General features: G+C 59.8%; 203 protein-coding genes and 32 pseudogenes (2 of these 235 running past the window's edge). 131 read left to right on the top strand and 104 right to left on the bottom strand.

The genetic code is table 11. The annotated features are described in order from the left end of the window. The 4 genes from HF916_RS07890 to hpnI form a co-directional block, all read left to right on the top strand. Positions 1–920, top strand: partial view of a DUF2254 domain-containing protein gene (locus HF916_RS07890; protein ID WP_168788405.1) — the 3' portion only. It extends 394 nt beyond the left edge of the window; 920 of the gene's 1,314 nt are visible here — the last part of the coding sequence; its start codon lies off the left edge, out of view; the stop codon is at positions 918–920. 17 nt (positions 921–937) lie between these two features. After that, positions 938–1,615 (top strand): carbonic anhydrase, encoded by a 678-nt coding sequence (locus tag HF916_RS07885; RefSeq protein WP_168788404.1) that lies wholly within the window; start codon positions 938–940, stop codon positions 1,613–1,615. A 526-nt stretch (positions 1,616–2,141) separates the two neighbouring features. Beyond that, positions 2,142–2,573 carry a hypothetical protein gene (locus tag HF916_RS07880; protein WP_206001712.1) on the top strand — a complete coding sequence of 144 codons (432 nt, stop codon included), beginning with the start codon at positions 2,142–2,144 and terminating at the stop codon, positions 2,571–2,573. Between the two features lie 26 nt (positions 2,574–2,599). Continuing rightward, positions 2,600–3,742, top strand: coding sequence for a bacteriohopanetetrol glucosamine biosynthesis glycosyltransferase HpnI (gene hpnI, locus HF916_RS07875; RefSeq protein WP_206001814.1), 1,143 nt, complete (start codon positions 2,600–2,602; stop codon positions 3,740–3,742). A 310-nt stretch (positions 3,743–4,052) separates the two neighbouring features. On the opposite strand, the gene HF916_RS07870 is transcribed toward hpnI, so the two are convergent. Continuing rightward, entirely contained in the window at positions 4,053–4,808 is a 756-nt protein-coding gene (locus tag HF916_RS07870) for an IS110 family transposase (protein WP_240975183.1), read from the bottom strand. 300 nt (positions 4,809–5,108) lie between these two features. Here HF916_RS07870 and HF916_RS07865 point away from each other — a divergent pair, with 300 nt between their 5' ends. Both HF916_RS07865 and HF916_RS51990 read left to right on the top strand, forming a co-directional pair. Then, the gene (locus tag HF916_RS07865) at positions 5,109–5,372 is read left to right on the top strand and encodes a hypothetical protein (RefSeq protein ID WP_168788401.1); all 264 of its coding nucleotides are present in this window, start codon (positions 5,109–5,111) and stop codon (positions 5,370–5,372) included. Positions 5,373–5,879: 507 nt separating this feature from the next. Next, positions 5,880–6,035: pseudogene (locus HF916_RS51990) on the top strand (ISKra4-like element ISBusp5 family transposase); the annotation flags it as partial. Between the two features lie 124 nt (positions 6,036–6,159). Here HF916_RS51990 and HF916_RS07860 read toward each other — a convergent pair. After that, entirely contained in the window at positions 6,160–6,927 is a 768-nt protein-coding gene (locus HF916_RS07860; protein WP_168788400.1) for a hypothetical protein, read from the bottom strand. A gap of 573 nt (positions 6,928–7,500) precedes the next feature. Between HF916_RS07860 and HF916_RS07855 the strand changes: the two genes are divergently transcribed. The 3 genes and pseudogenes from HF916_RS07855 to HF916_RS07845 all read left to right on the top strand — a co-directional run. After that, positions 7,501–8,454 (top strand): IS5 family transposase, encoded by a 954-nt coding sequence (locus tag HF916_RS07855; RefSeq protein WP_168788399.1) that lies wholly within the window; start codon positions 7,501–7,503, stop codon positions 8,452–8,454. Between the two features lie 119 nt (positions 8,455–8,573). Beyond that, entirely contained in the window at positions 8,574–8,867 is a 294-nt protein-coding gene (locus tag HF916_RS07850) for a tyrosine-type recombinase/integrase (protein ID WP_168788398.1), read from the top strand. Between the two features lie 212 nt (positions 8,868–9,079). Beyond that, a pseudogene (locus tag HF916_RS07845) lies at positions 9,080–9,472 on the top strand (DDE-type integrase/transposase/recombinase); the annotation flags it as partial. Positions 9,473–9,593: 121 nt separating this feature from the next. On the opposite strand, the gene HF916_RS07840 reads toward HF916_RS07845, so the two are convergent. Further along, the gene (locus HF916_RS07840) at positions 9,594–9,935 is read right to left on the bottom strand and encodes a hypothetical protein (protein WP_168788397.1); all 342 of its coding nucleotides are present in this window, start codon (positions 9,933–9,935) and stop codon (positions 9,594–9,596) included. Between the two features lie 626 nt (positions 9,936–10,561). Here HF916_RS07840 and hpnJ point away from each other — a divergent pair. Next, positions 10,562–11,983, top strand: a complete 1,422-nt coding sequence (gene hpnJ, locus HF916_RS07835) for a hopanoid biosynthesis associated radical SAM protein HpnJ (protein ID WP_168788396.1) — start codon at positions 10,562–10,564, stop codon at positions 11,981–11,983. Positions 11,984–12,267: 284 nt separating this feature from the next. Here hpnJ and HF916_RS50695 read toward each other — a convergent pair. The 3 genes and pseudogenes from HF916_RS50695 to HF916_RS07825 form a co-directional block, all read right to left on the bottom strand. Further along, a pseudogene (locus HF916_RS50695) lies at positions 12,268–12,450 on the bottom strand (IS6 family transposase); the annotation flags it as partial. A 367-nt stretch (positions 12,451–12,817) separates the two neighbouring features. Beyond that, positions 12,818–14,113: an IS701 family transposase gene (locus tag HF916_RS07830; protein WP_168787740.1), complete on the bottom strand. Its 1,296-nt coding sequence runs from the start codon at positions 14,111–14,113 to the stop codon at positions 12,818–12,820. A gap of 81 nt (positions 14,114–14,194) precedes the next feature. Beyond that, positions 14,195–15,006, bottom strand: a protein-coding gene (locus HF916_RS07825; protein ID WP_168787739.1) for an IS5 family transposase whose coding sequence is annotated in 2 segments (ribosomal slippage) — positions 14,195–14,667 and positions 14,667–15,006 — 813 coding nt in all. Because the reading frame shifts where the segments join, the coding sequence is not laid out codon by codon here. A gap of 150 nt (positions 15,007–15,156) precedes the next feature. Here HF916_RS07825 and HF916_RS07820 point away from each other — a divergent pair. Further along, entirely contained in the window at positions 15,157–16,290 is a 1,134-nt protein-coding gene (locus HF916_RS07820) for an IS701 family transposase (protein WP_168787557.1), read from the top strand. 495 nt (positions 16,291–16,785) lie between these two features. On the opposite strand, the gene tnpC (HF916_RS07815) is transcribed toward HF916_RS07820, so the two are convergent. From tnpC (HF916_RS07815) to tnpA (HF916_RS07805), 3 genes are read right to left on the bottom strand one after another with little or no spacing between them, the layout of a single operon-like run. After that, the gene (gene tnpC, locus HF916_RS07815) at positions 16,786–18,372 is read right to left on the bottom strand and encodes an IS66 family transposase (RefSeq protein WP_168788395.1); all 1,587 of its coding nucleotides are present in this window, start codon (positions 18,370–18,372) and stop codon (positions 16,786–16,788) included. A gap of 30 nt (positions 18,373–18,402) precedes the next feature. Further along, a complete protein-coding gene (gene tnpB / locus HF916_RS07810) occupies positions 18,403–18,693 on the bottom strand; it encodes an IS66 family insertion sequence element accessory protein TnpB (RefSeq protein WP_168788394.1) in 291 nt (96 codons plus the stop codon). Between the two features lie 5 nt (positions 18,694–18,698). Next, positions 18,699–19,139 carry an IS66-like element accessory protein TnpA gene (gene tnpA / locus HF916_RS07805; RefSeq protein WP_168788393.1) on the bottom strand — a complete coding sequence of 147 codons (441 nt, stop codon included), beginning with the start codon at positions 19,137–19,139 and terminating at the stop codon, positions 18,699–18,701. 112 nt (positions 19,140–19,251) lie between these two features. Here tnpA (HF916_RS07805) and HF916_RS51985 point away from each other — a divergent pair. The 3 genes and pseudogenes from HF916_RS51985 to HF916_RS07795 all read left to right on the top strand — a co-directional run. Beyond that, positions 19,252–19,392: pseudogene (locus HF916_RS51985) on the top strand (hypothetical protein); the annotation flags it as partial. 115 nt (positions 19,393–19,507) lie between these two features. After that, a complete protein-coding gene (locus HF916_RS07800; protein ID WP_168788392.1) occupies positions 19,508–20,353 on the top strand; it encodes a PAS domain-containing protein in 846 nt (281 codons plus the stop codon). Then, on the top strand, positions 20,311–20,910 hold the full coding sequence (locus tag HF916_RS07795) for a response regulator transcription factor (protein WP_240975182.1): 600 nt from the start codon (positions 20,311–20,313) through the stop codon (positions 20,908–20,910). The genes HF916_RS07800 and HF916_RS07795 overlap by 43 nt, the downstream gene beginning before the upstream one ends. Positions 20,911–21,002: 92 nt before the next feature. Here HF916_RS07795 and HF916_RS07790 read toward each other — a convergent pair. The 4 genes and pseudogenes from HF916_RS07790 to HF916_RS07775 form a co-directional block, all read right to left on the bottom strand. After that, positions 21,003–21,194, bottom strand: a pseudogene (locus HF916_RS07790) (IS6 family transposase); the annotation flags it as partial. A 74-nt stretch (positions 21,195–21,268) separates the two neighbouring features. Next, positions 21,269–21,742 (bottom strand): hypothetical protein, encoded by a 474-nt coding sequence (locus HF916_RS07785; protein ID WP_168788391.1) that lies wholly within the window; start codon positions 21,740–21,742, stop codon positions 21,269–21,271. A 515-nt stretch (positions 21,743–22,257) separates the two neighbouring features. Further along, positions 22,258–23,310 (bottom strand): alpha/beta fold hydrolase, encoded by a 1,053-nt coding sequence (locus tag HF916_RS07780; RefSeq protein WP_168788390.1) that lies wholly within the window; start codon positions 23,308–23,310, stop codon positions 22,258–22,260. A gap of 102 nt (positions 23,311–23,412) precedes the next feature. Then, a complete protein-coding gene (locus HF916_RS07775; protein WP_168788389.1) occupies positions 23,413–24,720 on the bottom strand; it encodes an epoxide hydrolase in 1,308 nt (435 codons plus the stop codon). 203 nt (positions 24,721–24,923) lie between these two features. On the opposite strand from HF916_RS07775, the gene HF916_RS07770 reads away from it, so the two are divergent. Beyond that, positions 24,924–25,874: a GlxA family transcriptional regulator gene (locus tag HF916_RS07770; protein ID WP_168788388.1), complete on the top strand. Its 951-nt coding sequence runs from the start codon at positions 24,924–24,926 to the stop codon at positions 25,872–25,874. Positions 25,875–26,103: 229 nt separating this feature from the next. On the opposite strand, the gene HF916_RS07765 is transcribed toward HF916_RS07770, so the two are convergent. The 3 genes from HF916_RS07765 to HF916_RS07755 form a co-directional block, all read right to left on the bottom strand. Further along, complete coding sequence (locus HF916_RS07765) at positions 26,104–26,532, bottom strand: nuclear transport factor 2 family protein (RefSeq protein WP_168788387.1); 429 nt, start codon at positions 26,530–26,532, stop codon at positions 26,104–26,106. A gap of 133 nt (positions 26,533–26,665) precedes the next feature. After that, positions 26,666–27,208, bottom strand: a complete 543-nt coding sequence (locus tag HF916_RS07760) for a MarR family winged helix-turn-helix transcriptional regulator (RefSeq protein ID WP_240975181.1) — start codon at positions 27,206–27,208, stop codon at positions 26,666–26,668. Further along, entirely contained in the window at positions 27,195–28,013 is an 819-nt protein-coding gene (locus HF916_RS07755; RefSeq protein ID WP_240975421.1) for an alpha/beta fold hydrolase, read from the bottom strand. The genes HF916_RS07760 and HF916_RS07755 overlap by 14 nt, the downstream gene beginning before the upstream one ends. Positions 28,014–28,118: 105 nt before the next feature. On the opposite strand from HF916_RS07755, the gene HF916_RS07750 reads away from it, so the two are divergent. The 6 genes and pseudogenes from HF916_RS07750 to HF916_RS50685 all read left to right on the top strand — a co-directional run. Further along, positions 28,119–29,042: an alpha/beta hydrolase gene (locus HF916_RS07750; protein ID WP_168788385.1), complete on the top strand. Its 924-nt coding sequence runs from the start codon at positions 28,119–28,121 to the stop codon at positions 29,040–29,042. Positions 29,043–29,085: 43 nt separating this feature from the next. Next, positions 29,086–29,487 carry a tautomerase family protein gene (locus HF916_RS07745; protein ID WP_168788384.1) on the top strand — a complete coding sequence of 134 codons (402 nt, stop codon included), beginning with the start codon at positions 29,086–29,088 and terminating at the stop codon, positions 29,485–29,487. Between the two features lie 322 nt (positions 29,488–29,809). Beyond that, entirely contained in the window at positions 29,810–30,442 is a 633-nt protein-coding gene (locus HF916_RS49850; RefSeq protein ID WP_206001711.1) for a hypothetical protein, read from the top strand. Then, positions 30,439–30,564, top strand: a pseudogene (locus HF916_RS07735) (NAD(P)(+) transhydrogenase (Re/Si-specific) subunit alpha); the annotation flags it as partial. The gene HF916_RS49850 and the pseudogene HF916_RS07735, both read left to right, overlap by 4 nt. An 80-nt stretch (positions 30,565–30,644) precedes the next feature. Further along, a pseudogene (locus HF916_RS07730) lies at positions 30,645–31,286 on the top strand (IS110 family transposase); the annotation flags it as partial. 50 nt (positions 31,287–31,336) lie between these two features. Then, a pseudogene (locus tag HF916_RS50685) lies at positions 31,337–31,465 on the top strand (EamA/RhaT family transporter); the annotation flags it as partial. 81 nt (positions 31,466–31,546) lie between these two features. Here HF916_RS50685 and HF916_RS07725 read toward each other — a convergent pair. After that, a complete protein-coding gene (locus HF916_RS07725; protein WP_168788383.1) occupies positions 31,547–32,488 on the bottom strand; it encodes a GlxA family transcriptional regulator in 942 nt (313 codons plus the stop codon). 188 nt (positions 32,489–32,676) lie between these two features. Here HF916_RS07725 and HF916_RS07720 point away from each other — a divergent pair, with 188 nt between their 5' ends. From HF916_RS07720 to HF916_RS07710, 3 genes and pseudogenes are all read left to right on the top strand, one after another. Further along, entirely contained in the window at positions 32,677–33,474 is a 798-nt protein-coding gene (locus tag HF916_RS07720) for an SDR family NAD(P)-dependent oxidoreductase (protein WP_168788382.1), read from the top strand. 266 nt (positions 33,475–33,740) lie between these two features. Beyond that, positions 33,741–34,529 carry an alpha/beta fold hydrolase gene (locus HF916_RS07715; protein WP_168788381.1) on the top strand — a complete coding sequence of 263 codons (789 nt, stop codon included), beginning with the start codon at positions 33,741–33,743 and terminating at the stop codon, positions 34,527–34,529. Between the two features lie 216 nt (positions 34,530–34,745). Next, positions 34,746–35,036: pseudogene (locus HF916_RS07710) on the top strand (efflux transporter periplasmic adaptor subunit); the annotation flags it as partial. On the opposite strand, the gene HF916_RS07705 reads toward HF916_RS07710, so the two are convergent. The 3 genes and pseudogenes from HF916_RS07705 to HF916_RS07695 all read right to left on the bottom strand — a co-directional run bounded on the left by HF916_RS07705 (position 34,996) and on the right by HF916_RS07695 (position 38,400). Beyond that, positions 34,996–35,856 carry a hypothetical protein gene (locus HF916_RS07705; RefSeq protein WP_240975180.1) on the bottom strand — a complete coding sequence of 287 codons (861 nt, stop codon included), beginning with the start codon at positions 35,854–35,856 and terminating at the stop codon, positions 34,996–34,998. The pseudogene HF916_RS07710 and the gene HF916_RS07705 sit on opposite strands and share 41 nt — an antisense overlap. Before the next feature lie 279 nt (positions 35,857–36,135). Continuing rightward, positions 36,136–36,785, bottom strand: a pseudogene (locus tag HF916_RS07700) (protein kinase domain-containing protein); the annotation flags it as partial. Between the two features lie 670 nt (positions 36,786–37,455). Then, on the bottom strand, positions 37,456–38,400 hold the full coding sequence (locus tag HF916_RS07695) for a LysR family transcriptional regulator (protein WP_168788380.1): 945 nt from the start codon (positions 38,398–38,400) through the stop codon (positions 37,456–37,458). Between the two features lie 138 nt (positions 38,401–38,538). Here HF916_RS07695 and HF916_RS07690 point away from each other — a divergent pair, with 138 nt between their 5' ends. The 4 genes from HF916_RS07690 to HF916_RS07675 all read left to right on the top strand — a co-directional run bounded on the left by HF916_RS07690 (position 38,539) and on the right by HF916_RS07675 (position 41,860). Further along, positions 38,539–39,303, top strand: a complete 765-nt coding sequence (locus tag HF916_RS07690) for an SDR family oxidoreductase (RefSeq protein WP_168788379.1) — start codon at positions 38,539–38,541, stop codon at positions 39,301–39,303. A 76-nt stretch (positions 39,304–39,379) separates the two neighbouring features. After that, positions 39,380–40,171, top strand: a complete 792-nt coding sequence (locus tag HF916_RS07685; protein ID WP_168788378.1) for an SDR family NAD(P)-dependent oxidoreductase — start codon at positions 39,380–39,382, stop codon at positions 40,169–40,171. A 1,030-nt stretch (positions 40,172–41,201) separates the two neighbouring features. Then, positions 41,202–41,498, top strand: a complete 297-nt coding sequence (locus HF916_RS07680) for a type II toxin-antitoxin system Phd/YefM family antitoxin (protein WP_168788377.1) — start codon at positions 41,202–41,204, stop codon at positions 41,496–41,498. Beyond that, positions 41,495–41,860, top strand: a complete 366-nt coding sequence (locus tag HF916_RS07675; protein WP_168788376.1) for a type II toxin-antitoxin system RelE/ParE family toxin — start codon at positions 41,495–41,497, stop codon at positions 41,858–41,860. The genes HF916_RS07680 and HF916_RS07675 overlap by 4 nt, the downstream gene beginning before the upstream one ends. Positions 41,861–42,017: 157 nt before the next feature. Here the strand turns inward: HF916_RS07675 and HF916_RS50675 are convergent. After that, positions 42,018–42,471: pseudogene (locus HF916_RS50675) on the bottom strand (IS6 family transposase). Between the two features lie 324 nt (positions 42,472–42,795). Between HF916_RS50675 and HF916_RS07665 the strand changes: the two are divergent. Next, a pseudogene (locus HF916_RS07665) lies at positions 42,796–43,361 on the top strand (IS6 family transposase); the annotation flags it as partial. Between the two features lie 130 nt (positions 43,362–43,491). Here the strand turns inward: HF916_RS07665 and HF916_RS07660 are convergent. From HF916_RS07660 to HF916_RS07650, 3 genes are all read right to left on the bottom strand, one after another. After that, entirely contained in the window at positions 43,492–44,472 is a 981-nt protein-coding gene (locus HF916_RS07660) for an NAD(P)H-dependent flavin oxidoreductase (RefSeq protein WP_168788375.1), read from the bottom strand. Between the two features lie 530 nt (positions 44,473–45,002). Further along, positions 45,003–45,725 carry an IS6 family transposase gene (locus HF916_RS07655; protein ID WP_168788374.1) on the bottom strand — a complete coding sequence of 241 codons (723 nt, stop codon included), beginning with the start codon at positions 45,723–45,725 and terminating at the stop codon, positions 45,003–45,005. Between the two features lie 62 nt (positions 45,726–45,787). Next, a complete protein-coding gene (locus HF916_RS07650) occupies positions 45,788–46,084 on the bottom strand; it encodes a hypothetical protein (RefSeq protein WP_168788373.1) in 297 nt (98 codons plus the stop codon). Between the two features lie 180 nt (positions 46,085–46,264). On the opposite strand from HF916_RS07650, the gene HF916_RS07645 reads away from it, so the two are divergent. The 13 genes from HF916_RS07645 to HF916_RS07585 all read left to right on the top strand — a co-directional run bounded on the left by HF916_RS07645 (position 46,265) and on the right by HF916_RS07585 (position 58,426). Further along, positions 46,265–46,441, top strand: a complete 177-nt coding sequence (locus tag HF916_RS07645; RefSeq protein WP_168788372.1) for a Flp family type IVb pilin — start codon at positions 46,265–46,267, stop codon at positions 46,439–46,441. Positions 46,442–46,447: 6 nt separating this feature from the next. Continuing rightward, complete coding sequence (locus HF916_RS07640; protein WP_240975179.1) at positions 46,448–47,029, top strand: A24 family peptidase; 582 nt, start codon at positions 46,448–46,450, stop codon at positions 47,027–47,029. 56 nt (positions 47,030–47,085) lie between these two features. Further along, positions 47,086–47,988, top strand: a complete 903-nt coding sequence (gene cpaB / locus HF916_RS07635) for a Flp pilus assembly protein CpaB (protein WP_240975178.1) — start codon at positions 47,086–47,088, stop codon at positions 47,986–47,988. An 88-nt stretch (positions 47,989–48,076) separates the two neighbouring features. Beyond that, positions 48,077–49,546 carry a type II and III secretion system protein family protein gene (locus tag HF916_RS07630; protein ID WP_168788370.1) on the top strand — a complete coding sequence of 490 codons (1,470 nt, stop codon included), beginning with the start codon at positions 48,077–48,079 and terminating at the stop codon, positions 49,544–49,546. A gap of 22 nt (positions 49,547–49,568) precedes the next feature. Then, the gene (locus HF916_RS07625; protein WP_168788369.1) at positions 49,569–49,943 is read left to right on the top strand and encodes a CpaD family pilus assembly lipoprotein; all 375 of its coding nucleotides are present in this window, start codon (positions 49,569–49,571) and stop codon (positions 49,941–49,943) included. 27 nt (positions 49,944–49,970) lie between these two features. Next, positions 49,971–51,191, top strand: a complete 1,221-nt coding sequence (locus tag HF916_RS07620; RefSeq protein ID WP_168788368.1) for an AAA family ATPase — start codon at positions 49,971–49,973, stop codon at positions 51,189–51,191. After that, a complete protein-coding gene (locus tag HF916_RS07615; protein WP_168788367.1) occupies positions 51,191–52,582 on the top strand; it encodes a CpaF family protein in 1,392 nt (463 codons plus the stop codon). The genes HF916_RS07620 and HF916_RS07615 overlap by 1 nt, the downstream gene beginning before the upstream one ends. After that, a complete protein-coding gene (locus HF916_RS07610; RefSeq protein ID WP_168788366.1) occupies positions 52,579–53,553 on the top strand; it encodes a type II secretion system F family protein in 975 nt (324 codons plus the stop codon). Before HF916_RS07615 ends, HF916_RS07610 begins: the two co-directional genes overlap by 4 nt. After that, entirely contained in the window at positions 53,550–54,512 is a 963-nt protein-coding gene (locus HF916_RS07605; RefSeq protein ID WP_168788365.1) for a type II secretion system F family protein, read from the top strand. The genes HF916_RS07610 and HF916_RS07605 overlap by 4 nt, the downstream gene beginning before the upstream one ends. Positions 54,513–54,700: 188 nt before the next feature. Then, positions 54,701–55,420, top strand: coding sequence for a tetratricopeptide repeat protein (locus HF916_RS07600; protein ID WP_240975177.1), 720 nt, complete (start codon positions 54,701–54,703; stop codon positions 55,418–55,420). A 5-nt stretch (positions 55,421–55,425) separates the two neighbouring features. Further along, the gene (locus HF916_RS07595; protein ID WP_431311366.1) at positions 55,426–55,911 is read left to right on the top strand and encodes a TadE/TadG family type IV pilus assembly protein; all 486 of its coding nucleotides are present in this window, start codon (positions 55,426–55,428) and stop codon (positions 55,909–55,911) included. Positions 55,912–55,997: 86 nt separating this feature from the next. Beyond that, a complete protein-coding gene (locus tag HF916_RS07590; RefSeq protein WP_240975175.1) occupies positions 55,998–56,603 on the top strand; it encodes a TadE/TadG family type IV pilus assembly protein in 606 nt (201 codons plus the stop codon). Beyond that, complete coding sequence (locus HF916_RS07585; RefSeq protein ID WP_240975173.1) at positions 56,600–58,426, top strand: TadE/TadG family type IV pilus assembly protein; 1,827 nt, start codon at positions 56,600–56,602, stop codon at positions 58,424–58,426. The genes HF916_RS07590 and HF916_RS07585 overlap by 4 nt, the downstream gene beginning before the upstream one ends. An 84-nt stretch (positions 58,427–58,510) precedes the next feature. Here HF916_RS07585 and HF916_RS07580 read toward each other — a convergent pair whose 3' ends face one another. After that, positions 58,511–59,488 carry a phosphatase PAP2 family protein gene (locus tag HF916_RS07580; protein ID WP_168788361.1) on the bottom strand — a complete coding sequence of 326 codons (978 nt, stop codon included), beginning with the start codon at positions 59,486–59,488 and terminating at the stop codon, positions 58,511–58,513. 120 nt (positions 59,489–59,608) lie between these two features. Then, complete coding sequence (locus tag HF916_RS07575) at positions 59,609–60,322, bottom strand: methyltransferase family protein (RefSeq protein WP_168788360.1); 714 nt, start codon at positions 60,320–60,322, stop codon at positions 59,609–59,611. 456 nt (positions 60,323–60,778) lie between these two features. Between HF916_RS07575 and HF916_RS07570 the strand changes: the two genes are divergently transcribed. The 5 genes from HF916_RS07570 to HF916_RS07550 are packed head-to-tail and all read left to right on the top strand — an operon-like array spanning position 60,779 to position 63,380. Continuing rightward, the gene (locus HF916_RS07570) at positions 60,779–61,774 is read left to right on the top strand and encodes a phosphatase PAP2 family protein (RefSeq protein WP_168788359.1); all 996 of its coding nucleotides are present in this window, start codon (positions 60,779–60,781) and stop codon (positions 61,772–61,774) included. Between the two features lie 42 nt (positions 61,775–61,816). Continuing rightward, positions 61,817–62,464: an IS6 family transposase gene (locus HF916_RS07565; RefSeq protein WP_431311365.1), complete on the top strand. Its 648-nt coding sequence runs from the start codon at positions 61,817–61,819 to the stop codon at positions 62,462–62,464. A gap of 26 nt (positions 62,465–62,490) precedes the next feature. After that, entirely contained in the window at positions 62,491–62,820 is a 330-nt protein-coding gene (locus HF916_RS07560; RefSeq protein ID WP_168788358.1) for a hypothetical protein, read from the top strand. Then, a complete protein-coding gene (locus tag HF916_RS07555) occupies positions 62,768–63,118 on the top strand; it encodes an H-NS family nucleoid-associated regulatory protein (protein ID WP_168788357.1) in 351 nt (116 codons plus the stop codon). Before HF916_RS07560 ends, HF916_RS07555 begins: the two co-directional genes overlap by 53 nt. A gap of 25 nt (positions 63,119–63,143) precedes the next feature. After that, positions 63,144–63,380: a hypothetical protein gene (locus HF916_RS07550; RefSeq protein ID WP_168788356.1), complete on the top strand. Its 237-nt coding sequence runs from the start codon at positions 63,144–63,146 to the stop codon at positions 63,378–63,380. A 304-nt stretch (positions 63,381–63,684) separates the two neighbouring features. On the opposite strand, the gene HF916_RS07545 is transcribed toward HF916_RS07550, so the two are convergent. Continuing rightward, a complete protein-coding gene (locus HF916_RS07545) occupies positions 63,685–63,969 on the bottom strand; it encodes a hypothetical protein (RefSeq protein ID WP_168788355.1) in 285 nt (94 codons plus the stop codon). A 591-nt stretch (positions 63,970–64,560) separates the two neighbouring features. On the opposite strand from HF916_RS07545, the gene HF916_RS07540 reads away from it, so the two are divergent. The 6 genes and pseudogenes from HF916_RS07540 to HF916_RS07520 form a co-directional block, all read left to right on the top strand. After that, positions 64,561–65,322 carry a hypothetical protein gene (locus HF916_RS07540; RefSeq protein WP_168788354.1) on the top strand — a complete coding sequence of 254 codons (762 nt, stop codon included), beginning with the start codon at positions 64,561–64,563 and terminating at the stop codon, positions 65,320–65,322. A gap of 187 nt (positions 65,323–65,509) precedes the next feature. After that, positions 65,510–65,905, top strand: a pseudogene (locus tag HF916_RS07535) (IS6 family transposase); the annotation flags it as partial. Between the two features lie 12 nt (positions 65,906–65,917). Further along, positions 65,918–66,085, top strand: a complete 168-nt coding sequence (locus tag HF916_RS49845) for a plasmid stability protein (RefSeq protein WP_206001813.1) — start codon at positions 65,918–65,920, stop codon at positions 66,083–66,085. Further along, positions 66,082–66,351, top strand: a complete 270-nt coding sequence (locus HF916_RS07530) for a PIN domain-containing protein (RefSeq protein WP_346777698.1) — start codon at positions 66,082–66,084, stop codon at positions 66,349–66,351. Before HF916_RS49845 ends, HF916_RS07530 begins: the two co-directional genes overlap by 4 nt. A gap of 840 nt (positions 66,352–67,191) precedes the next feature. After that, positions 67,192–68,142, top strand: a complete 951-nt coding sequence (locus tag HF916_RS07525) for a reverse transcriptase domain-containing protein (protein ID WP_240975172.1) — start codon at positions 67,192–67,194, stop codon at positions 68,140–68,142. Positions 68,143–68,363: 221 nt separating this feature from the next. After that, positions 68,364–68,796 (top strand): annotated as a pseudogene (locus tag HF916_RS07520) (transposase); the annotation flags it as partial. 241 nt (positions 68,797–69,037) lie between these two features. On the opposite strand, the gene HF916_RS07515 reads toward HF916_RS07520, so the two are convergent. Next, positions 69,038–70,363, bottom strand: a complete 1,326-nt coding sequence (locus HF916_RS07515) for an MFS transporter (RefSeq protein WP_168788353.1) — start codon at positions 70,361–70,363, stop codon at positions 69,038–69,040. A 158-nt stretch (positions 70,364–70,521) separates the two neighbouring features. After that, entirely contained in the window at positions 70,522–71,481 is a 960-nt protein-coding gene (locus HF916_RS07510) for an MBL fold metallo-hydrolase (protein ID WP_168788352.1), read from the bottom strand. A 167-nt stretch (positions 71,482–71,648) separates the two neighbouring features. On the opposite strand from HF916_RS07510, the pseudogene HF916_RS07505 reads away from it, so the two are divergent. Together HF916_RS07505 and HF916_RS07500 are read left to right on the top strand one after the other, a co-directional pair. Continuing rightward, positions 71,649–72,438 (top strand): annotated as a pseudogene (locus HF916_RS07505) (IclR family transcriptional regulator); the annotation flags it as partial. A gap of 60 nt (positions 72,439–72,498) precedes the next feature. Next, positions 72,499–73,353, top strand: a complete 855-nt coding sequence (locus HF916_RS07500) for an IclR family transcriptional regulator (RefSeq protein ID WP_168788350.1) — start codon at positions 72,499–72,501, stop codon at positions 73,351–73,353. Between the two features lie 43 nt (positions 73,354–73,396). Here HF916_RS07500 and maiA read toward each other — a convergent pair whose 3' ends face one another. The 5 genes from maiA to HF916_RS07475 are packed head-to-tail and all read right to left on the bottom strand — an operon-like array spanning position 73,397 to position 78,673. Then, the gene (maiA, locus tag HF916_RS07495; RefSeq protein ID WP_168788349.1) at positions 73,397–74,080 is read right to left on the bottom strand and encodes a maleylacetoacetate isomerase; all 684 of its coding nucleotides are present in this window, start codon (positions 74,078–74,080) and stop codon (positions 73,397–73,399) included. After that, positions 74,077–75,384, bottom strand: coding sequence for a fumarylacetoacetase (fahA, locus tag HF916_RS07490; protein WP_206001710.1), 1,308 nt, complete (start codon positions 75,382–75,384; stop codon positions 74,077–74,079). Before fahA ends, maiA begins: the two co-directional genes overlap by 4 nt. Continuing rightward, positions 75,381–76,715, bottom strand: coding sequence for a homogentisate 1,2-dioxygenase (gene hmgA / locus HF916_RS07485; protein ID WP_168788348.1), 1,335 nt, complete (start codon positions 76,713–76,715; stop codon positions 75,381–75,383). Before hmgA ends, fahA begins: the two co-directional genes overlap by 4 nt. Positions 76,716–76,745: 30 nt before the next feature. Beyond that, positions 76,746–76,976, bottom strand: coding sequence for a DUF2783 domain-containing protein (locus tag HF916_RS07480; RefSeq protein WP_168788347.1), 231 nt, complete (start codon positions 76,974–76,976; stop codon positions 76,746–76,748). 5 nt (positions 76,977–76,981) lie between these two features. Then, a complete protein-coding gene (locus HF916_RS07475; RefSeq protein ID WP_168788346.1) occupies positions 76,982–78,673 on the bottom strand; it encodes an FAD-dependent oxidoreductase in 1,692 nt (563 codons plus the stop codon). Positions 78,674–79,520: 847 nt separating this feature from the next. Between HF916_RS07475 and HF916_RS07470 the strand changes: the two genes are divergently transcribed. The 3 genes and pseudogenes from HF916_RS07470 to HF916_RS07460 all read left to right on the top strand — a co-directional run bounded on the left by HF916_RS07470 (position 79,521) and on the right by HF916_RS07460 (position 84,400). Continuing rightward, a complete protein-coding gene (locus HF916_RS07470; protein ID WP_168788345.1) occupies positions 79,521–82,382 on the top strand; it encodes an MFS transporter in 2,862 nt (953 codons plus the stop codon). Between the two features lie 63 nt (positions 82,383–82,445). Continuing rightward, complete coding sequence (locus HF916_RS07465) at positions 82,446–83,450, top strand: ABC transporter substrate-binding protein (protein ID WP_168788344.1); 1,005 nt, start codon at positions 82,446–82,448, stop codon at positions 83,448–83,450. A 219-nt stretch (positions 83,451–83,669) separates the two neighbouring features. Further along, positions 83,670–84,400 (top strand): annotated as a pseudogene (locus tag HF916_RS07460) (IS6 family transposase). Positions 84,401–84,457: 57 nt separating this feature from the next. Here HF916_RS07460 and HF916_RS07455 read toward each other — a convergent pair. Then, positions 84,458–84,595, bottom strand: a pseudogene (locus HF916_RS07455) (IS6 family transposase); the annotation flags it as partial. Between the two features lie 285 nt (positions 84,596–84,880). Here HF916_RS07455 and HF916_RS07450 point away from each other — a divergent pair. Continuing rightward, a complete protein-coding gene (locus tag HF916_RS07450; RefSeq protein WP_206001709.1) occupies positions 84,881–85,894 on the top strand; it encodes an IS110 family transposase in 1,014 nt (337 codons plus the stop codon). A gap of 477 nt (positions 85,895–86,371) precedes the next feature. Here the strand turns inward: HF916_RS07450 and HF916_RS07445 are convergent, their stop codons facing one another. Continuing rightward, complete coding sequence (locus tag HF916_RS07445; RefSeq protein ID WP_168788343.1) at positions 86,372–87,391, bottom strand: IS110 family transposase; 1,020 nt, start codon at positions 87,389–87,391, stop codon at positions 86,372–86,374. Between the two features lie 124 nt (positions 87,392–87,515). Continuing rightward, positions 87,516–87,656, bottom strand: a pseudogene (locus HF916_RS07440) (IS6 family transposase); the annotation flags it as partial. Between the two features lie 67 nt (positions 87,657–87,723). Here HF916_RS07440 and HF916_RS51695 point away from each other — a divergent pair. Further along, positions 87,724–87,792, top strand: a pseudogene (locus tag HF916_RS51695) (HU family DNA-binding protein); the annotation flags it as partial. A gap of 33 nt (positions 87,793–87,825) precedes the next feature. Here the strand turns inward: HF916_RS51695 and HF916_RS07430 are convergent. Further along, a complete protein-coding gene (locus tag HF916_RS07430; RefSeq protein WP_168788342.1) occupies positions 87,826–88,209 on the bottom strand; it encodes a hypothetical protein in 384 nt (127 codons plus the stop codon). 199 nt (positions 88,210–88,408) lie between these two features. Between HF916_RS07430 and HF916_RS07425 the strand changes: the two genes are divergently transcribed. Beyond that, a complete protein-coding gene (locus tag HF916_RS07425; RefSeq protein WP_168788341.1) occupies positions 88,409–88,993 on the top strand; it encodes a BPSL1445 family SYLF domain-containing lipoprotein in 585 nt (194 codons plus the stop codon). A gap of 865 nt (positions 88,994–89,858) precedes the next feature. Here the strand turns inward: HF916_RS07425 and HF916_RS07415 are convergent. Both HF916_RS07415 and HF916_RS07410 read right to left on the bottom strand, forming a co-directional pair. Then, complete coding sequence (locus HF916_RS07415; protein ID WP_168788339.1) at positions 89,859–89,996, bottom strand: hypothetical protein; 138 nt, start codon at positions 89,994–89,996, stop codon at positions 89,859–89,861. A gap of 336 nt (positions 89,997–90,332) precedes the next feature. Continuing rightward, positions 90,333–90,521 (bottom strand): hypothetical protein, encoded by a 189-nt coding sequence (locus HF916_RS07410; protein WP_168788338.1) that lies wholly within the window; start codon positions 90,519–90,521, stop codon positions 90,333–90,335. Positions 90,522–90,626: 105 nt separating this feature from the next. On the opposite strand from HF916_RS07410, the gene HF916_RS07405 reads away from it, so the two are divergent. The 5 genes from HF916_RS07405 (at position 90,627) to HF916_RS07385 (ending at position 95,921) form a co-directional block, all read left to right on the top strand. Further along, a complete protein-coding gene (locus HF916_RS07405) occupies positions 90,627–91,730 on the top strand; it encodes an AI-2E family transporter (protein ID WP_168788337.1) in 1,104 nt (367 codons plus the stop codon). Between the two features lie 30 nt (positions 91,731–91,760). After that, a complete protein-coding gene (locus HF916_RS07400) occupies positions 91,761–93,299 on the top strand; it encodes an efflux transporter outer membrane subunit (protein ID WP_206001812.1) in 1,539 nt (512 codons plus the stop codon). Beyond that, positions 93,296–94,423, top strand: coding sequence for an HlyD family secretion protein (locus HF916_RS07395; protein ID WP_168788335.1), 1,128 nt, complete (start codon positions 93,296–93,298; stop codon positions 94,421–94,423). Before HF916_RS07400 ends, HF916_RS07395 begins: the two co-directional genes overlap by 4 nt. 8 nt (positions 94,424–94,431) lie before the next feature. After that, positions 94,432–95,445, top strand: a complete 1,014-nt coding sequence (locus HF916_RS07390; protein WP_168788334.1) for a DUF2955 domain-containing protein — start codon at positions 94,432–94,434, stop codon at positions 95,443–95,445. Positions 95,446–95,540: 95 nt separating this feature from the next. Beyond that, a complete protein-coding gene (locus HF916_RS07385) occupies positions 95,541–95,921 on the top strand; it encodes a potassium channel family protein (protein WP_168788333.1) in 381 nt (126 codons plus the stop codon). A 201-nt stretch (positions 95,922–96,122) separates the two neighbouring features. On the opposite strand, the pseudogene HF916_RS51980 reads toward HF916_RS07385, so the two are convergent. The 4 genes and pseudogenes from HF916_RS51980 to HF916_RS50665 all read right to left on the bottom strand — a co-directional run. Beyond that, positions 96,123–96,418 (bottom strand): annotated as a pseudogene (locus HF916_RS51980) (DDE-type integrase/transposase/recombinase); the annotation flags it as partial. Between the two features lie 285 nt (positions 96,419–96,703). After that, positions 96,704–96,913 carry a hypothetical protein gene (locus HF916_RS07375; RefSeq protein ID WP_168788332.1) on the bottom strand — a complete coding sequence of 70 codons (210 nt, stop codon included), beginning with the start codon at positions 96,911–96,913 and terminating at the stop codon, positions 96,704–96,706. Positions 96,914–96,947: 34 nt separating this feature from the next. Next, on the bottom strand, positions 96,948–97,112 hold the full coding sequence (locus tag HF916_RS07370; RefSeq protein WP_168788331.1) for a hypothetical protein: 165 nt from the start codon (positions 97,110–97,112) through the stop codon (positions 96,948–96,950). Positions 97,113–97,442: 330 nt separating this feature from the next. Continuing rightward, positions 97,443–97,694 (bottom strand): annotated as a pseudogene (locus HF916_RS50665) (cytochrome c biogenesis protein DipZ); the annotation flags it as partial. Here HF916_RS50665 and HF916_RS50660 point away from each other — a divergent pair. Continuing rightward, a pseudogene (locus HF916_RS50660) lies at positions 97,680–97,919 on the top strand (sugar ABC transporter ATP-binding protein); the annotation flags it as partial. The pseudogenes HF916_RS50665 and HF916_RS50660 sit on opposite strands and share 15 nt — an antisense overlap. A 187-nt stretch (positions 97,920–98,106) precedes the next feature. Here the strand turns inward: HF916_RS50660 and HF916_RS07360 are convergent. From HF916_RS07360 to HF916_RS07350, 3 genes are all read right to left on the bottom strand, one after another. After that, positions 98,107–98,667, bottom strand: a complete 561-nt coding sequence (locus HF916_RS07360) for an RBBP9/YdeN family alpha/beta hydrolase (protein ID WP_168788330.1) — start codon at positions 98,665–98,667, stop codon at positions 98,107–98,109. Positions 98,668–98,882: 215 nt separating this feature from the next. After that, a complete protein-coding gene (locus HF916_RS07355) occupies positions 98,883–99,863 on the bottom strand; it encodes a quinone oxidoreductase family protein (RefSeq protein ID WP_168788329.1) in 981 nt (326 codons plus the stop codon). Positions 99,864–99,954: 91 nt separating this feature from the next. Continuing rightward, positions 99,955–101,013, bottom strand: a complete 1,059-nt coding sequence (locus HF916_RS07350; protein WP_168788328.1) for a 3-keto-5-aminohexanoate cleavage protein — start codon at positions 101,011–101,013, stop codon at positions 99,955–99,957. A gap of 1,124 nt (positions 101,014–102,137) precedes the next feature. On the opposite strand from HF916_RS07350, the gene HF916_RS07345 reads away from it, so the two are divergent. The 8 genes from HF916_RS07345 to HF916_RS07310 all read left to right on the top strand — a co-directional run bounded on the left by HF916_RS07345 (position 102,138) and on the right by HF916_RS07310 (position 110,183). Next, positions 102,138–103,259: a porin gene (locus tag HF916_RS07345; RefSeq protein WP_168788327.1), complete on the top strand. Its 1,122-nt coding sequence runs from the start codon at positions 102,138–102,140 to the stop codon at positions 103,257–103,259. Between the two features lie 28 nt (positions 103,260–103,287). Beyond that, positions 103,288–103,668: a BON domain-containing protein gene (locus tag HF916_RS07340; protein WP_168788326.1), complete on the top strand. Its 381-nt coding sequence runs from the start codon at positions 103,288–103,290 to the stop codon at positions 103,666–103,668. A 42-nt stretch (positions 103,669–103,710) separates the two neighbouring features. Continuing rightward, positions 103,711–104,250, top strand: a complete 540-nt coding sequence (locus tag HF916_RS07335) for a hypothetical protein (RefSeq protein WP_206001824.1) — start codon at positions 103,711–103,713, stop codon at positions 104,248–104,250. Then, positions 104,240–104,527, top strand: a complete 288-nt coding sequence (locus HF916_RS07330) for a hypothetical protein (RefSeq protein WP_240975171.1) — start codon at positions 104,240–104,242, stop codon at positions 104,525–104,527. The genes HF916_RS07335 and HF916_RS07330 overlap by 11 nt, the downstream gene beginning before the upstream one ends. Positions 104,528–104,876: 349 nt before the next feature. Further along, on the top strand, positions 104,877–105,722 hold the full coding sequence (locus tag HF916_RS07325; protein WP_431311364.1) for a TauD/TfdA dioxygenase family protein: 846 nt from the start codon (positions 104,877–104,879) through the stop codon (positions 105,720–105,722). Between the two features lie 136 nt (positions 105,723–105,858). Continuing rightward, positions 105,859–106,719: a GntR family transcriptional regulator gene (locus tag HF916_RS07320; RefSeq protein WP_168788324.1), complete on the top strand. Its 861-nt coding sequence runs from the start codon at positions 105,859–105,861 to the stop codon at positions 106,717–106,719. 943 nt (positions 106,720–107,662) lie between these two features. Continuing rightward, on the top strand, positions 107,663–108,841 hold the full coding sequence (locus HF916_RS07315; protein WP_431311393.1) for an MFS transporter: 1,179 nt from the start codon (positions 107,663–107,665) through the stop codon (positions 108,839–108,841). Between the two features lie 133 nt (positions 108,842–108,974). Next, the gene (locus tag HF916_RS07310) at positions 108,975–110,183 is read left to right on the top strand and encodes a CaiB/BaiF CoA transferase family protein (RefSeq protein ID WP_168788323.1); all 1,209 of its coding nucleotides are present in this window, start codon (positions 108,975–108,977) and stop codon (positions 110,181–110,183) included. A 116-nt stretch (positions 110,184–110,299) separates the two neighbouring features. On the opposite strand, the gene HF916_RS51975 is transcribed toward HF916_RS07310, so the two are convergent. Continuing rightward, positions 110,300–110,812, bottom strand: a complete 513-nt coding sequence (locus HF916_RS51975; RefSeq protein WP_431311363.1) for a hypothetical protein — start codon at positions 110,810–110,812, stop codon at positions 110,300–110,302. Positions 110,813–110,845: 33 nt separating this feature from the next. Then, positions 110,846–111,886 (bottom strand): alpha/beta fold hydrolase, encoded by a 1,041-nt coding sequence (locus HF916_RS51970; protein WP_431311362.1) that lies wholly within the window; start codon positions 111,884–111,886, stop codon positions 110,846–110,848. Between the two features lie 256 nt (positions 111,887–112,142). Here HF916_RS51970 and HF916_RS07300 point away from each other — a divergent pair, with 256 nt between their 5' ends. Next, positions 112,143–113,177: an IS630 family transposase gene (locus HF916_RS07300; RefSeq protein WP_206001810.1), complete on the top strand. Its 1,035-nt coding sequence runs from the start codon at positions 112,143–112,145 to the stop codon at positions 113,175–113,177. A gap of 212 nt (positions 113,178–113,389) precedes the next feature. On the opposite strand, the gene lhgO is transcribed toward HF916_RS07300, so the two are convergent. Together lhgO and glaH are read right to left on the bottom strand one after the other, a co-directional pair. Then, the gene (lhgO, locus tag HF916_RS07295) at positions 113,390–114,670 is read right to left on the bottom strand and encodes an L-2-hydroxyglutarate oxidase (protein ID WP_168788321.1); all 1,281 of its coding nucleotides are present in this window, start codon (positions 114,668–114,670) and stop codon (positions 113,390–113,392) included. Continuing rightward, positions 114,667–115,602: a glutarate dioxygenase GlaH gene (glaH, locus tag HF916_RS07290; protein ID WP_240975169.1), complete on the bottom strand. Its 936-nt coding sequence runs from the start codon at positions 115,600–115,602 to the stop codon at positions 114,667–114,669. Before glaH ends, lhgO begins: the two co-directional genes overlap by 4 nt. A 99-nt stretch (positions 115,603–115,701) precedes the next feature. On the opposite strand from glaH, the gene HF916_RS07285 reads away from it, so the two are divergent. Next, on the top strand, positions 115,702–116,631 hold the full coding sequence (locus tag HF916_RS07285) for a LysR substrate-binding domain-containing protein (protein ID WP_168788320.1): 930 nt from the start codon (positions 115,702–115,704) through the stop codon (positions 116,629–116,631). On the opposite strand, the gene HF916_RS07280 is transcribed toward HF916_RS07285, so the two are convergent. Further along, complete coding sequence (locus tag HF916_RS07280) at positions 116,628–117,662, bottom strand: AraC family transcriptional regulator (protein ID WP_168789049.1); 1,035 nt, start codon at positions 117,660–117,662, stop codon at positions 116,628–116,630. The two genes, HF916_RS07285 and HF916_RS07280, sit on opposite strands and share 4 nt — an antisense overlap. Positions 117,663–117,840: 178 nt before the next feature. Here HF916_RS07280 and HF916_RS07275 point away from each other — a divergent pair, with 178 nt between their 5' ends. From HF916_RS07275 to HF916_RS07265, 3 genes are all read left to right on the top strand, one after another. Then, on the top strand, positions 117,841–119,187 hold the full coding sequence (locus HF916_RS07275) for an MFS transporter (protein ID WP_168788319.1): 1,347 nt from the start codon (positions 117,841–117,843) through the stop codon (positions 119,185–119,187). Positions 119,188–119,342: 155 nt separating this feature from the next. After that, complete coding sequence (locus tag HF916_RS07270) at positions 119,343–120,401, top strand: 3-keto-5-aminohexanoate cleavage protein (RefSeq protein ID WP_168788318.1); 1,059 nt, start codon at positions 119,343–119,345, stop codon at positions 120,399–120,401. A gap of 453 nt (positions 120,402–120,854) precedes the next feature. Beyond that, positions 120,855–122,081: a M24 family metallopeptidase gene (locus tag HF916_RS07265; protein WP_168788317.1), complete on the top strand. Its 1,227-nt coding sequence runs from the start codon at positions 120,855–120,857 to the stop codon at positions 122,079–122,081. Between the two features lie 128 nt (positions 122,082–122,209). On the opposite strand, the gene HF916_RS07260 is transcribed toward HF916_RS07265, so the two are convergent. Further along, on the bottom strand, positions 122,210–122,470 hold the full coding sequence (locus HF916_RS07260; RefSeq protein ID WP_168788316.1) for a DUF4148 domain-containing protein: 261 nt from the start codon (positions 122,468–122,470) through the stop codon (positions 122,210–122,212). A gap of 1,138 nt (positions 122,471–123,608) precedes the next feature. Here HF916_RS07260 and HF916_RS07255 point away from each other — a divergent pair. After that, positions 123,609–124,214 (top strand): annotated as a pseudogene (locus tag HF916_RS07255) (IS21 family transposase); the annotation flags it as partial. Between the two features lie 121 nt (positions 124,215–124,335). Here the strand turns inward: HF916_RS07255 and HF916_RS07250 are convergent. From HF916_RS07250 to HF916_RS07240, 3 genes are read right to left on the bottom strand one after another with little or no spacing between them, the layout of a single operon-like run. After that, a complete protein-coding gene (locus tag HF916_RS07250; RefSeq protein ID WP_168788315.1) occupies positions 124,336–125,340 on the bottom strand; it encodes a tyrosine-type recombinase/integrase in 1,005 nt (334 codons plus the stop codon). Further along, positions 125,327–126,712: a tyrosine-type recombinase/integrase gene (locus HF916_RS07245; protein ID WP_168788314.1), complete on the bottom strand. Its 1,386-nt coding sequence runs from the start codon at positions 126,710–126,712 to the stop codon at positions 125,327–125,329. Before HF916_RS07245 ends, HF916_RS07250 begins: the two co-directional genes overlap by 14 nt. Beyond that, entirely contained in the window at positions 126,709–127,965 is a 1,257-nt protein-coding gene (locus tag HF916_RS07240) for a site-specific integrase (RefSeq protein ID WP_168788313.1), read from the bottom strand. Before HF916_RS07240 ends, HF916_RS07245 begins: the two co-directional genes overlap by 4 nt. A 131-nt stretch (positions 127,966–128,096) precedes the next feature. Between HF916_RS07240 and HF916_RS07235 the strand changes: the two are divergent. From HF916_RS07235 to HF916_RS07225, 3 genes and pseudogenes are all read left to right on the top strand, one after another. Beyond that, positions 128,097–129,020, top strand: a pseudogene (locus HF916_RS07235) (Mu transposase domain-containing protein); the annotation flags it as partial. A 10-nt stretch (positions 129,021–129,030) separates the two neighbouring features. Beyond that, the gene (istB, locus tag HF916_RS07230) at positions 129,031–129,822 is read left to right on the top strand and encodes an IS21-like element helper ATPase IstB (protein WP_168788312.1); all 792 of its coding nucleotides are present in this window, start codon (positions 129,031–129,033) and stop codon (positions 129,820–129,822) included. 7 nt (positions 129,823–129,829) lie between these two features. Further along, complete coding sequence (locus tag HF916_RS07225) at positions 129,830–130,099, top strand: hypothetical protein (protein WP_240975168.1); 270 nt, start codon at positions 129,830–129,832, stop codon at positions 130,097–130,099. 37 nt (positions 130,100–130,136) lie between these two features. On the opposite strand, the gene HF916_RS07220 is transcribed toward HF916_RS07225, so the two are convergent. Beyond that, positions 130,137–131,159: an IS30 family transposase gene (locus HF916_RS07220; protein WP_168787491.1), complete on the bottom strand. Its 1,023-nt coding sequence runs from the start codon at positions 131,157–131,159 to the stop codon at positions 130,137–130,139. Positions 131,160–131,502: 343 nt separating this feature from the next. Between HF916_RS07220 and tnpA (HF916_RS07215) the strand changes: the two genes are divergently transcribed. The 4 genes and pseudogenes from tnpA (HF916_RS07215) to HF916_RS50650 all read left to right on the top strand — a co-directional run bounded on the left by tnpA (HF916_RS07215) (position 131,503) and on the right by HF916_RS50650 (position 133,846). Continuing rightward, complete coding sequence (gene tnpA, locus HF916_RS07215) at positions 131,503–131,916, top strand: IS66 family insertion sequence element accessory protein TnpA (protein WP_168788311.1); 414 nt, start codon at positions 131,503–131,505, stop codon at positions 131,914–131,916. After that, positions 131,910–132,257, top strand: a complete 348-nt coding sequence (tnpB, locus tag HF916_RS07210; RefSeq protein ID WP_206001708.1) for an IS66 family insertion sequence element accessory protein TnpB — start codon at positions 131,910–131,912, stop codon at positions 132,255–132,257. Before tnpA (HF916_RS07215) ends, tnpB (HF916_RS07210) begins: the two co-directional genes overlap by 7 nt. A 65-nt stretch (positions 132,258–132,322) precedes the next feature. Continuing rightward, positions 132,323–133,732 (top strand): annotated as a pseudogene (gene tnpC / locus HF916_RS50655) (IS66 family transposase); the annotation flags it as partial. After that, positions 133,718–133,846: a transposase domain-containing protein gene (locus tag HF916_RS50650; protein WP_240975419.1), complete on the top strand. Its 129-nt coding sequence runs from the start codon at positions 133,718–133,720 to the stop codon at positions 133,844–133,846. The pseudogene tnpC (HF916_RS50655) and the gene HF916_RS50650, both read left to right, overlap by 15 nt. Before the next feature lie 503 nt (positions 133,847–134,349). Here the strand turns inward: HF916_RS50650 and HF916_RS07195 are convergent. The 4 genes from HF916_RS07195 to HF916_RS07180 all read right to left on the bottom strand — a co-directional run bounded on the left by HF916_RS07195 (position 134,350) and on the right by HF916_RS07180 (position 138,717). Beyond that, a complete protein-coding gene (locus tag HF916_RS07195; protein WP_168788309.1) occupies positions 134,350–134,952 on the bottom strand; it encodes a DUF4365 domain-containing protein in 603 nt (200 codons plus the stop codon). 162 nt (positions 134,953–135,114) lie between these two features. Further along, a complete protein-coding gene (locus HF916_RS07190; RefSeq protein WP_168789045.1) occupies positions 135,115–135,663 on the bottom strand; it encodes an LLM class flavin-dependent oxidoreductase in 549 nt (182 codons plus the stop codon). 56 nt (positions 135,664–135,719) lie between these two features. After that, positions 135,720–137,582: a hypothetical protein gene (locus HF916_RS07185; RefSeq protein ID WP_168788308.1), complete on the bottom strand. Its 1,863-nt coding sequence runs from the start codon at positions 137,580–137,582 to the stop codon at positions 135,720–135,722. Positions 137,583–137,784: 202 nt separating this feature from the next. Then, positions 137,785–138,717 (bottom strand): hypothetical protein, encoded by a 933-nt coding sequence (locus HF916_RS07180; protein WP_168788307.1) that lies wholly within the window; start codon positions 138,715–138,717, stop codon positions 137,785–137,787. 366 nt (positions 138,718–139,083) lie between these two features. On the opposite strand from HF916_RS07180, the gene HF916_RS07175 reads away from it, so the two are divergent. Further along, complete coding sequence (locus HF916_RS07175) at positions 139,084–139,251, top strand: hypothetical protein (protein WP_168788306.1); 168 nt, start codon at positions 139,084–139,086, stop codon at positions 139,249–139,251. After that, positions 139,232–139,606, top strand: a complete 375-nt coding sequence (locus HF916_RS07170; RefSeq protein WP_240975167.1) for a recombinase family protein — start codon at positions 139,232–139,234, stop codon at positions 139,604–139,606. The genes HF916_RS07175 and HF916_RS07170 overlap by 20 nt, the downstream gene beginning before the upstream one ends. Positions 139,607–139,611: 5 nt before the next feature. On the opposite strand, the gene HF916_RS07165 is transcribed toward HF916_RS07170, so the two are convergent. From HF916_RS07165 to HF916_RS07155, 3 genes are all read right to left on the bottom strand, one after another. Further along, entirely contained in the window at positions 139,612–141,447 is a 1,836-nt protein-coding gene (locus tag HF916_RS07165; protein WP_240975166.1) for a recombinase family protein, read from the bottom strand. A gap of 178 nt (positions 141,448–141,625) precedes the next feature. Next, a complete protein-coding gene (locus HF916_RS07160; protein ID WP_168787361.1) occupies positions 141,626–142,603 on the bottom strand; it encodes an IS5 family transposase in 978 nt (325 codons plus the stop codon). 40 nt (positions 142,604–142,643) lie between these two features. Beyond that, the gene (locus HF916_RS07155) at positions 142,644–142,844 is read right to left on the bottom strand and encodes a hypothetical protein (protein ID WP_206001707.1); all 201 of its coding nucleotides are present in this window, start codon (positions 142,842–142,844) and stop codon (positions 142,644–142,646) included. Between the two features lie 427 nt (positions 142,845–143,271). Here HF916_RS07155 and HF916_RS07150 point away from each other — a divergent pair, with 427 nt between their 5' ends. The 6 genes from HF916_RS07150 (at position 143,272) to HF916_RS07125 (ending at position 153,390) form a co-directional block, all read left to right on the top strand. Next, a complete protein-coding gene (locus tag HF916_RS07150) occupies positions 143,272–144,933 on the top strand; it encodes a recombinase family protein (protein WP_240975165.1) in 1,662 nt (553 codons plus the stop codon). Between the two features lie 574 nt (positions 144,934–145,507). Then, positions 145,508–146,143: a hypothetical protein gene (locus HF916_RS07145; protein ID WP_168788304.1), complete on the top strand. Its 636-nt coding sequence runs from the start codon at positions 145,508–145,510 to the stop codon at positions 146,141–146,143. Further along, positions 146,140–148,125, top strand: a complete 1,986-nt coding sequence (locus HF916_RS07140; protein ID WP_168788303.1) for a transposase family protein — start codon at positions 146,140–146,142, stop codon at positions 148,123–148,125. The genes HF916_RS07145 and HF916_RS07140 overlap by 4 nt, the downstream gene beginning before the upstream one ends. Positions 148,126–148,156: 31 nt before the next feature. After that, positions 148,157–149,134: an ATP-binding protein gene (locus HF916_RS07135; protein ID WP_168788302.1), complete on the top strand. Its 978-nt coding sequence runs from the start codon at positions 148,157–148,159 to the stop codon at positions 149,132–149,134. A 1,258-nt stretch (positions 149,135–150,392) separates the two neighbouring features. Beyond that, positions 150,393–151,409 (top strand): hypothetical protein, encoded by a 1,017-nt coding sequence (locus HF916_RS07130; protein ID WP_168788301.1) that lies wholly within the window; start codon positions 150,393–150,395, stop codon positions 151,407–151,409. Positions 151,410–151,548: 139 nt separating this feature from the next. Continuing rightward, on the top strand, positions 151,549–153,390 hold the full coding sequence (locus HF916_RS07125) for a hypothetical protein (protein WP_168788300.1): 1,842 nt from the start codon (positions 151,549–151,551) through the stop codon (positions 153,388–153,390). A gap of 49 nt (positions 153,391–153,439) precedes the next feature. Here HF916_RS07125 and HF916_RS07120 read toward each other — a convergent pair whose 3' ends face one another. The 3 genes from HF916_RS07120 to HF916_RS07110 all read right to left on the bottom strand — a co-directional run bounded on the left by HF916_RS07120 (position 153,440) and on the right by HF916_RS07110 (position 159,213). Beyond that, complete coding sequence (locus HF916_RS07120) at positions 153,440–154,198, bottom strand: hypothetical protein (protein WP_206001706.1); 759 nt, start codon at positions 154,196–154,198, stop codon at positions 153,440–153,442. A 120-nt stretch (positions 154,199–154,318) separates the two neighbouring features. After that, positions 154,319–157,834: a hypothetical protein gene (locus tag HF916_RS07115; RefSeq protein WP_168788299.1), complete on the bottom strand. Its 3,516-nt coding sequence runs from the start codon at positions 157,832–157,834 to the stop codon at positions 154,319–154,321. A 2-nt stretch (positions 157,835–157,836) separates the two neighbouring features. Next, positions 157,837–159,213 (bottom strand): toll/interleukin-1 receptor domain-containing protein, encoded by a 1,377-nt coding sequence (locus tag HF916_RS07110; protein ID WP_168788298.1) that lies wholly within the window; start codon positions 159,211–159,213, stop codon positions 157,837–157,839. A 278-nt stretch (positions 159,214–159,491) separates the two neighbouring features. Between HF916_RS07110 and HF916_RS07105 the strand changes: the two genes are divergently transcribed. Next, positions 159,492–162,506 (top strand): choice-of-anchor D domain-containing protein, encoded by a 3,015-nt coding sequence (locus tag HF916_RS07105; RefSeq protein ID WP_206001705.1) that lies wholly within the window; start codon positions 159,492–159,494, stop codon positions 162,504–162,506. Positions 162,507–162,869: 363 nt separating this feature from the next. Further along, positions 162,870–163,847 carry an IS5 family transposase gene (locus tag HF916_RS07100; RefSeq protein WP_168787361.1) on the top strand — a complete coding sequence of 326 codons (978 nt, stop codon included), beginning with the start codon at positions 162,870–162,872 and terminating at the stop codon, positions 163,845–163,847. Positions 163,848–164,214: 367 nt separating this feature from the next. Here HF916_RS07100 and HF916_RS07095 read toward each other — a convergent pair. The 7 genes and pseudogenes from HF916_RS07095 to HF916_RS50640 all read right to left on the bottom strand — a co-directional run. Continuing rightward, a pseudogene (locus HF916_RS07095) lies at positions 164,215–164,313 on the bottom strand (IS6 family transposase); the annotation flags it as partial. Between the two features lie 140 nt (positions 164,314–164,453). Then, on the bottom strand, positions 164,454–164,843 hold the full coding sequence (locus HF916_RS07090; RefSeq protein ID WP_168788296.1) for a hypothetical protein: 390 nt from the start codon (positions 164,841–164,843) through the stop codon (positions 164,454–164,456). A 7-nt stretch (positions 164,844–164,850) separates the two neighbouring features. Beyond that, positions 164,851–165,834 (bottom strand): tetratricopeptide repeat-containing protein, encoded by a 984-nt coding sequence (locus HF916_RS07085; protein ID WP_168788295.1) that lies wholly within the window; start codon positions 165,832–165,834, stop codon positions 164,851–164,853. Positions 165,835–165,841: 7 nt separating this feature from the next. Further along, positions 165,842–166,075: a hypothetical protein gene (locus HF916_RS07080; protein WP_168788294.1), complete on the bottom strand. Its 234-nt coding sequence runs from the start codon at positions 166,073–166,075 to the stop codon at positions 165,842–165,844. A 54-nt stretch (positions 166,076–166,129) separates the two neighbouring features. After that, on the bottom strand, positions 166,130–166,426 hold the full coding sequence (locus tag HF916_RS07075) for a hypothetical protein (protein WP_168788293.1): 297 nt from the start codon (positions 166,424–166,426) through the stop codon (positions 166,130–166,132). A 50-nt stretch (positions 166,427–166,476) separates the two neighbouring features. Further along, a complete protein-coding gene (locus tag HF916_RS50645; RefSeq protein ID WP_240975164.1) occupies positions 166,477–167,619 on the bottom strand; it encodes a CHAT domain-containing protein in 1,143 nt (380 codons plus the stop codon). Beyond that, positions 167,616–168,077, bottom strand: coding sequence for a hypothetical protein (locus HF916_RS50640; RefSeq protein ID WP_346777697.1), 462 nt, complete (start codon positions 168,075–168,077; stop codon positions 167,616–167,618). Before HF916_RS50640 ends, HF916_RS50645 begins: the two co-directional genes overlap by 4 nt. A gap of 5 nt (positions 168,078–168,082) precedes the next feature. Here HF916_RS50640 and HF916_RS50635 point away from each other — a divergent pair, with 5 nt between their 5' ends. Further along, the gene (locus HF916_RS50635; RefSeq protein ID WP_240975162.1) at positions 168,083–168,445 is read left to right on the top strand and encodes a hypothetical protein; all 363 of its coding nucleotides are present in this window, start codon (positions 168,083–168,085) and stop codon (positions 168,443–168,445) included. 49 nt (positions 168,446–168,494) lie between these two features. Here HF916_RS50635 and HF916_RS07065 read toward each other — a convergent pair whose 3' ends face one another. Then, the gene (locus HF916_RS07065) at positions 168,495–170,447 is read right to left on the bottom strand and encodes a metallophosphoesterase family protein (protein WP_240975160.1); all 1,953 of its coding nucleotides are present in this window, start codon (positions 170,445–170,447) and stop codon (positions 168,495–168,497) included. A gap of 400 nt (positions 170,448–170,847) precedes the next feature. Here HF916_RS07065 and HF916_RS07060 point away from each other — a divergent pair, with 400 nt between their 5' ends. From HF916_RS07060 to HF916_RS07035, 6 genes are read left to right on the top strand one after another with little or no spacing between them, the layout of a single operon-like run. Continuing rightward, on the top strand, positions 170,848–171,867 hold the full coding sequence (locus HF916_RS07060) for an alpha/beta hydrolase (RefSeq protein WP_168788292.1): 1,020 nt from the start codon (positions 170,848–170,850) through the stop codon (positions 171,865–171,867). Between the two features lie 26 nt (positions 171,868–171,893). After that, the gene (locus HF916_RS07055) at positions 171,894–172,778 is read left to right on the top strand and encodes an acetoacetate decarboxylase family protein (protein ID WP_168788291.1); all 885 of its coding nucleotides are present in this window, start codon (positions 171,894–171,896) and stop codon (positions 172,776–172,778) included. After that, the gene (locus HF916_RS07050) at positions 172,775–173,266 is read left to right on the top strand and encodes a DUF1772 domain-containing protein (protein ID WP_168788290.1); all 492 of its coding nucleotides are present in this window, start codon (positions 172,775–172,777) and stop codon (positions 173,264–173,266) included. The genes HF916_RS07055 and HF916_RS07050 overlap by 4 nt, the downstream gene beginning before the upstream one ends. After that, entirely contained in the window at positions 173,263–173,646 is a 384-nt protein-coding gene (locus HF916_RS07045) for a hypothetical protein (protein ID WP_206001704.1), read from the top strand. Before HF916_RS07050 ends, HF916_RS07045 begins: the two co-directional genes overlap by 4 nt. A 3-nt stretch (positions 173,647–173,649) precedes the next feature. Further along, on the top strand, positions 173,650–174,054 hold the full coding sequence (locus HF916_RS07040) for a DUF4345 domain-containing protein (protein ID WP_168788288.1): 405 nt from the start codon (positions 173,650–173,652) through the stop codon (positions 174,052–174,054). After that, positions 174,051–175,583, top strand: coding sequence for a patatin-like phospholipase family protein (locus HF916_RS07035; RefSeq protein ID WP_168788287.1), 1,533 nt, complete (start codon positions 174,051–174,053; stop codon positions 175,581–175,583). The genes HF916_RS07040 and HF916_RS07035 overlap by 4 nt, the downstream gene beginning before the upstream one ends. Positions 175,584–175,695: 112 nt before the next feature. Here HF916_RS07035 and HF916_RS07030 read toward each other — a convergent pair whose 3' ends face one another. Next, positions 175,696–176,430: an IS6 family transposase gene (locus tag HF916_RS07030; protein ID WP_168788286.1), complete on the bottom strand. Its 735-nt coding sequence runs from the start codon at positions 176,428–176,430 to the stop codon at positions 175,696–175,698. Between the two features lie 37 nt (positions 176,431–176,467). On the opposite strand from HF916_RS07030, the pseudogene HF916_RS49840 reads away from it, so the two are divergent. From HF916_RS49840 to HF916_RS07020, 3 genes and pseudogenes are all read left to right on the top strand, one after another. Further along, a pseudogene (locus HF916_RS49840) lies at positions 176,468–176,608 on the top strand (IS6 family transposase); the annotation flags it as partial. Between the two features lie 331 nt (positions 176,609–176,939). Then, positions 176,940–177,146 (top strand): type II toxin-antitoxin system HigB family toxin, encoded by a 207-nt coding sequence (locus HF916_RS07025; RefSeq protein WP_240975159.1) that lies wholly within the window; start codon positions 176,940–176,942, stop codon positions 177,144–177,146. Next, complete coding sequence (locus tag HF916_RS07020; protein WP_168788284.1) at positions 177,146–177,571, top strand: helix-turn-helix domain-containing protein; 426 nt, start codon at positions 177,146–177,148, stop codon at positions 177,569–177,571. The genes HF916_RS07025 and HF916_RS07020 overlap by 1 nt, the downstream gene beginning before the upstream one ends. Positions 177,572–177,820: 249 nt before the next feature. On the opposite strand, the gene HF916_RS07015 is transcribed toward HF916_RS07020, so the two are convergent. The 6 genes from HF916_RS07015 to HF916_RS06990 all read right to left on the bottom strand — a co-directional run bounded on the left by HF916_RS07015 (position 177,821) and on the right by HF916_RS06990 (position 186,790). Further along, entirely contained in the window at positions 177,821–179,524 is a 1,704-nt protein-coding gene (locus HF916_RS07015) for a recombinase family protein (RefSeq protein WP_168788283.1), read from the bottom strand. Positions 179,525–180,216: 692 nt separating this feature from the next. Further along, complete coding sequence (locus tag HF916_RS07010) at positions 180,217–180,399, bottom strand: DUF2934 domain-containing protein (RefSeq protein ID WP_168788282.1); 183 nt, start codon at positions 180,397–180,399, stop codon at positions 180,217–180,219. A 927-nt stretch (positions 180,400–181,326) separates the two neighbouring features. Beyond that, the gene (locus HF916_RS07005; RefSeq protein ID WP_168787386.1) at positions 181,327–182,358 is read right to left on the bottom strand and encodes an IS110 family transposase; all 1,032 of its coding nucleotides are present in this window, start codon (positions 182,356–182,358) and stop codon (positions 181,327–181,329) included. Between the two features lie 182 nt (positions 182,359–182,540). Then, positions 182,541–183,923, bottom strand: coding sequence for an IS4 family transposase (locus HF916_RS07000; protein ID WP_168787387.1), 1,383 nt, complete (start codon positions 183,921–183,923; stop codon positions 182,541–182,543). An 84-nt stretch (positions 183,924–184,007) separates the two neighbouring features. Next, entirely contained in the window at positions 184,008–185,252 is a 1,245-nt protein-coding gene (locus HF916_RS06995; RefSeq protein ID WP_168788281.1) for an RNA-guided endonuclease InsQ/TnpB family protein, read from the bottom strand. Between the two features lie 155 nt (positions 185,253–185,407). Beyond that, on the bottom strand, positions 185,408–186,790 hold the full coding sequence (locus tag HF916_RS06990) for an IS4 family transposase (protein WP_168788280.1): 1,383 nt from the start codon (positions 186,788–186,790) through the stop codon (positions 185,408–185,410). A gap of 208 nt (positions 186,791–186,998) precedes the next feature. Between HF916_RS06990 and HF916_RS51690 the strand changes: the two genes are divergently transcribed. Then, a complete protein-coding gene (locus HF916_RS51690; protein WP_346777696.1) occupies positions 186,999–187,730 on the top strand; it encodes a DUF1488 family protein in 732 nt (243 codons plus the stop codon). 537 nt (positions 187,731–188,267) lie between these two features. Here the strand turns inward: HF916_RS51690 and HF916_RS06980 are convergent. After that, positions 188,268–189,353, bottom strand: coding sequence for an IS630 family transposase (locus HF916_RS06980; RefSeq protein WP_168787465.1), 1,086 nt, complete (start codon positions 189,351–189,353; stop codon positions 188,268–188,270). A 233-nt stretch (positions 189,354–189,586) separates the two neighbouring features. Continuing rightward, positions 189,587–190,030, bottom strand: a pseudogene (locus tag HF916_RS06975) (IS6 family transposase); the annotation flags it as partial. A 387-nt stretch (positions 190,031–190,417) separates the two neighbouring features. Between HF916_RS06975 and HF916_RS06970 the strand changes: the two are divergent. From HF916_RS06970 to HF916_RS06955, 4 genes and pseudogenes are all read left to right on the top strand, one after another. Continuing rightward, positions 190,418–190,678 (top strand): annotated as a pseudogene (locus HF916_RS06970) (transposase); the annotation flags it as partial. Between the two features lie 626 nt (positions 190,679–191,304). Continuing rightward, a complete protein-coding gene (locus tag HF916_RS06965) occupies positions 191,305–192,381 on the top strand; it encodes a porin (protein ID WP_168788279.1) in 1,077 nt (358 codons plus the stop codon). A 392-nt stretch (positions 192,382–192,773) separates the two neighbouring features. Further along, positions 192,774–193,064, top strand: a pseudogene (locus tag HF916_RS06960) (IS5/IS1182 family transposase); the annotation flags it as partial. A gap of 298 nt (positions 193,065–193,362) precedes the next feature. Then, positions 193,363–194,781, top strand: coding sequence for a spinster family MFS transporter (locus HF916_RS06955; protein ID WP_240975158.1), 1,419 nt, complete (start codon positions 193,363–193,365; stop codon positions 194,779–194,781). A gap of 182 nt (positions 194,782–194,963) precedes the next feature. Here HF916_RS06955 and HF916_RS06950 read toward each other — a convergent pair whose 3' ends face one another. From HF916_RS06950 to HF916_RS06930, 6 genes are all read right to left on the bottom strand, one after another. Next, the gene (locus HF916_RS06950) at positions 194,964–195,116 is read right to left on the bottom strand and encodes a hypothetical protein (RefSeq protein ID WP_168787330.1); all 153 of its coding nucleotides are present in this window, start codon (positions 195,114–195,116) and stop codon (positions 194,964–194,966) included. 317 nt (positions 195,117–195,433) lie between these two features. Then, entirely contained in the window at positions 195,434–195,802 is a 369-nt protein-coding gene (locus HF916_RS06945; protein WP_168788278.1) for a hypothetical protein, read from the bottom strand. Continuing rightward, a complete protein-coding gene (locus HF916_RS50620; protein WP_240975157.1) occupies positions 195,741–196,367 on the bottom strand; it encodes an RNA-guided endonuclease InsQ/TnpB family protein in 627 nt (208 codons plus the stop codon). The genes HF916_RS06945 and HF916_RS50620 overlap by 62 nt, the downstream gene beginning before the upstream one ends. Positions 196,368–196,490: 123 nt before the next feature. Continuing rightward, positions 196,491–196,760 carry a hypothetical protein gene (locus tag HF916_RS50615; protein WP_240975156.1) on the bottom strand — a complete coding sequence of 90 codons (270 nt, stop codon included), beginning with the start codon at positions 196,758–196,760 and terminating at the stop codon, positions 196,491–196,493. Positions 196,761–196,992: 232 nt separating this feature from the next. Further along, positions 196,993–197,262, bottom strand: coding sequence for a hypothetical protein (locus HF916_RS06935; protein ID WP_168788277.1), 270 nt, complete (start codon positions 197,260–197,262; stop codon positions 196,993–196,995). A gap of 208 nt (positions 197,263–197,470) precedes the next feature. Next, a complete protein-coding gene (locus tag HF916_RS06930; RefSeq protein WP_277352277.1) occupies positions 197,471–198,334 on the bottom strand; it encodes an IS1634 family transposase in 864 nt (287 codons plus the stop codon). A 617-nt stretch (positions 198,335–198,951) separates the two neighbouring features. On the opposite strand from HF916_RS06930, the gene HF916_RS06925 reads away from it, so the two are divergent. Together HF916_RS06925 and HF916_RS06920 are read left to right on the top strand one after the other, a co-directional pair. Continuing rightward, a complete protein-coding gene (locus HF916_RS06925; protein ID WP_168788275.1) occupies positions 198,952–199,143 on the top strand; it encodes a hypothetical protein in 192 nt (63 codons plus the stop codon). Continuing rightward, positions 199,136–199,537, top strand: coding sequence for a recombinase family protein (locus HF916_RS06920; protein ID WP_240975153.1), 402 nt, complete (start codon positions 199,136–199,138; stop codon positions 199,535–199,537). Before HF916_RS06925 ends, HF916_RS06920 begins: the two co-directional genes overlap by 8 nt. A 320-nt stretch (positions 199,538–199,857) precedes the next feature. On the opposite strand, the gene HF916_RS06915 is transcribed toward HF916_RS06920, so the two are convergent. Next, positions 199,858–200,127 carry a hypothetical protein gene (locus HF916_RS06915; protein ID WP_168788274.1) on the bottom strand — a complete coding sequence of 90 codons (270 nt, stop codon included), beginning with the start codon at positions 200,125–200,127 and terminating at the stop codon, positions 199,858–199,860. 212 nt (positions 200,128–200,339) lie between these two features. Between HF916_RS06915 and istA the strand changes: the two genes are divergently transcribed. From istA to HF916_RS06860, 12 genes are all read left to right on the top strand, one after another. Next, on the top strand, positions 200,340–201,329 hold the full coding sequence (gene istA, locus HF916_RS06910; RefSeq protein ID WP_168788273.1) for an IS21 family transposase: 990 nt from the start codon (positions 200,340–200,342) through the stop codon (positions 201,327–201,329). Between the two features lie 68 nt (positions 201,330–201,397). Then, positions 201,398–202,855 (top strand): site-specific integrase, encoded by a 1,458-nt coding sequence (locus tag HF916_RS06905; RefSeq protein WP_168788272.1) that lies wholly within the window; start codon positions 201,398–201,400, stop codon positions 202,853–202,855. Further along, a complete protein-coding gene (locus HF916_RS06900) occupies positions 202,852–204,732 on the top strand; it encodes an integrase (RefSeq protein WP_168788271.1) in 1,881 nt (626 codons plus the stop codon). The genes HF916_RS06905 and HF916_RS06900 overlap by 4 nt, the downstream gene beginning before the upstream one ends. Then, positions 204,729–205,331, top strand: a complete 603-nt coding sequence (locus tag HF916_RS50610) for a hypothetical protein (RefSeq protein ID WP_240975152.1) — start codon at positions 204,729–204,731, stop codon at positions 205,329–205,331. Before HF916_RS06900 ends, HF916_RS50610 begins: the two co-directional genes overlap by 4 nt. Beyond that, positions 205,267–206,610 (top strand): integrase, encoded by a 1,344-nt coding sequence (locus tag HF916_RS06895; protein ID WP_240975151.1) that lies wholly within the window; start codon positions 205,267–205,269, stop codon positions 206,608–206,610. Before HF916_RS50610 ends, HF916_RS06895 begins: the two co-directional genes overlap by 65 nt. Before the next feature lie 8 nt (positions 206,611–206,618). Further along, positions 206,619–206,969, top strand: coding sequence for a hypothetical protein (locus tag HF916_RS06890; protein WP_240975150.1), 351 nt, complete (start codon positions 206,619–206,621; stop codon positions 206,967–206,969). 310 nt (positions 206,970–207,279) lie between these two features. After that, entirely contained in the window at positions 207,280–207,891 is a 612-nt protein-coding gene (locus HF916_RS06885; protein WP_240975149.1) for a Mu transposase domain-containing protein, read from the top strand. Further along, complete coding sequence (gene istB, locus HF916_RS06880) at positions 207,878–208,642, top strand: IS21-like element helper ATPase IstB (protein ID WP_168788269.1); 765 nt, start codon at positions 207,878–207,880, stop codon at positions 208,640–208,642. The genes HF916_RS06885 and istB (HF916_RS06880) overlap by 14 nt, the downstream gene beginning before the upstream one ends. Beyond that, on the top strand, positions 208,639–208,857 hold the full coding sequence (locus HF916_RS06875) for a hypothetical protein (protein ID WP_168788268.1): 219 nt from the start codon (positions 208,639–208,641) through the stop codon (positions 208,855–208,857). The genes istB (HF916_RS06880) and HF916_RS06875 overlap by 4 nt, the downstream gene beginning before the upstream one ends. A gap of 272 nt (positions 208,858–209,129) precedes the next feature. Continuing rightward, positions 209,130–210,029 (top strand): recombinase family protein, encoded by a 900-nt coding sequence (locus tag HF916_RS06870; protein ID WP_168788267.1) that lies wholly within the window; start codon positions 209,130–209,132, stop codon positions 210,027–210,029. Positions 210,030–210,192: 163 nt separating this feature from the next. Then, positions 210,193–210,636 (top strand): helix-turn-helix domain-containing protein, encoded by a 444-nt coding sequence (locus HF916_RS06865; protein WP_206001703.1) that lies wholly within the window; start codon positions 210,193–210,195, stop codon positions 210,634–210,636. A 343-nt stretch (positions 210,637–210,979) separates the two neighbouring features. Then, positions 210,980–211,315, top strand: a complete 336-nt coding sequence (locus HF916_RS06860) for a DUF4148 domain-containing protein (protein WP_168788266.1) — start codon at positions 210,980–210,982, stop codon at positions 211,313–211,315. Positions 211,316–211,401: 86 nt separating this feature from the next. Here the strand turns inward: HF916_RS06860 and HF916_RS51965 are convergent. Continuing rightward, positions 211,402–211,479: pseudogene (locus HF916_RS51965) on the bottom strand (IS6 family transposase); the annotation flags it as partial. Between the two features lie 531 nt (positions 211,480–212,010). On the opposite strand from HF916_RS51965, the gene HF916_RS50605 reads away from it, so the two are divergent. Next, a complete protein-coding gene (locus HF916_RS50605; protein ID WP_240975148.1) occupies positions 212,011–212,451 on the top strand; it encodes a hypothetical protein in 441 nt (146 codons plus the stop codon). A gap of 594 nt (positions 212,452–213,045) precedes the next feature. Next, positions 213,046–213,297: a hypothetical protein gene (locus HF916_RS06850; protein WP_168788265.1), complete on the top strand. Its 252-nt coding sequence runs from the start codon at positions 213,046–213,048 to the stop codon at positions 213,295–213,297. 460 nt (positions 213,298–213,757) lie between these two features. Here the strand turns inward: HF916_RS06850 and HF916_RS06845 are convergent. From HF916_RS06845 to hpaH, 7 genes and pseudogenes are all read right to left on the bottom strand, one after another. Next, a pseudogene (locus HF916_RS06845) lies at positions 213,758–214,338 on the bottom strand (IS30 family transposase); the annotation flags it as partial. Positions 214,339–214,378: 40 nt separating this feature from the next. Then, positions 214,379–214,630 (bottom strand): helix-turn-helix domain-containing protein, encoded by a 252-nt coding sequence (locus tag HF916_RS51960; RefSeq protein WP_431311361.1) that lies wholly within the window; start codon positions 214,628–214,630, stop codon positions 214,379–214,381. Positions 214,631–214,777: 147 nt separating this feature from the next. Beyond that, positions 214,778–215,344, bottom strand: a complete 567-nt coding sequence (locus HF916_RS06840) for a hypothetical protein (protein WP_168788264.1) — start codon at positions 215,342–215,344, stop codon at positions 214,778–214,780. A gap of 231 nt (positions 215,345–215,575) precedes the next feature. Further along, the gene (locus HF916_RS06835) at positions 215,576–216,847 is read right to left on the bottom strand and encodes an acyl-CoA dehydrogenase (RefSeq protein WP_168788263.1); all 1,272 of its coding nucleotides are present in this window, start codon (positions 216,845–216,847) and stop codon (positions 215,576–215,578) included. A 64-nt stretch (positions 216,848–216,911) separates the two neighbouring features. Beyond that, positions 216,912–217,763 (bottom strand): HpcH/HpaI aldolase family protein, encoded by an 852-nt coding sequence (locus HF916_RS06830; protein WP_168788262.1) that lies wholly within the window; start codon positions 217,761–217,763, stop codon positions 216,912–216,914. A gap of 5 nt (positions 217,764–217,768) precedes the next feature. Continuing rightward, positions 217,769–218,632, bottom strand: coding sequence for an alpha/beta fold hydrolase (locus tag HF916_RS06825; RefSeq protein WP_168788261.1), 864 nt, complete (start codon positions 218,630–218,632; stop codon positions 217,769–217,771). A 102-nt stretch (positions 218,633–218,734) separates the two neighbouring features. Next, positions 218,735–219,535 (bottom strand): 2-oxo-hept-4-ene-1,7-dioate hydratase, encoded by an 801-nt coding sequence (gene hpaH / locus HF916_RS06820; RefSeq protein ID WP_168788260.1) that lies wholly within the window; start codon positions 219,533–219,535, stop codon positions 218,735–218,737. Between the two features lie 355 nt (positions 219,536–219,890). Between hpaH and HF916_RS06815 the strand changes: the two genes are divergently transcribed. Continuing rightward, the gene (locus HF916_RS06815) at positions 219,891–221,264 is read left to right on the top strand and encodes an MmgE/PrpD family protein (RefSeq protein WP_168788259.1); all 1,374 of its coding nucleotides are present in this window, start codon (positions 219,891–219,893) and stop codon (positions 221,262–221,264) included. Positions 221,265–221,412: 148 nt separating this feature from the next. Here the strand turns inward: HF916_RS06815 and HF916_RS06810 are convergent, their stop codons facing one another. The 4 genes from HF916_RS06810 to HF916_RS06795 all read right to left on the bottom strand — a co-directional run bounded on the left by HF916_RS06810 (position 221,413) and on the right by HF916_RS06795 (position 224,580). After that, a complete protein-coding gene (locus tag HF916_RS06810; protein WP_168788258.1) occupies positions 221,413–222,252 on the bottom strand; it encodes an alpha/beta fold hydrolase in 840 nt (279 codons plus the stop codon). A gap of 105 nt (positions 222,253–222,357) precedes the next feature. After that, complete coding sequence (locus HF916_RS06805) at positions 222,358–222,912, bottom strand: VOC family protein (RefSeq protein ID WP_168788257.1); 555 nt, start codon at positions 222,910–222,912, stop codon at positions 222,358–222,360. Between the two features lie 104 nt (positions 222,913–223,016). Next, complete coding sequence (locus HF916_RS06800) at positions 223,017–223,559, bottom strand: VOC family protein (protein WP_168788256.1); 543 nt, start codon at positions 223,557–223,559, stop codon at positions 223,017–223,019. A 55-nt stretch (positions 223,560–223,614) separates the two neighbouring features. After that, complete coding sequence (locus HF916_RS06795; RefSeq protein WP_168788255.1) at positions 223,615–224,580, bottom strand: flavin reductase family protein; 966 nt, start codon at positions 224,578–224,580, stop codon at positions 223,615–223,617. Between the two features lie 394 nt (positions 224,581–224,974). On the opposite strand from HF916_RS06795, the gene HF916_RS06790 reads away from it, so the two are divergent. Next, positions 224,975–225,790, top strand: coding sequence for an IclR family transcriptional regulator domain-containing protein (locus HF916_RS06790; protein WP_168788254.1), 816 nt, complete (start codon positions 224,975–224,977; stop codon positions 225,788–225,790). Between the two features lie 770 nt (positions 225,791–226,560). Here HF916_RS06790 and HF916_RS06785 read toward each other — a convergent pair. Beyond that, a protein-coding gene (locus HF916_RS06785) for a LysR family transcriptional regulator (RefSeq protein ID WP_168789041.1) crosses the window boundary here: on the bottom strand, positions 226,561–227,107 show its 3' portion. It continues 365 nt past the right edge of the window; only the last 547 of its 912 coding nucleotides appear in the window; its start codon lies beyond the right edge, outside the window — the gene reads right to left on this strand; the stop codon is at positions 226,561–226,563.

Genomic DNA, 227,107 nt, shown 5'->3' with positions numbered 1-227,107 from the left:
GGGAAAATGAGGTACACCAGCTTCAGGTGTTCATTGCGGCGCTATTTGGGTTCGCTTCGGTCGTCGCTTTCCTTTTCCTGATCGATTACGCCGCGAAATTTCTGCGTCCCGTAAGCCTTGTGGCTCGCGTTGGGGAGCAAGGGATCGCGGTCATCGAGAGCGTTTATCCAGCCCCGACTACGGACGTAGCGACTCCCGCGAAACGTGACAAAGAGCGAGACGCACTTGACCACATTGTTCGTCACCACGGCAAATCCGGCATCGTTTTGGCCGTAAATCTGGAAATGCTGGAGGCTAGGGCAAGGCGTGCTGACGTAGTCATCGAATTCGTGCCACAAGTCGGTGATTTCGTCGCGGTGGATGAACCCTTGTTCTATTTGTATGGGAACTCTGGCGCAATCGACGACAGCAGGCTGCGCGCGCTTGTTGCTTTCGGAACGGAACGCACGATGGAGCAGGACCCTATGTTCGCGTTTCGCATCTTGGTGGATATCGCGCTGAAAGCGCTGTCGGCAGCGATCAATGATCCCACCACAGCGGTGCTTGCGATCGATCAGTTGCACCGGCTATTGCGCGTGGTGGGCAAGCGGTCTTTGCATATCGAAGAGATAGTGGATGGGTCGGGACGGGTGCGTGTGATCTTGCGGACGCCCAATTGGGAAGACTTCGTGCACATTAGTTTCCGCGAGATACGACAGTGCGGCGCGGGCAGCATTCAAATCGCGCGGCGTCTGCGCGCGGCGATAGAGAACCTCATCCAGAGGCTGCCGGAGCATCGTCATGACGCGTTGCGCGTCGAGCTGATGCTGCTCGATCGCGCGATCGCATTGAAGCATCCGTTCCCGGAGGATCTGGCGTTGGCACGCATCCCTGACTCGCAAGGGCTTGGAGGTTCGGCAGCCTCGCCGGCGAACAACTAGCCTTTCGGAGGCGAGCCGTGCGCAAACTCATAATGGGCATCGTCGAATTCCGCGAGAAAATGCTGCCGCAATACGCGAAGCAGTTCAGCAAACTCGCGCTCTCGCAAGCGCCTGATGCGCTCTTCATCACGTGCGCGGACAGCCGGGTTGTACCTGATCTGCTTGCCTCGACTCATCCGGGCGATCTGTTCACGATGCGCAACGTCGGCAACCTGATACCGCCAGCGACCGCAGAGGGAGTTTCTACTGGGGACCTCTCCGAGGCGAGCGCGATCGAGTACGCTGTGCTGGTGTTGAAAGTCGCGAATATTGTTGTGTGCGGGCATTCCGAGTGCGGTGCGATGAAAGCCGTGTCTACACGCAACGCCAAGCTGAAAACGCCGAACCTCGATAAATGGCTGTGCCACGCCAACAACGCAGCGTTTCGCCTCGAACACGAAGGTCCACTCGATGACAGGCTGAAACCGCACGATCAATTGTCGCAACTCAACGTACTTGTGCAGCTCGAGCATCTCATGACTTACCCGATTGTGCGCCAGCAGGTCACTGCCGGGGCGCTGGTGCTGAGCGGTTGGTGGTTCGACATCGCGACTGGCGACATGTATGCCTACCTGCGCACGAGCCGCTCATTCGAAGTCATCGACCGCGCGATGGCTGATCGGATCATTGAGCGCCTTGCCGCACGGGCACGGTGAATGGGTTTTGTCGCAGTACGGTTCGCGGAGTAAAGTCGAATCGATATGCAAAGTATTGCTTACGTTGCCAGTTCGTAGAATCGATCGGCGGCGGACGGATGATAACTCCGAGCACGCTTCATCTGTCCTTTGCCGATCATGTGTATCTGTATGAACGCGTCCCGTTTGCGCGAGTTTTCGTGTGCTCTGACAGACAGGGTGGGCCGCAGATCTATGTTCGTACATGGATTCCCGCCTATGAGCAAGATCGGTTCGCATTTTGAGGGTCACGACTGCGTCCGTACATTCGGCTTCTGATGTGCTTACTGCCGCACGAGCCATCATGGAAATCTGCGCGCTTGCTTCTCATCGGCCTTGTGGCTTCGTACCGGAGCCGTCGGATATATCAGGATCTGCAAGCGCCGGTCCGAACGGTTCGCCGTGCTTGCCGCTTATTGCGCAATCGCGAAAGAGATGAAACAGATACTCGATCGCACTAACGGTGCTTACGGGAGGCTTCATGAAAACTTCATTCTTGCAGGCGGCGTTGTACGACGTTTTCGAGAAATCTTTCGATCCTGCGTTTGCTCTCATTGAGAGGACCGAGGATCTATGTGCAGTGGAGCTTGATGCCCAGCCTGCGTCAGTCGCCACCGGTGCGCAGGCGCTTTCCGCGCCGCGCCGTGTCCGGGCGCGACGCTCTGCAACCAGGCGGTCCAGGAGCAACTGGCGCAACGAGAGCAAGCTGTTCAACAACCTCTCCATCGCGGAAGGAGCGCACCTCGAGGCGATCGGCATTGCGCATCCGTCGCACTACGAGATACACCGCCATATCGAAGCCTTCTCTATGTGCGTTTATTTCAGGACTTCGAACATCTGGGAGGCCGCGTGCGGAAAGCGCACGAGCAGGGGAACGATGAGGCGGTGCCTACGCGAGGGCGTCGAGTTCTTCCGCTTCCTGCCCGGCCACGCAGCGTGAGCGCCGTGCGTCTTTTGATCGCGGCCATGGCGATGGCGTGCGGCGCGGGGACGATATTCGGAATCGCCTATACGATCGTCGCGGCCTTGCTGATCAGACGTTTTTTCCGGCGCTCGGCGTGCGTGCCGAGCAGCTATCCGCCAGTCACCATCGTCAAACCGTTGTACGGCGACGAGCGGGGACTGCTCGCCAATCTTTCGAGCTTTTGCCACCAGGACTATCCCGGCCCCGTGCAGTTTCTGTTCGGCGTGAACGACCCGGCGGATCCGGCGCTACTCACGGTCGATGCCCTGCGGCGCCTGCATCCCGAAGCACACGTGACCGTGGTCGCCGATGCGCGGCTGTATGGGCCGAACCGCAAGATCAGCAACATCCTGAACATGATGCCGCTAGCGCGATACGACGTGCTGGTGTTTGCTGACAGCGACGTGAGCGTCGCACCGGACTGTCTGGGCAAGGTCATCGGCGAGTTGCAGAAGCCGGGCGTCGGACTCGTCACGTGCATTTATTGCGGCAAACCCGAACCGGGTTTCTGGCCGCGTCTTTCGGCGAAAGCCACCAACTACCAGTTCCTTCCCGGCGTGGTAATCGCCCTCGAACTGGGCCTTGCGCGGCCATGCTTTGGGCAGACCATCGCGATGCGACGCACTACGCTCGAAAAGATCGGCGGCTTTGAGCAATTCGTCAGGCATCTGGCCGAGGATCATGCGATCGGTGAGGCGGTGCGGCTCGCTGGCGAGAAGGTGTCGATTCCGCCCCTCACGGTCGCGCATGCCTGCGTTGAAAGCAGTGCGCGCCAGTTGGTCGCGCACGAGCTGCGTTGGAGCCGCACGATCCGCAGTGTCGATCCGCTCGGGTATCTAGGGTCGGTGCTCGTTCACCCGCTCGCATTCGCACTGCTTGCCGTGATGTTGTCCGGCGCCGCCGCGTGGTCGTGGCAACTCGTCCTCGCGACAATGGCCGCAAGGCTCGCGCTTGGGCTGTCGTCGGACCGCGTTTTGCGCCAGGCACATCGCGACCTATGGCTGTTGCCGCTGTGGGATATCGTTTCCTTTGCGATATTCGTCGCGAGTTTCTGGTCGTCGCGTGTGACGTGGCGCGGTTTCCGTTTTGAAGTCGACAGTGACGGCCTGTTGTCGTCCGTTCAGGACGAACGGGTAATCGATTGATGAAGCAAAAGCGATTCGCGCGCACGAGTCGGGCTACGCGGGAGCCGGGTTGCTTCGAAGTCCCGGCATCGCTGCTGCGGCGCATGCTCACTCGCCAGCTCCGCTGGCGGCACAAGAAGCGTCATCGGCGAGTCCCGATGACCATGCAACATGTCGCAAGCGCGCTTCAACCGGTTTGCGGCACCCGATTCGCAGGCCAGCCGTGGCCTGCGATCGCGTTGACGTCAAGGCACGTTGTTACCACTATTGAATCAAATCGCTTGTGCAACCGTTGAGAGGTGATGCTCAGCCACAATGCCCTAGCGGGTTTTCACACGCATGGTTTGTATTCCTGCCCTCGAGCCAGCAACACCCAGATCGCACGGGCAATCTTGTTGGCAAGTGCAACGACGGTGATATTCGTTCCGCGCCGGCTCTGTAGATCGAGAATCCATCTGGAGAGTTCATCGGTATGTTTTCCGGTCTGTTGAACAACAGCTCTCGCGCCGTGAACCAGCAGCATGCGTAAGTATCCGTTTCCTCGCTTGGTGATGCCAAACAGGCGTTGTCGCCCACCAGATGAGTGTTGTCGAGGCATACGACCGAGCCAGGCAGCGAACTGTCGTCCGTTATTCAACTCTGTAGCGTTTCCCGCAGCTGCCACGACTGCAGTCGCTATCATCGGACCTACACCTCTAACTTTTCCAGGTCGTTGGCACAGCGCCGAACTGTTATGCGTTCGCCGGATAAGCTCGTCATACCTCTCTATCTGAACGGCCAGGAACTTCAGGCGCTCGTACAGATCGGTCATCATTGCTCTGGACAGCCCAGTCAGCTCGTTGCGTTGGTCATCGACTATCGCCGGTAGCTGGGTTCTGAGTTTCAGCGGTGTTTGCGCAACCGCGATGCCATGTTCGGTCAGCAGCCCGCGACGGATCGTTTCGTACGTGACCACGACACCACGTTCGAGCAACGACTCCTCAATGTCGCGCAGGCTCAGGCTGAACCTGAAATACCAGCGAAGCGCGCAGCTGATGACAGCGGCGGGGAAGCGGTGACCGTGATGAAGCGATTTCGTTTTCTTCATCGCTTCATTCTACCGCCGCCTCTCCATCAACCTGACAGAGCCTCGGGAACGCATTGTTAAGAATCGCCATACGCGCACTCCGGTGAGGGTCGGGGCGAATCCGCTGCGACACGGCGACGGTAGCTCGATTTACCCCACCCGATGCCCGGGATGAGAGCAGCGTGGACGACTACTTCTCTGTCGACGCCGTCCCCTGTCGGACAGCGATCTGCTTTAGCCGACGCCGCTTCGATCCGGTTGTGGTAAAACAGCGCGCGAATGCGCCGGTCTGCGGCGCACGAATCCAATCAGGAGGAGAGGTTGAGAAGCAAGTCAGGGAACAGCTTGCAGGTCATCGCGGTGCGCGTCGAGCTGGCAATCGAACAGCGATTGAGACTGCTGGCGGAAACCACAGGGCGCAGCCAGTCGTTTTTTCTCAAACAGTTGATCGAGAAGGGCATCGACGCGATGGAAGACACCTGGCTGCCGCAGGAGGTGGTTGCCAGGGTCCGCTGCGGAGATCTGCCCGCACAGCGGCGTGGCACAACCTTGGATCTGTTCGGGGATTCGATTTTCGATCGGTGAGCAAGGGCGCACAACGGATGCGCAATTATTGATGCTTTGACGGGCAGCGAGACGGCGCAACTCGCCGACTTCGTTAAGATTAATTGAACTGTCGCCTTTAGTCCCGAAACGCAGGGTCTGAAAGCTCCGATTTCAGACCCTTCGTGCCGGGACATTGTGTTGGTTAGCTGTTTGTAAAAGTCAGGAATGGGACTGCGGTGCGGGCCGAGGCGATTTGTGGTCTCGGGCGGGACGGCTGCTGCGTGCCAGCCAACCCGGCTACACAAAGCGAGCTACTGCGCCGGCGCGACTAGGTGGATTTGGCGTTGCCGGACTCACGTGGCTCTCAGGATAGAAGCGGCCAACTCCCCGGCTTGCGAAGATCTATGCTGGCAGGACAGGCCGATGCCACGCGCCGGTCGAGATATGAAAAGTCAGTCGGTACATCGTAACCATCTAGGTCCACCTTCGCAGCAGGCGCTGCGAACTTTGCACGTGCAAAGTTCGTCAAGGGTGTCATGGCCAGGTCAAGCGATTGCACCGCTTGCATATGGGCGCCTCACGCCGGCTGGCTCTGTCGTCGAATTGTGGGACCTATTTGTGCGTTTCCGAGGTTGGGTATGGACGGGTGAAACCGGTCGTTGGCAGGTGGCGGTGAACAGCTTCGGTTGCAAAATCGGCCATTGCGAGCAGGTGAGTCGCCAGTCCTGCACCTTCGATGGCTCCGTTACGGGTGTGACCGCACCGGTCACTTCCGGACCTGGTCAGATCACGAGTGCCCCTAGACGGGCCCTTGCGTCCGGCACGTTCACTGCGGCTTTAGGGACCGTTCCAGAATAAGGAGATTCTGCGGCGCGACCTTGATCACCCCGACACGAGGGCTGTCAACATCGGCGATCAATGCGAACGAGATCGATACCACTAGCGGCCAGACAACCAGTATTCCTCCTTTTCCGCCAGGCGTGCGCTTGCCATATCCGACCAACACATTGCAGAGTATCGCGACCACGAACATCAACACCCATGCGCCTAGCGGGATACGGTTGCGCCAGGCCGCCTCCGTATAGCCATCAGAGTTCAACACGTCATTCATGCCGGATACGACGAGCGCAGCAATCGGCGTCGGTTGTGCCAGGACAGGCGCTCGCACGGCAGACCACAGGTCTGTCTGAAGCCGGGCCGTGTCGAGGCTGATTGTCTCCAGTCGATTGGCATCGCGGACCGTATAGAACAGCACGCGCTGATTCGTGTAGCGGATTAGCAGCGCACGGACTTTTTCACCATCGGCGGCAGGCAATAAATCGGCGCGAGAGTACTCCGTCCCGATTGCGTTGGCCTCTTCTTCCTCGTACGCCTTGCGCTGGTCATAGCGGCTAACGGCCATTGAGAAGCTGAAACCGATGATCAAACCGAGAAGCGTTAACGTGGCCGCTTGAACCACCGCAAAATCGTCCCGCGCTTCGTCGCTGATCTTGCCGCGTCGTGTGGAGAATCTCGCTCCGAGAAATGCAGACAACCAGAGCAGAAGCAGCGAAAAGACAAGAACAATGACGGGGTGGTCTACGATGACATTCATGAGTTCTCCATAGCTCGACGGTGGACACAATGATGCCATATCGAAAGAGGCAAATCGGCTGCCGGAGGGTCACGACCGTGAACAGCGCATGCCGGCAAGGCCCATCAATAGGCAAGTGCGGGGGCAGTCGAACGAAAAAAGCCGATCCCGTAGGGGATCGGCTTGGAAAAGTCCCGGTCTTTCCGAGGGGAAGGCCGTCAGAACCTACGAGAGCGAACGGGTGTACTCTAGGTAAATCAGAAGGAACCAACTGTTTCGGCTCTTGGACCACTGGTTAACGACTGCGTCGCGGCTTGCTGAAGGGCCGTCAATTCGACGAGTGATCGGAAGCATCGCCTGCGAGTTACCTGAAGCCCGCCACGCAGAATCGGATGGCGTCCGTCTCCGGTCAACCCACTGCGACCCTTCGGTTTTGTCCGCAACGGACCGTCAGCCTCGGATTAAAAAGATGACTCATGGCAAATTCGGAATGTCCGTGTCTGTTTCGTGTTAAGGAATGTCTGCAAAAGTCCTGGCATTGCGCCGTTGCCAAGCTATCCTGGAAACAGAGCGAATTAGGTGAGGAGCGACGTGATGACGCAGCTTGGTCTTGGTCTGGATCTGTCAACGAAGCGGACGCGCAAGCGGGAATTTCTCGATGAGATGCGACGTGTTGTGCCTTGGTTGAAACTGATTGCGCTGATCGAGCCGCACTATCCCTCGGGCAAAACTGGTCGGCCGCCGTTCCCGATTGCAACGATGCTGCAGATTCATTTCATGCAGCAATGGTTCGGTCTTTCGGACCCTGCTATGGAAGAGGCACTCTATGACGTGCCGCTTTATCGCGAGTTCGCGGGTCTCGACGGCGGGATGGTTCGCTTGCCCGATGAAAGCACGATTCTTCGGTTCCGCCATCTGCTGGAGACGCACGGACTGGCGGTGCAAATGCTGGCGCTGGTCAATGAAATCCTGACGGAGAAAGGCCTGATGCTTAAGGCTGGTTCAGCAGTCGACGCCACCTTGATTGCTGCGCCCAGTTCGACAAAGAATGGCTCCGGCACGCGCGATCCAGAAATGCAATCCACGCAGAAAGGTGGCAACTGGTACTTCGGGATGAAAATGCATGTCGGCGTGGATGCCGACTCGGGCCTCGTCCATACAGTCATTGGAACGGCGGCCAATGTTCACGACATCACCGTCGCCCAGGCGTTGCTGCATGGCGAAGAAACGGATGTGTACGCGGACGCCGGTTACCAGGGTATCGAAAAGCGTTGTGAGACTGACGCGGTTCGGTGGCATGTTGCAATGCGACCAGCAAAGCGCAGGAAATTGGATCTGAGTGATTCGTTGGACGCGATCTACGATCAGATCGAACGCCTGAAGGCGGGTATTCGGGCCAAGGTCGAACACCCGTTTCGCATCCTCAAGCGGCAGTTTGGTTACATGAAGACCCGCTATCGTGGTTTGACAAAGAACACCGCCCAGATCACCACCCTGTTTGCTTTGGGCAATCTATGGATGGCGCGTAGAGCTTTCCGCAAAGCTTGAAACACCGGGCCGATGAAGGCCACATGTCTGGTCGGAGCGCTTGGGCGCGCAGAAAACCCCCTGACATCCACTCACCAACAAAGATTTGAACCCCGAGGCTGCGCTCGATAGGAAGAGTAATGCTTCAAAAGCGGGTTATGCAGACCTTCCTTAACTACTACCTGATATCCTTGACGCGGTCTCCGCAATTGTTTCACGACACGGATAGATCGATTGTGCGCCACGCGCTCGATCGCGCCCAGGTCGACGCTCCGCACCGCGGCTCTCACCAGTTCCGGCATGCCCTGGCTGTTCGCATGCTACACCTCGGCGCGTCGCTGCCTGAGATCGGACGAGTGCTTCGTCATCGTAGCCCGCAGTCCATCAGCCATTATGCGAAGGTCGATCTCTGCAAACTCCGAACGTTAGCGTAGAGCGAAGCAAATCTGTCACTACCGGGCATAGCGCTGGCGTGGAAACCGCGTGTGAACGGCGGTCAGAATCCGATAGCAGATGGCGGCATCGATCAGGAACGGGAAACGCGTCTGACCTTCAGAACTGCTTCGTGATGGCTGGTCCGGGTAACGATGTGCGGTCCCGAGTGCGTCGGCAGGAGTCCGAAGGGCGAGTGCAGAGGCACCCGGCGCGGCGCGACAATGCCGCAGCCAAACGGTTCTTCAAGCGCGTGCTGCGCTCGAGCCCGGTGCCGCGAAAGATCGTCGCCGTCCAACTGCGAAGTTATCCGGCCGCAAACGCGGACATTCCAGAGTCGGTGAACGTGAAGCATGTGGTCGTCAAAGCGGCGGCCTGAATAAGCAACCGGGCGGAGAACAGCCATCAGCCGACACGCGAACGCGAGCGTCGTATGCGCGGCTTTCGCGACCCGAAACGCACACAGAAATTTCTTTCCTGCTTCGGGCCGATCCGGCAACATTTCGCGCTTAAGCGCCATCTGCTGTGCGCTTCGTTCTATCGCAAACAACTCGCGGAAAGGTCCGTCGCATGGCGCGAATTCACGGAACTCGCCCAAAATCCGTCGACTGATTTCTCAACCACCGTCACACCTCCAGCGTTTTGTCCCACCAACGGCAAGTTACAACGCCGTCTGGAGACAGAAAGAAGAAACGCCTTGACGCGCGGACGCTCGTCGAAGAGCGCGTTTACGGGTCCAACTCCAGCGTTACGCCGGCGCATCGAATCACGTGCAGGTAAGCGACCGTATCCCCGACGGCGGCGGCGGCCTGCTCCGCAAGCATCCACATGTGCGAAGACTTTTCGGCGCGCGCCATCATCGTCTCGAGCGCGTCCGAATCTGCGAACCCGTGAGTTGCCGCTGCCGCGAGTACGGCATCGAGAACGCGTCGGGCCGCAACTCGGGCAGCGATCGGCGCCAGTGGAGCGCGATATGTAAGAAAGCCTGCCATCAGCAAAAATTCGGTCGGGCTGATGTGCTCGCCATTACCAAGAGGAACACCGTCTGTATTGACTCGATCTTGCATCATGGTTCGTCTCCCGCTTTGAAGCAGCAAGCGCTGTGAACGCGCGAATCCGTGCCGCTATTGCCGCTGGCCGTTCCGTAGAGGATTGGACGACGGCCCGGTGCTGCACGCAGCACAGGACGCCGCTTGGTGTCTGGGGTGATGCCGCAGGCGGCGCAGAGATAGTCTAGTACAGGATGAATCGCCAATGCCGGCAAACGCGGCTACGATCGCCACAGCGTTGCCTTTTAAGTGTGTGTTTCGCTAAGCTGGGCATCGACACCGGGTTTATACGAGCTTCCACCTTCAACGTAATCGCGCTGTGACGACCGACAGGTTAAAAGGTCAATTTTTTGCCATGCCGACACCCCAAGTCGTAGTATTCTTGATCGCCTCCTGCTCCCCAGCGATAGCCGCTGCCTCACTACTTCGCGTCAACTGTCGTGCGGCTCCGAAAATATGATGGTGCGGCGAATCCCTGCACGCCAGTTCCCCCGGGGCCCACAGGAGACGACGACGTCCAAAGCAACTATCCAGTCATTGTCATCTTTTTGAAGGCTTCGAGACACTTCGCGAACATCGCCGATGCCTGGCGAGTCCGTGCGGGTGACTGATCCCGGCCACGCGGACTATTCTCTTCGAGGACATTCATGAAAACGCTGTTTCTGCAGGCACCTTCATATGAAGGCTTCGATGGCGGAGCGGGCTCACGGTTCCAAACGAAGCGCGAGATTCGATCGTTCTGGTATCCAACGTGGCTAGTCCAGCCCGCTGCGCTGATTGAAGATAGCCGCGTCGTGGATGCTCCCGCCGATGGCCTGTCGCTGGATACGACACTCGATATTGCTCAGAAATACGAATTGGTCATCATTCACACAAGTTCTCCATCGTTCCAGAGTGATGTGCAATTCGCGGAGCACTTAAAGCGGCGCAGGCCCCCAATCCTCATCGGGATGATCGGGGCAAAAGTCGCCGTCGATCCTCAGGGCTCACTGGCCGCGAGCGGCGCACTCGACTTCGTGTGCCGTGAAGAATTCGACTTCACTTGTCGCGAGATTGCACAGGGCCTCCCGTTCGCATCGATTCTCGGTCTGAGCTATCGCCTGCCCGACGGCGGGATCATGCACAACGACGCCCGGCCGATTCTCGAAGACATGGACCAGTTACCGTTCGTCTCGCCGATCTATAAGCGCGACCTAACGCCGGAGAACTACTTCAGTGGCTATCTCAAGCATCCGTATCTGTCGCTCTACACGGGGCGAGGCTGCAAATCCAGGTGCACCTTTTGCCTCTGGCCGCATACGGTCGGGGGGCATCGCTACCGCACGCGTTCGGTCGAGAACGTCCTCGCAGAAGTGAAATGGATTAGGGACAACATGCCCGAAATCAGGGAGATCATGTTCGACGACGATACCTTTACGGATCTCAGACCGAGAGCCGAGGAGATCGCTCGTGGTCTTGGCAAGTTAGCCGTGACGTGGTCGTGCAACGCAAAGGCGAACGTGCCCTATTCAACCCTCAAGGTAATGAAAGAAAATGGGCTGCGGCTCTTGCTCGTCGGGTACGAATCCGGCGACGACCAGATTCTCGTGAACGTCAAAAAGGGGCTGCGGACCGATATGGCTCGCCGGTTCAGTGACGATTGCCGCAAGCTCGGCATCAAGATCCACGGCACGTTCATTCTCGGGCTTCCCGGCGAGACGCACGAAACGATCCAGAAGACGATCGAATACGCGAAAGAGATCAATCCCCACACGATTCAGGTGTCACTCGCTGCGCCCTATCCGGGAACCGTCCTTCATAAGCAAGCGGTCGAGAACGGATGGTTGAATGAAGGGAAGGTCATCGCCCTCATCAATTCGACAGGCACCCAAGCTTCCACTATCGGCTATCCGCACCTGTCGCGCGAAGAGATCTACCTTGGCGTTGAGGAGTTCTACAAACGCTTTTATTTCAGACCAACAAAGATCTGGGAAATCGTCCGCGAGATGCTGGTGAGTTGGGAGATGATGAAACGGCGCCTGCAGGAAGGCGTAGAGTTTTTCAGATATCTCCATGCGCGCAGGGCATGAGGCGCCGATGCACGGCGACAAGCGACGCCTCAACATTGTTCCGGCGGGCGACCTGCATCAGAGGATCAGGAGCGGAGCAGGGGGTGACGGGACGAAGGCTGTAGGAGCGGCCGCGATAGTCATCGGATTGACTGACTCGAAACCAGATTCATTCAACTGACGGCGCTCCACGTCGTCTCGACATTGGACCAACGTACTATTGTCGCGCTGGAAAAACAGGTGCAATTTTGGTTCTGTCGCGGTAAGGCGGTTGACTCGTGCAAAGGCAATATGATAGGGATAGCTTACGTCACCAACGAGTAGAACTGGCAAGCTGCAGATGGCTTGATTTTGCCAGTGTGTTTCATCTGCCCTTTGACGATCATCTGCATGAACTCGATGCCACCCAGAATGATGCCTGCACAACAAAACGTCTTGAAGCCACGCATAGGTCGAGTGCGGCGCTTGTTGGCACAGTGGTTCTGGTCAGGTAGCTGTAGCGGCCCGATTACATCGGCCAGGAACCACATTAAGCGAGAACGTCACAGCGGCACGCCGGCGGCCAGCAGACGGTCATGCAACTGCTGCGTCCGTTCGGGTGTCGCCGACCGTATCCCCACAGTCTCGGCCTATCCGTGACGAACCCGGCTCCTGATCAGGGGCTTTGAACGGCTTGAGCGGAGTGCGGGGAAAACTCGCACGCTCCGTTCTTGGGGGGCGGCGGCGCAGCAATCCGTTGCTGCTACCCGACTAATTTTACTGTGTCACAAGATATTTGATGAAGAGCAGAACGGACATCGTCGAAGGCGTTGGGCGATGTAGGCTGCGAGCCGCCAGCGCAAGCTGGCAATCGAATCAGCCACATGTCGTTGGGCGCGCTGGGGAGCCCCGTGGCACATAATCGTCGGGTAAGGTAAAGAGGCTGCCGATGGCGAAGTTTTTTTTACCAGCGCCCTGAATCAGGCGCTGTGCAACCAGAAAACCGTAGGCCGCGATGCAAAGCGACGCATGATGGTGAAACCCACGCCAACTGCGGCCTTCGAAATGGCCCAGACCGAACTCCTGCTTCAGATCCTGGTAGTCGCGCTCGATACGCCAGCGCATCTTCGCGACACTGACCAGACGTTCGAGGGACGTCACTTCCGGAAGTGTTGCGAGCCAATATTTAGCCGGTTCAGGGTCGCCCTGAGGCCATTCAATCAGGAGCCATTGCTCATCGCGCTGTGTAGCGCGCCAATAGTCACGGTGCGATGTCCGTACACGTACAGCGGCAAATCTGGAACTCAGGATGGTGCGGGTTCCTTCGCGCCAGTTGATCATGCGGTAGGAAGAAGCATCAAGACCACGCGCAAGCGCTTTGACTGATACTGGCTCGTGACCGGGCGCACGGCGCAGCAGTTTGCGCGGCCGTCCAGGCTGCCCGATGGGCGGCTCAACACTCAGAGGTGCCGTGCCGGGAGCCCAGACGCGGGCGCTGGACTGAATGCCCACTGCGTAAGTTAATCCCAGTTCGCTGATGGCGTCACGGAAGACACTGTCGTTCCCGTAACCGGCGTCTGCCAGCACAATACCGTCAGGCGCGCCGCTTTCGCGCGCTTCACGCAGTTGTGTTGCCGCCATTTGCGGCTTGGTCGAAAACGCGATTTCATCAGGCACGCCAGCGCGCTGACATCGTGCCGGATCTTCGCTCCATTCATGGGGCAAATAGAGTTGGTATGCGACGGGCAAACTGGCGTCCTCCGTGGCGACCGACAAGCTCACTGCGACCTGACAGTTGTCCTGCTTTCCTAACTGCCCGCAGTATTGCCGTGCGACGCCTACCGAATGTTTGCCCTGTTTCGGAAAGCCGGTGTCGTCAATGATCCAGAACAGTCCGTTGGCCGGATTCATGTGTGGCAATACCCAACGCCTGACCTGCTCAAGCAAAGCAGCGTCTGACCATTCCGACTTCGAAACAAAGTGATGTAAGGACTGGTGGCGCGCGCTGACACGTTCGGGTTCAAGGTGAGCGGCCAGCGGCTCAACACTCTTACGCCGCAGCGGCAACATCAAGCCTTGGCAGTACCCCACCAGCCCTGCATTGCGATCGCTGTGTCCGAGCGCTTCACAGAGATGTTCCAGGTACTCATCGAACGACGATTTCGCGTCCATTGTTTCCTCATGCCAAATCTGAAGAAGGTTCTATAATGGCATAAATTTATGACACAGTAAAACTAAGAAGCTGTTGCGAAATTAGTTAAACATTGGCTTGAGTCGCGTCCAGCAAATCAAGGCACAAGCCAGAGACAGGAAGGCTTCATGGACATGGGCATAGCGTTCGTAGCGAATCTTCAGGCGTCGGAACGAGTGAAGCCAGGCAATCGAGCGCTCGACTGGCCAACGCGTTTTACCCAGGCCACTGCCATGGGGCGAGCCAATCTTTGCGAGTACCGGCGTGATGCCGCGTTCTCTCAAACGCTGCCGGTGCGGTTCCGAGCTGTAGCCCCGGTCGCCCTGAACGATTTGCGGTTTATGCAGTGGACGTCCCCGCTTGCCGCGAATGTGTGGAATGGCATCGACGAGTGCATCAAGCTGGGTGACGTCGTGACGGTTCGCCCCGGTCAGGATGACCGCGAGCGGGAGGCCTTTCGCGTCGACGATGAGGTGGTGTTTGCTGCCGAGCTTGCGCCGGTCCGTTGGATTCGGGCCGGTTTTTTTCCCGCCAGCATCGCACGAATCGACGAGCTGTCCACAAGCACTCGTGACAGGTCGATTTCGCCACGACGACGCAGTTCGGCCAGCAACGCTTCGTGGATGCGTTGCCAGACTCCTGCTTCTTGCCATGCCACGAGCCGTCGCCAGCAGGCGGTGCCCGAACCGCATCCCATCTCTTGCGGTAGCAGGTTCCACGCAATGCCCGAGCGCAACACGAATACGATGCCGGTTAGAACGGCTCGGTCCGGTGTCGGTTTTCGACCGGCATATTGGCGATTGCGCGGTGCTCGCGCGGGTAGCAGCGGTTCGATGAGTGACCACAATTCGTCGTCTATCAGTTCTTTAGGCATCGCTTCCTGTCAGGCAAAACAAGACAGAAAGTTAACACCAAGTCGGAAAAGTTAACAGCCCCAAAACTTAATTTCGCAACAGCTTCTAATACTACAGCCGTAGATTTTTTACTATACTAACAATATTTAGTACTACTACATGAGAAAGCGATGCATTCGACGGCGATAGCGTGGGAGCGTGAACTGGAGGCGCTACATCAGCGGCTCGGAGAACTGTTCAGGCGACCCGAGCCCCGACATCGGTCTCTCGCTTACCTGAAGGGCCTGCTGGGCACAGTCGAGCGCAAGAACGGCTGGCAACTCGCCGAATGGATCGGCGAAGCAACGCCTGATGGCGTGCAGCACCTGCTCGAGCGGGCGCAATGGGATGCGGATGGCGCGCGCGATGTGCTCCGGGAGTACGTCGTTGAACAACTGGGCGAGCGCGACGCGGTGCTGGTTGTGGACGAGACCGGCTTCGTCAAGAAGGGGCAGCACTCGGCCGGTGTGCAACGCCAGTACAGTGGCACCGCAGGCCGTATCGAGAACAGCCAGATCGGCGTGTTCCTCTGCTATGCCGGTCGCGGCGGCAGCGCGTTTATCGACCGCGAACTGTATGTGCCCAAGGCGTGGACCGATGACCGTGTGCGCTGCGAGGCAGCGGGCATTCCCAAGGCGGTGGAGTTTGCAACGAAGCCGCAGCTCGCGCGCAGCATGCTTGAGCGGGCGCTGGACGCAGGTGTGCCGTGCGGCTGGGTCACGGGTGATGAAGTCTACGGCGGCGACCGTCACCTGCGGCTGTGGCTCGAGTCGCGCGGCCAGTCTTTCGTACTGGCCGTCGCGAAGAACGAACCCCTGTGGTGGCAGGGTCCCGACTACGTACGGTCCGACCGGATCGCCGAAGCCTTGCCGGCACGGGCATGGCGACGCCTGTCAGCAGGTGCCGGCGCCAAAGGCGAGCGCCTGTATGACTGGGCGTTGACTCCGCTGTGGCGTCTGCAGATCACCACAGAAGAGCGCCGCTTCGGGCATTACCTGCTGGTGCGGCGCAGCCTGGACGAGCAACGCGAGCATGCGTATTACGTCGTATACGCCCCGCGCAGCAAAGCCACACGGCAAACCCTGGTCAACGTCGCGGGCCGCAGGTGGGAAATCGAAACCGGCTTCGAGGCAACCAAAGGCGAATGCGGGCTCGATCAATACGAGGTACGCCAATGGCAGGGCTGGTACCGTCACATCACGCTGGCGCTGCTGGCCCATGCCGCGCTCGTCACCCTGCGGGTGCGCGCCAAAAAAAACACCTGAAGATTCGGTGCCGCTCAGTGTGCAGGAGATCCGCCGGCTACTGTGCCGCCTCCTATGGCGCGGAGCTCACTCCATCGAGTACGTCCTGGCCTGGTCGGCATGGCGGCGCAGGCACCAGTACCGCGCCCAGCAGTGTCACTACCGGCGCCGCGGCTGCGTACCTCCTGCTTTGTTTTATCTACGGCTGTAGTACTAAGGCCAACATGGCCGATCCGTGCGCGCTTGGTGACCGGAATCCGCCCTCGGCAACGCAGCCACGCAACCAGACGAGCCCGGGCCTCAGTTGCTGCGGATCACGCCAGTACAGGCCAAAGATAGTGGAGCGCCAGATACGACAGCAGGCCGCCCAGGAGAAGTTTTAGCGCCTTCTGCGGGACATGGCGCTGACAGGCGGCGCCTGCGTACATACCGTAAGCGTCGCGTGAGGGCCGTTGAGAATTCTCTGGACAAGCGTCGAAGAACGCGGCAGGCGCATCGTGCCGCTGCCAGAAGGGATCAAAGCGAGGCAGGTGTAGATGGGCGGAGATGCTTTGCGACGTTCCAGGGCAATAGTTCGTCGATGCGATTGGCCTGGTGATCCGCAATGTGCGTGAGCACGAATTCCAGGTAGGCGCGTGGATTGATGTTGTTCAATTTGCACGAGCCGATCAGGCTATACATTGCGGCGGCTCGCTCACCACCGCTGTCGGAGCCCGCGAACATAAAATTGCGCCGTCCAAGGGCCACACAGCGCAAGGCATTTTCGGCGAGCACGTTGCTGATCTCGACGCGGCCGTCGTCACAGAACAGCGTGAGTCCATCCCAGCGATTCAGAGCGTAGTTAATCGCTTCGACCAATGGAGCCTTCGGCCAAAGCGTCGCTCGTTTCTCCCTCATCGACATCTCGAGGACCCCGAGCAACGGGTTGCTCTTTTCTTGCCTGACGCGTCGCCGCTCGTCGGGTGGTTTGCCGCGGATAGCAGCCTCGATTTCGTAGAGATCGCCGATCATGTCGAGCCATTGCTTCGTGGTTCCCGACGGGGCTGTCTCATGGACGTTGAAGACGTATCGGCGCGCGTGATCCCAGCAAGATGCCAGGCGAACCTTGCCGCTTTCGGTCAGCTCGTTGAAGCCGGCATAGCCGTCCGCCTGAAGGACGCCTTCGAATCCGGCAAGATGGGTCTGGGGGTGGATGCCTTTGCGGTCCGGCGAGTACGCGAACCAGACAGCAGCGGGTTCGCTCGAACCAGAGCGTCGATCATCGCGCACGTAGACCCACAACCGGCCCGTTTTGGTTTTCTTGTTGCCGGGCGCGAGCACCGGGATCGGCGTGTCGTCCGCGTGGAGCTTCGCAGCCGACATCGTGTAACGACGCAGCGCTTCAGTCAGCAACCGGCAGAGTTCTTCGCATTGCCCGACCCAGCGCGCCATGGTGGCCCGATCGAGACGGACGCCGTCGCGCGCCGCGATCTCGGATTGCCGATACAGCGGTGTATGGTTCGCATATTTCGAAACGATGATCTCGGCCAGCAAGCTCGGATGCGCGATGCTGCGCTCGATTGGCAGCCCCGGCATGGGACGTTGCCCTATATGGCCGCAACTGGAGCAGATCCGTTTGCGGCGGATCGTGCGGATGACCTTGAACATTGCTGTGACGCGCGCGAGTTGTTCGGATACATCCTCGCCGAGCAAGTCCATGGCGTTGTCGCATTTTGGGCAGATGGAGTCGGGCTCGAGCACGCGTTCTTCGCGTGGCAGATGGGGCGGCAGGGCTTCCTTTGCGGATGCCGCAGACGCGCCTGAACTTGATGCACGAGCGCGCGCACGGCGAACATCGGCAACGCCGCTGCCCGCTGCCAGATCCTCAAGTTGGGTTTCGAGCCGATCGATCTGTCGGTCTACCTGCTCGGATTTACGACCGAAGTGCATGCGCCTGAGCTTGTCGATCTGTGCCTTCAGGCGCTCAAGTTCCTGGTCCCGCTCAACAATCTCCCGGTCGCGTTCGGCGATCTCCTGGCGCATCTTTGCCATCGATGCCTGCTGCTCGAGCACCAGGGCGTGGAGCTCGGCAACGGTTTGCGGAAGCGGCGCATGGTCAGGCATGCGCTGCAGTTTACGAGCCTTCGATGCGGTTTACAACATCGACAATGCGGCCGTACGACGGGGTTGTCGCCAATCGATGCCTTCCAGCAACATCGACAGCTGCGCAGACGTCAGATAGATCTTGCCTCCATCAGCCTGTGGCCAGACAAACCGTCCGCGCGAAAGCCGCTTCGCGAGAAGCCATAGTCCGTCATCGGTTGCCCACAGAATTTTTACGAGATCTCCGCGACGCCCTCGAAAAATGAACACGTCGCCGCCGAGCGGATTCTCTTCGAGTGCCGTTTGCACCTTCGCGGCAAGAGCCGGAAAGCCGCTACGCATGTCGGTTACGCCCGCCGCGATCCACACGCGCGTACCCGTTGGCAGGCCGATGACGATCGCACACTCTTGAGCACCGTACGCAGCGTTTCGGCGTCAACTGCGCCATCGACCTTGACCACCGCCCGGCCAATTCGAACTTCAATCGTGCCGATGGTCCTGGTTGGCTTCACCGTCTCCGGTTCGACCGAAGATGTAGGCGTGATGGCGACCGGCACGTCGCTCACGACCATCACCGGAACAAGCTCGGTCGTCTCGGCAGCTTGCTCCGCACGGTAACGCCGCCGCCACTTGAACAACATGTTCGCGTTGATGCCATGTTCCCGGGCGAGTTTCGAAACCGAGACGCCTGGTTCACATGCAGCCGCGGCCAGGCGACGTCGAAACTCTGGGCTATGGTTCGGGCTGCCTTTACGTGTTCCCGACGCTGGCTTCTCTTCTGATCCCAAAATGGTTCCCGCTACTCAAAATGGTGGGAACCACTTTGGCGTCTCCGATTGCACAGATCAAGACGGCCGCGCCGCGACGCTTACTTCAAGGCTGAGGTGATCAGTATCGGATATAGCATCAGAGACCCGCTGGTCGCGGGAATGGCGCGAGCAGAGCCTGGCAAATGGGCGACGGGCTTGCTGGGCGGCGCCGATCCTGTCACGTGCCCAGGAAGCGTTGGGCAGTTTCGCCCTTTATTCGCCAACACCCGGAAATCCCACCCAGTTCCAACGTGATCTGATGGCTGAGTTCGCGCACATCGTGAGCGTGGCGATGGAACGCGCAAAAATCGATCTGGCCTTGCAGAAGCGAGGAAAGCTTTCGCGCGATGGTGGAAGCGACACCCGAATGCGTGAAGGTCATCACACGAGACGGTACGCTGCTGCGTGTCAACTCGGCAGGAAGCAATCTGGCGGGAGCGCCGGGTCCAGCCGCGCTCGTCGGGAAATGCTTCTACGATTTCGTCGCCGTCGAACATCGCGACCAGTACGTGGAATTCAATCAGAATATCTGTTCGGGCAAGACGGGTTTTCTGGAATTCGACGTTATCACGTTGCACGGTGAGCGGCGCCACATGGAAACGCACGCAACGCCGTTGCAGGGCAGCGACGGATCGATCGTGCAATTGGGGGTGACGCGCGACATCACGGCACGCAAGCAGGCCGCAGAGCAGTTATGGAAAAGCGCAGCGTTGATGGCCAAAGTCGAGCAACTCAGTTTGAGCGGAAGCTTTTGCTGGCGTCCGTCGAGCGGCGGGATCACCTGTTCGGAGCAACTCAATCGAATCTATGGGATCGAGCCTGGGGTGCGGATAACGATGGATATCGTCACGGCGCGAGTTCACCCGGGCGACAGTCATATCGTCGATAACGCGCTGGAGCAGGCGCGCGATGGCAAGGATCTGGAGTGCGATTGCCGCCTTCTCCTGCCCGATGGCACGGTTAAATACGTGCGCATGCAGGCGCATGCGACGTTTGGTTCACAAGCCCAACCGGACTACATTGGCGCGGTGCAGGATGTGACTGAGCGTAGGCAGTCCGAGGAGGCGCTGTATGGATTGCGCGCAGAACTGGCCCACGGAAGCCGCGTCAACGGCTTGGGTGCGCTGTCTGCGTCGACGACGACGTTTCGGTGTGTGAATCGCTGCAAGCCATCATTCACTACGCTGGTTTAACGGCGGAAACGTATGCTTCCGCGCGGGACTTTCTCAGGCGCCCTCGGGCGACGGTTCCGAATTGCCTGGTGCTGGACGTCCAACTGCCGGATATTGGCGGTCTTGAGTTGCAGAGCCACATCGCATCCCAGCGCAAGGAAATGCCGATCATTTTCATCACAGGCTATGGGGACGTACCGATGACGGTGCAAGCCATGAAGGCTGGAGCGATTGAATTTTTCACCAAACCATTCGATGACGAGATCCTGCTCGGCGCCATCCGGTCGGCCATCGAGCGCGGCCGTGTGGCATTGAGCGACGCGGCGAGGATGAAGGTGCTGGAGGGTCGTTACGCCTCACTCAGTCGGCGCGAACGCGAGGTCATGACGCTGGTGGTGTCGGGCCTGCTGAATAAGCAGGTGGGCATTGAGTTGGGCATCAGCGAAATCACGGTGAAGGCGCACCGCGGACAGGTGATGCGAAAGATGAGCGCACTGACGCTCGCCGACCTGATAAACATGGCGCAGAAGCTTCAACTGGGCCGTGCGCCCGGTATAGCGCTGGAAATAGCTGCATGAAGGCGCAGCGATTCGTACGCACTGATCGCCGGGCCACTTCAAACGCCCCAAACTCAACCTGGCTCCTAAGATCCCATAAGCGCAGTGACGAACTCCGGCGTAAAGCGCTTCACCCAACGCATAATCGTAGTGTGCACCAGCGACAAACCGCGCTCGGCCATCATATCGACCAGATCGCGCAGGCTGAGCGTGTAGCGAAGGTACCAGCGCACGCACAGAATGATGATCTCTCGATCAAAATGGCGTCCGCCGAACAACTCCTCCAGACTCTTCAGCTTGATCATCGCCGTACATCAGTTCGTTTCGTTCCGACAACTTTAACCGATTCGCCGATCCCATTTGCACATCAGAGCCAAGATTATCTGGAACACACGCATTCCCCTTTCGGCGCGCCGTTTCGGGCTTCGATAGCCTTGATGCTGTTTGCTAATGCCGTTTCGAGAACCCGCTTGCCGATGGTTCCGAGCACAAACCCGAGCGCCCGTCCCCTGATGTTCTTTCCTTCGCGGACCACGGTCGCGTCCAGCATGGTCGTCCCATCGGCCAGTCGCGTAAAGGTGTAGGTGTGACCCGACCGGCCTCCCCATACGTTGGAGTCAGTCGTCTTCATGACGACGCAATCAGAGTCAGACCAATCGTAATACAGACGTTCCCAGATACCGCCCGAGCCCTCTGTGACGTCGGCCCTGGAGCGGCCACGCTGATGAACGACGAGGTATTCGTCGGCGCTATTGCCAAAGAGCGTCGAGCGACCAGGCCCAAAGTCCGTAAGGCCGGCGATAAACTGCTCGGGCGTCAAAATGGTCTTGTAGCGAAAGTGGATCGTTGACATGATGAGTTTGGTCGTCTGGGTGATTAAACAGCGAGCCGATGTGTTCGGCGTATCTACGGGTATAACTGTCGAAGCCACGTGGGCGGGAGTCGAGGTGTCGTGGGCTCGCTGGCGTCTAACGACCTCAGCGAGCCCGCGTGAATCCGGGCGGCGCTAATGGTCGCTGGCACGGCGATGCTAACGGCGACCAGAACGGAGGCAGTCCCAAGCTTAGGTATCCTTGCAGGTCCAGCACCATCACGGCTAGCGGAAATGTCAAACACACCACACTTGCGGTCATCGCCCAGAAGATGCGCTGTGCCCCTGAGCTGCAAAGTGAAGTCCGAAAATTGCGCCAATCACCGCCTGAAACCACGGTCCCTGTGTCGTCGCGATGATATGTACCCGCGTAGACGGCAGACGCAGTTAAAATCGCTGGCGGCCCGTGCGGGACAGATTCAGTGAAATGACTGCCATTACCGCTGCTGATCGCAAAATCGCATGGGTTTTGCTCTTGCGACTCGGCACGTGAACACCTAATAGCTTGCAACTTCGATCACTGCGTCCGCAAAGGCTTTGGGGGCTTCCTGCGGCAGATTGTGACCGACCCCACCCGCGATGTTGCGGTGCAGATATTTACCGACGAATTTCTTCGCATAGCTTTCAGGTTCCGGATGGGGCGCGCCGTTCGCGTCGCCTTCGAGGGTGATCGTGGGCACGGTAATGACCGGCGCGGCGGCGAGACGCGCTTCCAGCGGGTCGTATTGCGGCTCTCCGTGCGCGAGATTCAACCGCCAGCGGTAGTTGTCGATCACGATCGCAACGTGATCGGGGTTCTGGAAGGCGCTTGCGGATCGGTCGAATGTCGCATCGTCGAAGTCCCATTTGGGTGACGCAAGTTGCCAGATAAGCTTCGCGAAGTCATGGCGCTTCGCTTCATAGCCCTGCCTGCCGCGCTCCGTCGCGAAATAGAACTGATACCACCATGCGAGCTCCGCTTTCGGCGACAGGGGCGCCTTGCTGGCCGCCTGGCTGCCGATCAGATAGCCGCTCACCGAGACCAATGCCTTGCAGCGCTCCGGCCACAACGCTGCGACGACGTTGGCCGTGCGCGCGCCCCAGTCGAAACCTCCGATAGTCGCACTCGGAATCGTCAGTGCATCCATCAGCGCGATGGTGTCGGCGGCGAGCACCGATTGCTGGCCATTGCGGACCGTATCGCTGGATAGAAACCGCGTTGTCCCATAGCCGCGCAGGTGAGGAATGATCACGCGATATCCCGCCGACGCCAGCCTTGGCGCGACATCGACAAAGCTGTGGATGTCGTAAGGCCAGCCATGGAGCAGGATCACGACGGGGCCGCTAGCTGGTCCGGCTTCGGCATAACCGACGTTTAGCACGCCGGCCTTGATCTGTTTGATTGCACCAAACGATCCATTCGAGGTCGCCGGGTTCCGGCTCAAAGCAGGTCCGCCGGATTGACCAGACTGCGCACGCGCCAGCCCGCTCAACCCAAGTTCCATTGCGCCTGCGCTGACAGCTGCAGCGCCGAGAATGCGTCGACGACGGGCGTTGATCTCATTCGACACCAGTTACTCTCCTGATAATTGAAGCATCTGCATGAGGCCGGATGGAACGGCAATAGCGACAACCTGCCGTCCCGCGAGACGAAATGGAAATCATCTCGTCTGTCAACGCAAAGTCTTGAAGGCAGCCCTGATCTCTTCCGAGAAGAGTTGCGGTTGTTCCCAAGCCGCAAAGTGCCCGCCCTTGTTCACTTCGTTGAAGTAGATCAGCTTGTGATAGCTGCGTTCGGTCCAGCTACGCGGCGCCTGGTAAATCTCGCCGGGGAACACTGTCACCGCCGCGGGAATCGAGATGTCGACGGCGTTGAAGTTGTTTGCATTGTTTTCCCAGTAGAGTTGCGCGGCGGATGTCGAAGTGTTGGTCAGCCAGTACAGCGTGATGTCGTCGAGCATCTCGTCCTTTGTGAGCGAGCGTTCGGGATCGCCCCCGCTGTAGGTCCAATCGGCAAATTTGTCGTACATCCACGCGGCCTGCCCAACGGGTGAATCCGCCAGTGCATAGCCCACCGTTTGCGGCCGGGTGACCATCATCGAGGCGTAGCCGCCGCCGCGCGTATAGAGATTGTCGAGCGACCTGTACGCGGCCTTTTCCTTGTCGGAGAGTCCTGCTGGCGGCGGATCGCCTGCTTTCAGCGCCTTCGCGATGTCGGGCGGCACGGTCGCCGGCATATTCACGTGAATGCCCAGCAGGCCGGGCGGCTTCTGCGCTGCCATCTTGTCGGCAATCACCGCGCCCCAGTCGCCGCCTTGCGCGACATAGTGCTGGTAACCGAGTCGCCTCATCAGTTCGTCCCACGCTCGTGCGATGTGGTCCGGCGTCCATCCCGTTTCCTTGGGCTTGCCGGAGAAACCGTAGCCGGGCATCGACGGCAACACGAGGTCGAACGAATCTTCCGCCCGGCCGCCGTATGCCACGGGATCGGTGAGCGGTCCGATCACTTTCAGTTCCTCGAACACCGAACCCGGCCAGCCGTGCGTCATCAAAAGCGGCAGCGCGTCCGGATTGCGCGAGCGCACCCAGATGAAATGGATATCGACTCCATCGATCGTCGTCACGTATTGCGGTAAGGCATTGAGTTTTGCCTCCGCCTTGCGCCAGTCGTAACGCGTGCCCCAGTACTGAACCAGTTGCTTGAGCTTGTCGCGTTGCGCGCCTTGCGAGCGGTCGTTCACGGTTTCCATGTCGGGCCAGCGGGTCGCCGCGATGCGCTTACGCAGATCGGCAAGCTGGGCATCTGTGAAATGGGCGTGGAATGGGCGAATCGCCGTGTCGCCGGTCGATGCGGAGGCGTCCGGAGCGTTGGCGGCGAGCACGGGCCCGACAAAAGCAGCTGCGGTGAAAAGGGCCAGGCCGAACACAGGCGCCTTGAATGCGCGAAATGAAAGTGGTCGTGTCGATGATGCTGAAAACATAGTTCCGTATGCCTAATTAAAGTACAGCGATCAATTGGATAGCGGCAGGTGTCGCGAGATCATGTCGCAACGGTTGCACCACGCGCGCAGCGCATCTGCGTTACGCCATTCGTGTTGCTTGCTGTTATTTATACGGTCAATTGTCGGTGTCTCAAAGGACGTTTAAACTACGTTTTCGGGACGGTCTTGATTCGGGAGGCGCCTTGCCGACAGTCGCATTCGTGATGTTCGACGGCTTTTATTCGATGGCGCTCGCCGCGCAACCGGTGTTCGAGTTCACGAACGTGGAGCTCGGGGAATCGTACTATCAGACACTCAACGTTTCGGATGGGGGCGGACCGGTGCGAGCTTCTAGCGGTCTGACAGTCTTGACGGAGCCGATCGGCGATCGCATATTCGACACGGTCGTTTTTGTCGGAGGTAATCCGGCCGCTACTGAGCCGCCGGCAGGTGTACTTGCCTACGTGCGACGCAGCGCCGCGACGGCGCGACGTACCGCTTCGATATGCACGGGTGCGTTCGTGCTCGCGGAGGCCGGGTTGCTCGATGGGCGCCGCGCAACTACGCATTGGCACTATGCCCACGATTTGCGTACGCGCTATCCGTCAGTCACCGTGGACGACGATCGGATCTTTATTGTGGATGGGCCCGTCTGGACATCGGCCGGCATGACGGCGGGCATCGATCTTGCACTCGCGTTGGTGGAGAAAGATCTTGGCGCGAAGGTTGCGCGCGCGGTTGCGCGGAACCTCGTTGTCTATCATTGGCGCTCGGGCGGGCAATCGCAGCACTCGGCACTGCTTGAACTCGAGCCGAAATCGGACCGCATACAGTCCGCCCTAACATACGCGAAGCAGAAACTTGCGGAGCCGCTTTCGGTCGAGCAATTGGCTGACGTCGCGCGGTTGAGTCCGCGTCAGTTTAGCCGCGCGTTCCGCGCGGAAACTGGACAGTCGCCGGCAAAAGCCGTTGAGCGCCTACGGCTTGAAGCAGCGCGCCTGATGCTGGAGGAAAGCCGACACACGATCGACCATATCGCCGGTGTGACCGGGTTCTCCGATCCGCGGCGAATGCGCGAGGCGTTCGTGCGGATCTTCGGGCAACCGCCGCAAGCGTTTCGTCGCAACGCGAGGGTCGTTACAGGCGGGACCTGAAGGCGTCAGCTGCTCGCATCGGATTAAACGGCCGCCTGATCGGCTATAGCGTCGGGCCGTCCTCGATGGTGCCACGAGGCATCCATACTTTCGAGATTTCGCATACGTCTCTCCATGGACGCGTCGCCGGTTCGATGCGCGGCACGCGCGACCGGTCCGGACGGAATCTCCGGGCCGCCGCCGGACTTCGACTAATCAACGCATAACCCGCCGCGGCCACGAAACGGACTTACCCGACGATCAATTTCGGGTAGCGCTTTGGCGCCCTGTCTTCCAGAATATCGCGTCCTCGCGCGGTATCGGCGTAGAGGCGTCCGTGAACGATCCGGCCATCTCGGATCTTGAACAAAAACAGATGTTCGTTCTCCATCAAATAACCGTTGAGCGCTTTTGCCCGCGTAATGACAGGAACGATGATGTAATCGTCCGCTTCAAGCACCGCTCTGGCGTCGTAAGTGAAGGATTCCCACTTTTGATAAACGTGCTGCCAGAATGCAAGAAATTCCTGTTTTCCCTCATAGATTCCGCCATAGGGCAATGAGTCTGAGAACTCGAAGACGACATCGTCGTCAAGTAATTCAATGAGGTCGGTTTTGTCGTTGCGCTCGAATCCGGTGAACGCTTTCCGGCATGCCTCGACAATATGGGGGTGCTTCATAGGTGTCTCCTTTTTCCATTCAAGGTGATGTAAGTCATATATGCATGTGCACATGAAGCGGCGGTGCGTCGATGTCTGATGCGCTGCCGAATAGGCGGCATGCGCCGCCAACTCCTATTCGCTTGGCGGACATCTAGTCTTTAGATGTAGCGACTTCGCCGTCAGACCAAGGTCTGAATCCGGTGTTCAGCACATTACGCAAGGAGTTGCGCAACGCGACTGCACGCTTCTCGCCGTACTGGCGTTCAAATTCTTGCTGGACCGCTTGCCAGAACGGAAGCGCCGTGCGATAGCGCACAACGCCTTCGTTTGTGATCGTGACCATCTTCACGCGGCGATCCTGTCCAGGGACCATGTCGACTAGCCCGTCCCGCTCGAGCGGTTTCAGGTTCGAAGAAAGCGTCGTGCGATCCATCGCCATGGCGGCGGCCACGTCGCCCATCGTGAGCGGTCCATCTTTGGCGAGCTTGTGGAGAATCGAGAACTGCGTGGCGCGCAGATCCGCTGGGGCGAGAGCCTGGTCATAGGCCGCTGTCAGATACCTCGACGCCTTGCGTGCGGCAAGACAATTGCAACGCCCATCGATCTCTTCCAACAGTTCTTTTTGGATTGCCATGTCGTATTTGCTAAGTTTTCGTCGAACTCGAGAATATACGCCTCGATCAGCGGCTTTCATCGGAGGCACTGACGCGATCTCGCGGTGACGCGCGCACGGTGTTAGCCGGCTTGAGGGGCGCCAACCCGAGATGCCGCGCGATGAGTCGCGCCGTTTGCGCAGGTTGCTCAAGATGCGGCCAGTGACCGGAGTGAGCGACGATGCGAAGACTCGCGGCTGGGAAGCGCTCGCGGCATTCGTCGGCGATCTGCTCGATCGGGATCACAGGGTCGCCTTGGGCGCCGATAACCATGGTCGGGCCACGGAACGCGCACGGTTCATTGCCACGCGGATCGCCGAGCGTGAAGGCGTCGTAATACTGGCGAACGGTGGCCTTGTTCATCAATACGTGGGGCGCCGTCAACGAATTAAGTTGATCGCCGTTCAGATGGGTCGAGAATGAAACGCGAATCTCGCGTTGGACGGCGGGAAGGTCGCCGCTCTCTCGCAGCAGATCGCGCACTTCAACCGGCAACATGTTTCCGCGCAAAGGTGTAGGCGTGATCAGCGTCAACGAAGCGACTTGCGCGGCGCGCTCACTGGCGACGAGCTCCGCGATCTGCGCGCCCATGCTGTGTCCGACCAGCGCCACCCGCGACAGCCGCATGTCGTCGAAGACTTGCACGATATCTACGACCGCTTGCATCAGAGTGCATGCGTCGTCTTCATTGCGACGATGCCCTGCGCCGCGAAGATCTCGCGCGATCACAGGTACCGAAGAGGGCGCAAGTACCTCGATCAGGTCGTTCCAGACCGTGTGATTGTCGAGGAACCCATGAATGAAGATGAGCGCGTCGTACTGCGGCTGATCCGCATCATTCGTCATATTGCATACAGTTGTCATGGTCGTCTCCTCGACAAAGGTGCTTGTCAAACATTGGTCCAAGTCATAATATGCGCATATCAACGTATTGTAAAGAAGGAGTGCAGCATGGTCAGCAGGACTGAAGTAGAGTTCGCGGGAGAAGGCGGCGTCACATTGCGTGGCTGGCTGTTTGCGCCCGCCACGACGGAGCATTGCGCAGCGATATCGATGTGCCACGGATTCGCCGCTGTCAAGGAACATGGCCTTGAACGTTTCGCGACTGCTTTTGCGGATGCCGGCTTTTTTGTCCTCGTTCACGACCATCGAAATTTTGGATCCAGCGACGGCACACCGCGCCAGGACATCGATCCGTGGGCGCAGATCGCCGATTGGCGCAGAGCCATCAGCTATCTAGAGAGCAGGCCTGAAGTGGACCCCCCGCGCATCGGCATCTGGGGCAGCAGTTTCAGCGGCGGACACGCACTGGTGCTGGCCGCAACGGACCGTCGGGTCAAATGCGTCGTTTCGCAGGTTCCAACCATCAGTGGCTTCGAGCAGGTTCGCCGCCGCGTCGCGCCCGACGTGATGCCCGCCTATCTTGCCACCTTGACAGAGGATCTGCGTGAGCAGCATCGCGGTCACGCGCCGCGCGTTCAGGCCGTCGTCAGCGCAGACGCGGGCGTGCCTGCCGCCTATCGGGCGCCTGAAGCGATCGCCTTCTATTCGCAGCCGCTGGCCGGTGCATCGTGGGAAAACCGTGTCACGCTGCGGTCGTCGTTTGCCGCGAGCATGTACGAGCCAGGCGTATGGATAGGCCGCATTTCGCCGACGCCGCTTCTGATGGTCATTGCGAACGACGATCGCGTCACCATGACCGATCTCGAACTCGAAGCTTTCGAGCGCGCGCTCGAACCCAAACGGCTCGTGTTGATGCCGGGCAATCACTTCGATCCGTACGACGCGGCATTCGATCTATCGAGCGGCGCTGCCGTGGACTGGTTCACGCTGCATCTGGGCGGTGGCGATGCGGCCGGGCGCAAACAGATTTGACGGGCAGGCCTTACTGCAAATTTTAAGTAAATGGAGAACATACATGCCGGTATTTCACGCACACATTCCCAAAGGGCGCTTCACGCGCGAACAGAAGATCGCGATGGGTAACGCACTCAACATGTCGCTGGTTGAAGCGCTGGGCATTCCCAAAGGAGACCGTTTCATCATGATCAGCGAGCACGGTGACGATGAACTGTTCATCGATCCCACGTTCATGGAGATGGAACGAACAAGAAATGCAATGATCGTGACGGTTATGCTAGGCGCGCATCGACCCGCATCCGACAAAACAGCGTTGATGGCGGCCATCACGCGTCTGCTGGAGCAGGACGTCGGCGTGTCGCCCGACGACGTCTTTATCGCGCTCGCGCCAGTGCCGAACGAGAATTTCTCGTTCGGTCGTGGCGTCGCGCAATTGGCCGATGTCGCGCCAAGGTGGTAGTCGGCGCTGACGCGCCTCGGGCCTTCACGCGGGCTTCCCGGGAACGGGCGGGTCTCCGGCGCGGGGGGCGGCGCAGTAACGATGTCAGTGATTGGGCCGTGCCCATCGCGCGTCGGCGCGAACCGCGATGTTCGGCACATGCTCATGCGATTGAGGCGCTTTGTTCGCCTCAAGGCAAGCCTCTCGTCGATGCGTCGGAACTGGCGGCATCGAGCTGATGCGCGAATGGTTGCCGCGGGCGCCGGAGGACAGAAATAATCTCGAAGCAGCTAATCAATGGCACGCGGCGTCGCGCCTATGTTCGGTCGGCTTGCAGGCGCGTGTGCTGATGGGCGCGAGCCATGCGAACGGGCATGTGCTGGGTGGGACATCGCCCGTCGCGGCCGAGGACGTCGCTCGCGTGGTTGCTGAGTTGCTGGCGGACCCGCAGCCCCATGTCGGCAAGACGTATCACTTGACGGACCGCGCTCGGAAAACGTGCATTTCTACGCGCTCGAACACGCGAAAGGCGTTGGGGCGTCTCATCACGTATCAGGACATACCCGTGGAGCCGTGGCGCGAGAAGTTGCTTGAACGCGGCTTGCCGCCGCATGTTGTCAACCATCTGTCGACGATGGCCGATCTGCATCGGGCCGGACGTTACGACAGGAGGTCCGACGATGTCCTTGAACTAACGGGACAGGGCGCGCTCAGTGTGCAGGATTTCGTGAGAAAGAATGCGGCGGCTCTTACAACGTCAAAGCCGAATCCTGAACGAATCGTTCCGCACGCAATGCTCCTCGGCTGGCTCAAGCGCCGTGCACGACGTCGAATCATCCGTAGCAGCGATCGCATGCACTTGTGCCCTGCGCGGCGAGCTGACATCGGCGCGTCGCGCAGCGATGGATCGTTCGGAACTGAACGCTCTGTGCATCGTTGTTCGTCTCCTTTCATCAGAGAATACATCGACAAATGAAAATCGGAATACCAATTGAGACGCGTGCGTATAAGTCGCGTGTCGCCGCTACGCCCGAGATTGTGAGAAAACTCACCGCGCAAGGTCATCAAATGCTGGTGCAACGCGGCTCTGCCGCGAACGCGAGTTACGCTGAGAAGACCTATGTCGCGGCATGCGCAGAGCTAATCGATGCACCGGCGGCATACAGCGCAGGATTTCCGCGTGTGCGAGCGAAGAACCGGTTCTGGTCGCCTATCTGCCCGGTCTGGCGATGCGTCGCATCGCCGATCTGCATGCGGGCGAAACCAAGACCGACGCCCACGGTGAGGCGATCATCTCTGAGCGGGCCGCTATGCCGCACACGCAGCGCTCGCTTCGACTGGCCGACGAGCCGTTCGCGGAACTCACGATGTTGTGCGGTTTCGACGACGATGTTGCTGCACTGATAACGCAGATCAGCAGCCCCATTCGCGGCCTGCTCACTCAGATTAATCCTGCACCGGATCGGATTCTGGGGCCGTCCCTCGACCATCCGCTCGTACCCGATCTGCTTGAGCGGCATCCCTCGGCCGCCGAGCTTGCCGCCAGCGAAAAAACACTCGCCTAACGCCTCACTAACTTGCACCTCGCGTGGGCAAAAGCTTTGCTGCCGAAATTGTTGAAGCGCTCTGCGAGCAGGCTGTGGTCGTACCCGGTACTTAGTCAGCAACCATCGTCACCGCGTCTAGCCCAGCAACTCGCATCTTTGCGCAAGCGAGGCGACGAGGTCACCAGCGAAGTTGAACGACTGGAGCATGCGCACCCTCTTTGGCCGGTCCTGACCAGCATGCCGGGAGTCCGCGTCAGGACCGCCGCAAGCATTGCCCTGATCCGCCTAGCGGTCGTCAAGTGGCCCGCGCATGAGATAACGGTTCGTTCTCCATACCCGTTTATCTCTTGGGCGCCGTGTTTCTGCATGAGCATGCTTGTCTGTGGATGCTCGAAGGCTGCGCCATCGTCCTGGACAGTACGGCGCTCGCCGCCGGTGTCGTCAAGCGCGTTCTGACTTTTTCGCTCTCGCGCACAAAGCCTCCTGCGGTGCCCCCCAACAAGAAAAAACCCCAGTTCGAGGGGCTCGCCTCGCTAGGCAGCTTGCAGCCTGGCAACCCGGCGGATGGTTTGCGGGGGTTGGCCCAGCGTTCTGACGAACGCTCTGCGCATCCTTTCGGTGTCGCCGAAACCGGTCTCCCGGGCGATCACTGTAAGCGAGAGTTCCCCGGCGTCGACGAGGCTTCGGGCGGCATCGACGCGTAGCTTCTCCACCGCCTGCGCAGGGGACTGTCCGGTCTCAATCCTGAAGATTCGGCTCAGTTGTCTTGGGCTCACGTGCGCGACGTCAGCAATGACTTCCACCGAAAGATCTTGGTGAAGGTTGGCCCTGGCGAAAGAAAGCGCCTTCTGTATGCGGTCTGACCTGGGCTGAAGCTCCAGCAGCGCTGAGAACTGGGACTGGCCACTGGTACGCCGGTGGTACACCACCAGCTTCTTCGCCACGGCCTTGGCCACTTCCTCTCCGTGGTCTTCCTCGACCATGGCCAATGCCAGGTCGATGCACGCGGTCATGCCAGCCGAGGTCCACACTCCGCCGTCGTTCGTGAAGATCCGGTCTGGCAGAACCTTCACGGCCGGGTGTTGCCGTTGAAGCTCCTGAGCCGCGGACCAGTGGGTAGTTGCGCGGCGGCCATCGAGGACGCCAGCTTCCGCGAGAATGAAAGCACCGGTGCAGATGCTGCCCACTCGCCTGCAAGCCCGCTCGGCGCGCTGCAGGAACGACCTCATTTTCGGTGTGGAAGTTGGGGCCTTGATAGAGCCGAGGACGAGCAGCGTATCGAACGCCGCATTCCGGAACTTGCGCGAATCCACCGTCGCGCCCGAGTAGCTTGGAACCGGCCCCCCGGCTTCAGACAGCTGGACTTGCCGGTAGGACTCATACCCTAGTTCCTTGTTCGCCAACTCGAACGCGGCAATGACGGCAAGGTCGAGGATCTCGAACCCCGGGAACATCAACAAGGCTACGGTCTTCATATGATGTCCCAAAATGCAGTTGTCGGCGATTCGAGCCAATCGTAGTCCCGCTGCGGAAATAATGCAATTCTTGGACGTATGCTCAGGTGCCGATGTCCCAAAACGCTGGAATTTTGTCTTTTAGGTCATCGCCCAAAGCTTCATCATGGGCGTACCGAAAGAGTGTTTGTCTTGCAAGGAGATTTCACATGACTCAGAAGCAGTCCAAGGGCACGGCCGTTGTTACCGGTGCATCATCCGGTATCGGCGCCGTGTATGCCGATCGCCTGGCCAAACGCGGATACGACATGGTGCTCGTTGCTCGCAACGAGCACCGCTTGCAGGCACTGGCGACTCGTCTTCGCGCAGACACAGGGTGTGCAGTGCGGGTCGCGAAGGCAGACCTCACCGACAAATCCGACCTCGCCCGGATAGAGGCGCTGCTGAAGGACGACGCGACGATCTCCCTCCTCGTGAACAACGCCGGGTTCGGCTCGGTGACGCCGCTACTGGCCAGCGACGTCGACACGATGAAGTCGATGATCGACCTCAACGTGACGGCGCCGACGCGCCTGGCCTATGCGGCCGTTCCCGCCATGGTCAAACGCGGCGGCGGCACCGTGATCAATATCTCCTCGGTCGTCGCCATCGGCCCGGAGGTCCTCAACGGCGTCTACGGCGCGAGCAAGGCATTTGTCCTTGCCTTGACCCAGTCGATGCAGCACGAACTCGCCGACAAAGGCATCCGCGTGCAGGCTGTGCTGCCTGGTGCAACCGATACCGAAGGTTGGGATATCGCGGGAATGCCTAAGGGGCAGCGTCCGCCGAGCTGGATCATGCCGGCGGAAGACATGGTCGACGCCGCTCTGGCCGGCTTCGACGCCGGTGAAGTGGTGACTATCCCCCCACTCCAGGACGGTGATGACTGGACACGCTACGAGGCCGGCCGCAATGAACTCAGGCAGCGCTTTGCGCATTCCAGGCCCGGTCCGCGCTACCTCACCTGACGGTGCCCGTCTTGGCGCCCCTCCAGTGACCCGGCTCTCGCCGGCGTTTCGAGATGGCGGTGAAACAGGCGGAGGAGAGGGCCTTCGCCTTCCTCCCTCCGAACCCGTGCGAATGCAGTACAGGCGTCGACGTGCCGAGCCTTAAGGGCAGAAAACCAGGCGGCTTCGCGTTCAGTAGCGCACGTGCCGATCAATTGACTGATGCCGTTCCGCGCGGGCTGCCTGCGATGCCAACTTTCCATTACACACATTGAGAAGATTCCCCCATGAATCGTCTGTTCAAGAGATATCTGACATCCGTGCTCCTGCTTGGTAGCGTGTTCTCGCTGCACGCGGCCGATGCTGCCGCGCCACAGGACCTGAAAGGAACGAATGTCGTCCTTGTGCATGGCGCGTTCGCTGATGGATCAAGCTGGGATAAGGTGATCCCGCTTCTAGAGGCACGTGGTCTTCACGTGCTGTCGGTTCAGAATCCGCTCAGCTCGCTGGCGGATGATACGGCGGCGACGAGGCGAGCAATAGAACAGCAAACTGGCCCCGTCGTTCTCGTAGGCCATTCGTGGGGCGGCTTCGTCATCACGCAGGCTGGCGACGATGCCAAAGTCAAGGCGCTTGTGTATGTCGCCGCTCTCGTGCCAGACAGCGGCGCATCGGTCAACGACATGATGAAAGGCCAGCCCGCCCCGGCTTGGGCAGGGGAACTGAGGAAAGACTCCGCCAACTTCCTGACGTTGTCCACCGACGCGGTGGTCAATGACTTTGCCCAGGATCTGCCGCCGGCGCAAGCGCGTATTCTCGCTACGACGCAAGGACCGTGGTTCGCGGGCTGTCTGGACGACAAGGTGAGTGTCGCTGCGTGGCACACGAAGCCGTCCTGGTTTGTGGTCGCCAACCAGGATCGCATGATCGATCCGCGCGCAGAGGAAGCAATGGCAAGGGCGATCGGCGCAACGACGATTCATGTTGATTCGAGTCACGTCGCCATGCTGAGTCACCCGAAGGCGGTTGCGGACGCGATTATCGCGGCGGCAAGCAAGGTGGTTGTGTCGAAATAAGCAACGTGAGGCGGACGAGACCGATTCGCCGCTCGCCTGCAACTCCCGTCAACACTTCAGGAATCCTTGACCTGCAGCAGGGCATGTTCGAAAGGGCAAACGGACATGCCGCTCAATTCGCAGGTGTGTATGCATATGCACATATTGGCCGGGCGACGCAATGCATTGCTCCCCGCCTACCGGCAATTGAATTTTCGCTACTTGTACAGATTGGCTATGGAAGTGAACTGGATCAAATTAAGAATGGCTGGCACTGTGACGGGAATGCTGGTTCTGGCCGCATGCGGGCCAAAGCCGCCGGAACAGCCGTCGAAACCGCCTGAGGTGGGCGTCATTACAGTGTCGCCGCAGGCCGTGTCGACGACAACCGAACTGCCGGGCCGCACGAATGCTTTTCTGGTTGCGCAGGTTCGTGCACGCGTGGACGGTATTGTCCTGCGCCGCGGATTTACCGAAGGCGACGATGTCAAGGAGGGGCAACGGCTCTACAAGATCGATCCGGCGCCAACCAGGGCAGTGCGGGAAACGCGCTTTTGAACGTCACGCCGGCGTTGGTCAGGCACGCATCGCAGGTGGTCCAGTTGGACACAATGACGAGCGCCAGCAACAGCCATGAAAGCGCGTTGCCCGCGGTGAACAGGTCGTTCACTCTGATGCCTGACGCCGCGATCAGCCCGCCGAGAAGGAGGAACGGAAGATTCGCCAGCAGGAAGCCGAATGCGGTCGCCTGTACCGCTTCGTTTCCCGTGCGGCAAAACCGCACGATATCGCCCGTCATCGTGCCGCTTACGACGAACGTGCCGAAGGCGATGCACACGCCCGTGCCGAACGGTAACGTTCCGCCGATCGGACCGTCCAGCAGCACGGCCCATTTGGGCACGAGCTGGTGCGCAAAGACGATCGCGGCAAATATGATCATCGCGGGAATCGTGATCGCAGTCATGTTGAAGCCATGGCTGATGCGGACGATGACCGGCATCGCGAAGAGCGCGCCGATGACGAAGATGGCGAGTGTCAAATCGCTCTGCAGATGCAGTACGCTGGCCAGAATCGATGCGGTCAATGCAACGTGAAAGGCGAACCAGCCTGTGACGAGCGACCCGAGCATCGCGCCCGGAATGACGGCGCCCCAGCGGCCGAAAACACCCTCGAGTACGAGTTGCGAACTCAAGCCCCAGCGGCCAGCCGCGAAACCGATCGCTGCCGAATAGATGAAGAGGATCCAGTTGCCAAGGGTCGCGGCAAACAGTGCGTCAACGGTGCCTAGCGAGGCCTGAAAGTAACTGCCGACAATGATGGACGCGAACGCCGATGAGAACCCGACCACGCAAACGCGGGGAAGATCAGCCCGCGCCGTCGCGGTAGCGGGATTGGCCTGGTTCTGCTGCCGTCGTTTGTTTCGCGAAGGAAATTCATGATTGCCGGTCAAGCTGGGATAGCCGGGAGCGATCTACGTTGCAGATAGTCTCACGGAGTTGAAGCGCCGGTCTGTCAAATCGCGCTCCGGCCGCGCCGCGCTACAACCTCGCAGAGGTTCGTGCCGGATGCTGTTGTTGTTCGGGAATTTTACTAGCGTGTTCGACGTGTTCTCTATTTCTGCTAATGCGGCCGTCCATGGCAGCACGCTCGTCAGCATCCGGTTGAGCGTGACGCTGATTGCATAGAGATCGCTGCACGAATCGTTCGAGCGACTCATCCGGCCAGTCGGCACAGGCGCCGTGTACGCGCCTGTGCCGGCGATAGTCTCGGGCAGCCCGGGTGCCTGTCGCTCACACGGTAGCCGCGAGGCGAGGCCGAATCCCGTGAGCCGCACTTGTCCGTCGGGACAGTTGACCAGGATATGGGTGGGCTTGAGATCCTTATGGACGAGACAACGCTGGTGGAGTTTGCCAAGAGCACAGCGATGCCGATGACGAGCCGCAGAAAATGTTCGATTTCCATGGGTGCGGCAAGCAGCCGCGCGAGCGGCTCGCCGCCGGGGTCCATGAGCACCTGCAGGGTCCGGCCGCATTCGCGGAGCAGCTCCAACGGCCGCACCGCCCACGCGCCATTGAGCTCGTCCTTCAGGCCGAACTCGTGAGCGAGACGATCGAGGCTGGTGGGTAGTGGATGTTCGGCGGCGGGCTGCGCAAGCAGAACGTCATGGCCGCCGCCGTCGCAAGGGCGTTGCCCTCGACAGAAGACGCGTTCGCCATCGTCCCACAAGATCTGTGGGTCTGCTATCCATCGGCGCCGGAACCTTATGTAGCCAATCATCTAGGGCACGCTGTCATCAGACTGCTGCCCGTTATTGAGTTGGACGCTAGATTCGTCCGCACGATCCGGGCTGGTACGCAGGTGAACGCGATTGACACCACACCATCTCCGCGATCCCCAATCGCCGCAAAAGCAGGCATTTTTTTAGGATACACATCGCCAACCGCAGTGCCATCGGAGTGGCCGGAAAGAGGGCGAGATCGGCGTTCACGCTACGCTGACTTGCGCTGGTATGGGGACGGGCGGCACAGAAGCGAACAAAATACTCGCGGGAAGTCTGATGAAAAGGCACGCGACCCGTTGAGGCACGAATGACTGCTGTGCCCAAGACACCCGCCGTTTATATTGAGGCGTCCACCTGCCGAATCGGGTCGGCTACGGTCCGATGCGTGATTCGCGGCCCGCGAGTTCAGACGTGCGGGACATCGGGCAGGGTTCGGGCCAGTTTCGCACGTCGACGGCCCCTATTGCATAGACGTTCGAACGTCACCGGCACCGCGGCAACGGACCTTCGCGAGGATTCTATGTCTGGAGGGTGATTGGCCTGTCCAGGCACTCGCGGATCGAAGGCAAAGGCAAGCGGGACCGGTCCTCTTGATATCCGCGTCCCAAAGCACGGACGGATTAGTCAAGCGTCCGAATCTGTTGGGCGCACGTTCTGACCGCGCCTTCAACCCGTTCCTGGCGCGACATCGATTCTACTTGCATCATTCCGATCCCACGGAGGCACACCGCCGAAGGCATCGACCAGGAAATCGATCATCACCCGTACTCTGGCACTCAGGTGTCGACGGCTCGGGTACAGCGCGAGTATGTCGATGTCAGGCAGACGATACTCGGGCAACACGTGAACGAGCTTGCCCACGCTTAGATCGTTGCCGATCAGGAAAGTGGGTTGCCAGATCACGCCTTGCCCGGCAAGCGCGGCTGCGCGAGCCGTATCGCCGTTATTGGTATGCATGTGACAGTCGACCTTCACCGGGTGAGGCTTGCCGCGAGCGTCGGTCAATTGCCAGTCGTCGCCGGTGGCCGCATACGTGTACCCGATACAGCGATGCTCGACCAACTCGGCTGGGGTTGTCGGAAATCCGAAGCGAGCCAGATAGGCCGGCGACGCGCACAGAATGTTTTGCGATGTCGCCAGCTTGCGGGCTGCATGGCTAGTCGAACCGGCGCGTGAAATGCGAATGGCGAGATCGTAGCCTTCATCGACGATATCGACGACGCGGTCGATCAGTCCAACGTCGAGTTCGATTCCAGGGTATTTCCGCATGAACTCCGGCCATAGCGGCGCCAGATACAAAACGCCAAAGCTCACGGGGGCATTGATGCGCAGCCGTCCGCGCGGTTCGACCGATGCGGATGACACCAGACCCTCAGTCTCGACGACATCGTCGAGGATGGACTTGCAACGGGCGTAAAGCGTCTCGCCACCCTCGGTAAGAGAAAGCGTGCGCGACGTGCGATTCAGCAAGCGCGTGCCCAGATGCGCCTCCAGTTCATTGACATAGCGCGTGACATTGGCGGGCGACGTGCCGAGCGCATCCGCGGCGCGCGTAAAGCCCCCCCGGCTCACGACCGTCACGAAAACCTCGAAGGCGCGCAGGCGATCCATCGATACCTCAAATCATTCACAAAAGCTGAACGATAGGACCACGTTTTATGCCTTTTTACAATCGGAACTGAAGCCTATATTGCTTCCACGGGCCAACGCACAGGGCACTGGCCGACGAAGTGCATCAGGAGATAGACAATGCAACGCTTGACAGGAAAAGTCGCCATCGTGACGGGTGCCAGTGCAGGAATTGGCCGTGCTACTGCAAAGCTGTTCGCGAAGGAAGGCGCCAAGGTGGTCATTGCGGCGCGCCGCGCGGCGGAACTCGAAACGCTCGTTGCGGAGATCGTCCGCGAAGGCGGCGAAGCCGCATACCTGGCGGGCGACGTGCAATCGGAGGATTTCGCGAAGGCGCTGGTCGAGTTCACTGTGAGCCGCTTCGGCCGGTTGGACATCGCCTATAACAACGCCGGTACGCTGGGCGAGATGGGCCCGAGCACCGGGATTTCCGAAGCAGGCTGGAACGCCGCGCTGGCGACCAATCTGACGAGTGCCTTCCTGGGCGCGAAACACCAGATTCCCGAAATGCTGAAGCTAGGCGGTGGATCGATTATCTTCACGTCGACGTTCGTCGGTTACTCGTTCGCCTTTCCGGGCACGGCGGCCTATGCGGCAAGCAAGGCCGGGTTGATCGGCTTGACGCAGGCACTCGCCGCCGAGTACGGCGCGCAAGGCGTGCGCGTGAACGCGGTGTTGCCGGGCGCCGTCGACACGGAGATGTATCGCGGCATGAACGACACCAACGAATCGCAGGCGTTCGTAACGGGCCTGCATGCGCTCAAGCGCGTAGCAAAGCCGGAAGAACTTGCCCGGTCGGTGCTGTATCTCGCTTCGGACGATTCGTCATTCGTTACCGGTACGGCTTCACTGGTCGATGGTGGCGCGTCCATTACGCGGACGTGACCCCCTCCCCGGCGGCAGCCGACGTGCAAGTGCCGATGCCGCCCGTCCTACTTTATCCACGCAAAGGAAATGACTCATGGATCTGAATCTGAAAGGCAAACTCGCACTGGTAAGCGGCAGCACCGCTGGCATTGGCTTCGCTATCGCCAGTACTCTGGCGCAGGAGGGCGCTCGTGTGATCGTGAATGGCCGCTCTCAGTCATCAGTGGATGACGTAGTCGCGCAACTGAAAGCGGACACGGGCAGCGATGTACAGGGTTTTGCGGGCGATCTCAGTACAGCCGCGGCGGCCGACGAACTCGCAAGACGCTATCCAGACGTGGAAATCCTGATCAACAATCTGGGTATCTTCGAGCCCAAGCCGTTTGAGGAGATTCCCGACGCGGACTGGTTGCGTTTCTTCGACGTCAACGTCTTGAGTGGCGTACGCCTCGCTCGTCTGTTTCTGCCCGCGATGAGGCGTGCCAACTGGGGGCGCATCATTTTCATTTCGAGCGAAAGCGGGGTGCAGATTCCAGCCGAAATGATTCACTACGGGATGACAAAAACCGCGCAGCTTGCGGTCTCGCGTGGGCTCGCTGAAGCCGTTGCCGGCACGGGCATTACAGTCAATAGCGTGCTGCCGGGGCCGACGAAATCGCGCGGTGTGGGCGAGTTCGTGGAGGCCCTTGCAAGCGCGGACGGCAAGTCGTTTGAAGTATTCGAAAAGGAGTTCTTCGAGAAGGTCCGTCCCACATCGCTCATCAAGCGCTTTAGTTCGCCGCAGGAAATTGCGTCCCTCGTGGCCTACATTGCCAGTCCACTTTCGTCGGCAACGACGGGAGCAGCATTGCGGGCCGATGGGGGAGTGATAAAGAGCGCGTTCTAGCCTCACGCCGGCGCTGCGCCGGCGTCTCCCCTACTTTTCCTGCTCAATATTCCGACGCGATCGGCCGGGACTTCTCTTTTTTTGCGCTGTTGACGATCAGGCGTGGGTCCAGAGGGTCCATCGGCGTTTTTGGGGTAAATATTCCCATCAGGGTGCTTGCTGGCAATTACCACCCGTCAACGGGTACGGGAAACGCCGACATTTTGCCGACCGATGTCGCCGTATGAATGACCGTTGTACTCTGATGCGCCGCCTTGGCCGCGGCGCCGGCTTGATCGGCAAAAGTGGGCCGCTAGTGGTCCAACAAGCGTGGGCCAGCTGTCGGGCTACCCATGATGATGCCGTTCCAGCGCATCAAACTATCGGGGGACAGGCGGTCATTTAGAACCCCAACCTGCCGTTTGGGACGGAAACTCTGCTGAAAGCGGCTACCTCACTGCTGCAAACCCCACTTTCATGGCCCCATCGCGCATGCCACTTCTTTCGGCGCATCCGATTCTGGACGTGCCGCCGGTGTTCGATGGGATCGCGGGCCACCTTACGTCGATGACGCGCCGCGTTGCAGAATAGACACGAGGCTAGATGTTACTTTGCCTACACGAGCCGCCGTTGATTCGTGCCATCAGATGCTCACAGGTGCACTGGAGCCCTTTTACTTGACGGTGCGAAACTCCGTCGTATGAGGCCAAAACCTCTATACCATTGCTGTCGTTCCAGACGGGGCAGTGGCAGTAATAGCAACGGCCTGCCTGACGAACAAGGTGTTACCCAAAGTGCTGAACGCAGGGCGAAACAAGCGCATCTCTCTCGCCAACCTGCTGGAGGAGTAGATCGACTAGCGCGCCAATTGGCCAACCGCCGCCCGGGAACTCCTCTGACAGGGCTAGATAACCGCTGTCCGCGACCTGCGGGTGTGTCGACTGGATATGCGAGTGCGAAAACCGGTGGGACACCTACGTCATTGAACAGCTTGACGAACCAGCGTAAAGTTTGTACGCTTTTATTAACAAATTCGTTAAAGTAGGATGCTATGTCAATCCGCACTCAGGATGTGGTACCAATTAGCGAAGCTCGCTCCCGCCTGACGGAACTGGCCGAGGACGTCGTTGCGGGGGCGGAGAAAGTGTTGACCAAAAACGGTTCCGCCTACGTTGCGCTCGTGGACGCACGCAAGCTTGATTATTATCACGCTCTCGAGGCAGAACACGGCCGACTGGTCATGCTGGATGACGCCGAGAAGGCTCTCGCGGATGCCGTATCCGGGCGAGTCAAGCCGTTATCCGAACTGCGTGACTCAATGCAACGCCGCACTGCGACCAGGAAATGATCCGCGTTGAGTTTGCTGAAACCTTCGAAGAACGGCTGGAGGCAATCGAGGAATTCCTGTTGGCGCAGGACGTTAGCTCAGCAGCAACCAGGCGGGATGATCTGCTAGTTGAGATTTATCGATTCGGTGACCTTGTCGGCCTGCATCCAAAAATTGGCCGACCTGCTGGCGCACTCCAGGCGTCATCTGTCGAAGGTCAAGTAAGGCTGGAACGGGTGCTAAAGCTGGCAATCGAAGCGGGCCTGGCCGAAATGCGCGAGTACGTTCTTCGCTCCCATCTCATTCTGTATGCTCATTCGGATGCGCGCGTTCTATTGCTGTCAATTCGCCATCAGCGGGAGTTGGGATATGCACCGGAGTAGCTCGACGATTGTCGAATTCGGCCCACGTAGACCGCGTCTTGCGGATTGACGCCGGTCTGGTCGTCCTCGCCGCCGTGTACGACCGACTTCAGTAGTTCGATCGGGTTGTGTCGCGATAAGGAGGGCAAGGCGAAAAAGCACCCTATGATAAGGATTACTACATCATCAGAGAATAGAACTGATCGGCAGCTGTTCGCGTTACGCCGTCGACCTCCATCTGACCTTTGCTAATCATGTGCATCGTCTCAATACCTGACAGGATGATGCGGGCACACCGGAAATCCTTGAATCCCATCATGGGCCTGGTCCGACGTTTGATCGCCGGATGATCTTGCTCGACGATGTTGTTCAGATACTTGGCCTGCCGGACCTTGATGGGCGTTTCCCGCTCAGCGTTGATGGCCTGCAGGGCGGCCAGATTAGCCCCGCTCTTGTCCACGGTCACGATCTCAGGCGCGCCGTTTTCGATCGATAGCGTTCTCGAAATAGCGCCGCGTGGCAGCCTTGTCGCGATGCGCACGCAACAGAAAATCGACCGTATTACCGGCCTTGTCCACTGCGCGATACAAGTGCTTCCACTGGCCGCGCACCTCGACGTAGGTTTCATCCATCCTCCAGCTCTTGCCGACCGGACGTTTGTGCCGGCGAAAGCTTTCTCGAACAACGGTACGAGCTTGATGACCCAGCGATGCACGCTCGAGTGGTCAACCTCAAAGCCGCGCCAGGCCATTATCTCTTCGAGATTGCGAAGCCTTAGCGAGTGGGCCACGTACTACCGCACACACAGCAGGATCACGTCCACCGGATAGTGCAGTCGCTTCAACACTTTCGCGATCCCTAGCGGCAAAGTCTTGCGTGGCGTCTTGCCCGTAGTGGCCATCGTGGTCGTCTCAAATTCGGATGCCGAATTTTACATGACGCCTTAGCGCGACAGAGCCCACACCACGATCATGCGTTGGGTAAAGCGCTTTACGCCGGAGTTCGTCAAGCGCTGGAATCGGTTCGGTATACCTGCAGGCCGGGCCTGGCGTGTTGACGAGACCTATCTGAAGATCCGTGGCAAGTGGTCCTATCTCTACCGGGCGGTCGATCGGGCCGGTCAGACAGTGGACTTCTTGTTCAGAACGAAGCGCGATGTCACCGCGGCCAAAGCCTTTTTCAGCAGGGCCATCAAACATCAAGGCCAGCCACCAGAGACGATCACGCTTTATGGGTATGCCGCCTCGCACCGGGCCGTGCGGGAAATGATCGCAGACGCTGTGGTGCCCGAGGGAACGCATGTGCGCTCGTCAAAGTATCTGAACAATGTGATCGAGCAGGACCATCGAAGCATCAAGTCCAGAACGAACGTGATGCTCGGATTCAAACGGTTCAGGTGTGCCGCGATCACGATTTCAGGCATCGAGTTGATGCACCGCGTTCGCAAGGGCAGTTCGACCTCTGCGCTCTCGAACTCAAGGATATCGCTGCACCGGCCCTCTGGAATGCCGTCCTGTATTGACTAATAAGGCACCCTTATTTATAGAAAACGTCTCGGCCCCGCCAGATATTTGCACCAGAGTCCCTTCCTTTACCCTGATCCTTGCAACAATTCCGCGCATTGTCTCTTTCCTTGTTGGTATCACCAATGTTCATGCCTGCGACAGCATCCCGTGAAGCCTCTTCGCAACAATCTCTTCGGCCTGGTGCATGATTCGTTCGACCAGCTCGCCGACCTTGGGGATGTCATGAATGAGTCCGGCAACCATGCCGCACGACCACGCGCCGGCGTCCAGGTCGCCGTCCTTCATAACACGCGGATAGACGCCACCTACCTCGTCCGCGATGTCCGAGAAGGCGATATCGGCGCCGAGCCGCCGTTCCTTTTCGAGCAGGCGCTCGACCCCAGCGTTGTTCAGTACGCGTTCGGTATTGCGTAGCCGGCGCATTACGAGCCGCGTATCCAGTTCCGTTGCCGCGACGATGGCCTGCTTGACCTTCTGGTAGACCGGCGCTTCGTGGGTCGCCACGAAACGCGTGCCCATGTTGATACCGCCCGCGCCCATGGCAAGTGCCGCCACAAGCGAGCGACCATCGGCCATGCCACCCGAGGCAACGAACGGTACCCTGAGCTCGTCCGCGGCACGGGGCAGCAGGATGAAGTTGGGGACATCGTCCTCGCCAGGATGGCCCCCGCATTCAAAGCCGTCCACGCTGACCGCATCGCAGCCGATGCTCTCGGCCTTCAGTGCATGCCGCACCGATGTGCATTTGTGAATCACCTTGATGTCGCCTTCCTGCAGCAGGGGCAGCCACTTCTGCGGATTGTTCCCAGCGGTCTCGACGATTTTCACGCCGCCATCGATGATCGCGCGCACGTAGCCGGGGTAATCCGGCGGATTGCGTGCCGGAAGGAACGTCAGATTGACGCCGAACGGCTTGTCGGTCATGTCCCGGCACCGCCGGATCTCGCCCGCCAGCGCCTCCGGGCTGGGCTGTGTCAGCGCCGTAATGATGCCCAGGCCGCCCGCATTGGACACCGCTGCAGCCAGTTCCGCGAATCCTACGTAGTGCATGCCGCCTTGGATGATGGGATGCTCGATGCCGAACAATTCCGTGATCTGCGTCTTCATTGCGAATCTCTCTTGAATGGATGGATAGTGGTACGCTCGGATACCCGTCAGAACTGGGCCGGCAATGCCATCAAGCCGCGCCCGTTTCCACGCGCTGCCGAAGGACCGAAACCAGTGGCAATTCACGTGTGACGGAGGCAGTGACGCCCGTTTGAGCCTGTCCGGACAAAGCGGTGCAGTCAGAACGCCTTGCTTTACCGGTCGCGCGGCATATGGCAGGGCCGTCTGGAGGCCCCGCGAGGTCGGGGTTGCACGTGATGCGCACACTTTCGTTGATCTATTTACGTGATCTTGCCGGCCCGTTTCCGGATCCTGTGTCGGATTGGATAGCGTCAAGCAGAATGTCGGGTTTACCGACAAACATCTTGGCCGGTCGGTCGAGATGTTTGTCGAGGGCACCGGGAAGCTGGCAGCGCTGCATCTGACAGAGCGATCAGGTCGACCATTGCGGAAACCCGGGGGAACGCGCTAAAAGCGGCACTGTCGCAATAAGGACGGAGGGGCGAGCGCAGTGCAGCGGGCGCGATCGTTTATGAGACGAGGGAATAGAATTGCCGTGCGGCGGACGCGCCGGTCCCTCTGGCGAATTTCATTTGCCCCTTGCGGATCATATGCATCACCTCAATGCCGCCCAGAATGATGCGTGCACAACGAAAATCCTTGAAGCCGAGCATGGGTCGGGTTCGGCGTTTGATGGCCCGGTGGTCCTGCTCGATGCGGTTGTTCAGATACTTGACCTGACGGACGCGGATAGGTGTTTCGCGTGCGGCGTTGATCGCCTGGATGGCGGCCAGATTTGCACCGCTCTTATCCATGTTGACCGTCTGCGGGGCGCCGTTCTGGCCAATCGCTTTCTCGAAGAAGCGGCGCGCTGCAGGCTTGTCGCGATGGGCGCGCAGCAGGAAGTCGATAGGGTTGCCGGCCTTGTCCACGGCGCGGTAGAGATACTTCCACTGACCCCTGATCTTGAGGTAGGTCTCATCCATCCGCCAGCTTTTGCCGACTGGCCTTTTGTGTTTGCGAAACATTTTCTCGAGCAATGGCACCAGCTTGATCACCCAGCGGTGCACGGTTGAATGATCGACTGAAATACCGCGCTCAGCCATCATTTCCTCGAGATCACGCAGACTCAGCGAGTAGGCCACGTACCATCTCACGCAGACCAATATCACTTCGAGCGGATAATGAAGTCGCTTCAGAACTTTGGCTATGTCCGAGGCCAGTGCCTTTCGCGGAGTCTGCGTCTTCTTCATCGTGTCATTCGGGGAATTTCGTCTGCTCCGGATTTTACCCCTTCGGCTTATCGCGACACCCATTAGTCGGGCTTACGCTCGAAGCTCGACAAGACAAAATCGTCGGCTCCGTCTTGAAACGCAGATATCAGCACCGGTCTGCCGGCCGCCGAAGGCAGCACTACTTCCGAATCTTGAATTTCGCACCAGGATAAACGCTTGCCCGGTCCGGTTTCCGAACAGAAGTGCCGCAGGTTCTTCAGTGGGATATCCCGGGCAGGATGGTCCTCGCAAACGTTAAACCAATCAGATTTACTCTCCCGAGCGATTTGCAAAGTTTCCCGAAATATCGTCGGGCGAGAAAAATAGTCGTTAGACATCGCTAAAGTTTTTTTCGGCACCGCCGTTAGAGTGCTTACCGGCCGTCCCGGCTCGAAGTGCGAAGCAACGGTTTATCGCCCTTTCACTTTATTTGGGCGAGAAGGGCATGGGATGCGGCTGGCCACACCCGGTTCCTGACCTTCCCGGGCGAGTCCTTCCATCTGTTTTCGGGGAATTAAATGAGCAAACTTCTTAAAGCATTCGTTCGTGACGAGCGTGGCGTCAGCGCAATGGAATACGCCATTCTGGCCGGCATCATTGTCGTCGCACTGACGGCGGTCAGTGCGACCTTCAGTACCAGCGTGAGCAGCATGTTCACTAACCTGTTCACCAAGATCACGGCGGCAGCTGGCTGATCGATCGTGCCTGAGGTCTGGGCCCTCGTGGTTTGGACCTCCGTTTGGTCTATCCCGTTTTCTGATACCGCGCCCATCGTGCACCTACTGTCTCTCGCCATCCGTCTCATTGTACTGTGCGCGCTGCTCTGGCTCGCAGTTGTCGACATTCGTTCGCGACGCCTGCCGACCAGGGTCGTGCTGGCGATCGGTGCGCTGTTTTTCGTGGACGCGGCAACCCTTCGCCTGACCATCGACCAGGTGATCGTTCATCTGGGGTTGGCATTGGGCGTCTTCCTTGTCTGTGCTGCGCTGTTCGGGGCAAAGATGCTCGGCGGAGGCGACGCGAAGCTTGCCTCGGTCATTTTCCTGTGGGTCGGCCTGAGTCTCGCGTTGCCGGCCTTGACGCTGATTTCAGTAATCGGGACGGTGGTGTCCCTGATCAGTCTTGCCACGCGAAACATGAATTCGGACCAGCGTTCGCGGCCGTTGCGGGTACTGGCGATGTTTTCGGGAGCGCGCGGCGTCCCTTACGGCGTAGCACTTGCGTTTGGCGGCGGTCTGGCGATTGTGCTGCCCGCCGTGCTGCCCCTGATTCTGAAGCGATAGGACGTCGCCCCATGTCAAATGTCATTAAATTCGCCGTGCTCATCGTCGGGGCACTCATGATCGCGCTGATCGTGCGCGTGGTCATCATGAGCGGTTCGCATCAGTCGAAGCCGGTCGTGGATACGCAGAAGGTGCTCGTCAGCGCAGCCGACCTGCCGCAAGGCCTGCTGCTGCGCGACGAGGATCTCGCCTGGAAGGCCGTGCCGGTCGCGGATGTGCCGCTTGGCGCTATCGTCTCCGGTGCACCGGACGCCCCGGAACTGAAGGGTGCGTTGCTGCGCCATGCGGCGGCAAGTGGCACCGTTCTCGTGGCTGAAGATGTGATCCTGCCGAGCGCCCCCGGTTTTCTCGCGGCGACGCTCAAACCTGAAATGCGCGCCGTGTCGGTGGCCGTCGACGACGTGTCCGGTAACGCCGGCCTGATCCAGCCGGGCGACTACGTCGACCTGCTGCTGACACAGCAGATGGATCGCCGCACCGATTTACCTGACCTTGCGGTGTCGAGCGAAACCGTCGTCGAGCACGTCCGGGTACTGGCGGTTGGGTCGGAAATCAAGCGACCGAAAACTGGCGACGCCCCAGACGCAGTCGGCAACCGCGCCCGCACCGTCACGCTGGAAGTGACGCCGCGGACGGGGGAGGTCGTTTCCGTCGCCGCGCGGCTCGGCAACCTGTCTCTCGCGCTGCGCAGTTTCGCGACGGCTTCGCGCGACCCCGCTGTGTCGATGCCGGCTTCCTCGGCGCAGCCTGCACCGGTTTGGGCCGGCGACATCTCGCGCGCCGTGCGCGATCTGCCGCGATCGCGCGCGGTCCAGGTCGCCGCCGCTGCACCCGCACCCGTCGCGCTGCGGCCGGTCGCGATCTATAGAGGTTCGGAGAAGGCCGACGCGACGGCGAGTGTGGCCGCGGGAGGCGACAGCGCGTCACCACCGCTGCCTTCCATCCCCGCGTCGCGCTGATGCCGTTCAAACCGCTGGACCAAGTCCATTCGCCAGGATAGAGAGACGTCAGATGCCGTTCAGTCCGATTTGCAAAGCAACATGGGTGATGGCTTACGCGGTATTGTGCGCGGGACCGGCACTCGCGGCTCCCCCGCATGCGGTCACGGCGGACGCCGCCTCCGCCCATGCGGCACGCGCCGCTTCGTCGCGTGCCGCAGTAGCCCGGGCTGTCGCCGTGGCGCCGGCTGGCATGCCGGACTACGCGTCGGGGCCCCTGAACATCAGCGCAGGTAAAGGCACCTTGGTACGTCTGAACGAAGACGCCACCTCGGTCTTTGTCGCCGACCCGACGGTCGCGGACGTTCACGTCCCGTCGCCGAAGGCCGTGTTCGTGCTGGGCAAGAAGACCGGTACGACGACGCTCTACGTGCTGGGCGCGAACAACAAGACGCTGGTGCAGCGCACGGTCGTCGTCGGACGCGACATGGAGGGTCTACGCAGCATGATCGCGGCGCGCTTTCCAGGCATGAACGTGCAGATGAGCACGGGCCAGGGCTCGTTGCAGCTTTCCGGTAGGGCGGCCAACCCCGCCGACGCCGACGCCGTTGTCCAGGCCGTCACGCCCTATCTGGCGGACAAGGAAGTCCTGATCAACCGCATGACGATCGACCGCCCGCTGCAGGTCCAGTTGCGCGTGCGCATCACGGAGGTGGACCGAAATGTCACGCAGCAGCTCGGGATCAACTGGCAGGCGATGGGCAGTGCGGTCGGCAATTTCTACGGCGGCATCTTTAGCGGGCGTCCGATCTACAACCTGAACCAGCCGATCGTCGGACCCACGGGCCAGACGACCTTTCCGGTGAACCTCCCGTCGAACAACGCGTTTTCGCTGTTCGGCGCGTTCAAGACCAACAACGTCAATATCCAGGCGCTTGTCGATGCGTTGAACCAGGAAGGCCTGCTGACCGTTCTCGCGGAGCCGAATCTCGTCGCGTTGTCTGGGCAGACGGCCAGCTTTCTCGCGGGTGGTGAATTCCCCATTCCGGTGTCGCAGACCAATGGTGCGATCTCCGTCGAATTCAAGCAGTTCGGTGTGAAGCTCGATTTCACGCCGACCGTGCTGAACGATCACCGCATCAGTCTGAAGGTACGTCCGGAGGTGAGCCAGATCGACACATCGGTGAGCGTGACGACTGGGGGCATCACGGTTCCGGGGCTGAGTGTGCGCCGCGCGGATACGACCGTCGAGCTGGGGAGCGGCCAGAGCTTCGCAATCGGCGGCCTGTTGCAGAGCAATACTACCGACATCATTTCGCAGATTCCGGGTATGGGTTCCATTCCGATCCTGGGCAAGCTGTTTTCGTCGACGAACTACCAGAACAACAAGACGGAGCTGGTGATCATGGTGACGCCGTATCTGGTCGAGCCGACCGATCCGTCGAAACTTCGCACGCCGCTCGAATCGCTTGTGTCGCCCAGCAGCGACATCGAATACAGCTACAGGCGTCAGGCCGGCGACGGACCTTCTGCGTCTGACCAACCGCGTCTGGTCGGCGCGGCCGGATACGTCTATTGAGCCGCTTATCGAGTCCGACATCATGAAAACCGTCCGTCTTCTCACGCTTTTTCTCGCCTGCGCTGGTGCGGCCAGTGTCAGCGGATGCTTCAAGCCGCCGCGCAGCATGCCGGATCAGTCGACGATAGGCTTCGACGGCCGTTTCGCCTTGCCGCCCGATTGCGCGAGCCTCTCACGTCCTTCGGTGTTGACGGACGCGGGCTGGCATCGCCCGAGCATGGAATGGGGGTGTGCGACCTACTCCAATCTTGCGGCACAGATCGCGAATCCGCAGGACCTCGTCAAGCCGCAGCCGCTCGGTCCAGCCGACGCCGCTGTCGCGGCGAGCGCGGTGCGTCGCTACGAAACCGGCCATGTGATCCCGCTCGACACTGCCACGTCGCGCGATTCCAAGTGATGCGAGCAACACTCACGGACGAACACCATGAGCACGACTGAGTTCAACTTCACGAAGAGCAACACGGGAATCCGGGTCGCGGACTTCATTGCGTTTGTCAATGACCGCAAAACAGAGCAGGTACTCAAGGCCTTCGTGCTCGACCAGGCGATGCCGCATACGCACGTAGGGATTGGCAGCGTCGAGGACGCAATCGCCTATCTGTCGAAAATCGAGCGCTCGCCGCAATTCCTGCTGATCGACCTGAACGACTCGGTGATGCCGCTCTCGGACCTCGGCCGGCTGGCGGAGGTGTGCGAGCCATCGGTTCAGGTCGTTGCGCTCGGCGAGCGCAACGACGTCGGGCTGTTCCGCAGCCTGCTGAAAATCGGTGTGCGCGACTATCTGGTCAAGCCGCTCACAGTCGAATTGCTCAAGCGGACCGTAAACGTTGCCGAGGGAAAAGTCAGCCCCGTGATGCTGGCGCGTGCCGGCAAAACAATTGCCTTCGCGGGATCGCGCGGCGGGGTGGGCACGACCACGATCGCGCTCAACGTGGCCCGCCATCTGGCGGAAGAGACGCACCGTCGGGTCGCTTACGTCGATCTGAACCTGTACGGTGGCGCGGCGAACAGCATGCTCGGCATCCAGAGCAATAACGGCCTGACAGATGTGCTGCAGAACGTGCATCGCCTGGATCCGCAGTACGTTGAGCGCACGCTCGTTGCGAAAGGTGCGCGGCTCTTCATGCTGTCCGCTGAGCTCGACTACGGAAGCGCCCAGCCTTTCGCGGGCGGCGCGCTCGGGCGCGTGCTCGAACTGCTGTGTGACAGCTTCCACTATGTGATTCTCGACGTCGGCAATCTGGCTGATCCCCTTGCAGGAGACGCGTTCGATTTTGCGTCGCGCGTCTATCTGGTCGCCGACCGCTCAGTGCACGCGACCCGCGAGACGATACGCCTGCTGCGCTTTATCGAGGACCGCGACAACAACCCGCCCACCTCTCTGCTGCTGAACAACGCGAACGCTGCGAGCGCCGGCAAGGTCCAGGCAGCCGACTTTACGTCGGCCGTCGGACGCGCCGCGTTATATGAGATTCCGTTCGAAGCCAAGGCGATCTCGATTGCCGAGAATCTCGGCGAGGCACCGAATGAAAAGACACCGAACGGCTTCAATCAGAACATCACGCGAATCGGACACGATCTGACCGGGCAGCCTTCGACGGCTGAACGTACCTTCTTCCAGAAGCTCAGACTCAGGAGAAGCTGATGTTCGGGCAAAAACACGCGCGTATGCCTGACGCGACTGACGATTTTGCAGCCGCGGAAGCGGTCGCGGTACTGGACGGGACTGCGGCATCCGCCGCGGCGCGCGTTAATACTTCGGAAGGCAACGAGACGCTGGTCCGCTCGGAACTGTTCAAGACTATCCGGACCGGCGTATTCACCTTGATGAACGCGTCTGCTGCAGTAGGCAGGACGCGCGAGCAAATGAAGCCCGGTGTTGAAAAGCTTGTGCTGGAAATTGCCGAGCGCGAGCATCTGAACATCACGATTTCCGAGCAGGGGCAGATCGTCGGCGAACTGCTGAACGACATGTTCGGCCTGGGGCCGATTGAACCATTGCTCGCCGATGAAACCATTACCGACGTGCTCGTCAACGGACCGGATCAGGTCTACGTGGAACGCCACGGCCGACTCGAACTCACGCCCTACAAGTTTCGCGACAACGCGCACGTGGTCAACGTGGCGCAGCGGATTGCGGCAGGGGTCGGCCGGCGCGTCGACGAAAGCAGCCCGATGGTGGACGCGCGTCTGGCTGACGGCAGCCGGGTCAACGTCGTGCTGCCGCCGCTCGCGATCCATGGCGCGACCATCTCGATCCGGAAGTTTTCGAAGCGCAATATCACGCTTCACCGGATGGCGCAGCAGGGTAACATGTCGCAGCAAATGGCGAACCTGCTCAAGCTCGCGAGCACCTGCCGTCTCAACATCATCGTTTCGGGCGGTACGGGCTCCGGCAAGACTACGCTGCTCAACGCGTTGTCGCACTTCATCGGGCTCGGTGAGCGTACCATCACCATCGAGGATGCGGCCGAACTTCAGCTCGTGCAGCCGCACGTCGTGAGCCTCGAGACGCGGCCCGAGAATGCCGAAGGGCTCGGCGGCGTTGCGCAGCGCGATCTCGTGCGTAATGCGCTGCGGATGCGCCCCGACCGGATTATCCTCGGCGAAACGCGCGGCCCGGAAGCCTTCGACGTTTTGCAGGCGATGAACACGGGCCACGATGGCTCGATGACCACGATCCACGCGAACACCCCTCGTGACGGCATTACGCGGCTCGAGAGCATGGTGATGATGGCGAACGGGAATCTGCCGCTTCTGTCCATTCGCCGGCAGATCGCGAGCGCGGTGCACCTGATCGTGCAGATAGAGCGGATGCGTGACGGCATGCGCCGAGTGACGCGGATCACCGAACTCGTCGGCATGGAAGGCGACGTCATCATTACCCAGGATCTGTTCACGTTTCGCTACGATGCGACTGCCTATAGCGAGGAGGTCAAGGGCGCTTACGAGTCGGCGCTGGTGCGGCCGGCGTTCTCTGCGCGCGCGGCGTATTACGGGCTCGAGGACGCGTTGCTGGAGGCGATGAGGCCATGAACAGGGTCGACCTCCTGACTGTGTGCGCCTTCATCCTTGTACTCATGCTCGGCGTGATGTGGCTGACTGTGCAGGACATGCGCAAAAAGCAGCCGCACGCGAGGATCAAGGCGCGGATGGAGGATACGTTCGCTGCACATAGCGTCCGAACCAGGGACGTCAGGGCACACGACACGGACCTGTTCACGGTCAGTAAAAGAGAAAACGTGTTCAGCCGCTGGTATGGTCCGAAGGTGGCACGCCTTCGCACCGTCGCCGGGAAAAATGGCATTCGCATCGTGTTCGCGGCAGCGGTGGCTGGCGAACTGCTCGCCCTGCTGATGACGCGCCTCATGCCACTGCCCGACTTCGCCAAGCCGCTGCTCGTTCTCGGCTTACCTGCGTTCGCGGTAGTCCGCTCGTATGGTTTTCTGGTCCAGCGCTTTCGCCGGCGCTTTCTCGATGGCTTTCCGGACGTGATCGACCTGATCGTGCGCGCGGTGCGCGCGGGCGTCCCAGTGACGCAGGTAATCGGTACTGTGTCGAGCGAATGTGCCGAGCCGATACGGCACGAGTTCAAATTGATGAGCGATTCGCTCCAGGTGGGTCTCGATCTGGAAGAGGTGTTGGCGGTCGCGGTCAGGCGCATCGAAATCGCAGACTTCTCGTTCTTCTGCGTCTGTTTGCTGCTGCAGCGGGAAACCGGCGGTCAGCTCGGTGAGACGCTCGAGGGTCTGGCCACGATCGTCCGGACCCGGCGCGAGATCCGTCAGAAAACGAAAGCTCTGACCGGCGAAGCCCGCATCACGACCAAGATCATGGCTTCCATTCCGGCGGTCATCATGCTGTCCATGTACGTTCTGAATCGAAATTACCTCTTTATTCTGTTCGACACACATCCCGGACAGAAACTGCTGTCGTTCGGCGCGACCTCCATGGTGTTCGGGCTGCTGGTGATCGGCAAGATGTCTAAACTGGATACGTCGCGATGAACCAGGCCAACTTCGAAACATTGATCAACCTGCTGATGCTGCTGGCGCTGTTCGCCGCGCTCGCGATCTGGTGGGCGACAAAGCATGGCGGCCGGCGTGGGCGGATCGCCGAGCGCGCCCGGCAGGCGGCGCTCACCCAGCGAGTCGACAGCATGGCGGTAGAGGAAGTCGAGGAGGGGAGCGCGTTTCGTCAGCGCCTCGTGCGTCGCCTGACAATCATCGGCGACCGCCTTCCGCTTTTCGATGCGAAATATCGCCTGAAGCTGCAGAAGGAAATGCTGCGGAGCGGCTATCGCAGCCGGGCCGCCGTATCGATCATGCTCGCGGTCAAATTCGCTACCGGCCTGATCTGTGCCGCGCTGACGGTCATGCTGGGCTCGCACATTCCGGTCATTGGCGCGTATCCGGCCATTCGCGGCGCGATGATGCTCTTCGTGTTCATCACCGGGATGATCATTCCCGAATACATCATGGCGTTTCGTGCATCGCGACGTCGCAAGGCGATGGCGGGGTGCCTGCCCGACGCGCTCGACCTGCTCGTGATCTGCACGAACGCCGGCAACAGTCTCGGCGTGAGCATCCGGCGCGTAGCCGACGAACTCGCGACGATCTGTCCGCCGCTCGCAAGCGAATTTGCCTTAACCGCCGACGAACTGAAACTTTCCGGCGACAGCACGCGTGCGCTGCACGGGTTGGCCGAGCGCATCAACCTGCCGTCGATCCGCGCGCTGATTGCCACGCTGACCCAATCCATGCGTTACGGCACGCCAATCACGCAGGCACTGCGTACGCTGTCGCGCACGGAGCGTCTCGCGCACATTGTGTCGCTGGAAGAGAAGGCCGCCAAGCTCGCCCCGAAGATGGTCGTACCGATGATGCTGTTCATTCTTCCCGCAGTCGTCGCGATCGCGGCTGGCCCGGCCGTTATTCAACTGATGGACGCTATTGCCAAGCAATGAAAATCGCTCAATTCACCTTCGCACGACGCACACTCTTCGCTCGGGGAGCAAAGCTCCTGCGCATTGCCCGGCACACTGGGCTGGTGGCCTGCGGCATATCACTGCTGGCGGCAACCGCTGCCTGTACCACGACGACCCAGCGCGTCTCCGAGACGCGGCCCGTCACGCGGAACTCGACGCCGAGCAGCATGAGCGAGCTTCGTATCGCGGATACCGCGCTCGACTCGGGCAACCTCGAACTGGCGACGACGCTTTACGACAAGATCGTGAAGGCCGATCCGCGTTCGGTCGAGGGCTTGACCGGGCTCGGCAATACACTTTACGCGGTGGGCGACTTCACGCGGGCCGGGGTCTACTACGACCACGCGAGCCAGATCGATCCGGCGGCGACCGCGCCGCTGATCGGCATTGCGCGTGTGGCCATTCACCAGCGCCGCTTTGACACCGCAATCGCCACCTATCACCGCGTGCTCGTGGTGACACCCAACGATCCGATGGCGTTGGCGGGCCTCGGCGCGGCGTTCGATCTCGAGGGCGATCATCTGGGCGCGCAGGCCGTGCTGCGCGACGCGTTGGAAAGGAATCCCGGCGATCCGATGCTGAGCGTGAACCTCGGATTGTCGCTCATCTTGAGCGGTAATCCGCGCGAAGGTGCGAACGTGCTGCTCGACGTTACGCGTTATCCGGCCGCGCCCCCGCAGGCGCGTCAGGATCTCGCGCTGGCGTACGGTTTGCTCGGCAATACGGAAGCGGCAGCGGAAATCCTCGGACGCGATCTGCCTAAAGCGTCGGTGCAGGACAATTTGCGCTTCTACGAGATCCAGCGCGAGCGTCTCGAGCCGCGGCGGGGGACGGCAAAAGTCGTGGCCGTGCCAAGCGCTTCCGTGCAGGCCGCGAGCCTCCGATGAGGGCAGTGGCCTGGCTGCGGCGTCGCGGGGTGGTCGGCCCGCTTTCTGACGACGGCGGGGTGTCGGCAATCGAGTTCGCGCTTCTGTCGCCGGTGGTGTTCTTCCTCATTATGGGCACTCTTGAACTCGCACTCGACATGATCGTGGATGCATCGGTGCAGATCGCGGCGGAGTCCGCATCGCGCGTTGGGCTAACCACGACTAATCCGGCCACCGGCACGCGTTCAGATCAGGCACAAAGCATCGTGATGAACACGCTCGGAGGCTGGCAAAAAATCGGCGGCACGGTGACGATCAACACGCTGAACTATGGCACTTACAACAATGTCGGTACGTCGGGCTATCAGGCGAACATGGGCGGCTTTGGTGATGTTGTCTCTTATCAGATCACCGTCACGTTGCCGACCGGCTTCACGGGCTTACCCAAGTATTTCGGCGTCCCTTTACCGCTGACGTTCCAACGCAACTACCTTGTGCAGAACGAAAAATGAAAGGCACGCTACAGACAGTACCATCGGCTACACGCTCCACCTGGCGAAGACGATTGCGCGCCCTTCTGCGATCCGATCGCGGCAGCGTGACAATCGAGTTCGTGATTATCGTTCCGCTGATGCTGCTGGCGATGCTCGGTTTCAGCGAGATATACATGTACATGCGAGCAGTGAGTCTCGTCGAGCATACCGCCTTCACACTTGCTGATTCGCTGGGACAGATGAGCTCCGTTATCAACGACCCCACCACGAGTTCTTCGAACAGCCTCGGCTCGATCTGGAGCGCCGCGACCCTGATCGCCGCGCCAAACAATTTGCAAGCGAGGGGGGGCGTGTACATCACGTCTATCTGCGACCAGACGACAGGCTGCAACGCAGCCAACCCGGCCAATCCGCCCGTCCAGCCTAACCCGCCGACGATGGCCGCGGGCACGCCGCTGAAGTTCTGGCAGCAGAGCGCGCCATGGACATTGTCGGGTATGAAGTCGCAGGAAACCGGCGGCAACCTCTTGCCGGCGACGTGGCCGTTCCGTAACGGCGATTCCGCGATCGTGGTGGAGGTGTTCTATTCATACACTCCCTTCTCGATGACCATGCCGTTCTGGACGAACGCGCCGGGCACACAGACCATCTATGAGCGTGTCTATGTGCGCCCGCGTATGGGAACGCCGCTCCCGCTGGTGGCGTCATGATTACCGATCCTGTCGCGGCAAGAACAGCTGGCAGGTCCACCCGTCGCGTGGTTCCGGCACAGCCTCGATCTCTCTCCACGCTGCTCAAGGGCGATGAGGGGGCCATCACAGTCATGTTTGCGATGTGCGCGACCCTGATGATCGGCGCGATGTGCACTGCCATCGACACGATTCACTACCAGATGACGCAGACTCGGGTTCAGATGGCGCTCGACGTTGCCACGCTGTCCTCAGGTGTCAACCTCGCGCACTACAACTCGACCACTGGAAACAATCTCACGCAATGGCAGGCGGACGCACGCGCTTACTACAACGCGAATATGCCGTCGGGCTACATGGACTTCACCATGCCTGACGCCAAGTTCTCGGCGACAGTCAGCGGCGTGCCTTCCACCGGCCAGACCATCCAGCTCTCGGCGACAGGCTCGGCTCCGCTGCTGGCGCCGGTCATCTTCGGTACGGGCACGTCGAGCAGTGGTTCGGGTTCCGGTTCTGGTTCGCCTGGAGCATCGCCCGATACAGTGACCATCACCGCCAGCAACACGGGACTGCGCCTGCCGCAGAGTCAGCTCGAACTGGTGCTGGTGCTCGACAACACGGGCTCGATGTCAGACTACGCGAGCAGCGACACGACGCAGGGTACGAAGATCCAGGGGCTGCGGACTGCGGCCACCAGCTTGGTGAACGACATCTTGGGCGTGCAGAACAACAATTCCTACATCGGGCTCGTGCCCTTCACCACTATGGTGAACGTCGGCGGATCGCTGCTTCCGGGCGGCAGCTGGATGACGCCGAACTTCACTTACAACCCCACCAATGTCTCGATGACGGCCAAATCAGGCGTGACCGGGTCGGGTTGGGGCGGTTGCGCTGTCGAGCCGCGCGATGCAGGGCTTAATCTGTATCCGAAAGCCTATGCGCCGAAGAACGTACCCGGGTTCACGCCGTTCTTCTACAACGTTCCAAACAATGGTTTTCAGGTTACGACCTACAAAAGTACGAGTGGCGGCCGCAACAATTGCGTGGTGTCGAGTTCCACTAAAGTAACCGGCGTTCCGCTGACCTTGCAGTCCAACGGTTCGACAACGACCTGCAGCATCGGAACCGGGGTGGGGATCGCTGCGGCCTGGGGCCAGCCGAGCACGACTAACCCCAGCATGAAGACGTACGATCAGAACGGCAACATTAACGGGAACGGCAGTCCCTGCTCTATCGCGCCGGTGAAATTCCTCACCAAGGATGCGAACTCGCTGACTACCGCTATCGGCAACATGAAGGCAGCGGGCTCGACGATCATTCCGACTGGTTTGCTGTGGGGCTGGCGTATGCTGTCGTCGGACTGGTCGAACAATGTGTCGAATGGCAATGGCTGGGTATCGTCCGACGGCACCTTGCCCCATCCGGAAACCACCCAGGGATTGCAGCGGGTCGCGATTGTCCTGACCGATGGCGAAAACGATCCGGGCAGTGCGAACGGCATGATGCCGCCGCCATCGTTCAATGGCTTGTCGGGCGTTGGGAGCAGCGCGTTGCAGGCACCGACCGTGACGCGGTCGGACGGCTCCTCACTCGTCAATGGTTCGACGACATCGGTCACCGACATCAATGCGTTCCAGCTTGGTGTCTGTACCGCGATGAAGAATAGCGGAATCATTATCTACGCGATCACATTCGGAAGCGATGCAGCGAGCCCCGTGGCGCAGCAGGCGATGCAGAGCTGCGCGTCGCCGGGTAACTACTATCACGCGCCGACCAACGCGACGCTCGACGCGATCTTTCAGCAGATTGCCGGCAACCTCGGCGTGCTTCGATTGACCCAGTGAGGGAGGAAGGCAAGTGCGTCGATCGGCACCAAGGATTTGCGTGAGAAAGGGTTAGGACGTCGACACGTGCAACGAAGACGTCTTCTACGACTCCTTGAGGGCATCGACCGATGAATCGTGAATGCGCAGACGCTTTACAAGCATGATCGTCGTCACAGCAAGCAATACGCCCGCGACAACATCGATCAGGTAGTGCCCGCCGTGCGTTGGTGTTGAAGCGATCATGACAGCGTTAAGAATTGCCGCAACGTACGCGACCACGGGAACGCGGCGAAGCGCATAGGCAAACAGAATAGCCATTGCGGTATGCATTGAAGGCATTGAAACTAATCCTTGTTGATCGCCCAGATCGAAGACACGAAGGGTACCGTTCCGAATGGGAAAGAAGGTGGAGACCGTCGACGACGTACCAGGGTCAGCGATGTGAAAGTGCAAAAACGCACTTGCTGCCGGCAATAGCGTCGCGACGACAAGGCAAATTAATGTAGCCAGCATGAACCGCATCACATGGTTTGCAAGCTCCAGCCTGGCGCCACTCAGGCCGAGTACCAATGGAACCGCGATGGTCTGCGCGAGGCCACTGCCGTACGCCAGATTCAGGGTGAAAAAGAGTGTGGGGTGCTGTCGAACCCAGTGATACCAGGCTACCCAATCGAACCCGATCGCTTCGTCGATTCTGGTGAGTTGTGGGTCGATCAACGGGTAGGCTGCCGCAACGGACAGGTGGCTCAATATGCTGGCCGCCATGCAGAACGCGGCAAGCGCGATCATCCACCGAGCGGTGTTTGCCAGATCGAGCTGGCGGCGCGCCCACCTGGTCTCCCTATCCCGGACTGATCTGGTTCTGACATTGACCCAGACGATGACCAGTACGATCGCCAAAAACCCTGACAGATCGCGTGATGCGCGCCCAGGCACAACGCTACAATCCAGCCAATACAGTCCTGCAAGATCGGCGGCAATGACTAGTGCGATTACGATCCACGTGACAAGGTATGGCGAGCTGTTCCAACGACAGTTTGGGGAACGGCCAAGGATGGCGGAGCTTTGCGAAGCGCTCATGTGTTAGCGTGGTTTGCGCTGAAGGCGTACCTTACCCCAGTCGCAGCATGGTGAGGGTCAATCACGAGGTTCATTTTGGACCGTCAGGTGCTCTGAAGACAAAGTGCCTCTGGCAGACGTTTAGAACACGCCGACGATCAACCGATACCGCACGCGGCTCATGTATTCACGGTAGCTACTGTCCTTCGAAAGCACGCGTTCTTCCCGAACGACTCGACAGACCTGCACGCCGAGGTGTACCGCAAGCACAGCGGCGTTCTGAATCCCGAAGTTCGGAAGCAGAAATCCGAGATCCCTGATGACATACCCGAAATAGATCGGGTGGCGCACGATACGATATGGGCCGCCCACGACAACGCCTCGATTCGCGGGCAGAAAGCCGAATGAGCGTCGCAGCGTGAGTTTTGCGCAAATCTGGATGAGGATGCCGGTGATTTGCAATGCGACGGCTACCGCCTCCGGGATGAGGTGGTAGCCGGGATCGATTCGAAAGGCGAGGTAGTAGAACGTCCCGAACACTGTCATTGCCACGCTGAGCGGAGCCCAGTCCCGCTCGCGAGCAATGCGGGTAGACACGACCAGGCCGATGTCCAGCAATGCGGTGACTACTAGAAGTAACAACGTGATCCGCGCAGGGTTCTTCATGAACTGGAAGAGTGCGGAAGCAAGAAACGATAAAAGCGCCGTCACGCTAAAGACACGCAAAGCAATCTCAATTCCTAGTTGTCTGCGCGTCAGGCGCACGCGGGGTGGCGAAGGAGGTACAGGCGCTGGGCCATCGAAGCTGATCGAGACAGCAGGCACGCCTGCTGTCCCTAGGATTTCTGGTTTCATGTTAGGTCGCCTTGACGGTGCATGTCGGTGTTAGGAATGGCCGTCGCCAGGCGCACAAGGCTAGTGCTTAAGAATCCATTCCTGAACGGCATTTATTGCCGGTCCGATCCTTTTTTGCAGTTGATTTCGGTGTTCAGACGTTTTAACGGCTGACAGCACATTTTCTTTAGCTCTGTGCGGTGACTGCTTCGAGGATGCTGTCAAAATTTCGCCGATTCGCAAAACGGCGTGTACTCGCGAACGACGACTGCCAAAAATCAAATGATGCGTTGCGCACGTACGGAAGTTCGCCGCGGAATCTGGAGCGCCAGAAGCGGCGACTCGGCGCTTCGGCGGTGAAGCTCTAAAGTTTGAGTCATCTGCGCCGTTACAGGGTGTATGCCGGCTCCGCACCTTATCGCTCGGTCGTCAAGGCGAAAGGAAATCCATAAGCCGAATTTTTCCGGAGTCGAGTGTATGCCTCAATACAAGAATATCGGTGTGCGCTTCGTACAGCCGCGGCCGTCCATGATGACTCGCTATCTATGCGGGTGGCTAATCGCCGGCGGTATTATTCTTGTCGATGCGATTTGGCTCTGCGTCGCTGATTACACCGTGCAAATGGATGGCATCGTTGCTGCTTGCAAAGGTGTTGGAATCTTAGCTTGTATTGCTGTGATATTGCGAATACTACGGGCGATTCCGCGCTATGGGTCGACAACGGTTAAGTTTCGGTATGCGGAAACTTCAGACATCGCCGCCTGGTGCGCTTTACTTGTGTGCTTTGTGTCGTCGATGTGCGTCCTGTCTTACCTTTGTGTATCAGTCAACGCGCCGCTCGTGGAAAGGAATTTGGTTCGCTTCGATCTCGCAGTCGGCTTCGATTGGGTCGCCGCGTATCAATGGGTGCAGACTCACCCCCATGTTCTGCGAGTCCTGGCACTTGCCTATGATAGTGGGCGGTGGCAACTGCTCACTATCCCCTTCATTCTCGGGTTATCCGGAAGACGCGAAGCGTTATCAGATTTTTTCTTCCTCCTGGCACTTGCGAGCATCTTGCTTCTTGTTTCGTCGACGCCTTTCCCGGCAGCGAGTGCTTTTGTATATTTCAATATTGGCGACCCCAACGTGGTGGCCACCGTGTCGGATTTCGCGCCATTGCGGAACGGAACATTGCGAGCGATCGACCTGGCTAACTCACAAGGTCTCGTCTCGATGCCGTCCTTTCATGCTGCGCTGGCTGTTCTATTCACGTACTCACTTCGCCGCATGCCCTGGTTTTTCGGCTTCGCCGCTGCTCTCAATTTGACGATGATTATTTCTACGCCGACGCAAGGAGGGCATTACTTAGCCGACGTCGTCGGGGGATTGCTCCTCGCTGCTTTAACTATTCAGATGTTGAGAACGGGCTACCGCCGCCGAACTGCCAGCGCCTCTGCCGTTGCAGCTATCGAAAGGGTTCTGCCGCACTAACGCGATCCGGTAGAATCTGTCGTGCCGAAATGCATTGTGTGCATGAGGGCAAAGACGAAGACGCCAGGTAAGGCGCTGTCTGCAGGCATTGGCAACGTTCTGAGGCGGCCGCACCTTCCACTGGACGTGATTCTGTTGTATGTTCGCTGGTATGTTGCGTACTCGCTGAGTCTGCGCAACCTCGAGGAAATGATGGCCGAGCGTGTTATGGCGGTCGAACATTCGAGCGGGCGTCGCTGGGTCATCAATCTCCCGCTGGTGCTTGACAAGGTATTTCGCCGACACAAACGGCCAGTGGGCAGGACCTGGCGTGTGGCCGAGACCTACATCAAGGTCAAAGTCCAGTGGAAGTTCCTCCACCATGCAGTCGACAAGGCTGGTAGCACGGTAGTTTTCCCGCTGCGAGCCCATCCTGACAAGGCGTTGCTCGCCGCAATTTCGAAAAAAGCCATTGAGCAGAGCGGTGAGCCTGGAACGACTATCGTAGACAAGAGCGCTGCCAATCTGGCGGCGCTCGAAGCACTGAGTGCGGGGCGATCGACACCGATCAAGGTTCGGCAGAACAAGTATCTGAATAAAATCGTCGAGCAAGACCACCGTGCCATCAAGCGAATCGTCAGGCCGGTGATGGGTTCAAAAAAATGCGTCGACCAAACGGTTGCCTCGCAATTCTATTCGCCGCCAATATAAGCATACCTAATCATACTGCGACTTGCTTGCGCCGCTTTCCTTATCGCGACACAACCATCTCGCTCGCCTATCGGTACTTACCGCGACAAAAGCCCTTCGTTGCACTGGAAGATCTCCGCTTGCGCCTCAAAGACGAAAAGGAACGTGCCGGCATCATCGTGTCGGCGGAGCCTGCACAACGCGAACAACATGGGTTGGTGACACGCATGGCCCTTGGCTTACGAAATGAGGGCGGCGAATACCGCTCGTTGCTGACTGGAATTCTAGTCAAGTTGCATTTCACCAACCTAGTAGAGACGCATAATGAATGGAACGAGCATCGAATCAAAACTGGCAAAGCTCACGAAACGGATTGATGAGGAACACGCGCGTTTCATCGCCGCCACAAAGGTCTCCGTTACTGGCGTGCCCGCTGAATATGGCTTGACGCGCGATGACCTGACCGCTATCAAGCTCATTAAGCAATTGGCAAAGACCATGGAAAAGCAAGACGCTAATCTTGTGAAGACCGCGAAGAAAACAACGCGCAAAGGCGTTCGCAGTGGCCCGCAACCGGCGAAGTATCGCGACTTCGAAAGCGGAGCTACTTGGTCGGGGCTGGCGCGCGTGCCCGCACGGATTGCGGGCGGAGGACCGCACAGCGTTCCTGATTAATGGTGCCGAGTAAAAGAGCGGCGTAATGGACGAAGACAAAATCACGTTTGCGCCCGCGCATCGCTGGCGCTTTATTGACTTCCTGTTAGCCGAGTACGGAACGATCAACCTCAGCGCGATCTGCCCTTTCTTTGCGCTGTCGATGCCGCAAGCGTCGCACGACTTCGCGAAGTATCAACAGATTGCGTCGCATAACACGGAATACGACAAGACGTCGAAAACGTACGGGCGCACGCGTGAACTTGGGAGGGCTTTCCCATAATGCGCTGGTTCAGTGTGACGGAAAAGACGCCGCGAGCCACCGCAGGGCATAGCTTTTCGCGCTATGTCGTCGTATGGATCGTGTGCGATAACGGCATCGAATTTTGGCAGGCCGATCAATACGATACGACGAGCGGAACATGGGTCAAGGACCACGGCGAGGGTCGGCGTGTCACGCATTGGACTGAAGGCCCGAAACGTCCGCGCGAATACGACAAGACTTATGTCATGGTGGATGGCGGCCTTGCGATACGCTGCGCCAACTGCCACACGACCTCGTATAACCGGAATGATGTACTGAACCGCTATTGCGGAAACTGCAAAAATTCGGCATAAAGTATCATCCGATCGAAGTCACGAATCCGGATGCGCAGCATCTGGAAATGCGCAAGTTTGTGCAGCGTGCACGCGACAATGGAGCGCGCTGCTGATTGGTCGGCGCTGTGTCGCGATATGCTACTGGCTGCGGGTTTTTCCGCCACCCGGATTTGTCTGGGAGCCTTTGTGGGCATGCCTTCGCCAGAATCGGGCGAATTCGCTAGAATCTGGTTCCTTTGGCGGTCGATATGGCGCGAGGCCAGCAGCGGCAAGTGATCCCAGTGAAATTGAGCGATGCTCAGTTTGAAGAATTGGCTTGCCCCATCTCACGCATGGGTGCCGCGGTCCGGCGCCGAAGCCGCCCCTGCGCACGTCTTCAACTACATCCTGAAAGTGTTTTATCTGGGCTGCGAGTGGAAGGAACTGGTCACGCGGTTAATAGACCTTCGAACGACCGGTATTCCGCGTGTATCGGACCTCGACGAACAATCGGACCGTGGCCTCGCGACAGTGGGCGATACTTAGTGACCGTATCACGTCGATAGCGGGTCGGACGCGCCCGCTGGTCCATCGACTTTGCCTCTCGCATTAGAGCGGGCAAGAGACGAGCGATGCGCGCGTCTTCGTTTTCTTCGCGCGCCGACGCTCATTCGATCGTCAGCGACCCGGCGTTCAAGGCCGTAGGTCAATCGTCTGGATGAAAGACGTTCATCGAGCATGTCGCACAAACGTTCCGCCGGACGAGCCATGCCTCGTTTTTCCGCACTAAAGTTTTCCGGCAATGTTCCGTTATCTGATTGTCGGCTCGCCGTAAAAGGACGGCGACCTGTGCTCACTCTGCAGACCGGGAAAACAAAAACCTCATGAAACTGCTCTCGAAGCTCATGCTGCTGACCCTGCCCGTACTCGCCGCCTGCGGTGGCGATGGCAAGACCTGCACGACCGACCTCGGCAATCTAAGCAAGTCGTGCGTCGCCAACCCCTCGTACGCATTGCCCGAAGGACTTTGGTACGGCTCGGTGAATTCGGGGCAGTCGCTCGCAGCGCAAACCATCATCCTCGAATCAGGACAGTATTACAGCATCTACACGCAGGACGGCTCGTTCGTCTGGTTGATCGAGGGCATCATGACGGCGACCAACGGCGCGTTCAGCGATTCGACGACGGTCGGCTTCCATTCTTTGGGCGCGATTCGCGCCGGAACGCTGTCCGGCACCTTCACAACCAGAAGTGCGCTCACCGCGACGACCAGCCTCTTCGTCAGTCCCGATACGACAGCCACGAGTTTCAACGGCAGCTACAACGCCACGTACGACACGCCGATCGCACTCAGCGACGTCGCGCGCACGTGGAACAGCGGCTCGGGCGTCACGCCGATCTCGACGATCACGTTCGCCGCGGACGGCACGGCAAAGGGCACGCAGAGCGCCTGCACGTTTACCGGCAGCTTCAGGCCACGCTCGACCGGCAAGCATCTGCTCGACGGCACGCTGAACTTCGCGGGCTCTTTGTGTTTTCTCAACAACGTGTCGATGCCCGTCGAAGCAACCGTCGTGAACGGCCAGCTCACTGTTGTCGGTGTGACGCCGCAACGGGACCGGGCGTTCTATTTGTCGGCTCAGTAAAAGGCCGGTTCTATTGAGCGATGATTGGCGGAATGTCTGCATTACGCAATTTCGTGGGTTTCGTCATCCGTGTTGCGCCTGCTGATACGCGAGGTCTTCCGTACAGCGGGCGACGCACGTGATAGGCCTTCCTGCGGCATTGTCACGTTGTTGGCACGTTGAGGGAGATGCGGCGACAATCTCGCGTATGAAACGAACCACATTGCTGCGGCGCGCGCCGGCCACCGACACCATTTCCAATGCCGGCTATCGGTTTCCGCCTGATGTGATCAGCTACGCGGTGTGGCTGTACTACCGTTTTCCGCTGAGCTTGCGCAAGGTAGAGGAACTGCTGGCCGCACACGGCATCGAACTTACCTACGAGACGGTGCGGCGCTGGGCGGTGAAGTTCGGTCTGGGCATTGCCCGGCGTATCCGCTCCACCGCCCTATCTCGGGGCGACAAATGGCACCTTGATGAAGTGGTTGTCACGATCAACGGCAGGAAGCACTGGCTTTGGCGGCCAGTGGACTAGCATGGCGCGGTGCTCGATGTGCTGGTGCAAAGCCGGCGCGACCGGCACGTGGCCAGGCGCTTGATTCGCAACGGTCGTTCCATGGAAGAGGAAGCCCGCGATATTCTGCGCAGTGCGCTGGCAGTCGAACCGCCGCAGGGCGACACGCTCGTCGAATCGATCCGTCGACGTATCGTATCGTTCGGGGGCGTGGAGCTCGATCTGCCCGCATGTGAGGCGATTCGTGACCCGGACGGTTTTAGCGCATGATCGTTCTTGATACCAACGTTCTGTCTGAACTGTTGCGGCCCGCCCCGGACGAACGGGTGGTCGCCTGGGTTGGCCGCCAGTCCCGCGCCGCGTTATTTACGACTGCCCTGACGCGCGGCGAGATACTTTACGGCGTGCGACTTCTGCCGGTTGGGCGCGGCGCGACGGTCTCGCCCAGGCGGTTCGCGCAATGTTTGACGCGGACTTCGCCGGGCGTGTTCTCAGCTTCGATCGGGATGCTGCAGATGCCTACGCTGAGATCGTGAGCGAGCGCCGGCTTGCATGATCCCCGTCAGCCAGATCGACGCAATGATTGCTTCGATCGCACGCTCGCGCGAAGCGTCAGTCGCCACTCGCAATATCAGGGACTTCGCGGAATGCGGTGTGGAGTCGATTGATCCATGGATGTGAGCAAGCGGCGTCAAGATGTCGAACACCTTTTTCAGAACTGGCCGGGGAGAACTCACCAGGTGTGGTCGAGCACAGCCTTCATGGAAGGCAGTCCGTGCGAACGAACGAGCCCGGCGTTTGTTACGGTGCAAATTGACATAATTAAAGATCACTTTTTCAGTAGCTGGTTAGCCCAATTTCGGAAGACCGAGGCGGGCAGGTGACGGCCGATGTTGTTGAAAAAGTCGCTTCGTGATTTTTTCCGTTCGCTCGCGCAAAAATCGACCTCTCAGATCGCCCTGCAAGCCGCTCGCGACCATCGGTCAAGGGTATGAAGACCCCTGAAAACTTCGCAAGAGAGACCAACGGCGACTTTTTCAACAGCATCGGCCAAGAACGGTCCTTCGCACTCTGTTGACAAACGTCTGCTGACGAGGGACGAGCGGCCATTTTGCAAAGCGACGACGACCGATGATTCGACAGACGGGCCATACGCCCGACGGGCTTAACCGAACGCACCCTTTACCCAGCCCACAAACACTGCCGCCCTTAGCAGTCAAACCGCGAGCCTAGAAAACCTGCCTCTTGATGCTCATGTTCTGGAGAAGCAGCTCGCCGTGGATACCTGAAGGAGCAAGCGCCGGCGAAACCGGCGGGTCCTGCAGATGTCCGCGAGGTGCTGGCTATTGGATAAGCCAGGTGATACGACATCCCCCATGAAAATTCCGTCAATTGTTTCCACTGGGACCGATCCGCGGACTATATTCAACACGTATCGTCCCAAGCGTACCGCGCATGAAGCGGTGCATCGGGTGGCGACGGCGATTGTTCAGTGCAAGACCCGCGTCATAGACCTTGATTTGCGCGCCTACTTTGACACAGTTCGGCATCATCTACTGCATGAAAAAGTGGCGCGTCGGATCAAGGACGACGACGTGATGCATCTGCTGAAGCTGATGCTGGCGGCGTCGGGCAAACAAGGCGTTCCGCAAGGCGGGGTGATTTCGCCGCTGCTCAGCAACATCTATCTCACCGAGGTAGACCGCATGCTGGAGCGGGCGAAAGAAGCCACGCGTAACGGGAAGTACACCTACGTCGAGTATGTCCGATTCGCTGACGATCTGGTCGTGCTGATCGATGCCCATCTGCGCCATGGTTGGTTGCTGGGGGCGGTGATCCGGCGACTTCGGGAAGAGTTTACCAATCTGCAGGTCGAGGTCAATGAAGAGAAGAGCCGCACCGTTAATCTAGACCGCGCAGAGAGCTTCGGCTTCCTGGGATTCGACTTCCGTCGACTCCGCAGCGTACAGAGGCAGGTGTGGCGGGCGCACTATACGCCAAAGCTGAAGAAGCGCACGGCGTTATTGCGCAAGCGCAAAGAGGTGTTCCGGCGATACCAGTCGCAGCCGGTAGATCGGGTGGTAGAGCTGATCAATCCGGTGTTACGCGGTTGGGTGAATTACTTCGCTGTTGGACATTCCAGCGAGTGCTTCAGCTTCATCAAAGACTGGGTAGAAAAGAAGATCAGGCGCCATATGGGGCGTTCCCGGAATCGGCGGGGCTTCGGCTGGAAGCGGTGGAGTAGGCGCTGGCTGTATGAGGAACTGAAGCTGTTCAATGGCTATCGTGTTCGTCGTGCTGCCGCACCGAAAGCGCGCCCAGCCTGATAGGTCGCATAAATCTTGGCATGAAGCACACAGGAGAGCGTAGTGCCGGAAATCGGCCCGCTGCGTTCGACGTGGCGGGAGCTGGAAACGTGACTACGGTTGCCGGATTGCGGGCCATCGCGAAAGCGAGGGAATCACCACCGGCGCCTACCGGTGCGCGCGCCAGTTCTCGACCCTACCTTAGGGGGCGGTGGCGCAGCAATGCGCTACCGCTACCCGACATTGGTGTCGATGCCGAGTCGGGCCTGGTGCATAGGGTGGTCGGTACCGCCGCGAATGTCTCGGACGTGTCGCAAGCTCGTGCCTGAGCAGGTGTTTGGCGACGCCGGCTACACGGGCGTGGATAAGCGCGACGAGATGCAAGGCAAGTTGGTGAAATGGCAGGTCACTGCCAAGCGCGGGAAGATCAAGGCGATGCAAGAGGGGCCGTTGAAGGAACTGCTGGTCGAACTCGAACGGACCAAGGCGCAGATTCGCGCTCGGGTCGAGCATCCGTTCCACGTCATCAAGAATCTGTTTCGTCATTGCAAGGTTCGCTACAAAGGCTTGGTCAAGAACACCGCGCAGCTGTTCAGCCTGTTCGGTCTGGCGAACCTGGTGATCGCGAGGAATCGGTTGCGGCCGGCTCATGCTCATGGGGGAAATCCGTCGTGAGTGCGAAAAAGCCGAGAAGTGAGGCCCGCCTTCAAGCCAAACTCACTTCAATGGCCATCCATTGCCTTCTTTATGCCGAGCGTTGCGGGTCGTTTTGCTCGCAACACCGGCGATGAACCATTAATCAGCGTTCCTTAGCAAAATTTGCGAACTTCAACAACAAGCTCGCAAAACAGATATCGACAAAGGTGAAAGTCGTCCGCGGCGTCATTGCAGGCGATGCCTGAATGCGACTGAGCGCCTAAGCCTTCACCGCCTCGGCCTTGATACCGACCATCAACGCCAGCCCGCTCAACAGCAGTAAGCCTGCGAGAAGGTAGACTGCGAGATCCATGCTGCCCGTACTCGTGCGAATCTGGCCGATCACCCACGGACTGACGATGCCGCTTGTAATCCCAATGCTGCTGATAAACGCAATGCCGGATGCTGCGGCCTTGCCGGAAAGATAGCTCGTTGGCACGGACCAGAAGATTGGCAGTGCGGCGAAGATCAATACGGCGGCAAGCGAGAGAATCGCCAGCATCGCGGGAAAGCTGTGCAGATGCAGCGTCAGTGCCGCCAGCGCCAGCCCGCCGCCGAACGTGCAAAACGCAAAGTGCTTGCGTCGCTCACCCGTGCGGTCCGAACGACGCGCAATCAACATCAGACCGATCGCGCCAATCGCATTCGGCACGACGGTATAGAGACTCACCGACACGACATCCTTGATGCCGAAATCGCGGATCATCAGCGGCATCCAGAAGTTCAGCGTGAGTGACGCGCAGGTCAGCGAAAAGTAGATGAACGCGAACAGATAGACGCGCGGATTGAGCAGCGCTGCCGCGAAACTGCGACCATCGTGCTTGCCGTCCTTCGCCTGGCCTTGCGCGCAGAGGGCAACGAGCCGGTCCTTCTCTACGTGCGTGAGCCAGCTCGCATTGTGCGGCTTGTCGACCAGGTAACGCCACGTGAGAAACGCGAGAATCACGGCGGGCGCGCCTTCGATTGCGAACATCCATTGCCAGCCGAACAGACCCATCACGCCGCTCATATCGCGCATGATCCAGCCGGAAAACAGGCCGCCCAGCACGCCCGCTACCGCAACGCCCGCAAAGAACACGGACATCACCGCCGCGCGACGATTAGCCGGAAACCAGTACGTCAGATACAGCACGATGCCGGGGAAGAAGCCCGCCTCGAACACGCCGAGCATGAATCGCAAGACGTAAAAATGCACGGGCTTCGATACGAACATCATGCACATCGACGCGATGCCCCATAGCAGCATGATTCGCATGAAGGTCTTGCGCGCGCCGTATCGGGCGAGCAGGATGTTGCTCGGCACTTCACACAGCACATAGCCGATATAGAACACGGCCGCGCCGAGGCCATACATTGCATCGCTGAAGCCGAGGTCGTGCTTCATCTGCAGTTGCGCAAAACCGATATTGATGCGGTCCAGAAAGGACACGACATAACAGAGAAACAGAAACGGGATGATGCGCCACGCCACCTTCTGAAACATCAGGTGATCGTCAGCGACAGGCGCGACTTGCCGAATGGCGTCGCCATTGAGGGAATTTTGCATGTCTCGCTCCATATGCGTTGCGCGCCTGACTGGAGACGGGCAAGCCCAAGGCGTCTGTGCGCCTTCATGTTTTGAACGGTGAGAGGAAAGACCGGACGGCCTTTCCAGGTGTGCTTCGTGCGATCAGTGCGCAGTGGATGCCGCGCTCTGTTCCGCGATTAGTCCTGCAACGCGGCCCACATTTCCTTGTCGCGTTGCGCGGTCCAGATACGCGGATGCGTGATACCGCTCGCTTCGTCGTAAGCGCGCGAAACGTCGAACGGCAGGCAATGTTCGTAGATGAACACCTGGCCGAACTTCGGGTCCATCGTATTGCGCGTGAGCGCCATGGCGCCCTTCAGATCGAGCTTGTCCTTGTAGGCGTCGCGGCCGGCTTGCAGCAGAGTCGTCACGAAGTCTTTCGTGTAGTCGAGGCCCTTGTTCACGTCAGCCGGGTTCAGCAGCGCGGGGCCACGTCCCGGCACGAGCTTATCCGCATTCAGCGCGCGCAGTGCTTCGAGCGTCGCGGGCCATTGTTCGAGTTGCGCGTCGCCGCAATAGCAGGCCGCGTCGTATTCGACCAGATCGCCGGAGAACAGCACTTTCTGCGACGGCAACCAGACGACCGTATCGCCCTTCGTGTGGCCCGAGCCGAGATGCGCAATGCGCACTTCCAGCTTGCCGAGAAATAGCGTCATTTCCTTTTCGAACACGAGAGTCGGCCACGTTAGACCGGGGACAGTTTCGACGCCGGCGAAAAGACGCGGAAAGCGCTCGATTTCCGATTTCATATCGGCTTCGCCGCGCTCGACAATCATTTCATAGGTGCCGCGGCTCGCGATCACCTGTTGTGCGCCTTCGTTGAAATACGCCGACGCGCCGAGCACGCGAACCGCGTGATAGTGCGACAGCACGACGTATTTGATCGGCTTGTCGGTGACGCTGCGGATCTTCGCGATCAGGTCTTGCGCCATCGCAGGCGTGGCAGTCGTATCGACAATCAGCACGCCGTCGTCGCCAATGATGACGCCCGAATTCGGGTCGCCTTCCGCCGTGTACGCATACGCGTTTTCGGACAGTTGGGTCCACGTGATTTTCTTGACTTCCAGGTCGGCCTGGGATGCAAAAGCCTTTGCCATATCTGTCTCCGTTATACGACTCGATGGGGATGAGTCATGGTCGTCGCTATGCAAAAGTTTGTCAATAGCAAAATAGCTTGTCTATAATTAACTTAGGGTAAACTCCATCAGTTGGGCGAAGGGGCTCAATCGGATAACATCTATTCCTTCCATCGCGAGGCTCCGAATTGGTCAAATCCGCTACGGGCGAAGGTCCGGGTCATACGACGGCTGACGCGTCGGTCGAGAAAAAGCAACGGGGTATTCAAAGCGTCGAGGTGGGCGGACGTCTACTCGAAGCGCTGGCGCGCAATCGCGTGCCGCTCGGCCTCACCGAACTGGCGGGCGAGGCACACCTGTCTTCCGCGCAGGCCCACACGTATCTGGTGAGCCTGACGCGTCTTGGCCTCGTCAAGCGCGACGCGCTGACGGGCAATTACGAGCCGGGCCCGCTGTCGTTGCGTCTCGGGCTCATGCATATCGAACAGCAACCGGTGTACCGGATCGCCACGCCCTATGCGGCAACGCTGGCCGAGCAAATCGGCTTTAGCGTGGCGATCTGCGTGGCGGGCGCGCAAGGGCCGACCATCGTGCGATATGAGCGCGGTGGTTTTCCGCTGCACGTGAATCTGCATATCGGTACGGTGATGTCGCTCGAGGCCACGTCCACGGGCCGCGTCTTCTGTGCCTTCTACGCGCACGACCAGATCGGCCAGATGGCGCGGAGTCAGGCGCTCGCGCCCGGTGCATCGTCGCCGGACGGCAGCGCGGCCAAGACGCCGAAAGTTGATGCGCAATGGTTCAAACGCTTCGATGCCATCCGCGCGCGCGGGATCGAGCGGGGCATCGACGCGCCGAGTCCGGGCATTAGCAGCCTGAGCGTGCCGGTGTTCGATGCGCGAAAGCGGATGCAGCTTGCGTTGACGGCAATCGGTTCTTCGGGATCGATCGACGTCGGCTGGGATGGCGACGTCGCCCGTCAGTTACTCGAAACCTCCCGGCAAGTCACCGAAGCGCTCATCAGCTTGAATTGAAACCATGCAGACCGACACTCCGGACACGTCCGACTTCAGCGTGACCCAAACCAGCGATCCGAAAGCGCAGCGCGGCATCAGCGCGCTCGACAGCACGGGCGAACTGTTGCTTGCGCTAGTTTGCGCAGGACGCCCGCTGTCGCTGCGCGATCTGGCCGCCGCCGCCGATATGCCCGCCGCCAAGGCGTTCCCGCACCTCGTGAGTTTGCTCAAGGTGGGGCTGCTCAGTCGCGACGACGCGGGCTATTTCAATTCGGGGCCGCTCAGCATGGAGTTGGGTCTGATCGCATTGCAGCGGATGTCGCCGATACGCGACGCCGAACCCGAAATCGTCGCCTTGGCCGCCGAGTCGGGGATGAGCGTCGCGGTCGCGATTCTCGGGCCGCTTGGGCCGACCGTGATCCGCTTTGAAGAGTCCGCGCGACCACAGCACGTCAGCTTGCGGCTGGGAACGGTGATGTCGCTGGTGAATACGGCGATCGGGCGGATGTTTGCTGCATACCTATCTGACGATGTGCTAATTGGCCTGCTGGCGCAGGAATCGATCCGGCTGGCGGGTGCGAATCCGGCCGACGTGGTCGTGTCTGCGAAAAAAGCCGTGCCGTCGTTGGCTCAAACTTATCAGGCACGGCGCACGAAGATCATGAAAGACAGCATCGACAATGCACTCGATGCGCCGGTGCCGGGTATCGGTACGCTGGCTGCGCCCGTATTTGATCACACCGGCAGCATTAGCCTTGTGGTCGCGTTGATCGGGCCGTCGGGCAGCTTCGATCACAGTCTCGACGGCGCGATCGCGCGAAAACTGCTCGCGGCGACGCGCCGGCTGTCGTGGCGCTTTGGTTGGATCGGCGACTGACTTTATTACTGACTGCGCCGCTCACCCCTGTGCTCGGTGCGGGTCAAGCGGAGCGGGGCGGCAGCTCCGCATCGGGCTGCACGGACGGCTCGGCCGCTGTGAAAGCGGGAAGGGCCATTGCGTGATCGGCGAGCCTGACAATCGCCGGATAGGCGTCGAGCGACACGTTGAAGCGTCGCGCGTTCCAGACCTGCGGAACGAGGCAGAGGTCGGCGAGCGTCGGCGTATCGCCGAAGATGAGTGTGCCGACACGCGGATCGACTGACAGCCGCTTCTCAAGCGACGTAAAGCCAAGATCGATCCAGTGTCGGTACCACGCGGTCTTCTCCTCGTCCGTGATACCGAGCGTGCTGGTCAGGTACTTCAGCACGCGCAGGTTATTCACTGGATGAATGTCGCACGCCACCTGCAATGCCACGGAGCGCACATACGCGCGATCCAGCGCCGAGCGAGGCAACAGTGGCGGCTCCGGATAAACCTCGTCCAGATAGTCGATGATCGCAAGCGACTGCGTGAGCACTTGGGTCTCATCGCCAACGTTGTGCGTCAGCGACGGCACGAGCCCATCGGGATTGATCACCCGATACGCGGGCCTCAACTGCTCGCCTCCGTCGCGCACGAGATGGACCGGCGCCTGATCGAACGGAATCGCTTTCAACGCCAGCGCAATCCGCACCCGATACGACGCCGAGCTACGAAAGTAGCCATGCAGCGTGGGATCGCTCATGCAAGCTCCGGTGCGGGCAGGATCTTGCCTGAGCATGTGCCGAAGCCGACGCGATAGCCGTCGCCCTGACACCATCCGCGTATCGCCACTTCGTCGCCGTCCTGAAGGAACGCGCGCGCGTTGCCGGAAGGCAGCGCGAGCGGGCGCTGGCCGTTCCACGTCGATTCGAGCAGCGAGCCGCATGAATCCGGCGTCGGGCCGCTGATCGTCCCCGAGCCCATCAGGTCGCCGACCCGCACGTTGCAACCGGACGCGGTGTGATGCGCGAGTTGCTGCGCCATCGTCCAGTACATGTACTTGAAGTTGGTCCGCGCAATCGTAGATGTCTCGCGTTCGCCCGCGCCGAGCAGATCGACCTCGAGCCGGATATCGAAGCCGTGCTGACCGGTATGGCGCAGATACGGCAGGGGCTGCGGCGACTGTTCGGGCTGCGCGCAGCGAAACGGGTCGAGCGCATCGAGCGTCACGATCCACGGCGAGATCGTTGTGGCGAAGCCTTTCGAATTGAACGGACCGAGCGGCACGTATTCCCACTGCTGGATGTCGCGCGCGCTCCAGTCATTGAGCAGCACCATGCCGAAGATATGCGCTTCGGCCTCTTCACACGCAACCGGCTCGCCGAGGGTCGTATTCGTGCCGACGATAAAACCGGTCTCGAGCTCGATATCGAGCTTGCGGCACGCGCTGTAATTCGGGCGATCGCTGTCGGGCGTCTTGATCTGGCCATTGGGTCGCCTGACCGGGGTTTCGCTGACGATCACCGACGACGCGCGGCCGTTATAACCGATCGGGATTTCGAGCCAGTTAGGCAGGAGGGCGTTCTTCGGGTCGCGGAACATCGAGCCGACGTTGGTTGCGTGTTCCCTGGACGAATAGAAATCCGTATAGCCCGGAATCTCGACGGGCAGATGCATCCTGGCATCAGCTTGCGCGACCAGCGCCTTCTCGCGCAGTGAAGTGTCGTCGCGCAACGAGGCAGTATTTGCGTCGAGCAGCGTCGACAGTTGCGCGCGCACTGCACGCCACTGCTCCTGTCCGAGCGCGATAAAGCGGTTTAGCGACGCACACGCGAACACGTCACGGCTTTGCGTCAGCAAACCGTTATCCGCGAGCACAGCGAGATCGACGATGCAATCGCCGATCGCGACACCGACGCGTGGCGTCGGATTGCCGCTGTCGCTGAACACGCCGAACGGCAAGTTCTGGATCGGAAAGTCGCTGGCTGCATCGTTCGCAGCTTCGACCCAGCTTTTACGGCGCGGATCATTGGACGCTTGCCGCGTCATCGGAGTGGGGTGCGTCATGCTTGTTTCTCCGCCGTGAAGTTTTTCCGCAGACCTTGCCAGCATTCGAAATACTCGGCCTGCAATTGCGAGGTTTCCAGTGCGAACGCGGTCGGGCGAATCACGCGCGGCGTCTCGAACATGAACGCGAGCGTGTTGTCCACCTTATGCGGTTTCGTCGTGTCCGATGCCGATGCTTTCCGGAACGTTTCCGCATCCGGACCATGCCCAGACATGCAGTTATGCAGACTCGCGCCACCCGGCACGAAGCCTTCTTCCTTTGCGTCGTACGCGCCGTGTACGAGTCCCATGAACTCGCTCGCGACGTTACGGTGGAACCAGGGCGGACGGAACGTATCTTCGGCCGCCAGCCAGCGCGGCGGGAAGATCACGAAGTCGAGCGAATGAACGCCCTCCGTATCGCTCGGGGATTGCAGCACGAGGAAGATGGACGGATCGGGATGGTCGAAGCTGATCGAGCCGATCGTGTTGAAGTGCCGCAGGTCGTATTTGTACGGTGCGTAATTACCGTGCCATGCAACGACGTCGAGCGGCGAGTGACCAATATTCGCGCGCCACAGATGACCGTCGAACTTCGCGACCAGTTCGAAGTCGCCTTCGCGGTCTTCGAAAGCTGCCTTCGGCGTCAGGAAGTCGCGCGGATTCGCAAGGCCGTTGGAGCCAATCGGGCCCAAGTCCGGCAGTGCGAGTAACGCGCCGAAGTTTTCGCAGACGTAGCCGCGCGCCTCGCCGTCCGGCAGCGCAACCGAAAAACGCACGCCACGCGGAATCACGGCAATCTCGAACGGCTCGACATCCACCACGCCGAGTTCGGTCGAAATCGTCAGGCGACCTTGCTGCGGCACGATCAGGAATTCGCCGTCGGCGGAATAGAAGAAGCGGTCACGCATCGATGCAGTGGCCGCGTACAGATGGATCGCGCAGCCGCTCATCGACGCCACCGATCCATTGCCCGCCATTGTCACCAGCGAATCGACGAAGTCCACCGGTCCATTCGGCATTGGCAGCGGGTCCCAGCGCAACTGGTTGGGCGGGGTCGTCGGCACGGTCGAAAAGTCGCCAACCAGGCGATCGTTCGAGAGACGTGTGAAAGGCTTGTGAACGGCGGCCGGACGAATCCGGTAGAGCCACGAACGACGATTATGCGCACGCGGCGCGGTGAACGCGGTGCCGGACAACTGCTCGGCGTAAAGCCCTCTCGCGACCTGCTGAGGCGAGTTGCGGCCAACGGGCAGCACGCCTGGCAACGCTTCGGTGGCGAACTCGTTGCCAAAGCCGGACTGGTATCGGTTGTCTGAGGCCCGTGTCAGTCCATCTGTGTTTTCCGGCATCTGTTTCTCCGTGGAACTGGAAATGGTGGATCAATGCGGCTGTTGCGGCGCGGCGTCGTTATCGTCCGCGACGCCTGCGCGGGCAATGGCGAGCGCTTCGGCCAGCACGGCAACATCACCGATGTGGTTGGTGAGCAACAGCACCAGCTTCGCATTCATGAAATGACTTTGTTCGTCGGTCAGGCCGTTGTGTGCGTCGATCAGCTTTTCGTAGAACGCGTCAGGGTCGGCGATATTGGTTTCGATGTTCAGTGTGGTCATGATGGTCATCCGTTGCACGTAGCGCGATTGACTGCTTTCGCGACTGATCCGATGTCGAACGCACGCCAGCGTGCGCAGACATGCTGATCGGGTCGCAGCAGATAGAAGGTGCCGGGACGCGCATCGAAGCGATGCGCGACGATGCCCTCGACGTCCTCGACCACAGTGATATCTGGCACACCCGGCAAGGCCGTCACCGCAGCGCCGCGCGGCACGACGATCACTGTGCGGACCGGAACCGCGAGCCGGGCAAGCGCGGCAAGCTGTTTGGCACACGCCGGAAGATCGTCGCCATGGTCGCAGAAATGCACGCCCGTAAAACCGCCATGGCTCGTCTGATGGAGGAACCACGCGTCGTCGCCTTGCACCTTGACGGGCGCGTCTGTGCAGACCGCGCCGGGCACCGTCGTGCAGCGGAACGCGGCGTCGGCGGCGTCGGGCGTGTTCAGCGTCGAGTCGCGCAAGACGGCGGGAACAGATAGACGCCCGCTGTTGACAATACGTCGCGCGAACGGGTAGTCCTTCGCGAGCTTCAGCGTCGCATCGCGGAACATCCGCGAAATCGCGCTCTTTGGTGTGATGAAGTCGGTTGCGCGCGACGAGTTCAGGATGTTCTCATCGGCCGCGTATTCGCGCTCCGATGCGTAGGTGTCTAGCAGCGACGGCGGTGCATTGCCGTTGACCACCAGCCGCAGCTTCCATGCGAGGTTGTCGGCGTCCTGTACGCCGCTATTCGCGCCGCGTGCGCCGAACGGCGACACGCCATGCGCCGAATCGCCCGCGAACAGCACACGACCGTGCCGGAAGCTGTCCATGCGCAGACACGAGAACGTATAGACACTGACCCATTCGAGTTCGAACTCGACGTCTTCGCCCAGCAATGCCTTCACGCGCGGAATCACCTTTTCCGGCTGCTTTTCCGCAACTGGGTCGGCGTCCCAGCCAAGCTGGAAATCGATGCGCCAGACGTTGTCTGGCTGACGATGCAGCAACACCGACTGATTGCGGTGAAACGGCGGATCGAACCAGAACCAGCGCTCGGTCGGAAATGGCGCTTTCATCTTCACGTCGGCGATCAGGAAGCGGTCCTTGAACGTACGCCCACGGCTATCGAGACCGAGCGCCTTGCGCACCGCGCTGCGCGAGCCATCGGCGGCGATCACGTATTGCGCGCGCATCGGATAGACGCCGTCCGGGGTTTCGATCTGCAATTCGACAAAGCCGTCGTGCTGCGTCAGACCGATGACGTTGCTTTTCCAGCGCATCTGCAGATTGGCGGTCTGCCGCGCGCGATCGGCCAGATAGCCTTCGACGTAGTACTGCTGCAAGTTGATGAAAGCGGGGCGGGCGTGGCCCGTTTCTGGCAGCAGATTGAACGTGTAGATCAGCTTGTCCTGCAGGAACACCTTGCCGACGTTCCAGCTCACGCCTTTGTCCACCATCTGCGCGCCGCAGCCGAGGCGGTCGAAAATTTCCAGCGTCCGCTTGGCGAAACAGATGGCGCGCGAGCCGCTCGACAGTGTGTCGTCGTTATCGACGAGCACGGTACGAACACCCTGCTGCGCCAGATCGATCGCGGCGCTCAGTCCGACAGGGCCCGCTCCGATCACGACCACCGGATACGTGGCAGGCGTGGCGGCATCGTGGTCGGCGGCTCGTTCGTAGTCAAACCGCATCGTTTGATAATCGATTTGCATTGTGTCTCCGTGTGCTGCGGGTCAACTAGATTAATCTATGGCAAGTATGTTTGCTCCTTGCTAATGTTTGTGATTTTATGCAGTTTTTGGCCGGCCCGAATCTGTGTTTACCCTAATGCGTGGGGTTAAGGCATGCCGGAGGGACCCGCGGAGCCGTGTGGCTGCGCGCTCAACGGCGGGGTCACCCGAGGCAAGGAGAGCGTCGGAATGAGCGAAAATCGTCGCGCGCCGATGGGTCGCGAGAGCGACCGTGACGCATGCAGCCGAGGCCCGGCCGTGCTTGCGTGAATGGATGTGTGATGCCCGCTACGAGTCTGGAAGTGACGGCTTCAGCAGCGACTTCTGGGCGCAAGAGGCAGATCGGCAATACGTTTGTGCGGCACCGGCTCCGACGACCGGTCCCAACCGATCGCTGCCCGATGACCTACCGGTAAATTACGGCCTTTGCGAACATCTGGCTGGTCAGGCGTCGTTGGGCATGCGGATAAAACTAGCATCGGCGACATCAGCGAGCGGGCGATGCCGGATTTGCACATCGTGACCCACACACTACACTGGTAGCATTGGTCCAAGCTGGCTTGGCCAGGCCCCAGCGCATATTGCATCCCGCTGACGGCTAGTCGCGCCGGCGTGGAGGACGGCGCTCACTGCGCCGACGTCGCGCTCGGTTGTCAATGCCGCCAAACTCAGCCACGCGCGAAACTCGATGCCCTTACCAGATGCACGTCCACCCTGGCATTGGCCGGGTATGCCGAAACGGATGGTCGGATTACGGTTAGAAGTGATACCACGTCAAGACCGCGCACCGCGCAGGCCCTGACAACTTCTCCTGCCGAGGGCAATCGCAATGCTTCCGCGTACGTGGTTGACCTTTTCAGCTGCCATCGCGCTTTTGCTCGCAATCCTCGGCTCGCTCTCTACACTTCAGCGCAACGCGATTTTCTCGGATCTTCTGCGCCAGCGCATCTCGGTCATTGCCCAGACAACCGCCTCTTCCTTTAAGCCTATCACCGACCTGGGAATCCCACTTTCGATGATCCGCAACGGAAGCGAAATCGTTGCACGTGCTCGGGAAATGGATCACGAGATCGCGGGCGTAGATGCACTGAGCCCGGATGGCGACGTGATCTTCAGCACAAGAAGCACGCTTCGCCCGCTACCTCCGCATGTTTTGCAGGTGATGAAGCTGTCGCGCAACAATCCATGGAACACGGAAACGTCGGACGAAATTCTCAGCGGCTTCAATATTGTGGGGGCGGACGACCGCGTGAATGGTGCCGTGGTCGTCGCCTACCCCAAAGCGCGCCTTAAAGCGGCCTCCATGTCCTTCATCGGCGGCATCGTAAGAACGGCGCTGCTGATCTGGGCCGCATCCTCGCTCATTGCGTTCCTGCTACTGCGCCCCATTCTCGCCGCGCCAGATCGAGCCGTTTTACACATCGAGTCGTTGTCACGGGGCGAGTTCGCGGCCGACAACACGTCGGTGACTCAAGCCGTGCCGGCCCTGACGTTTTGGCGCAACCTGTTTGGGCCTGAGATAGAACACCTCAGAAGCAACCTCGTTGAAGCAAAACGCAAATATGACCAGGCGTGTGAATCGCTTACTGCACTTTCGTCCGTCGAATCCAATGCCTCCAGTTCACCGGTTCATACGGGTGAAAGCCAGGAGGCGCGTTCGCAGGAATCCGTGGTTGCGTCCAGTTCTACTCGTTCGCTGGCACGTCGAATCGCCTCACGGCTGACCCTCCTCGCAGCCGTGTTCATTTTCGTTTCGGCGATGTTGCTTGGCAACACAATACTCAGCGCGGTCAACCATTCCATCGAACCCGAGCTTGCCGCCCGCAGCAACCTAATTGGCACCGTAGTAAGCGAGAATGTGCAACGCGCGGTGACTGCTGGCGTGCCTCTCGAACGTCTGGTGGGGGCGGAGCGATATTTTGGCGACATGCTTCAGCAACTTCCGGAAGTGGCTTATATCGCCATTGTCACGGGACACGTGGTGCTCGAAGCTGGGAAACGCATCGCCCCCGATCTCGCGCTGCGTCGTGAGCGCAAGGATGCCCGCAGCCATCCGATCGTCGTCGACGGCAAGGAGATTGCCTATGTCATCATCGATATTGATCCCGCTTTCATCGCCAGGAAGTTTCTCGATGTATTTCTCGACATGGGTGTCATCGTCCTTGCCGCAATATTACTGGCATTCGAGATCATGGTTTTGATGACCAGCCGGGCCTTAACAGCACCTCTCGACAGGTTGCAGCGGATTGCGGCCATGCAGGCGGTCGGGAATTTTTCGAAAAGGGCGAGTGTTTCCACCAGGAATTCGGTGGACCGCGCCGCGAGGAACCTGATCGAACGCGCCGAGGCGCTCAATGCGCGATTCGCGACTCTCCATGCGGCGATGTTGCACTCAGACAGAAGGCGCGCTCTGCTGGAAAACTTGCGCGAGCACTATTGTCTTTCGGAGAGAGGGCCAACAACCCTGCGCTTCTCTTATTTCACCGACTTGCGCCTAGCCCTGTTCCTCTTCGCCGCGGCCGACGAGCTACCGCTTTCCTTTTTGCCACTCTATACGCGGGCAGCCGACAATCCCTGGAAATGGGTAGATGAGAGTGTGCTGGTCAGTCTCCCGTTGGCAGGCTATTTGAGCGCAATCGTCTTCATCTCGCCTTTCGCAGCCCCTTTGGCACAGCGGTTGGGAAGGCGGATGCTGTTGTTTCTTTCAGCCATTCCTGTCTTTGCGGCGCATCTTCTCCTTTACTTCGCTACTTCCGTTCCAGAGATCGTCGCGGCGCGCACCATCATCGGGGCGGGATACGCACTGGTGACGCTGGCCTGCCAGGACTATGTCATCGACACAACTCTGAGAGAAGAGCGTGACCGGTCCCTTGGCATGTTTTCCGCAGCACTCTTTGGCGGCATTTTCTGTGGAGCGGCGCTCGGCGGCGTTCTTGCCGACAGGCTTGGGCCGTCGAATGTATTTCTCTTCAGCGCGACGCTGGTCGCTACATCGGCCATGCTGACGCTTTGGTTCGTCAAGCCTGTAGCCGGGAGCCACCAGGCGGATTCGCCGAAATCCTCGAAGATTCCAATCTTTGCGGCGCTTCGGGACACACACTTTGCCAGTCTCGTCTTTGGCGTGGCAATACCGGCCAACGTCTTGTTGCAGGCTTTCATTTGCTATCTTGTGACTTTGAGTCTCAGTGCGCTCGGTGCCCCGCCAGCGGATATTGGACGTACGCTAATGATCTATTTCATTGCGGTTGCAATCGTTGGCTCATTTGGCGGACGGGTAGCCGAGCGAGGCGTGCCGGTGACCTTGATCGCGCTGGCCGGAAGCCTCGTTGCCGGGCTTTCTCTTCTGCCTGTTGCCTTTGGGCCAGGCAAAATTTCGATGATCTTCGCCGTCCTTGGTGCCGGCTTCGGTCATGGACTGGTGCGTGGGGCGCAGGTTTCGGTTGCCATGTCGATGGCCGAAACCGACTTGAGACGTTTGGGCTCAAGCGTGGCGCTTGCGGCACTCAGAACAATGGAACGACTAGGAAGCATTGTGGGACTTATTGCGATCGCGGCACTTGCCGGAGAGGCCGGTTATGCGGTTGCCACTGCCACAGTCGCCTTCTGGTCGATAGCTGGTGGCGTTCTTTTTGCAATTTCCAGCCGGCCCAGACCGGCGCGTATCGATCGCGGGACGCCGACATCACTATAGCCGAGGCGGCCTTAGTCATTGTTCCATGATCCCTGGTCCCGAACCAATACAGGGAGATAGGATATGAAGATGCTTTTCAGTAGGGTCATTCTTCTGGTGCTCATTTGCGCCTTCTCCGGCGCGGCACATACGGGAGAAAAGAAGCGAATCCTTGGCGCGTTCTATGACGGTTGCGAGAATACATGCCAGGGATTCAAAGCCGAGATTGCGGAGAGCGGCTTCAATGCGGAGGTCACGGTTCTCGATCTGAAAGAGAACAAGTCGCAACTGCCGGAAGCCGTCAAGATGGCACGTGACATGAAGGCCGATCTGGTGGTGGTCTATGGAACCAACGCTACGCTTGGACTAATTGGCACACTCGACGATCGCGACGACCCGCGCTACCTCCATGACATTCCGGTTGTCTTCACAGTGGTGGCTGATCCCTTCGGCGCCCACATTGCTGAGAGCTTTGAGCGCAGTGGCCGGCCCAATGTGGCAGGAACGTTCAACAGGGTGCCGGAGGCCATGAACATCGACATCATCCGGAAATACGATCCGGCATTCAAGAAGCTCGGCCTCCTCTACAATTCCAATGAAAAGAACTCGGTCCTGAAAATGCAGGAGCTGAGCGTAGTCGCCCCGAAGCTGGGCGTGGAACTTGTGGCCCTCGAGATTGACCCTGGAAATTCGGGTGCGCCGGATCCGGCGTTGATTCCAGTTCGCCTTCGCCAGCTAAAGGACAAGGGCGTCAAATGGCTCTACGTGGGTTCAAGCGCATATCTACGCGCCAATGGAGAAGTGTTCACTGCCTCTGCGGTTGACAGCGGTATTGCGGTCGTAAGCCCCTATGAGGATCTCGTCCGCGACAAGCACGCCCTCCTGTCCATCGCGGCGCGGCTGGAGGATGTCGGCCGACTTGCAGCCGATCAGGCCTTGAAGATCCTTAGGGATGGCGCGAAACCCGGTGATCTCCCAGTAGTGCGGGCAACCAAGTTTGCGTACGTGGTCAATATGAAAGTGGCAAGGCAACTAGACCGCTTTCCCCCAATTTCGATCCTTCAAGGGGCAGAGATTGTAGGAAAATGAGTGCCCCGACAGTGGCAAGGCAAAACAAAAGGGCTCGCATTTCTGCGAACCCTTTTTGGTGGCCTGCGCTTATTAAGCGCTTGTGCCGACATCGAGCCCATCGGCCAAACATTTACCAGAGAGGCAGAGATCGGCATGCGCATCCCTTGAGCACGACCGTCAAAGGGGCGGTCACAAGGGCTTTGTCAGGTTGAGGGGAGGCGGCGGTAGAATGAAGTGATGAAGAAGACGAAATCGCTTTACCACGGTTACCGTTTCCCCGCCATCGTCATCAGCTGCGCGGTTCGCTGGTATTTCCGGTTCAACCTGAGCCTGCGCGATATCGAGGAGTTGTGCTCGAACGCGGTGTCGTGGTCAGCTACGAAACGATCCGTTGCTGGTGCGAGAAGTTTGGCGCTGGATTCGCCCAGCGCGCCAAAGCCGGACGGCGCAAGCCGGGTAGCACATGGCATCTGGACGAAATGTTCGTGACGCTGCGCGGCGAGCCGTATCTGCTGTGGCGAGCGGTCGACTAGCATGGTGCTGAACTCGACGTGCTGGTGCAAAAGCGGCGCGACAAGGCTGCGGCAAAGCGCTTTTTCCGGAGGGTGCTACGTTCAAACCCGGTGCCGCGCAAGATCGTCACCGACCAGCTACGCAGCTATCCAGCGGCAAAGGCAGAGATTCCCGAGCTTGTTCATGTGAAGCACGTTTTCGTCAAGGCGGCTGCACGGGTGAACAACCGCGCAGAGAACAGCCACCAACCGACCCGCAGGCGCGAACGGCAGATGTGTGGCTTTCGCGATGCGCGTCGCACGCAGGCGTTTCTCTCATGCTTCGGACCGATCCGGCAGCACTTCGCGTTGCCCAGACATCTGATGAACGCAGCATGTCATCGCGGAATGCTGCAGGAACGCTTCGCCAAATGGTATGACTGGACAGTCACCACCGCGGTATCTAACACTATCTGATAAGGATAACTATATTTTAAGGGCGTTTGTCGGTGGCACCCGTCAACTTGACAATGCCGTTTCATCCATTCTCCAACTCTTGCCGAGTGGGCGTTTGTGTCTGCGAAAGGCCTTCTCGAACAACGGCACCAGTTTGATCACCCAGCGATGCACGCTGGAATGATCAACCTCGAAACCCCGTTCGGCCATCATCTCTATATGAACGCGTCCCTTTGCGCTAGTTCTCGCTTGTTGTGACAGACAGGATCGGCTGCTGCTCTATATCCGGGCTTATTGCAGCCCAACAGGCTGCGGCCCCCTTGAAATCCGCTGGCCCGCGCCTCATTCTTCCAACGAGCTCGAAGCTCTGGAGATGATTCAGGCTTGGCGGGCCCCGGTCCTACCTGGCTTGAAAATCATCTAGCGGGCCTCCCACCGTCGTCATGGAGGCGGCGGGGTTAAAGTGAGTTTGCCAACTGCTTTAACCGAAGGGAGGCTGTGATGAAATATAGCGGAATTGACCTGCATTCGAATAACAGCGTCGTGACTGTGACCGATGAGGCGGACCGGGTGGTCGCGGAAAAGCGCATGCCTAACGACTTGCCAAAAATCCTTGCGTTTCTTTCACCATGGCGAGCGGAGCTGGCCGGCGTCGTGGTCGAATCCACCTTCAACTGGTACTGGCTTGTCGACGGGTTGCAGGAAGCGGGCTTCAAAGTGCATCTCGCCAATACGACGGCTATCAAGAAATACGATGGACTCAAACACAGCGGCGATGAGACCGATGCGCGTTACCTGGCTCACCTGCTGCGGCTGGGGATACTTCCGACAGGGACCATCCTGCCGCCACAACAGCGTGCCGTTCGTGATCTTGCAAGGAAACGGATGCAACTCGTACGAAGTCGCACCAGCCACATCCTCGCGGTCGAGAACATTACGGCACGCCAGTTCGGCAAGCGAATCACGAGCAACCAGGTCAAGCGACTGGACGGAGAAACCATCAAACAAATGCACCTGCCAGACGACATCGCACTCGCGGTTCAGGCCAACGTCGCGGTCATAACAACGCTTTGCACGCAGATCGACCTCCTGGAAAAACGTCTTCACGAAAAAGTCGCACCGAACCCTGACTACACGTTGCTGACGACGGTGCCGGGCATAGGTCAGACTCTTGCAACCGTCATTCTGCTGGAGGTGGGCACTATTGAGCGGTTCGCCAGCGCCGGCACCTTTGCTTCCTATGCGCGCTGCGTCGACAGCCAGCACATGAGCAACGGCAAGAAGAAAGGCGAAGGCAATACAAAGAATGGCAACCCGTATCTGTCCTGGGCGTTCATCGAAGCGGCCAACTTCGCGCTGCGCTATTGCGCTGAGGCCAAACGATTCTACGAGCGAAAGAAGGTCAAGACCAATACCATCCTGGCGCGCAAAGCTTTGGCGCACAAGCTCGCCCGCGCATGCTTCCACATGCTGAAGGAGCACAAGCCATTCGATATAACGCGCTGCTTTACGTAGAGCTAACGACGGCGGCCGCAAGCCTCATGTGATGACTGGTATTCAACCACTTTGGTTTGAATAGGATGCTGTGCCGCCGTCCCCGATATGCAGTAAAAGCGGATCGCCCGCAATGCGAGCCAGCTGTGGATTGGCGCCGACAACCCGGCAGCCCTTGCACTTGTGCGAACCCCATGGACGCATTGCGGTACCAAAGTTCTTCTGGGGTGGCGCAGCCACCAGGGCGACAGGCAACCGCAGTACGCCGATCGCTTGATCCTGATGGGTGTCTGGCGCGATCCGTCGCAAGCCAGGAATTGAAGAAACGGGCGCGCTCAGCTACTGCAATCAGGCATCGAACCCGGCTGCTGACAGCCGTGGGTTTTGCTTGCTCGCTTGACACGAACCCGCTAATGGGTGTCATCACACTCGATTGCTGCGCAACCTTTCGACGTTCACCCTGTGTCAAACGTTGATCTTCTACATCGCGTGAGTCATTCAGGCCGGTTTTACGCTCACATAGTCCTTCCGGTATGGCCGGTCATGGGCCAGTACGGCCCAGATCGTCCGCGCCATCTTGTTGGCCAGTGCGACTATCACGACATTCTTTGGCCGCCGCTTCTTCATCTGCTCGAGCCACTCACCTGGCTCCTTTGCGTGCTCAAGGACGCTACGTGCACCGTGGATCAGCAGTGTGCGCAGATACGTGTCCCCCCTCTTGCTGATCCCGTGCAGATTCACTTTGCCGCCCGAACCCGTCTGCCTCGGTACGATCCCAACCCACGCGGCAAACTCCCGCCCCGAACTGAACGCTTTCGGGTCGCCCATCATCGCGACCGCCGCTGTTGCCGTCAGCAGTCCGACGCCGGGGATCTCGCCGATTGCCTTTACCGATTTGTCTTCCTTCTTCCACTCGCTCATGCGGCGCTCAATCTGTGCTATCTGGTCGTCCAGCTTCGCCAGTCCGTTCCACTGCTCGCGAAACGTGTCAATGATCACAGCAGGCAGATGCTCGGCGATCCGTTCGAGCACCACCGGTATCTCATTGTCCAGCTTGCTCCGGCCCTTGCTCATCACTTCGCCGTATTCCGTCAGCAGTCCTCGCAGGTTATTGATCTGCATCGTTCGGAACTTGATCAGTTGCTGCCTCATCCGGTGCAGCCCAAGCATCGCCTGCTGCATCTCGGTTTTTACCGCGACCGGCTTGCCTGGCTGCTGCACCGCCAGCCAGATCGCCCGGGCGTCCGCCGCATCGTTCTTGTTACGGATGTTGAACGCCTTCACGAACTCCCCAGGCATCAGCTTCACCTCGTGGCCCATCTTCGTCAGTTGCCTGGCCCAGTGGTGCGCACCACCGCAAGCTTCCATCCCGATCAGGCACGGCGCACGGTTCGCGAAGTGCTCAAGGAACTTTGCCCGCTTGACCGGCTTGTTCACAATCTCGCCGGTTTCCTGATCGATGTAATGCACCTGGAACACGTTTTTCGCGATGTCTATACCGACTGCTGTACGATTCACCACTGGATCCTCCGGTTGCCTTGGAAAAATCTCTATTTTCCACGTGGGCACATCGATGCCGTTGGCCCGTGAGGATCCACCTTGCTTTGCTCACTCGGCCACGGGGTGGGACGCGTTCATTTCATTCCTCCAGATGGCGTAGGCTCAGCGGGTAGGCGACATACCACCGCACACACAGCAGGATCACGTCCAGCGGATAGTGCAGGCGTTTGAGTACCTTCGCTACGCCGGCAGGTAGGGCTTTTCTCGCAGTCGCCTTCTTCATATCACGCTTCACTTCAGGAAAATGTCCGCCTGGATTTTACTCCTGCACCCTTAGCGCGACACAACCCGCCGAGATCCAGATCCCTGCGGCGAAGACTGTCAAGGTCACGGCGGGCAAGGCATTCAAGGAAGCGGTGACTCGCCATCGTCAACGCCTTTTCGTTGCCCGCCTAGTTGGCCCGCTTGGACGCAGTACAGTCGACGCCAGCGGAACCGGTATTCTTCAGCGTAAGCATAAGCCTGCTTCCTTTGGTTGCCGTGATGATCTGTCCGTAGCTGACGGTCGGTATAAACTGAATGTCTGGCGCAACTGCCACCGGAGGATTCTTTGTTCCGTCCACGGTCAGATCAAGCTCCACTGTGATCGAGTCAATAGCGACGCCAAAGTCCTGCTTCCGTGCCGCCATATTCTTCCTGGCACTGCAAAGGCCCTCCAAAACCTGCTCCAGGGCGGTCGGAATATCAACTGACCTACCGGGTGGAATCGGCGGCGTGTTACAGCCGACGAGCAGAAATGGCAAGATACACAGGGGAAGATAGAGGTGGGCGCGCATCAAGATCCTCTCGTTGGCCGCATAAATTGCCACTATTCACCTGCCTCGCGCCCGGTACTGTTCGCTGCCGTACAGACGCCATAGGAGGCTGAACGCGAACTGCGGTTTCTCCCGAGGGCGATTCACCTGCTGTTAAACAGCTACTATGGATGAACAGCCTCATTAGCTAACCCATGCAACAACGACGACGGAGGTAGCGATGAACAGAAGAGGATTTGTACAGAGTGGCACAGTGCTGGTTGGCGCGGGTCTTGCGCTCATAGTCTCCCTGGGGGCGGTAAGCGATGCCACAGCCAACGAGCCCAACGATTCGAAGCGGCGGGAGATCGATGCAAAAGTCCATGGAACCTTGTCGAAGCTGTACGCGAACGTCAAGGGTTCCAGGGAACTGGTCGACAAGGCGAACGGTGTGCTGGTGTTCCCATCGGTGATCAAGGCTGGCTTCGTCGCCGGTGGCGAGTACGGCGAAGGCGCATTGCGCGTTGGCGGGAAGTCCGTTGGCTACTACAGCACCGCATCGGGGTCATTTGGCCTGCAGGCGGGTGCTCAATCGAAGGCCGTCATCTTCCTGTTCATGACACATGATGCGCTCAACAGCTTTCGCCATTCCAAAGGCTGGTCGGTCGGTGGAGAAGGGTCGGTCGCGCTGTTGAAGGTCGGTGCGAACGGGGCGCTCGATACGACAACGGCAACCGCACCAGTCAATGCGATCGTGCTGACCAATGCCGGTCTGATGGGAGATTTGTCGCTTTCAGGAACCAAGGTCTCGCGACTAAAAATTTGAGTGCAGCGATGGCCGCGTTCGTTTTTCGAGGCTTCGGTCAGCTTCGTGAGCCGAATGCGGCTTGCCGGTGCGCAGGCTACGCTTGTTCAACACGGCTCCTCCTTATCAAAAGGATAGGTGTCCATTTTTTCGGGTCAACTCCACATAGACCAGACCCCGGATCGCCGCGTAGAGTCCCCCGAGCCAAATGAAGTCGCCGACCGCCGCACAGCCGATTTGAAATTCAGATCGTTTCATTAATGTCCCCCGGCATTCGCGCAGTTGACTTTCAGTTTAGGATGACAGACGCCACCGCGGAAGCGAAGGAGTCATCGGATGCCTGGTTTGATTCGGGCATGAGCTGGATTCGTTGCTCTCAGTCGCCAGCCGGGCATGGCCGGGGCCGGTCGCTCCTTGCATGGACCAGCTACCGGAGCTGCGCTTCCTACGACGCGACCTGGCCCTATTCTTCCTGGTCTGGACAACCCGGGGAGGGTTCGTGAGACCAAGGTCGTATTGTCTGTTGTCGGGAGAGGACCCATTGTAGCGATGGCGAGACCGATTCGAGAGGTCTGGAAAATCTCTGGATGAAACTCGGCGGCCACGATTCATTTACAACACACCCGGTCGCACATCTGTGTCAATAGGCGACTCGCAGACGAGGGCTACGATCGCACGGATAGCTTGCAACGCTATGACGCTATCCCGAGATCGCTATATTCTGGCACTCGCAATCGGCTAAGGGTTGGCGCAGAGGGCTTCGGTCGGGCGCTGTAACGGCAACGTTGTTGGCTGCGCAACTTCGAGCGCGCTCTCTGTCTCTTGTGCTCGATTGCCGTACGCGCTGCCAGTTGCGCGTGCGGCCTTTCCATCGGAGCGGATTGCGCTACGTTGCTGCCTCGTAGAGCGCCGCGCGTCGATCCAGAATGCCCTGATCGAGGTTGGCATGACGCTGCGCCGGCGTCACGACCCGGATCGCGCTGTGACGATGTTCATGGTTGTACCAGCGCACCAGTGCGCCCACCCTGGTGCGCGCCGCGAACAGGGTATCGAACGCCTTGAGCGGGTAAGCAGGCCGGTTGCTTGAGGGTCTTGAGCAGGCCCGACAACGCCGCGCCGGACGTGAGGTCCGTCAGGACACTCGTCAGGGTGCGCGGCACACCAAGCAGGAATGTCGCGCCGCTGACCAGAAAAGCAACTCGCAATGTCGGCAGGACAAGCGGCAGACAAGCAGCAGGGGCGACACACGGCTCGCGACATCAAATACTGAGTTGCAAATGCTGGTGGCCTTTGATCGTATATGAGACCAAAGTCCAATTGTTTAGCGTGGGACCAGGTCCAATAGTGAAGCGATACGGGCTCAAAGGGCGCGCTTTTCGTCTGAAAGATCTCGCAGGGCAACATGGGGGATGTGATAGTTGAGGGCCCCGAGCAGATGAAAAACGTTCGCAAGGGCGATTGGATCGAGGTCGTGCACACGGAAGCGGTTGTGATATCCGTCACATTCGGCACGAACAAGTAAGCCGGTCGACGAGTCGAATGCTTTCATAATCGACGGGCCTGGCAGCGTGGTTCTGTTTCTGCAAGCATGGCCATGGACATGACATGGTTTGTTGCTGACAGATCCGCGAGGCGACCTGCCGGGAGAATAGTTATGCCGCTCACACCGATTACCCAACGGGTGCTGTCCAGACAACTACTCGATGTACTGATCCGCGCTGGGCTCATTGCTGTTCTGGCCATTTTCTGTTTCAGGATCTTCGTCCCGTTCCTGAACCTGATGGTGTGGGCGCTGATCCTCGCGATCACGCTGTATCCTCTCCAGGTCAGACTGCGGGGGCCGCTCGGCGATAGGGATGGCCTGATCGCCTCACTGATTATCCTCCTCGCGTTTGCCGTCATTCTCGTGCCGACGTATCTGCTGGGGGTCGCAGTGGCCAATTCGCTTGAGCGCGCAATGGCCATATTCAGAAGTGGCAGTTTCCAGATTCCGCCACCCGCCGAATCCGTCGCTGCCTGGCCGCTGGTCGGCCAGCGGGTTCACGACTTCTGGGCGCAGGCCTCGACCGATCTCACCGGTCTCGTGCACAGGTTCGCACCTCAGCTCAAGGAAGCCGGCCTGGCGTTGCTCGGCACGGTCACCGGTCTGGGTGCAGGGCTGCTCATCTTCTTCGTCGCGCTGATCGTCGCGGGCATTCTCATGGCGCATGGAGAGAAGGGTTACGCGAGTGCAAAGCAGATTGCCTCGCGCATCTCCGGCCCGGAGAGCGGCCCGCAGATCGCCGATCTGTGCACGTCGACGATTCGCGCGGTTGCCCAGGGCGTGGTCGGTATTGCGTTCATCCAGATGTTGCTGATTGGCATCGCGTTCATCGTCATGGGCATTCCCGGCGCGGGTCTGCTGGCGCTCGCCGTGTTGCTGATCGGCATCATGCAGTTGCCGGCGACGCTCATCACCGTTCCCGTGATCATCTTCGTGCTTGTCACCGAGGGCGTGAGCGCGGCGACGGTCATCTTCTCGGTGTATGTGTTCGTCGCGGGTCTCGCCGATAACGTGCTGAAGCCATTGCTGCTAGGCCGGGGCGTCGCGGTGCCGATGCCTGTGGTGCTGATCGGCGCGCTCGGGGGCATGGTGACGGGCGGCGTCATTGGCCTGTTCATCGGCCCCGTGGTGCTCGCGGTCGGGTATCAGCTCTTCTGGCGATGGGTGAGAGACCAGCCGCAACCCGAGCCGGCCCAGGAACAGAGGCGGCGTTGAAGCTGCAGGGATGGTGCCGTGTCGCCTTTCATGCGCCCGTACGGTATGGCGGTACTGCTTGGAGCAGGTTGCCTGAGCGGATGCATGAGTGTCGGACCGGACTTTCAGCCACAGCATGAGGCCTGGAGCAAGCACTGGAGCAGCGCATCGCTCGGGCAGGTCACGCAGCAGGCAACGCAGCCTGACGTCCGCCAATGGTGGCAGATTTTCGGGGACCAGAACCTCGAACGCCTGATTGCCGAAGCAGATGCCGACAACGGCGATCTGAAGATCGCCGGCCTGCGCGTCCTCGAGGCCCGCGCGCAGGTCGGCGTCGCGCTTGCGGGGCGCTATCCCCAGGTGCAGCAGGCGAATGCGGACGTACTGTACTCGGCGCGCAAGCGCTCGGATGGATTCAACCCGCGCTCGGGCGGGTATTGGCAGTACGGCGCGGGTTTCAGTATCGGTTGGGAATTGGATTTCTGGGGGCGTTTCAGCCGTGCAGTCGAGTCCGCAGACGCTGCGTTCTTCGCCGCGCAAGCCAACCACGATGCCGCGCTGGTCCTGTTGCACGCGCAGGTCGCAGATACGTATTTCACGCTGCGCACCGCCGAGGCACGGCTGCGCATTGCGCGTGAGAACGCCCAATTGCAAAAGCGCAGCTACCAGATCGCGCAAAAGCTCTTCAAGAGTGGCGAGACCGATGAACTGGATCTCCAGCAGGCAAAGACACAGTATCTGGGTACCCTGAGCAGCATCCCCGATCTCGAAAGCCAGATCGTGCTATCGCGTCACGCACTGTCCGTGCTGATGGGACGACCGCCTGGCCCGCTGCCGGAACTCGACCTACAGTCCGGCAAAGAAGGCGTGATTCCGCTGGTGGGCCATGCCGTGTTGCAGGACGTGCCAGCCGATCTGCTATTGCGTCGCCCCGACGTTCGCGCCGCAGAGTATCAGATGGCCGCGCAGTCGGCACTTATCGGTGTGGCGAAGGCTGATCTCTATCCGTCCGTGTCGTTGCTGGGCTCGCTTGTGTGGAGCGCGAGTTCGCTCACCGGCTCACCGAACACGCTAGCCCTGGTCGCGGGCCCAAGCATCACCTGGAACGTGTTCGATCACGGCAGGATCACAAACAACGTGCGCGTGCAGGACGCCCGGCTGCAACAGTTGACCGTCGCTTACCAGAACACCGTGCGCGAAGCAGCGCGCGAGGCCGATGATGCCGCCACGGCGCTGATCGCCGCGCTGCAGCGGGACACCATCCTGAACGACGCGCAAGGCGCTGCGCGCCGCTCTCTCACGCTCGCCAATACGATCTACCGCGAAGGGTATTCGGACTTCCAGCGCGTACTCGATGCGCAGCGTGCGCTGTTCGCACAGCAGGACGCCTACGTCGTCAACCGCAGCAATGCCGTAGGCAGCCTGATCGCCCTGTACAAGGCGCTCGGGGGAGGCTGGTACTCGGAGCAGCCGCTCGTCGACCCGGCGACCCGCGCGCAGATGCAGCAACGCACCGACTGGGGCGACCTGCTGAAGGAGGCGAGCGCGCCGTCGACCGCCGCCAGCCCGTCCGAAGGTCCGTCCCGATGAGCGATACGCCTGAACCTACCAATGGCACGCCGACGCGGTCGTCGGCACCGGCCGCTGATCCATCGGGCAAGGCGGTGAAGTGGGTTGTCTGCCTGATCGTCGTGAGTTTGATCTGGTATCTGCTCGCCGACCGCTTTACCCCTTATACGCATCAGGCGCGCGTGCAGGCCTACGTCGTCCCGGTCGCCGCGGAAGTCTCGGGACGGGTGACGCGCGTCCTCGTGCACAACAACGAGGAAGTCAACGCGGGTGATGTGCTCTTCGAAGTCGATAACGACCAATACCGTATTGCCGCAGATCGCGCGCGGGCCGATCTCGAGTCCACGCGCCGTCAGGTGGGCGCTAGCACGGCCGGCATCGATTCGGCGCTCGCATCGCTACGGGCGGCGATCGCGAACGAGGTCAAGGCGCGACAAGACAGCGAGCGCCTCGAACGGCTATACCGCGAAGACGAGGGCACGGTCTCACTGCGACGCCTCGAGGTGGCGCGAGCGACGCACGAGCAGGCCCAGAGCCAGGTTGCCGCAGCGCGTGCCGAAGTGGAGCGCGCACGCGAGCAGCAGGGCGGCAGCGAGGCGGAGAACGCGCAGTTGCGCAGCGCGGCCGCCACCGTGGAAAAGGCAGAACTCGACCTGGCCAACACGCGGATAAAGGCCCGCTCAGGCGGCGTCATCACCGACCTGCGTGCCGAAGTCGGGCAGTTCACCGCAGCGGGCAACCCGGTCATGACACTGATCGCGATTCGCGACGTTTGGATCAGTGCTGACATGACCGAGAACAACCTCGGCCATCTCCAGCCGGGCACCCCTGTGGCCATCGCGCTGGACGCGCTGCCGGGTGAAGTCTTCGAGGGGCGGGTTCGCAGTATCGGCTACGGTGTGAGCGTGGGCCAAAGCACGCCGCCTGGCACGCTGCCCACGGTGCAAAATAGCCGCGACTGGTTGCGTCCCGCTCAACGCTTTCCGGTGATCGTTGAGTTCGAACCGGATGAGCGCGCGCGTCTACACAATATTCGTGTTGGCGGGCAGGCCGAGGTAATGGCGTTTCCGGGTCAGGGCAATCCGCTCAATCCGCTGGGCCGCGTGTTTTTGCGCGTGCTGAGCTGGGTCTCCTACCTTTACTGACTGCGTCAATGGAAAACAGGCTCCAGCCTCCCGGTAGGCGTATATTGCGCGTTGCCACAGGGACGGCACTCTGTCTCGCGATCAGTTTCGCGCTGGACCTATCGATCCCCGTCGTCGCGCCGGTGTTCGCCGCCTTTCTTCTCGCGACGCAAAACCGGCCACTGTCATTCAAGGCGGGCGTGGCTTTCGCGCTGGTCGTGGCGTTGACCACAGGCAGCGGCCTGCTACTTGTTCCGCTGCTTCGTCATTACGCGTTCGCTGGCGTGATGATCACTAGCCTCATGCTCTATCTCGCCTTTCGCTACGGACTGCGCGGCGGGAACAATCTGGTCGCGACCTTCCTGGTGGCCGGGCTGACGATGATCTCGGCAGCGGGTACGGCTGACTTCCAGTTGGCCGTGACGGTCGTCGGCGCCTTAGTGAAGGGGCTTCTGCTTGCCGTGTTGGTGTCGGCCCTGACTCACCGACTGTTTCCCGAACCCAAGAGCGCGCGGCCACAGCCTGCCGCGCGGGTGATACCCAACGAACAGGCCTCACGCATCGCGCTACGAGCCGCGCTCGTGGTGATGCCGGCCTACCTGCTTGCGATGGCCGATCCCGCGGGCTACATGCCGATCATCATGAAGTCCGTCAGCCTCGGCAGACAGAGCTGCACAACGACGGCGCGCAGCGCAGCGCGTGATCTCATCGGATCCACGCTGCTAGGCGGCCTGCTCGCGATCGCGTTCTGGTTTGCACTCAGGCTCTTTGTACATCTTTGGATGTTCTTCCTGTGGATGCTGCTGTTCGGCCTGCTGGTGGGACGCAGGCTTCATGGCATCAGTCCGACGCATTACTCGCCGGGTTTCTGGCTGAACAGCCTCGTTACCATGATCATCCTGCTCGGCCAGTCGGTGCAGGACAGCGTAGCAGGCAAGGATGTCTACACCGCATTCGCGGTGCGTATGGGGCTCTTTCTGGCCGTGACAGTCTACGCGTGTTTGATGCTTCTGATTTTCGAGCAACGGGGCGGCGTGCGATGACGCTTCCCGTTGACATGCCCCAGCCGCGCAGACTGGAGTCTTTCCCGATGATGTTTTGCCAAAAGCGATCCAGCTCAATCTGTGAGGTAACGGCAATGCGAAAGGAGACAAACGATACCGTCGTCCGCGTGCGGGCGCGCGAGGTCTTGCGGGAAATGGGCTGGACTCTCTGGTACCTGCGTTCGATCCTGGTCGGCCTTCTGGTGTTGTATGTTCTGCTGACGGTAGGAATGTACTACTTCGGCGGCCCCGTCGAGACGGCGAACCGGACGCCCTCGCCGATGGGGGAAACCGTGTACTTCTGCGCGATCACGGCCCTGACGATCGGGTACGGCGACGTGGTGCCGACCTCGACGTTCGGCCGGATCGATGCGATCTTGCTCGGCCTGATCGGCGTGGTGTTCACGGGGTTGATCGTCGCAGCAGCCGTCAGGGGTGTACAGGAAGCCGCGCGCCGGGCGGGCGCAGAAAATTAGCGGGATCGGAAGAGACACTGGCGTACGAGCAGATGCAGGGAAGCAACCAGACGTCGCAATTGACAGGAGTACGTTGTACAGGACCAACATCAGTCCGTTCGCGCTTTACTCTCCGCTGCCGTTAACGGGATGTCCATACTGCGCAGTGCCTGCTGGAACCGTAGTGACGACACCGGCGATTCTGTTGCAATAATGCGGGCGCTATGATGCGCGGAACAACACGAACGAATGAAAGCTCGATGAAGATGTTGAATCCGGCGGTGGCCCAAGTGTCAGACCGAGTTGGCCTCAGCGAATGCGATGCATCAGTTCGATCCCGGAGATCGTAACGGTGGAGTCCCTGAAGCGTTTAAAGCCGAGCATGACGTCCACCCGCGATTTGACGTTGCGATGATTCCGGTCGATCCGGTTTTCAGGTACTTGGACGATTTCAGCGCTATCTCTTCAGGCAGAAGTCCTTCTACTTTCATCTCGCGCGCCGCACGATGGGACGCTGCTTAGGCGACGACTACGGTGCTCCCTTAAGTGGACACACATTCGCTCGGGACCAGCAGCGGCGTGAGTGGAGGCCGACGCGATTGGAGATGGCGGACGCGGCTCACCGGCAAGCGGGGCTTTCTGAAGGGAGGAATTTGAACGTCAGCGTTCTGAGTGGGAGACCGCCGCGTTGTGGATCGAGACTAACGCGGACAGTCTGCTGCCCGAGATGGGTTAAGCCAACTTCAAAGATCGATACAGTTCAACGCTGCGATCGCGCAAAACCGTCGCCCCTTGTAAATCGTTCAATGAATCGGGTCCCGGGTGTTGAAGAGACTATGCGAGTCCATCCAGTCGTACGATTCGTTGCTGCGCGCCCACGCCCAGTTCCTTGCTGTCTCACGTTTCTTGCCGACCGCCTGTGCGACCTCGTCGGAGGGTGAACCTCCGTCGTACTTGTCGTTCGTGCGCTCAGCGGGGCCGATGTTTCTGGATTTCGATGAGTCGTAGTTCATTGCGGTTCCTGTTTGAGATTGTTGTCAACGCGTATCAATCCTGCTCCACCAGCTCGTCGTGCATCGACGCGGCGAGAAGCTCGGCCAAGCGCTCAAGCGCTGCGACTGAGCCGTGCACTGTGCGGTACTCCTGACGTCCAATCTTCGCGTCAAGAACCACCGTCATGCCCGATTTCCGAGCCAGGTCGAGGATGTCCATCTGATGCTCCACATCGTTGAATCATGCGATTCTGTTAGCACTCTGCTGCGCGTGAGCGGCTTGTCCACAGAGTCGATTCTAAGCACTATGCGCTGGGCATCAACGCAACCACGGTGAATTCACAGTTTTCAAAACGACAACAATAGAGACGGCGACCGGATACTGCCAGGTCCCATCCGCATTCCGAATACGATGAAATACAAATCGTCGGAAGATTGACCGCGAGGTTAATCCGCGATTGCGTCGGCCACGCGGACCCGATTGCAGGCAACGCAGGTTCAATGCTGCGCCAGGTCGGCAGGCGGACGGGTTACGGATAAAAATGGCGATCTAGCCAAACGTGAATGCATAGGCGCTCACGCCTGGATCGAGAAATTCGACGGCGAATGTCCGATCCCGTATCGGCCCCGTCTGACGCACCAACTGATATAGACGCACGCTTTTCACGGTCCCGCTGCCGTCGGCTGCGATGTCGGCGCCATGCGATGCGCCCGGCGGCAGACCGTCGATCGTGACGCTCAACCGGACAGGCTTGCCATCTGGAGCGGGCTCCAGCACCAGATGCAGGTCGCACGCAGCGAAACCGCGGGGCTCGCGCGGCAGCAGATGGCGAATTTGATGGTCGGTCGCGACGTGTCCGATATGTTCGCCGACAAGATCACCGTGCCTGCCGACGCGCCGATCGCATTGAAGGTAGAAGGCCTCGCGGTACCGGACTGGGTGGAAGATCTGAGCTTCGAGATGCGCGCCGGCGAAGTGATGGGTTTTGCAGGCCTCGTCGGCGCGGGCCGTACCGAAGCGTTCGAAGGGCACTGTCAAGTTGCTGGAGATGGGGCGGTAGAATGAAGCGATGAAGCAGACGAAATCGCTTTATCACGGCCAGCGTTTCACGCTCTCTCACTGTCTGCAGAGGTTCAGAGGCACTAATGGTGCACGTCGTCCGCTCTTTCTCACAAGCCATGGAGGAAATGTTTTGACTGGCTACGTTAGCTCCTCAACTGAGTTCGCTCACGAATTCCACAGCACGTGGCCACTCCCCGAACCCCGAGGCAGGGTTGAGATGGCCGACAGCGCCGACGTCAACTAAACGGCTGCCCCAAGCGTTCGCCAGTTGTGTGACCTGTTCGATTCGCGCGAGCGGGTCATTCGTACTGGCCGCCACGATGCTCGGAAACGGTAGCCTGGTTCGCGGCGTAGGCAACCAACCGTGCTGACGCAAGACATCCATCGTCGGATAGCCGTCCGGCAGCGGCGATTCGAAATCCGGCGGCGCCGCGAGCAGCGCGCCCTTGATTTCGCGCTGATGATGTTGCGCCCAGTGCGCAGTGATCATCACCCCGGCACTGTGCGACACGAGCACCACGGGGCCGGTGATGCTGGCGAGTGCCTTGTCGAGCGCCTCGATTCGGGCTGCGCAACTGAGCTTGTCGTGCTCCAGCGGCGGTACCGCGCGCACATTGGGCAGCTTGCTTGCGAGTATCGTCTGCCAGTGATCCTCGACGTGGTCCCGTAGGCCGGGAACGATCAATATGGTTGGTGGCGAAGAAGACGTCATTGGCCAGGGTCCGTGAAAAATATCAATTGGGTATGGGCTGGTCGCGCACTCCGTCGAGGCGGTGATCTTCTACGACACACTGCGCTACGGCATGGAATATGTAGATCCCGGCGCTGCGTACTACGAAGAGTGCTATCGGCAGCGAGTCCCGAACGACTTGACTCGACGTGCCGAATCACTGCGCTACGTTTCGCAGGACAAACAGCCTGGCACACTCAAATCACGAAAATGGAGGAGCCTGTAGTTTTTCGAGCCTCCAGGTCCTGATGTGCCTGCACCGCGTCCTGCAAGGCGTACCGCTGATTAATCTCGATGCGGATGCGGCCTGCCGCCACATGGCCGAATAGCTCATCGACCAGTTCTGCCTTTTCGACCGGATCGGCAATGTAGTCGGCAAGACCCGGGCGGGTCAGGTACAGCGAGCCCTTGCGGGCCAGAATTTGTGGATCGAACGGCGGGATTTTGCCGGAAGCGGTGCCGACGCAGACCATTAGGCCGCGGCGCTTGAGGGAGTCTAGCGAGGACATGAAGGTATCCTTGCCCACGCTGTCGAAGACTACGGACACGCCCACTCCGTTGGTGAGTTCCCGCACGCGCTTGGCCACATCCTCATGACTGTAGTTGATCGTGTGATCACAGCCGTGAGCGCGCGCCACCTCGGCTTTAACGTCAGTCGAAACCGTGCCGATCACCGTCAGCCCGAGCAATTTGGCCCACTGCGAAACGATCAAGCCAACACCGCCTGCTGCGGCATGAAGCAGCACGGCGTCCCCCGCCTTGAAAGGGTAGATTCGGCGCACCAGGTAGGCGGCGGACAAGCCCCGCATGGTCATGGCCGCCGCAACCTCGCAACTGATCGCCTCCGGCAGCTTGATCAGCAGCGCGGCAGAAATCAGCCGCTCAGTGCTGTAGGCGCCCAGCGTGTTGATGAAGCCCGTGTAGGTCACACGGTCGCCGACCGCCAGATGGGTCACGCCGGCACCGATGGCCTCGACCACACCGGCTGCCTCGTTGCCGAGGCCGCTGGGGAGCGGAACCGCGTAGGTACCTCCGCGGAAGTAGGTGTCCGCAAAGTTAAGACCAACTGCCACGTGCCGGACGCGCACCTCTCCCGGTCCCGGCTCTCCAACGTCAACGTCCTCAAAACAAAGAACCTCGGGACCGCCGGTTTCGTAGAATTTAACGACTTTCGCCATGTTGTCTCCTGATATACGTTGACTGCCGCAGTTTGCCTGCGGCTCGCTAGCGCTTACTTCACCCTTGATATGTCAATTCGCCACATAGGCTTCAGGTCGGCTTGCGCAGGAATCCCTGGTTGCCACCGTTACGATTGGGCGCGAAGCCATTGGCCTGAAGCGTCTCGTCCGCCGTGTCGTAGAAGACCCCAATCTTCATGATCTCCCGTGCCTGCTTCGCTGTCGCTATGGGGCGGCCAAATTCGCCTGCGATACGCACCAATTGCTTAATCTGCTCGACGGAGCTCATCTTGCCCGTGCGGGTCTGATTCCAGAGCACATCCTCGATGCCGCACCGCACATGCAAGCCCAAGGCAATGCCGATCATGTTGACCGGCAGCACATTTAGCACCGAACTCTCCACCGTGACCACCGCGCCGTCGGGCGCGGCGCGCAGGAAGTTAGCCAGGTTGTAGATATTCGCTTGATCCATGCCGCCGCTGATAGCTACCCAGTTCATCACCAGTGGCCCCTTGTAGATGCCACGGCGAATCATCCGCTCAATCGTTTCAAAGCTGTTGATGTTGTAGCACTGAAACTCACTTTGGATTCCAGCGGCTGTCAGGCGTCGAATGTGCTCTTCGGCCCAGCTGGGATTCGAGGGCACGATCATGTCCTTGTAGGTCGCATAGAGGTGCGGGAATCCCCGTGAAACTCCCTTGAAGTCGTCTATACCGGCATGCTCTGTCACATTCATCTGCGTAGTGTTGACGGTGACAGTCACCTGGTCGGGCTTCGGATCGAGTTCGGCCAGCATATGCCGCGTGTCATCGCTTAGCCATTGGGCGGCCTGGCCCTCGGATTCAGGCGCGAAGCTGATGGAGCCGCCCACCTGAATGACCATCTCGGGTACGCGAGCGCGCACCCCGGCGATTAGCTCATTGAACATGGACAGGCGCTTGCTGCCCTTGCCATCGGCTTCGCGCACATGCAGATGCAGCACGGTGGCGCCGGCTTCGTAGCAATCCACCGCCTTCTGGATCTGCTCCTCCATTGTGACGGGGATATCTTCCGGGAAGTCTGAGGGAATCCAGCCCGGCGCATAGGGAGCGGCTGTGATGATCAGGGGCTGCTGGTTCTCAGGATACAGGTGGCCGTCAAGGAAGTTCATGATGGATCTCCAAGTGGAAATGTGAATATTGAGAATGTCGAACCGGATGAGAAAGCTTTAGATCCCCATCTTCTTTAAGCGGTTGTTGTCTGAGTGTCTGAGGCGACCAGTGAATCATCTGGCCTGACTCCACTTCCTGCTTTACATTGCATGCCTTGCGCTTGACTTTTCATGACAGTAATCCGCTGACGCAGGCGCGCCGGATCATCGACTACCGCATCCACGATCGCCGACGGCAGGACAAAACGGGATCAAGTGCACAATATGCAGGCCAATTGGGTTCATTGTCGGCGCCTGTCTTTCATCGGGGTCCTGATGAACCCCAGGCTTGCCGCGCGATCGTGGCTGCTGTTTATCGTTTTCCGCCGGAATTGTGTAGTTCAGGCATAGCGATAGAGTCGTCGTTCAATTCGAGGCTCCGGTTGTCATGACCACGATCCCGCGGCGTGATGTCATGGTGGGGCGGCATCACAATGCCGGTCATACACACATAGCAAAGCGCGTCATGAGTCATTGGAGTGAGATTCCCCCTCGGGACAAACTCCGACGCAATCCGCGCCGCAATCCGTCGAGTGGCATGAGTTTTGTTCACCAATATCTTCGCAATCGGAAGCGTCGACAGCATTGAAATCCCTCCGTTCATTGACTTCACATCGGCCGCAGCAGTGCTAGGCCACTGTGATCCGCAGTGTATCTCCGCAAACAAATAATGTCGACAAAAATTAGGAGGCGGAGTCTGTCGCTGGGTGTGGCAGACGGCTGTTGACTCCGTCGGCACGAATCTGGGGTTCCGAGCGCGGTCGCTTGTCGCGAAGCCATATACCGTTCTGCCTGCCAGGTCGACTCGGTATAAGTATTAATGTCGACATCAACAATTTTAGAGGATGATCGGTATTGTCAGTGTTCCGTCGGCAAACAGGGCCGTTGCAGGAAGGCCCCGGAATCGTCGGGTGATCGTCAAGTCACGCACCCCGTCCAAACTAGCGGGAGGATCTTTCGCTACAAGGACCTGCGCATGCGCCGGTTGCGACGGAAGTGGGGCGGCGACGTCGCCGCGCCATTCGGTAACAGGCAGGTATCCGGCCGGGCTCGCTCGGTCATCATAAAAAGCAGAGGAAACGTCAATGAAACTGAAGTGGAGCGGAGTTGCGGTACTGGCGGTATTCGCTAGCGCGTCGCATGCGCAGTCGTCGGTTACGTTGTACGGCGCAATCGATTCGGGCGTTTTCTATCAGAGCACGGCGGCGGCGTCGTTCGCGCCGACCGCGCGTAACAACGGGCACGTGTACGGCATCAAGGACGGCAGCCTCTATGGGAGTTTCTGGGGCATGAAGGGGGCCGAGGACATCGGCGGTGGCTACAAGGTCAACTTCAGGCTGCAGGGCGTGTTCAACAGCAGCAACGGCAAGCTTGGGTTGGCCGACACGACGGGCGGTACCGCGGTATTCAACCAGCAGTCGACGGTCGGCCTTTCCGGACCGTTCGGCACGTTTGACGCCGGGCGACAGTACACGCCGATGATCTACGCGATGGCCGATACCGACGTCCGCGCGGCGCAGTACTTCGGCAGCATCCTGGGCGCATGGCTCGGGCTGAACCAGGCCGCCGGCTGGCCCGGGACGAACACGAACGTGCCGATCGGCGCGCTGTACGACAGCAACGCGCTCGTCTACCAGACGCCGAAGTTCTACGGCGCGTCGGTCGCGCTCGAGTACGCGCCGGGCGGCGTGCCGGGCCAGATTCAGGGCGGCACGCGTGAATCGGCGGTGCTCAGGTATTCGAACTACGGCCTCAATCTGTCCGCCGTCTACTACAACGCCCACGACACGAACCTCGCGGCCGCCGCGCCGACCGGGCTCGACAACAACCGCTTCTACTATTTCGGCGCGAAGTACACCTTCCGCGGCGTATCGGTGTCGGCGTCGTACGGGATCGGCAAGAATCCGTCGAAGACGAGCCTCGCGGACTACGAAATGATTTCGGGCGGCCTCGGCTATCAGTTCACCCCATTCTTCAAAATCACGTCCGGCTTCTACTACCTTAAGGACCGCAACAACTCGGCGAACCATTCGAGTGAATATGCGGTGGGCGCGGAATACAGCCTGTCGAAGCGCACAATCGTCTCTGCGCAGGTCGGGTACGTCGCGAACCGCGGGACGATGAACCAGACGATCATGTACGGCCAGATCGTCGCGCCGGGCGTGTCGACCACGGCCGCGATGATCGGCCTGCGTCACAGCTTCTGATGAATTGAAATCGAAACGGAGAACAACGATGAAAACGATGAATGAACTCAGGGTGGCGCTCGGCGTTGCGGTTGCGGCGGTGTCGATCGGTGCGTGGGCGCAGGACGGCGCGTCGGCGGAGGCATCGGCTGGCACGGCCAGCGCGGCGGTCACCGCGGGCGGCGTGACGGCCAAAGCCGCGCGGCAAGCGAATCGCGCGCTGCGACGCAAGGTGTACGCGGCGCTCGCGAAGCACAAGGAGATCGACGCGGGCGACATCAGTATCACCGCGAAAGGCGGCGCGGTGCTGATCACCGGCACGGTCCCGGACGCGTCGCAGATCAACACCGTTGCCGAGGTCGCGAAGGGCGTCGCGGGTGTGACGTCGGTGACCAGCAAGCTCACGGTGCAACGGCCGTTCGGCCAGTAGTGCGGTGCACAGGCCGGCCGTTCACGTAACGAGGATCCTGTCATGAAGGTCATCTCTCACCTCGACAAGGTGCGACGCCTGGCGGTGCTTCGACAGCACCTCGACCCGTTAGCCGACTTCGAATTGTGGTTCTGGAGCACGCTGACCGCGAGTATCAATGTGTTCAACGCGGCACTTCATCTCACTGGTCTGACGCGTGACGATCCCGTGTTCTCGACCATTCCCGGCGTACACGTTGTGAAGCAACCAGATGGCAGCTACGCGCGCGAGTTGCGTGGGCTCGGCGATGTGAGCCATGTCGGTTGGCCGGAAATCGAGGGAGAAGTACCTCAGGCTATACGGCAACTCGAATACGCGTTGCATACCATCGAGCATCACCGGGATCCATGCATTCGCGGAGATCGCGCTCCAAACCATGCCATCGTCGACGAATGTGAGCAAGCGTTTACTCAAGTCATGTACGCATTCGAACGGGTGTTGAAGGGTACCAAGTATGAAAACCGAGAATCATCGGGCCAAAGCCGAGAACATCGAGACATCGCTGAGGTTTCTCGGCGAAGACGACTGGGAAATGAAAATTGAGGCCGCGATGTTGGCCGGCACACACTGGGCGAACTACGCGCTGCATCGCCGCGGCGTCACTTCAGACTGTGAGGACATCGTCCACAACTCGATGCTGGTCGTTAACATGCTGCGCAAGTATTCCCTTGCGGAAGGCGAACTGCTTGGTGCGCTGACCGAAATCGAGGAGCTTCGTCCTCTTTATGTTCGGGGAGACTTGTCAGACGGTCCTCGCGCCGCAGCGCAGGCGCTGGAACTGCTTCGGTCGATCAGCGAGCTCGCGAGGCGCGCGCCATGACTGCTTCAGCGGACAGCGTCGCGATGATTCATCCGACTATTCAAGCTCCGGTTGTGCGATCAAATGAGTGCTCACGCACTACCGACAGCGCGAGCGGCTGCGTCAATAACTCGCGATCAACCCGGCCTGCGGCGGGCGCCGCGCACGGCTACTCATACCTGCCATCGTGTTTTGCGGCCATTCCAAACCAGAGGTAGTAAAATTAATGTCGACATAAATATGGTGATCTGCTATCTTATTTGTACAGATGCAGGGCAACAATATTTCACGGTTTCGTAAAGCTGCGTCGCCACGCGGTGACGGTGGGTGAGTTGGTGAAATGCCTGCCAGATACAAGGAGATATCGATCATGATTAAAGTAGAGAGACTGACCGCTTGCATTGGTGCCGAGGTGTCCGGTGTGAGCTTGGGGGATGCGTCTCGAGATGCATCGCTGTTCGCGGAGATCAAGGCGCTGTTGCTTAAGCACCGAGTGCTCTTTTTTCGAGATCAGGACATCTCTCGGGAAGAGCATGTTTCCTTTGCGCGCCGTTTCGGGAAATTGGAAGATCATCCCGTTGCGGGAAGCGATCCGGAACACCCGGGCCTCGTGCAGATCTATCGATCGGAAGCAAAAAATCCTTACGAGAACAATTATCATAGCGATGGGCTTTGGCGGCCGAACCCATCTATGGGCGCCGTGCTGCGCTGTGTCGAGTGCCCAGAGGTTGGGGGTGACACCATCTGGGTCAACATGGTAGAGGCCTATAAGCAACTACCAGAAGACATCAAGAAGCGCATCGAGGGATTGAGAGCAAAAAGCAGCATTGAGCACTCGTTCGGTGCGGCAATGGATCCGGAGGAGCGAAGAAAACTGGCGGTGCAGAACCCGGAGGTGGAGCACCCTGTCGTGCGGACGCACCCAGAGACTGGCGAAAAGATTCTATATGTCAGCAGCTTCACGACGCATTTCGTCAACTACCATACGGTTGAAAATGTGCGTTACGGATTGGACAAGACGCCGGGTGCGAGCCTTCTGCTCAGTTACCTGCAGAGCCAGGCATCGATCCCTGAGTATCAGGTTCGTTTCCGGTGGAAGCCGAACAGTATTGCAGTCTGGGACAACCGGCCCACGCAGCACTACGCGGTAATGGATTATTGGCCTGCTCCGCGCAAGATGGAGCGAGCAGGAATCGAAGGCGATAAACCATACTGACAGTTTGCTTGTCCTGGCGAGGTTTGAGTGGTTCGGGCTCCAGCGGGCGGCCAGGGAGTTTTTGTCGACATTACAATGCCGGAGACTATAATGATCAAAGGATTAAATTCGACGAAAATTGATTCCACTATCCGCCATGGCCCGAAATAAAACGCAAAACCTTCCCGATCTTTCCGCGCTCCTTACGCCCAAGAATTCACTGATGCTGGCAGTCGAGCGGGCGGTGCTGCGCGGGCAGGACTGGGCGTATGCCTCGGTGCCGATTGCCGAGCAGATTGCTGCCCGGCTGGCTGGAGTTATTACGCTTGACCTGGTGAAGTCGGGGCAACGCTTGCTGGAGAAAGATATCAGCGAGGTGCTGCACGTCAGCCGCGCTCCAGTGCGCGAAGCGATGCGGATACTGGAGCGGGACCGCCTGGTTGAGTTTCAGGCCAGGCGTGGGGCGATCGTTACGGCGCCCGACGAGAATGAGCTTCGGGACATTTTCCGCGTGCGCAGCGTGCTTTACGTCACGATGTTGGAGCAGGTGGCGCGCGAAAGCCCAGCCGAGTTCGAGGCGTTACTGACCGCGCATATGCCCAAGCTAACCAAGGCGGCCGAGGAGTCGGTGGACGCCTATGCCGTGGAAAGCTTCCTTCTGAATTTCAACACGGTCGATCTGTGCCGCAACCGGCTTCTGGTCGATGTCCTGCACTCCATCTCATTGCGAACCCTGCGCTATGTCCGTCTGGGATTTGTGGCTAAGCCTCAATCGGTTCGCGCTTCTCTAAAAGTTTGGCACGCGCTGCAGAAGGCCGCGATCAAGCGGGACAACGAACTACTGCTTTCGCTTGCGGCCTCGCGCCTGGACGACGCGAGAGATGCTGGCATTCGCGCAATCGCTGCAAAACCGGCGGACAGTCGGCGTGTCCATGCCCCAAAGGCGGCGCAGCCCGAAGTACCGGCCGCCTCTAAAAAGCGAGTCGCTCCCCGCGTGCTTAGGACGGTTGAATCCTGATTACTCGGCGTTCCATCGTTTGGAACGTCGCGTCGTGTTTTCCACTGGCGGCGGCCCGTCTATCGTGGCCGCGATGTCGCATGAATTGATTGGGACGTTCCCTCCATAGTTGGAATGCGGTGGAATGTCATGTCGTAGGAATCGACTTCGCTTCCCGCTCATTCATCCTCTCCTCGACGTTGGGTACGCTCACTCAGGAGCAGACACTGCATGCCAGCCCCTCCGGCTGTTTGCTACGCACCGGTGCGGGGATCTTGCGCCCGAGTCGTCGACCAACTGGTCGGCGCGTAACGGGCATCTGTCGTTCTTCTTCAGCGAATCCACGAAGCGCTTCAGTTCACACGTGACATACCAGACGTCCATCAGGACCAAACGAAACGGCCGGCGTTGACAATGGCCCCAAATTGGTCGGCATGTCGCGCACGTGATTGCGTTTCGTCGTGCCCTCAATATCGCGAACCTCAGCTTCGCTTCCGGTTTACGTCGCTTCGCAACAACTCGTCTCCACGTTCAGACGTGATGCTTCGCGTGCGTCTAATAATTAATGTCGCCAAAAATAATTCTCAGTGCTATCCTGAAATCAGTGTCCATCGTCTGGAGCTTTGCGGCCGCGGGGGAGGCTCTGGCGTAACACTTTCATCAAGACGTCTGAAATAAGCGTCGAAATCCAAAGCGCGCACGGCGACACAAAGAAAGCGTCCGGCGATGCTGACGGTCAGCAGAAACCACTGCCGGTCTTGCCGTAGGGGTCTTGCTTCACACTGGCCAGACGACATCAAGCGGCACGATTCAGTATGAATTTAGTGAATCATCGGAGGAGACAGAATTGAACCTTTATACAAGTAACGTAGTGCCGGCCAAGTCGGCGGCGGTTACCAGTGGCGCCCGAGCCTACGCGTGGGTGGTATTTGCATTGATGTTTTGCCTCTTGCTGTCTGACTACATGTCGCGGCAGGCGCTCAATGCCTTGTTTCCGATCTTGAAAGTGCAGTGGCAGCTTACCGATACAAAGCTCGGTTCGATCAGCGGCGTGGTGCCGCTGGCTGTCGGCGTGCTGACCCTGCCGTTTTCCATAATCGCGGACCGTTGGGGGCGTGTCAAAAGCATTGCAGTGATGGCCGCGCTGTGGAGCGTTGCCACGCTCGGGTGCGCGATTGCCAGCAGCTACAACGAGATGTTCATCGCGCGCATCTTCGTTGGTGTCGGCGAGGCCGCTTACGGAAGTGTCGGACTCGCGATGCTCATGAGCATCTTTCCAAAGCGTCTGCGCTCCACCATTGCCGGCGGCTTTACGTCTGCCGCTGCCTTTGGGTCCGTGCTCGGCGTTTCGCTTTCCGGCGTCGTTGCGACTCACTTTGGCTGGCGCTGGTCAATGGGTCTGATGGCGATCTTTGGTTTGGTGCTGGTGATCATTTACTTCTTCGTCGTGACGGAAAAAAGGCTCGCGCATGCGCATGCGGACAATGCGAGCGGAACGCCGGTGTCCGAGCGTCTGAAACTGACGCCCCGAGCGCTTTTGTCCGGTCTGTTTCCGTCCCGTTCCGTCTTTTGTGCGTACCTCGGCAGCGCCCTGCAGATCTTCATTCAGGGCACGCTTTTCGTGTGGCTGCCCAGCTATCTGAATCGCTACTGGGACATGCCTGTCAGCAAGGCAGCCGTCGTGGCGGCCGGCCTTGTCCTTGTCAGCGGCATGGGCCAACTCCTGTGCGGTGTGATCACAGACCGGATCAGCAGGGACTCGTCGCTTAAGCGGTGGAACATGGCCATTGGTTATTGCCTCGTGCTAGGCATCCTGCTGGCGGTCGCGTTCCGCTTGCCACCGGGCAATCTGCAACTCGCGCTCCTTGCGCCCGCGGTGTTTTTCCTTGCCAGTTCGTTCGGCACGTGTAGCGCGATTATTGCTGGGGCCACACCGCCAGCTATCCATGGCTCGGCATTTGCCACGCTGACGCTGTTCAACAATATATTAGGCCTCGCGGCTGGTCCCTTTTTCACCGGTGTAGTAGCGGACGCGGTGGGTCTTCAAGGCGCGTTGCGCTTGCTTCCGCTCGCAGCAGTTCTGCCCTTCACGGTGTACCTAATTGGCCGGTGGTGTCACATCGCGGAAGCGCGACGCGGCTGAGCGTGCTGCCGACGTGGCAAATCTCATCGGCTGAACGTTTTCTGATGTCCATGTTCTGGGTGGTCCACCTTGATGGGCCAGCTACATCGCTTACGCCGGGTGAGCCAGAAACTCCTGCAAATACGGACTTGCTATGTCAAACCTGAATCCATCGCTGCCGCTCGCGGGCGTGCGCGTGCTCGATCTTTCCCGCGTGCTGGCGGGCCCGTGGTGCGGCATGGTGCTGGGCGACCTCGGCGCCGAAGTCATCAAGGTCGAGCACCCGAAACGCGGCGACGACACGCGCGATTGGGGCTTGCGCATCGGATCGACCGAGACGGCCTATTTCAATAGCGTCAACCGCAACAAGCGCTCCGTGAGCGTCGACCTGCAAACCGCCGAAGGCCAGCAGATCGCCCGGGATCTGGCTCAGAAGAGCGACGTCGTGATCCAGAACTTCAAGTTCGGCGGGATGGAGAAGCTGGGTCTCGGATACGAGCAACTGAAGCAGAACCACGAGGATCTGATCTACTGCTCAATTTCCGGCTACGACCGCACGGGACCGGAAGCCGCACGTCCCGGCTACGATCTGGTGGTTCAGGGCGAGGCCGGGCTGATGGCGCTCAACGGCGAGGCCAAACAGCCCCCGTTGAAGTTCGGGATTGCCGCAGTCGACATGTTCACCGGGATGTACTCGGCCCAGGCCATTCTGGCGGCGCTCTTCGAGCGTCAACGAACCGGCGGGGGACACCACATTGAAATGGCGCTGTTCGATTGCGGATTGATGATCACCTCGTATTGCGGGATGGAAGCGCTGATCTCGGGCGAGGACACGCCGCGTTACGGAAACGCGCATCCTTCAATCGTGCCTTACGGTGTGTTCGATGCCGCGGACGGGTCGCTCGTCATCACGGTCGGCAACAATAACCAGTTTGAGCGCTTTTGCCGCGACGTGATCGAACGGCCCGATCTTGCTGAGGACGATCGCTTCAAGACCAATATCGGCCGCGCCGCGAATCGGGCGGTGCTGGTGCCTGAAATCGATCGCGAGATCGGACGGAGAGAGCGCCGTAGTCTGCTCGATCGTCTGACGCAGGCCGGCATTCCATGCGGTGAAGTTCTCGGGCTCCACGAAGCGCTGACCTCGAAGCGCGCAAGGGATGCCGGACTCGTGACGACGCATCCGCATCCGGAGGTTGGCAGCACGCAAGTCCTCGTTCCGCCCTGGCGCTTCGACGGCGCGCGCTTGCCGGTACGAAGCGCGCCGCCTCGACTGGGGGAAGGCACGGACGACGTGCTCCAGACGTTGCTCGGGCTGTCCAGTGAGCAGCTTTCCCGGTTAAAGACTGACGGCGTCATTTGACGTCGCGCGCGGACGCAGCATTACGCCTCCTGACTCTGGAGGCGCTGTCGATCGCCATCGAGAACGCTCAGGCGCAGCAGCGCTCGGCCTAAAGGCCTTTGCCGGTCACGTGCCCATCACACTTCCGGCGGGTGCCTCGCGACGTAGCGCCCCGGCGCGGGCTCGATCGGCTTGTATTTCCGATTGCCCGCCCGCTCAGGCGCTTTGATCTGTTTGCCCGCATGCGGTTTCAGCCAGTTCATCCAGTGCGTCCACCAGCTTCCCGGCTGCGACTTCGCCGTCGCAAGCCATGCCTCAGGGTCATCGCCGAGCGTGCCGTCGGTCCAGAAGCTGCGCTTGGTCTTCGATGCCGGATTGATGACGCCCGCGATATGTCCACTCGCGCCAAGCACGAATTGCGTCTCGCCGCCCACCAGTTGCGTCGAGCGATACGCGCCCCGCCACGGCACGATGTGATCTTCCTGTGTGCCGAAGATATAGCTCGGCATGTCGATTCGTCCGAGGTCCCCCGGCGTGCCGCACATCGATAGCTGCCCTGCCTTGCACAGGTTATTTTCCAGGTACATGTTGCGCAGATAGCAGGCGTACATCGGCCCCGGGAGGTTAGTGCCGTCGGCGTTCCAGTACAACAGGTCGAACGCTTGCGGCGCACCGCCCTTCAGCTAGTTGTTGACGACATACGGCCAGATGAGATCGTTGGCGCGTAGGGTCTGGAAGACAAAGCCGAGTTCGCCACCCGAATAAATGCCGCCGCGTCCGATGGTCTGCTCGCGCTGCGACACGCCTTGTTCGTCGATGAACACACCGAGATCGCCCGGATCGCTGAAATCGAGCATGGTCGTAAGGAGCGTGAGACTTTCCACCGGATCGTCGCCCCGCGCGCGCAACACCGCGAGCGCCGACGACAGGATCGTGCCGCCCACGCACCAGCCGACCGTGTTGACCTTGTCAGCACCGCTGATCGCGCGACCGACCTCGATCGCCTTGATTGCGCCTTTTTCGAGGTAGTCGTCCCAGGTGATGTGGCCCAGGTGCGCGTCAGGGTTGCGCCATGACACGAGGAACACGGTCTGCCCCTGTTCGCACGCGAAACGCACGAACGAATTCTCCAACTGGAGGTCGAGGATGTAGAACTTGTTGATGCAGGGCGGCACGATCACGAGCGGCCGCTCGGCGACCTCGTCGGTGTGCGGTGCGTACTGGATCAGCTGGAACAGTTCGTTCTCAAACACCACCGAGCCTTTTGACACGGCCACGTTGCGGCCTACCTCGAAAGCAGTTTCATCGGTGATCGAGATCCGGCCGCGCTTCAGGTCTTCGAGCAGATTGGCGAAACCGGCACGCACGCTCTCGCCCTGCGTCTCTAGCGCGGTTTTCATCGCATCGGGGTTGGTGGCGGCGAAGTTGGCCGGGCTCATCGAGTCGATGAACTGGCGCGCGTAGAAACGCAGCTTGTGCTTTTCCTTCTCACCGAGGCCCGCCGCTTCGACCATGTCGTTGAGCAGGCGCGAGTTGAGCAGGTATGTCTGTTTCAGAAGGCTGTACCAGGCATTGTTGTTCCAGGCCTCGGCGCTGAATCGCCGGTCGCCGCGCTCGGGCTGGACGGTCGGCTCCGGGGTTTTTCCGGTAGCGCTCGCGACCATGCCCATATACAAGGCCATCTGCTGCTGCCAATAATGGGCTTGCGCCTGGGCCAATGCCAACACCGGCACCGGCGTGCTTCCTGCACTGGCGGTGCATAACCGCTCATGCCGGTGAAGGCGTGCAGCAGGCTCTGCCCGGATTTGAAGAAACCCTGGACGAACTCGTCCGGCATATTGAACGGAGAAGCCATGCTATCTCCTGAGTTACGTCGTCAGCATCTCTTCCTCAGCAGTCGCTAAGTAAGTCGACAATTTGAGAAACTTACGGAGTGTGCTCGGGTCTCATCGGTCATGAGATAAGTCGATGGACGGGATCATGAAGCGAGACGGACGGAAATTCGACCATCAGACGCTGGAGGAAATCCGGCTCATGGCCATCGAACGGGTACGCGATGGTGAGCGGGCGTCAGAAGTGATCGCCGCCTATGGTTTCAATCGCACGACAATTTACAAGTGGATTCAGGCGAGCCTGCGCCCGGGTATGGGGGTCAAGGCATTGCGCTCGAGGCCAGCGACGGGGCGTCCGCGTAGCCTGACGCCCAGGCAGGAAGGACAGGTGTTTCGTTGGGTCAATGGCCGCGATCCGCGTCAGTACGGTCTGGACTTTGGCCTGTGGACACGTGCTGTCGTGGCCGAACTGGTCAAGCAGAAGTTTGACGTGAAGCTGGGGTTGACGGCTATCGGCGAACTGCTGGCGAAGCTTGGATTGACGCCGCAGAAGCCGCTGCAACGCGCCTACCAACGCGACCCGCAGGCCGTCGAGAAATGGCAGCGGGAAACCTGGCCGGCCATCGCCCGGCAAGCCAGGGCGCAAGGAGCTGAGGTCTTCTTCTGGGACGAGTCGGGGTTTCGCGCAGACACGGTGCATGGCAAGACGTGGGGCGTACGCGGCCAGACGCCGGTGGTCGAACGCCCGGGACAACGGCAAGCCATCAGCGCGGCGTCGGCGGTGAATGCCAAGGGGGCATTCTGGTTCTGTACCTACGAAGGCGCGCTCAACGCTGAACTGTTTGTGGACCTGCTAAGGCAGATGATGCGATCGCGCAAGAAGTCGGTTCATCTGGTGCTCGATAGCCTGCCCGCACATAAGAAGGCCATCGTGCACGAATACGTCGCGTCGACCAACGGCCGGTTGACCCTGCACTTTTTGCCGGGCTACGCCCCCGACCTGAATCCTGATGAACTGGTCTGGAGTCACGTAAAACGCACCGGCACAGCAAGACGTCCTTTGCGCAAGGGCGAAAAACTGCGCGAGCGTATCGACGAGCAACTCACGAGAATCAAGAAACTGCCTCATCTTGTCCGTTCATTCTTCCAAGCTCCATCTGTCGCCTATATTAGCGACTGCTGAGTAACTCCCTCCTGACGGCGAGAGTTCCGACTGACGAGCTTCTGAATTGAATGGGTCAAGCCTCAGATTCCTGTACCGACTCAATATAGCGCGGCTTGAGTCGCAGTATGCACCGTGCGCACTGGCCGCGACCCAAAGTCATACGTATGGCGCACGGCATGCACAGGCTCGCCCCTTCGATCTCCAATGCAGAAGGTCGCTTGGCCGTGTGCTTACCCGATCGCCAGACCATGTACCGGGTCTGGAGAGTGCGGACGGGTAAGAGGAGCAAGATCGAAACGCTTGTCGAACTCGTCGACGAGATAGGCGCCGATGGGCAGCGCAGAGGTTGCCGCCGGAGAAGGCGCGTTGCATACGTGCAGGCTACGCTGCGACGAACGGATCAGGAAGTCATGCACCATGCTGCCGTCCGCCATCACGGCCTGCGCGCGTACGCCGGACGGGTAAGGCTCGAGGTCGGACAGTTCGAGTTCCGGACAGTATCGGCGGCACAGTTCGAGGTAACCCCTTTTCCACAGCGAGTTGCGCATCTCGATGAGCCCCGATGCTCCATGTGTTCCAAGCATCTTCCAGAAGCCCGGGAACGCTGCCATGCCGGCGAGATCCTTCAGATTTGCGTCGCGCCAGCGATAGCCCTCGCGCGCCAGCGCCAGCACGGCGTTTGGACCCACTGTGACATATCCTCCGATCATTCGCGTCAGGTGCACGCCGAGAAAAGGCAGCGCGGGATCTGGCACCGGATAGACCAGGTGCTTAACGACGTCGTTCTTCTCCGCCGGCAACCGATAGTATTCGCCGCGAAACGGCACGATCCGAAAATCGAGGTCGACATTGCACATCTTCGCGAGGCGATCCGCCATCAGGCCCGCGCAGACGATGGCGTGCTTTGCCCGGAAGCGTCCGCCCGACGTTTCCGCGGTAATGCCGTTTTCGTCCTCGTGGAGTGCGTCGACACGCTGGTTCAGCAGAATCTGCGCGCCTTGCTCCTGCGCGAGTCGGGCCATCGTCGTGGTCATGCCCGGATAGTCCGCGATGCCGCTCGCCGCCACGCGGATCGCCGCGCGACCCGCGATGCGCGGTTCGAGCTCCCGCAACGCCGCCTCATCGAGCATCTGCGGTTCGAGCTGGTTCTGCTCGCAACGTGCGTACAGCGCATTCAGCCTTTCGACTTCGACGTCTTCGGTCGCGACGATCAGCTTGCCGCATCGCTCGACCCGCACATCATGGCGGCGGGCGAATTCATAGGTCGCGGCGGCGCCTCGCCTGCAGAATTCGGCCTTGAGGCTTCCCGGCGCGTAATACACGCCTGCGTGGATCACGCCGCTGTTGTGACTGGACTGGTGAGCTGCGAGTGAGGCCTCCTTCTCGAGCAGCAGCACGCTGAGGCCCGGATGACGTTCGATCAGTTGCATGGCCGTCGACACGCCGACGATGCCGCCGCCCACGATGAGGACATCTGCGTCATAACCGCGGTGATGCTGGACGATTGTCATTTTGCGAACTCTCCGCGTTGGCGCATCAGTTCACGATGAAGTGCAGGATGCTTCTGGAACGGCGCCCGACCGTGCAGCCAGAAATAGTTGTTGAGGACCACGAGGTCGCCCACGGGAAGCGGTACTTCGCGCGTCGCGGACGAGGCTTCCATCGACGCCGACAAGTCGTGCAGATAAACCGCTTCGGCTGATGAACGGGGTTGCACGAATTGATCGATGAACGACATCGCGAGACCGTACTCGCTCTGGAAGAACACAGGGCGTTCGATCTGCGCGTCGACGTTCTTCGAACCGGGCGCCTTGTAGAGAAACGGCCGGGTGCCGAGTGGATCGTCGAGGAACGTGTCGCGCTCGCTCCAGTCGTCGATATGCATGAAGCGCGACTCGCCGCCGACCGCGTTCTCTTCCGCGAACTTCATCATGAGCAGCCATTCGGTCGGCTCGTCGACAAAGGTTCCGTCTGTGTGCAGCGTGAACAGGCGGTATGCCTGACGCAGGTAGGAGTCGCTATTGTCCGTGTCCTTCACGAGGAAGCGCGCGTAGTACGTGCCGGACATGGCATCGTGATTCGCCGGTCCAAGCAGGAACCCGACTGCCGTTCCGAAAAGGACGAAGTCGCGAGGGTCGGTGGTCGCGTCCAGGACGCCCAGCGTGAATCCGCCGGTGGATCGGTCCCGCACGAGTTGCCGAAGTGCGGAGGCGAAACCGTCGCCGACTGCGCGCTCGAGCGCGTCCGCAACCATAAAGCGCATGAACGGCACGTATTCGAGGTTCTGGAGATCGATGTCTTTGACTGAAGAGAAGAACTTCTGCAACGCGTCACGTTGCACCGTGATATGACGCAGACGTTCGTGATGCGGATGACGCTCGATCGAAAACTTCAGTTGCGAATCGACCGCTGCGGCCATCGGCAATGCTGTGACGGAGCTCATGAAGGGGTCCTTGGGAAGAAAGTATGTCTATTTGACTCCTTATCTGTGATTCGTTAAACACGTATAAACTGTGTTTTTGTTCGTAAATTGAGATTAAAAATGATCGATAGCCGGCAACTCAAACTATTCGTTGCGTTGGCCGAAGATTTGCACTTCGCTCGCACAGCCGACCGGCTCGATATCGCACAATCGGTGCTCAGCCAGCAGATCAAGAGGCTTGAAACCGATCTCGGCGTACGGTTGCTCAACCGCAACAAACGCGCGGCGATCACGCTGACCGATGCGGGGGACGTTTTTCTGGTCGAAGCCAAGGCCGCACTGCGACAACTGGAGCGCGCCGACCGCATCGGGCGTCTGGCAGCAAGAGGAGAAGCAGGTCACGTTGCGCTCGGCTATATCGGCTCGGCCGTTACGACCGGGCTGCTGCCCGATACGCTCAGGGCATTCAGGATGGCGAGCCCGGACGTCCGCATGCACGTCGTGGCGATGGAAACACCGACGCAACTGGAACGTTTGTCGGATGGGACCATCGATGTCGGTTTCATTCGGCCCCGCGCGCACTATCCCGACGGGGTCACAGCCAAAGTCGTTCAGAGCGAACGCCTGCTGATTGCTCTACCGGCGGACAGCCCACTCGTGCGCGTGAAAGCCGTGAAGGCTGCCCAGTTGCGGGGGGTGTCATTCATTGCGCCACAGTTCAATGAGGCGGCCGGCTTCGCGGAAGATCTCGCCAGACTCGGCCGCGTCGGAGGGTTCGATGCGCAACCGGAGTATCGGGTCAACGATTTCATTACTGCGGTCAGCATGGCGTCGGCGGGCTACGGCGTAGCCCTCGTACCTCAATCCATCCAGGGATTCGCTCAACCCGGCGTGGTATTCAAACCTTTAAGCGACTTCGAAGATCAGGTCGAAATCGCGGTGGCATTTCGTGTTCGCGAACATTCGCCTTGCGTGCGGGGGTTCATCGATACAGCGCTGTCATACGGCGGCCTCACGAAGCGCCAGGGGACGCGCCGCACGACGCGTTAGAGAGCCTCGTCTGTCGTCTGTCCGTGCACTGCGCCGCGCGTCGCCCGGCTTTCCTTGGCGCTGCAACCGAATTGCGTGTGATACCAGCGGGAAAATGCGCTCGGTGCGGAAAAACCGAGCAGGGTCGCCACCTCGGTCAACGGACGATCGCTCTCGATGACATGACGCGTGCTGAGTTCCTTGCGGATGTCGTTGACGATCGACGAGAAGCTCTGCCCCTGTTCCGAGAGCCGGCGCTGGACCGTGCGGCACACCACGCCGAGGTGCTCGGCCACCTGTTCGATGCCGCAGCGTCCACTGGGTAACAGCAGCAGGATCGTGCGCCGCACGTCCTCAAGCATGGTTGCCTGCTGCGACATGACAGACGCGTCTAGCAACTGCTGCGCGTAGCGCGCCATCGCCGGATCGGCTGACGGGTTGCGTGCGTCGAGATCGTCCTTCGCGCAGATGATGCAGTTGAAGTCATAGTCGAACTCGACGCAACTGCCAAAAAACCGATGGTGTGTACTAGCGTCGCGCGGCGCCGGATGTTCGAAGCATACCCGCCGCGGCTGCCAGTCGTTCTTGAGGAGCTGGCGTATCAACTGCACCATGACACCTAGCGCCAGTTCAACCCTTTGGCGCGTGGGCTGATGCGCACTGCCAGCAATGACCACCTCGCGAATGATGACCAGTTCGCCGCATTCCTCGACCGCCAGCGACAGCGCACCGTTGAGCAGGGCCTGGTAGCGCATCAGCATGTTGAGCGAGTCGCGCAGCGTCGCCTGGTCGCGGATCAGCAATCCTACCGCCCCAAGGTTCGACAAGAGGCGCGACTCGGCCATGCACAGTCCGAAACTCTCGTTGCCTGACAGGGTTGCGGACGCCTGGAGCAGTTGTCCGACACGCTCGACCGGAATCATGAGGTCCGGCTCGCGCAGTAGGCCCGGACTTAATCCCGCGTCAAGAAGCATCCGCACCGGGTCCAGTCCGGCTGCACGAGCGACCTCACTGTAGTTCGTTAAGCTCGCAGCGCGGACAAGTGTCGACATCGGAAAACTGAATAGAAGGTTGGCACAAAATGATAAGTCCGTGTCATGTAATGTCAAGCGGGGGAAACCCATCACACCCACACTACCAAGCTTGATTGGTCCGATCGACAACCGGACCGTCTGAACACGCGAGGCGTCAGGACCGTGGCCGGTATTTCAAAAATGTTAGGAGACGAGCATGCACGTGATACCCGATGGCCCGGAGGCTCGCAACAACGACGACTACCTGACGAACAGGCGGCAAGCCTGGTTTGCATTTGCGCTGACCTTCGCGCTCATGATGTTCGATTTTATCGACCGACAGGTGATCGTCTCGTTATTTCCTCACATCAAGAGCGAATGGCATCTGAGTGACAAGCAGTTGGGTTCCCTGGTTTCCATCATCTCCATCGTCGTCGGGGCGGGCGGATTGCCGGTAGCACTGGTGGCCGACCGCATGGGCCGTGTGAAAAGCATCGTGGTGATGGCGATTGCATGGAGCCTGGCCACTATCTCGTGCATGTTCACGGCCAATTACAGTCAATTGTTTGTCGCGCGTGCGATGGTGGGGGTTGGTGAAACCGGCTATGGCTCAGTAGGAGCGGCCCTTATCTCGACACTGTTTCCGAAGCGCTTGCGCAGCGCCGTGCTCGGCGCCTTCTTCGCTGCTCCATCGCTGGGTTCAGTGCTCGGCGTGGTGTTGGGCGGCATGATCGCGGCCAGGTGGGGCTGGAAGGCCGCCTTTGGTGTGGTCGGTGTACCTGGGCTCGTGCTGGCATTGCTTTATCTGCTCGTGCGCGACTACAAGACGGTGGCACTGACGCCAGCCTCGGACCAGGTGACCCAGTCGCTGGGTGGGACGCTCAAGCACATCTTTGGCACGCTGGCGCGCACGCGCACGCTGCTGTGGCTTTGTGCCGGAGCGGCGGCAGAATTGATTACCGTGTCGGCCATCTGGTCGTGGCTGCCCAGCTACCTGAATCGTTTCCACGGCATGGCCCCGGAGGCTGCGGGCAAGGCCGCAGCGGCGGTGGTATTGGTCGGCGCCTTTAGCTGCACGTTCTGGGGCATTGTGGTGGGACGCCTGGCAGTTCGCACACCGCGCAACAAGCTGCCCGCGCTGTCCGTGCTGTGCCTGGTCACATCGGTGATCTTCATGGTGGCTTTTGGCGGCACATACACGGGCGATGCACAGTTCAAGCTGATCCTTTTTGGCGCTTTTTTCATGAACTGCACCGTCGGTGTGGTTGCCGGCGTTGCGATGGACGTCATTCACCCAGGTGTGCGCTCTACCGGCGCGGCCGTCCTTTCCCTGTTTCAAAACGTGTTTGGCCTGGCCGTGGGTCCGTTCCTGGCGGGTGTCCTGTCCGACCAATGGGGTTTGCAGCACGCACTGACATTGATTCCTCTGTGCAGCGTATTGGCCGCGGTGTTTTTTGTCATCGCAATGCGCAGTTACGACGCCGATGCGGCCCGGATCTCCGATGTGAAGCTGGATGTGGCGCCAGCCCTCGCCGGCACCCTGAGAACCGGCGCTGCGACCTGATTTTCGGGTATTGGCGCAAGGAGACGCTTCGAACAAGCGGAGTTATTGGCTTACCGAAAGAGAATGGTCGACGACAAGCACTGCTGAGTGTTTGGATCGACATCCCCATCCCCCTATTTCCTTCCTTACTCCCAATCTGCCATTGGAGACGTGACATGAACTTTCTCGACGGTTCGCTGTACCCTGAAAACCAGCAACCTCTGATCATCACGGCCGCGCCCTATGCCCCAGGGTGGCTGCCCTCCGACTTTCCTGAGGACATCCCTGTCACGATGGAGGAGCAGATCCAGAAGGCCGTGGATTGCTATAACGCCGGTGCCACTGTGCTGCACCTGCACGTGCGCGAACTCGACGGGAAGGGCAGCAAGCGCCTGTCGAAGTTCAACGAGCTGATCGCCGGCGTGCGCGCCCGCGTACCCGAGATGATCATCCAGGTGGGCGGCTCGATCAGCTTCGCGCCGGAGACCGAAGGTGCCGCAGCCCAATGGCTGAGCGACGACACGCGCCACATGCTGGCCGAACTCGATCCCAAGCCCGACCAGGTCACGGTGACGATCAACACCTCGCAGATGAACGTCACCGAACATGCGGAGCTGGCGGATTTCAAGGGCACGTCGAGAGAAAATCCTGCGATCTACAACGCCTACAAGGAGATGACGGTGCCGGCTCAGCCCGGCTGGGCCGAGGAGCACATTCGCCGTCTGAGCGAAGCCGGCATTCAGAGCGCCTTTCAGTGCTACAACATCAACAGCTTCGAGTCGGTGGAGCGGCTGATTCGGCGTGGCATCTATAAGGGCCCACTGGTGATGAACTGGGTGGCGATCAGCGGCGGGATGGACGCTCCGAATATCTACAACCTGGCCAACTTTGTGCGCGCTACGCCGGACGGCGCGGTGCTGACAGTCGAGAGCTCAGTGCGCAATGTGCTGCCGGTCAACATGATGGGCATTGCTCTGGGCCTGCACGTGCGCTGCGGCACCGAGGACTGTCTCTGGAACCAAACGCGCACGAAGAAGATGAGCACGGTCGAGCAGATCGAGCAACTGGTGCGCATCTCGCGCGAGTTCGGCCGCAAGGTGGCCACCGCCCAGCAGGCGCGCGAAATCAGCAAGATCGGTGTGTTCTACGACACGGCGGAGGAGACCCTGCTGGCCAACGGCTTCGCGCCCAATCGCAACGGTGGTAACCAGGGCTTCCTGCGCAAGGCTGTCTGAATTTTTGAATGCACATTGGTGTGAGGCGAGCGTGCGCCCTCGGCTATGTGCCGGAGCGACGGCACGTCGAGAATCGCCAAGTACCGTAGTCGCTCGAAGGCACGCCCTGCTGCGTGAGCAGGCGCGGTGTCTTATTCACGGTCTGGCGCACGCCGCAAGCATTGAGGTCAGGTCGCATTGAGACACGCGACCGGGGGATGATTGGATGGGCACGAGACTATGCAGGAATCCGCATCTATTACGATCCGATCGCACAAGCAAATAGAACCTCTATCGTGCTAGTTTGGCCATGCGCAGAACCCTTTGCGGATGCGCGAGTGTAGAAACAGGTCAATTGAGACAACATGCACCCGGCATGGCGCAGAGAATCGCCTGTGAGGGCATCGAATCTTCGCCAGTGGGGCGGTCGTCCAGAACAACGAAACGTGTTCCGTTTCATTAACGAGAGTGAAGATGACAAACGGCGTAGGTGGTAGTGATCAGCAAACGGCATTGGCGCGACTCTTGCCGTGTGCGAGCGAGGTTGAGGAAATCAGTGCAGTTGAACATCTGACGCGGATAAGTAAATTGCAGAGAAATATGACGGATGCTGGCGTCGATGCGGTTTACGTCAATGCGGGGACTAATCTGCTTTATTTCACTGGAATAGAATGGCACTCCAGTGAAAGGCTTCTTGGTGCCATCATCCCTGCGAAGGGGAGTTTGACCTACATCGCACCGTGGTTCGAGGAAAGGACGTTGCGCGATCGCATGAAGGTTGAACGCGAGGTCATCTGCTGGCACGAAGACGAAAGTGCGTATGTGGCATTTTATAAAGCCTTGCTTGCAATCGGCATAGCGCCAGTTCACGGAAGTCGCGCGAAAATTGCTATATGCGGAACCGCCTCCGCATCGGTTTATTTTGGATTGAAGGAATTATCGGAGAATTATGAATTAGTCTGCGCCGACGCTTTGATTGGGTCTTTGAGAAAGAACAAATCGCGCACGGAGATTGCAATCATGCAGGCCGCTAAAGACATGACTTTGCAGGTTCAGTGGGCGGCGGCAAGCATTTTGCGCGAGGGAATTAGCACGGTGGATGTTTGTGACTTCATAGACCGGGCACATCGAAAAGTTGGCGCAGCAGGATCACATTTCTGCATCGTTTTGTTTGGGGAGGCAACATCCTATCCACATGGGGTCAAAGAGCCGCAAGTTCTCAAACGCAATGACGTGGTCCTGATCGACACCGGCTGCAAGTACAAGAACTATGTTTCGGATATCACGCGCACCTATGTTTTCGGTGATGCAAACGATCGGCAGCGATTTGTGTGGAACGCAGAAAAGGCAGCACAAGCAGCTGCTTTTGATGCGGCACAGTTGGGTGTTTCATGTGCCGCGGTCGATCGCGCGGCGAGACGTTGCCTGGAAACTTATGGATTCGGCCCTGGCTATCAACTGCCGGGTCTGCCGCATCGGACTGGCCACGGCATTGGCCTCGACTTGCATGAGGCGCCGTATCTGGTGGGGAACGACGAAACGCTGCTGGAAGTTGGGATGTGTTTTAGCAATGAACCCATGATCTGCATTCCCGGCGAATTTGGAGTGAGGCACGAAGATCACTTCTACGTGACCGAGGAGGGACCGAAGTGGTTTACCCGACCCGCATATTCCATCGACGATCCTTTTCGCGTCGCGTAGGTTCGACGGACGAACACTTCCGGGTGAAGTCACCGGCCAGAGACGGAGATATCAACTGCAATAGCACAGGCCCGCTCTCATACGAGATACGGGCCTGTTTCAGGATGCCGGGCGATCCAGCTGAATTCCTACTTGCCCGATTGCGATGTGCTGCTGGTATCGGCGCCGTAAGCAGTGTTGTCGCTGTTCTGTTGCGCGACGATGGCTTCAGCGCGCTGAATGTTTGCCGGGTAGTTCAGCCAGTCGTTCGGGTTGTAGCCAGCTTTTTCAAGCTGGGCAAGTTCTTCGCGGACTTGCGCGCGCGTCACGGGCTGGCTCGACTGCGCAAACGAAGCGAGCGGAGCAGCGATGAGGGCTGCAATGGCAAAGGCCTTGATGATCGACTTCATGGTGACTACCTCCAGCGATTATTTTGATATGAGCAACAAGCCCATATGTCTTTTGCAAATGGCGACAGTTTAGGAGTTGGGACGATTGGGGTAAATACCTAATGCAGCTATAGACTGTTGCGAATTTCGAGACGATTGTGTTCGGCGCGAGACCGGAGTGTGGCAGCGTTGTATGGGTAGGACAATGGGTAGGCCGTGGTCAGGGGGGGCGAGATCCAAACCTGGCGGGGCTTTGCAGGCAACTGTTGGAGTTGCCTGGGTGCGCACTGTGCCATTGTGAGACGCCGGCGAGGGAGTGAACGGATGCGACGCCGATCGCATCGAGACGGCCCTGCTGTAGGGCGCGTCGTCAGCGCCATGAATCAAACGCAAATCAGAGCGCCAGAGCTAGTGCCCCGCGCTGGGAGTGCCGAACGTTCAGATCAGACTCCGCTGCGAGGGCTGGCGATGTTCCCACACCTTGACGATGATCGGCTCGTTGACGAGCTTCGCACTGACGATGCTCTGCACCTGCCGCAAATCGACAACTAGACGAAAAGCTACCCCGTGCGATGAGAGGGAAATTGAGCTTTTGGTATGACGCGGCGCCTGGTTCAGATCTGGAGGCCAGGAACAGAATTCTGCAGTCATTCCACAGCAACACTATCTGTTCTTAAACACCTAAGTCGTTGATTTTTATAGCGCCCACCAAACCTGGGAAAGTGGTCGGAACGCCGGCGACCAATTCCCACGCGATGACAATGCATGGGCGAGTCTACTCGCGACGACATCGCGGCTATATGTCCAACCTAGACATCTCCATGAAGTCTCTTGGAACGCGAAGACACATGCGGTTGAGCTCGTGCATCGCGTGGGCTTCTGGCAGTGAGTGGAACGATAAACGAGCCAGCATTGACTAGTGGGTATTCCGGCCCAACGTGACCGACGATTCCGGACGAACGTGACCGAGCATTCCGATTGATCGTGACCGGTCATTCCGGGCGAACGTGACCGATTTCCCGGGTTTTCCGGAATCCGCGGTCACGATGCCGGAATCGGCGGTCACGATACCGGAATGGTGTCGTACAGCGCCGTAATGGTGTTACGCATATCCACAACCCCGACGGGTACGCTGCCAGATTTTTTGTCTGGGACAAGCATGCCCGCAACGAGGATCGCTATGCGTAAGATCAAGGAAGTACTGCGTCTGAAACTTGACGCCAGGTTGTCTCACGAGCAGATCGCTGCCGCCCTCGATCTGTCCAAAGGCGTCGTGACCAAATATGTCGGCCTGGCCGCTGCAGCCGGGCTGGACTGGGCCGCTGTCCAGTCGCTCGACGACGTGACGCTGGAGCGGCGCCTGTTGGCCTCCCCCGAGAAGCCGCGTCACCATGTGCAGCCCGACTTCGGGCGCATCCATCACGAACTGCGACGCAAGGGCGTGACGCTCATGCTGCTGTGGGAGGAGTACCGGGCCGAATACGCCGAGCGCCAGACCTACGGCTATTCGCAGTTCTGTGAGAACTACCGGCACTTCGCCAAACGGCTCAAGCGCTCCATGCGGCAGATCCACCGCGGCGGCGAGAAGCTGTTCATCGACTTCGCCGGCCCGACTCTCGCCCTGGCCGATGGCGGTCGCGCCCATATCTACGTCGCCGCGATGGGGGCATCCAGCTATACGTTCGCCTGCGCCACCGAACGCGAAACGATGGCCGACTGGCTCGACTCGACGGGGCGCGCCCTGGCGTTTTATGGTGGCGTGCCGGCAAAATCACCAGCTGGCGATTTTGCCGGTAATCAGCAGGTTCTGGTAATGCGCAGGAGTGCAGCGGAACCGGCACCGTCACTGGCGTCGCGTCGCCGGCTCCTTCACATTACGCGGGGGCTTAAAGTGAATCTAGCCACGCAAGCAAGTCAGCGTCGCGTTTCCATCGCGGCGGTCTCTGTCTCTTCGAGCTCGGTTCGAGACGCTCGAGTGCCGCGCGCTTCGTAGCCAGATTTGCCTGGGCATAGTGATTGGTCGTGTCCAGGCTCACGTGACCGAGCCAGCTGCGAATCACAGTGACGTCTACGCCCACTGCTACGAGGTGGACGGCAGCCGCGTGCCGGAAACTGTGAGGAGACACGCGCTTCGAAGACAAGGTAGGAGCAGTCTTTGCGGCCGCCTGAACGTACTGAGCGAGCTTATAGCGCACTCCGGACGCCCCCAGAGGTGCGCCATAGCGATTGACAAAAATGGGATCGTTGTCCGCGCGCGGTTGCCGCTTGAGTAGTGCCTTAAGCACGAGAACGGTTTCTGGCCATAGAGGACAAACCCGCTCTTTTTTACCCTTGCCGACCAATCGCACGTAAGACGGTGGATCGAAGCGAATGCGCTGTGGGCTAACATCGAGCGCTTCCTGGATGCGTGCGCCCGTGTTGTAGAGAAAACAAAGCAGCGCGTGATCGCGTAGGCCCTCAAGACTTGTGCGATCCGGCTGCAACATGATCGCATCAACTTCGTCCAGCTCAAGATAGAATGGCGCGCGAACGGCTTCACGCTTGGTGGGAATGCGCAGCACTTCGGCGCACTGCGCTGCGTATATGGGCTCCCGTTCAGCGACAAAAGAGAAGAAGCTGTGCAGCGCGGCGAGTCGGCAGTTTCGAGTGCCGATCGTGACCTTGCGCTCTTGCTCGCATTGCTGCAAGAAGGCTCCTACCATGGCTGCGGTAAGGTCGCCGAGCACGAGTGCGGCTACGGACCGTTTGCGCCTCGTAGCCGAAAACCGCAGGAATAGTCTCCAGGTATCGCGATAGGATCGCACCGTATGTGCTGAGAGATTGCGCTGTTCCAGCATGTGTGTGTAAAAAAATTCTTGCAGCAATCTGGGCAAAGGATCAATCGGTCTCATTGTCCACTCCTTCGGCGACGTGCAGACTGTGCGCGCCGAAAGCACGGAAGCGCGCGCCTGCCAGTTGCAGCAGATCATTGGTGATGGTCAAATAGGCCAGAGTCGAGTTAATGTCCTTATGGCCGAGATACGTGGCGAGATAAGGAAGGCGAGCCTGGGGATTGATTCCCTCGCGGTACCACGCAAGCATTCGGTTCGCCACGAACGTGTGCCTAAGATCATGAATGCGTGGTCCAAGCCCGCCTCTGTCAGGCTTTACGCCAGAGAGGCGCAGCACACGTACCAGAAGCTTCTCGGTCATCACGTAAGAGTAGCGCCCGGCCCGTTGCTGATGCCAGAACAGCCCTGAGGCGGCCTGCTGTGGGCCGCCCGCCAGTCGCCGCGCCTTTAAGTAGTCGCGCAGTGCAGCCACGACGCTGTCGGGAACCGGTAATGTCCTCGATTTAAAGAACTTCGTTTCCCGAATGTCGATCTCGCCCACATCGAGATGTACGTCACCCAGGTTGAGACCTGCGATCTCTCCCAGGCGTAGTCCGACGCAGTATGCAAGAACGAGCATTGTGTACAAGCTCAAAGGTCGAAGCGGTGCATACGGTGAGGGAAATCGCCGTGCGGTTTCGAGCAGTTGCCGCATCTCTTGCTCCGTGTAAATGTGGGGACGTCGTCGCTGTTGCGTCAACTGTTGACAGAGTCGACGGTCGCGCGTGGGCACGGGAATCGTTGGCTCGAAGCGTCGCCACGCCCTGGCGAGATCGCGCCCCAACTCCTGGCACTGCCACGCGTGCTCGGGCGTCGGAAGTATGGCTCGCCATTCTTGGAGAAGAACGGTCAGAGGTTGACCCTCCAGATGCGGATTCTTCTGCAGATAGCGATCGAAACATAAAAATCGGTTTGCTGGCGTCTCGTAGAGGTAGCCCATGGCGCGCATTAACGTGACATGGTAGAGCATGAGTGGCCCGAGAAAGCTTCCAAAGCGGGGAAGTGGACGTAAGGTTTCAAGCGCTGTCTCTGGGGAAAACGATAGTAGTGCACGTACTACTGGCGTTGTCGTTCGCTGACCGTATTGCATCCGCAGTTCATGTAGCGGGTTGCTCGTAATCGATCCCTCTGTTTCGAGAAAATCAAGGAACCGGTCGACGAGACGCGCGCGATGAAACACGATGTGCAAAGGCCATTGTGTAATTCGCTCGTGCAACCATACTTCGATCGTTTGCTGATCCAGCGATCGTCCGCGATCGCGCTGCATGACAAACCGCTGGAAGCCGGAGAGAACGCATCGATAAACGATCGGCGTCGTTGCGTTGCGAGTTCCCAATCCCCGAATAAAGCGTTCGATGCAACGTCCGTCAGCGTCTGGCCAGATTCGCTTCATGGCTGCTTCTCCATGTTCGGGACTTCGAGAGCTACGCCACGCAGGTGCTCCGTAGCCAACTTCAGGTACGCGGCCGTAGACCCGGCCGACCGGTGTCCCAATAGGTCCCCAATCCCTTTTACCGAAACCTCAGCGCGAAGCAGGCTGACAGCGCGTGCATGTCGAAATGCGTGCGGCCCGCGTTTGCCAGCTGGATATATCCCGGCCGCTTCGAGTCGCCGACGCACTGGTGTGTACAAGCTGGAACCGCTGTGAAATCCACGATAAGGTGCCCGGGCGCGAACAAATATCTCGCGCACATCTGAGGCTGGTCGTCCTCGTCGCAAGTAGTCAAGCAGAGCATCACCGACACTCGGAAGCAACGGCAAGACTGACTGCGATCCAGTCTTGGTGTGACGGACGTAAAATCGATCAGATCTCCAGTCGATATCCTCCAGACGCAGTCGCGTCACCTCTCCCGCACGTAAGCCGTACGTCGACAGCATCATCAGAATGGCGTAGTCGCGCAGCCCTATCGGGGAACGGTCCTGGCGCGTGGAGCCTAGGACAGCGCTGATGTCAGCGGGGCTTAGCGCCGAGGGAATAGACTCGTACGCATACGTTGTTGGGACAATGATGAACCGAGAAAGATCGCGATCGGTACGCCCCGTCTCATACAGGTAACGAATGAAGCTGCGAAGCAGCAACGCGATACTTTTACGCGATACCCGACGCAGCGATGAAACACGGCTTTGCAGATAGGCATCAATATCCGACACCGTCATATGCATCAACGTTTCGGCGCCTTTGCACCGTCCATTGGAACACAAGAATCGTTGTGCTTCGGCAAGAAGACCGTCGACCGTTTCGGCTGCCAGTCCCCGCCACTCCCGAAGCCATTGACCGTATTCCATGCACAGTGTCCGATCAAATCTTGCATTCACACTGGAAGGAATTGGATCGCGCGGCCACTTGCCAATGGCCAATCGCAGCAACTGATGAATGCCGGTGGTATGAGAAGCTTCCCAGCCCCGCAGCGAAACTGGCGAGTGCCCGCGGTGGCGCCGGAAGCGTCGAAGTTCACATTGAAGATACGCCGATATGTCTGCTGCCCTCGCCGCCTCAACGCGTATTCGTCGTCTATCGAGAAATCGAAGGAAGTTTGCCGCGACCGCCAGATAGCGATTGCGGATGTGGACACAATATCGCTCGGCTACCAGATGTTGTTCGAGTTTGCTGAGCAGCGTTTCGTGCCTTGTTTGCTGATCGGACATGGCGCGCCTCCTTAAGCGGTTGGTCGCACCTATAGGATGGCACCATCGCCATAATGTGAAGGAACCGGCAACGTGACGCCAGCAACGGCGCCGGTTCCGCCGCGCTCCTGCGCATTACCTGAGCCTGCTGATTACCGGCACTGATCGTGCCCGACAATCCCCGCGCCCTGATCGCCGAGGCGAACCGTTACGAGCCGCGCGCCAACGACACCGTGCTCGACTTCGCCCGTCATTACGGCACCTCGTTTCTTCCAGCGCGCCCCTATCACCCACAGGACAAGGCCAAGGCGGAATCGGCGGTCCAGATCGTCGAGCGCTGGATCATGGCCCGCCTGCGCCACCAGCGCTTTGCGAGCGTAGGCGAGGTGAACCAGGCGATTGAGCCGCTCTTGCAGCGGCTCAATGAGCGTCCCTTCCAGAAGCTGCCGGGCAGCCGCGCCAGTGCCTTTGCCCAGCTGGATGCCCCGGCGCTGTCGCCTTTGCCGATGCAGCGTTACGAGCTGGCCACCTTCAAGCCTGTCAAGGTGCACATTGACTATCACGTCGAGATCGACCTGCATCGTTACAGCGTGCCGCATGCGCTGGTCGGACAGTCCCTGGAGGCCCGTGTTACACGCACCACGGTCGAACTGCTGCATCGCGGGCAACGAGTCGCCTGTCATGCCCGCAGCTCGCAAGCTGGCAAGTTCTCCACGGTGAACGAGCACATGCCGGCCGCTCACCGTGCCCACCGCGAGTGGAGCCCGCAACGCCTGATCGACTGGGGGCAGCGCATCGGCCCGGCCACGGCGGAAGTCGTCACCCGGCAGCTGGCCGAGCACAAGCATCCGGAGCATGGCTACCGCGCCTGCCTGGGCTTGCTGTCGCTGGCCAAGCGTTATGGCCGCTCAAGGCTGGAAGCCGCCTGCATGCTCGCGCTGCAGTTGGGCGCCTGCAAATACCGGCATGTGCGCGACATCCTGGCCAACAACCGCGATCAAAGCGCACCGGCTCCCGCCGGCGACTGGGTCAGCCCCGATCACACGCACGTGCGCGGCCCCGGCTATTACCAATAAGGATAACGACATGATGATGCATCACACCCTGGCCCACCTGCGCAGCCTGAAACTGGAGGGCCTCGCCGGCGCGCTGGAGGAACAACTCATCCAGCCGGGACTGGCGAACCTGAGCTTCGAGGAACGGCTCACGATGCTGGTGGACCGCGAGGTCCACCACCGCAACGAGCGCAAGCTGATGCGCCTGTTGAAGAACGCGCGGCTCAAATATGGACAGGCGACGCTGGAAGATCTCGACAGCCGGGCCGGCCGGGGCGTCGACCGCTCGCAGATCATGAGCCTGGCCCTGGGCGAGTGGGTCAGCGCCGGCCACTGCATCCTGATCACCGGACCGACGCGCGTCGGCAAGTCCTGGTTGGCTTGCGCACTGGCGCAGTATGCGTGCCGGCGCGGCCACTCCGCGCTGTATCAACGCGTGCCACGCCTGCCGGAAGAGCTGCGCATCCGCCACGGCAGCGGGGCGTTCGGCAAATGGCTGCTTCAACTGGCCAAGACCGACGTCGTCGTCCTGGACGACTGGGGCATGGGTGCCATCGACAGCATGACCCGCTCCGACCTGCTGGAAGTCGTCGACGACCGGGCCGGGCGCAAAGCCACCATCATCACATCACAACTGCCGATCGAGCACTGGCACGCGTGGATCGGCGACGCCACGATAGCCGATGCCATGCTCGACCGGCTGATGCAGCACCATCACCGCATTACGCTGACCGGCGATTCGCTGCGCTCGAGAAAGGCCCAGCCAGCACAGGGTAGCGAAGCAGGCATCGCCGCACCGATCGTCGTTGGCACACAGGGATAAAGAAGAAATGGCAAAGACAGTAGCGCAGCGTCAGGCCCAATACCGAGCCAGACGCCAGATGGCAGGACCCGATCGCAACGGCGAACGTCAGTTGAGCATGTGGATCGGCACCAGCGCCTTCCTTGGATTGGCCCGGCTCGCATGCCGTTACGGAGTAACGAAACGGGAATTGATCGAAGGCCTCATCAAGATCGAGGACGACCGCGTGATCGCGACACTCGAACTGGATACGCCAGAATGGGACGAGTACTTTGCTTCCTCAACCGTTACGCAGTAACGCTTGGCGGTTTCAAGGGTGAAGCGCAACAGCGGGATTAATGTTTAGAGCCTTGAGGTTGGCTTGCTGATGCAAGGGTCGCGGCGAAGACCTCGAATGGTGAATGGAAGTCGTGAGTCGCACGAGGCCGGCTGTTCAGACTGTCGGCGATGGCGTCGAGTTCGTCCTGACTGTAGACAGAAAGGTCGGTGCCTTTGGGCAGATACTGTCGCAGCAGCCCGTTGGTGTTTTCGCAGGTGCCCCTTTGCCATGGACTGTGCGGGTCGCAGAAGTACACCTGCACGCCGGTCGCGGCGGTGAGCTCTTTATGGCGCGACATTTCTTTGCCCTGGTCGTAGGTGAAGCTCTGCCGTAGTGGCGCGACAATCGAATTGAGCTTGACGGAGAAGCCCGCCAGCGCCGACGCTGCGGTGGCATCTTCCATCTTTGCGAGCAGCACCAGGCGGCTGGTCCGTTCGACCAGAACGCCTACCGAGGACTGGTTGCCAGCCCCCTTGATGAAGTCGCCTTCCCAGTGTCCAGGCAGCAGCCGGTCCTCGATTTCGGGCGGCCGCACATGAATACTGACCATGTCCGGAATCTGTCCGCGTCGGTCTGTGCCCCGTGTGCGCGGCATACGCGTGCTGTGACCATGGCGCAGACAGGCAATGAGCTGTCTGCGCAGTTCGCCGCGCGGCTGGGCGTAGATGGCCGTGTAGATGGTTTCGTGCGAAACCTGCTGGGTCGGGTCAGTCGGATACATACGCTTGAGTGTGCCCGATATCTGCTGGGGTGACCATTTCCACTCGAGCAGGGTAAGAACAATGCGCCAGCAAACGCTTTGCAGGCAAAGCTTTGTGGGGCGGCGGCCCGCGCTGCGGCGTGCGGCGCGGAGCGCTTCAGCCGGCACCGATGCGTAACCCGCAGGAGAGCTGTTTCGCGTCAGTTCACGGCTAACGGTGGCCGGCGAGCGCCCGAGTATCCGGGCCATGGCCCGGATACTCGAACCCTGTAGATGCAGGCTTGCAATGATGAGGCGCTCTTCAGGTTGAAGTTGCTGGTACTGAGTTCTTTCGTGCATCGCAACACCTTATACGAAACGGTGTTGCACTTCAGATTTGAGGCCGCCCTTCGAAAAACACGAAAATAGGAGGGAAAAAACAACTCATCGTGACCGCCCCGTCTACAATCTGAACCGCGTAACACCCACCCGTGCGCAACGGTCACGTTGCGCCGGAATTGGCGGTCACGTTCACCGGAATACGCAACTAGAAAACGGCGATCGTTGGACTAGCTAACTATGTCCAACCGAAAAAGCCGGAAACCGGGCGAATGCCAGCAAAACGTATCCGTCAGCGCATCCCGTCTTGAACGCACGTAAGCGCGGTGCGAAGGTGATGCCATCGTAACGACGGAGCAAGGCAATGGACGACACAACGGGCGAGGCCCTCCCGACAGGCGCACGACGCCCCCGGCAAGGTGAAGCATTCTGGCGCGAGATGGTCATGGCATGGACCACAAGCGGACTGGGCCTTCGACGTTTCTGTCGTGAACAGGGGCTCGCCGTTAGTACCTTCGGCCTGTGGCGCAAGAAGCTCTCTGGCGAGGTACGAGCAGACGCGCACCCGCTCGCGGTCACCCCGGACGCGGCATTTATCGTTTCCCGTCCGGACACCGCACCAGCCACTCCTGCGCCACCGTCGACGGCGGACGCTTTGTCGTCTTCGCGTGATCGGGTGACGTTGTCGCTCGCCGGTGTTCGCATCGAGCTGACCGGTGCTCATGCCGAGCGCATCGTGCGTTTCGTGCTCGGACAGCTCGGAGGTAGCCGGTGCTGATCGCAGCCGATGTTCGTGCGTATATCTGCCGTGAGCCGGTCGACATGCGCAAATCCATCGACGGTCTGTCGTATCTGGTCGAACCACTGCTTGCCCAGAACCCTGTCTCGGGCAATCTGTTCGTGTTCGTCGGCCGGGACCGCTCGAAAGTCAAATGCCTATACTGGGATCGCACCGGCTTCGCGCTCTGGTACAAGCGCCTTGAAAGAGGCCGCTTTCCGTCACCACTGGCGCTCGCGCAACGCGGCTTTACGCTTGCTGAACTGAACGCCTCGCTCGAGGGCATTGAGATCCCGGCGCGCGAGCCGTATCACGCCGTCGCGGTGACGCGCGTGAGCTGAACTCGCTGTCACCTGCGCAGATACAAGGCTCCCCGATCTTGTAAACTTAGCGCGAGTTGGGCATCATGATAGCCATGCCGCCCACCGCCATCACTGTCGCGGAATTGCCGGTCGAGCCCGACGCGCTGCAAGCCTTCGCGCTCGAACAGAACCGGCTGGCATGCGTGCTGTGGGAGCAGCTTGAAGCGCTGCAGCACCAGATTGCCCAGGCGAACCGCGCGCGCTTCGGCGTCAGTTCCGAGCGGCTGATGGGCCAGGCGGAACTGTTCGATGCCGCCACGGAGTTGCCCATTCCTCCTGCGCCGGCGCAGGTTCCGGTCGCGGGCCACACCCGCAAGGGCCGTCCGGCCCTGTCGAAGGACCTGCCGCGCACGCGTATCGAATACGATCTGAGCGACGAACAGAAGGCAGCATTCGATTCGCTCGAGCGCATTGGCGAAGAGCGCAGCGAGACGCTGCACTACGAGCCGTCCACGCTCACCGTTATTGAGCATATCCGTTTCAGGTACGCGGCGAAGAAGGATGGTGAGTCGACCATCGTGACCGCAAGTGCCCAGCCGTCGCCGCTACCGAAGAGCAATGCGAGCGCGAGCCTGCTGGCTAACATCCTGGTCAACACCTACGTCGATCACCTGCCTTTGAACCGGCAGGAGATGCGCTATGCACGACGGGGTGTACATCTGCCCCGGGCAACGCTGTGCGAATGGAAGCTGGCGGCAGCCGAACTGCTCGAAGTGCTGCTGCCACCGCTGCGGGCTCACCAGTTGCAGGCACCCCGCATGCATGTGGACGACACGACGCTGCCATTGCTCGAGAAGGGTCGCACGGCGACGCGCAAAGCGCGATTATGGGGCTATCTTGGCGCGGGCCAGCGCGAGGAGAACGGCGTCTGGGTCGACCACCCGCCGGCGGTCGTGTTCGAGTTCGCCGAATCGCGCTCGGGCTCGCATCCGCTGCGGTACCTGTAGAAGTACAAAGGTTACCTGCAGGCGGACGCCTACAGTGGACATGGCGCACTTTACGAAACCGGAAACATCGTCGAGGTCGGATGCTGGGCCCATTGCCGTCGACGCTTCTTTGAAATCGCGAAGGCGCAGAGCAAACCGGGACTCGCGGCGCAGGCGCTGCAGTGGATTGCCCGCCTGTACGCGATCGAGTCGCGGATCAAAGACCACACGCCCAACATCAAATACGCGGCGCGGCAAACCGAGGCGCTGCCGGTGCTCACGCAATTCCGGCAATGGCTGGAAGGCAACGTCATCGGTTTGCCAGCTCAGGCGCCGCTCGCGAAGGCGTTCGGCTATGCGTTACGTCACTGGCAGGCCCTGATCCGCTACACCGAAAGCGGTATCCTGCTGCCGGACAACAATGCATTAGAGCGGCAAATCAGGCCAATTGCTCTCGGGAGGGCGAACTGGATGTTCGCAGGCTCGCCGAGAGGCGCAAGAGCCGCCGCCACGATGTATTCACTGCTCGGTACGGCTCGCCTGAACGGCTTCGAGCCTTATGCATGGCTCAGGGACACACTTGAGAAGTTGCCGTCGTTTCCTGTCAACCGCGTGCATGAACTGTTGCCGCTCGCCCGTTAAACGCCTACACATTCATGGACATTCTCGACTCGCTTCGCCAGGCGCCCAGCGCCGAGTTGTATCGCCTCTATCTCGCCATCGGCAAAATGCTGGACGACCCGCGACGCATTCTCGAGGTACGTCAACGCTTGCATCTGGGCATGGAGGTCAGCTATATCGGGGGCGATCCGCTCGCACCACCATCGCACGGGACGGTGGTGGAGCTGAGGCAAACCCAGGCGGTGATCCAGGACAACCACAGCCGTCAGCGTTGGTCGGTGCTATACGCGGCGGTTATCCCTGACACTGCGAGCGGCCCAACTCACGCGCCTCCGTCGCCGCCACCGCGAGTTCAGCGAGAGGAATTCTTTCATTGGCGACACCGTCGGCTTCACCGACAAACATCTGAGCGAGCGGGTCGGCATCATCGTCAGGCTCAACGCAAAAACCGCGTCCATCGCTGTTAATGAGTCGGAAGGCCATTGGCGGGTCTCTTACGCTCTGTTGCGGAAGATCGTCGACATCTAACCGCGCGACACCGTCAACATGGGTTCCGCTGACGGATACAGATGAAATACATCAACGTAGAGAGCCAGAAACTGTTTGAGATATCGAAGCGCAAACCGGTGCGCATACATCTGGTCGCCTAGTGTGGGCGACGTCGCAAAGATCACCGAGTAGACGTGAGCGACATCTTTTCCGAATATAGGATCATTTTTCAAAAATTCCACGGTTTTGGTTTTATTGTCGCCAGCGATCAGCTGGGTAGCATTCCAGAAAATCGGCCGTGAAACATAGATTTCTTCTGTCTTCAAATCTACCGCATATAAAATAACATGCGTCTTGTAGCTAAGTTCTGACCAATAGTAAAGCGTGCTTTCCTTTATGCCACCTACCGTTGGAATGCCGTCGGATTTACGGATATGAAGGTTCTCCGAGGACTTGACTTGTGCCTTGAAGTATTTTCCCGTCACCTGTCCATCGATAATCAGCTCGACTTCAAAATCGATTCCATAGTCGCTCTCGGTTACGTTTCGGAAGATGCCGAGGTCCCTCAGCTTGTATTGAAGGATGGCGTATGAGTCGGATTCAGCCTTGTGCTGTTTGATGCGTACTGGGAGCTTCATACGGTGCTTTGTCGAATCCTTGTTACCGAGCGGGGCAGAGGGCAGAGTTATGGGGATACGCACCCGCCATGAGTTGCTTATCGGCATTATGCCGGTCGGACTTGAACAAGATTGCAAGCAATCGCACTGGGCGAAAATCGAATACTCTTGCGCGAGGGGCGGCTAGCGAGGCGAGGCGAGTCGATCGTCGCTCGACGCCGCCGCAAGCTGCTTGCATACGACGCAGCCACGGCGGATGCGTCCGCCGGGTACGCACAGTCGACGTGGGCTGCCCCCCCGATTTCGACACTTTCTCGTGTAAATCATTGTTTTTGCTACCGTAAGGGTAGCATTTTTGTCCCTACATGGCGTTGGGGTCGGGGTTGGAAGGTTAAGTGCGTCGAAGAACTCGTTTTGTTCGGCATTCAGCGTCGAGAGGCCGGAGGGGTGTGCTGTTGGTGCCGGGTGACGAGTGGAACTGATTGCGGCGCGCGATCTCCAGCGCCCGTTCGGGCGTCCCCCGGCAATCAGGTCAGCAGCGCCAGCGTCTTCCGCCATGTAAAGCGGATTCTCGTAACGTATGTCGGTAACGCCGGTCCCAATTTCAATCTTGTTCGTTCTCGTGCCAACCGCTGCGAGGAGCGGAAGCGGTGACGAGCTACGAAAGTGATTGAGATCTGTCGAGACGAACGCCGTATCTTGGGGGCGAAAGGGGACTACAGTCTGATGCAGCGTTGTCGAATATCACGCCGCTTTCCGTGGACGCGTCTGGCACGACATACAGAATTTCAAGGCACCACGGTTTCGCGGGGCTGACCGCTTACATCAATGACAACTATCGCGATGTGTGAGCGACGCTCTTCAGGCAAAAGCTCCCTAAGAAGCGCGGCCATTCCGATAGCCGAGGTGGGCAGGGCACGGCCTTGAGGATGGCGGGGCAACGGTTTACCTTCAACCACACCGAACCAGAACACACCGTACACGCCGTATCCGGACGCGTCAGGATCGCGCGTGTACAAACGATCCAGTTGCGATACTGGTGCATGCCAGACGTCATCGTGATAACTGCGCTTCAGCTCGACCGGAATCTTGAAATGGCGATACGATGCGCTGAGGTCAGCGCGCTTGCCATGCACCATACGGACCTCAGGCTCGATCGTGATACCTGTTGATTGCAAGCGATCGCGTAAGAAGTCAATCAGAACGTCTCGACCGCTCTCTTCAGGCTTTGGGGTTAGTACCTTCCCGAACTTATCCTCGTTCCAGAACCGTTTGTAGATGTTGTTGTTTGCGTTCGCAATGCGGTCAGCGATGTCGAGCAATGTGTCGACGAGCAGTGCGTGCAAATCGGCGACGTTCGCCGGCGCGCCATTCGACAGGGCGACTACAGTCTGCGCCCAGTCCGGTTGTCGGTATTCCGCGTCTCGCTTCCGCGTACGTTGGTTTGCCGCAGCGTGCAGAATGTACTCTCTGTAGGTTACGAGCTGAGGCTCGCTTGCAAGCCGATTCAGCACAGCTACCGCGTCTGCGCTGGTGTCAATCGAGATCAGGTTCGTCAACTTCTTGATGAACTCTGCGCCATCCCAAAGGTTCCGGTCTCCCGACCACCCGCCGGCAGGGTGAGGGGTGTCAGGGAAATAGTGAGCTGCGGCAAGAGCCATGCGCTCCAATGTGGATGACTTTAGAAGGCCGTCGGCGGTGTGTGGCCGCTGCGGTGTCGCAGACATCGAATCCCTCAATAGCCATAGGACGTCTGCGCTGCTTTTTGCCCGTTCGAAGAAGGGCGATTCGAATTCGTCAGGTCGCGACGTAAAGGCTGCCGTTAACCAATGTGCGTACGCCTCGCTGGTCAGCGCACCACCAGCGAGATATTTTCTTGCCAGCGAAAGGAAATCGTCGCGGGTCGATTCGTCACTAATCACGACTTCCAGCATCCTTCTGAGATGCTGATTTGAGGCATTCGGATACTCGCCCAGTATGGACAGCGCGACCGTGGCGCGACACCAGGCGAACGCATCCATCTCCAACAATTCGCCGAGCCCCTCCACATGCTCATGGCGAGCGTCGAGGCCCACTTTCGCAACGTTAAGATAGACGTCCCGTGCCAGATGCGGTAGACCGGACAGCGCGGCGTGCTTCCATCCGAAGACCTTCCGGCGCGACGTGTTACCTTCACGTTCGCTCGTTGGACAAACAAGGTCGACCGCAAGCGCCGTCTGTATAAGACGTTCAGGCAAGCCTTCAAGAGCAGGTTGCCGGAGCCAGCGGGCATCCAGTCCAGCGATAATCGCAAGCCACCACGACGGAATCTCGCCCTTCAGAGAAACCTCCGCGGCATGACGGGCGTCGGGGATGTCGGGTCTCTCAAGTACACGGGACAGTCCGGCGAGCGCCGAACTTGTCAGGGTATCGCCCAGCACCGTTGCAATTCGCTGGGTCGGCTCTAAACGATGATCGCTGTCCGAGAACCGCCCCAGGTACACCGCTGCCACCCAGCCCAGCCAGCCGGATTGCGTGCCCGCGCTGATGGCACGCTCGTGCCGCGCGAACAACTCCGCTGTTTGCTTTCTTTGCGCCTCATCCTTGGCCCGTTGCTCATTTTTGCGCCGTGCGTCCGAAATACGCCATTCTGGAATTTCGACGACTAGCAAAGAGTCTCTGAGGTGCCGCAGATCTATCCGCCCGCCAACGAAAACAGCCACTCAAACAGGTCAGGACATTTGCTGCTAAACCACGGAGTGAGCCACAGCGCGGCTTCGTACATGATTGCGGTTGTGGATTCGTCTGGCGGCGCGATTTTGAGTCGGGCCACCAGCGCGTCAAGCAAATCGGGAATGTCGATCGCGCCGGCGGTTATTGCCTGAAACCGTTGCGATAGCAGGTGAGGGCTGGTATCGCCAGGGAACTGGCGGAGAACTTGGGCGCAAACACCGCCAACCAGGCGTGCAGACCGCGAAGCTCAGTCGCCGGGTGCCCATCAAGGCCAATCAAGGCGGTTACCCGGCGAAACGACAACCCGTTGTCCAACTGAGATGCAATCCATTCGGCAGCGAGAAACTCGGCCGTGGTGCGGTGGGCATAGTCGACGGCGGCAACGCCAGGAGTTGCGGTAAATATCCGGCGACGGAGCGCCGCCTGAACCTTATCCCGATCAAGGAACGGAACGGTGCTAATTCCTGGAAACGACGCATCGCCACTACTGTAATTGAGTGCGAACCCCTCGATGTCACTTATCAACCGCAGCGCGCAGAGTGCTCCGGCTATCGGCCGCAGCTCGTCCGCCGAGTACTCGTCCTTGCGAGCGTGCTCCGGATTATGCTCAGCGAGCCACAGTTGGGTCGATTGTCTGAAAAGTTGTGACCGACTCTCCGGCCAACTGCCATTGGCTACAACCGTGGCCAGCATTATCAGATTCTGCGGATTGTGCAGGAAGCCACCAAGGTCTCGCACATTCGCTTCGTGCAGAAACGAACTGGGGTCTTGTACCCCGTGGTCCTGCAGGACGGCGCATTGTTCTTCAGCTGTCAGCGCGGAGAGGCCCAATACGGTCACGCCACCGTTGGCATCAAGGTACGGCTTGAATGCTTCAAGATCCGACTCGCCGAGCCAGTCCTGTTCGCGACACGAGAGGAGAAGCTTCGCTGGCGGACAGAGAAACAGCTTTTGAACGATTGCGTCCACAACATTGTCGTCGCCGCTTCCTGTACGTTTCTCGTCGAGCGCGTCAACGAAGATAGTATCCACACCCCAGTTGGGCGGAATGTTGAGAAACGCCCGAACGGTCATGTAACGGCCGCCCGCACTTGCCGCAGCCGACCTGAAAAGATGCGTCTTGCCTGCCCCCGGCGAACCAGCAACACACTGCCCATCATCATTGCGATGATGTGGTTATTCAATACCCGTTTCACCCGCGCTGCGGTGGGCGGATCGTTGTCATCGGAGTGAACAACTACCGTGGCGAGTCATATCTGATCGTCAGGCAGCCCGACGGCACTCGCGCTCATCTGCCGCTTTGGATGGCGGACGATGATTCTGCTCGCATGTCAATCGTCTCCCAGCCGGAATTACCGCATGTGGTGCTCAGGGAACTCCTGCGTCTGGTCGATACGGCGTTATCTTGCCTTGCATTGCCAACACGCGAGGGAGACGGCGATGCGCAATCTGATGACGCGGCAGAAGGGTCTGTTCGAGCAAGCTGTACGGGAAGCAGTGGTGCCAGAGGAGATACAACCAGAGCTGGTGACGCAACTGGCGCTGCTGATGTTTGCGCTGATCAATGTGATCGAAACGGAGGTGCATGATGAGCAAGATCGGCACTGAGCACCTTTCCCGTCAAGCATACGTATACGTCCGGCAGTCCACTTTGGACCAGGTTCGTCACAATCGCGAGAGCCAGTTGCGCCAGTACGGACTGGCCGATCGTGCTCGTGGGCTTGGCTGGCCAGATGTGACGGTCATTGATGATGATCTGGGCCGCTCTGGTTCCGGTACTCATCGCCCCGGCTTCGAGCGCCTGCTGGTGGCGCTGTGCAGTGGCGAAGTGGGTGCCGTATTCTGTATCGAAGCGTCCCGCCTCGCACGCAATGGGCGCGACTGGCACACGCTACTGGAATTCTGCCGTCTCGTAGGATGCCTGCTGATCGACGAGGACGGAATTTACGATCGGTCATGTTGATGCCCTCATGTGTTTGCTCGCGGGGCGATAACGAGATGGTTTCGCACGCCCGATTTGAGCTCATGGAGAGCGGATATGCTCTCCGGGGTATTGGGAAACAGGAAACGTTTGTCATGCGAATCGCGCTGGACACAGATGACGCCGTCGCGGATGCGTCGCTTGATCCACGAGGTCGAAACCTGCAGGGATTGCGCGACATCGGCAACGGTCAACCATCCAGAGATGTGCCGCGCACGCATTGATCTGGCGTCGTGCAATACACGATGACGCTGCCGGATGAGCTGTACGGTCCGTGCCGGGACATGGCTGCATCGGGCCGAGTGATACCCCTCCTGGGACAGTATTCCGGCTATTGTGGCATCGTCGATGCCCTGCCGGGCAAGTTCAAGCACGCGGGCTTCCATCTCGGCGCCCCTGGTGAGTGCCCGCGCGGCATGCACACGCGGCTCGACCTCCAGTTGGGAGATCTCACCACCTCGCCAGACAACACGGATTGCGATCCGATCACGCGTTACCCGGTGCAGGATCACTTTATCAATCAGGGAACGCAGCAGGGCCTTCTTGCTCTCGCGATTGACTTGCGGTCGCTGCCAGATTTCCGGTAGCTGGGTACCGAGCGCAAGAAAGTCATTTTGCTCTTCAGCACTGAGCGCCTCCGGTTTGCATGCCTCAACCTGATGACGGGCAAGCGCATCCTCCGCCTGTCGCAGTTCGCGCAGCGCCGTTTCCCACCGCCGTTCAAGCTCGGCAGCAATCAGACGGTTATCCGGATCGACGCGATTGTATTGGCGCTCGGCCAGGAGCGCCTGATAGCGTAGCCGTTCGACCTGCTGCACCTCTGCCCGGTTGGCGGCATCACGGGTCTGCTGTCTTGCATGGTTTGCACCCGCCCACGTTTCGAGCTCCGCGGGTCCAACTGCCGCGAGGAAGGCCTCCACGACCCGCGCATCAATAAGGTCAGCAGGGAGGTGCTGGCATAGTTGGCCACCCTGACTACGCAGCAGATAGTTACAGACGTACCTGTTCGCATTCTTGTACTGCACCGCCATCTTGTGACCGCATTGCCCGCACCAGACGATGCCCTGGAGCACGGCTGCACCGTCGCGGGGTATCCCGCGCGTCTGGTTTCGCTGATATTCCGCATGGTTATCGCGCAACATGGCCTGGACCTGTTCGAAACGTTCCCAGTCGAGGTAGACAGGATAACGGTCTTTCACGACGATTTTCCATTCTGACATAGGACAGCGTTCTGTGATGAGCTTGCCGTTGGCATAAGTCGAATGGCACGACCGGGTTCGACCATAGACGAACGCACCCGCGTAGGCAGGATTCTTCAGAATCGCCGTGAGCATATTGGCCGTTGGTGAACGCCAGATGATGTCGCCAAACCGGTCGCGCCGCGGCAAGGTCAGCGCGTGATCGCGGAAGCGGCGCATTACTTTGCCCACCGACCCAAGACCCAGAAACGTCGTAAAGATCAGCGATACCCGATCCTGCACCTCCTGGTTCGGATCTTTATGCACCATGCCGTTGGTGTCGCGCTCGAGTCCTGCGGGTAGCAGCAACGCCAGTTCACCGCGCTTTGCCTTGTTCAGCAGTCCGGCCGTCAGGCGGCCACGCAGGGTGTGCAACTCGACCTCGGAAATCGTGCCCTTCAAACCCAGCAAAAGGCGTCCGTTCGCAGAACCCGGATCATATACGCCATCGCGATCGCCGATAAGACATTGGCGAAACCCACACAGATCCAGCAAGGGATACCAGTCCGTGCAATTACGTGCAAGCCGGGTTACTTCGTACGAGAGGATGATGCCGACCTCGCCCAGGGTCACGCGGGCAATCACATCCTTGAAGCCCTCACGATGCGAAAGCGTCGAGCCACTTAGGGCTACGCTGAAGAAGCCAGCGTTTTCGCCAACAGCTTGTCGCTGAATTTCGGAATGCGAGATCAGCGACCCGACTGGTTCGATTTTCTGGCCCTGAAGGGCCTTGCAAGCGGGTCTCTCGACCCACTTTGGCTACTCATGGACGCAGCTGTGCCATCAGCCGCGTGCGGCTCATGTAGATGTTGGCCAGCGCGAGTGTGGTAAAGGCGCGCGTGGCGTTCTTCGCGAGGCCGCGATAGCGCACCTTGCCGAACCCCCACAGCCGCTTGACCACCGCAAAGACGTGTTCGACCCGGGCACGAATCTTCGACTTGCTGCGGTTTTTCGAGCGCCTGGCTTCATCGACTTCACCACTGCGATTGCGCACACGCTGGTTGGTGAAGTCCTTGGCTTTCGGCGCCTTGCTGGCGATGAGTTCCTTCTGGCTCGCATAGGCGCTGTCACCGTACACACGCTGCTCGCCGCCATGCAGCAGCGCCGGCAGCGGATGCTTGTCGTGCACGTTCGCCGCTGTCACTACCGCGCTGTGTGCCAGACCCGTCTGGCTATCCACACCGATGTGCAACTTCATGCCGAAGTACCACTGCTGGCCCTTCCTCGTCTGATGCATTTCGGGATCTCGCGCCTTGTCCGCATTCTTTGTGGAACTCGGCGCACCGATGATGGTGGCATCCACGATGGTGCCGCTGCCTACCTTCAGTCCGCGCCCTTGCAGTACCTCGCCGACCTTGGCGAACAATTGCTCGCCGAGCTTGTTGCGCTCCAGCAGCCGCCGGAACTTCAAGAGCGTCGTACCATCAGGAACGCGCTCGCGCCCCAGGTCAATGCCGACGAATCGCCGCAATGCGGTGCTATCCAGCAGCGCTTCCTCGCAGGCTTCATCGGCCAGGTTGAACCAGTGCTGCAGAAAGTGCATGCGCAGCATGCGCTCCAGACCCACTGGCGGGCGACCGCCCTGACCCTTCGGATAGTACGGCTCGACAACCTCGCACAACTGCGCCCACGGCACGATCTGCTCCATCGTCTCAAGGAACACATCGCGTTTGGTTGGCCGACGGTACTGTTCAAATCCGGCGCCTTGATCGGCCGCCATCGCAAGGGTCTGTTGTTTCATGCACATCTAACGATTGAGCGACCAATGCCGTTGACCTTTTTCAGCGTAGCCTTAGGCCAAGATCCATGTCGACCACCTCGATATTCGCATCATCCCAGCCCAGATCGCTTGCCCGCTGGCGCAGCGCATACTGCAATCGCAGGCTTTCCTGATTGGTTACTACCTGGTTCGGAGTGGATTGCCTGATATAGATTATTGCCTTACGGCACAGATGTCGGGCCGTTACAAGTTCCGATGTCATGGCTTGTCCCTCGAGGCAGCAACCGTATTCTGTAAATCGCAATTCCCATCTATTATCAAGCACTCCTTATTTAAATAGAAGACTGATCCATGATTTTCTGGTGACTCCAGCTCTCTGGCCACACGAACCAGTTCCCGGACGCTATCGGCCGATAGTTTGCTCGATGGTAGACGCTCAGACGTCGGACGGAGAGAAGTCGCCACCACCGGAATTTTTAACAGGACGTCGTCCCGATAAGCGACGGTGACTTGACCATATGCGCCGACCGTGGCCGCCGATGCCACGACAGCAAAGGTGCGGCCATACAGCGGATGGGCGGGATCAGTGACAGTTACCTGTTCCAGCCGCCCTGTTGGCAGCCGAACAGGGGTACCAAGATGTGTCCTCGTACGATCCACGACAACCTAATGATCGACTGCTGTTAGGCATGAAGGGCACGCTTTCCGAGATGGAGCTCTCCACGTTTCGCCAACGATCGCAGGCGGCGCTTGACCAGAAGGCCAAACGCGGCGAGCTGTTCACCTCGGTGCCAATCGGTTATGTGCGTGCGCCGGGTGATCGTATTGAGAAGGATCCTGACCTTCGGATTCGCGAAGCGCTCGATCTGGTGTTCCGCAAGTTTCGCGAGTTTGGTAGCGTCAGGCAAGTGCTTTTATGGATCCGGCAGGAACGCATCGAGTTACCTGCGGTGAACTATGGACCGGACGGGCGCAACATTGTCTGGAAGCTTCCTGTCTATAACACCTTGCTGCACATCCTGACGAATCCGACGTATGGTGGTGCGTACGCCTTTGGCAAGACCCGGACCATTGCGCGCATCGTGGATGGCCGCAAGCGGGTCTATGCAGGCAACCCCCTTCGGCGCGAGGACTGGCAGGCCTTGATCATCGAGCATCATGCAGGCTACATTAGCTGGGACGAGTACGAGGCGAACCGCAAATTGATTACCCACAACGCGAACATGAAGGGCAACATGGTCCGCGGCGCGGTCAAGCGCGGCAGTTCATTACTGGCGGGGTTGCTACGTTGTGGTCATTGCGGCCGCAAATTGCACGTTGCCTATTCGGGTACTAAAGGGACCGTTGCCCGCTACAACTGCCAGGGCAGCATGATCAATCACGGTGGCCCTCGCTGTATCTCGTTCGGCGCGGTTCGTGTTGACTATCGGGTCTCTGAAGAAGTCTTGCACCAACTACAGCCGCTTGGGATTCGTGCATCACTTGAAGCCATTGAGCGCGCCCGAACGGAACAGGATGAACGGGTACGACACAAGGAGTTGGCCCTTGAACAGGCTCGGTATGAAGCTACGCGTGCGCGCCGGCAATACGATGCAATTGAACCCGAGAATCGGCTTGTTGCTGCCGAACTCGAACGACGCTGGAATGAAACGCTGAAGACTCAGGCGCAATTGCAGACCGAGCTCGACGTCATACGCGAACAGTCTCTAACGACGCTGGGTAAAGGGGCACGTGACGAGCTTTTGCGACTGGGCGAGGACCTGCCCCGGCTATGGCATAACCCGGCCAGTTCCGTGGAGATCAAGAAGCGGATACTAAGGACTGTGATCAAGGAGCTCGTAGTCACAAAGATGGACGACACCATTCGCGCACTCGTGCATTGGCAAGGCGGTGACCATACCGAAATCGTCTTCGAGAAGAACCGGCCAGGTGAGCATCGCTGGGCGACGGATATCGAAACTGTAGACATCGTTCGATCATTGGCAAGAACTCTGCCGGACCAGGCGATCGCAGCAGTCATTAACCGGCTGGGCAAACGTACGGCGAGAGGTCACACATGGACGGCCGCAAGAGTCTGCTCGTTGCGCAGTCACCATTGCATAGCAACGTATCGCGAAGGCGAGCGGCAGGAGCGCGGTGAATTGACCGTCGCCGAGGTCTCAGCTCTCGTGGCCGTTAGTGGGCCGACCGTCATCCGCCTGATTCGAGTGGGAAGGTTGTCCGCGTCGCAAGCATGTCCCGGCGCACCCTGGATCATCCGCCAGTCGGATGTTGATGCTTATCTCGCGCGGCAGGCTGATAGCGGTCCGCAGTCAGCGGATCCCAATCAACTATCCATTGATCTTCAATAACATACGGAGGTGTGCATTATGTCTCGTGTCCGGGATCGCCCAGCAACACGATATTCCGTTCGGAGTGGAACGATGCGAACCTCAGATCCTCCAGCGGCTCGTCATCCTCGGGCCGAGGGAAAATCTGCTGGACCTGGCGATCAATCATATTCAGTGGTATGCGACTGCGCATAGATGTAGGTCGACAATCCGTTGTCAGGGGCCAGGCGCAATCAATGACGAGGTTCGGCTTCCCCAGTTGAACAGAACTGAAGAGGCGTCGCCAGATCTGTCAGTGGTTTACGCTCATACAGATTCTAATCAACGATTGCTGCCGCTCCGCTTCGCAAATGGGAGCGCTGACAGGTCGAGTTCCCGCCGGGTCTTGCGAACGGCAGGAACCTGCGAGCGCAGGGCCGTAAACCGAAGGAAAGTTGTCACCGGGCCATGCCTTTGACGGCAGGACTTCAGCCGCTGTGTTGACAACTTTCCTTCGCTTTTTACCGAAAGAAAGTTGTCACTTCGCGTGAGTGCGAATTAAGAAAGTCAACTCGCGTTCGTTTCAGATCATGAATCCGTTCCCGAGGTGGCAACGATGGTCGCGTTCCCGCAGAGTTTTGAACCGCTAGCGTTGCCACGCCCTCCAGGCTCGCAACGCTACGATGTATTCAGCCCAAAACTGGATCGACGATTGACGCTATATGGGCGCAGTTCCCTCGACGGCTGGTTGATGATCGAATCCGATCCTGCTGTGAGAACGTTTTGCGAACGGCCTGGTTTCATGATGCTCAGCGGGAAGCGCTACGTCGTAGATTTCTGGTTGAAGTACGACGACCACGAAGAGGTCGTCCACCTTGCCGAGCCAACACCAGCGACTGGACCTGATCGACATCGCGCTGACCTTGATCCGGATATATTCGCCGTGCGGCGCATCGGTTCGGGCGAAAGAGCGGCCGCGCGCATCTGGTTGGCGAACTGGCAGCGCATGTTGCCCGCTATCGTGATCGCGCGTGGTCTCGTAAAACCTGCGGTGCGGGACGCGATCGAACAGTTTGTTGCAACATCCCGATCGCTGTCTGAGATCGAGCGTGGTTTTTCGACTTGCGACACCACGATTGTTCGTGCGGCCGTCTTCGAACTTCTGCATCGCGGATGCATTCAGGCGTTCGATCTTCACACCGGAAACCTCTCGTTGCTAACGCGCTTCTCTGCAGTGCAGGCCGAATCATGAGCCGGCGCAAGCCAGAATTGGAGACGCTCGATCTCGCCACGTGGCCGACGCTCGATTGGACCGGGATGGATGTCGAAAAACGGGATCGCACCCGGAAGCTCATTGACGGCATCGAGCGGTACGCGAATGGCGAGCCGTTACGCAGTATCGAGAAAGCGACCGGTGTCAACCGAAGGCAACTGTACCGGCTTCTCGAAAGGGCGCGCGCACTGCACTGGGATGGGCGTATCTACGGTTTCCGGGCGCTTGTTGCTCACGCCCGGGTCACCGGATACACGCGAATGCTTCCCGTGGTGTCGCGTAGCGAAGGAAGAGGGACGGTCGGTGCGCTTTCTCTGCTCTTCGAGCGTTATCCGAAGCTTGCAGCGTGGCTGGTCCTGCAGATCAGGCAGCGTCGCGTGAGTCTGGTCCAGACACCCTGTAATGACGGCATTCGAGTCAGCGTGCGAGGGCTCCGGGCGCTACACGAACGGTTCCTGCAGGAGTGCCGCACTCTGGGCCTGACGGTCACAGACTATCCGTTCAATACAGCCAACCGTGCCATCCGGTCGCTGTCCTCACGCGTAAAGGCCGAACTTCTGCGGGGCTTCGGCACCGCGGCCGCAGCAGCTGGCGCTTCGCATCTTAAGGGGCTGCCGCGCTCCGACGACGCGCCGGCGCCGGCGTCAACTCGCCCGTATCAGGTCGTCGAATTCGATGGTCACCGGCTTGATATTCGCCTGAAGGTGGCGGTTTGCGATCCGCTCGGTTTTGAACATGAATTCGAGATTGAACGCGTATGGCTGCTGGTGATCATCGACGTATGCACGCGGGTTGTACTCGGTTACCACGTGGCGCTGTCTCGCGAATATGGTCGCTACGACGTCATCAAGACGATTGAAAATGCGCTGCAGCCCCGTCCGTTGCGCAATTTCACTATACCGGGACTCGTATGCAAGCCTCAGGATGGCTTCGCATCCCAGCGGATGCCCGAACTCGCCTACGTCAGCTGGGAGTTCATCAGGCTGGACAACGCGAAAGCGAATCTCGCAGCCGAGACACTGGAGGCTCTTTGCGAGTTTGTGGGATGCGTTGTCAGTGCTGGACCGAGGCACAGTCCTGACGAGCGACCATACATTGAGCGCTTCCTCGGTACGATCGCCACGAAGCTCTCATCGCGCCTGCCAGGCTACACCGGTTCAAACCCTCGCGACCTGCGCAGGGCGCTGACCGACCCCAAAGGCAACCTTCGCCTCTATGTGTCACTGGACGAACTGGATGAGTTGATTGAATTCGCGATCGCAAGCTATCACGGTACGGCGCACGGCGGGCTGAACGGAGTGACACCGCTCGAGGCGATGGAGTTTTTCGCTCGCGGAAGAGGAGAGATGTTGACGTGGCTGCCACAAGTGCGCCGACGTATGCTATGCCTCATGCAGTCCGCGCGACATTGCCGGGTGCGTGGCTATCTCGCGCTTGGAGTTCGTCCCCACATCAACCTGCTCGGCGTGCGATATACGAACGCGGTCCTCGCTTGCAGTGCCCAGCTCATCGGTCAATCCTTGCGGGTGTACATCAACTCAGACGACCTACGCTGCGTCCGTGCCTTTCTGGCAGACGGGTGCGAACTTGGTGTCCTCGAGGCGCAAGGTGCGTGGAGGGTCGTGCCGCACAACCTGACGTTGCGCAACGAAATCATGAGGTTGAAGGGTAGAAGGCAATCCGCGGATGCGTCGGCCGGGAATCCGATAGAAGCCTATGTGCAAACGAAGGTTGCCGAAGCGAAGAAATCCCGGAGAGCCGCCTCCGATGTAGCGCGGACCCTCCGTCTGCTTGCCACCGCACCTACTATGCGCACACCGACTGGACCACTGCAGCCGGAAATCTCAACAGTGTCTTCATCTGTGACAACCCCGGAGGCAGTTGAAACAGTTGCCGATACGTCGCTCGCACCGCCCATACGTCCCCGAAAGCTGGCCATTGGAACGGGCCACGTCTTTTGAACTGAACAGGTTATAAACACTGGAGGCATTCATGTCGCTTCAAACCTCGCGTCCGGTCGACCCTTCCCTGCACCCCCTCGTCACAGGAAATTACCGGATTGCGACGCCGGCGATCGAAACGTTTTATGAGCTTGTGATGAGTTGCCTCCGCTACCGTGTCATGGGGGCACGGATTCACGGCGCGCCCCGGATCGGCAAGACACGGGCAATAGAATACGTCCGCCTCCTGCTCGCCAGAGAATACCCAAAAATGACGAGCTTTCATGCCCGTTGCGAACACAAGCCGCGGCACGCGGAAGGGCCTTTTTTCGCCAACTTGCTCGAAGCCGTCGGCGACCACGATCCGAACGCGGGTACCGCTCCTGAAAAGCGGATGCGGCTCTCGCTACGCATCCGGGAGGCGGCCGCGCGCGCTGGAAGCGGCACGGCTCTACTCTTCTGCGATGAGGCGCAACGCTACAACGAGAACGAATACGAATGGCTACGCGACGTACACGATGCGCTTGATCGCCAGCAGATCAGGCTCTTCACGTTTCTTGTCGGCCAGCAAGAACTTCTTGCGCAGAAGAACGCACTGCAGATGGCCGGCAAGACACAGATCGTTGCACGTCTCATGGTCGAGGAACTGGCGTTCTACGGCATCCGGAACGCCGAAGACGTTGCCACCTGTCTAAACGGATACGATCAGACAGCGTATCCGGAGGATACAACGTGGAGCTTTACGAGGTTCTATGTGCCGGAGGCGTTTGATGCGGGATATCGACTTGTGAGTGATGCGGCAGTGCTATGGAACGCGTTCGAGGCAGCACATCACAGATCAAGCTTCTTAGGCCATCTTGAAATTCCGATGGAATCGTTCGTGCGGGCCGTCGAGATTGTGCTCAAGGATAGCAACCTGCTGGACGCTCCCGGATACTGCCCGGATGAGGCACTATGGGCACACGCAGTGCGTCGTTGCGGTTACGTCCAGTCCCGTCATGCAACGGGCCGTGTACTTGTTCATGCGTGACGGCGCCGCGCTCGTCGCGCTACGTTACCCGATCCTGACGCTCGACGAGCGGCAACTCACGCCTGCGCTGGGCTATATCTTTAATGTACGGTGGCTGTTACCGGGCGAGTCAATCGTGTCAATCCTGTGGAAGTTCGCGCGCGCGAACGGACTACCTGGGCACACTCTCGTTCATTTGCTGGGCGCGGACGTGGATGCGTACGAGGGTGTGGAGGCCATGCGGGACGTCTTTGATCTCCGGCACGTTGCTCGCATGCTGAGACTGCCCGAAAAGATATTGCGCGCATCACTCCTCGACCCGGGCCAGCGCGGACGACATCATTCAGGTTTCCGATACTGCAGGCAGTGCCTGACATTGGGCTTCCATAGCGTCCGATATCAGATGTTCAGCGAAAATCGCTGTCCTGCTCATAGTCGGTCGCTCGAGACACAATGCCACGGATGTGGCGGTGAATCCCCGTATTTTCTGAACGCCTGTCTTATCGGCTCACCGTATCGCTGCACCCGATGCGGCGCGCTCTATGGTAAGGGTCATCCGCCAGTTCTTTCGGAAAAGCCCGCGATGGGCAAAAAGCATCGGGTCGCCCTCTCCCGGCATTTCTACAACCGGACGTCTGGGAGTTTCTGTATCAGCGAGAACGATCGGGCAAAGGTTAGGGTGCAGAGGTCAGGAGAAAGCGCGCAATCTCTGACCGTCGTGGCGAGGCCGTAAGGCTCATCGTTCTCCAAAAGTGGCCGCGCTCAGTTCGAAAACCGCGTGTTGACATGTTTGCTTCGTTTTTGGTGACAACTTTCCTTCGCCCTACGAATGCCGATGAGCGTCGTGCCGAACTCGACGATCCGGTAGTCTGAAAACGAATTCTCGGGAGGTTGTTTCAAAACAATACCGTTTCAAATAAGCCACTAGAAAACCGTCATTTAAGTGGTGGCTCTCAACAAAAGCACCTGCATGGTGATGCTCCTGAGCGCGCCAGCGATCATGAGCGTGCGCTACCGCACGTATGGTTCATGTGCCGCGTCGCCAGCGTAAATTTCTAACCGGCAGCATTGAAGCGATTACTAAAGAGAACCAGCCACTCAGGGGCTTAGTGCTTGCGCGGTCAATTCCGGTTATTGGCATTGCGGATGAACGCGGGAGAAAAAAACTCCTGCAACTTCATATCCGAGCGACTACTGTAAATGCAGCGATCATGCGTGAGAAATAGAGGTCCTTTCCACGCGTCACTGTTCGTGCAAACGCATTTTTAGCGGGAGTGCCATGAGCCTTGCCTTCTGGATCACGCGTCCCGAACGTTCGCCCGGCCCGCGTCGTGACGAACGCGCATGTCAGCGAAGGTCGCAAGTGCTGCGCTCGCATGGCGGGCTGCTCGCGTTGCTGCTGCCCATCTCGGCGATGGCCGACACTGCGTTGGCCACGAATGCGGATGGCTCCCCGGCGGGTGCCGCGAGCCAGGATCAGCGTTCGCTGGAGCCGCTCAACCTGGCCATCAACGCAGGGCTTACCTACGACGACAATGTGAGCCGCGCACGCGATTCCGTTGACAAGCTCTCGGACGAGTCATTGGCCGGGGCGGTGAACAAGGTGTTTCTCGTGCCGCTTGGCACGTCGTGGCAAGTACTGCTGAATGGATTTGCCGGTGCGGAAGGGTTTCGTACCTATACAAGACTCTCGCGGGTCTTTGCCGGCTTGCACGGTGAGCTCCGCTACCGTTATTCGAACGCCTTCTATAGTCCGACGCTTGCTACGTTCGCCCGTTTTCAGGGTGACGAATACGGCTCGGATCTGCGCAGAGGGTATCGCTACTCGGTGGGTGGAATCATCGAACAGCCCGTAACGGATCGCATCACTGTGACGGGTACGATATCCCACAACCAAAGATACGCAAAAAGCGATGTATTTGCGGCAGTGGACAACGCGGCTCGAATCAATGTCGATTACAACACGGTTGCGGGCGGGCATTTTTACGCGAGCCTGGAGTATCGGCTCGGCGATACGGTGTCGTCCGGCCAACTCACGCTCGACAGCATCGACGTCGCGAAGGTGTTCGTGCGGGACGATGCATTCAATCGCAACGACTTCTTCAGCTACCGCTTCCGGGCGCACATGTACTTCACGACGATTGGCTACAGCCATCCGCTCGGCTCGAACGGCACGCTGGACTTTTCCTGGCGCTACTCCCACGTCACGCCGACGGAGAAGCCCGACTTCGAAGGCGCGGGGAACGCGCCGTACGTAGCGAGTCAGTTCACCATCGCTTATCAATTGCGTTTCTGAGGGCAAGGACATGAACCCGAGACTGCGTTCGACGTTAGCGGCGCTCACGCTGACGGCTGGGGTCGCCGGATGTACGGGGGGGAGCTCGAACGACATATCGCCCTCGTCGCCGCCCGTGTCGCAGCCGGTCAGCTCGGATATGTTCCTCGTCTTTCCGAATCCGCAGGTGCCGCCCGATACGCCGGATCTGGCGCATGCGCAAACGCTCTCGCAGGACTATGCGCTTGCCTATTACGAGGCCATCGACCCCCTCAACGAAAAAGACACGCTCGACAAATGGAAAGCCGCCAATGGCTTCGGTAGCGGAACTGGCATTGAAGTGAGTGCCGTATTCGGCGACATTCGGGATCTTGGCTACGGACGCAAGATGACAGCAAGGCGCGATCCCGCTCGCAAGACGATCGCGTTTCTCGTCGAGAATTATCTTGTCAGCCCTGGCGGCGTCTATGGTTACACGCCAGAAAGTCTGGATGCGGCGCTCGCCAGCGACACGCGTTGGCGCATTCAATACAACGCAATCGAGTACAGTCTCGGGCCCAACGCGCAACCGGGTGATGTGCCGTTCGCCAAGTTCTACAATTTTGACCCCGTCTCCGGACAACGCCGACTCACGGTCGATATCGACGGCCGCGGTCAGAAGGCCATGCCGGCAGTTTGCTTCAGCTGCCACGGCGGACGTGCCGACGCACTGGAAAGGAATGCAAGCGGCAAGCTTTTCTTTGGCCATCCGTTGTTCGCGAGCGCCAACGGGGACGCACAGGCACGCCTGCAGCCGTTTGAGGTAGGCAATTTCGATTTCTCGAAGGTCACAGGGCATACGCGTGCGGACTACGAAGCGGCGCTCAAACTCATGAATCGGTTCGTGCTGTGCAGCTACCCGGTGCCTGCCGGTGGCCCCAACAATTGTCCGGATGAGCCCGTCTTCAACCATCCGGCGAAAATCGAGGAGTGGCAGGGCGGCGCGGCGAATTTGATCCGCAACGCGTACGGCGGCGATAACCTGCCCAACGACACCTATGTGGACACCTATATTCCGTCCTCATGGGCGAACGGCAATCCTAACGTGTACCGCTCCGTCATTGCGAAGTCGTGCCGCGCCTGCCACATGCTGAGAGACAACGGACGCGATGGCGACAGCAGCGGGTTTCCTCCCAACCCTCCCCATGTCGACTTCGACAACTACCAGCAGTTCGTCGACAAGTACGCGAAGTTGACACGACATTACCTGTTCGACCTCGGCAACATGCCGCTCGCCAAGATCGTCTATGACAACTTCTGGCAATCCGATGGTCCCCAACTGCTGGCGCAGTTTCTCGAACCGCTCACGGGAAGTATTGCGCGAGATGCGAGCGGCAAGCCTGTGCAGCCAGGACGTCCGGTCGCCGACCCGGGGCCGCTGACTCGCACGGTGCTTCCCGGTTGGGTTCCGCTGCGCGCCGTCCAGACGTTCAACGACGCTTATAGTTGGTCCGTTATTCAGGCACCGGCTGGTGTCGCGCCCCAATCTGTGCCGATCCAGGACGCAGACAAGCCGCAGGCCCGTTTCAATGCCACGGTCGGCATTTATACGGTGCAACTCGTGGCGAGCCGTGCAGGTGTCCAGAGCGCACCTCAGACGGTCACGGTTGTCGTGAAGGACAGCATCCCCGGCCTGCTCGACCAGAACACGATTGGTCTCGCGAACATCAAGGCCATCATGGCAGATAACTGCATCTCCTGTCATTCTGCGTCACAGCTAGCCCCGAATTCCCCTGAACCCCTGCCGCCGGTGGATTTCGCGGACGACGTAGGTTTGTACGAAAGAATCAGAAGCCGGATCAACTTCACCGACATCGCGACGAGCCGGCTTCTGCTCAAGCCAGCGGATCTTGTAGCGCACGGGGGCGGACTGATATTCGATGCGTCTCTCCCTCCGGGAGACCAATCTAGAGCGAACTACGATAACTTCATCAACTGGATCGCCAACGGTGCTCCGCAATGACAGCATGGCGGCATCCGTTATAGGCCGCGTTGAACGGATGCAACGAGGTTCACCGATAGTCGATCGTCGGTTGCCTGAGATATCGCGAATCCGGCATACTCGGAAATGACGGCGGCAGCACGCGCCCCGCAATCGTCTCAATCACGGCCAACTCCTGATCGGTGTGATTGACGAACGGCGCACTGCGGATGCTGTTGCCAGCCGATTTCTTGCCCGCATTGATGAACAGTGGCCTGTCGTGATGGGTGGACACCACTGTAGTCCTGCTTTGCGGATCGTCCTTCGCGACGACATCGGTGGTGCCGAAGCAGGTGCAGAAGTAGGTCTGCTCCGGATCGGTCTCGAGATAGAGCCCGGTGCCGCGAATGTCGATGAGCGCGGTCAGCGTATCGATGCGGACCGGCCGCCCCGGCGCGAAGACGGATAGCACCTTGCCCATCGCGAGACTGAGCGACACGGGCGTGGAAGGCGCGTTGACGTCGGCCGACTTGTCGAGCAGCAACCGCGTGTTGTCACGCATGAGCAAGGCCGTGTCGCCAACGACGAAGATGAACTGGCTGCGTGGCCCCGTGACGATCGTGTCGCCCGGAGCAATACGCGATTTCATCGTCGCGGCCTCGCCGTTGATCGTGCATGTGCCGTCGATGCTGAACACCGACTGGCCTGGCGGCAACTTATGCGGCACGCCGCCGAATAGGGTCATCGCGTAAGCGTGGCCCGCCGCGCCCAAGGCCGTGAGCGTACTGCCGACGAGGGCACTGATCACCAAGCGGCGGCGTGGATCTTCTGCTTCACCAAAGCGTGACATGGAGGGCTCCGTCGATGCGTCCGGGTTCGGGCTTGCCACGGCAGAAGACTTCGCGTTCGCGCCGCGTATACTTCAAGGTATGTCAGTTTGCGTCGACTATCCACGCCTTTCTTCATTCGCTCAAGGCGTTCGAGCGACGCTGTGCATACTTCGCTGGCCGGATGCTTCCGCGCAGGGAACGCCTTCGCACACGCAGTGAAACGACTGTGCGCCGGCGGCGGAGTCGGGCCAATCGGCGGAACTCAAATTTCGATTGGCGATCGCACAGGCCTGTTCGCGCAGCGCTGTGGGATCGATATCCCAAAGACTCACCGAGCCGTCGAAGCCCGCCGCCGCGAGCTGCTTGCCGTCCGGGCTGACAGCGACAGCCTGCAGACGCGCGGCCGCGCCTCCGATCGTCACGGGCGAACGAATCTCCCTCATGTCATGCAGGATCACGTTGCCGTCCCATCCGACCGATGCAAGGTCGTCGGATGTCGCGCCGAATGCGACGCCCGTCGCCCGCTTCTGATGCTCTTCCATGACTGCGGGCTTGTCGAAGTTCGCCGTATCCCACGCATACACGACGCCATGCCAGTCCGACGCCGCGAGTCTCCTTCCGTCATGGCTCAGAGCGAGCCCACTCACGGCGTCGCGGCATTTGAACAGTTCGCGTGGCGCACTGCCGGGCGAGGCGCGCAAGTCGTGAAGCAGAATCTTACCGTCCGCTCGTCCGCTGATGAGCGCCGTTCCGTCAGCGCTGAACGCGAGTACGAGCTCCTCTTGTCTCACGCCCTGTCTGGGATACCTCGCGACGACTGCGCCCGTGCGCAGATCCGTCAGCGTGGTTTCCGTCTCCGCGGCCGCGGCCAGCAGCGACCCGTCGGGCGAGAAGACGACGCTCGTGACGCGGCCCGGCTGCGGGAAGACGCGCAACGGTGCGGACTGTGCGTCGGCGTCCGCACGCCATAACTTCACCGTGCGATCCCATCCGCCCGATGCGAGCAACGTGCCGTCGGGACTGAAAGCGATGCTCGTCACGACGCCCTCGTGTGCGGACAGCGCGACGCGGTTCATGCTTTGCCGGTCCCATAATACGACCTGATCCGCGCCGCTCGCGGCCGCGAGCCGTTTGCCGTCGGGGCTATAGGCGAGCGCGGTGACCACTCGGTCGTCGACTCGCAGTTTGGTGACGGCTCCACTTGCTTCGGGGTGCCAGAGAATCACCGAGCGGTCCTGGCTGGCGGAGGCGATCTGGGCGCCGTCCGCGCGCCACGCGACGCCGAAGACCTTGTCCGTGTGACCGGTCAGCGTGACGGCGGGCTTGCTCGTCGCGACGTCCCATATCATGACGGTCTTGTCGCCGCTTGATGAAGCGAGCTGCTGCCCGTCCGTGCTGAAGGCGAGGCTTCTGACCGCTTCGGTGTGGCCTTGCAAGGGCTTGCGCGGGCTTGCGCCGCCGCACCTGGCGTTACGCAAGTCGGCGAAAACAGTCTGCGCAGCGCTGCCGCTCACACAGCCCATGTCGAACATGTCGATGTATCCGCTGGTTTCTCCCATCGCGAGAGTGCGGTCGTCCGGGCTGAAGGCGACGCTGTAGAAGCCGCCGCTCCGTTTTTCGCTCAAGACCGCGAGAGGCCGGTCGGGCCTCGCGACCTGCCAGACGACGACGCGTTGCGTCGTGCTGACGGCGAGCAGCTTGCCGTCGCCGCTGAAGGCGAGGTTCGTCACGCTCTGCGCGCCTTGATAGGCGACGCCTTCCGCATGGCCGGCGAGGGGCCACACGAGGACGTTGCCTGCGATATCGCATGCGGCCAGCATCGTGCCGTCGCGGTTAAACGCAACGCTCACGACCGGCGCGTCGAAGCCACGGAAATCCCGAATGTTCGTGCGCGTGTCGGCGTCCCACAGCGTGACGGTTTTCGCGTCGCCGTTCGCCGTGGCGAATTCGTGCGTCTTCGGCCGGAACGCCACGCCGTAGAGCTCGTTCGGCGCCGGTGCAACGACGCCGAGCAGCCCGTGGGTGGCTGCGTCCCAGATCGCGGCGGTGTGATCGTAGCTACTGGAAACGAGCAGCTTCGAGTCGTCACTGTATGCGACGCCGAACACGGGCCCTTCATGCCCGCGCAGAAAGGTGATCAGCTCGGGATGCGCCAGGATCCGCTGCATGAGACGCGCGCTGTCTCCCGCGTCGTGCGTGGTCCGCATCGCTTCGAGATGCAGCAGCAGCGCGCGATCGTAGTTGCTCTTTTCGATGCTGTCGGCGCGTGCCATCAGCGCGTCGTGTCGATCGCGCCGACGGTGCCACTCCGACGTGACCACGAGCACGGCGATCACGGCCACGCACAGCGCGGTCGCGCCGAACGCGCGCCACGCATTTCGGATGCGCCGGCGCCGCGCTTCGAGCATCGCCTCGCGGGCGCGCCGAATGTCCCGGCTCTCTCTGACCACGCTCGTGAGGACGTCGTGAGCCAGTTCCAGCCGTCGTACGCCGCCCCGCTCGTCGATACGCAACAGGCGCCGCCTGACGAGCAGTTCGAGCCCGTCGCGCATGTAGTCGCCGCGCGTGAGCGCTTCGAGATAATCGCGGCTGTCACGGTCGCCGCGGGAGGTAATCAGTTCCTCTTCGACGAACTTTTGCAGCTCTTCGGGACACCCCTCCATGCTGCGATGATAGAAGCTCGACAGGATCTCGCGATCCGCTCCGTCGAGCAATCCGATGTCGATAAACGGCAGCCCGCGCTCGATACGCTTGCGGTTCAGTTCACGGCAGACAACGCTCAGCAAGGACGGGTCGATCTCCATGAACTCGAAGTTCGATCGTTCGGCCGGAGGAGCCGGTTCGTTCTTCCAGGCGAGCTGAATGATACGCCGGGCGATGTCATCGTCGACCAGGCCGCCGCCCGCACGCGTGATAGCCGAATACGCCTGGCCGCCGCTCATGGCCGTGACGGGCAGCCTGTTGTACATCAGCGACGGCATCAGCTTTCTGCTGCCCTCGAGCTCAGCGAGAAAGTCTTTGCGGAGGCTCAATATGACCTTCACGCGGGCGCGCGTGAACTCGAAGCGGCCCGCCGCGGCGGGATCGCGTTCGAGCAGCGAGCGGACGGCTTCAGGCGGGCGATTCTCTACCAGTTCCGAGAGTGCGATGAAGAAATGGGCAGCCCGCACGCGCGCCGCTTCGTCGTCGCGCTCCGCCGTGAAGATCTCCTCGAACTGGTCGAACACGATCACCGGCGCGACCAGCTGGGTGCGATCATTCCAGAACTCGACGTCGCGGCGCTGAAAGTAAGACCACAGCCCTTCGTCCGGCGCGGGCGGCGTGCAATGTATGGAGGCGCGTTCGCATGCCGCTAGCAGGGAATCGAACACCTGTTGTACGAGAGGGGCCGCGCCCGGTGCATGGTCGAGGCGGATATAGACCGGCAGCCAGGCTTCGTCGCGCAGGAGTGGGAAAAGGCCGGCATGGAGCAGCGAGGTCTTGCCGAGTCCGGAACGCCCGTGCAGCACTGTCAGCGTCTCGCGTCGCACGAGCCGCAGCAGGGCCTGCTTTTCCAGGTCCCGGCCGAAGAAAAAGCCGTGCTCGCTTTCGCTGAACGAAGCGAGTCCCGGCCAGGGATTCTCCGGCGTCAGCGGGTCGCGGGTGAAGTTGTCCATTTTCAATGCGTCGGTTGACGCCGATGGAATTCCTGCACGAGCTTCACGAGCCGGCGCACAGATGTCGTGTCGATCTTTCCACCGGGCGCGTCGATCGCCTGAACGCGGCTGAAGCAGCCGGGCAGCGCGTCGGCGCTGTCCATGTGAGTATCGTCGATCACGACCGGCACAATGAACGGCTCGCTGGCGGCGATGCCATCCGCGATTCGGCTCGCGCTGTTCCATTCTCTCCAGAAATAGCGGCGGCGGTTGGATTCGCGGAGCGTTTCGCGCGACACGACGGGCAGGAATAACGAACATCGCTCGACGTTGCGGCGGATCTTCTCGTCCCAGTCGTCGCCCGGCTGCAGCGCTTCGCGATCGAACCATACGTCGAGTTTGTGTACGCTCAGTGCGTTGGCGAGCTGCTTCGCCGCTTCCCGGTTCTCGCTTGCATAGCTGAGGAAGATGGCGCCACGCGCAATCATCTTCACGACCGGCGCGGCGGCGACGGGCCGAGGCGGCAGCGGGTTGCCGTCATGATGCCTGAGGCGCCAGCGACGCGCCAGTTCCTTCACGAACGCGTAAGAGCTCGTCTTGATCACGTGTGTCTTGCGGCTGAAGTTCTCGAGAAAGAGCAGCAGGCCGGCGGCGTCATCGGCCTGTTCGCCGACGAGGGTTTCGCAGAACCTGCGCGATTGCGAGAGCCCCGCGCCGCGCGATGCACGCAGGAAGAAGCGCGTGACCCAGTCGTTGAGGCCGCAACCGAGAATGAGCAGGTAATGCTCGCGCAGCGCATCGAAGAGATTTTCGGGTTGACGCTGCCGGTCCTGCAGCGCGTGCAGAAATTCGAGCAGGTCCTCTTCGCAGGTCACGAATTCGGGTGCGCAGCATGCCTTGCCGAGCAGATGGAATACGACCGGCTGCGTCAGATCCTCGAACGGCACGGGCAGGTCGCAGACGTTGTTCGGCGCATAGGCGATCCTTTGCGCGCGCTGCTGCGGCCTGGCGTCATCGATAGCTTGCGCGAGCGCGGGGTCGCAGGTCAGCAATACGAACAGCTTGAATGGTTCGATGGATGCGAGATCGCGCAATGCATGATCGTCTGCGAGCGCGATGCCTGGTTTGAGAATGGCATAGATATCCGAATAGATTTCCTGCCGGTCGCCGCCGTCGCTCAGGTACTTCGACACCACGTCGTTGTACGTGAGCCGCTTTGGAAGACCGGATTCAGGCAGGTTTAGTCTCTTAAGCAGCCTCTTAGAAATCCACTGGTCAACTGGTACGAGCGTGCCGTCGTCGGGAAGCAGCACGAGTTCAGGGCCGATCACCGGGATGACGCGGCCATCCTCGATTGAATCGAGGAGCGTTTCCCATTGACGCTCAGGATCTTCCTTCATCGCGTGTCCCGTCAGCAACTCAGCGGCGTACCGGTGTGCACCGGGCCCCTGACACGATGTCGTGCTCGAATCGAATCATGCAGCAAAGCATATTGCTTGTCGAGTGAGCGCGCGATGTGAGGATTGGGATCACCTCCCGAGTCAATTGAAAAACCGTCCCCAAATTGGGTCGAGATCCACGTATCGCAATAGCAAACGGTCCGCCGGGGAATTTCAAAAGAAAGTGTTCCTGTTCGTCAATGAAAGGCAAGCCTTAACCCGGGAACCGACCGTGTCCCGTGTTCATCGTGGGCAGCTTCGCTCCTTTGTCTGCACCGAGAGAGCATGCTCCTTCTCGCCACAGCGCGCATGAAGCCATGATCAGGCTTGCCGCGTCGAGGGAAGCAGGCGTCATCAGAGAGCTGGAGGATGATATGGCCAGTAGCTGGAAATCACTGTCAGGTGTCCCATCGTTCACACCTGACACCATGCTCCTCATGACCGATGCGAGTGTGTTGATTCACGATACCGGTGGGAAGGACTGGTATCGGCTGAGGCCGGACGGAAACGGCAGGTACGACACCGCAGGTGCGACCTGGTCAGGACCGTTCCCGATGACCAACACGAGGCAGTTCTATGCATCCGGCGTTCTGAAAGATGGGCGGGTATTCGCGCTAGGCGGCGAGTATTCCGATGCCGGCAACGACACACCGCTTGGCGAGATCTTCGATCCGCAGACCAACGCATGGTCGCCGATGAACAAGCCTTCTTCCTTTAACTGGATTCATGGCGATGTGTCTGCCTGCATCATGGCCGACGGCCGTGTCCTGTTCGGCGCGCTGACTTCGAACCGCACGGCGATCTGGGACCCGGCCGTCGACACATGGATCGAGGCAGGCCTCGCCTTCGGAGCGCTGGCAAATCCGACCAAGGTCGGTGTGATCGATGAGGAAACGTGGTCACTGTTGCAGGACGGCACGGTTCTGACCGTCGATATTTCGTCACCGCCGTTCGCGGAGAAATACAATCCCGTAACCGATACCTGGATTGCCGCGGATCAGTCACCTGGAACACTCACGCAACCGTTGGCGCTGCTCAGTCTGACCGATACCACAGTCAGTCCGCCTGTGCAGGTCAATATCGGCGAGATCGGCCCTGCGATCCTGTTGCCTGACGGCCGTCTGTTCTTCATCGGTGCGACTGGTCATACAGCGTTATACAACCCGCCGTCAGTCGCCTCTCAAACGGGTTTCTGGACGGCCGGACCCGATCTGCCGCCGGATACGAGCGGCAAGAACTTCAATAATCCGAACGGCAACATTCAGACGGCCATTGATGCACCCGCTGCGCTGCTGCCCGACGGCCGGGTTCTGCTTGTGTGCGGACAGACCGTCCGGGAAGTCAACAGCGGGCAGACGCAATTCTGGTCGAACCCGTCTACTGTGTGCATCTACGACCCGGTGACCAACGGCCTGACGCCGCTCGGATCGCAGCCGCCGTCGAATAGCGTCGACAGTTGGCAATCGCGCATGCTGCTGCTGCCAAACGGTCAGATAGCGATGACCACGCAGCAGTCACAAAAGATCGCGGTTCTTGTCGACGCGACGCTCATCGGAACACCCGCGCCGGCCTGGAAACCGGGCATTACTTCATTCACGCGAGTAATGGCGCTCGCGCATCACTACAAGATCTCGGGGACACAGATTAACGGTCTATCCCAAGCGTGTTGCTATGGCGACGACGCACAGATGGGAACCAACTATCCGTTGGCGCGCTTTACCAACAAGAGCACGGGTGCGGTTTCCTACTTCCGTACCTTCGATTTTTCTACTTTTTCATTGACACCGGGCGCGACCGTTCAGAGCACCCTTGTCGACATTCCCGCCTCTATAGCCCCAGACGCCTACACGATTCAGCTGGTCGCCAATGGCATCGCGTCCGATCCCGTCAATGCGAACATCGTGGCTGCGACGCCGGCGATCACTGTCAATCTCCAAGACGATCTGCTGTTCGGGACGGTGTGCAGTGGCCCTCGATTTCTTACCATTGAGGTCTTCAATGTGGGCAATGCAGACCTGATCGTAGACAGCGTGGGCCGCCTGGCAGGGTCGTCCGATTTTTCGGTCCTTGCCAACCCGGTCACGCCGTTGACCATCGCCGCGGGAGATCACGTCGACTTCACAGCATGCTTCGAGCCCACCATGCGAGGGGTGTTCGAAAGCACCATAATCCGGATTGACAGTAACGACCCGGTTACGCCGCACTTCGATCTGACGGCGAGCGGTACGCTCGGAACGGGTTCGCTGGAAGCTGTCGTTGCCGACAGCGGGAGCTTCGGTGACGTATGTGTCGGCCGGTTCTCCGATATGAGCATGACGCTGAATAACAACGGTCCTTGTCGCCTCTCGATCTTTGACTTCGGCTCTTCGTCGCCTGAGTTTCAACCCCCTGCGGCATTGTCATATCCATTGATTCTCGGCGCCGGCGACTCGATCCGGGTACCGATTCGCTTCCGACCTGCCAGCTTCGGTACAAAAGCCGCTTCGATCACAGTCACGAGCGACGACCCCGCAAGCCCCAAAGTGATTGAACTTGCTGGTAATGCGCCCGCGCCCAGGCTCGTGACAATTGCGGCGGATAACGGAAATCTCGGCCATGTCTGTGTCGACTCATTTGCCGATCTGCCCGTTACGCTTTGCAACGCAGGCCATTGCACGCTCGACGTGACCAACCTGACTTCGTCGTCGGCCGATTTTCTGGTGCCGAGCGTAGTCGATTTTCCCTTTATCATCGCCCCGGGCAACGCCATTGAAGTACCGATCAGGTTTCAACCCCACGCCCACGGAGCGAAGGCGGCGACGATCACCGTGATGAGCAACGACCCAACGGGCCCGCGCACGATCGCGCTGTCCGGCAGCGTCCCTACAGGCAAACTAGCCGTGACGGGATCGACTTTTTTTGGCGAAATCGCTTGCGGGATCGCGCAAAAGACGGTGTCGATATGTAACGTCGGAGATTGCAAGCTGCATGTGCGCGAAGTTGAATTCAGTCGTAAGCGGCGTCATTTCAGGCTAGTCAACAATCCGTTCCCTGCAACGCTTCATCCGGGTTCCTGTCTTGGCGTAGTCATTCAATACCGGGCAAGCTGCGATCCGGAGTGCTGCGAACTCGTCATCAAATGCGACGATCCGGACCAACCGGTAAAGGTTCTCGATGTTGTCGCATACACGCGCTGCGAAAAAAAGTGCGAGTGCGATGGTAAAGACTGCGGTTGCGCGGATCGAGACGATGATTGCCGTGACGATGACTGCTAGTGTCACCCCGAATGCAACCTATCTGACAGGAGTTCACGAGTACCGCCCTCTGCTCGACGGCGAGTCGGCGCGGTACACGCAATCAATGAAGCAGCCGCGTGCGTGCGTGTGAAGTGCAACTACTCCAGCAGTCTGGACCACACCCTCGGTAACGAAGACACGCGTTTTGAAAGGAAGTGCTGCCGAGTAGTACCGGGTATCTGATTGCGGTGGCCGACTGCGGCAGCCGGCTGGTACCGCTTCGTACGCGCCAAAGGGGCTGACTGCCTTGGATAAGTCACCGCTGTGGACAGGAGGCGATCATAGAGCTATGGCTACGCTGAAAAAGGTCAACGGCATTGGTCGCTCAATCGTTAGATGTGCATGAAACAACAGACCCTTGCGATGGCGGCCGATCAAGGCGCCGGATTTGAACAGTACCGTCGGCCAACCAAACGCGATGTGTTCCTTGAGACGATGGAGCAGATCGTGCCGTGGGCGCAGTTGTGCGAGGTTGTCGAGCCGTACTATCCGAAGGGTCAGGGCGGTCGCCCGCCAGTGGGTCTGGAGCGCATGCTGCGCATGCACTTTCTGCAGCACTGGTTCAACCTGGCCGATGAAGCCTGCGAGGAAGCGCTGCTGGATAGCACCGCATTGCGGCGATTCGTCGGCATTGACCTGGGGCGCGAGCGCGTTCCTGATGGTACGACGCTCTTGAAGTTCCGGCGGCTGCTGGAGCGCAACAAGCTCGGCGAGCAATTGTTCGCCAAGGTCGGCGAGGTACTGCAAGGGCGCGGACTGAAGGTAGGCAGCGGCACCATCGTGGATGCCACCATCATCGGTGCGCCGAGTTCCACAAAGAATGCGGACAAGGCGCGAGATCCCGAAATGCATCAGACGAGGAAGGGCCAGCAGTGGTACTTCGGCATGAAGTTGCACATCGGTGTGGATAGCCAGACGGGTCTGGCACACAGCGCGGTAGTGACAGCGGCGAACGTGCACGACAAGCATCCGCTGCCGGCGCTGCTGCATGGCGGCGAGCAGCGTGTGTACGGTGACAGCGCCTATGCGAGCCAGAAGGAACTCATCGCCAGCAAGGCGCCGAAAGCCAAGGACTTCACCAACCAGCGTGTGCGCAATCGCAGTGGTGAAGTCGATGAAGCCAGGCGCTCGAAAAACCGCAGCAAGTCGAAGATTCGTGCCCGGGTCGAACACGTCTTTGCGGTGGTCAAGCGGCTGTGGGGGTTCGGCAAGGTGCGCTATCGCGGCCTCGCGAAGAACGCCACGCGCGCCTTTACCACACTCGCGCTGGCCAACATCTACATGAGCCGCACGCGGCTGATGGCACAGCTGCGTCCATGAGTAGCCAAAGTGGGTCGAGAGACCCGCTTGCAAGGCCCTTCAGGGCCAGAAAATCGAACCAGTCGGGTCGCTGATCTCGCATTCCGAAATTCAGCGACAAGCTGTTGGCGAAAACGCTGGCTTCTTCAGCGTAGCCCTATATCAATTTACGTAAAGTTATTTCGGGACAGAATACTGGCGCACCCGTGTCTAACACGTCCACGCGTTCCGCCGCTTGCTCACGATCTTCGGCTCTGTCAAGTTGACGGGCGTAGATTACCTGTGTGGCTTCCGGGTAGTTATCCTCATTAGATAATTTTTGTCGCCGGCTGCAGCGACAGTTTAACCATGCCATGTGGCGAAACGTTTCTGGAGTACCCTACGATGAAATGCTGCGCAAGCTCAGGCTGAACCGGAAATACCGGCGAACCGCGCAGCTGATGACGACAGCGGGGAAGCGGTGGCCGTGATAAAGGGATTTTCTTTTTCATCACTTCATGCTACCGCCGCCTCCCCACCAACCTGATAGATCGGTAACCAGCGTTGGGGCTGCTGATACACCCATGTATGGACCCGAGTCGATTGATGACACGGCCGCCGGACGCACAATCCGGCAGCGCGAGCGCCTCATTCCCCGCCGCCTTCGATTCCGGATTGCCTGGCCAAGCAGTCGGCCACCGCGGCGAGCCGCGCGCGTCGCGCGTCGTCCGCGACCAGTCGCGTGCTAACGCGCAGATCGCACGGCACGCTTTTGATCTTCCAGCGCGTCACGTCTTCTTTCGCCACCTTTTTCGCGAGATCCTCAGCGAGGTCCGCGTCGCCGTCGTCGAAGGCAAGGGCGAGCCAAGTCGGCCGCAGCCATTCGTCCGTGACGCCGCGCCGGAATGTACGGTCGCAAGCAGCACTCGCGAGCACCGACGCGCTATGCGCGCGCTTCAGGTCGCCGTCGCCGTTGCGCTCGCGGTACAGGCGCGCAAGATTCGATGAGCAGTAGTACTCGTTGAGATCGAGATCCATGCCACGTTCATAGTAATCGATCGTCTGGTCGCGCAACCTCGACTGCTGTTCCAGGCCGACGGCATTTTGGTACAGCCCGTTTTGGTACAGCGCTCTTGTAGCGCCCTCCCAGCAAGCCGAGACGCTCTGCCGAGGGCCCGGCTATCTCCAGCAAAGCTGTGAGCTGGTCGATCGCACCTTGCACGTCGCCGGTCTCCGAAACGGCAAACGCGCGCTGGGTCTGCACCTCGGGCTTCTCGCGGAATTCTTTCGGCAGCTTGTCGATGAAGTCGAGCAGCTTGCTCCAGTCAGCTGAGTCGTCGATCGAATCACGCAGCAGCAGCAGCGCAAAGACGACGCTACCCATCAGGGGCGGCACACCATGCTTCCGTACGAGCTCCTGCGCTGCCTCCATGCGCTCTTCCTTAGGCAGCAGGCGCACGTTGCGCACGGCGGACTGAAACACAGCGAGCTCCATCATGCGCTGCTTCATCGTCGATGCGAGGGCTGGATCCGGGTTGCTCGGGAAGCCCCTGACCGCCATGAACATCGGGGATTCGCCATCCGTGAGCGCGCTTATGCCGGGCTTGATGCGCTCTCGAATGCCCTGCGCGGTGGCCTCGTCGATATCGCCGTGCAGAAGCGGATAGCGGACCGTGCGCATCTGCGCGACGTCGAAGACCGGCTGCGACCACTCTGCCGCGAGCAGCACGCAACCCGTCTGCTTGGCCGCGTGCCGGATGCCGACCTCATAGTAGACGTTGCCATTAGGAATGGTCATGTCGGCGAGCACGAGGTCCGCGTAGTAGATGCGCTCGAGCATCTGAGTGATGATCATCGAGCTGGTGTCCTGATCCGCGCGCACGGGCTCGTAGCCCAGCTCCTCGATCACGGGCACGTAGGCGAGGTCCCACAAAGCATTGAAGTCGATCTCGCCCGGACCGTGCGCGAGGTCCGCCTGCGTCGGCTTGCGCCCGAAGGGCATGATGACGAAGCAAAATGGTTTCGGCATGATCGCCTCAGTGTTTCGATCCAAGTGGATGGATGGGCTGCTCGACATCGCCGCCGGCCGCTCTGACCGCCTCGTACATATGGCGCGCGCCGCCCGGCCCGTCGCCTGCCTGGCCGTCCCAGACGCAAATGAAATGGACCTTCTGCACGCCGCACTCCAGCGAACGCTCGAGCATCCACAGATTGTTCCGCTCGTAGGGCGATGCCTGACGTTCCTCCCCGGTCCGGAGCTTGGGCAGCACGAAGGTGCGTGCGTACTCGTGCGCCCGCGCGGCGTCGAAGCGCGTGTGCCAGTCCTAGTTTGCGAAGTCGACCGAGTCCTTCACGAACACTTGCGGCTTAAACGGCAGATAGAGATCGAGATGTGCCCCGCGCCCGAGCATGAGCTCCGCGAAGATCAAGTCGCCGCCGCATGCGCCGCCGCAGATGGCAAGGTCGGCGCTGCCAGCTTGGAGATCATCGAGCACCGCGGCAATGTCTTTCGTCACCGCGTGTTCCCGTTCGGGCGGGAAGCGCGTTTGTGGGCGGTCGCTGTGGTCGATCATGTGCCCGCTGAAGAGAAAGACACGCTTCGGTGAAAAGCTTTCAGCCACGTTGGAGGTCCTTGTCGATGCTTGACGATGGCGTCTGGGGCGCAGCGTGCTCAATAGTTCCATTCAGGTTCTTCGCCAGCGGGCAACGCATCGAGCATCTGTCCCGCGATTACTTGCAGCCCGGGCCAGCTGCCGCCCACCACCGGGCCGAACCATTCGAGATAGCGAAGGATCTGGCGCCGGGTGGAAGACACGTGAAACGATTTTGCACCCGCCAGCTCAACCACGCTGCGGCAAGCCTGGATCGCCTTGTCGATTGACGCCTTGTCAGGAGGGTGTGGAGCATCCTTCAGCCAGGGTTCGATCAGGCTCAGTTCAGCGATATTGCCGTACGCCCAGGCGCGATCGTAAGGGGAACCGTTCTCGGCGTCGTTCCGCGATTGTGCATCCGCTGTGATCCACAAGGGCTCGACCTTGGACTCCGTCCAGTCCGAAGGCGGCAGGCGGCCCAAAGACCGCAGGAACAACGTGAGCGACACATATTGCACCAGTTCCCAGGGATGGGATCGGTTCAGCAGATAGGCTTGCCAATACCAGGTTCGCGCGCGCTCCAGCTTGTCCAGCACTTCGTTGCCGGCTTTCTTCGTCGTGCGGGTCCCGGATTTGACCGAGTGGTAGAGCATCTGGGCTTCGCGCTTCTCGGTGCTCGCGAGTTGCGCCAGGATCCGAGCCCGCTGCGAAGGGTACGCCTCGTTCGCCGCTTCGAGCCGCTCCTTGGCGTAGGCGACTTTTTTCTGCACGTGCCGGAGCATCTCCTGACGTTTGTCCTCGTTGAGTGCCTGATGGCGCTCGCTGGAGCCGGAATCCCGGTCGGAAAACGCCACCATGACACGATCCGACACACGCAACGCAATATTGATACTGCTCATGGCCTGTTGAATACACGCGTTCGCCAGCTGATCATCGAAATTTGGCGGCAGAGATGCATACGCGACGATGCTCGCCCAGTCGTGCTGGTCCTTGAAGCAGGAATGCAGCCTCCTGCGCAGGCCGACCAGCAGTTTGCGCGGGTCCTCTCCCCAGAGCAGGCCCTGATAGAGATCCTGCACGAGCATCACCGATCCGCCGAACGACAGCGGGTACTGGCTCGCGACCACGAGCGGAATGCCTGCCTCGTGCAACGCATGTCCGACACTCGCCCCCACACCCGTCACGCCGCCGACATTGCCACCGTTGCAACTCGCCAGCGTCACGACAGCGGGTCGCACAAAAACTTGCCCGCCTTGTCACGGCGCGGCGTGCGCAGGATGCTCGCGAGCCGCGCACCGGAGACGACCTCATAGCCCTTCGGTTCGGTATGGGAGAGCAGCGCGACGCCGAACCGCTGGTCGTATCCGCTTGGCAGATCAACGCCGTGCGCGAGAATGTGCACATGCTTGTAATCATTAGTCGCACACGCGCGCTCCAGGCTCTCGACCGTCGCGTCGGGGAGCACGGACAGCCGTTCCTCGACGATCTCGAGCCGCTCGTCGTCATCGAGATCGTCCGACAGCGCGAGCCACGGCGAGAGCGCCTCGCGCAGCGCGAGCAGATGCGCCACGGCCGGCACTTCAACAAATGCGGGGGGGAAGCATAAGCGAACAGCACGCGCGGCTTGCTCGGCCAGCGGATGAATTCCTCCGGCACGCGCCGCGTCTCGCGTGTGATGCATATGGGTTGCTGTGTCTGCAGGGCAAGCGGCGGGCCTTCGCCGGGAAAGCCGCTGGGCGCGGTCGCGAGCTCGAAGGGCAAGAGCGCGAGCTCAGAGGCGGACAGGATCAGCCGCAGGTGCGTGACAGGCTCCTCGCCGGTGGCAGCGTCGGCGCCGCGGCGGTTAAGGTCTGCAGTCAGGCCGGGAATTTCGCCGAGAAGTTTGCCCAGCACCATCGCGGTGTCGCCGAGCTGAAACTCGCGCGCCTCCGGTCCGAGCTGATAGCTGAGCGCGCGCAGCCGATAGAGCATCTGATTGTGCTCGAACGGAACATGCAGAGTCACCGCGCTATGGTTTTCGCACAGCGCGATATACGCCGTGAGCGGTGAGAGCAACTGGTTGTGCGTTGGGCCCTGACGGAGCAGTTCGAGAGTGATCTTACGCATCGTCAGTTATCCACAAGGCTGTTGTTAGTGGTGTCGAGTGTAAACTCGGCTTCCGCGTGCTTGACGACGTGCCGCAACTCGGCTTTCGCACCGTGACCGTCGTCTTTCTTCCATATGGCCACGACCGTGCAGGGGTGAGTGACCAGTGATCCGGAGCGAAAGCCGTCGAGCGTCGAATGTCGCCGCCCTTGAGCACGTCGAAAACCTCGGCAAACTTTTGTGGATCACTCCGCGTCTCGGGATCGATGCGAATCAGCCGCGCCCAGGTCCCGCTGTTGAAGTACCGACCGTTGCCGTTCCGGCGGCGTAACGCGCGTGCCAGATGCGTATGGCCTGCGACGATGATGTCGATATCCGGCCCGATCTCCTTATCAAGCAGCGTGGAGGTTTCGTCACGCTCCGCGATGTCGAAGCTACGATCCTTGTCGAGCTTTTCGAGAGCCTCACGCAACACTTCGCTCGTCGGCGCATCGCGCGACCACTTGATCAGCGCGCTCACCATGTCGAGCCGCTTGTCCTGCTCGTTCGCGACGAACGCGAGCGGATCGACGCCATGGCGGACCAGGGCATCGGCCACCGCGAGCATGGCGCGTCCGTCGCACTCCTGACGCGAAGCGGGCAGCTCCACCGGATTGAGCAGACCGCCGGACACGGGCACTGGCTGCACCGGATCTCCGGCCGCCAGTTCCTCGGCCCCCAGCATGCCGCCCGGCTTGTAGATGCCGGCCCAGGCGCGCGCCCGTCCCACGTTGGCCAGCCTGATCGCACTGTTGAAGTCGCGCATGGCCTCGGGCGCGCAGGCTGCGAGCGTCGGCACGACGCCCTCTGCTTCCGGCTTGAGCAGATCGACAAACGGATACTTGCGCTTGATCGGATTCATCACGTCGATGACCATTCGCGAGCCGGCGTTCGGAACCCACGGCTCGACAGGGCGCCTCAACTGCTTGTCCCGGCCGATCTGCCTTATCTTCTCGAAGTCCGCCGGATTCCACCGGTCCACCTCATTGCCATGCACGCAGAGCACGGACTGGCCGCCAACGTCGCACTGCACGCCCGAGCCGTCGAACACGAAATGCAGGCGTGCGTGCGCTCCGCTCGAGGAAGGCGCGTCCTTCGTCAAGATCTGCGTGAGGCGCTCGCGCACCCAAGGCAGCGCGAGTTCCAGATCGTGGTTGCCGAGGTTCACGATCAGGGGGCGCCTGTTCTGCTGGAGAAAGACCGGGAACGCATCGAACACGGGCCTGAACATCGGGTCCTGCAACGCGATGCGCTCGAGCTTCGCGACAGCGCCTTCCGGGTCGAAGTAGGTCGCGTTCGGTTCTGCCAGGAAATCGATGAAGTCGCCGTTAATGACGAGCGCGATCTCCCGTTCGGGATCTCGCGTGGCGAGGTCATTGATCAGCCACGCGAGTTCGCCGGCGGAGCCAAAGATCTGGAAGCCCGGGGTTCCGCCGAGATGGAGATCGGAAATGACATAGAGCTGATCGACGCTGTGAACCGGATTCAATTCGGCCTTCCGTTGTCCAGGTCCATCAACGTGTGGCGCCGGACTCGTGCCCGGAAGCGGCCACGACGGCGCGTGCACGATCTTGCGCCTTTTTGTAAGAAGAAGATAGGCGACGCAAATCGCGGCCTGAACGCGCTGTGCTGTTGAATGTGTGGTGTCGCACATAGGAAGTGGGTTTGCGTCGCGGACACGTGCGGAATCGATAAGGCGATTTTTAGCGATTGCCAAAACCGTGCGGCGGATCCGTCGTGAGATCCGGCTCTTCGTGCCCGAGATATCGGAGCGGACCGTCCAGCGGATGCGCACTGCGCAAGGCGTTGTATCCCTGAGGAAATCGGTCCATTTCGATTTCAACTGCTTAACCGTCCACGGAAACGGGTCATCTCCCGGAGACGTTGATAACAACGCCCGAATCGTTGCACGGTCGCCAAGCGGCATTGCGCCTGCACGGACTGCTCGCGCACGGGCCGGAAGTGGCCGCTCCTAGCATACTTCTATCTGGGACTCTGATGCCGACGGCCAGTATAGGTCCACTTCCTTTCAGCCTCTTCCGTCTGGTAGGGGGCATTCGTTCATTTGACGCCACGCAGCACCTGCTGTCAGCTAGCACGTCATATCTTCGTTGAGTGCCCCTTTTTCTCAACGTAGTTTGATTTCAAAGAAAATCCCGACCAATCGTTTTCATGTTGTCAGACCGTCGTGCTCGACCCGGCACTTACGCGCATTGGAGATCGTTAGAACCGGTTTCTCAGCACAAAAAGCTCCGTGATTCAGCTAAAGCTATTCATCGACGTCTACGCACTGTTGAGATCTTCGTATCGCTCAAAAGGAGTTGCTCATGTCCCACGAAGAAGTTGTCGCGTTTCGCGCCAGCGACGGGCATGCGTGCAACCTTATTCACATCGGCGGATCCAGGCAGGCCTCGAAGGGGCCTGTTCTGCTGGTGCACGGGGCAGGCGTGCGCGCCAACATCTTTCGCCCGCCCAACACCATCAACTTCGTCGATGCATTGCTCGACGAGGGATACGACGTCTGGCTGGAAAACTGGCGCGCGAGCATCGATCTTCCGCCATGCCAATGGACGTTGGACGAAGCGGCTTTGTATGATCACCCCGCCGCCGTAAGGAAAATTGTCGATCTGACGGGGGCCCCAACCATCAAAGCTGTAGTGCACTGCCAGGGCTCAACCAGTTTCCTCTTGTCGGCAGTTGCCGGGCTCGTCCCGCAAGTCGACACGATCGTATCAAACGCAGTATCGCTTCATCCGCAGGTCGGTTGGCTTTCATATCGCAAAGGTCGCTATGCAATGCCCATCGTCAGCCTGATGACCGACTATCTCAATCCTCAATGGGGCGAGCACGCCTCTGGTGTCGTACCCAACCTGCTCAAAGGTCTGGTGCTGCTTACCCACCACGAGTGCACCAATGGCGTCTGCCGGTTTTCCAGCTTCACCTTCGGTATAGGATTTCCGGTGCTGTGGCGCCATGAAAATCTCAGCGATGCCGTGCACGACTGGATCCGCCAAGAATTCGCCAATGTGCCGATCTCGTTCTTCCGGCAGATGAACCGGTGCCTGGATGCAGGTCACCTGGTGTCACAGTTGCCGGGGCTTCTGCCGGACCCGACAGCACAGCCGCCGAAGACGCAGGCGCGCTTCACGTTCATCGCCGGCGAGCTCAACGACTGCTTCAAGTGGCAAAGTCAGCAAGCTACGTTCGACTGGTTCGAGCGCCACCGACCTAACTATCACCGTCTGCATGTGCTGGGCGGATATGGGCATCTCGACGTCTTCATCGGAAAGAACGCGGAGCGCGACGTGTTTCCCGTGCTCATGGCGTCACTGGCCGCCCCGCACTGACTCTGGACCAACAAAGGGAGCCCGTCATGGCGATACCGGCACGACAGAAGTGGCTCGCTGGCCGCCATGCACGGGTCGATGACATTCCATTCGAGATGCCGGTCGCTTCCCAGAATTCGCCGGCGCTGATGGCGGTCTTTTCAATCGACCTCGACGCAGCGCGCAGTGTGATCCCGGGCAATGAAGTCCATCCATTCCAGCTCTGGCGACGAGGCTTGCTTGTCGTGACCGTGATCGACTATGTCATCACCAACATCGGCCACTACATCGAGTACTCCATCGCGATCGCCTGCACCCACGGGCGCCGCCCGGCCCCGCGCCTGTTGCCGGGCCTTCTCATGAAGACCTTTGGCACAGGGCAGTACGTGGTGGACCTTCCAGTGTCGACCGAGATTTCGGTCAAAGGCGGTCGTGGCATCTGGGGCATGCCGAAGCACCAGGCGAACCTCGACTTCGTCATCGGAGAGCAGTGGGTCAGCAGTCAGTACGACCTCAATGGCGAGATGATGATGCGCATAGACGTGCAGAAGCCACGGTCGGCGTGGTTGCCCGTGAACACAGGAGCCGTCAACTACTGCTCCTTTCGCGGCATGCTCATGAAGTCGTACATCTATTTCAAGGGCAAGCTCGGCTTCTCGCTGTTCGCTCCCGGGTCCGCTCGCATGTTCATCGGCGATCATCCGCGCATGGGTTGGCTGAAGGCGCTGGATATCGATCCCACTCCGATCGCCACAGGCTTCTTCCCGTCGACAGCGGGCGTGCTGGATGACTACTTCGAGTGCTGGTTCGTTACCAGCGCTGAGCCTCCAAACCGCCCGACGCCGGGCCTCGAGACCACGTATCCGCTTGGGCAGTCCCAGCAGTGGCTTGCACCGCCCGCGCGGCCGGCAGACTGGGAGTCCGCGCCATGATCGGCCGCTTTCTCATCGCCAACCATGTCTTTCTCCTGCTGTGCGCATCGATGTACATGGGCACGGGCGGCTCATTGGTGCTGTTTTCATTTCCCATTGCCTCGCAGCTCACCCCGGACAACTACTACCTGCAATTCGTCCCCCAGGTGTCGGCAGCCACCGCGTTCTTCACGACGATGACGAAGCTGATGCTGGCGAGCGGCTTCATCATGCTCATCGCCGAATGGCGTCAGCCCACGCGCTGGGTGCCGATTGTCGTCCTGCTCGGAGTGTTCATTGCCACGTTTCTCACACTGAAATGGATCTTCCCGCTCAACGCGGAAATGGCCAGTCACATTAAGGATGCGACCCGGTTGCACCAGGTGCTGAACGAATGGATGCGGCTCAATCGGATACGTGCCGCGTTGTGGTGCATACAGTGGTTTGCGTTGGCCTGGTATTTCGCGCGTTGGACATACCGTAGCCGCTATTCAGCATTGGGGCGATGATGCAAATCCTGATTCTGGAACGCCGCGCGACAAAAGTGATAGCGGCCATAACCGTATTGACGGGAGCTGCCCAGGTCATCGCCCCGGGCTCCTTGCTGGCCCTCATCGCGGACACGCCGCCCGATCGGCTCGCAGCGCAACTGTTCGCCACGGTGGGCATGTTCATGATGCTGTTCGGCGGCATTCTGCTAAACGCACAGCGGCGCACGGAAGCCCTTTCCGTCGTGCTTCTCTGGGGCGCGTTCCAAAAGCTACTGGCGTCGGCGTTCGTAACGTGGGGCGTCGCGCATGGCGTCTTCATTCCCGCGGCGCTGCTGGTGGCCACGTTCGATGGGGCCAGCGGCTTGCTTTATCTTGAGTTGCGACGCCGCGGAGGATAGCCAATGGAACGAATGGCGCGCCTTTTCTTCTGGGGCTACATGCTGATGCTTCTGGGCATCGGTGGAAGCGGAATCTTCATTGCCGCATGGGAGCTTCCTCACATCTTCGAAGTGCGACTGGATTCGATCGACGAACTGCACCGGGCCACCATTCTCAGCCAATATCGCTTTCTCAAAGGGATCGAACTGGGTTTCGGTGTGTTTTGTTGGGCTTTTCGGAACGAAATCTTTTTGCCTCGCACGGCATCACGCGTATTTCTCGGCGGCCTGTGCGCCGGTGTCGCGGCCCGCGTACTGAGTTGTATCGTCGATGGCATCCCCACCAAGGCCTTCATCGCGTTCTGTGTACTGGAGGCTGTGACGGGATTTCTGGTGTGGGGGGTAGTCTGGCGCGGGAGGACGTCGTGAGCGCAAACCATTGCCCGCCTATCGCGGCTGACAATCCCTCTGTTGGTCGCGCACTGGTGCTGGCCGGCGGCGGCATGCGTGTGGCCTATCAGGCGGGCGCAGTCAAGGCGTTGATTGACGAGGGCCTGCGATTCAGTCATGCCGACGGTGCCTCTGGCGGCACGATCAACCTGGCTGCCTTGTTGTCCGGCGTGCCGCCCGATGAGTTGTGCGCTCGTTGGCGCGCACTGCCAGTCAAGGAGTTTGCCGCGCTACGGCCGGCACCTGAATATTTGCACATAGCAAACATGAGCGCGTTGGGTAGCGCTGCCGGCCTGACGGAGCACGTCTATCCAGCTCTGGGCGTCTCCATCGATCTGATCCGCGCGGCGATTGGCATCGATGGGTCCTTCAATGCCTGCTGTTTCGACGACAAGACCGTGGTGCCCATCCCCCACCCGCAGCTTGACCTGCAGCGGCTAGTCGCAGCCGCCTCGCTGCCTATCTTCATGCCCGCCGTGAAGGCCAACGGCAAGACCTGGACGGATGCAGTCTGGATCAAAGACGCCAATCTACTGAGTTGTGTCGAGCGGGGCGCGCGCGAACTTTGGCTCGTCTGGTGCATCGGCAACACGCCCGTCTACCGCAATGGCGCATTCAACCAGTACGTGCACATGATCGAGATGAGCGCTACAGGCTCGCTTAACCGGGAATTGGAGACGATCGCGGATTTCAATCGCAGGATCGCGGGCGGCGAGGTTGTCTTTGGCCATGACCAGCCCATTACCGTGCATGTGATCAAACCGGAGTGCCCTCTCCCCCTCGACCCCGATTTTTATCTGGGCCGGATCGATGCCGCTACACTGATCGACATGGGCTACCGTGACGCGCGACGCACGATCCGCCTCGGTACTCCTTCGCCGCTGAACCCGAGCGCATCTGCCATGCGCGAGCCCGGCGTGGGGCTGAGCTTCCGCGAGACGATGGCGGGAGGCTTTCGCATCGGGGCTACCGATCCACTTGCCGTCGAAAGCGATGCAGATACTTCCCCGCTGACCATGAACGCCACGATTCACATCGACGACATGGCTGCCTTCATCGCCGACCCTCGTCACCTCGGTGGCCTGACGGGCCACATAGATTTCACCCCCTTTGGACTCGCGATGCCATCGGAGTCGGGCCTCTTCGGCCTGTTCACGCCCAGCGACGATCCACGGCTAACCTGCATGATCTACGAAATCGGATTTCGTCACGCGGGCCAACCGTACTATCTTGCGGGCAAGAAGCTTGTCAACATTGGCAGCCCGTTCAGGATGTGGGGCGAGACGACGACGCTTTACACGACGTTGCATCAGGGCAGCGATGCGAGCGGACCCGTGGTCGGCGCCGGCGTGCTGCACCTTGGCGTGCCCCAGCTGCTTCGACTGATGCATACGGTCCACGCCACGAATGCTCAGAACTCGCAACAGGCAGCACATGCGATCTGGCGGTTCTTCAGGTTTTTCGTATCTGAACTGTGGCGCAGCTATATCAGGAGATCGCCGACATGAGCGCGCTCGAGCACGATGTGATTGTTGTCGGTAGCGGCTTTGGCGGTGCAGTTGCGGCGGCATTGTCAACTTGCCGATTGCGAGACGGCACGATGGCAGATGCGACGACGGGTCAGAAGGTAGTCGACGGATTTTGGGCGAGTTCGGCGAATTCGCGCCATGCAACGAACCGGGCTGCGAGTTGTCTGCGATAAAGTGAGGCGCGTAGCAGGTGCCGCTTCAGTGCGAAATGTTGCCGGATTGGCCCGAAGCACGAGAGGAATTCTTGCGTGCGTTTCGGGTCGCGAAAGCCGCGCATGCGACGCTCGCGTTCGCGTGTTGGTTGGTGGCTGTTCTTCGCGCGGTTGTTCAGGCGGGCGGCCGCTTTGACGAACACATGCTTCACGCTCACCAACTCTGGAATTTCGGCCTTCGCGGCCGGATAACTTCGCAGCTGATCGGTGACGATCTTGGGCGGCATCGGGCTCGAGCGCAGCACACGCTTGAAGAACCCCTTGGCTGCGGCCTTGTCGCGCCGCTTTTGTAGCAGGATGTCGAGTTCGGCGCCGTGCTCGTCGACCGCACGCCACAGCAGGTACGGTTCGCCACGCAGCGTGACGAACATCTCGTCGAGGTGCCACGTGCTACCCGGCTTGCGTCGCGCTGCTTTTACCCGATGCGCAAAGCCCTTACCAAATTTGTCACACCAGCATCGGATCGTTTCATATGTCACGGTTACACCGCGCTCGAAGAGCAGTTCCTCGATGTCGCGCAAGCTCAACTGGAATCGAAAATACCAGCAAACTGCATGGCAGATGACCGATGCTGGGAAACGATGACCGTGGTAAGGCGATTTTGCTTTCTTCATCACGCCATCTTACGCGACCGGCCCGCCAACCTGACAACGCCCCATGATGGACTTCGAGGACTTTCGCTGCGCCCGCATCATTCTGTCCGGAATCGAAACGATTCACATGATCAGAAAAGGGCAGATGAAGGCGGATGGCGTCGCGCGAACTGCTGCCGAGCAGTTCTATTCGTTGGTCATGAAGGAATCCATACCACGACACAACTTTCTCCCCTTGCCGACCTTATCGCGACACAACCACCAGTAGTACAGCTTGTCGCATAACGCGACCGCCGACGTCGACACGCGCCGCACTCACATCTTAACTTTGCCTTGGGGCCTCTCGCCGCGACGTCGAAACTCGCTGCACCACTATCAGAGCCGCCAACAGCCTTCCTGTTGCAGGATTGCTGATATATACCATATTGGTATATACTCAACTCGTGCACATAATCTCGAAATCGCCATTGGTCGCATTCTGGACGAAACACGCGGACGCCAAATCGCCGCTTGAGGCTTGGATCCGGGTGATGTCGAACACGGATTTTCGAGACTTCAATGACCTGAAGGCGACATTCGGAGCGGCCGACTACGTGGCACCACTCACGGTGTTTGATATTGGCGGCAACAAGTATCGACTGATCACGTCGATCCACTACAACCGCCATAAGGTGTATGTCCGCCACGTTCTGACCCACGCCGAATACGACACCGGCAAATGGAAGGAGAACAAGTGATGATTGCCACAACCGAACGAGTACCCGCACCGAATGCCATCCTGAAGGCATGGACGCCGTTTAAGGAACTGATCGGCGTCACGTCCGTGCGCACTGAGGCAGAGTACGTAAAGGCGATCGCGCTGATCCACGATCTGCTTGACGAAGTTGGCGACGACGAAGCGCATCCGCTCGCTGAAGTGCTTGACCTGATCGCCACGCAGGTGAAAGCGTATGAGGATGAGCACGTGCAGATCCCGGACGCAGAGCCGCGCGAAGTGCTACGTTTCCTGATCGACCAGAACGGACTGAAGCAGGGCGACCTGGACGACGTCGCCCCGCAAAGCCGAATCTCGGAGATCCTTAGCGGCGCGCGCCCGGTGAGCAAAGAGATCGCCAAGCGTCTCGCGAAGCGCTTCCACGTGCACGCCGAACTTTTTCTTTGATCGGCATGCGCAACACGCGTCGCGCGCGGCTCGCGGTTGTCGCCAGAATTGACGTGGGGGGGCGCGGCGTTCGCTAGAGGGGCCGCTGGCGCGTCGACGCCGGAACGACTCTGTCGGGTAGCCGAGCGCGGTTACTCGCGCCTGGCTCCCACAGAACCGTGCATGGGTTTTTCGATCCACACGCCCAGCAAATGTTCGAGAGCGAAGGTCGCGTCGGCCATCGCGCGATGTGGGGCATCGTCGCTCTGGTTAGCGCGCAGGCAGCAAATTACGCCGCCTACAATGTTGCATACTTTTCACTCCATCGTCTGAATCATTCGAATTCTCGCCTGGGAGAAGACCTCCGGGCTGCGGATCGATCCGGAATACGACGAGGATTTCATCCTTGTGGATTTCGACACGCTTGACCAGAGCCAGTACGATCTTGCGCTTCGTTTCGAGATCGATCGTAGCGAGTTTGTCCGTAACGGCACTTGCAAATTCCTCCAGCCGGTTGATGACCAGAAACAGTTCACTTTGAGCCACCCCGTGCTGCCGGGATTCCTGGATCTGCTGATCGACCTGCTCTAGCCGGTTCTTCAACTGCTGTATCTTCGGCTCGAAGTCCGTCCTGTCGATGATACCGTCGGCATAGCTGTCGATGAGCCGCGACTTGCCTTTCTCCAACTGAAACCTTTGCTTTTCCAGGCTGGCTGTGTCGAAGCCACTCTTTTCATTGCGTTCCATCGTCTCCAGTCGTCGTTCGTATTCTTTCTTCAGCCGACCTGGATGCCTCAACAGATCCGCGACCTGCTGCCATACGAGGTCATCGAGCCGATCCGTTCGCACTTGCAGGTTGTCGCAGATGCGTTGACCACCGAAGCGATAGGCATCGGTTCCGACACAGCGGTAATAAGCATAATCTCGCTGATGCCCCTTGGCCGCCGCCTTGCTGATTTTCTTGCCGTAGTACGCGTAACGGCATTGCCCACAAACAGTCAGCCCCTGAAGCAGGTAGAGCGGCGCGTTCTGGCGGCGTTGGCGCGCCAGCTTGCGATTCTCGGCAAGCTGCTCCTGGACTGAATGGAACATCACTTCGCTGACAATCGCCGGCACCGGGATTTCGATCCACTGCTGCGGGTCTGTGCTTGTTGTCGAGTATGTCCTCCTGGGCACTTCGGCGCTGTGGCGTTGGGTACGCACGCGGACATGCGGCAGGCGATCACGAGACTGGGTTTTACCGAATGCCGCTCGCCCCATGTAAGCGGGATTACGCAATATTCCCCATACCACACTACGGTCCCAGTACAGCTTGCCGGATGCCGTCACCGTGCCCGCCTCGGCAAGACGACGAACCACTTCGCCTATGCTCAGCCGGTCCATCCCGATCCACTGGAAGATAGTCTTTACCGTCGCCGCCTGCGGCAGTTCAATCACGTACTGGGCCGGTGTCCCATCGAGCTGCTTGCGGATATAACGGTAACCATAGGGAGCCGTTGATAGCACATTCACGCTTCCACGCTTTGCGCCATGAAGCTTACCGCGTCGATTACGCTCGGTGATCTTTGCCCGTTCGTACTCCGAAATCATGCCCTGCATCTGCAACAGCAGCGACTCTTCCGGTGTCGTGCCAATCTCATGATTGAGAAACACCACCTGCACGCCACACGCAGAGAACTCCTCCATCAGCAATGCCTGGTGTGCATACTTGCGCGCCAGCCGGTCTGGAGACAGGATGTACAGCCGATCAACCAGCCCGAGTGCAGCACGATCCCTGAGTCGCTCTAGCTGCGGTCTGATCAGCGTCGCGCCGCTTATCCCGGCGTCTATGAAGCACATGTCGTCGACAAGCTGCGCATCGTCAGCCGCAATGCGCTCCCTCAGCGCGGCAATCTGGCTTTCAATGGTGCCGCGTTTGGTCTGTTGTTCGGAGGACACCCGCGCGTAGAGCGCGACCATTGCAGCGTTGCTCATCGCTTACCTCGCTTGATAGCCGCTCGCCGTGTCGCCACGGGCCGAACAGCGGATGGCTGTGCCGTAGCGCGTGAATCTATCGGACTGAGCTGCTCGTACGCCTTCTGCAGCTGTTCGCCGGCATATCGGTTCGGTTCAAAGGCAAGACGGACACGCCAGTTCTTACGTCGTCCTCGGGTCATTGTCGCGCCTCCCTGTCCGCGGGAGCGATGGTCTCAAGGACGAGAACCGCATCGACGTCAGGACATCCTCTGGACCACGGCGCCAGACACTCCCTTGAAATGCGCAGACCCCATTTTACTCGCGAGTTTGCTATGTTGTTGGCGGAGCTAATACGCTGGTGCTGCCGAAGTCTTCGCAGCTTTTGTCGAGGATGCGCGGTTGCCTAGCAGGCCGGCGCCATCTCCGCTCGGTATTCGCGAGAAAATGCAATGGAATACTTTGATGCCCGTTCAACACCTGCGTCGCGCGCTCCTGAAGAAGCTCACCGTCAGCGATGTACGTGCGAGTTCCGACGCAACTAACGGTCTGCGACAACTCACCCAACCCATCAAAGGCAAAAACCAGCTTTGCACGCGGTGAAGCAGTTCGCCGGTCGCGCAGCGCGCGCCGGGTCGTATTGAGGCGAGGCAGTGGCCGACGTCAATTTTGGTAGATGAGGGAGCGGAATGTCGTTTGACCTGCCGCAGTTCTTAGCCAGGCGCTACGGCATCCGACTCCACAGGACCGGGAGGCGTCGGAGGCCCGAGCTCCCGCTCGACGAGTGCTCGGGCAATTTGCCAATACTCGTCAGCACATCCTTCGAGGCTGCCGTCCTGCTGCCAGAGCTGATGGGCGCGCTCGCGGATTCTTTCGGCAAAAGTCAGATCGGGCATACAGACGTCTCCCGCTGAAATGGAGTCCTCGCGCAAGGCGCTTGAGGCAGTCCTACGACGCGACCATCTGCAACTTTGAAAACATACTTTTCATCGGCGGTGATGCATCACGTCCCAACACTGGCGTGGGTCCATCTGCCTGAGCATCCTCCGCCGTATCAATTCGCCGCGGTAGTGACTGGCGACCAGCACTGCGGCGACGGCCAGCCCGGAAAACCCCACGACAATTCCCGCCCACAAGCCACTCATGGAAGGCTCCTTGGCTGAAGAACTGGATCCCCACCCAGCAAGTGTCATTCGTCGTCGGGCATGCGAGCGGCAGCTTTGAGAAAAAGCTGGCCGTCATCGGTAATACGAGGGCGCTGTAGACCGGGGGCGAGTTGTTCCAGTGTGACAAGTTGTCGTTCAAGAGCGCTTCCCGATCTGGACGATGCAGACTCGTTGGGTCCGGCGCGTCCTTAAGCAGCATGAGAGTGGCGAATTCACGTGGACTGGGCATCTCCGTCTCCTAGCTACGCCTGCGTATCGCTGGCAGCCTGACCGTCGTACTCGTTGCACAAGCAGGATCAATGGGGATGGCGGCCGCGGAGCGCCCGGTTCAGCTGGGCGCGTATCGCGCGCCAAGGTGCATATCTTAATATTGCGATGAGGCGAAGTTGACATCCTTATATGAACACCTCCCGTTCCGCAAGGCAGGGGGTTGATGTTTTGGCTAGCAGAAGCGGTTGCAGTCTTATATCCGACCTTCATTGCGAGACGGTGCCCGCTGGCCTTGATGGAATCTGCTGGAAACGACCTCATCTCCCACGGCGGGCTTCACGCCCATGGACGTCATCAGGTTTGCGTTTCCACGGTCCGACCTGGTTTGCCATCACACGTTACCCTTGCTCTGCGCAACTCCTGTGTTCAAAGACTCATCGTTTCAATCTATACCGCGACGGCTGGTCGCTCGCTCACAAATTCCCGCTCATAAGACCGGTTATGCGCGAGCAACGCCCACGCCGTTCGTGCCATCTTGTTGGCCAACGCGACCACCACCACATTGACCGGACGCCGTTTCAGCAACGCTTCTACCCACTGGGGACGTTGTTTGGAATGGGTCACGACCATTCGCGCGCCATGGATCAATAGCTGTCTCAGATAGGGGTCACCCCTTTTGCTGATGCCGCCGAGTCTGACGTTGCCCCCAGTCCCACTCTGACGGGGTACCAGGCCGATACTCGCCGCAAATGCGCGTCCGGAGCGAAATGCCTTTGGCGAGCCCATGACCGCAACAGTGGCTGTGGCTGTCAATGGACCCACGCCGGCTATGTCATCGAGCGTTTTTGCCTGGGGACTGGATTTCAGCCACTGCAGATTTTCCCGCTCGGCTTCGTCAATCCCCTGCTCGACCTGCTGGAGCTGTTCGAGCTGACGCAACAACGCCCGCCAGACAAGCTGCGGCACGACCTCTTCTATCTCGGCCATACGTGCCTTGAGCTCATTCATGAGCGCCTTGCGGCCATATCGGAAGTACAGTCCATATTCCGCAAGCAACCCGCGAATCTGATTGGTTTCGCGGGTTCGTGTCGCCACCAGGCCCGACCGGATGCGGTGCAGGCTCAGGATGGCTTGCTGGTCTACGCTCTTGATCGCCACAGTTCGCATCCCGGGTTGCTGGGCCGCCGTCCAGATCGCCTGGGCGTCTGCCGCATCCGTCTTGTTGGTTTTGACGAACGGACGCACGTATTTCGCATGCAACAACACCACCTGATGTCCGAGACTCTGGATTTTTCGCGCCCACCAGTGCGCCCCTCCGCATGCCTCCAGCGCCACCTTTCCTGGTGCCCGGGTTGCGAGAAACCGGATCAGCTGTTCACGACGGAATTTTCGACTACAGATCTCGCCACTTTGTCCATCTACCCAGTACATTTGAAACACGGCCTTTGCGATATCCAGACCATATGTCGTAGCATTCATTTGGGCTCTCCTTACCTCAAGTGACTCGTGGAACTTTCACTTTGGCACATCGATGCCATCGGTCAAGCGAGAGCCCCTTTCGGCCCTGGCACTTCCCCGAGGGGAGGGAGGTGTTCATACCATCTCCCCGCCCTAAAGAGGCTGAGGATTACCCACATCTCTTGATTTGATTCCGACGTAGGCTACTCGTTTTGCCGGAAGATACGATACATGACCGCGCTCTCGTGCAGTGCGAGAAAGCCACGCCACATCACGGTTGGTCCAGGGGGATGGTCGTGCTTGCGATTGAGATAACCACCGAGCTTTGCAACCCAGAGCACCACCTGCGCGAGCGTTGGCGGTTCGGCCGGCAATTGCGTAGTGCCGTGTATCCGGCAATACAGCGCGTGCCATTCGAGTGGCTGCAGCAGCACTTCGCAGGACAGGTCGCCATCAAGGCGGGCCAGCAGCGTCGCGTACATGATGCGCCAGCTGATGACAGCAAACAATGCCGTGGCGCGCACGAAGCGATCCAGGTGGCCGAATTGTCGGGCCTCGATCTGACACCCGCTCTTCAGGACGCGATGCCACGATTCAATCGTCCAACGGCGGGCATACCACGCCAAACGTTCGAGTGCGTCATCGCAGGTCAGTGTCGGCACCGAACTCAGCAACATCCATTCGATCGGCTCGACGCCCTCGGGGGGCTGAGTCTCCAGCGCGTGGATCACAAACACCTCGGCATCCGGCAACTTATCGTGCTGACGGCTGCGCGGCGGACGCAACCGGAGCGCCTTGCAACGCACCGTCAATTGCGCAGTGCGTGTCGGTGTTTTTCCATTCCGGGTCGGCACCAGCAGATCCGTTTCGCCCACAGCGGGCTCTGCCGCAACGGCGTCCCACAGATATGCCTGCGGATGCGCAACGCGGCGGCTCCAGGCTGCACGTACCAGCCAGTCAACGCCCACTGGCCGAGGAGCAATGAACACATCGTAGACATCGCCGTCGCGGTCGGAGATGCCGATGATGTGGGTGTCGGGGCAGCGCGCTTTCACCGATGCCAGATGCTCGAGGCCCTCGAGCCACTTGACGCTTTCCTTCTCCTCGATAGGTCGTTTCCTTCGTTGTTTCGATCTGCCGGATTCCTCGGGTGCACGAATCCACGTCTTCATTCCCAGCACCCCGAGCGGTAGGCCCTCAGGTGTCACGGCCAGCAAGCTGTGCAGCATGAATCCGTGCACATTACTGCTCGTGCCGTGGCCCAGTCCCTGCGTCGCCGGCAGATGCATGAGGTTGAATTCAGTCGTATCCTGCGGGGCCAGGACGACCGGGACCTGCTGCATGCGGTTCAGCGTCTGCCCAATGTGGTTGGCCAATACGCCGTTGGTGTCGATCCGTGGGTTGTCGAAGAAACGATAGGCAGCCTTCAGTTGTGCCCCGTCCAGCGACTGTGGAAACGAACACTGTGGGCTCTCCGCCAGCCGTCGCGCGAGCGCAACGAGGCGCTGCGTCAGGCGGGCGTCGCCCAGCGCCGCCGCGCCGAATTCTTCGCTGGCCCAGTCATCGAAATCACCCGTTGCAGACAATGCGGTTCATTCCGGTCCATGAACGCGCTCAAGTTAACATTGGTCAGCGCAGTTTACAAGCGATGATCGAGATGTGGGTAATCCTTAGCCTAAAGGACGGGGATTCCTACAACCCCAGGCCGCGATGGCGCCAGTAGTCTCGGCGGGTTCCTGCTTCGACGGGCGGCCTGACTGCGCCATCCCTCCACAGGCAATAACGGCATGTCCTGCCGCTAGAATGTTGAGCGCGCCCACGTGATCGGCATTGTTCCCGTATCTGCATGACACGCAGGCGAACAGCGCTTGCGTCTTGCGGTTTTCCTTCGAGGCATGCCCGCAACACGGACAGGTGCGGCTCGTGTTCTTCGGATCGACCGCGACGAGATATCCGCCGTGCCATGCCGTTTTGTACTCCAGCTGGCGGCGGAACTCACCCCAGCCCTGATCGGGAATCGACTTGTTAAGACCGGACTTCGCGCGCACATTGCGCCCTGGCGCGTTTGCCGTACCCTTTGCTGACTTGCTCATGTTGCTGATCTTCAGGTCTTCGAGCGCAACCATTGCGTGGTTTTTGCTGAGCGTGCTCGAAGCCTTGTGCAGAAAATCATTGCGTGCGTCTGCGATACGCGCGTGAATCTTCTGGATGCGGGCCTTCGACTTTTTCCAGTTGCTGCTGCCTTTGACCTTGCGGGCCATCCGGCGTTGATACTTTGCCAGGCGCTGTTCGTGCCGGCGGAAGCTGGCGAGCGGCGCGATGAAACTGCCATCGCTCAGGGTTGCGAACCGGGCCACGCCCACGTCGATACCGACGGCGGGGCCATGCGGAACCGGCTGCTCTACGTCACGCTTCGTCAGGATCGACACGCACCACTTACCCGCGCGCAGAGACACGGTTGCCGAGCGGACTTCGCCGGGCACCATGCGACTGTTGCGGTAGCGGATATAGCCGGGCTTCGGAAGCGAAATACGGCCGGTTTCGCGGTCCAGCCTGATCTGATTCCTGTCGGGGTACGTGAACCCGTCGCTCACGCCCTTGCGCTTGAAACGCGGAAAGTCGGCGCGCTTCCCGAAGAAGTTTACATATGCGCGCTCAATGGCCTTCAGGGCGCACTGCTGCGTGTGGACTGGCGCATCTTTGAGCCACGGCGTTTCCGTGCCATTACGCCATTCCGTGAGCCGCTTCGCCATCGGCACATAACCGATGAACTTCGCGCCTGCGGCGTGATTCTCTTTCTGAACTGCCAGCGCCTTGTTATAGACAAACCGGCACGCGCCTGCGAACTGGCGCATCTTGCGCGCCTGCCCGCCGGTCGGCATGAGTTCGAATTTGAAGGCCTGAAGGCGTTCCATGGCGAGCAATCCTATACCGGATTCCCCTGGGTTACCAGGGGAAAAGTGCCATGCTGTTTACGGGCTACAGAAGGACGCCGTTGGCGTCCGCGCTATCCTTCCCCGGGCTGAACCCTGAGGATTACCCACATCTCTTGATTTGATTCCGACGTAGGCTACTCGTTTTGCCGGAAGATACGATACATGACCGCGCTCTCGTGCAGTGCGAGAAAGCCACGCCACATCACGGTTGGTCCAGGGGGATGGTCGTGCTTGCGATTGAGATAACCACCGAGCTTTGCAACCCAGAGCACCACCTGCGCGAGCGTTGGCGGTTCGGCCGGCAATTGCGTAGTGCCGTGTATCCGGCAATACAGCGCGTGCCATTCGAGTGGCTGCAGCAGCACTTCGCAGGACAGGTCGCCATCAAGGCGGGCCAGCAGCGTCGCGTACATGATGCGCCAGCTGATGACAGCAAACAATGCCGTGGCGCGCACGAAGCGATCCAGGTGGCCGAATTGTCGGGCCTCGATCTGACACCCGCTCTTCAGGACGCGATGCCACGATTCAATCGTCCAACGGCGGGCATACCACGCCAAACGTTCGAGTGCGTCATCGCAGGTCAGTGTCGGCACCGAACTCAGCAACATCCATTCGATCGGCTCGACGCCCTCGGGGGGCTGAGTCTCCAGCGCGTGGATCACAAACACCTCGGCATCCGGCAACTTATCGTGCTGACGGCTGCGCGGCGGACGCAACCGGAGCGCCTTGCAACGCACCGTCAATTGCGCAGTGCGTGTCGGTGTTTTTCCATTCCGGGTCGGCACCAGCAGATCCGTTTCGCCCACAGCGGGCTCTGCCGCAACGGCGTCCCACAGATATGCCTGCGGATGCGCAACGCGGCGGCTCCAGGCTGCACGTACCAGCCAGTCAACGCCCACTGGCCGAGGAGCAATGAACACATCGTAGACATCGCCGTCGCGGTCGGAGATGCCGATGATGTGGGTGTCGGGGCAGCGCGCTTTCACCGATGCCAGATGCTCGAGGCCCTCGAGCCACTTGACGCTTTCCTTCTCCTCGATAGGTCGTTTCCTTCGTTGTTTCGATCTGCCGGATTCCTCGGGTGCACGAATCCACGTCTTCATTCCCAGCACCCCGAGCGGTAGGCCCTCAGGTGTCACGGCCAGCAAGCTGTGCAGCATGAATCCGTGCACATTACTGCTCGTGCCGTGGCCCAGTCCCTGCGTCGCCGGCAGATGCATGAGGTTGAATTCAGTCGTATCCTGCGGGGCCAGGACGACCGGGACCTGCTGCATGCGGTTCAGCGTCTGCCCAATGTGGTTGGCCAATACGCCGTTGGTGTCGATCCGTGGGTTGTCGAAGAAACGATAGGCAGCCTTCAGTTGTGCCCCGTCCAGCGACTGTGGAAACGAACACTGTGGGCTCTCCGCCAGCCATCGCGCGAGCGCAACGAGGCGCTGCGTCAGGCGGGCGTCGCCCAGCGCCGCCGCGCCGAATTCTTCGCTGGCCCAGTCATCGAAATCACCCGTTGCAGACAATGCGGTTCATTCCGGTCCATGAACGCGCTCAAGTTAACATTGGTCAGCGCAGTTTACAAGCGATGATCGAGATGTGGGTAATCCTTAGGCTGAACCCCGGGGTTTGACGCGCATTCCGATCAATATCTGGGAAAGTTTTTTTACGCGCGGGGAAGAACAGTGGGCGACACAAGCATGTCGCGCCTCGACGTAGCCAGGAGGGTGCAAAATGAAGCTTCAGAGGCACGGCTGGCCGTGCCCGTTGGGCGTCGGTCGACCCTACCACCATGAGGATATCCAGGAGGGCAAGCCCCGGGGACGGACCTCGGTGGACCTCGACCCGGTGTGTGAACAATTTGGCAGCCCCGGAAGTTGCCCTGGCGATCAGTCGCGCAGGTGCAAGGTGGATTGTCCACTTGCTAGTGGATGCGTGGGTTGTTTTGGTGATGACCGCCGCTGCACGCTGGCATTAACAAAACAGTTTATTAACGCAACTAACCATCAACTTGAAGCATCAACCCCCAGCGTCAAAACCGCCCGGCAGCAACGGGGGTTGTCCGACCATCCTGCGAACGCCGGTCGCGTTGCGTTTGTCGATAACGAGGGGGCATTCGATCGATTCTGGTCAATTCGGAAATCAGCGGCGCATTACTGGATGATGTCGCGGACAAATCTGATGAGGTTTTCCATGGAGGTGGCTGATCTCGCTGCTGGCGCGCCGTCAGACGGACGCGCGATCGCATTCCGTCTATCCGACCACCGGCGCGAAGTGGAATGCGCGATTACCCGCGAAACGCTCGAAGAGTGTTTCTGGCTGCCCGCTGGCGCGGATAGCGCCCGTATGCTGAGGGCGTTCGCAGACGGCCGCCAACGCATCATCGCAGTTGCGGAAAGGAGGATGCGGGCGCGCCCCGAGCAGACGATCCAGTTGACCATTGCCGATTTCCTCGGAAGGCGCTAAACACATGCGAACATGTACTGCTGCTTGGCATTTCGCCGGCGGATAACGTGAGAAACGCCGCGTGCGGACTGAACGGCCGGAATGTGCAACGATTTGCAGACGCCTGCTGACGATCCCGTAGCGATTTTGTGAGTCGGATCTTTACTTCTGCGCAGGGTGCATTGCGCAACCAGGTTGACGTGGAAAAATCGTCGTGAGCATCGCCGCCGTGCGTATGTCACGTCCTCCCTGTTTCGCGCCGAGGTCATCGGGATTACTGCCCGGCGTTTCCGGCTGATGCTGGCCAAAGATGCCGGGCTATAATTTGTGCTTTCTGAAAACCCTCCATACAACTTCGAAGCCGTGTCTTCCAGAAGAAATAAGTCCCACACGCGGGCCCATAAGCCGCTGACGAAGACATTTCTGTTGCCGATGGATCGCGCGTCGGCAACGCACGGTCTCTCGCCAGTCATCTTGCGCTGGTCGCGTGCCGGAGCGGTCACGGAAACGGACACCACGTCAATGAACTCATGCGAGTGGTGTATCTAGTGATGTGCGTCAAACGGATTGCATCTTATTCAGCTTGGCCCTGGCACGCGTGACTTTCGCCAGGATGTCGGATGCCTTTGCCGTCCAGATGAACGGTTTCGGATCACGGTTGTGCTTCTCCACGTACTGTTCGATCGCGCGGACCAATTCAGGTACCGAGCGGAAGGCCGCACGTCGCAACTGGTTCTCTGACAAGTCACGGAAGAAGCGTTCGACCATGTTGAGCCAAGAGGCACTGGTGGGGGTGAAATGCATGTGGAAGCGCGGGTGCTTGGCCAGCCACGCCTTTATCTCGGGGTGCTTATGGGTGGCGTAATTGTCGGCGATCAAATGCAACTCCTTGTTCTTGGGTGTGTGGCGATCGATCTTGCGCAAGAAACTCAGCCACTCCTGATGACGATGTTTCGTCTGGCACTGGCCAATGACACTTCCATCGAGTGTGTTCATCGCGGCAAACAGCGTCGTCACACCATGGCGCTTGTAATCATGCGTCATCGTTTGAGCGCGACCTCGCTTCAGCGGCAAGCCCGGCTGAGTCCGGTCAAGCGCCTGGATCTGGGACTTCTCGTCGCAACTGAAGACCAAGGCGTGCTCCGGGGGATCGAGATACAGCCCGACGATGGCCTCGAGTTTCTCGGCAAAGCGCTTGTCGTTCGACACCTTGAAGCTCTCTACCCGATGCGGCTTGAGGCCGTACGCCTGCCAGATGCGCCGCACGCTCGCTTCACTGATACCGGCCACCGCTGCCATGCTGCGCGTACTCCAATGCGTCGCGTTATCCGGCCGCTGCTGCGTCGTCAGCGCTACGATGGACTTTACCTTGCGCGCGGAGATCTTCGGCTTGCGCCCGGGCCGCGTCTCATCGTGCTCGATCCCAGTCACACCATCAGCGATAAAGCGACCGCGCCAGCGTGCCACCGTGCCTCGCCAGATACCAAGGTCCGCACCGATCTCTTTGTCCGTCTTGCCTTGCGCCGCGAGCAATATCATCTTGGCACGCTCGGCCAGTCGAACCGGAATCGTTCGCCCAGTCGCCCACGTCTCCAACTGTTTACGTTGTGCTTCGCTCAGTTCAACTTTCGCCGCGATTCTCATGGGTTCTCCTCTATGTAAAGGAAACTTGCGAATCGCCGTTAAGTTGCATTATTTATGACGCATATCACTAGGCTGGTTTCTGCAGCGAGCCGGATACGGCAACTGTCCGGCCGAGCAATTCAAGGTTGTCGAGTATGCCGTTGAAGCGACCCTGGGCCATGCGCACGCATGTGGCGGCTCTGGTGCAAATAGGTGATATGGGGGAGATATTTTGTTATACAAAGGACACCTGATCAGGCAGACAGGACGGCCACCCGGACTGCGGGCGCAGCGGTATCTTTGAGGCGGAGTTTCGCGAGGCTGAATTGGCCCTTGCGAATACGATGTACCAGTTCAATACCTGAGAGAGTGATCGCTGCGTTCCGGAAACGTTTGAAACCGAGCATGACTTTCGTCCGGGACTTGATGTTGCGGTGGTCCTGCTTGACCATATTATTGAGATATTTCGAGGATCGGACCTTCGTGTCCTCCGGCAGCAAGCCATCGGCCTTCATCTCGCGCATGGCGCGGTGCGAGGCGGCGTAGCCGTCAAGCGTGACGGTCTTCGGTGGCTGGCCTTGATGTTTGATCGCCTTCCTGAAAAACGCTTGTGCCGCCTTCACGTCGCGCCTGGCGCTGAGCATGAAGTCGACCGTCTGACCCGCCCGATCCACCGCCCGATAAAGATAGACCCACTGCCGCGCAGCTTGAGTAGAGTAAGAGACAGGGCGTAGTCGAACTATTTCCCTGCCTCTTCTCCCCGAACCGGACGTGCACCTCTCAGCGCATCCGGCTCTCCATCCAGGTGTCGCTCAAAGCGAAGACAATCTACCGAAGGAGCCAGCGATCATCCGTTGATCTCCACGCGGCATTTCATCAGTTTGCTTTGCATTTCACTGATTATCAAAGGTCTTCACCTCACTATGGTCAGTTAATCTGCCAGGCAAACCACTCGGAGTGCCTCCCTTCGCCATGTGACCGGCTTTCCCGACTTCGGACTACTACGGAGGCTCCGCCAGCCTGCACATCATTGGGGGCACACTCCCTTAGAAGGCACTTTGGTTTGGACCTGGTATCCTGGCGGCATGAAAAGAGCAGACCGCAAAGGGTATCCGAGTGATGTATCCGACGAAGAGTGGAGCTTCGCGGCACCGTATCTAACGCTGATGGACGTCAGCGCGCCACAGCGCAAATATGAACTGCGCGACATGTTTGATGCGTTACGCTGGATGGCAAGAGCCGGCGCGCCGCGGCGGATGCTACCCAATGATTTTCCGCCGTGGGAGTTGGTGTACCAGCAGACGCAACGCTGGTTACAGGCAGGCAGCCGGGACGTTCTTCTGTCCGTGGATGGAAAGGGCGCCTCGCGTGACAGCGTATGCGTCGAACGAGTGTGGCGCAGCGTCAGATATGAAGCGGTTTACCTGGAAGCCTACGACTCGGCAGCGACGCCCGCCGCTCAATCGGCAATTATCTGAACTGGTATAACCAGAATCGGCCTCGTTCCAGGCTGGCCGGTCAGACACCGGATGAAGCATACTTCGCCACGCTGCCAGCGATAAAATCGGCAGCCTGATTGCCTCAGCGATTCCACTTAAAAAATCGCGGATCCTGTCCGAACGAACGAGGCCACCTCTCCTGAACTCGTACCGAGCGACTCGTCACCATGCGTTTACCCGACGTTCGCTGTTTCATCCCGTGAACAGTCTATTGCCCTCATTCCGCCCGCCCCAAACTGCCCACTGAGGTCGTCGAAATACGCGCCAATCCATTCGATAAACGTGTGCGAAGACACTTCCCAAAGTGATAGCGCCCGCCAAGGTAGCCCGATAGAGGGCTGTTTGGAATGGGAACCACGTCGAACTGGTGCCACGAGTGCGGTGCATTGGTTCGGCGGCCGATTCGATAGGTGCCTATCGGTAATCACGGCAGTTATAAATCAAAAAGCTAATTGTCAGGTAAGGAGATCTGGGTGAAATTCAATGCTATTCCTCTGTTGTTTGTGCTAGCTGGCATGACGTCTGTTCATGCCTACGCGCAAAGTAGCGTCACGCTGTACGGCATTCTAGACGGCGGCGTTACGTACGTTAGCAACCAGGGTGGGTCACATAATGTGATGTCAGATTCCGGTATCATGCAGGCCAACAGATGGGGGTTGCTCGGGTCGGAGGATCTTGGTGGCGGACTCAAGGCGATATTCCAGCTTGAGAACGGCTTCAGCCTTAACGACGGAAGCATGATGAGCAACCTTGAGTTCGGGCGTCTCGCTGTGGTGGGGCTCTCTTCCGAAACATATGGCAAGCTTACACTGGGACGTCAGTGGGACTTGATGTCTGATTATCTTGTAGAAGACACCGTCGCCTTGCGGGGAGGTACAGCCTATAGTTTCCATTTGTTTGACGCCGACCGAATAGCGGGAGAGCGCCTGAACAACGCTGTGAAATATATGTCGCCTGTGATCGGGGGCGTCAGTTTTGGTGGTATGTACGGGTTCAGTAACGTAGCGGGGGCGTTTGGCGGGACCCCAACAGCGCCGCGTGCTGTCAGCTTCGGTGCACAATACTCGCATGGCCCGCTCGTTATCAGCGCCGCCTATACCAACGTCAACGGCCAATTTGGCAGCCTTGCCTCAATCACGCTCGGTGGGAATGCGACCCGGACCATGGGAATGGGCGCTCGGTATTCTTTCACGAAGCTTGTGGTCTTTGGCAACGCAACCACCACGCGAGTGACAAATACGCCGGTGTACGGCAATGCTGTAATCAACAATTACGAAATCGGCGGGGACTATTCACTGACTCCATCGATACGGTATAGCGGCGGCTACACCTACACAACATTTAACCACTCAGATTTTCATCAATTCAACGCAGCAATTCACTACTTGTTGTCGGTTCGAACGGACGTCTATCTGGGCTTGAATTTCCAGCACACGAATAGCAACACGGGAGCAGGTATGTTTCTAATTGCGACGCCCGGTTCATTTGCGGGCTTCTCTTCGACCGGAAATCAGTTTGCCGCGCGGGTGGGCATCAGGCATCACTTCTGATGCGGTTGATTGCGACGGATGGTTTCAGTTTCGGTGAGCATGGCCCGGTGCCGCTCGTCGAAGTGAGCTGTGCGGCGCATGCCGGGCGCTCCTTACATCGCGGTTGACAGACGGCGTATCCGGCTTGCTGCCCACACGGCGAAGTGCCTTCCTGTGGAGCGCGGCGTGAGTAAGGCGCGGCGCCGCATCGGTCAGTGAGAACGGTAGAGAGGCTCTGGCTGGCCAAGCAGTCGAGCCTGAACAATCATCCAAGCCTTGCGCGGTCAGGCGCTAAGGTCGAAATGGTGTTGTGAGATTTGCAGGCACCTGGCATGTATGGACCCGACGCCTTTTGGAAGCTTCTTTTTCCTGGTTACCCACCGGTTCCAGATGAGCCGAAATTACCGCTTACGGAGAACCCGTACCGGCAGGTCTTCACCGGCGAGACGTACCTGCAGATGGAGCCGCCGATTGACGCGTCGAGCCTGACACGCTGGCGCAAACGACCGGGCGAAGCCCGCGTTGAAGAGTAGCTGGCCGAAACGATTGAAGCAGCAAAGCGTGCCGGTGTGATCAAGGTGTCGAGCGTGAAGCGCGTGATTGTTGACACGACAGTCGCGGAGAAGGCAATTGCTCATCCAACCGATTCGTGCCTGCTCGAGCGGCGTCGTGAATATCTGGCGGAGCCTGCGTCGCGACACGGCCCGCGCCAACCGCTGCCCGTTTCGCCTTGGGACCTAGCCGATTTGCGTTGTTGAAGCAAACCGGCTAACGTCAACCGGTGTTAACAACCATGTAGTGTTTCACGCAGTGAACAGTCTATAGCCAAGTCGCCCAACGATTGACAATCTGTCCCGAGGTCGTCCACGCGGGAGACACAACCCTTATATCCGTATCCGGCAAACAGTAAGAGGGTCAGCATGATAATTCGTGAAACAGGCGGCAACGGGCTTGAACGAATTTGAAATTGCTTCCCACATATGGCTTGTTGAATATTGAAACATGAATGGCTTCACAATGGAGGAGACGATGTCTGATGAGAGCGGCACACTGAGAGTGCGAGGAATTACACCAACCGCGTCGTATCGGGTCTGGTTGTTATCCCTGCTTGTGCTGACTTACGCATGGAGCTTTGTTGACCGGATTATCCTATCCGTGGTTGGACAGGCAATAAAAACGGAAATGAACCTGACGGACCTGCAACTCGGATTGCTTGGGGGCTTGGCATTTTCCATCTTCTACAGCGTTTTGAGCCTTCCCATTTCGCGCCTCGCCGAGCGCTACAGCCGGGTGATGTTGATCTCCGTGGCAATCGCCGGGTGGTCGATCATGACTGCGTTATGCGGCACGGCGGGCAGTTATTGGCAGCTTCTGATGTACCGGATCGGTGTGGGTATTGGCGAGGCAGGCGGCACGCCGGCCGCGCATTCCCTCATTGCTGATCAATTTCCCCCAGAACGACGCGCAACGGCGCTTTCGATCTATGCGTTGGGGCCACCGCTGGGCGTATTCATTGGAGCTCTGGGCGGCGGCTGGGTGGCTCAGCATTACGGATGGCGCGCTGCCTTTCTGGTGATGGGACTACCCGGCCTCATCGTCGCAATGCTGACGTATATGACGTTGCGCGAGCCGGACAGAGGCGCATCGGAACTCGGGAAAGCAGCTGCCCCCGAAGGTGTTCCGTCCTTTGCCGCCGTTGTCCGAACATTGCTGGCCGATAAAGCTGCGGTTCAGATGGTGCTTGGTTACGTGGTAGGGAGTTTTGCGCTGTACGGGATCAATCTCTTCATCCCGGTCTATCTCACGCGGGCGTTTGGTATGAACAGCGCGGAGGCCGGGCTTGTCTTCGCCGTGGCGATCGGTGTTGCGGGAATGATTGGAAACGGGTTTGGAGGACTCCTGACCGATAGACTGGCCTCGCGAAATGTCCAATGGTACGGGCTCGTACCCGCGTTGGGAACAATCATTGGATTTCCGATTATGGCGATTGCGTTCTTGCAGCGCGAATGGCCCGTAGCGATTACGTTGATTTTCGTCAGCACGGTGCTCCTCAGCTTCTTCTACGGCGCGACCAATGCTGTTATCCAAGGGACAGTCACTCCGCGGATGCGCGCCAGAGCAGCGGCCTTTGTCCTTTTGCTCGTCTCCTTCGTGGGGCAAGGCGGCGGCCCTGCGGTTGTCGGGTTTCTCAGTGACAAATTCTCGGCGAGTTTGTTCACGGAGGGCAATTACCGTCTAATGTGCGGCACGCCTCATGTGACGGGCGGTCACGGTGTCAGTGCCTTTCATGGGGCTTTGGTCGAGGCATGCGCAGATGCGTCGGCTACCGGAATTCGTTACGCGATGCTGTCTATTACTGTCGTGCTTGCGTGGTCGGCGCTACACTATTTCCTTGCTTCACGGACAATGCGCAGAAGGTGAGGCGGTTTGCCGGCGAATGCGGCAAGGCCGACCTCGACCAGATCACAAACTGGCTCTTGCCCCGCTGACTTGCCCGGGCCGTTGGATTGAATGTCTCGCGATCGGCGCGGCGCCTTGAGGGAGATCCGCGACCGCGTCAACTATTCGCTCCGTGTGCCGCACGACAGCGCTTACCAAGTGGCTCATGTGGCGGTTCTCTTGCCGCTGCCTTTTATCAGGCTCTCGCCCTCAATGGCGATGCGATAGGCGCCGTGGCGTAGCCGGTCGAGGGCGGCGGTGCCGCGGACGCGGTTGTCGGGGAATGCGTCTCCCCATTCGCTGAGATCGAGATTCAATGGAGGGCCCATTTTTACGCGGAGGCTCTTTCTCCGAGGCCCGCGCATACGTCAGATCTGACGTCCGTCTCTCCGCATAATGGTAGGCGTCAACGAGGCGATCAATGCATCTGTCGCCTTGAATCGTCCGGATCGCAGTTTGGGCGGAGCGACCGATTCAAGGACTTCCAGTCTCACTGACGGGTCGGCCCGGGTGTACATCTCCGTCGTTTGCATGTGCGTATGGCCAAGCCAGCGGGATATTTTGCGCAAATCTGTTGCCTTCAGAACCCTAAGTCTTACATTCCGCACGTCGGGGACCCAATTTGGCGCGAATTTCATCGGTAGTCCGGCGGCCGAAAGGCGTCTTCCGGGACGCCGAGTAGCCTGAGCAGCTGACGCTGCAATTCCGTGAGGGGAACGTCGAAGACCTGCACGGTGTGTGCACCCTCGATCAGCCGGTGACGTTGGGCGAGGCTGAACAGGCGCATGATCTGTTCGGTCGTGGGGCGTGCGCACTGACGCTGCTCGGGATAAAGAGCCAGTTCGTCGAGATTCTCGCGCTTCATGGCAAGGGGCAGCTCGCGTTCAATGAGCGCCTGCACAAGCAGAGCGAGGAAGTACAGCTTGACGTCCTCCCCGCCCTCAGTCGTGACCGACTGCCGCTCGCGCGGAAAGGGCGGGGATTCCTCCTGCGAGGCGGTCACGTCCGACCGCGAGAATGTTGCGGGCAGCATTGCGATCACGATCATGTGTCGTTTCACAATGGATGCATTTCCACTCTCTTATTCCAAGACCTGCGACACCTTTCGGCCCCGTGCGGCTCGCGCAGCACGAACAGGTCTGGGTAGAAAACGCTTCATCGACCTCATCGAACCATACGCCTGCGTCATCGCACTTGTACCGAAGCATGGTCCGGAACGTCGACCAGCCCGCGTCGAGCACAGACTTGCTGTGCTGTCCTTTCGCGAGGGCCGAAGCATTCACGTTGCCGACAAAGATTGCACCGTACTCGCGAGCGAGCCGGCTGCTGGGTTGATGCAGAAAGTCCTTCCTGCGGTTCGCGATCCGGGCGTGGATCGCCTTCACCCGGCTCTTCCTGCGTGCTCGCTGGGCAGTGGCGAGCGCGGGTTCGAGGTCGCGGTAGAAGCGCTGCGCGTCGACATTGGGAAGACGTTCGTCCGAGAAGCCGGCAAAGGTCTTGAGCCCGAGGTCGATTCCCAGATCCGGGTTGGCTTCATTGGGCCGGGCAGACTTCACCTTGACCGTCACGTTCAGATACCAGCGGCCGCGGCTGTCCTCGGAGATGCAACCGGCGCCGAACTCATAGCCGGCCAGGCCATAGCTGTCCCAGACGCCAACATGCAGGCCCTGAAAGTGGGCCTGACCATGGCGCTATACAACCGAGCGGGCTTTGAATGGAATCCATCCCAGCGAGCGTCGCGCGCCGGCCGGGCGACGCCATCGAAGCTTTACCTTGCGGTGCTGTTTGCGGCGCGTCGCGTACTCTTCGGCGATCTGCTGAAACACGGCCGAGCCAACCGCCAGGCCTTCTTTCGAGGCCCCGTTCAGATAACGCTGGAGCTCAATGCCAGAGGCAAAGCGCCGCTCGCGGCGAAAGATCTGGAGCGACAGGTCATTGCAATAGTTCCAGACGAAGTTCACAGCCCGCGCCATCCCGGCAAGCGACGAAGCATGCCTGTCCTTGATTCTTATGCGCAGAACTCGAACTGGATCCTTGCAACGTGTCACGGGTCGACTCATTCCGGTTTGGCTGTACGGATATACAGTACCAGATCAATACGAAAAGGCAAGTCCCGCGCTCTACCCCACCGCCCTGAAGGACGGTGCTTCACGCGCACATTGGTGAAGAAAGCCTCGATGCGGCCCTCATCCTTCAGAAACACTGGTGCGATCTCATGTACGTCTTGACCTGTTCGAAGCGCTTCTCGGTCATCGGCTGACCCTTGTGGGCTTCCAGCATCTGAGCCGGTGACAGACTACGATCGTTTGTGACCAGGGGATACATGGCATCGCTGTTGTGATCGCAAGCGATGGCCTGTTCGTCGGTCGTCCACTCGATGTCAAAGCGCCGGCTGGTGATCTTGCGGTAAGCGGTCTCGGGCCGGGCGACCCCGGCGCGTCTGCCTGTACTCGTGTTCTTCACGCACGGTACGCCGGACGTTCAGATAACGGGCGACGTGGTGCTTCTCGAGAATCACCTTGATTTGCAGGTCAATCTCGGCAGCGCCACGCAGCCGCGTCTTCGTGCCGGCCAGCCGCGCGCGTAACTTTGAACTCTTCAATGGCCGCGGCGATGTTCCTGCGTCGCCGGGCCTCCCGGCGCAGGGTCAGCAACGGACTCCACACCCATACTACGGGCCAGGCTTCGGCCGACAGCAGCGACGCGCGAAAGACATACCAGCAGTCGCGCGGCCCGTCGCTGTGACGTGAATTGGGCCGGTCCCACACACAGGTCCAGTCAGGGGTGTTGGACTGGATCCACTGGCGGAACTCGGCGTCTTCCAGGCGATTGCGGGCAACACGGTGACGAACTGTCCGCCCGCGCGATCGACATGGTCCATGTTTTCCCGCGAGCAAAGCTTTGAGTCGGCCACATACAGGAAGTCGCTTCGGCCGGCCAGGGCGGGCAGCGTATTCCCGGTATCGATGTGGGTGCGCGAGTCGCTCGTGTTGCCGTCGGTACAGCGGAACGCGACGGGAATGTTGCCGTCGGCGGTCATGGTGAGGATGAACAGCAGCTGCTTCATATCGGGTCTGTGCGACTTCGAGTGACCATAGGTGATCATCGGAGTCGTGCGTCCGCGGATCTTGCGGCCTGAGGCACCGCGATAGCTGCCATAGAAGCTGATAGTCGTACTGTCGTTGTGACACTCGTCGAAGTTCACGCCGAAGCGCTCTGCAACGGCCAGCGCCACCTCGGTGAGCAAGGCCGCGCGGTCGGCGTCAAACAAGTGATCCAGCGCCCGGCCAAGCCGATCATCGCTGAGGTGATCCATCTGCCCAGAAGCGATGCCAAACATCCCGCCCGCAAAGTCGTGGACCGTCTCCTGCTGGCGGTAAACCGGCTCACGCTCGACGATGATCGAGCGCAGCAGCACGCCAAGGGCTTGGGCGTGAGGGAGCGCACAGCGCGCGTCTGAGGGAACGTGCCGATCGAACAAGGACGCCAGGCCGATGCAATCGATGAAGTGATTGACAAGGGGTAAAGGTCCCAGTCGCCCGCTGTGCAGGATGAAGCGAGCCTTGGGCGGAGAAAGTTTTTGCGGGCCTGAAATTCTTCCGATATATTAGAAGAGGAATACTAAATAGCCAAAGCCTTTTGATGCTGTCTTATCCCGCACACGGATTTGCAGAGGCAGTCGCTCAGGCTACCCGGCGGGCGGACCGCGCATTTCGCCCGCCCGACTCGCAACGAAATTCACGCCAAATTGTCTCTTCGACCTGCAGAATGTAAGCCAAGTGCGCAGGTGTGCCGCCTTTGTCGGTTCTACAAGCCGCAAACACAACACCCACATTACCGAGTCACGAGAGGTTCTCTATCGCTGGCACCCGTGGTTCGGTCGAATGGCCTGGATCTTCAACGTTGTCGAGAAGAATGGCGAGAACATTCTGCGATGTGCCCTTGAGCCACTCGAGACAGCGAGCGTATCGGAGATGCCGCAGTGGATGTTTGATCCAGTTGTCTGCTATCAGGCTAGATTATCAACAGTGCCAATCGTTGACTGCGGCGCGCTGCGCGAACTGAAGCGCCTGTTGACCGATGAATCTCTCGCCTCACAACTCAATGTGGTACAAGCCGAGCACCGTCCTTTGTCCTGTACAGGAGGAGCCGATGCGACGCGTTCCGAGCACCCATCCGGGCGATCAGCCCGATCTGTTTCAGCCTTGCCCAGAGACGCCCGTGTGGGCACATCTGCCGGTGGACGTGCGGCAGCAGACACTTCGCCTGCTGGTGCAACTGCTGCGGCAACACCGACGCGAACTGCACGTCGCAGCACGCGAACAGGAGGTGTGCGATGAGTGACAAGATTCGAGTTCAACATCTGGCTCGCAAGGCCGTACTGTACGTTCGCCAGTCCTCCGCCTACCAGGTCAGCCACAATCTGGAGAGCCAGAAACTGCAGTACGCGATGCAGGATCGTCTGCGCCAGTTGGGCTGGAAGGAAGTCGAAGTGATCGATGAGGATCTGGGCTGTTCTGCCGCCGGAACGCGGACGCGCACAGGTTTCGAACGCATGGTGGCTGAGGTCTGTCTCGGGCGTGTTGGTGCAGTGGCTGCCCGCGAAGTATCAAGATTCGCACGCAACAGTCGCGAGTGGCAGCAACTGGTTGAGGTTTGCCGCGTAGTCGACACTGTGCTGATCGATCAGGAGACCGTATATGCCCCGCGGTTAAGCAATGACCGCTTGCAGCTGTGAACGGCTGTGAGAAACCGACACTAAACGGCGGCGTCAATCAGAGATACGGAATGGTCCAGCTCTGCTGAGCGGTTTGGGAATGGTTGGCGCGAAGAGCAGGAAGCGGTACCGGGTGCGTCGGAAGGAGCCCGTAGGGCGAGTGCAGACGCACCCGACGCGGCTCGTTTCAGGAAGTGGTGACGCTCAGGTCGAGATGCGGTAGAAGAAGGGATACCGCCGAAGAAACAGGCCCGACACCGGCTCAAACCGCCAAGTTCACTCCGATGTCGAGCCCCACACGCGCATGGGGCACGGGTGCCGGTCCAGTATGGCACGGTCCATTAGTCCCGTCGATAGCGTTTCGGCATTGACGGGGATTGCCGATGCCGGCCACCGGCCGCCTGTTTGTGTGCGCCCGCTGCCGGGCGCAGGTCATCGTTTGCCGCCGTTGCGACCGCGGCCAGATCTACTGCGACGGTGACTGTTCTGAGCTCGCCCGTCAGGCCAGCATGCGCGTGGCCGGCCAGCGCTATCAGCGAAGTCGTCACGGCCGCTTCGCGCATGCCGAACGGATGCGCCGCTATCGCAGCCGCCAGAATAAAGTGACGCATCAGGGTTCCGCTGTACCTGCCGCCGATGCTCTACTGGCAACGACTTCGACGACGTCGGCGGCAACAGCGGCGGTGTCCGCCACCGCCCCAGTTGTGCCTGAGCGTTGCCATTTCTGCCACTGCGTCTGTCCGGACTTCGTGCGCCTCGGGCCACTACGCCGTCGGGTCTTCCGTGATGTTCGTACTACTACCTACTACACAGGAAGTGACCCATGACCATTGGAGTTGAACTCGAGGCGCAAATCCTGCGCTACTACCACGTCGAGAAGTGGCGCTGCGGCACCATCGCACGGCAGTTGCACGTGCACCGTGGCACGGTCCAGCGCGTGCTGGCGCAGGCCGGTCTGCCCCGCGTCGGCGGGATGCTCAGACCTTCGCAGATCGATGCCTACCTGCCGTTTATCCATGACACGCTCAAGAGGTTTCCGTCGCTCACGGCCAGCCGGCTGTACGCGATGGTCACCGAGCGCGGCTACCGTGGCAACCTTCATCATTTCCGGCATCTGATCGCGTTACACCGCCCGCGTCCTGCACCAGAGGCTTATCTGCGGCTGCGCACCTTGCCCGGAGAGCAAGGCCAGGTTGACTGGGCCCATTTCGATCACCTGCAGATCGGGCGTGCGCGCCGGCCGCTGATGGCCTTCGTCATGGTCCTGTCGTGGTCGCGGCAGATCTATCTGCGCTTCTTCCTCGATGCCCGCATGGACAGCTTCCTGGCGGGCCACGCCGGCGCGTTTGCGGCGTGGTCGGGATTGCCAAGGATCCTCCTCTACGACAATCTCAGGAGCGCTGTGCTCGAGCGTCAGGGTGATGCGATCCGCTTCAACCCGACGCTTCTGGCGTTCGCCGCTCATCATCGCTTCGAGCCCCGTCCCGTGGCAGTGGCCAGAGGAAACGAGAAGGGACGCGTCGAAAGAGCTATCAGATATGTACGCGAGAGTTTCTTTGCCGCGCGCAAGTTCGCCGATCTCGACGATCTGAACATCCAGGCCGCGCAATGGTGCGCGGGCATGGCGGCCGATCGTCCCTGCCGGGAAGAGCCCACGATCACGGTGCGCGAAGCCTTCGCCCGCGAGCAGCCCAGCCTGCTTACGTTACCGGAGAATCCGTACCCCTGCGAACTGCAACTGGCCGTGAAGGTCGGCAAGCAGCCGTATGTACGCTTCGACCTGAATGACTACACGATATGCGCAAGTCAGTAACGATTTTCTGATACTCGCAGCCTGTGTTAAAGCGGACACCCGCACAAACACAGCAGAGGATCTGCACGATGACAGCAAGACGCACGACCATCCGGCAACTGCCGCTGACCGAGGTCGTTGACCGCGACACTCCCGGCGCGACGCCGGTCAGTATCACCACCCCCGAGGGCGGCACCATCTATCACACGGTCCCGCTCGCGGACCCCGACACCGGCAGGCGGCGCGACGCCCGCGCGCAGTGGATCGCAGGCACCTTCCCTCTCTTCCCTGTTGTCCGGCTCGCTGACGGCGCGCCGTGGGCTGAGGCGAACCTCTGGCTCATCGATATGATGGAGTCGAAGTCGTCGCCCAACATGCTCACGTTCGCCAGCATCGCAGACGACCTGGTGGCATTCCGTCGTTATCTGGATGACGAGGGCGTCGACTGGCTGACGTTCCCCGCCAACAAGCGGCAACGTCCAACCTACCGCTACAGCGCCTCGATCAGGCTGGCCGTGCAGGCAGGCGAACTGTCTGCGGGCGTCGCCAGGCGTCGTATGGGCGCCGTGGTGCGCTTCTATCGCTGGCTCATGAGCGAGGCAGGCTTCAGGCCCGCGAACGCGCCGTGGGTCGAATCTGGCCGTTTCATCGAGTTCAGGGACCAGAAGGGCTTCAGCAGCGCGATCGAGGTCAAGACCACCGACCTGTCAATCAGCGGTCGGCGCGCCGAAGACCCGTGGGACGATCACATTCAGGACGGCGGTCGCTTGCGCCCGCTCCCATCTTCCGAGCAGTCGGTGCTACTTGAATCGTTAGCCGCTCTCGACAACACCGAGATGACGCTCATTCATCTGTTCGCGCTGTTGACGGGCGCTCGCATCCAGACTGTACTGACCGTGCGCGCGAAACACGCAATGCGCAAGCCGGGCGAGTTTCAGGGCGACGACATCCGGCTCGCCTGCGGGCCGGGTACGGGCATCGACACGAAGGGCGATGTCAAGGGCGTGTTGCACCTGCCGCGCGGTTTCTACGAGCGGCTCTACATCTATGTGCACAGCGATCGGGCTCGCAAGCGTCGCCAACTGGCCGACGGTGTTGACGGCGGCGATCATCCCGACCAGATGCTCTTTCTGAGCCATCGAGGTGCGTCGCTCTACGAGGATCGCGCGTCGCGCGCCCCGGTGAGCAATGGCCCGCGCGTACGCCGTCACCTCAAGACTGGACAGGCCGTACGCCAGTTCATCAGGGACGAACTTTTACCCATGATGCGCGTGCGGCTCGATAACCCCAGGTACGAGTTCAGCTTCCACGACCTGCGCGCGACCTTCGGGCTGAACATGGTCGATGCGATGACGGCGAGCGAGACGAAGTACACCCGGGCGCTCGATCAGTTGCGGCAGTTGATGTGGCACGTACAGCCGTCTACGACCGAGCGCTACGTCGCTTACCGCGAGAATCGCAAGTTGTTCGACGCGGTGCAGGATGGCTGGGGCACGCACCTGTCGACGCTGGTCACGCGCACCCTCGACACTGCGGTGGCAGCATGAGCCGCCAGTACGAGGAAGTGCGCATGCCGCTCGCGGGGGGCACAACGCTCCTGCACCCGGAGCGGGCGCTGCTCAGGTGGGAAGGCGTCAGCAAACGTTCCGATATCGGTCAGATCTGCTATCTGACGCGTGACACGTCGAGCCCGCAGCGCACGCGACACACTTTCGACCACATAAGCTTCAGCAGCGAACGCGCCAGGATCGTACGTCTGCTGGTGACCCAGCTTTCCGGGCGTATGGCCTCTGGCACGAGGCGCCCGGAGACGATCTCCCTGTATTCGCGCGTCGTGCTTGAGTTCGTCAACTGGGCCGACAGGCAGGGCTTGCATCAGACGCTTTGTGACGAGAAGGTTACGGCGGAGGCCGTTCACCGCTACTTCCGTGAGAAGCGCGAACAGGTTTCGCTGGGCAACCTGAAGCGCAATTCCGTCGGCACCAAGCAGCGTTATCTGTTGTCGATGCTACGTGAGTTATTCCGAAACGACGACTTCTGCGCCGATGAGAGGGTGCTACGCCATCAACTGGATGCTTCTGTGCCGACGGCTGTGCCTGACGCCGGTGCACAAGCCGCCCTGCTCGCGTGGGCTGACGCGCTCTTTAGCAGCATCAGCACGCTGGTGCTCGACTTCGAGCCGTACCCGGTGCGCGTGACCACGGCGCGAGGTGAGAGTCTTTGCCTTGTTCCCTACAGACACCATCGTCGCGAAGGCGACGGCTCGCACAGCCTGGCTGGCTGGAATCTGGAAACGGGAGAGCCGCGCACCCGGGAAGAACTCACGATGCACATGGCTGAGGCTGGCGCTAAAAACCCTTTTAAGCGTTCGGGGGACATCGCCACGCGTGCGGCTAAACATCTTGCGGCGGCGAACAAGGACGCACAGTCATCGATCCGTCGCTCACACGCTTCGATGGCGGTCCTTTGCTTTGCAACGCTGTTTCTGGCCGAAACGGGCGTCAACCGCGCACAACTGCTGGCCATGAAGTGGAGCCCGGAGCTTGCCGCGAGCCTGCAGGGTACATCGGTTGCACGTCAGAAGTTTCGTGAGGTCAAGTACCGTGCAGGCGGGAGGAACGTTACATTCACCGTCTCGCTGGGCTTCATGCCGAAGCTCAAGGCGTATCTGGCATTGCGCGAGTATCTGGTGCAGGACGCAGACTGCGACGCGTTGTTCATGGCAGTCGGGTGTTCTTCACAGCGACGACAGCTAGTGTGTCTCTCACCCCAGTTTCTGATTCAGCTTTATGCTCGACTCGACACGCTCGGGATCGTGCTGTCGCGCATTACCGCACGCCAATGGCGTGCGGCGAAACAGGATTGGGCGGTGAGCAACCACGGCCCTGTCGTCGCCGCCAGGCTGATGGGGCACTCGGTGGAAACGGCGCTCCGCTCGTACTCGAACGGTACGGATGCCGCGCACAAGGCTGAGATGGGCGCGTTCCTCGCTTCGGTCGAGAAGACCGTGCTGAAGCCCGGCGACGACCCGGCGGGCAGCATCAGGAGCGCGGTGGGCGTCTGCATCGGGTTCCATAAGCCCGCACCGGTCGCGGACCTGATCAGCGTACAGCCTGACTGCCGCTCGACCGAAGGATGTCTCTTCTGCGACCAGTATCGCGTGCACGCCGACGCCACCGACATCCGCAAGCTGCTGAGCTGCCGTCACTGCGTCAGGCTCGCGAGCGGACGCGCTGACTCGATCGAGCAGTACGACAGCTCGTTCGGCGCGGTGCTGCGCCGCGTTGATTTCCTGCTGGATGAACTGCGTAAGCGCGACGCCGCGCTGTTCGATCAGATCGAGCAGCACGTTGATATCGAAGGCAATCTTGACGCTTTCTGGTCGGCGAAGCTCGACCAGCTTTACGAATTGGGAGTGGCATGAACAACACGCTATTCGCGCCGATCGCTGAGCGTCCCGACTGGTATCGGGTCGAAGACGATACGGTGGTCACGCACGACAAGGCCGGGAACGCTGTTTCGCTGTTTGGTAGCGACGCCTGGGACATCCAGGCATATACGATCGGACTGCGTCGCACCCACGTCCATTTCAGGGGGCACCTGCCTGACGGCGTGAGTCGCATCCTTTCAGAGGCGACTACGCGTCAGTGGAAGCAGGTGATGTACTTTCTGATGCACGAAGTGACCGATACGGTACCGGCGTCCGGTACGCTACACGCTCGTTCAAATCACCTGAGGGCGTTCACGTTCTTTGCCGCCTCACGTCAGCTTACGCTCTACGAGGGCCTGTCCACTGTCGCTGTTGTTCTGGACTATGCGGCGCAAACCGGGATGGAGATGAAGGCCCAGATTCTTCATTCGATTCTGGTAAAGCTTCATAGTCTGGGCGTCCGGACCACAGGGCTGCGCGTACCACTGCCCCAACTGCACAAGCCTCTGCTCGAACGCTTCGCGCAGCGTGCTGGAAACTCACAACCCTGTCATCCCGACGCGGATCTACCAGCACTTCCTGTCGGCCTGTGAGCATGACCTCAGCATCGCAGAGGCCGTCGCTGACATGCTGTCAGACTACCTCGCACGCAGGTACTCTGGTGAGAGGCCGGACGTCTGTGCGGCACTGGTAAGGGTTGCTGCGCACTTCGGGTGCAAGGACTCCCCTTACGTTGCGTCGTTTCTTGTAGCGTCGATCGGCGCACTATGCCAGCTTGTCATCCTGTCGTTCACGGGCATGCGTGCGGGAGAAGCAGAGAACCTGCCGTACAACTGTCTGAGTGAGACCCGGCTGGATGGTGTGACGCACTACACCATCGAGGGCGTCACGACCAAGCTGTCGGGCGGCCGACCCAAGCGCGCATGCTGGGTCACCAGCCCGCTCGCTGCCCGTGCCGTCAGGCTCGCGCAACGGTTGTCGGGCGAGGCACACCGTGCGCACAGCGCGCAAGGCTACGCCGAATCGACGGACGGTTCGTACCTGCTGTTCTGCCGGATGGGTCTGCGTTTGGGGTACGTAGCAAACCGGGCAGCGAGTACCGTACATTACGACATCGAAGCCTTTCGTGAGCGCGTCTTTCCGACGATCACGGTCGAGGATATCGCTGAACTGAAGCGCGTCGACATGCACCGCGCGTGGGAAGACGAGCCGAAGTACGTGCTCGGGCAGCAGTGGCCGTTCACGCGCCATCAGCTTCGCAGGACCCTGGCCCTCTACGCCCATCGGAGCGGCCTCGTGACGCTACCGACGCTCAAGCGTCAGCTGCAGCACATCACTCAAGAGATGAGCAGGTACTACGCCCGCGGCTCGGCGTTCGCGAAGGGCTTCATCGACACCGACAGGACCCACTTCGCGAAGGAATGGGCGGAGGCGCAACACCTGTCCGCGTACCTTGCATACGCCGAGCAGGTGCTGTTCTCTGACGAGCGGCTGTTCGGCGGGCACGCAGCGTGGACGCAGAGCCGTGCCGTGCAATCCTCGCCTGTATCGGTTTACTCACGCGAGCAGACGGTGAGGATGTTCGGGAAGGGCGAGCTGGCGTACCGCGAGACGGTATTGGGCGGCTGCGTCAGCGTCGAGCCGTGCAAGTCAACGCCACTCGACTGGATGCGTCTGGATTGCCTTGAATCGAACTGCCGTAATCTCGTCGTCGTGCCGTCGAAGCTTCAGCGCGTGATAAAGGCGCAGCAGGTTACGGTCGCGAAGCTGCGCGCGGTCGATGAGACGAGCGTCGAATACCGTATCGAGGCGCAGACGCTGCAACGACTGCTCGATGCGCAGAAGAAACTGATCAAACCGGAGGCAGCATGAGCGGCGCCATGACCGACTACTATGCCGCCCTTGAGAGGCTGAAGAAACGCAAGGGTGCGCGTATCAACAACGACACCGTGGCGATCGAGGCGGCCCGCAAGAAGGGCAGCATCAAGAAGTCGCGCCCGCAGTTCACCGAACTGATCGCAGCGATCGACGCGGCCAACGTAGACGCCGGGCGCCCGAAGCTCGAACTCACCGAGCGTCTGAACCGCGCGAAGGGCGACGCGAAGGATCTGCAGGCACAGCTCGACGAATCGCTGGCACGAGAACTCGCTCTGCTGCGTCAGGTGTTCAGCCTGCGCAAGGAACTGGTCGCGCTGCGTGGCGGTAGCGTCCTGCCCCTGCAGCCACGCTAGATCGGGGCGGGCGTCCCCCGCTCGAAACGGGCGCCTGGGTTGCTTCGCCTGCGTCGACCTCGTGCTCGCGAAGGTTCCCGTTACGGGTCGCCCAGGCATAGTCACACATCAAATTCGATCGTGGTCCTGTGACGCCGCTGAACGGGTCAAGGGCGGGCGCAGCCCGGCGCATCGAACCCTTGACGCTCGATGGCTTGACACGCTCCAGCATGCTCGGACGCCCGGCTGTATCGGGCTTCCGACCATGCGAAACCTGCGGCGAAAGATGGACACTCCGACGGTTGTTCTGTCCACTTTTTCGGCTAACCAAATGGACATCCTGCAGACTGCCGATACCAGCATTTTCAAGCTGCAGGCTGATGTCCATTGTTTTTCTCTTGCGCATAACACGATCCCGCATACCCACGTGCGGCGCGTGCTTACGGTCCGGGCCGATCCCCGGCAGGTGCGCATTCTCGAGGGCGCCGATTTGCTTGCGACTCATGTGCGTAGCTACGATCGCGGCGCGCAGATCGAGATTGCCGCGCACATCGACGCCCTCGTTGCACGCAAACGTGAAGCCCGTCACCATCGCGGCCTCGATCATCTCGCCCGCGCAGCGCCGGCCAGTCACACACTCATGCTGCGCGCGGCTGAACGCGGCGCCAATCTCGGCAATATCACTGCCCACCTGCTGCGGCTGCTTGACCGTTATGGTGCAGCCGAACTGCAGGCGGCGATCGAGGAAACGCTCGCCAGCGATGCCGCGCCTCACCAGAATCCGGTGCGTCTGGCGCTGGAGCGTCGGCGCGAGTCGCGCCAGGTACCGCCGCCAGTGGCGGTGAACCTGCCCGAGCACGTGCGTAGCAAGGACACGCTGGTGACCCCTCACCGGCTCGACATCTACGACCAGATAACGGGAGGTACTGATGAGCTCGCCTGAGAACCTGCAGGAGCGCGCGAACGCCCTGCGCCTGTACGGGCTGCTGGCGCATTGGCCGGATCTCACTGACGCCAGCTGGGTTGCGCCGCTGCTGCAGTGGGAAGAAGACGAGCGTGCCCGCCGTTCGCTCGAGCGACGCATCCGCGACGCCCATCTGGGCAGCTTCAAGCCGCTGTGCGACTTTGACTGGGCCTGGCCCACGCGCTGCGACCGGGGCGCCGTCGAAGAACTGATGTCGCTCGAGTTCGTCAGGGACACCGCCAACGTCGTACTGATCGGCCCGAACGGCGTGGGCAAGTCGACCCTGGCGCTGAACCTCGCCTACCAGGCGCTCGTCAACGGGCACACGGCGCTGTTCACAACTGCTGGCCAGATGCTCGGTGAGCTCGCCGCGCTTGACAGTGACTCAGCGTTACGCCGGCGGCTGCACCGGTATGCCACGCCTGACGTGCTCGTAATTGACGAGGTCGGATACCTGTCCTACTCGAATCGCCACGCCGACCTGCTGTTCGAGCTGATCAGCCGCCGGTATGGCGCAGCGAGCACCGTGGTCACCACAAACCGGCCGTTCGCAGAATGGTCGGAGGTGTTTCCGAACGCCGCCTGCGTCGTCTCGCTGGTTGACCGGCTGGTGCATCGCGCCGAAGTCGTCGCGATCGAAGGCGAGTCCTACCGGGTGAAGGAGGCACGTGAACGGGCCGAGCAGCGCGCAAAGAAACGCAGCGCGGCACGCATGGAGAAGAAATCATGAAGCGCCTTCACCTGCCTTCGGGCAACACTCACGGGCTCGACTTCCTGATCCCGGACAACTGGTCCGCCGATCAGGCGCTCGCCGTCGTCGAACTCATCGACGATCTACGCGAGCGTATCGCCGCGCACTACCAGATTCCGCTCAATGACCTGCTGCACGACCAGCGCGCGCCTCCCGAGAATCCCCACCCTCGCAACATCGACGATCCATTCTGACGACCATCACCCAACAACAGCGGGCCATAACCGCTCCCTATTGTTGACGCTTTTACTCAACCTTGCGCCGCCATCTAGTGGCGCTTTTACGCCGCCGCTAACAGCTGCTCGGACTGAAGGGAACCCTGAACGAATACGAACTTGATCTTCTGCGTCAGCGATCGCTGGAAGCGCGGCGCGAGAAAGCCCGACGGGGCGAGCTTATCATCATAGCGCCGGTTGGTTATCGCAAGACCGAGGATCAGCGCCTGGAGAAGGATCCGGATCTGCGTGTGCAGGAAGCCATCCGTTCGGTATTCCGTCGGTTCCTCGCGATTGGCTCGGTAAGGCAGACGTTGCTATGGTTTCTGGAGCACGGCCTGCAGTTGCCCGCATGCACACCGCGTGGTGAGGTCCACTGGAAGCGACCGTCTTACGGGACCGTGCACCAGATCCTGACCAACCCGGTGTACGGCGGTGCCTATGCGTATGGGAAGACCGAATGTACCGTCCACTATGAGGCTGGAGAACCGCGCAAACGCGATCGGCGCAAGCCACGGGACCAGTGGCTTGCGCTCATCCCCAATGCACACGACGGGTACGTTGAGTGGAACGAATTCGAACGGATCCAGGGCGCCATTCATGCCAACGTGCGTATGGGCGCACACGCCGGCGCACCGAAGAATGGAGAGGCACTTGTGACGGGGCTGTTGAGGTGCCGGCGTTGCGCGAACAAGCTCACGGTACACTACACGGGTAGCCGGCATGACGCCTTGCGCTACAGCTGTCATCGCGCGTGGCTGGACAAGGGGCTGCCCCGTTGTATTGCATTCGGTGGCACACGTGTGGATGCGGCAATCGCCCAGGCAGTCTTGCGGGTAGTGCAACCTGCAGCGATTGAGGCAGCTATCGTGGCTCGCGAAGAAGAGATCCATAAGCATGACGAAGTACTGCCGCATTGCAGCGTGATCTGCAGGCAGCCCGATACACCGCGCAACGTGCGCAGAAACAGTATGACACTGCCGATCCGGCGAACCGGCTCGTTGCCGACGAGCTGGAGCGCCGATGGAATGATGCGCTGCTGCGTGTGGAAGAACTGGAATCGCGCATTGAGCAGCGCTCGCACGCATCTGGCCAGATATCGCCTGTTCAACCCGACGAGTTCAACGACCTTGCCGCAGCGCTCGAGTTGATCTGGCCGTAGGCTGACGCCCGCCTGAAGAAGCGCATCGTGCGCACCTTGATCCACGAGGTCGTGGTTGATCTCGATGACGCAACCAGCGAGATCGTGCTCGTCATTCACTGGAAGGGTGGCGTCCATACTGAGGTCCGTGTACCACGCAGGCGTCGCGGCCAATGCGCCCCCAGACATCCCCTGAAGCGATCGATGCAGTGCGCGTGCTGGTTCGCATCTGCCCGGATCTGGTGATCGCCAGCATGCTCAATCGAAATGGGCTGCGAACCGGACGAGGTAACTTCTGGACCCAGGAGCGCGTCACTGCGCTGCGCAGTCACCATCGAATTCCCGTCTATTCGAGCGAGCGGCGTGCAGCCGAAGGATGGTTGAACCTGACCGAGGCATCGGCACTCATCGGCGTGAGTCCCAAAACGCTTAGGCTCGCAGTCCAGCGCGGCGAGATCGCGGCGGAGCATCCGCTGTCGCTCGGGCCCTGGATCTTCAAGCGCGATTCGCTGGAAACCAGTGCGGTGTCCGAGTTCGTCGCACGTACCCGCGCCCGGCGTGCGCACCCCACATTACCAACGGCACAACAGGGATCTCTAGATTTTTCAACCACATAGCGACGTTGGGCACTATGAAGCACACTTGTAGTAATCATATAGCCGGCCTGCTTCCGTTCACGGATGCACTCGTGCCGAGCGTTTCCACTTCGTCGCTGCATAAGTAATCCTTACCATAACGACGCATGCTTCGTCATCTCGCCCTTATCGCGACAAAACCGTTTCTAAACGCCCGATCAAGTTAAAAACCCCGCATTAACCCTGAATCGCTGTATCACGCCGTGACCAGGGTTCTTCCCGCTTTCCATCTGCAGAAGAATATCCTCAACGAAAGTAGCTGCGTCGTTTGCGGGTCGAATCACGCTGCGTCGCTCTCACCCTCGCCAACCAAAAGAGGTAATGAATGCGTTTTTCCGCCAGCAAATTCACCCTGATCACGGCCACGGCTACAGTCCTGATTGGCGCTGCAGTACCAGCCTTCGCGCAAGCCTACGCGAGTGCGCCGGTGACCGTCACGCAGGCTCCTGCTTCGGACGCCAAGGCAGTGAAGAAACAGGCTCGCGCGCAAGCCCGAGCCGAGCGTCGGGCAGAACATAAGGCGGCCCGTGCGAAGAATACGGCAGAACTGAAGAAGCTGGAGAGTGCTGGCTACAAGCCCGGGGTGAATGACCCGAACTATCCGCAGCAATTGCAGGACGCGCAGAAGAAGGCGAACGCCGCAGCAGGCGCCAGCCAGTAAGGATTGAAGATGTACGCGCCGAGTGCTGTGAGGGCGTTGTCAACTTGCCGAGCGTGAGATAAAACGCTGGAAGGTTTGACGATCGTTCAGAAACCAGTCGACGGATTTTGGGCGAGTTCTGTGAATTCGCGCCAGGCAACGAACCTTACAAGCTGTTTGCGATACACAACTAGTTGCGGGTTTCCTGAGGCGGCTAAATTTGTCTGCGAGCCGCATCAGGACTGGATTTGAGTGGTCTGCGCGGCCGGATCAGTTAAGGTCCGGATTTGCTGATGTTACGGATGGCTGAAAGTCAATGCGGGCAAGCGATTCCAACGAAATTGAGCGTTGAGCAGTTCGAGCAATTTGCCGGGTCTGAGCACGGGTCGGCGCGGACCGGCACCGACGTTGGGGTTACACAAGATCTTCAACTACATCCTTCAGCTGCTGTACATGGGCTGTCAGTGGAAGGCGCTGCCGATCGCAAAGAATGACGAAGGTAGGTCCTGAAATCCACTGCACGCGCATCTATCGGCACTCCGGCGGTGGCAGACCTACGGCTGCATCGACAGTATTTTTGCCGGCTCGGTGCGCAAGCTTCACCAGGACGGGCTGCTCGACCTCACGATCATTCACGGCGACGGCACGACCACTGCCGCGAAGAAGGGGGCGACAACCTGGGGTACAGCAGACACAAACACCTCAAGGGCGACAAGGTGGTCGCCTTCTGCGATCGCCGCTGCAACGTGATCGCGCCATTCGCATCTGCCCCGGGTAACCGCAACGAATCGCCGCTGCTGCGTGACGCGCTGCCCAGACTGAACCGCATGCCTCGCGCCATTGGCATGGACCTGCAAGACTCAACGGTCAGCCTAGCCGGCGTCTACGACTGCCGGACCAACCACAAGGCGATTTTCAACCGGGACATGATTCCCAACATCCCCGAAAATCCGCGTGGACGTAAAGCGCCGAAGCGGGGCCGCAAACTGCGCTTCGATCCAGCCATTTTCGAGGAGCGCTTCAGGACCATCGAGCGGGTCTTCGCCTGGGATGACAAGTTCCGGCGCCTGCTGCTTCGCTTCGAGCGTCTGAGCCCGGTTCACTATGCATTCAAGACCCTCGCTTGCACGATGATCAACCTGCGGCACTACAGCTGACGATCAGCGCCGGTACGAGCACCATGGCGGCGGCGCCCCGCGCCATGAAGCGTCACGCCAATGTCATCTGCAATCCTGACAAACCATTGATAAAAAATTGCATAACGATCAATCTTTTCACAACTCTCGAACCGCTCCTGCACGCCTACGCTGCATCGCTCCTTCACATCCCGCTTACGCTCGAGTGAAACCCGCAGCCAGTTGATTAACTTGGATTCTTTGCCTGATGGAAGAGCAAGCGTTTACGCGCGTCGGGTGTTTCACGTTGTGAACAGTCTATTGCCGCGCCGAGTTACGTTCAAAAATATCTCCACAGTCGATGAAGTATGCGGGCGCTTGTTGAACCATTTTGAGAAAACCCACGGAGAGCGCAGGTGGGCTTAATACGGCAAGCTGAGGTTGGCACTTGGCAGTTGGCAGCCAGACATTGTCAGCGAGCTCACTGCAGCAATGCGACTTTTCCATTTGCTCCGAGTGGACCGAAAAGTCGACGACCCGGCGTACCGGGAGTGTCGGTTGATGAGACGCCTGTTGATCCGGATCGCGTATCGGTATCTCCGCTTCTCTCTCTTACAGTTTTTGATGGAGCAACCCATGAAAGCAACGAATGCGCAGTCCCTGCGTTCGCAGGTCGAAAAGTGGTTGGCACCGAGTTTCCTGAGTTCGGTGCGTGTAACGGTATTCGGTCGCACAGGCTCGGGTAACGGCCGATATGTGCGCGTCGAGTCACTGGAAGCTGCGGGCTCCCATGCGTTGTTTTTCTTTCTGCATGGAAGATGTTGCTGGAGTGTGTTTCCTCCAAAACCGGAAAGTCCGAAGATGGCAGCGGAACGCTTTGCAACATGAGAAGAGAGCGTGCAGAAGTTGGGGAGGCTCCCAAGGGATGGCCGCTCGCGCATCCGGGCGCGGCACCGGCGTCATGCGACGTACGCTGATCGGTATCGCAACGGTGAGGGAGTAAACCATGCGGTTGATCACCGAAGCAAGGTTCGCCGACGGGTTGTGCCACAGAACATGTTTGCATTCTGCATCTCCACTTTAGACATTCGCGCCTCCGACCCGGGCTGACGGGGCGGAGAAGTACTATGAAGGCCTGAATAGTACGTGACGTAGGAATGGATCGTGGGACCGCCGCGCCGCTTGCGCGGTTTTAGCGCAAGCGCTTTCGCCCCGCATAAAACAGCGCATCGCACCATTGAAGGGCGGTTTCAAACTGAAGTGGACGGCGTCAAGCAGGACGTCCGGTTTACCGACATTCATCTTCCCGGCTCTTTCTGTTTGTCGCTGGCTGTGCGGCGCCGATAGCGTCGAGCTCGTCCTGACTGTAGACCGATAGGTCAGTGCCTTTAGGCAAATATTGACGAAGCAATCCGTTGGTGTTTTCGCAGATCCCGCGCTGCCAGGGACTGTGTGGGTCGCGGAAGTAGACGCGCACGCCGGTGGCTGCCGAGTTCTTGATGCCGCGACATTTCTTTGCGCTGGTCGTAGGTAAAGGTTTGTCGCAACGGCGCGGCAATCGAGCGGAGTTTTGCAGAAAAGCCCGCCAGCGCGGAAGCGGCGGTGGCGTCTTCCATCTTGGCGAGCAGCACCAGGCGGCTGGTCCGCTCGACCAGAACGCCGACAGACGATTGATTTCGGGAGCCCTTGATGAAGTCGCCTTGCCAATGCCCAGGCAGCAGTCGGTCTTCGATTTCGGGCGGCCGAACATGAATGCTGACCATATCCGGAATCTGTCCGCGCCGGTCTGTGCCCCGTGTTGCGCGGCATACGCGTGCTGTGGCTCTGGCGCAGGCAGGCGCGTAGTTCGCCGCGCGGCTGGGCGTAGATGGCGGCGTAGATGGTTTCGTGTGAAACCTGCTGGGTCGGGTCGGTCGGATAATTTCTGCTGGGGCGACCATTTCCAATCTAGCAGAGTGAGAACGATGCGTCAGCAGACGCTTTGCAGGCAAAGCTTGGTGGGGCAGCGACCCGCGCTGCGGCGTGCGGCGCTGAGCGCTTCAGCCGGCACAGATGCGTAGCCCGCAGGAGAGCTGTCTCGCGTCAGTTCGCGGCTCACGGTGGCCGGCGAGCGGCCGAGTATTCGAGCCATGGTCTGAATACTTACATTCTGTAGCCGCAGGCTTGCGATGGCGAGGCGTTCTTCAGGTTGAAGCTGTTGGTACGAAGTTTTGTCGGGCATTGCGACACCTTATACGAGATAGGTGTTGCACTTCGCTTTTGAGGGCGCCGATCCTTTCCGATAGGTTTCTTGAGAGGATCTATTTACATTTCTTGTCGTCTCGACGCAAAGGGCGTAAGTTCGAGTCGGCCGCATCCCTGATAGCGTCTACAGCAGTTGCGGACGACCAAGAAGTGTGGCCATTCTAGCGGCATCATCTTGCGCCCAGGCTTCGCGAACAGCCGTGCTTGACACCCGTTCGCCATTGACATTTACAGTAGGCATCGATTCTACCTCGAACCCGAATGTTTGCCCCATTCTGCGCAGCAACGCGAGATCGCCGCGACGCTCGTCGCCGAACCGGAAGTCATCCCCAACTAGCAGCCAGCTCACGCCGAGCCGCGACACGAGCACTCGCGATACGAATAACTCTGCCGACATGCTCGCCATATGAACGTCGAACGGGCAGACATAGAGACGGTCGACCCCGGCGTTTGCGAGCAAAGCTGCTTTTGCGGGGAAATTGGTCAGTCGAAGAGGCGCGTTGCGCGGAAAAAGGAACTCTCGCGGATGAGGTTCAAATGTCAATACGCAGACAGGTAGACTGCGACGTTGCGCTGCTTCCTTCAACATCGTGACCATCGCTTGATGCCCACGGTGGACACCATCAAAGTTCCCGATCGTGAGTGCCATAGATCGGTCGGCAGCATCGGGTAGGTCTCTGAAAATTTCCATGGAATTCACCAGGCAGCGAGGACAAATCCATAGTCGGCGCTATCTTGCACCGAACACGGATCCGTCGCGTCGTTCAATGTTCAAACCGGAAGCTGAGTTGGCCCTTGTCCACTACCTTGTGGTCGCCTAGAACCTGTGCGTATATCCGATCGTATAAACGCCGGAAAGTCCCCGGCGCCTTTATGCCGAAAACGGTTTTGCTCCTTAGCGGCGAAAGTTCACCGATGGCGTTTATCGGTAGTAGGCCAGCGTGCCGAAGTCGCTGAACGGCGCCGGCGCCACACCGAACAGCGCCTTGATGTACTGACCCGCAGCGAGTTCACGACCTGCGGAACCGTGGTTGCGCGCCGCCATCAGGTCGCGGAACACATGCTGTAGCGGGTTGCTGGTCGCCGAAGCGGCTGCACCGGCGATGGGCCACAAGTCAGCCATGGTCTCGAAGCACGCGGCGTTGGCATCGGCCGACTCGAAGCGCAGGCGCATGCGCTCCAACGGTGTGGGCTCTTCACCTCGACAGGCCAGTTCGAACATATCCCGCCAGTTAGCCAGGTGACGGTTGCGCGCCCCGTTTACCCTGGTCAGTGCGTCGGCGAGCTTGAGGTGCAGAAAGGGGTTGTTTGCGATTGGCGCGCCGGTGCCTTGGCGCGTGAGGCGCACGCGTGACTGTTCGAGGAACGTATCGATACCGAAGCGCGCGACGCCGAGCACTGTGTTAGTGGCGGTGGCATTGAAGATCCCGAGGAACGACATCCAGTAGAGCGGCCGATTGTTGATCAGCCAGCCCTGGTTCGCACCGTTGTAGGTATCGATCAGGTGATGCGTGCGGTAAAGCGGTACAAACACTTCTTCCAACGTGACGGCCTTGCTGCCGGTGCCTTTGAGACCCTGTACGTCCCAGCTGGAATGGTCGATGCTCAGATCGCTGACTGGCACCACGAAGTTGCGGTCACCACCGCCGAGGATGACCCACTGCGCGTGGTCGACGCCGCTGGAAAAGGTCCACGTGCCATTGAGCACGTAGCCGCCATCCACTTCGCGGACTTTGCCGATCGGTGCGTAGGAACTGGACGCGCGGGCATCGGGGTTGTCACCCCAGAATTCCTCTTGCATGCGCGGGTCCATCAGCGCGATCTCGAAGGCGTGGCAGTTCAGCTGGCCAGCGATCCATGCCGCCGAACTGTCGGATTCCCCAATCATCATCACCGCTTCGAAGAAGGAGGCCGGGTCGGTTTCCAGGCCGCCGTACTGGAGCGGAGTGAAGGTACGGAAAATACCCGCTTCGATCACGTCGGCAACGGTGGCATCGGGGACCTTGCCCATTTGCTCCGATTCTGCGCGGCGAGCCCCAATGCCTGGCGCGACACGACGCACATCGGTGATCAGTTGACGACCGGCGGACAACGCACGTTCGCGATACTCGGACCAGTCTGCGTTGCCGGCCTGCTGGCGTTGAGTGGGGATGTCCTGGGTAAAAGGGGCTGAGACGTTCAGTACTGCGGACATGTTCGATCTCCAAGGAGGGAATTCGTTACGGGGACTGGGTTCATGGGACTCGAGAAAGATCAGGCTAGTAGCCAGCAGTGGCGACGGACGCTGAAGGGCAGCCCGGCTGAAAGCGCGCGGCCAACGCCTTTGCGGCCTGTGCGAACAGGCTGATGTCGACGCCCACCGCTATGAAGGTGACGCCTGCGTCGATCCACTGGTTGGCTTGAGCTTCGACCGTGGCCAGGATGCCTGATGCCTTGCCGGTCAGATGAATGCGTTCTACGGCGTGCCGGATGGCGTCCACCACTGCAGGATGGTTGGCTTGACCGCGCAACCCCATGGACGCGGACAAATCGGCAGGTCCAATGAATACGCCATCCACGCCGGGCGTGGCGGCGATAGCGTCTATGTGGTGCAGTGCTTCTATCGTTTCCACCTGCACCAGCAGGCAAGCTTCTTCGTTGGCTTCGTGAATATAGTTGCCGTAACGCGACCAGCGTGAGGAGCGCGCGAGGCCGCTGCCCATGCCCCGCGTCCCCTCGGGGGGGTAACGCATGGCGCGCGCCAGTGCTAGTGCCTGCTGCGGCGTCTCCACCATGGGCACGAGCACGGTTTGCACCCCAAGCTCCATGTACTGTTTTATCAGCACGGGATCTCCTACGGGCAGGCGCACCACCGGGTGGGGGATCGCCCATCCGGGAGGCAGGGTGGCTGCGCCGCTGCTGATCGCCTGCAACTGGGCGAGGGTGCTGCGCAGATCGTTGGGAGCATGCTCGCCGTCGATGAGCAGCCAGTCGTAGCCGGTGCCCGCGATCATCTCTGCCACGTAGGCACTCCCCGTGGCTGTCCAGAGGCCGATCTGTCTATCGCGTCGGGAAATGGCACGTTTAAAAGGATTGACCGGCAGGGCGGACGTCGTCGGGATCGTGCTCATGCGTCTTATGCCTTCTTCAGAAACGCAATGCTGGCTTCGTTGAACGCATCGGGCTGTTCGTACTGCGGCCAGTGGTCACAGCCATGCATTTCCACAAGTTCCGCAGTGGGGGCCGTCCGCGCAATGGCATAGGCATTGCTCAGGAACATGTTGGGTGCGTCCACACTGGCGATGACCTGGATTGGCAGTGTCAATGAACGCCATTGCGCTTCGCTCAACGCTTGCCCGCCCAAGGTGAAAGCGAGCAGGTGCGGCATGGCGGCTTTCATGCGTGAATCGCTGTATATGTCGAGCCGGACGGCGATGAGGTCGTCCATCAGGGTCTCGGGCTTGAGTACCAGCCCCGTCATCGCGGCCGCCACCGTCTCCCAACTCGGGTCGGTCGCGGCAGCAAGCCGGCGTTTGCGCACGCCCTCTGCCATGCGTGCCTCTTCAGCCGGGTCGGTGATGATGCCGGCCGGTGCCACCATCACCAGTTTGTTCACGCGGGCAGAGTGGGCGTGCGCCAGCGCCGCCCCTACCCAGGAACCCAGCGACACGCCCACCACGCTCGCGGTGTTGAGCGACAGGGCGTCCATGACACCGCGCACATGCTCGGCGTAGTCCTTGATCCGATAGTCGAAATCTGGCTTGTCTGTCCAGCCGCAGCCCAGCATGTCGATACCGATGACGCGGAAATGTTGCGCATAGGCTGCGTAGTTAGCGCAGAAGTTCTCGAGGCTACCCGCTGTACCGTGCAGTAGAAGCACGGCGGGCGCGTCGGCGGGGCCCGCTTCCAGGTACCGGGTCTGAACGCCTCGCACGTCGATCGAACCGAGCCGGTGCGAAGTCCTGAAGAGGTGGCGCCAGATACTTTCGTGGTGTCGCATGTCGTGGTGTGGGTCTTGGATGGATGGGCGGGTGCGCCGCCTCGATGAAGCGGCCTCCGGGACGTTCAAGGTAACTGCACACGCGGAATGCATGATATTGCGCTACACGAAGCGAAACGCGATGGAACCGAGCGGACCATAGTCGACGTGGAAACTGTCGCCGGCAGCGGCGGCCACTGGTCGGGTAAACGATCCGGCCAGCACGACTTCGCCCGCGGCCAGGCTCTCATCCCAAGGCGCCAGTTTGTTGGCGAGCCAGGCGACGCCGTTGGCCGGGTGGTTCAGCACAGCGGCGGCCACGCCGGACTCTTCGATAACCGCGTTCTTGCACAGCAGGGCGCTCACCCACCGCAGGTCCATTGCGTCTGGCTTCACGGGCAGGCCGCCGAGAACGATGCCCGCGTTGGCCGCGTTGTCGGCGATCGTGTCGAAAACTTTGCGCGGCGTTCTGGTCTCGCGGTCGAACGGCTCGATGCGCGAATCGATGATTTCGACGGCCGGCGTGACGTACTCGGTGGCACGCAGCACGTCGAAGATCGTGACATTTGGGCCGATCAGGCGCTTACCCAGGATAAAGGCCAGTTCAACTTCGACGCGAGGCGCGATGAAGCGATCGATGGGGATATCGCCTTGCGCAAAAAACATGCTGTCCAGCAAGGTGCCGTAGTCCGGTTCGGCGATCTGGCTGCTGATCTGCATCGCGCGCGAGGTGAGGCCAATCTTGTGGCCTTTGACCACCTGACCTTCGGCAACCTTGCTAGCGACCCACGAGCGCGAAATGGCGTAGCCGTCCTCGATCGTCATGTCGGGGCAACGCTTCGAGAATTGCTCGATGGGGCGGCGGGTTTTTTCGCTGGCATGGAGTTCTGCAGCGAGACGCTGAATAGTGTCGGGCGTCAGCATGGGCGCGTCTCCTCTCTTACGTGCCATGTTGGAATCGGCGTGCTGCGGCGGTCTCGTGTCTTTTTCATGGTGGGTGTCCATAGACTTGGACTAGCGGGGTATCGAGGGAGCGTGGAGGAATTCTTCATCACTTGGCGAGGCGGCGACACCCTGTTCACACAGTGAAACAAACGCGGTGGCTAACGGGGCGGCTAACGCGGACGCGTCACGATCTGCAAGCCTGTCGCACTCTGTGAACAGGGTGTTGCTATCTCGCGCTGTCGACGAGAATCACGGCGCAATCGCGCGCGCTTGCGCGCTGCCATCGGCTGTCGAACGCCGACAATCGAGAATCAATCCACAGAGGACGCTACACATGCTTATCCATCAGTTGGCTCGACACATCACCAACACTGCCTACGAAAGCCTCTCCGCCGATGTCATCGAGGCGGCGAAACTGAGGTTGATCGACGCGTTGAGTTGCTCCGTGGGTGGCCATGTCGCGCCCAGCAACGATGCGTTCATGAACGTATTTCGGTCGTGGGGAGGCGCACCCCAGGCGACGGTGCTGGGTTACGGCGACAAGTTGCCGTTGCCGCAGGCCGCGCTGATGAATTGTCTTTCCGGGCGCTCATTTGATTTCGAGGTATGCGGACCTTCTCCCGAAGGTGTCAACGAAGGCAAGATGGTCGGTCATGTGTGCAGTACGACCGACCCGACCGCGCTGTCCATCGGCGAGTTTCTGGGGGTCAGCGGCAAAGACCTGATCGTGGCGGTGGTGCTGGGCGGTGACATCGGTGCCCGCATCGCCGTTTCAGAGGAGTTCAACTTCGACCAATGCTTCGAGGTGTGTGGCACGGCCAACGCCTTCGGTGCGCTGGCGGTGGCGGCCCGCCTGATGAAGCTCGACGAAGCCCAGATCGTCAACGCGTACGGCCTATTGCTACACATGGTGTCCGGTTCCTACCAGTCCCTTTGGGATGGCGTGGACAGCTTCAAACTTCCTGGTGCGCTGGCGGCCTACAACGCGATCCTTTCTGTGCAGCTTTCACAAGCCGGATTCTCTGGAGTCAAGGATGCGCTTACCAGCCCGCTTGGCTATTACAACCTTTTTGCCTACAAACCGGTGCCGGAGAATCTGGTGGCCGAGTTGGGCAAGCGTTTCTACGTGAAGGGCATGCACAAGCTGCATCCGTCCTGCTACGGCAACCACAATCCGATCGAGTGTGTGCTCGAAATCGTCGCTGCACATGATTTCAGCAGCGAGGACGTGGAGCTGATTACGCTCGACGTACCGCCGCATCGCGTCAGACACTTCCTCAATCAGTCGATGAACGGCGAAGACGCTCAGGCTCGCTCGTTGTTCAGCATCCCCTTTGCGATCGCCAACGCGGTGGTCAACAAGTGCGTTGAGCTCGAACACTACGACTCCGCGCAGGTGTACAACCCAGCGGTGTTGGCCTTAACCGAGCGTGTGAGGCTCCAACCGGCGGCGGACCTGGTGAAGTCGCAGCTGTCACGCCTCACCGTTTATCTCAAGGACGGCCGCGTCTTCAAGACCGAGCGCAATCAGTTGCCGCTAGGTTGGGCCGAAAACCCGATCAGCAAAGCGCAGGTCATTGAGAAGTATTGGCGCAACATTGGCTTCTCACGGAAGGTTTCCCGGGACAACGCGCAGCGCGCCCTCGATGCGCTGAACAGCCTCGAAACCCTGGAGAATGTCGCGCTAATCGCCGAGAACTTGCACTAGGTTCTCTCTTGCCGGATTCGCCTACGGGCGAATCCATCCGGCAAACCCGATGAGCGATGTTGACCTTGGTATGGGGAAGCGGACCTTCGTGAGCGATCGACCTTCGCGAGATACGCCGAAGGTCTGTCGTTAAAGCGGGAGATGAGCGTTAGAGGCTAATGCTGAGGAAGCCGATCACTTCCTGGTTGAATTCAGCCGCCTTTTCGAAGGGCACCCACAGTCCGCACTTGCCGTGGATGTGCACGCGTACGTTAGGGATGCGGTTGAGCATGAACAATGCATTGTCGTAGTTCATGGTCAGGTTGTTGCGCCCCCATATGACCAGCGTTTCGGCCTCGATCTTGTGCAGGTCTTGCCATAGCGGTTCGAGGGTTTGGCCCGGCTTGCCACCTTTGCCCTCTGGCGCCTTGGCCATGAACTCCGGATCGACGCTGGCTTCGTAGCGTTCGCGGATCACCTCGTCGGTCAGCACCGATTTATCGTAGACGATGCGCTCCATGATTGCACGCATGCGCTCCATGCTCGGACCTTCCCCGCCGTAGTAATCGTGTGAGGCCGAGCTCGCTGGCGTCGCCTGAAATAGCGACAGGCCGCCGGGCGAGTTGATCACGACGAGGCGCTCCACGAGGCGCGGATAATCGATGGCCATTTTCAGCCCGACGGAGCCCCCGGTGGCCAGCCCGACGATGTGCGCGCTGGAGATTTCCAGGGCACCGAGCATGTCACGGAACACCTGAGCGTAGAAGCTTGTACGCGGCCCGTCGATCTCGGGTTTGTCTGACTTTCCGTAACCCGGCAGGTCGACGATCAGCGTGCGAAAGTGCTGCGACAGGGCTTCGAGGTTACGACCGAAGTTGCCCCAGCCAAAAGCGCCGGGAGCTCCGCCATGGATGCACAGCAGCACCGGGCCGCTGCCGGCCTCGTGGTAATGAACCTTGATCGGACCGGCCTGAACAAACCGGCTGGTGTTTTCGCGTGTCAGGGGCATGCGTCAATACCTTTGAATGAAACGAAGGGTGCCCCGTCCTCGGAGAAAGACAGGGCACGTGGTGTGAAGTGGGACGTGAGCAGCTTTGGGCCGCTGCGTGCGTCGTCAGGCGGCGTTGAGGGCTGCGTCGATACGAGACCCGATTTGCGCCATCCACGCGTCGCGGGTCATGTAACCCGGCTGCGCCTGGGCTTTCTGTCTGGTGCGCTCGAAGATAGTCTCGACGGGTTCGTTGATGAGGTCGATATCCCACCACGTCGGTTGCTGCACGTACCACGGCGATGGGGTGTAGCACTCGATGCGGTTACCTTCGGGGTCCGATACATAAATGCTCCAGGTGTTGCCGTGATCCTTCTGCTGGAGGACCGGCACCCCCGCCTTGTGGAACGCTTTCGCGAGTTGCGAGAGATCTTCAAGGCTGTCGTAGACGAAGGATATCTGTTGCATGGCCGGATGGCCTTCGCGGCGCAGATTGGCGAAGGCGATCTGATGATGCTCCTCGGGATTACCCGTCATAAACACGACACGCGCGCCATCGGCCTTGCCAGTGCCGACGTCGGACACAACGAAGCCGAACCAGCGGGTATAGAATTTGCCCAGTTCGTCCGGGTCGAATGCAGAAACGCCAATGTGACGAAAGTGGCCTTGTGGAATCGGCATGATAGATGCTCTCGAGGTTGCAAGTGGGTTGGGGCACGGCGCCTGCGCTCCGCTCGGTCTGACGACGGATCGCCGGAGCCACGGGATTGGATGGGTCGGCGGTTTCAGGCCGACATCGTTTGCGCAACTTGCGCCATCCACTCGTCGCGCGTCATGAAGCTTGGATCCGCGCGGACCTCACGTTCAACTTGCGCGAGGATGTTTTCGTCGGGCAGAGTCAAATCCATGGGCTTGCCGGCGGGCTGCCTGACGTACCATGGCGTATTGCAGTAAATCTCGCACTGGTTGCCGTCCGGATCGATCACGTAAAGGCTCAGTGCATTACCGTGGCTTTTGATCATGCTGATTGCCACGTCTTCGGTCTGCGCTTTCTTGTAATACTCTTTGAGAGCAGTGAGGTTGTCGACGAGGAAAGACAGCTGATTGACGGTTGGCTTGCTTGCAGGATCGCGCCCCGCTACCAGCACAATCTGGTGATGTTCGGTCGGATCCGAGCTCAGGAACACGCCCTTGCCGGAGCCACCCATCCCGCCGTCGGTCGCGACCAGGCCGAACCAGCGTTGATAGAAATCGGCCATCCGTTCGAGGTCCACGACATAGATTCCGACATGTTTGAAGGTGGCTTTTAGTGGGCTTGTCATGGTCATCTCTATCGAAACGTGTGGGTATGGATGGTTCGGAGTACGCGCGCGGCGCTGCCGTTTATTGCTGCTGAAGCGCCATGAGCACGCGTGTTGCGATAGCGATGTCTGAAGCGGGCACGCCTTCAAGTTTCTCAGCCGTGAACTCCGCCGAGCGCCGGGCTAGTGCCCGTCTTTTCTCGTCCCGTTTCGGTGTCAACTCGAAGAGCGATTGTGTGTTCCGCAAGACGTCGCCCAGCGCAACAAGATCGTCCAGCGTATCTTCAATGGCGTCTTCTCCGAGGTAGGTCGCCTCCTCCAGTTCTTCGATTCCGCAAGCGCCTTCAGACAAGCGACTCAGGATACGTGTTGAGCCGGCAGTCACGTCGAACGCATGTCGGTGCTCCTGAAAGAGCGCCGACATACGCTGACTCGCCATGCTGAGCAGTCTCAGGAACGAAGGTGCGTTGCGCTCTGCGACTGGACCGGATGGCGACGTGGCAGTCGCAGCAAGCCACGGATGATTTCGGGCCACCGCATATTGTCCTTGAGCGAATACTAGCGGCTCGCATTCGAAACGCGAGTAACGTTCGACCCGCCCTACGAGGATCAGATGGTCGCCCCCTTCGTAGACGATTTCACGTTTGCATTCGAAATGGACCAGGGCGCCATCAAGCAACGGAACTCCACGGCTGCCAGGCGACCACGCCACGTGTCTGAATCGATCGGGTTGTGATGCGCCGAACAACTGAGATACTTTGACTTGATCTGCAGACAGGACGTTGACGGCAAAGTGGCTTGCTTCGAGGAAGACCGGCGCGCTAGCGGACTCGCGTCGGATCGACCAAAGTACCAAGGGTGGTTCGAGTGAGACCGCTGCGAACGAGTTCACGGCCATGCCCGCGAGTTTGTCGCCGTGCTGGGTCGTGATGACCGTTACGCCAGTGGGGTACTGTCCAAGACAACGACGAAATGCGCGTGCATCCGCTGCAGGATCGCCTTGTTCGACGAGCCGGGAGGCAGTCAAGGGGCTAGCTGTTTCGCTCATACGAGAACTCCGTACCCGACGCGTTCGTCGAGGTAAGTTGAATAGGTTTGCACGCACCGACCCTGCCGGATCTCCGGACTGCAGCCATCCGCCGTCATGTATTCGCGGATTTCTTTGGTGGGAGCGACGTAGCGTGATACGACCCGCAAACGCAGCAGCTACTTTCGTTGAGGGCATTGTTCTGCAGATGGAAAGCGGGCAAAACCCTGTTCACGGTGTGATACAGTGATCCAGGGTTAATGCGGGGTTTTTAACTTGGTCTGACGCCCGGAAACTGCAATCGACAGGACTTCGGTTGTACTTGACAGAACAGGTTGATGTATTCGTACGATTAAATGCTTTGCGGGGCGCTCCTACGGTGCGAGTGCCCGGCTGCGGGGTTAGAGGTATTGAAATGGACAACACCGAAACCAAACTGGCTCAAGAGCAGGAGCAACCTTCTGTAAAAGAAGTGCGCGGATTGACCCGAGGACTGATGCTTCTCAAGGCGCTTAACCGTATGCCAGACGGGTGCGCCTCGACGAGTGCGCTAGCGCGCTCGTGCGGAATGCACCGTTCTACTGCGCGACGACTGTTGGAGACATTGAGGAGCCAAGGGGTGGTCGCGCTCGGAGAGCGCGAAGGCCAATACAGGGTAACTGGCGGTGCCCGACTTCTGAGTGACGGCTATGTCGACGACCAGTGGCTAAGCCAAGTCACGGGCCCTTTGTTGCGGAAAGCGGCGCCGAGGCTGGTTTGGCCCCTTAACGTCGCGACAGCCCAAGCGGGCTACATGGTGATTCGCGAGTCGACGCGTCGTGTTAGCCCACTTTCCCACCAGCACGCTCTACTGGGAGAGCGGGTGCCGATGCTGCTTTCTGCACTGGGTCGGGCCTATCTGGCTGCGTGCGACGACGAGACTCTATACGCGTTGCTGCGCGATCTCGAGTCTCGTTCTTCGAGTCTGGGCATTGGTCGTGAAGAATTGAGCACGATTCACGACGTATTGGAAGAAACGCGATCAAGAGGATACGCGGTCAGTACAAATTCATGTCAGACGAGATTCAGCGCGGTGGCAGTGCCTCTTAGATGCGGCGAGCGTGTGCTCGGGGCATTGAATATCGTTTTCGCCAAGGAGTCGCAAAGCATTGCACAGATCGAAGGCCGGTACCTGGCTTCTCTCAAGGAACTTGGCGAACGTATTGGTATGTCGAGCATGGCATGGGTATAGTAGCAGGGAGTTCGACCGCACTGTTGAGGAAAGTCTATGCATACTGCCGCGTTGTATCCCGCGTCGGCTCTGCTACGCCTGTTTGTAGATTGCGCAAAAAGCGCGGATGGCGGGGCGTTGCTCAGAAAGTGACGGGATCTTGGGCAGGTATAGTAAAGCGACGCCCATCGGCAACGCCTTCACCCAGTAGTTCTCGATAGAGCGAAGCGCGTGGTAGATGTCGCGTGAGCGCGAACCGCTGCCAGATAAGACCCAAAGCTCGAAAGGAACTCCTGCCCGCGTTCAGGAATCCGGAAGCCTCGCGTTTGTCCCCAGTTTTGATGACTGTTTATTAAAGCATGGGTCGCGAAGGAGAGAAATCGTCCTGGGAATGCCGAAGACTCTTTTGGTTGAATCACGCGGCCATGCGCGACTCTTGAGGTTGCAAATAATATGCGTCGTCGGCCTCGGCGGGTGAGGCACAGCCGAGAGGTCCGAGCAAGCGCCGACGATTGAACCGGTCGACCCATTCGAGAGTCGCAGCAGCGCGATATGCGCCCGCTGCGCCGGCCTCACGGTGGTGAGCTTCGAGCGAGCCAGCCTCGTCAGCTCGGCCCGCTCCTCGTCGGTCAACACTGACATGGTGGCAGCTCGCCCGCTCTCTCCGCGCTATCTCGCAGTAGAGCACGTGACACGCACAAGCTACTACGCATTTCGCGGCTTTCGCTGGGTCGAATGGAGAGATTTTCTTTATCTCCTCGCGCTTCCTGGTTGACTCTAGATGACGGGATTTATGCGAGTCCCATAGGTTCCCTGTATCCCCGGGCCTGCTCTTCGATCCAGTCGCGAAACTTCGCCAGGGCGGCATTGCTCGATTTGTGGTCCGGATAAAAAAGTTGGTAGGTGCGGTCGCTAAAATGCTCGTGCTTCGCGACCTCGACGAGAATACCGCGCTGCAATTCGTCTTCGATGAGGAGGCGAGGAATGAGGGCAATTCCGATGCCATGAGTCGCCGCTTCGGCGAGCATGGAAAACAACTCGTATCTTGGACCCGTCATGTCTCCTTCGACCTGCATACCGCAAGAGGTAAACCAGGTTCGCCATGCGTAAGGACGCGTGCTCTGTTGAAGAAGAGGGAGGCGGCGCCAGTCAGCAAGTGTCAGGCTGGTACCGGGGACAGGCATCGAGGGGCTGCAGACCGCAATCAAACTTTCACGCATCAGGAAGACGCCCTCCGTACCCGGCCAGCCCGCGCCCCCGGCGTGAATTGCGGCATCGAACTCCGTTCCGTCAAATAGAAATGGGCGTGTATGCGACGTGAGATTGACGGAAACTTCC

Origin of the sequence: Paraburkholderia aromaticivorans (assembly GCF_012689525.1) — a bacterium.
GTDB lineage: Bacteria > Pseudomonadota > Gammaproteobacteria > Burkholderiales > Burkholderiaceae > Paraburkholderia > Paraburkholderia aromaticivorans_A.
This window is presented reverse-complemented; position numbering and strand designations above follow the sequence as displayed.

What these genes read in the sequence shown, in the direction of transcription:
- HF916_RS06995 (WP_168788281.1), bottom strand. Translation starts at nt 185,252, where the DNA reads ATGGAACGCCTTCAGGCCTTCAAATTCGAACTCATGCCGACCGGCGGG.
- hmgA (WP_168788348.1), bottom strand. Translation starts at nt 76,715, where the DNA reads ATGCCGGAAAACACAGATGGACTGACACGGGCCTCAGACAACCGATAC.
- HF916_RS06850 (WP_168788265.1), top strand. Translation starts at nt 213,046, where the DNA reads ATGAAAGCAACGAATGCGCAGTCCCTGCGTTCGCAGGTCGAAAAGTGG.
- HF916_RS07100 (WP_168787361.1), top strand. Translation starts at nt 162,870, where the DNA reads ATGAAACAACAGACCCTTGCGATGGCGGCCGATCAAGGCGCCGGATTT.
- HF916_RS07510 (WP_168788352.1), bottom strand. Translation starts at nt 71,481, where the DNA reads ATGGCAAAGGCTTTTGCATCCCAGGCCGACCTGGAAGTCAAGAAAATC.
- HF916_RS07620 (WP_168788368.1), top strand. Translation starts at nt 49,971, where the DNA reads ATGAGCACGACTGAGTTCAACTTCACGAAGAGCAACACGGGAATCCGG.
- HF916_RS07040 (WP_168788288.1), top strand. Translation starts at nt 173,650, where the DNA reads ATGGAACGAATGGCGCGCCTTTTCTTCTGGGGCTACATGCTGATGCTT.
- HF916_RS07855 (WP_168788399.1), top strand. Translation starts at nt 7,501, where the DNA reads ATGACGCAGCTTGGTCTTGGTCTGGATCTGTCAACGAAGCGGACGCGC.
- HF916_RS07315 (WP_431311393.1), top strand. Translation starts at nt 107,663, where the DNA reads ATGTCGCGGCAGGCGCTCAATGCCTTGTTTCCGATCTTGAAAGTGCAG.
- HF916_RS07550 (WP_168788356.1), top strand. Translation starts at nt 63,144, where the DNA reads ATGGACGAAGACAAAATCACGTTTGCGCCCGCGCATCGCTGGCGCTTT.
- HF916_RS07130 (WP_168788301.1), top strand. Translation starts at nt 150,393, where the DNA reads ATGAGCCTTGCCTTCTGGATCACGCGTCCCGAACGTTCGCCCGGCCCG.
- HF916_RS07120 (WP_206001706.1), bottom strand. Translation starts at nt 154,198, where the DNA reads ATGTCACGCTTTGGTGAAGCAGAAGATCCACGCCGCCGCTTGGTGATC.
- HF916_RS07685 (WP_168788378.1), top strand. Translation starts at nt 39,380, where the DNA reads ATGGATCTGAATCTGAAAGGCAAACTCGCACTGGTAAGCGGCAGCACC.
- HF916_RS07370 (WP_168788331.1), bottom strand. Translation starts at nt 97,112, where the DNA reads ATGGACATCCTCGACCTGGCTCGGAAATCGGGCATGACGGTGGTTCTT.
- HF916_RS07010 (WP_168788282.1), bottom strand. Translation starts at nt 180,399, where the DNA reads ATGCCCGATCTGACTTTTGCCGAAAGAATCCGCGAGCGCGCCCATCAG.
- HF916_RS07625 (WP_168788369.1), top strand. Translation starts at nt 49,569, where the DNA reads ATGAAAACCGTCCGTCTTCTCACGCTTTTTCTCGCCTGCGCTGGTGCG.
- HF916_RS07270 (WP_168788318.1), top strand. Translation starts at nt 119,343, where the DNA reads ATGAACTTTCTCGACGGTTCGCTGTACCCTGAAAACCAGCAACCTCTG.
- HF916_RS07150 (WP_240975165.1), top strand. Translation starts at nt 143,272, where the DNA reads ATGAAGGGCACGCTTTCCGAGATGGAGCTCTCCACGTTTCGCCAACGA.
- HF916_RS07260 (WP_168788316.1), bottom strand. Translation starts at nt 122,470, where the DNA reads ATGAAGTCGATCATCAAGGCCTTTGCCATTGCAGCCCTCATCGCTGCT.
- HF916_RS07430 (WP_168788342.1), bottom strand. Translation starts at nt 88,209, where the DNA reads ATGCGCGCCCACCTCTATCTTCCCCTGTGTATCTTGCCATTTCTGCTC.
- HF916_RS07320 (WP_168788324.1), top strand. Translation starts at nt 105,859, where the DNA reads ATGGCCCGAAATAAAACGCAAAACCTTCCCGATCTTTCCGCGCTCCTT.
- maiA (WP_168788349.1), bottom strand. Translation starts at nt 74,080, where the DNA reads ATGAGCGATCCCACGCTGCATGGCTACTTTCGTAGCTCGGCGTCGTAT.
- HF916_RS07745 (WP_168788384.1), top strand. Translation starts at nt 29,086, where the DNA reads ATGCCGGTATTTCACGCACACATTCCCAAAGGGCGCTTCACGCGCGAA.
- HF916_RS07680 (WP_168788377.1), top strand. Translation starts at nt 41,202, where the DNA reads ATGTCAATCCGCACTCAGGATGTGGTACCAATTAGCGAAGCTCGCTCC.
- tnpB (WP_168788394.1), bottom strand. Translation starts at nt 18,693, where the DNA reads ATGCGTAGCGGCTTTCCGGCTCTTGCCGCGAAGGTGCAAACGGCACTC.
- lhgO (WP_168788321.1), bottom strand. Translation starts at nt 114,670, where the DNA reads ATGACAATCGTCCAGCATCACCGCGGTTATGACGCAGATGTCCTCATC.
- HF916_RS07350 (WP_168788328.1), bottom strand. Translation starts at nt 101,013, where the DNA reads ATGAACTTCCTTGACGGCCACCTGTATCCTGAGAACCAGCAGCCCCTG.
- HF916_RS07760 (WP_240975181.1), bottom strand. Translation starts at nt 27,208, where the DNA reads ATGAAAGCCGCTGATCGAGGCGTATATTCTCGAGTTCGACGAAAACTT.
- HF916_RS07655 (WP_168788374.1), bottom strand. Translation starts at nt 45,725, where the DNA reads ATGAAGAAGACGCAGACTCCGCGAAAGGCACTGGCCTCGGACATAGCC.
- glaH (WP_240975169.1), bottom strand. Translation starts at nt 115,602, where the DNA reads ATGAGCTCCGTCACAGCATTGCCGATGGCCGCAGCGGTCGATTCGCAA.
- HF916_RS07690 (WP_168788379.1), top strand. Translation starts at nt 38,539, where the DNA reads ATGCAACGCTTGACAGGAAAAGTCGCCATCGTGACGGGTGCCAGTGCA.
- HF916_RS07785 (WP_168788391.1), bottom strand. Translation starts at nt 21,742, where the DNA reads ATGTCAACGATCCACTTTCGCTACAAGACCATTTTGACGCCCGAGCAG.
- HF916_RS07245 (WP_168788314.1), bottom strand. Translation starts at nt 126,712, where the DNA reads ATGAAGCGAATCTGGCCAGACGCTGACGGACGTTGCATCGAACGCTTT.
- hpnJ (WP_168788396.1), top strand. Translation starts at nt 10,562, where the DNA reads ATGAAAACGCTGTTTCTGCAGGCACCTTCATATGAAGGCTTCGATGGC.
- HF916_RS07425 (WP_168788341.1), top strand. Translation starts at nt 88,409, where the DNA reads ATGAACAGAAGAGGATTTGTACAGAGTGGCACAGTGCTGGTTGGCGCG.
- HF916_RS07275 (WP_168788319.1), top strand. Translation starts at nt 117,841, where the DNA reads ATGCACGTGATACCCGATGGCCCGGAGGCTCGCAACAACGACGACTAC.
- HF916_RS07115 (WP_168788299.1), bottom strand. Translation starts at nt 157,834, where the DNA reads ATGGACAACTTCACCCGCGACCCGCTGACGCCGGAGAATCCCTGGCCG.
- HF916_RS07610 (WP_168788366.1), top strand. Translation starts at nt 52,579, where the DNA reads ATGAACAGGGTCGACCTCCTGACTGTGTGCGCCTTCATCCTTGTACTC.
- HF916_RS50640 (WP_346777697.1), bottom strand. Translation starts at nt 168,077, where the DNA reads ATGCATCACACGCGAGACGCGGCGCGTGCCGGAGGAATTCATCCGCTG.
- HF916_RS07850 (WP_168788398.1), top strand. Translation starts at nt 8,574, where the DNA reads ATGCTTCAAAAGCGGGTTATGCAGACCTTCCTTAACTACTACCTGATA.
- HF916_RS07160 (WP_168787361.1), bottom strand. Translation starts at nt 142,603, where the DNA reads ATGAAACAACAGACCCTTGCGATGGCGGCCGATCAAGGCGCCGGATTT.
- HF916_RS07410 (WP_168788338.1), bottom strand. Translation starts at nt 90,521, where the DNA reads ATGAAAGCATTCGACTCGTCGACCGGCTTACTTGTTCGTGCCGAATGT.
- HF916_RS07695 (WP_168788380.1), bottom strand. Translation starts at nt 38,400, where the DNA reads ATGGATCGCCTGCGCGCCTTCGAGGTTTTCGTGACGGTCGTGAGCCGG.
- HF916_RS06795 (WP_168788255.1), bottom strand. Translation starts at nt 224,580, where the DNA reads ATGAGCGAAACAGCTAGCCCCTTGACTGCCTCCCGGCTCGTCGAACAA.
- HF916_RS07330 (WP_240975171.1), top strand. Translation starts at nt 104,240, where the DNA reads ATGAAAATTGAGGCCGCGATGTTGGCCGGCACACACTGGGCGAACTAC.
- cpaB (WP_240975178.1), top strand. Translation starts at nt 47,086, where the DNA reads ATGATCGCGCTGATCGTGCGCGTGGTCATCATGAGCGGTTCGCATCAG.
- HF916_RS06800 (WP_168788256.1), bottom strand. Translation starts at nt 223,559, where the DNA reads ATGACCATGACAAGCCCACTAAAAGCCACCTTCAAACATGTCGGAATC.
- HF916_RS07090 (WP_168788296.1), bottom strand. Translation starts at nt 164,843, where the DNA reads ATGGATCTCGATCTCAACGAGTACTACTGCTCATCGAATCTTGCGCGC.
- HF916_RS07755 (WP_240975421.1), bottom strand. Translation starts at nt 28,013, where the DNA reads ATGACGAATGATGCGGATCAGCCGCAGTACGACGCGCTCATCTTCATT.
- istB (WP_168788312.1), top strand. Translation starts at nt 129,031, where the DNA reads ATGATGATGCATCACACCCTGGCCCACCTGCGCAGCCTGAAACTGGAG.
- hpaH (WP_168788260.1), bottom strand. Translation starts at nt 219,535, where the DNA reads ATGCTGACGCCCGACACTATTCAGCGTCTCGCTGCAGAACTCCATGCC.
- HF916_RS07450 (WP_206001709.1), top strand. Translation starts at nt 84,881, where the DNA reads ATGAAATATAGCGGAATTGACCTGCATTCGAATAACAGCGTCGTGACT.
- HF916_RS50650 (WP_240975419.1), top strand. Translation starts at nt 133,718, where the DNA reads ATGTATTCACTGCTCGGTACGGCTCGCCTGAACGGCTTCGAGCCTTAT.
- HF916_RS07715 (WP_168788381.1), top strand. Translation starts at nt 33,741, where the DNA reads ATGAATCGTCTGTTCAAGAGATATCTGACATCCGTGCTCCTGCTTGGT.
- HF916_RS06915 (WP_168788274.1), bottom strand. Translation starts at nt 200,127, where the DNA reads ATGCGTCACTTTATTCTGGCGGCTGCGATAGCGGCGCATCCGTTCGGC.
- HF916_RS06830 (WP_168788262.1), bottom strand. Translation starts at nt 217,763, where the DNA reads ATGAGCACGATCCCGACGACGTCCGCCCTGCCGGTCAATCCTTTTAAA.
- HF916_RS07515 (WP_168788353.1), bottom strand. Translation starts at nt 70,363, where the DNA reads ATGCAAAATTCCCTCAATGGCGACGCCATTCGGCAAGTCGCGCCTGTC.
- HF916_RS49845 (WP_206001813.1), top strand. Translation starts at nt 65,918, where the DNA reads ATGGAAGAGGAAGCCCGCGATATTCTGCGCAGTGCGCTGGCAGTCGAA.
- HF916_RS07820 (WP_168787557.1), top strand. Translation starts at nt 15,157, where the DNA reads ATGCATTCGACGGCGATAGCGTGGGAGCGTGAACTGGAGGCGCTACAT.
- HF916_RS07170 (WP_240975167.1), top strand. Translation starts at nt 139,232, where the DNA reads ATGAGCAAGATCGGCACTGAGCACCTTTCCCGTCAAGCATACGTATAC.
- HF916_RS07605 (WP_168788365.1), top strand. Translation starts at nt 53,550, where the DNA reads ATGAACCAGGCCAACTTCGAAACATTGATCAACCTGCTGATGCTGCTG.
- HF916_RS07860 (WP_168788400.1), bottom strand. Translation starts at nt 6,927, where the DNA reads ATGAATGTCATCGTAGACCACCCCGTCATTGTTCTTGTCTTTTCGCTG.
- HF916_RS07525 (WP_240975172.1), top strand. Translation starts at nt 67,192, where the DNA reads ATGAAAATTCCGTCAATTGTTTCCACTGGGACCGATCCGCGGACTATA.
- HF916_RS07335 (WP_206001824.1), top strand. Translation starts at nt 103,711, where the DNA reads ATGAAGGTCATCTCTCACCTCGACAAGGTGCGACGCCTGGCGGTGCTT.
- hpnI (WP_206001814.1), top strand. Translation starts at nt 2,600, where the DNA reads ATGGCGATGGCGTGCGGCGCGGGGACGATATTCGGAATCGCCTATACG.
- HF916_RS07775 (WP_168788389.1), bottom strand. Translation starts at nt 24,720, where the DNA reads ATGTTTTCAGCATCATCGACACGACCACTTTCATTTCGCGCATTCAAG.
- HF916_RS07615 (WP_168788367.1), top strand. Translation starts at nt 51,191, where the DNA reads ATGTTCGGGCAAAAACACGCGCGTATGCCTGACGCGACTGACGATTTT.
- HF916_RS07175 (WP_168788306.1), top strand. Translation starts at nt 139,084, where the DNA reads ATGCGCAATCTGATGACGCGGCAGAAGGGTCTGTTCGAGCAAGCTGTA.
- HF916_RS07480 (WP_168788347.1), bottom strand. Translation starts at nt 76,976, where the DNA reads ATGACCACACTGAACATCGAAACCAATATCGCCGACCCTGACGCGTTC.
- HF916_RS06825 (WP_168788261.1), bottom strand. Translation starts at nt 218,632, where the DNA reads ATGCGACACCACGAAAGTATCTGGCGCCACCTCTTCAGGACTTCGCAC.
- HF916_RS07660 (WP_168788375.1), bottom strand. Translation starts at nt 44,472, where the DNA reads ATGAAGACGCAGATCACGGAATTGTTCGGCATCGAGCATCCCATCATC.
- HF916_RS07530 (WP_346777698.1), top strand. Translation starts at nt 66,082, where the DNA reads ATGATCGTTCTTGATACCAACGTTCTGTCTGAACTGTTGCGGCCCGCC.
- HF916_RS07135 (WP_168788302.1), top strand. Translation starts at nt 148,157, where the DNA reads ATGTCGCTTCAAACCTCGCGTCCGGTCGACCCTTCCCTGCACCCCCTC.
- HF916_RS07240 (WP_168788313.1), bottom strand. Translation starts at nt 127,965, where the DNA reads ATGTCCGATCAGCAAACAAGGCACGAAACGCTGCTCAGCAAACTCGAA.
- HF916_RS50610 (WP_240975152.1), top strand. Translation starts at nt 204,729, where the DNA reads ATGAACAACACGCTATTCGCGCCGATCGCTGAGCGTCCCGACTGGTAT.
- tnpC (WP_168788395.1), bottom strand. Translation starts at nt 18,372, where the DNA reads ATGCCTGACCATGCGCCGCTTCCGCAAACCGTTGCCGAGCTCCACGCC.
- HF916_RS07355 (WP_168788329.1), bottom strand. Translation starts at nt 99,863, where the DNA reads ATGGCGAAAGTCGTTAAATTCTACGAAACCGGCGGTCCCGAGGTTCTT.
- HF916_RS07585 (WP_240975173.1), top strand. Translation starts at nt 56,600, where the DNA reads ATGATTACCGATCCTGTCGCGGCAAGAACAGCTGGCAGGTCCACCCGT.
- HF916_RS06920 (WP_240975153.1), top strand. Translation starts at nt 199,136, where the DNA reads ATGAGTGACAAGATTCGAGTTCAACATCTGGCTCGCAAGGCCGTACTG.
- HF916_RS07765 (WP_168788387.1), bottom strand. Translation starts at nt 26,532, where the DNA reads ATGAAGCACCCCCATATTGTCGAGGCATGCCGGAAAGCGTTCACCGGA.
- HF916_RS07195 (WP_168788309.1), bottom strand. Translation starts at nt 134,952, where the DNA reads ATGAAGCTCCCAGTACGCATCAAACAGCACAAGGCTGAATCCGACTCA.
- HF916_RS07830 (WP_168787740.1), bottom strand. Translation starts at nt 14,113, where the DNA reads ATGGACGCGAAATCGTCGTTCGATGAGTACCTGGAACATCTCTGTGAA.
- HF916_RS07250 (WP_168788315.1), bottom strand. Translation starts at nt 125,340, where the DNA reads ATGAGACCGATTGATCCTTTGCCCAGATTGCTGCAAGAATTTTTTTAC.
- HF916_RS07720 (WP_168788382.1), top strand. Translation starts at nt 32,677, where the DNA reads ATGACTCAGAAGCAGTCCAAGGGCACGGCCGTTGTTACCGGTGCATCA.
- HF916_RS07220 (WP_168787491.1), bottom strand. Translation starts at nt 131,159, where the DNA reads ATGCACGAAAGAACTCAGTACCAGCAACTTCAACCTGAAGAGCGCCTC.
- HF916_RS07015 (WP_168788283.1), bottom strand. Translation starts at nt 179,524, where the DNA reads ATGAGCAACGCTGCAATGGTCGCGCTCTACGCGCGGGTGTCCTCCGAA.
- HF916_RS07395 (WP_168788335.1), top strand. Translation starts at nt 93,296, where the DNA reads ATGAGCGATACGCCTGAACCTACCAATGGCACGCCGACGCGGTCGTCG.
- HF916_RS06875 (WP_168788268.1), top strand. Translation starts at nt 208,639, where the DNA reads ATGAAGCGCCTTCACCTGCCTTCGGGCAACACTCACGGGCTCGACTTC.
- HF916_RS07400 (WP_206001812.1), top strand. Translation starts at nt 91,761, where the DNA reads ATGCGCCCGTACGGTATGGCGGTACTGCTTGGAGCAGGTTGCCTGAGC.
- HF916_RS06890 (WP_240975150.1), top strand. Translation starts at nt 206,619, where the DNA reads ATGACCGACTACTATGCCGCCCTTGAGAGGCTGAAGAAACGCAAGGGT.
- HF916_RS06865 (WP_206001703.1), top strand. Translation starts at nt 210,193, where the DNA reads ATGCGCCCCCAGACATCCCCTGAAGCGATCGATGCAGTGCGCGTGCTG.
- HF916_RS07155 (WP_206001707.1), bottom strand. Translation starts at nt 142,844, where the DNA reads ATGACATCGGAACTTGTAACGGCCCGACATCTGTGCCGTAAGGCAATA.
- HF916_RS07025 (WP_240975159.1), top strand. Translation starts at nt 176,940, where the DNA reads ATGTCGAACACGGATTTTCGAGACTTCAATGACCTGAAGGCGACATTC.
- HF916_RS51960 (WP_431311361.1), bottom strand. Translation starts at nt 214,630, where the DNA reads ATGCCCGACAAAACTTCGTACCAACAGCTTCAACCTGAAGAACGCCTC.
- HF916_RS07145 (WP_168788304.1), top strand. Translation starts at nt 145,508, where the DNA reads ATGGTCGCGTTCCCGCAGAGTTTTGAACCGCTAGCGTTGCCACGCCCT.
- HF916_RS07180 (WP_168788307.1), bottom strand. Translation starts at nt 138,717, where the DNA reads ATGACCGTTCGGGCGTTTCTCAACATTCCGCCCAACTGGGGTGTGGAT.
- HF916_RS06805 (WP_168788257.1), bottom strand. Translation starts at nt 222,912, where the DNA reads ATGCCGATTCCACAAGGCCACTTTCGTCACATTGGCGTTTCTGCATTC.
- HF916_RS07345 (WP_168788327.1), top strand. Translation starts at nt 102,138, where the DNA reads ATGAAACTGAAGTGGAGCGGAGTTGCGGTACTGGCGGTATTCGCTAGC.
- HF916_RS07285 (WP_168788320.1), top strand. Translation starts at nt 115,702, where the DNA reads ATGATCGATAGCCGGCAACTCAAACTATTCGTTGCGTTGGCCGAAGAT.
- HF916_RS07385 (WP_168788333.1), top strand. Translation starts at nt 95,541, where the DNA reads ATGCGAAAGGAGACAAACGATACCGTCGTCCGCGTGCGGGCGCGCGAG.
- HF916_RS07725 (WP_168788383.1), bottom strand. Translation starts at nt 32,488, where the DNA reads ATGAAGACCGTAGCCTTGTTGATGTTCCCGGGGTTCGAGATCCTCGAC.
- HF916_RS07630 (WP_168788370.1), top strand. Translation starts at nt 48,077, where the DNA reads ATGGCTTACGCGGTATTGTGCGCGGGACCGGCACTCGCGGCTCCCCCG.
- HF916_RS07870 (WP_240975183.1), bottom strand. Translation starts at nt 4,808, where the DNA reads ATGAAGAAAACGAAATCGCTTCATCACGGTCACCGCTTCCCCGCCGCT.
- HF916_RS07375 (WP_168788332.1), bottom strand. Translation starts at nt 96,913, where the DNA reads ATGAACTACGACTCATCGAAATCCAGAAACATCGGCCCCGCTGAGCGC.
- HF916_RS07225 (WP_240975168.1), top strand. Translation starts at nt 129,830, where the DNA reads ATGGCAAAGACAGTAGCGCAGCGTCAGGCCCAATACCGAGCCAGACGC.
- HF916_RS06905 (WP_168788272.1), top strand. Translation starts at nt 201,398, where the DNA reads ATGACAGCAAGACGCACGACCATCCGGCAACTGCCGCTGACCGAGGTC.
- HF916_RS07085 (WP_168788295.1), bottom strand. Translation starts at nt 165,834, where the DNA reads ATGCCGAAACCATTTTGCTTCGTCATCATGCCCTTCGGGCGCAAGCCG.
- HF916_RS07360 (WP_168788330.1), bottom strand. Translation starts at nt 98,667, where the DNA reads ATGACGTCTTCTTCGCCACCAACCATATTGATCGTTCCCGGCCTACGG.
- HF916_RS07045 (WP_206001704.1), top strand. Translation starts at nt 173,263, where the DNA reads ATGATGCAAATCCTGATTCTGGAACGCCGCGCGACAAAAGTGATAGCG.
- HF916_RS06835 (WP_168788263.1), bottom strand. Translation starts at nt 216,847, where the DNA reads ATGTCCGCAGTACTGAACGTCTCAGCCCCTTTTACCCAGGACATCCCC.
- HF916_RS07030 (WP_168788286.1), bottom strand. Translation starts at nt 176,430, where the DNA reads ATGAAGAAAGCAAAATCGCCTTACCACGGTCATCGTTTCCCAGCATCG.
- HF916_RS07575 (WP_168788360.1), bottom strand. Translation starts at nt 60,322, where the DNA reads ATGAAACCAGAAATCCTAGGGACAGCAGGCGTGCCTGCTGTCTCGATC.
- HF916_RS07055 (WP_168788291.1), top strand. Translation starts at nt 171,894, where the DNA reads ATGGCGATACCGGCACGACAGAAGTGGCTCGCTGGCCGCCATGCACGG.
- HF916_RS07310 (WP_168788323.1), top strand. Translation starts at nt 108,975, where the DNA reads ATGTCAAACCTGAATCCATCGCTGCCGCTCGCGGGCGTGCGCGTGCTC.
- HF916_RS07140 (WP_168788303.1), top strand. Translation starts at nt 146,140, where the DNA reads ATGAGCCGGCGCAAGCCAGAATTGGAGACGCTCGATCTCGCCACGTGG.
- HF916_RS06885 (WP_240975149.1), top strand. Translation starts at nt 207,280, where the DNA reads ATGGACATCCTGCAGACTGCCGATACCAGCATTTTCAAGCTGCAGGCT.
- HF916_RS07280 (WP_168789049.1), bottom strand. Translation starts at nt 117,662, where the DNA reads ATGTCGACACTTGTCCGCGCTGCGAGCTTAACGAACTACAGTGAGGTC.
- HF916_RS07020 (WP_168788284.1), top strand. Translation starts at nt 177,146, where the DNA reads ATGATTGCCACAACCGAACGAGTACCCGCACCGAATGCCATCCTGAAG.
- HF916_RS07325 (WP_431311364.1), top strand. Translation starts at nt 104,877, where the DNA reads ATGATTAAAGTAGAGAGACTGACCGCTTGCATTGGTGCCGAGGTGTCC.
- HF916_RS07555 (WP_168788357.1), top strand. Translation starts at nt 62,768, where the DNA reads ATGAATGGAACGAGCATCGAATCAAAACTGGCAAAGCTCACGAAACGG.
- HF916_RS07005 (WP_168787386.1), bottom strand. Translation starts at nt 182,358, where the DNA reads ATGAATGCTACGACATATGGTCTGGATATCGCAAAGGCCGTGTTTCAA.
- HF916_RS51690 (WP_346777696.1), top strand. Translation starts at nt 186,999, where the DNA reads ATGAAGCTTCAGAGGCACGGCTGGCCGTGCCCGTTGGGCGTCGGTCGA.
- HF916_RS07390 (WP_168788334.1), top strand. Translation starts at nt 94,432, where the DNA reads ATGGAAAACAGGCTCCAGCCTCCCGGTAGGCGTATATTGCGCGTTGCC.
- HF916_RS06840 (WP_168788264.1), bottom strand. Translation starts at nt 215,344, where the DNA reads ATGGAAATTTTCAGAGACCTACCCGATGCTGCCGACCGATCTATGGCA.
- HF916_RS07470 (WP_168788345.1), top strand. Translation starts at nt 79,521, where the DNA reads ATGCTTCCGCGTACGTGGTTGACCTTTTCAGCTGCCATCGCGCTTTTG.
- HF916_RS07340 (WP_168788326.1), top strand. Translation starts at nt 103,288, where the DNA reads ATGAAAACGATGAATGAACTCAGGGTGGCGCTCGGCGTTGCGGTTGCG.
- HF916_RS07600 (WP_240975177.1), top strand. Translation starts at nt 54,701, where the DNA reads ATGAGCGAGCTTCGTATCGCGGATACCGCGCTCGACTCGGGCAACCTC.
- HF916_RS07050 (WP_168788290.1), top strand. Translation starts at nt 172,775, where the DNA reads ATGATCGGCCGCTTTCTCATCGCCAACCATGTCTTTCTCCTGCTGTGC.
- HF916_RS07840 (WP_168788397.1), bottom strand. Translation starts at nt 9,935, where the DNA reads ATGATGCAAGATCGAGTCAATACAGACGGTGTTCCTCTTGGTAATGGC.
- HF916_RS06790 (WP_168788254.1), top strand. Translation starts at nt 224,975, where the DNA reads ATGGACAACACCGAAACCAAACTGGCTCAAGAGCAGGAGCAACCTTCT.
- HF916_RS07405 (WP_168788337.1), top strand. Translation starts at nt 90,627, where the DNA reads ATGCCGCTCACACCGATTACCCAACGGGTGCTGTCCAGACAACTACTC.
- HF916_RS07265 (WP_168788317.1), top strand. Translation starts at nt 120,855, where the DNA reads ATGACAAACGGCGTAGGTGGTAGTGATCAGCAAACGGCATTGGCGCGA.
- HF916_RS06815 (WP_168788259.1), top strand. Translation starts at nt 219,891, where the DNA reads ATGCTTATCCATCAGTTGGCTCGACACATCACCAACACTGCCTACGAA.
- HF916_RS07645 (WP_168788372.1), top strand. Translation starts at nt 46,265, where the DNA reads ATGAGCAAACTTCTTAAAGCATTCGTTCGTGACGAGCGTGGCGTCAGC.
- HF916_RS07570 (WP_168788359.1), top strand. Translation starts at nt 60,779, where the DNA reads ATGCCTCAATACAAGAATATCGGTGTGCGCTTCGTACAGCCGCGGCCG.
- HF916_RS07565 (WP_431311365.1), top strand. Translation starts at nt 61,817, where the DNA reads ATGAGGGCAAAGACGAAGACGCCAGGTAAGGCGCTGTCTGCAGGCATT.
- HF916_RS07580 (WP_168788361.1), bottom strand. Translation starts at nt 59,488, where the DNA reads ATGAGCGCTTCGCAAAGCTCCGCCATCCTTGGCCGTTCCCCAAACTGT.
- HF916_RS07060 (WP_168788292.1), top strand. Translation starts at nt 170,848, where the DNA reads ATGTCCCACGAAGAAGTTGTCGCGTTTCGCGCCAGCGACGGGCATGCG.
- HF916_RS06900 (WP_168788271.1), top strand. Translation starts at nt 202,852, where the DNA reads ATGAGCCGCCAGTACGAGGAAGTGCGCATGCCGCTCGCGGGGGGCACA.
- HF916_RS07300 (WP_206001810.1), top strand. Translation starts at nt 112,143, where the DNA reads ATGAAGCGAGACGGACGGAAATTCGACCATCAGACGCTGGAGGAAATC.
- tnpA (WP_168788311.1), top strand. Translation starts at nt 131,503, where the DNA reads ATGGACGACACAACGGGCGAGGCCCTCCCGACAGGCGCACGACGCCCC.
- HF916_RS07675 (WP_168788376.1), top strand. Translation starts at nt 41,495, where the DNA reads ATGATCCGCGTTGAGTTTGCTGAAACCTTCGAAGAACGGCTGGAGGCA.
- fahA (WP_206001710.1), bottom strand. Translation starts at nt 75,384, where the DNA reads ATGACGCACCCCACTCCGATGACGCGGCAAGCGTCCAATGATCCGCGC.
- HF916_RS07800 (WP_168788392.1), top strand. Translation starts at nt 19,508, where the DNA reads ATGGTGGAAGCGACACCCGAATGCGTGAAGGTCATCACACGAGACGGT.
- HF916_RS07065 (WP_240975160.1), bottom strand. Translation starts at nt 170,447, where the DNA reads ATGCCGCTTGGCGACCGTGCAACGATTCGGGCGTTGTTATCAACGTCT.
- HF916_RS07475 (WP_168788346.1), bottom strand. Translation starts at nt 78,673, where the DNA reads ATGCAAATCGATTATCAAACGATGCGGTTTGACTACGAACGAGCCGCC.
- istA (WP_168788273.1), top strand. Translation starts at nt 200,340, where the DNA reads ATGACCATTGGAGTTGAACTCGAGGCGCAAATCCTGCGCTACTACCAC.
- HF916_RS06980 (WP_168787465.1), bottom strand. Translation starts at nt 189,353, where the DNA reads ATGAGAATCGCGGCGAAAGTTGAACTGAGCGAAGCACAACGTAAACAG.
- HF916_RS07650 (WP_168788373.1), bottom strand. Translation starts at nt 46,084, where the DNA reads ATGTCTAACGACTATTTTTCTCGCCCGACGATATTTCGGGAAACTTTG.
- HF916_RS07125 (WP_168788300.1), top strand. Translation starts at nt 151,549, where the DNA reads ATGTTCCTCGTCTTTCCGAATCCGCAGGTGCCGCCCGATACGCCGGAT.
- HF916_RS07750 (WP_168788385.1), top strand. Translation starts at nt 28,119, where the DNA reads ATGGTCAGCAGGACTGAAGTAGAGTTCGCGGGAGAAGGCGGCGTCACA.
- HF916_RS07465 (WP_168788344.1), top strand. Translation starts at nt 82,446, where the DNA reads ATGAAGATGCTTTTCAGTAGGGTCATTCTTCTGGTGCTCATTTGCGCC.
- HF916_RS07110 (WP_168788298.1), bottom strand. Translation starts at nt 159,213, where the DNA reads ATGAAGGAAGATCCTGAGCGTCAATGGGAAACGCTCCTCGATTCAATC.
- HF916_RS06955 (WP_240975158.1), top strand. Translation starts at nt 193,363, where the DNA reads ATGAATGGCTTCACAATGGAGGAGACGATGTCTGATGAGAGCGGCACA.
- HF916_RS06810 (WP_168788258.1), bottom strand. Translation starts at nt 222,252, where the DNA reads ATGCCCCTGACACGCGAAAACACCAGCCGGTTTGTTCAGGCCGGTCCG.
- HF916_RS07500 (WP_168788350.1), top strand. Translation starts at nt 72,499, where the DNA reads ATGCAGACCGACACTCCGGACACGTCCGACTTCAGCGTGACCCAAACC.
- HF916_RS06860 (WP_168788266.1), top strand. Translation starts at nt 210,980, where the DNA reads ATGCGTTTTTCCGCCAGCAAATTCACCCTGATCACGGCCACGGCTACA.
- HF916_RS06925 (WP_168788275.1), top strand. Translation starts at nt 198,952, where the DNA reads ATGCGACGCGTTCCGAGCACCCATCCGGGCGATCAGCCCGATCTGTTT.
- HF916_RS07540 (WP_168788354.1), top strand. Translation starts at nt 64,561, where the DNA reads ATGAAACTGCTCTCGAAGCTCATGCTGCTGACCCTGCCCGTACTCGCC.
- istB (WP_168788269.1), top strand. Translation starts at nt 207,878, where the DNA reads ATGAGCTCGCCTGAGAACCTGCAGGAGCGCGCGAACGCCCTGCGCCTG.